The 230,686-nt window shown below is 29.1% G+C and carries 218 protein-coding genes and 10 pseudogenes (2 of these 228 cut by a window edge); 132 read left to right on the top strand and 96 right to left on the bottom strand.

The features are described 5' to 3' along the window. The 5 genes in view from fliR to argS are tightly spaced (at most 56 nt apart) and all read left to right on the top strand, a layout consistent with a single transcriptional unit that may run on beyond the window. On the top strand, nt 1–545 hold the 3' portion of the coding sequence (gene fliR, locus FBF21_RS06260) for a flagellar biosynthetic protein FliR (protein WP_002860425.1). It extends 223 nt beyond the left edge of the window; 545 of the gene's 768 nt are visible here — the last part of the coding sequence; the start codon falls outside the window, past its left edge; it ends in the stop codon at nt 543–545. Nucleotides 546–601: 56 nt separating this feature from the next. Further along, on the top strand, nt 602–2,245 hold the full coding sequence (locus tag FBF21_RS06255) for a hypothetical protein (protein WP_057991105.1): 1,644 nt from the start codon (nt 602–604) through the stop codon (nt 2,243–2,245). Further along, the gene (gene gmk / locus FBF21_RS06250; protein ID WP_002860253.1) at nt 2,242–2,865 is read left to right on the top strand and encodes a guanylate kinase; all 624 of its coding nucleotides are present in this window, start codon (nt 2,242–2,244) and stop codon (nt 2,863–2,865) included. Before FBF21_RS06255 ends, gmk begins: the two co-directional genes overlap by 4 nt. 1 nt (nt 2,866) lies before the next feature. Further along, nucleotides 2,867–3,106, top strand: a complete 240-nt coding sequence (locus tag FBF21_RS06245; RefSeq protein ID WP_002852866.1) for a twin-arginine translocase TatA/TatE family subunit — start codon at nt 2,867–2,869, stop codon at nt 3,104–3,106. Nucleotides 3,107–3,117: 11 nt separating this feature from the next. Next, nucleotides 3,118–4,710, top strand: a complete 1,593-nt coding sequence (gene argS, locus FBF21_RS06240; protein WP_002852838.1) for an arginine--tRNA ligase — start codon at nt 3,118–3,120, stop codon at nt 4,708–4,710. A 17-nt stretch (nt 4,711–4,727) separates the two neighbouring features. On the opposite strand, the gene FBF21_RS06235 is transcribed toward argS, so the two are convergent. Then, a complete protein-coding gene (locus tag FBF21_RS06235) occupies nt 4,728–5,036 on the bottom strand; it encodes a multidrug efflux SMR transporter (protein ID WP_002777309.1) in 309 nt (102 codons plus the stop codon). After that, on the bottom strand, nt 5,036–5,377 hold the full coding sequence (locus FBF21_RS06230) for a multidrug efflux SMR transporter (protein ID WP_002852742.1): 342 nt from the start codon (nt 5,375–5,377) through the stop codon (nt 5,036–5,038). The genes FBF21_RS06235 and FBF21_RS06230 overlap by 1 nt, the downstream gene beginning before the upstream one ends. Before the next feature lie 108 nt (nt 5,378–5,485). Here FBF21_RS06230 and FBF21_RS06225 point away from each other — a divergent pair, with 108 nt between their 5' ends. The 5 genes from FBF21_RS06225 to FBF21_RS06205 all read left to right on the top strand — a co-directional run bounded on the left by FBF21_RS06225 (nt 5,486) and on the right by FBF21_RS06205 (nt 9,215). Further along, complete coding sequence (locus FBF21_RS06225) at nt 5,486–6,193, top strand: YebC/PmpR family DNA-binding transcriptional regulator (protein WP_002787769.1); 708 nt, start codon at nt 5,486–5,488, stop codon at nt 6,191–6,193. Between the two features lie 9 nt (nt 6,194–6,202). Then, nucleotides 6,203–6,685 (top strand): peptidylprolyl isomerase, encoded by a 483-nt coding sequence (locus FBF21_RS06220; RefSeq protein ID WP_002822502.1) that lies wholly within the window; start codon nt 6,203–6,205, stop codon nt 6,683–6,685. 163 nt (nt 6,686–6,848) lie between these two features. Beyond that, nucleotides 6,849–8,294, top strand: a complete 1,446-nt coding sequence (locus FBF21_RS06215; RefSeq protein WP_004303866.1) for a DUF3373 family protein — start codon at nt 6,849–6,851, stop codon at nt 8,292–8,294. Nucleotides 8,295–8,304: 10 nt separating this feature from the next. Then, a complete protein-coding gene (locus tag FBF21_RS06210; protein ID WP_002822505.1) occupies nt 8,305–8,532 on the top strand; it encodes a hypothetical protein in 228 nt (75 codons plus the stop codon). Between the two features lie 80 nt (nt 8,533–8,612). Next, nucleotides 8,613–9,215 carry a DedA family protein gene (locus FBF21_RS06205; protein ID WP_002822507.1) on the top strand — a complete coding sequence of 201 codons (603 nt, stop codon included), beginning with the start codon at nt 8,613–8,615 and terminating at the stop codon, nt 9,213–9,215. Here the strand turns inward: FBF21_RS06205 and FBF21_RS06200 are convergent. Further along, complete coding sequence (locus FBF21_RS06200) at nt 9,212–10,138, bottom strand: L-lactate dehydrogenase (RefSeq protein WP_168985455.1); 927 nt, start codon at nt 10,136–10,138, stop codon at nt 9,212–9,214. The genes FBF21_RS06205 and FBF21_RS06200 overlap by 4 nt on opposite strands. Nucleotides 10,139–10,204: 66 nt before the next feature. On the opposite strand from FBF21_RS06200, the gene FBF21_RS06195 reads away from it, so the two are divergent. The 7 genes and pseudogenes from FBF21_RS06195 (at nt 10,205) to FBF21_RS09285 (ending at nt 15,704) form a co-directional block, all read left to right on the top strand. Next, a complete protein-coding gene (locus FBF21_RS06195; RefSeq protein WP_002860249.1) occupies nt 10,205–10,981 on the top strand; it encodes a threonine/serine exporter ThrE family protein in 777 nt (258 codons plus the stop codon). Then, nucleotides 10,978–11,472 carry a threonine/serine exporter family protein gene (locus FBF21_RS06190; protein WP_002853757.1) on the top strand — a complete coding sequence of 165 codons (495 nt, stop codon included), beginning with the start codon at nt 10,978–10,980 and terminating at the stop codon, nt 11,470–11,472. The genes FBF21_RS06195 and FBF21_RS06190 overlap by 4 nt, the downstream gene beginning before the upstream one ends. A gap of 70 nt (nt 11,473–11,542) precedes the next feature. After that, nucleotides 11,543–11,806, top strand: a complete 264-nt coding sequence (locus tag FBF21_RS06185; RefSeq protein ID WP_002831611.1) for a zf-TFIIB domain-containing protein — start codon at nt 11,543–11,545, stop codon at nt 11,804–11,806. A gap of 75 nt (nt 11,807–11,881) precedes the next feature. After that, complete coding sequence (czcD, locus tag FBF21_RS06180; protein WP_002869628.1) at nt 11,882–12,832, top strand: CDF family cation-efflux transporter CzcD; 951 nt, start codon at nt 11,882–11,884, stop codon at nt 12,830–12,832. After that, the gene (locus tag FBF21_RS06175) at nt 12,822–13,016 is read left to right on the top strand and encodes a cation transporter (RefSeq protein ID WP_002852760.1); all 195 of its coding nucleotides are present in this window, start codon (nt 12,822–12,824) and stop codon (nt 13,014–13,016) included. Before czcD ends, FBF21_RS06175 begins: the two co-directional genes overlap by 11 nt. Continuing rightward, nucleotides 13,016–15,115 carry a copper-translocating P-type ATPase CopA gene (gene copA / locus FBF21_RS06170; RefSeq protein WP_002869627.1) on the top strand — a complete coding sequence of 700 codons (2,100 nt, stop codon included), beginning with the start codon at nt 13,016–13,018 and terminating at the stop codon, nt 15,113–15,115. The genes FBF21_RS06175 and copA overlap by 1 nt, the downstream gene beginning before the upstream one ends. Nucleotides 15,116–15,185: 70 nt before the next feature. Continuing rightward, nucleotides 15,186–15,704 (top strand): annotated as a pseudogene (locus tag FBF21_RS09285) (DUF2165 family protein). On the opposite strand, the gene FBF21_RS06155 reads toward FBF21_RS09285, so the two are convergent. Both FBF21_RS06155 and rho read right to left on the bottom strand, forming a co-directional pair. After that, complete coding sequence (locus FBF21_RS06155) at nt 15,701–17,230, bottom strand: DNA polymerase III subunit gamma/tau (RefSeq protein ID WP_002869626.1); 1,530 nt, start codon at nt 17,228–17,230, stop codon at nt 15,701–15,703. The pseudogene FBF21_RS09285 and the gene FBF21_RS06155 overlap by 4 nt on opposite strands. 3 nt (nt 17,231–17,233) lie before the next feature. Further along, nucleotides 17,234–18,532: a transcription termination factor Rho gene (gene rho / locus FBF21_RS06150; protein WP_002852852.1), complete on the bottom strand. Its 1,299-nt coding sequence runs from the start codon at nt 18,530–18,532 to the stop codon at nt 17,234–17,236. Between the two features lie 108 nt (nt 18,533–18,640). On the opposite strand from rho, the gene FBF21_RS06145 reads away from it, so the two are divergent. Together FBF21_RS06145 and ccoS are read left to right on the top strand one after the other, a co-directional pair. Further along, nucleotides 18,641–20,998: a heavy metal translocating P-type ATPase gene (locus FBF21_RS06145; RefSeq protein WP_079263609.1), complete on the top strand. Its 2,358-nt coding sequence runs from the start codon at nt 18,641–18,643 to the stop codon at nt 20,996–20,998. Further along, a complete protein-coding gene (gene ccoS, locus FBF21_RS06140) occupies nt 20,995–21,201 on the top strand; it encodes a cbb3-type cytochrome oxidase assembly protein CcoS (protein WP_002852798.1) in 207 nt (68 codons plus the stop codon). Before FBF21_RS06145 ends, ccoS begins: the two co-directional genes overlap by 4 nt. Nucleotides 21,202–21,223: 22 nt before the next feature. On the opposite strand, the gene FBF21_RS06135 is transcribed toward ccoS, so the two are convergent. Further along, nucleotides 21,224–21,526 carry a cytochrome c gene (locus FBF21_RS06135; protein ID WP_002852762.1) on the bottom strand — a complete coding sequence of 101 codons (303 nt, stop codon included), beginning with the start codon at nt 21,524–21,526 and terminating at the stop codon, nt 21,224–21,226. An 80-nt stretch (nt 21,527–21,606) separates the two neighbouring features. On the opposite strand from FBF21_RS06135, the pseudogene gmhB reads away from it, so the two are divergent. From gmhB to gmhA, 4 genes and pseudogenes are all read left to right on the top strand, one after another. Next, nucleotides 21,607–22,168 (top strand): annotated as a pseudogene (gmhB, locus tag FBF21_RS06130) (D-glycero-alpha-D-manno-heptose-1,7-bisphosphate 7-phosphatase). Further along, nucleotides 22,169–23,122: an ADP-glyceromanno-heptose 6-epimerase gene (gene rfaD / locus FBF21_RS06125; RefSeq protein ID WP_002886910.1), complete on the top strand. Its 954-nt coding sequence runs from the start codon at nt 22,169–22,171 to the stop codon at nt 23,120–23,122. Further along, on the top strand, nt 23,115–24,500 hold the full coding sequence (rfaE1, locus tag FBF21_RS06120) for a D-glycero-beta-D-manno-heptose-7-phosphate kinase (RefSeq protein WP_002910336.1): 1,386 nt from the start codon (nt 23,115–23,117) through the stop codon (nt 24,498–24,500). Before rfaD ends, rfaE1 begins: the two co-directional genes overlap by 8 nt. Continuing rightward, entirely contained in the window at nt 24,497–25,057 is a 561-nt protein-coding gene (gene gmhA, locus FBF21_RS06115) for a D-sedoheptulose 7-phosphate isomerase (RefSeq protein ID WP_002876196.1), read from the top strand. The genes rfaE1 and gmhA overlap by 4 nt, the downstream gene beginning before the upstream one ends. Here the strand turns inward: gmhA and waaF are convergent. After that, entirely contained in the window at nt 25,038–25,997 is a 960-nt protein-coding gene (waaF, locus tag FBF21_RS06110; RefSeq protein ID WP_002876195.1) for a lipopolysaccharide heptosyltransferase II, read from the bottom strand. The genes gmhA and waaF overlap by 20 nt on opposite strands. A gap of 58 nt (nt 25,998–26,055) precedes the next feature. On the opposite strand from waaF, the gene FBF21_RS06105 reads away from it, so the two are divergent. Both FBF21_RS06105 and FBF21_RS06100 read left to right on the top strand, forming a co-directional pair. Continuing rightward, a complete protein-coding gene (locus FBF21_RS06105) occupies nt 26,056–26,880 on the top strand; it encodes a glycosyltransferase family 2 protein (protein ID WP_052796721.1) in 825 nt (274 codons plus the stop codon). Next, nucleotides 26,864–27,713, top strand: a pseudogene (locus tag FBF21_RS06100) (glycosyltransferase). Before FBF21_RS06105 ends, FBF21_RS06100 begins: the two are co-directional and overlap by 17 nt. Here FBF21_RS06100 and FBF21_RS09465 read toward each other — a convergent pair. The 5 genes and pseudogenes from FBF21_RS09465 to FBF21_RS06075 all read right to left on the bottom strand — a co-directional run bounded on the left by FBF21_RS09465 (nt 27,708) and on the right by FBF21_RS06075 (nt 32,323). Beyond that, the gene (locus FBF21_RS09465; RefSeq protein WP_002881429.1) at nt 27,708–28,370 is read right to left on the bottom strand and encodes an N-acylneuraminate cytidylyltransferase; all 663 of its coding nucleotides are present in this window, start codon (nt 28,368–28,370) and stop codon (nt 27,708–27,710) included. The pseudogene FBF21_RS06100 and the gene FBF21_RS09465 overlap by 6 nt on opposite strands. A gap of 33 nt (nt 28,371–28,403) precedes the next feature. Continuing rightward, nucleotides 28,404–29,318: pseudogene (locus tag FBF21_RS09460) on the bottom strand (beta-1,4-N-acetylgalactosaminyltransferase); the annotation flags it as partial. Beyond that, on the bottom strand, nt 29,315–30,430 hold the full coding sequence (gene neuC, locus FBF21_RS06085) for a UDP-N-acetylglucosamine 2-epimerase (RefSeq protein WP_002858400.1): 1,116 nt from the start codon (nt 30,428–30,430) through the stop codon (nt 29,315–29,317). The gene neuC and the pseudogene FBF21_RS09460, both read right to left, overlap by 4 nt. Beyond that, complete coding sequence (neuB1, locus tag FBF21_RS06080) at nt 30,427–31,458, bottom strand: sialic acid synthase (RefSeq protein WP_002858213.1); 1,032 nt, start codon at nt 31,456–31,458, stop codon at nt 30,427–30,429. The genes neuC and neuB1 overlap by 4 nt, the downstream gene beginning before the upstream one ends. Further along, nucleotides 31,439–32,323: an alpha-2,3-sialyltransferase gene (locus FBF21_RS06075; RefSeq protein ID WP_002858290.1), complete on the bottom strand. Its 885-nt coding sequence runs from the start codon at nt 32,321–32,323 to the stop codon at nt 31,439–31,441. The genes neuB1 and FBF21_RS06075 overlap by 20 nt, the downstream gene beginning before the upstream one ends. A gap of 54 nt (nt 32,324–32,377) precedes the next feature. On the opposite strand from FBF21_RS06075, the pseudogene wlaN reads away from it, so the two are divergent. Continuing rightward, a pseudogene (gene wlaN, locus FBF21_RS06070) lies at nt 32,378–33,290 on the top strand (beta-1,3 galactosyltransferase). On the opposite strand, the gene FBF21_RS06065 reads toward wlaN, so the two are convergent. Beyond that, nucleotides 33,279–34,448: a glycosyltransferase family 2 protein gene (locus tag FBF21_RS06065; RefSeq protein ID WP_002858320.1), complete on the bottom strand. Its 1,170-nt coding sequence runs from the start codon at nt 34,446–34,448 to the stop codon at nt 33,279–33,281. The pseudogene wlaN and the gene FBF21_RS06065 sit on opposite strands and share 12 nt — an antisense overlap. Nucleotides 34,449–34,505: 57 nt before the next feature. Between FBF21_RS06065 and FBF21_RS06060 the strand changes: the two genes are divergently transcribed. Then, the gene (locus FBF21_RS06060; RefSeq protein WP_002858358.1) at nt 34,506–35,501 is read left to right on the top strand and encodes a capsular polysaccharide synthesis protein; all 996 of its coding nucleotides are present in this window, start codon (nt 34,506–34,508) and stop codon (nt 35,499–35,501) included. On the opposite strand, the gene FBF21_RS06055 is transcribed toward FBF21_RS06060, so the two are convergent. The 4 genes from FBF21_RS06055 to waaC are packed head-to-tail and all read right to left on the bottom strand — an operon-like array spanning nt 35,485 to nt 40,110. Then, entirely contained in the window at nt 35,485–36,657 is a 1,173-nt protein-coding gene (locus FBF21_RS06055; RefSeq protein WP_002858013.1) for a glycosyltransferase family 2 protein, read from the bottom strand. The two genes, FBF21_RS06060 and FBF21_RS06055, sit on opposite strands and share 17 nt — an antisense overlap. 3 nt (nt 36,658–36,660) lie before the next feature. Then, nucleotides 36,661–38,208 (bottom strand): glycosyltransferase, encoded by a 1,548-nt coding sequence (locus tag FBF21_RS06050; RefSeq protein WP_002858148.1) that lies wholly within the window; start codon nt 38,206–38,208, stop codon nt 36,661–36,663. Further along, nucleotides 38,205–39,092: a lipid A biosynthesis lauroyl acyltransferase HtrB gene (gene htrB / locus FBF21_RS06045; RefSeq protein ID WP_002858051.1), complete on the bottom strand. Its 888-nt coding sequence runs from the start codon at nt 39,090–39,092 to the stop codon at nt 38,205–38,207. The genes FBF21_RS06050 and htrB overlap by 4 nt, the downstream gene beginning before the upstream one ends. After that, on the bottom strand, nt 39,082–40,110 hold the full coding sequence (gene waaC, locus FBF21_RS06040) for a lipopolysaccharide heptosyltransferase I (RefSeq protein ID WP_002858077.1): 1,029 nt from the start codon (nt 40,108–40,110) through the stop codon (nt 39,082–39,084). Before waaC ends, htrB begins: the two co-directional genes overlap by 11 nt. A 65-nt stretch (nt 40,111–40,175) precedes the next feature. On the opposite strand from waaC, the gene FBF21_RS06035 reads away from it, so the two are divergent. From FBF21_RS06035 to pssA, 18 genes are all read left to right on the top strand, one after another. Beyond that, a complete protein-coding gene (locus tag FBF21_RS06035) occupies nt 40,176–40,970 on the top strand; it encodes a 3'-5' exonuclease (protein WP_002860221.1) in 795 nt (264 codons plus the stop codon). A gap of 58 nt (nt 40,971–41,028) precedes the next feature. Further along, nucleotides 41,029–42,015, top strand: a complete 987-nt coding sequence (gene galE, locus FBF21_RS06030; protein WP_165433017.1) for a UDP-glucose 4-epimerase GalE — start codon at nt 41,029–41,031, stop codon at nt 42,013–42,015. Further along, entirely contained in the window at nt 42,009–43,703 is a 1,695-nt protein-coding gene (pglK, locus tag FBF21_RS06025; protein WP_002869587.1) for an ABC-type lipopolysaccharide transporter PglK, read from the top strand. The genes galE and pglK overlap by 7 nt, the downstream gene beginning before the upstream one ends. Further along, complete coding sequence (pglH, locus tag FBF21_RS06020) at nt 43,700–44,779, top strand: GalNAc-alpha-(1->4)-GalNAc-alpha-(1->3)-diNAcBac-PP-undecaprenol alpha-1,4-N-acetyl-D-galactosaminyltransferase (RefSeq protein WP_079264556.1); 1,080 nt, start codon at nt 43,700–43,702, stop codon at nt 44,777–44,779. The genes pglK and pglH overlap by 4 nt, the downstream gene beginning before the upstream one ends. Beyond that, entirely contained in the window at nt 44,772–45,701 is a 930-nt protein-coding gene (gene pglI, locus FBF21_RS06015) for a GalNAc(5)-diNAcBac-PP-undecaprenol beta-1,3-glucosyltransferase (protein WP_002867212.1), read from the top strand. The genes pglH and pglI overlap by 8 nt, the downstream gene beginning before the upstream one ends. After that, nucleotides 45,689–46,786: an N-acetylgalactosamine-N,N'-diacetylbacillosaminyl-diphospho-undecaprenol 4-alpha-N-acetylgalactosaminyltransferase gene (pglJ, locus tag FBF21_RS06010; protein WP_002870121.1), complete on the top strand. Its 1,098-nt coding sequence runs from the start codon at nt 45,689–45,691 to the stop codon at nt 46,784–46,786. Before pglI ends, pglJ begins: the two co-directional genes overlap by 13 nt. A 3-nt stretch (nt 46,787–46,789) precedes the next feature. Further along, nucleotides 46,790–48,931, top strand: a complete 2,142-nt coding sequence (gene pglB, locus FBF21_RS06005; protein WP_002860216.1) for an undecaprenyl-diphosphooligosaccharide--protein glycotransferase — start codon at nt 46,790–46,792, stop codon at nt 48,929–48,931. A gap of 9 nt (nt 48,932–48,940) precedes the next feature. Continuing rightward, the gene (gene pglA, locus FBF21_RS06000) at nt 48,941–50,071 is read left to right on the top strand and encodes a N,N'-diacetylbacillosaminyl-diphospho-undecaprenol alpha-1,3-N-acetylgalactosaminyltransferase (RefSeq protein ID WP_002870124.1); all 1,131 of its coding nucleotides are present in this window, start codon (nt 48,941–48,943) and stop codon (nt 50,069–50,071) included. Further along, nucleotides 50,064–50,666, top strand: coding sequence for an undecaprenyl phosphate N,N'-diacetylbacillosamine 1-phosphate transferase (gene pglC / locus FBF21_RS05995; RefSeq protein ID WP_002852766.1), 603 nt, complete (start codon nt 50,064–50,066; stop codon nt 50,664–50,666). The genes pglA and pglC overlap by 8 nt, the downstream gene beginning before the upstream one ends. Then, nucleotides 50,653–51,243: a UDP-N-acetylbacillosamine N-acetyltransferase gene (gene pglD, locus FBF21_RS05990; protein WP_002870125.1), complete on the top strand. Its 591-nt coding sequence runs from the start codon at nt 50,653–50,655 to the stop codon at nt 51,241–51,243. Before pglC ends, pglD begins: the two co-directional genes overlap by 14 nt. A gap of 97 nt (nt 51,244–51,340) precedes the next feature. Then, the gene (pglE, locus tag FBF21_RS05985) at nt 51,341–52,501 is read left to right on the top strand and encodes a UDP-N-acetylbacillosamine transaminase (RefSeq protein WP_002870126.1); all 1,161 of its coding nucleotides are present in this window, start codon (nt 51,341–51,343) and stop codon (nt 52,499–52,501) included. A gap of 1 nt (nt 52,502) precedes the next feature. Further along, nucleotides 52,503–54,275, top strand: coding sequence for a UDP-N-acetylglucosamine 4,6-dehydratase (configuration-retaining) (gene pglF / locus FBF21_RS05980; protein WP_002870127.1), 1,773 nt, complete (start codon nt 52,503–52,505; stop codon nt 54,273–54,275). Further along, entirely contained in the window at nt 54,275–55,168 is an 894-nt protein-coding gene (locus FBF21_RS05975) for a PDC sensor domain-containing protein (RefSeq protein ID WP_002856519.1), read from the top strand. The genes pglF and FBF21_RS05975 overlap by 1 nt, the downstream gene beginning before the upstream one ends. A gap of 112 nt (nt 55,169–55,280) precedes the next feature. After that, nucleotides 55,281–55,673, top strand: coding sequence for a chemotaxis response regulator CheY (locus FBF21_RS05970; protein ID WP_002866134.1), 393 nt, complete (start codon nt 55,281–55,283; stop codon nt 55,671–55,673). Between the two features lie 22 nt (nt 55,674–55,695). Beyond that, the gene (locus tag FBF21_RS05965) at nt 55,696–56,541 is read left to right on the top strand and encodes a 50S ribosomal protein L11 methyltransferase (RefSeq protein ID WP_002856135.1); all 846 of its coding nucleotides are present in this window, start codon (nt 55,696–55,698) and stop codon (nt 56,539–56,541) included. Nucleotides 56,542–56,544: 3 nt separating this feature from the next. After that, nucleotides 56,545–58,482 (top strand): ATP-dependent zinc metalloprotease FtsH, encoded by a 1,938-nt coding sequence (gene ftsH / locus FBF21_RS05960; protein ID WP_002856296.1) that lies wholly within the window; start codon nt 56,545–56,547, stop codon nt 58,480–58,482. After that, complete coding sequence (locus FBF21_RS05955) at nt 58,479–59,096, top strand: phosphatidylserine decarboxylase (RefSeq protein ID WP_002866132.1); 618 nt, start codon at nt 58,479–58,481, stop codon at nt 59,094–59,096. The genes ftsH and FBF21_RS05955 overlap by 4 nt, the downstream gene beginning before the upstream one ends. 9 nt (nt 59,097–59,105) lie before the next feature. Beyond that, a complete protein-coding gene (pssA, locus tag FBF21_RS05950; RefSeq protein ID WP_002859122.1) occupies nt 59,106–59,834 on the top strand; it encodes a CDP-diacylglycerol--serine O-phosphatidyltransferase in 729 nt (242 codons plus the stop codon). Here pssA and FBF21_RS05945 read toward each other — a convergent pair. Continuing rightward, on the bottom strand, nt 59,825–60,622 hold the full coding sequence (locus FBF21_RS05945; protein WP_002870128.1) for a ferritin-like domain-containing protein: 798 nt from the start codon (nt 60,620–60,622) through the stop codon (nt 59,825–59,827). The two genes, pssA and FBF21_RS05945, sit on opposite strands and share 10 nt — an antisense overlap. An 89-nt stretch (nt 60,623–60,711) precedes the next feature. Between FBF21_RS05945 and FBF21_RS05940 the strand changes: the two genes are divergently transcribed. From FBF21_RS05940 to cetZ, 3 genes are all read left to right on the top strand, one after another. Further along, nucleotides 60,712–61,071 carry a methionine-R-sulfoxide reductase gene (locus tag FBF21_RS05940; protein WP_002826104.1) on the top strand — a complete coding sequence of 120 codons (360 nt, stop codon included), beginning with the start codon at nt 60,712–60,714 and terminating at the stop codon, nt 61,069–61,071. Nucleotides 61,072–61,085: 14 nt separating this feature from the next. Further along, on the top strand, nt 61,086–61,712 hold the full coding sequence (locus tag FBF21_RS05935; RefSeq protein ID WP_079264526.1) for a MarC family protein: 627 nt from the start codon (nt 61,086–61,088) through the stop codon (nt 61,710–61,712). A gap of 80 nt (nt 61,713–61,792) precedes the next feature. Continuing rightward, nucleotides 61,793–63,082, top strand: a complete 1,290-nt coding sequence (gene cetZ / locus FBF21_RS05930; protein ID WP_002886284.1) for an energy taxis response protein CetZ — start codon at nt 61,793–61,795, stop codon at nt 63,080–63,082. Between the two features lie 21 nt (nt 63,083–63,103). On the opposite strand, the gene aat is transcribed toward cetZ, so the two are convergent. The 13 genes from aat to sstT are packed head-to-tail and all read right to left on the bottom strand — an operon-like array spanning nt 63,104 to nt 75,352. Next, nucleotides 63,104–63,751 (bottom strand): leucyl/phenylalanyl-tRNA--protein transferase, encoded by a 648-nt coding sequence (gene aat / locus FBF21_RS05925; protein WP_002826100.1) that lies wholly within the window; start codon nt 63,749–63,751, stop codon nt 63,104–63,106. Further along, complete coding sequence (locus FBF21_RS05920) at nt 63,726–65,855, bottom strand: AAA family ATPase (protein WP_042635869.1); 2,130 nt, start codon at nt 65,853–65,855, stop codon at nt 63,726–63,728. Before FBF21_RS05920 ends, aat begins: the two co-directional genes overlap by 26 nt. Beyond that, nucleotides 65,852–66,142, bottom strand: coding sequence for an ATP-dependent Clp protease adaptor ClpS (locus tag FBF21_RS05915; RefSeq protein ID WP_002852892.1), 291 nt, complete (start codon nt 66,140–66,142; stop codon nt 65,852–65,854). The genes FBF21_RS05920 and FBF21_RS05915 overlap by 4 nt, the downstream gene beginning before the upstream one ends. After that, nucleotides 66,142–66,744 (bottom strand): TlpA disulfide reductase family protein, encoded by a 603-nt coding sequence (locus FBF21_RS05910; protein ID WP_002867200.1) that lies wholly within the window; start codon nt 66,742–66,744, stop codon nt 66,142–66,144. The genes FBF21_RS05915 and FBF21_RS05910 overlap by 1 nt, the downstream gene beginning before the upstream one ends. Before the next feature lie 10 nt (nt 66,745–66,754). Further along, entirely contained in the window at nt 66,755–67,207 is a 453-nt protein-coding gene (gene smpB, locus FBF21_RS05905) for an SsrA-binding protein SmpB (RefSeq protein ID WP_002860207.1), read from the bottom strand. Beyond that, entirely contained in the window at nt 67,204–67,971 is a 768-nt protein-coding gene (locus FBF21_RS05900; protein ID WP_002859130.1) for a 4-(cytidine 5'-diphospho)-2-C-methyl-D-erythritol kinase, read from the bottom strand. Before FBF21_RS05900 ends, smpB begins: the two co-directional genes overlap by 4 nt. Then, nucleotides 67,968–68,195, bottom strand: coding sequence for a carbon storage regulator CsrA (gene csrA / locus FBF21_RS05895; RefSeq protein WP_002852854.1), 228 nt, complete (start codon nt 68,193–68,195; stop codon nt 67,968–67,970). Before csrA ends, FBF21_RS05900 begins: the two co-directional genes overlap by 4 nt. Beyond that, complete coding sequence (truB, locus tag FBF21_RS05890) at nt 68,189–69,007, bottom strand: tRNA pseudouridine(55) synthase TruB (protein WP_002869549.1); 819 nt, start codon at nt 69,005–69,007, stop codon at nt 68,189–68,191. Before truB ends, csrA begins: the two co-directional genes overlap by 7 nt. Next, nucleotides 69,004–71,079, bottom strand: coding sequence for a 3'-5' exonuclease (locus FBF21_RS05885; protein WP_168985453.1), 2,076 nt, complete (start codon nt 71,077–71,079; stop codon nt 69,004–69,006). The genes truB and FBF21_RS05885 overlap by 4 nt, the downstream gene beginning before the upstream one ends. Next, nucleotides 71,076–71,513, bottom strand: coding sequence for a hypothetical protein (locus FBF21_RS05880; RefSeq protein ID WP_002852822.1), 438 nt, complete (start codon nt 71,511–71,513; stop codon nt 71,076–71,078). Before FBF21_RS05880 ends, FBF21_RS05885 begins: the two co-directional genes overlap by 4 nt. Further along, complete coding sequence (locus FBF21_RS05875) at nt 71,507–73,228, bottom strand: M3 family oligoendopeptidase (protein ID WP_002869547.1); 1,722 nt, start codon at nt 73,226–73,228, stop codon at nt 71,507–71,509. Before FBF21_RS05875 ends, FBF21_RS05880 begins: the two co-directional genes overlap by 7 nt. 3 nt (nt 73,229–73,231) lie before the next feature. After that, nucleotides 73,232–74,119: an aspartate carbamoyltransferase catalytic subunit gene (locus tag FBF21_RS05870; protein WP_002860202.1), complete on the bottom strand. Its 888-nt coding sequence runs from the start codon at nt 74,117–74,119 to the stop codon at nt 73,232–73,234. A gap of 9 nt (nt 74,120–74,128) precedes the next feature. After that, entirely contained in the window at nt 74,129–75,352 is a 1,224-nt protein-coding gene (gene sstT / locus FBF21_RS05865) for a serine/threonine transporter SstT (RefSeq protein ID WP_002858067.1), read from the bottom strand. 139 nt (nt 75,353–75,491) lie between these two features. On the opposite strand from sstT, the gene metK reads away from it, so the two are divergent. Then, nucleotides 75,492–76,688 carry a methionine adenosyltransferase gene (gene metK, locus FBF21_RS05860; RefSeq protein WP_002852836.1) on the top strand — a complete coding sequence of 399 codons (1,197 nt, stop codon included), beginning with the start codon at nt 75,492–75,494 and terminating at the stop codon, nt 76,686–76,688. Nucleotides 76,689–76,924: 236 nt separating this feature from the next. Here the strand turns inward: metK and FBF21_RS05855 are convergent, their stop codons facing one another. Further along, entirely contained in the window at nt 76,925–78,250 is a 1,326-nt protein-coding gene (locus FBF21_RS05855) for an apolipoprotein N-acyltransferase (protein WP_002853913.1), read from the bottom strand. On the opposite strand from FBF21_RS05855, the gene yajC reads away from it, so the two are divergent. The 15 genes from yajC to FBF21_RS05780 are packed head-to-tail and all read left to right on the top strand — an operon-like array spanning nt 78,223 to nt 94,159. After that, nucleotides 78,223–78,495, top strand: coding sequence for a preprotein translocase subunit YajC (gene yajC, locus FBF21_RS05850; RefSeq protein WP_002786346.1), 273 nt, complete (start codon nt 78,223–78,225; stop codon nt 78,493–78,495). The genes FBF21_RS05855 and yajC overlap by 28 nt on opposite strands. Then, nucleotides 78,488–80,068 carry a protein translocase subunit SecD gene (gene secD / locus FBF21_RS05845; protein WP_002869546.1) on the top strand — a complete coding sequence of 527 codons (1,581 nt, stop codon included), beginning with the start codon at nt 78,488–78,490 and terminating at the stop codon, nt 80,066–80,068. Before yajC ends, secD begins: the two co-directional genes overlap by 8 nt. Further along, on the top strand, nt 80,068–81,039 hold the full coding sequence (secF, locus tag FBF21_RS05840) for a protein translocase subunit SecF (protein WP_002853635.1): 972 nt from the start codon (nt 80,068–80,070) through the stop codon (nt 81,037–81,039). The genes secD and secF overlap by 1 nt, the downstream gene beginning before the upstream one ends. A gap of 9 nt (nt 81,040–81,048) precedes the next feature. Then, complete coding sequence (gene leuS / locus FBF21_RS05835) at nt 81,049–83,478, top strand: leucine--tRNA ligase (protein WP_002869545.1); 2,430 nt, start codon at nt 81,049–81,051, stop codon at nt 83,476–83,478. Continuing rightward, on the top strand, nt 83,475–83,987 hold the full coding sequence (gene lptE / locus FBF21_RS05830) for an LPS assembly lipoprotein LptE (protein WP_002860199.1): 513 nt from the start codon (nt 83,475–83,477) through the stop codon (nt 83,985–83,987). The genes leuS and lptE overlap by 4 nt, the downstream gene beginning before the upstream one ends. Beyond that, nucleotides 83,971–85,368, top strand: coding sequence for a hypothetical protein (locus FBF21_RS05825; protein WP_002856019.1), 1,398 nt, complete (start codon nt 83,971–83,973; stop codon nt 85,366–85,368). Before lptE ends, FBF21_RS05825 begins: the two co-directional genes overlap by 17 nt. Then, nucleotides 85,334–86,518 carry a folylpolyglutamate synthase/dihydrofolate synthase family protein gene (locus FBF21_RS05820; RefSeq protein ID WP_074468975.1) on the top strand — a complete coding sequence of 395 codons (1,185 nt, stop codon included), beginning with the start codon at nt 85,334–85,336 and terminating at the stop codon, nt 86,516–86,518. Before FBF21_RS05825 ends, FBF21_RS05820 begins: the two co-directional genes overlap by 35 nt. After that, nucleotides 86,505–87,407 carry a M23 family metallopeptidase gene (locus tag FBF21_RS05815; RefSeq protein ID WP_002853442.1) on the top strand — a complete coding sequence of 301 codons (903 nt, stop codon included), beginning with the start codon at nt 86,505–86,507 and terminating at the stop codon, nt 87,405–87,407. Before FBF21_RS05820 ends, FBF21_RS05815 begins: the two co-directional genes overlap by 14 nt. Further along, nucleotides 87,344–87,739, top strand: a complete 396-nt coding sequence (locus FBF21_RS05810) for a polymer-forming cytoskeletal protein (protein WP_002859143.1) — start codon at nt 87,344–87,346, stop codon at nt 87,737–87,739. The genes FBF21_RS05815 and FBF21_RS05810 overlap by 64 nt, the downstream gene beginning before the upstream one ends. Next, on the top strand, nt 87,739–90,675 hold the full coding sequence (locus FBF21_RS05805; RefSeq protein ID WP_002869543.1) for a DEAD/DEAH box helicase: 2,937 nt from the start codon (nt 87,739–87,741) through the stop codon (nt 90,673–90,675). Before FBF21_RS05810 ends, FBF21_RS05805 begins: the two co-directional genes overlap by 1 nt. 1 nt (nt 90,676) lies before the next feature. Then, nucleotides 90,677–91,438, top strand: a complete 762-nt coding sequence (locus tag FBF21_RS05800) for an ATP-binding protein (RefSeq protein WP_002852748.1) — start codon at nt 90,677–90,679, stop codon at nt 91,436–91,438. Then, entirely contained in the window at nt 91,435–92,121 is a 687-nt protein-coding gene (locus FBF21_RS05795) for an endonuclease III domain-containing protein (protein ID WP_002852847.1), read from the top strand. The genes FBF21_RS05800 and FBF21_RS05795 overlap by 4 nt, the downstream gene beginning before the upstream one ends. Further along, nucleotides 92,118–92,930 carry a bifunctional hydroxymethylpyrimidine kinase/phosphomethylpyrimidine kinase gene (gene thiD / locus FBF21_RS05790; protein WP_002869542.1) on the top strand — a complete coding sequence of 271 codons (813 nt, stop codon included), beginning with the start codon at nt 92,118–92,120 and terminating at the stop codon, nt 92,928–92,930. The genes FBF21_RS05795 and thiD overlap by 4 nt, the downstream gene beginning before the upstream one ends. Next, nucleotides 92,920–93,552, top strand: a complete 633-nt coding sequence (gene thiE / locus FBF21_RS05785) for a thiamine phosphate synthase (RefSeq protein ID WP_002852670.1) — start codon at nt 92,920–92,922, stop codon at nt 93,550–93,552. The genes thiD and thiE overlap by 11 nt, the downstream gene beginning before the upstream one ends. Further along, on the top strand, nt 93,530–94,159 hold the full coding sequence (locus tag FBF21_RS05780) for a uroporphyrinogen-III synthase (protein ID WP_002869541.1): 630 nt from the start codon (nt 93,530–93,532) through the stop codon (nt 94,157–94,159). The genes thiE and FBF21_RS05780 overlap by 23 nt, the downstream gene beginning before the upstream one ends. On the opposite strand, the gene FBF21_RS05775 is transcribed toward FBF21_RS05780, so the two are convergent. From FBF21_RS05775 to fliW, 5 genes are read right to left on the bottom strand one after another with little or no spacing between them, the layout of a single operon-like run. Further along, complete coding sequence (locus FBF21_RS05775; protein ID WP_002859148.1) at nt 94,156–94,608, bottom strand: hypothetical protein; 453 nt, start codon at nt 94,606–94,608, stop codon at nt 94,156–94,158. The two genes, FBF21_RS05780 and FBF21_RS05775, sit on opposite strands and share 4 nt — an antisense overlap. Further along, a complete protein-coding gene (locus FBF21_RS05770; RefSeq protein ID WP_002858296.1) occupies nt 94,605–95,267 on the bottom strand; it encodes a hypothetical protein in 663 nt (220 codons plus the stop codon). Before FBF21_RS05770 ends, FBF21_RS05775 begins: the two co-directional genes overlap by 4 nt. After that, nucleotides 95,264–95,566 carry a hypothetical protein gene (locus tag FBF21_RS05765; RefSeq protein ID WP_002875928.1) on the bottom strand — a complete coding sequence of 101 codons (303 nt, stop codon included), beginning with the start codon at nt 95,564–95,566 and terminating at the stop codon, nt 95,264–95,266. The genes FBF21_RS05770 and FBF21_RS05765 overlap by 4 nt, the downstream gene beginning before the upstream one ends. Next, nucleotides 95,563–96,294: a pyrroline-5-carboxylate reductase gene (locus FBF21_RS05760; RefSeq protein ID WP_002859150.1), complete on the bottom strand. Its 732-nt coding sequence runs from the start codon at nt 96,292–96,294 to the stop codon at nt 95,563–95,565. The genes FBF21_RS05765 and FBF21_RS05760 overlap by 4 nt, the downstream gene beginning before the upstream one ends. Further along, on the bottom strand, nt 96,294–96,683 hold the full coding sequence (fliW, locus tag FBF21_RS05755) for a flagellar assembly protein FliW (RefSeq protein WP_002852982.1): 390 nt from the start codon (nt 96,681–96,683) through the stop codon (nt 96,294–96,296). Before fliW ends, FBF21_RS05760 begins: the two co-directional genes overlap by 1 nt. A 160-nt stretch (nt 96,684–96,843) precedes the next feature. Between fliW and FBF21_RS05750 the strand changes: the two genes are divergently transcribed. Further along, nucleotides 96,844–97,491 (top strand): outer membrane protein assembly factor BamD, encoded by a 648-nt coding sequence (locus tag FBF21_RS05750; RefSeq protein WP_002860191.1) that lies wholly within the window; start codon nt 96,844–96,846, stop codon nt 97,489–97,491. Between the two features lie 16 nt (nt 97,492–97,507). Beyond that, on the top strand, nt 97,508–99,883 hold the full coding sequence (lon, locus tag FBF21_RS05745; protein ID WP_002852988.1) for an endopeptidase La: 2,376 nt from the start codon (nt 97,508–97,510) through the stop codon (nt 99,881–99,883). A 59-nt stretch (nt 99,884–99,942) separates the two neighbouring features. Here lon and rpsR read toward each other — a convergent pair whose 3' ends face one another. From rpsR to FBF21_RS05695, 10 genes are all read right to left on the bottom strand, one after another. Then, nucleotides 99,943–100,203 (bottom strand): 30S ribosomal protein S18, encoded by a 261-nt coding sequence (rpsR, locus tag FBF21_RS05740; RefSeq protein ID WP_002853032.1) that lies wholly within the window; start codon nt 100,201–100,203, stop codon nt 99,943–99,945. A 10-nt stretch (nt 100,204–100,213) separates the two neighbouring features. Continuing rightward, nucleotides 100,214–100,765: a single-stranded DNA-binding protein gene (locus tag FBF21_RS05735; RefSeq protein WP_002853013.1), complete on the bottom strand. Its 552-nt coding sequence runs from the start codon at nt 100,763–100,765 to the stop codon at nt 100,214–100,216. A gap of 8 nt (nt 100,766–100,773) precedes the next feature. Beyond that, the gene (gene rpsF, locus FBF21_RS05730; protein ID WP_002853062.1) at nt 100,774–101,151 is read right to left on the bottom strand and encodes a 30S ribosomal protein S6; all 378 of its coding nucleotides are present in this window, start codon (nt 101,149–101,151) and stop codon (nt 100,774–100,776) included. A gap of 86 nt (nt 101,152–101,237) precedes the next feature. Continuing rightward, on the bottom strand, nt 101,238–102,104 hold the full coding sequence (locus tag FBF21_RS05725; RefSeq protein WP_002886367.1) for a VirK family antimicrobial peptide resistance protein: 867 nt from the start codon (nt 102,102–102,104) through the stop codon (nt 101,238–101,240). After that, the gene (gene rseP / locus FBF21_RS05720) at nt 102,097–103,203 is read right to left on the bottom strand and encodes an RIP metalloprotease RseP (RefSeq protein ID WP_002869473.1); all 1,107 of its coding nucleotides are present in this window, start codon (nt 103,201–103,203) and stop codon (nt 102,097–102,099) included. The genes FBF21_RS05725 and rseP overlap by 8 nt, the downstream gene beginning before the upstream one ends. Next, the gene (gene pgsA / locus FBF21_RS05715) at nt 103,200–103,736 is read right to left on the bottom strand and encodes a CDP-diacylglycerol--glycerol-3-phosphate 3-phosphatidyltransferase (RefSeq protein ID WP_002869472.1); all 537 of its coding nucleotides are present in this window, start codon (nt 103,734–103,736) and stop codon (nt 103,200–103,202) included. The genes rseP and pgsA overlap by 4 nt, the downstream gene beginning before the upstream one ends. Before the next feature lie 125 nt (nt 103,737–103,861). Then, nucleotides 103,862–104,467, bottom strand: coding sequence for an NAD(P)H-dependent oxidoreductase (locus tag FBF21_RS05710; protein WP_002867183.1), 606 nt, complete (start codon nt 104,465–104,467; stop codon nt 103,862–103,864). Continuing rightward, nucleotides 104,467–105,087: an NAD(P)H-dependent oxidoreductase gene (locus FBF21_RS05705; protein ID WP_002852938.1), complete on the bottom strand. Its 621-nt coding sequence runs from the start codon at nt 105,085–105,087 to the stop codon at nt 104,467–104,469. The genes FBF21_RS05710 and FBF21_RS05705 overlap by 1 nt, the downstream gene beginning before the upstream one ends. Nucleotides 105,088–105,150: 63 nt before the next feature. Then, the gene (locus FBF21_RS05700) at nt 105,151–105,576 is read right to left on the bottom strand and encodes a GNAT family N-acetyltransferase (RefSeq protein WP_002777060.1); all 426 of its coding nucleotides are present in this window, start codon (nt 105,574–105,576) and stop codon (nt 105,151–105,153) included. An 11-nt stretch (nt 105,577–105,587) separates the two neighbouring features. Then, the gene (locus FBF21_RS05695; RefSeq protein ID WP_002867182.1) at nt 105,588–106,676 is read right to left on the bottom strand and encodes a CinA family protein; all 1,089 of its coding nucleotides are present in this window, start codon (nt 106,674–106,676) and stop codon (nt 105,588–105,590) included. Nucleotides 106,677–106,774: 98 nt separating this feature from the next. On the opposite strand from FBF21_RS05695, the gene ileS reads away from it, so the two are divergent. From ileS to FBF21_RS05590, 21 genes are all read left to right on the top strand, one after another. Then, on the top strand, nt 106,775–109,528 hold the full coding sequence (ileS, locus tag FBF21_RS05690; RefSeq protein WP_011049879.1) for an isoleucine--tRNA ligase: 2,754 nt from the start codon (nt 106,775–106,777) through the stop codon (nt 109,526–109,528). Then, a complete protein-coding gene (locus tag FBF21_RS05685) occupies nt 109,522–109,632 on the top strand; it encodes a hypothetical protein (protein WP_002860186.1) in 111 nt (36 codons plus the stop codon). Before ileS ends, FBF21_RS05685 begins: the two co-directional genes overlap by 7 nt. Continuing rightward, a complete protein-coding gene (gene gatA / locus FBF21_RS05680) occupies nt 109,629–110,990 on the top strand; it encodes an Asp-tRNA(Asn)/Glu-tRNA(Gln) amidotransferase subunit GatA (RefSeq protein WP_011049878.1) in 1,362 nt (453 codons plus the stop codon). Before FBF21_RS05685 ends, gatA begins: the two co-directional genes overlap by 4 nt. A gap of 9 nt (nt 110,991–110,999) precedes the next feature. Further along, nucleotides 111,000–112,457, top strand: a complete 1,458-nt coding sequence (gene guaB / locus FBF21_RS05675; RefSeq protein ID WP_002868644.1) for an IMP dehydrogenase — start codon at nt 111,000–111,002, stop codon at nt 112,455–112,457. Beyond that, the gene (gene xseB / locus FBF21_RS05670) at nt 112,454–112,627 is read left to right on the top strand and encodes an exodeoxyribonuclease VII small subunit (protein WP_002853034.1); all 174 of its coding nucleotides are present in this window, start codon (nt 112,454–112,456) and stop codon (nt 112,625–112,627) included. Before guaB ends, xseB begins: the two co-directional genes overlap by 4 nt. Next, nucleotides 112,620–113,402, top strand: coding sequence for a carbon-nitrogen hydrolase family protein (locus tag FBF21_RS05665; protein WP_002888304.1), 783 nt, complete (start codon nt 112,620–112,622; stop codon nt 113,400–113,402). The genes xseB and FBF21_RS05665 overlap by 8 nt, the downstream gene beginning before the upstream one ends. A 120-nt stretch (nt 113,403–113,522) precedes the next feature. After that, complete coding sequence (murC, locus tag FBF21_RS05660; RefSeq protein ID WP_002859161.1) at nt 113,523–114,821, top strand: UDP-N-acetylmuramate--L-alanine ligase; 1,299 nt, start codon at nt 113,523–113,525, stop codon at nt 114,819–114,821. Next, on the top strand, nt 114,814–115,164 hold the full coding sequence (locus FBF21_RS05655; protein ID WP_002783335.1) for a hypothetical protein: 351 nt from the start codon (nt 114,814–114,816) through the stop codon (nt 115,162–115,164). Before murC ends, FBF21_RS05655 begins: the two co-directional genes overlap by 8 nt. After that, nucleotides 115,154–117,364: an endonuclease MutS2 gene (locus FBF21_RS05650; RefSeq protein WP_079264028.1), complete on the top strand. Its 2,211-nt coding sequence runs from the start codon at nt 115,154–115,156 to the stop codon at nt 117,362–117,364. The genes FBF21_RS05655 and FBF21_RS05650 overlap by 11 nt, the downstream gene beginning before the upstream one ends. 8 nt (nt 117,365–117,372) lie before the next feature. Further along, nucleotides 117,373–121,212, top strand: a complete 3,840-nt coding sequence (locus tag FBF21_RS05645) for a restriction endonuclease subunit S (protein ID WP_057991096.1) — start codon at nt 117,373–117,375, stop codon at nt 121,210–121,212. 42 nt (nt 121,213–121,254) lie between these two features. After that, complete coding sequence (locus FBF21_RS05640) at nt 121,255–121,956, top strand: NAD-dependent deacetylase (protein ID WP_002803435.1); 702 nt, start codon at nt 121,255–121,257, stop codon at nt 121,954–121,956. Continuing rightward, nucleotides 121,949–122,548 (top strand): LysE family translocator, encoded by a 600-nt coding sequence (locus FBF21_RS05635; protein WP_002867173.1) that lies wholly within the window; start codon nt 121,949–121,951, stop codon nt 122,546–122,548. Before FBF21_RS05640 ends, FBF21_RS05635 begins: the two co-directional genes overlap by 8 nt. Before the next feature lie 4 nt (nt 122,549–122,552). Next, a complete protein-coding gene (gene dapE, locus FBF21_RS05630) occupies nt 122,553–123,650 on the top strand; it encodes a succinyl-diaminopimelate desuccinylase (protein WP_002859168.1) in 1,098 nt (365 codons plus the stop codon). A gap of 9 nt (nt 123,651–123,659) precedes the next feature. Then, nucleotides 123,660–123,851, top strand: a complete 192-nt coding sequence (gene thiS, locus FBF21_RS05625; protein WP_002858367.1) for a sulfur carrier protein ThiS — start codon at nt 123,660–123,662, stop codon at nt 123,849–123,851. Beyond that, nucleotides 123,848–124,651 carry a thiamine biosynthesis protein ThiF gene (gene thiF, locus FBF21_RS05620; protein WP_002859169.1) on the top strand — a complete coding sequence of 268 codons (804 nt, stop codon included), beginning with the start codon at nt 123,848–123,850 and terminating at the stop codon, nt 124,649–124,651. The genes thiS and thiF overlap by 4 nt, the downstream gene beginning before the upstream one ends. 2 nt (nt 124,652–124,653) lie before the next feature. Next, nucleotides 124,654–125,430, top strand: coding sequence for a thiazole synthase (locus FBF21_RS05615; protein WP_011049875.1), 777 nt, complete (start codon nt 124,654–124,656; stop codon nt 125,428–125,430). A gap of 2 nt (nt 125,431–125,432) precedes the next feature. Continuing rightward, a complete protein-coding gene (gene thiH / locus FBF21_RS05610) occupies nt 125,433–126,578 on the top strand; it encodes a 2-iminoacetate synthase ThiH (protein ID WP_002867170.1) in 1,146 nt (381 codons plus the stop codon). Further along, nucleotides 126,568–127,173: a thiamine phosphate synthase gene (locus FBF21_RS05605; RefSeq protein ID WP_002852949.1), complete on the top strand. Its 606-nt coding sequence runs from the start codon at nt 126,568–126,570 to the stop codon at nt 127,171–127,173. The genes thiH and FBF21_RS05605 overlap by 11 nt, the downstream gene beginning before the upstream one ends. Further along, entirely contained in the window at nt 127,170–128,060 is an 891-nt protein-coding gene (locus FBF21_RS05600) for an AraC family transcriptional regulator (RefSeq protein WP_002852985.1), read from the top strand. The genes FBF21_RS05605 and FBF21_RS05600 overlap by 4 nt, the downstream gene beginning before the upstream one ends. Before the next feature lie 62 nt (nt 128,061–128,122). Continuing rightward, the gene (locus tag FBF21_RS05595; protein ID WP_002852987.1) at nt 128,123–128,974 is read left to right on the top strand and encodes an ATP-binding protein; all 852 of its coding nucleotides are present in this window, start codon (nt 128,123–128,125) and stop codon (nt 128,972–128,974) included. 7 nt (nt 128,975–128,981) lie between these two features. Continuing rightward, complete coding sequence (locus FBF21_RS05590; protein WP_052796715.1) at nt 128,982–130,145, top strand: CynX/NimT family MFS transporter; 1,164 nt, start codon at nt 128,982–128,984, stop codon at nt 130,143–130,145. Here FBF21_RS05590 and murG read toward each other — a convergent pair. Both murG and ftsW read right to left on the bottom strand, forming a co-directional pair. Further along, complete coding sequence (gene murG, locus FBF21_RS05585) at nt 130,116–131,144, bottom strand: undecaprenyldiphospho-muramoylpentapeptide beta-N-acetylglucosaminyltransferase (RefSeq protein ID WP_011049873.1); 1,029 nt, start codon at nt 131,142–131,144, stop codon at nt 130,116–130,118. The genes FBF21_RS05590 and murG overlap by 30 nt on opposite strands. Continuing rightward, complete coding sequence (ftsW, locus tag FBF21_RS05580; protein ID WP_002867168.1) at nt 131,141–132,304, bottom strand: putative lipid II flippase FtsW; 1,164 nt, start codon at nt 132,302–132,304, stop codon at nt 131,141–131,143. The genes murG and ftsW overlap by 4 nt, the downstream gene beginning before the upstream one ends. A gap of 139 nt (nt 132,305–132,443) precedes the next feature. Here ftsW and FBF21_RS05575 point away from each other — a divergent pair, with 139 nt between their 5' ends. From FBF21_RS05575 to FBF21_RS05560, 4 genes are read left to right on the top strand one after another with little or no spacing between them, the layout of a single operon-like run. Beyond that, a complete protein-coding gene (locus tag FBF21_RS05575; RefSeq protein ID WP_002856595.1) occupies nt 132,444–133,889 on the top strand; it encodes an acetyl-CoA carboxylase subunit A in 1,446 nt (481 codons plus the stop codon). A gap of 3 nt (nt 133,890–133,892) precedes the next feature. Beyond that, complete coding sequence (locus tag FBF21_RS05570; protein ID WP_002853000.1) at nt 133,893–134,144, top strand: hypothetical protein; 252 nt, start codon at nt 133,893–133,895, stop codon at nt 134,142–134,144. Continuing rightward, complete coding sequence (locus FBF21_RS05565; protein ID WP_002853863.1) at nt 134,144–134,863, top strand: arginyltransferase; 720 nt, start codon at nt 134,144–134,146, stop codon at nt 134,861–134,863. The genes FBF21_RS05570 and FBF21_RS05565 overlap by 1 nt, the downstream gene beginning before the upstream one ends. Continuing rightward, nucleotides 134,864–135,670, top strand: coding sequence for an adenylosuccinate lyase (locus FBF21_RS05560; protein WP_002867167.1), 807 nt, complete (start codon nt 134,864–134,866; stop codon nt 135,668–135,670). Nucleotides 135,671–135,693: 23 nt separating this feature from the next. Here the strand turns inward: FBF21_RS05560 and cmeF are convergent, their stop codons facing one another. The 3 genes from cmeF to cmeD are packed head-to-tail and all read right to left on the bottom strand — an operon-like array spanning nt 135,694 to nt 140,725. Beyond that, nucleotides 135,694–138,711 carry a multidrug efflux RND transporter permease subunit CmeF gene (cmeF, locus tag FBF21_RS05555; protein WP_038401396.1) on the bottom strand — a complete coding sequence of 1,006 codons (3,018 nt, stop codon included), beginning with the start codon at nt 138,709–138,711 and terminating at the stop codon, nt 135,694–135,696. Between the two features lie 2 nt (nt 138,712–138,713). Next, entirely contained in the window at nt 138,714–139,454 is a 741-nt protein-coding gene (cmeE, locus tag FBF21_RS05550; RefSeq protein WP_002797145.1) for a multidrug efflux RND transporter periplasmic adaptor subunit CmeE, read from the bottom strand. Further along, the gene (cmeD, locus tag FBF21_RS05545) at nt 139,451–140,725 is read right to left on the bottom strand and encodes a multidrug efflux RND transporter outer membrane subunit CmeD (protein ID WP_002852947.1); all 1,275 of its coding nucleotides are present in this window, start codon (nt 140,723–140,725) and stop codon (nt 139,451–139,453) included. Before cmeD ends, cmeE begins: the two co-directional genes overlap by 4 nt. 126 nt (nt 140,726–140,851) lie before the next feature. Here cmeD and lepA point away from each other — a divergent pair, with 126 nt between their 5' ends. From lepA to FBF21_RS05450, 19 genes are all read left to right on the top strand, one after another. Further along, complete coding sequence (gene lepA, locus FBF21_RS05540) at nt 140,852–142,648, top strand: translation elongation factor 4 (protein WP_002868661.1); 1,797 nt, start codon at nt 140,852–140,854, stop codon at nt 142,646–142,648. A 76-nt stretch (nt 142,649–142,724) separates the two neighbouring features. Beyond that, nucleotides 142,725–143,369 carry an outer membrane lipoprotein MapA gene (mapA, locus tag FBF21_RS05535; RefSeq protein ID WP_002852941.1) on the top strand — a complete coding sequence of 215 codons (645 nt, stop codon included), beginning with the start codon at nt 142,725–142,727 and terminating at the stop codon, nt 143,367–143,369. Then, the gene (locus FBF21_RS05530; RefSeq protein WP_002853564.1) at nt 143,366–143,941 is read left to right on the top strand and encodes a ComF family protein; all 576 of its coding nucleotides are present in this window, start codon (nt 143,366–143,368) and stop codon (nt 143,939–143,941) included. Before mapA ends, FBF21_RS05530 begins: the two co-directional genes overlap by 4 nt. Before the next feature lie 40 nt (nt 143,942–143,981). Beyond that, nucleotides 143,982–146,570: a DNA topoisomerase (ATP-hydrolyzing) subunit A gene (gyrA, locus tag FBF21_RS05525; protein WP_011049870.1), complete on the top strand. Its 2,589-nt coding sequence runs from the start codon at nt 143,982–143,984 to the stop codon at nt 146,568–146,570. 66 nt (nt 146,571–146,636) lie between these two features. Continuing rightward, entirely contained in the window at nt 146,637–147,152 is a 516-nt protein-coding gene (flgP, locus tag FBF21_RS05520; RefSeq protein ID WP_002859181.1) for a flagellar assembly lipoprotein FlgP, read from the top strand. Further along, on the top strand, nt 147,128–147,577 hold the full coding sequence (gene flgQ / locus FBF21_RS05515; protein WP_002852929.1) for a flagellar assembly protein FlgQ: 450 nt from the start codon (nt 147,128–147,130) through the stop codon (nt 147,575–147,577). Before flgP ends, flgQ begins: the two co-directional genes overlap by 25 nt. Before the next feature lie 56 nt (nt 147,578–147,633). Beyond that, complete coding sequence (gene flgR / locus FBF21_RS05510; protein WP_002867162.1) at nt 147,634–148,935, top strand: fla regulon two-component system response regulator; 1,302 nt, start codon at nt 147,634–147,636, stop codon at nt 148,933–148,935. Beyond that, nucleotides 148,935–149,966 carry an aspartate-semialdehyde dehydrogenase gene (locus FBF21_RS05505; protein WP_002859182.1) on the top strand — a complete coding sequence of 344 codons (1,032 nt, stop codon included), beginning with the start codon at nt 148,935–148,937 and terminating at the stop codon, nt 149,964–149,966. Before flgR ends, FBF21_RS05505 begins: the two co-directional genes overlap by 1 nt. 8 nt (nt 149,967–149,974) lie before the next feature. After that, nucleotides 149,975–150,481: a YqhA family protein gene (locus FBF21_RS05500; protein WP_002852919.1), complete on the top strand. Its 507-nt coding sequence runs from the start codon at nt 149,975–149,977 to the stop codon at nt 150,479–150,481. A gap of 52 nt (nt 150,482–150,533) precedes the next feature. Then, a complete protein-coding gene (locus FBF21_RS05495) occupies nt 150,534–150,725 on the top strand; it encodes a mini-MOMP protein (protein WP_002853004.1) in 192 nt (63 codons plus the stop codon). 8 nt (nt 150,726–150,733) lie between these two features. Then, nucleotides 150,734–151,168: a c-type cytochrome gene (locus FBF21_RS05490; protein ID WP_002853050.1), complete on the top strand. Its 435-nt coding sequence runs from the start codon at nt 150,734–150,736 to the stop codon at nt 151,166–151,168. A 30-nt stretch (nt 151,169–151,198) separates the two neighbouring features. After that, on the top strand, nt 151,199–152,314 hold the full coding sequence (locus FBF21_RS05485) for an ABC transporter substrate-binding protein (RefSeq protein ID WP_052803158.1): 1,116 nt from the start codon (nt 151,199–151,201) through the stop codon (nt 152,312–152,314). A gap of 21 nt (nt 152,315–152,335) precedes the next feature. Further along, entirely contained in the window at nt 152,336–153,445 is a 1,110-nt protein-coding gene (locus FBF21_RS05480; protein ID WP_002852953.1) for an ABC transporter substrate-binding protein, read from the top strand. Nucleotides 153,446–153,463: 18 nt separating this feature from the next. Beyond that, nucleotides 153,464–154,360, top strand: coding sequence for a branched-chain amino acid ABC transporter permease (locus tag FBF21_RS05475; protein WP_002852952.1), 897 nt, complete (start codon nt 153,464–153,466; stop codon nt 154,358–154,360). After that, entirely contained in the window at nt 154,360–155,412 is a 1,053-nt protein-coding gene (locus FBF21_RS05470) for a branched-chain amino acid ABC transporter permease (protein WP_002854133.1), read from the top strand. The genes FBF21_RS05475 and FBF21_RS05470 overlap by 1 nt, the downstream gene beginning before the upstream one ends. Continuing rightward, nucleotides 155,409–156,179 (top strand): ABC transporter ATP-binding protein, encoded by a 771-nt coding sequence (locus tag FBF21_RS05465; protein WP_002853599.1) that lies wholly within the window; start codon nt 155,409–155,411, stop codon nt 156,177–156,179. The genes FBF21_RS05470 and FBF21_RS05465 overlap by 4 nt, the downstream gene beginning before the upstream one ends. Beyond that, entirely contained in the window at nt 156,166–156,861 is a 696-nt protein-coding gene (locus tag FBF21_RS05460; RefSeq protein ID WP_052796713.1) for an ABC transporter ATP-binding protein, read from the top strand. Before FBF21_RS05465 ends, FBF21_RS05460 begins: the two co-directional genes overlap by 14 nt. Before the next feature lie 17 nt (nt 156,862–156,878). Next, nucleotides 156,879–160,124 (top strand): cytochrome c biogenesis protein CcsA, encoded by a 3,246-nt coding sequence (ccsA, locus tag FBF21_RS05455; protein ID WP_052796712.1) that lies wholly within the window; start codon nt 156,879–156,881, stop codon nt 160,122–160,124. 15 nt (nt 160,125–160,139) lie between these two features. After that, on the top strand, nt 160,140–160,589 hold the full coding sequence (locus FBF21_RS05450; RefSeq protein WP_079462213.1) for a hypothetical protein: 450 nt from the start codon (nt 160,140–160,142) through the stop codon (nt 160,587–160,589). Nucleotides 160,590–161,659: 1,070 nt separating this feature from the next. Here FBF21_RS05450 and FBF21_RS05445 read toward each other — a convergent pair. The 34 genes and pseudogenes from FBF21_RS05445 to FBF21_RS05280 all read right to left on the bottom strand — a co-directional run bounded on the left by FBF21_RS05445 (nt 161,660) and on the right by FBF21_RS05280 (nt 195,817). After that, nucleotides 161,660–162,943 (bottom strand): hypothetical protein, encoded by a 1,284-nt coding sequence (locus FBF21_RS05445; protein WP_052796710.1) that lies wholly within the window; start codon nt 162,941–162,943, stop codon nt 161,660–161,662. Then, a complete protein-coding gene (locus FBF21_RS05440) occupies nt 162,924–164,024 on the bottom strand; it encodes a hypothetical protein (RefSeq protein ID WP_234728810.1) in 1,101 nt (366 codons plus the stop codon). Before FBF21_RS05440 ends, FBF21_RS05445 begins: the two co-directional genes overlap by 20 nt. Then, on the bottom strand, nt 163,964–164,170 hold the full coding sequence (locus FBF21_RS09275; protein ID WP_228568048.1) for a hypothetical protein: 207 nt from the start codon (nt 164,168–164,170) through the stop codon (nt 163,964–163,966). The genes FBF21_RS05440 and FBF21_RS09275 overlap by 61 nt, the downstream gene beginning before the upstream one ends. Then, on the bottom strand, nt 164,163–166,115 hold the full coding sequence (locus FBF21_RS05435) for a hypothetical protein (RefSeq protein ID WP_002935417.1): 1,953 nt from the start codon (nt 166,113–166,115) through the stop codon (nt 164,163–164,165). Before FBF21_RS05435 ends, FBF21_RS09275 begins: the two co-directional genes overlap by 8 nt. Then, nucleotides 166,103–166,963, bottom strand: a complete 861-nt coding sequence (locus FBF21_RS05430; protein WP_002873071.1) for a hypothetical protein — start codon at nt 166,961–166,963, stop codon at nt 166,103–166,105. Before FBF21_RS05430 ends, FBF21_RS05435 begins: the two co-directional genes overlap by 13 nt. 15 nt (nt 166,964–166,978) lie before the next feature. Then, nucleotides 166,979–167,152: a hypothetical protein gene (locus FBF21_RS05425; RefSeq protein WP_002873070.1), complete on the bottom strand. Its 174-nt coding sequence runs from the start codon at nt 167,150–167,152 to the stop codon at nt 166,979–166,981. Continuing rightward, nucleotides 167,136–167,855, bottom strand: a complete 720-nt coding sequence (locus FBF21_RS05420; RefSeq protein ID WP_060806661.1) for a hypothetical protein — start codon at nt 167,853–167,855, stop codon at nt 167,136–167,138. The genes FBF21_RS05425 and FBF21_RS05420 overlap by 17 nt, the downstream gene beginning before the upstream one ends. A 70-nt stretch (nt 167,856–167,925) precedes the next feature. After that, nucleotides 167,926–168,516, bottom strand: a complete 591-nt coding sequence (locus tag FBF21_RS05415; protein WP_100624871.1) for a VgrG protein — start codon at nt 168,514–168,516, stop codon at nt 167,926–167,928. 384 nt (nt 168,517–168,900) lie between these two features. Further along, nucleotides 168,901–169,221, bottom strand: a complete 321-nt coding sequence (locus FBF21_RS05410; protein ID WP_002876591.1) for a hypothetical protein — start codon at nt 169,219–169,221, stop codon at nt 168,901–168,903. Nucleotides 169,222–169,715: 494 nt separating this feature from the next. Further along, on the bottom strand, nt 169,716–170,723 hold the full coding sequence (locus FBF21_RS05405) for a hypothetical protein (protein ID WP_052796709.1): 1,008 nt from the start codon (nt 170,721–170,723) through the stop codon (nt 169,716–169,718). 49 nt (nt 170,724–170,772) lie between these two features. Continuing rightward, nucleotides 170,773–171,023 (bottom strand): annotated as a pseudogene (locus FBF21_RS05400) (hypothetical protein); the annotation flags it as partial. Between the two features lie 84 nt (nt 171,024–171,107). Further along, the gene (locus tag FBF21_RS05395) at nt 171,108–171,551 is read right to left on the bottom strand and encodes a hypothetical protein (protein ID WP_002789078.1); all 444 of its coding nucleotides are present in this window, start codon (nt 171,549–171,551) and stop codon (nt 171,108–171,110) included. A 181-nt stretch (nt 171,552–171,732) separates the two neighbouring features. Continuing rightward, the gene (locus FBF21_RS05390; protein ID WP_167561469.1) at nt 171,733–172,197 is read right to left on the bottom strand and encodes a hypothetical protein; all 465 of its coding nucleotides are present in this window, start codon (nt 172,195–172,197) and stop codon (nt 171,733–171,735) included. 148 nt (nt 172,198–172,345) lie between these two features. Beyond that, nucleotides 172,346–174,337, bottom strand: a complete 1,992-nt coding sequence (locus FBF21_RS05385; RefSeq protein ID WP_168985452.1) for a hypothetical protein — start codon at nt 174,335–174,337, stop codon at nt 172,346–172,348. After that, nucleotides 174,337–176,853, bottom strand: coding sequence for a contractile injection system protein, VgrG/Pvc8 family (locus tag FBF21_RS05380; protein ID WP_071306793.1), 2,517 nt, complete (start codon nt 176,851–176,853; stop codon nt 174,337–174,339). Before FBF21_RS05380 ends, FBF21_RS05385 begins: the two co-directional genes overlap by 1 nt. A 135-nt stretch (nt 176,854–176,988) precedes the next feature. Then, nucleotides 176,989–177,627, bottom strand: coding sequence for a hypothetical protein (locus FBF21_RS05375; RefSeq protein ID WP_052775893.1), 639 nt, complete (start codon nt 177,625–177,627; stop codon nt 176,989–176,991). Beyond that, a complete protein-coding gene (locus FBF21_RS05370; protein ID WP_002791053.1) occupies nt 177,627–177,977 on the bottom strand; it encodes a DUF4299 family protein in 351 nt (116 codons plus the stop codon). The genes FBF21_RS05375 and FBF21_RS05370 overlap by 1 nt, the downstream gene beginning before the upstream one ends. Nucleotides 177,978–178,059: 82 nt before the next feature. Beyond that, nucleotides 178,060–178,626, bottom strand: coding sequence for a DUF1629 domain-containing protein (locus tag FBF21_RS05365; RefSeq protein ID WP_168985451.1), 567 nt, complete (start codon nt 178,624–178,626; stop codon nt 178,060–178,062). Further along, a complete protein-coding gene (locus FBF21_RS09270; protein ID WP_248276946.1) occupies nt 178,626–179,402 on the bottom strand; it encodes an AHH domain-containing protein in 777 nt (258 codons plus the stop codon). The genes FBF21_RS05365 and FBF21_RS09270 overlap by 1 nt, the downstream gene beginning before the upstream one ends. Nucleotides 179,403–179,460: 58 nt before the next feature. Then, complete coding sequence (locus FBF21_RS05355; protein ID WP_168985450.1) at nt 179,461–180,012, bottom strand: hypothetical protein; 552 nt, start codon at nt 180,010–180,012, stop codon at nt 179,461–179,463. Between the two features lie 73 nt (nt 180,013–180,085). Next, nucleotides 180,086–180,652 (bottom strand): DUF1629 domain-containing protein, encoded by a 567-nt coding sequence (locus FBF21_RS05350; RefSeq protein ID WP_168985449.1) that lies wholly within the window; start codon nt 180,650–180,652, stop codon nt 180,086–180,088. Further along, nucleotides 180,652–181,428, bottom strand: coding sequence for an AHH domain-containing protein (locus FBF21_RS09265; RefSeq protein WP_248276945.1), 777 nt, complete (start codon nt 181,426–181,428; stop codon nt 180,652–180,654). Before FBF21_RS09265 ends, FBF21_RS05350 begins: the two co-directional genes overlap by 1 nt. Then, complete coding sequence (locus tag FBF21_RS05340) at nt 181,421–182,671, bottom strand: hypothetical protein (protein ID WP_168985448.1); 1,251 nt, start codon at nt 182,669–182,671, stop codon at nt 181,421–181,423. The genes FBF21_RS09265 and FBF21_RS05340 overlap by 8 nt, the downstream gene beginning before the upstream one ends. Continuing rightward, nucleotides 182,668–183,132 (bottom strand): hypothetical protein, encoded by a 465-nt coding sequence (locus FBF21_RS05335; RefSeq protein WP_002779732.1) that lies wholly within the window; start codon nt 183,130–183,132, stop codon nt 182,668–182,670. Before FBF21_RS05335 ends, FBF21_RS05340 begins: the two co-directional genes overlap by 4 nt. 45 nt (nt 183,133–183,177) lie before the next feature. Further along, the gene (locus FBF21_RS05330; RefSeq protein WP_079749796.1) at nt 183,178–184,122 is read right to left on the bottom strand and encodes an ankyrin repeat domain-containing protein; all 945 of its coding nucleotides are present in this window, start codon (nt 184,120–184,122) and stop codon (nt 183,178–183,180) included. 10 nt (nt 184,123–184,132) lie between these two features. Then, nucleotides 184,133–185,755, bottom strand: coding sequence for a putative toxin (locus FBF21_RS05325; RefSeq protein ID WP_165433047.1), 1,623 nt, complete (start codon nt 185,753–185,755; stop codon nt 184,133–184,135). Next, entirely contained in the window at nt 185,748–186,686 is a 939-nt protein-coding gene (locus FBF21_RS05320; protein WP_168985447.1) for an ankyrin repeat domain-containing protein, read from the bottom strand. The genes FBF21_RS05325 and FBF21_RS05320 overlap by 8 nt, the downstream gene beginning before the upstream one ends. A gap of 53 nt (nt 186,687–186,739) precedes the next feature. Then, the gene (locus tag FBF21_RS09260) at nt 186,740–189,391 is read right to left on the bottom strand and encodes a contractile injection system protein, VgrG/Pvc8 family (protein ID WP_248276944.1); all 2,652 of its coding nucleotides are present in this window, start codon (nt 189,389–189,391) and stop codon (nt 186,740–186,742) included. 150 nt (nt 189,392–189,541) lie between these two features. After that, complete coding sequence (gene tssG, locus FBF21_RS05305; RefSeq protein ID WP_168985446.1) at nt 189,542–190,450, bottom strand: type VI secretion system baseplate subunit TssG; 909 nt, start codon at nt 190,448–190,450, stop codon at nt 189,542–189,544. Then, on the bottom strand, nt 190,447–192,168 hold the full coding sequence (gene tssF, locus FBF21_RS05300) for a type VI secretion system baseplate subunit TssF (protein WP_002779654.1): 1,722 nt from the start codon (nt 192,166–192,168) through the stop codon (nt 190,447–190,449). Before tssF ends, tssG begins: the two co-directional genes overlap by 4 nt. After that, entirely contained in the window at nt 192,165–192,557 is a 393-nt protein-coding gene (gene tssE / locus FBF21_RS05295; protein ID WP_002779655.1) for a type VI secretion system baseplate subunit TssE, read from the bottom strand. The genes tssF and tssE overlap by 4 nt, the downstream gene beginning before the upstream one ends. A gap of 2 nt (nt 192,558–192,559) precedes the next feature. Further along, the gene (gene tssC, locus FBF21_RS05290; protein WP_002869989.1) at nt 192,560–194,014 is read right to left on the bottom strand and encodes a type VI secretion system contractile sheath large subunit; all 1,455 of its coding nucleotides are present in this window, start codon (nt 194,012–194,014) and stop codon (nt 192,560–192,562) included. Between the two features lies 1 nt (nt 194,015). Beyond that, a complete protein-coding gene (tssB, locus tag FBF21_RS05285) occupies nt 194,016–194,501 on the bottom strand; it encodes a type VI secretion system contractile sheath small subunit (protein ID WP_002800584.1) in 486 nt (161 codons plus the stop codon). Between the two features lie 68 nt (nt 194,502–194,569). Next, complete coding sequence (locus FBF21_RS05280; protein ID WP_002779658.1) at nt 194,570–195,817, bottom strand: type VI secretion system domain-containing protein; 1,248 nt, start codon at nt 195,815–195,817, stop codon at nt 194,570–194,572. A gap of 125 nt (nt 195,818–195,942) precedes the next feature. Between FBF21_RS05280 and tssJ the strand changes: the two genes are divergently transcribed. The 3 genes from tssJ to icmH are packed head-to-tail and all read left to right on the top strand — an operon-like array spanning nt 195,943 to nt 198,566. Further along, on the top strand, nt 195,943–196,389 hold the full coding sequence (gene tssJ, locus FBF21_RS05275; protein ID WP_002779659.1) for a type VI secretion system lipoprotein TssJ: 447 nt from the start codon (nt 195,943–195,945) through the stop codon (nt 196,387–196,389). A gap of 9 nt (nt 196,390–196,398) precedes the next feature. Further along, nucleotides 196,399–197,796 carry a type VI secretion system baseplate subunit TssK gene (tssK, locus tag FBF21_RS05270; RefSeq protein WP_002779660.1) on the top strand — a complete coding sequence of 466 codons (1,398 nt, stop codon included), beginning with the start codon at nt 196,399–196,401 and terminating at the stop codon, nt 197,794–197,796. Next, on the top strand, nt 197,793–198,566 hold the full coding sequence (gene icmH / locus FBF21_RS05265; protein WP_002869988.1) for a type IVB secretion system protein IcmH/DotU: 774 nt from the start codon (nt 197,793–197,795) through the stop codon (nt 198,564–198,566). The genes tssK and icmH overlap by 4 nt, the downstream gene beginning before the upstream one ends. Before the next feature lie 249 nt (nt 198,567–198,815). Here icmH and FBF21_RS05260 read toward each other — a convergent pair whose 3' ends face one another. Further along, nucleotides 198,816–199,331 carry an Hcp family type VI secretion system effector gene (locus FBF21_RS05260; RefSeq protein WP_002779662.1) on the bottom strand — a complete coding sequence of 172 codons (516 nt, stop codon included), beginning with the start codon at nt 199,329–199,331 and terminating at the stop codon, nt 198,816–198,818. 117 nt (nt 199,332–199,448) lie between these two features. Between FBF21_RS05260 and tssM the strand changes: the two genes are divergently transcribed. After that, nucleotides 199,449–202,976: a type VI secretion system membrane subunit TssM gene (gene tssM, locus FBF21_RS05255; protein WP_002902236.1), complete on the top strand. Its 3,528-nt coding sequence runs from the start codon at nt 199,449–199,451 to the stop codon at nt 202,974–202,976. After that, a complete protein-coding gene (locus tag FBF21_RS05250; protein ID WP_002779664.1) occupies nt 202,973–203,872 on the top strand; it encodes an FHA domain-containing protein in 900 nt (299 codons plus the stop codon). Before tssM ends, FBF21_RS05250 begins: the two co-directional genes overlap by 4 nt. A 3-nt stretch (nt 203,873–203,875) precedes the next feature. Here FBF21_RS05250 and FBF21_RS05245 read toward each other — a convergent pair whose 3' ends face one another. From FBF21_RS05245 to FBF21_RS05230, 4 genes are all read right to left on the bottom strand, one after another. Beyond that, complete coding sequence (locus FBF21_RS05245; protein WP_042635858.1) at nt 203,876–205,144, bottom strand: hypothetical protein; 1,269 nt, start codon at nt 205,142–205,144, stop codon at nt 203,876–203,878. An 18-nt stretch (nt 205,145–205,162) separates the two neighbouring features. Next, a complete protein-coding gene (locus FBF21_RS05240; RefSeq protein WP_168985445.1) occupies nt 205,163–209,095 on the bottom strand; it encodes a hypothetical protein in 3,933 nt (1,310 codons plus the stop codon). Between the two features lie 268 nt (nt 209,096–209,363). Further along, on the bottom strand, nt 209,364–209,723 hold the full coding sequence (locus FBF21_RS05235; RefSeq protein WP_002779560.1) for a hypothetical protein: 360 nt from the start codon (nt 209,721–209,723) through the stop codon (nt 209,364–209,366). A 28-nt stretch (nt 209,724–209,751) separates the two neighbouring features. Next, entirely contained in the window at nt 209,752–210,339 is a 588-nt protein-coding gene (locus FBF21_RS05230; protein ID WP_043019061.1) for a lysozyme, read from the bottom strand. A gap of 526 nt (nt 210,340–210,865) precedes the next feature. On the opposite strand from FBF21_RS05230, the gene FBF21_RS05220 reads away from it, so the two are divergent. From FBF21_RS05220 to FBF21_RS09455, 12 genes and pseudogenes are all read left to right on the top strand, one after another. Next, nucleotides 210,866–211,189 (top strand): hypothetical protein, encoded by a 324-nt coding sequence (locus tag FBF21_RS05220; protein ID WP_002870192.1) that lies wholly within the window; start codon nt 210,866–210,868, stop codon nt 211,187–211,189. A gap of 256 nt (nt 211,190–211,445) precedes the next feature. Next, a complete protein-coding gene (locus FBF21_RS05215; RefSeq protein WP_052775877.1) occupies nt 211,446–212,969 on the top strand; it encodes an Mbeg1-like protein in 1,524 nt (507 codons plus the stop codon). A gap of 7 nt (nt 212,970–212,976) precedes the next feature. Next, the gene (locus FBF21_RS05210; protein ID WP_042635852.1) at nt 212,977–213,294 is read left to right on the top strand and encodes a hypothetical protein; all 318 of its coding nucleotides are present in this window, start codon (nt 212,977–212,979) and stop codon (nt 213,292–213,294) included. Nucleotides 213,295–213,435: 141 nt separating this feature from the next. Then, nucleotides 213,436–214,968, top strand: coding sequence for a DUF6402 family protein (locus tag FBF21_RS05205; RefSeq protein ID WP_052775878.1), 1,533 nt, complete (start codon nt 213,436–213,438; stop codon nt 214,966–214,968). Beyond that, complete coding sequence (locus FBF21_RS05200) at nt 214,969–215,472, top strand: hypothetical protein (RefSeq protein ID WP_016818321.1); 504 nt, start codon at nt 214,969–214,971, stop codon at nt 215,470–215,472. Then, entirely contained in the window at nt 215,459–215,590 is a 132-nt protein-coding gene (locus tag FBF21_RS09410) for a hypothetical protein (RefSeq protein WP_257034141.1), read from the top strand. Before FBF21_RS05200 ends, FBF21_RS09410 begins: the two co-directional genes overlap by 14 nt. Continuing rightward, on the top strand, nt 215,591–216,100 hold the full coding sequence (locus FBF21_RS05195; protein ID WP_052775879.1) for a hypothetical protein: 510 nt from the start codon (nt 215,591–215,593) through the stop codon (nt 216,098–216,100). It begins immediately after the preceding gene. Between the two features lie 62 nt (nt 216,101–216,162). Beyond that, nucleotides 216,163–218,097, top strand: coding sequence for a hypothetical protein (locus FBF21_RS05185; RefSeq protein ID WP_227944467.1), 1,935 nt, complete (start codon nt 216,163–216,165; stop codon nt 218,095–218,097). Beyond that, nucleotides 218,094–221,590, top strand: a pseudogene (locus FBF21_RS05180) (hypothetical protein). Before FBF21_RS05185 ends, FBF21_RS05180 begins: the two are co-directional and overlap by 4 nt. 10 nt (nt 221,591–221,600) lie before the next feature. Beyond that, nucleotides 221,601–222,893, top strand: coding sequence for a hypothetical protein (locus FBF21_RS05175; protein ID WP_100624690.1), 1,293 nt, complete (start codon nt 221,601–221,603; stop codon nt 222,891–222,893). A gap of 22 nt (nt 222,894–222,915) precedes the next feature. Next, a complete protein-coding gene (locus FBF21_RS05170) occupies nt 222,916–223,719 on the top strand; it encodes a hypothetical protein (protein ID WP_052790989.1) in 804 nt (267 codons plus the stop codon). A gap of 659 nt (nt 223,720–224,378) precedes the next feature. Continuing rightward, nucleotides 224,379–227,205, top strand: a pseudogene (locus tag FBF21_RS09455) (conjugal transfer protein TraG N-terminal domain-containing protein). Nucleotides 227,206–227,338: 133 nt separating this feature from the next. Here FBF21_RS09455 and FBF21_RS09405 read toward each other — a convergent pair. From FBF21_RS09405 to FBF21_RS05155, 3 genes and pseudogenes are all read right to left on the bottom strand, one after another. Beyond that, nucleotides 227,339–227,461 (bottom strand): hypothetical protein, encoded by a 123-nt coding sequence (locus FBF21_RS09405; protein ID WP_002872489.1) that lies wholly within the window; start codon nt 227,459–227,461, stop codon nt 227,339–227,341. Nucleotides 227,462–227,472: 11 nt separating this feature from the next. Next, a pseudogene (locus tag FBF21_RS05160) lies at nt 227,473–227,755 on the bottom strand (type II toxin-antitoxin system YafQ family toxin). After that, nucleotides 227,742–227,969: a hypothetical protein gene (locus FBF21_RS05155; RefSeq protein WP_002782139.1), complete on the bottom strand. Its 228-nt coding sequence runs from the start codon at nt 227,967–227,969 to the stop codon at nt 227,742–227,744. Before FBF21_RS05155 ends, FBF21_RS05160 begins: the two are co-directional and overlap by 14 nt. A 272-nt stretch (nt 227,970–228,241) precedes the next feature. On the opposite strand from FBF21_RS05155, the gene FBF21_RS05150 reads away from it, so the two are divergent. The 4 genes and pseudogenes from FBF21_RS05150 to FBF21_RS05140 all read left to right on the top strand — a co-directional run bounded on the left by FBF21_RS05150 (nt 228,242) and on the right by FBF21_RS05140 (nt 229,018). Then, nucleotides 228,242–228,391: a hypothetical protein gene (locus tag FBF21_RS05150; RefSeq protein ID WP_002807582.1), complete on the top strand. Its 150-nt coding sequence runs from the start codon at nt 228,242–228,244 to the stop codon at nt 228,389–228,391. After that, a pseudogene (locus FBF21_RS05145) lies at nt 228,388–228,645 on the top strand (type II toxin-antitoxin system death-on-curing family toxin); the annotation flags it as partial. The gene FBF21_RS05150 and the pseudogene FBF21_RS05145, both read left to right, overlap by 4 nt. A gap of 86 nt (nt 228,646–228,731) precedes the next feature. After that, entirely contained in the window at nt 228,732–228,863 is a 132-nt protein-coding gene (locus FBF21_RS09400) for a hypothetical protein (RefSeq protein WP_002887130.1), read from the top strand. An 11-nt stretch (nt 228,864–228,874) separates the two neighbouring features. Next, on the top strand, nt 228,875–229,018 hold the full coding sequence (locus tag FBF21_RS05140) for a hypothetical protein (protein ID WP_002807233.1): 144 nt from the start codon (nt 228,875–228,877) through the stop codon (nt 229,016–229,018). A gap of 316 nt (nt 229,019–229,334) precedes the next feature. Here the strand turns inward: FBF21_RS05140 and FBF21_RS05135 are convergent, their stop codons facing one another. Continuing rightward, nucleotides 229,335–229,562, bottom strand: a complete 228-nt coding sequence (locus tag FBF21_RS05135; RefSeq protein ID WP_032600723.1) for a WGR domain-containing protein — start codon at nt 229,560–229,562, stop codon at nt 229,335–229,337. 11 nt (nt 229,563–229,573) lie between these two features. Next, nucleotides 229,574–229,804, bottom strand: coding sequence for a hypothetical protein (locus FBF21_RS05130; protein WP_002834760.1), 231 nt, complete (start codon nt 229,802–229,804; stop codon nt 229,574–229,576). 159 nt (nt 229,805–229,963) lie between these two features. Between FBF21_RS05130 and FBF21_RS05125 the strand changes: the two genes are divergently transcribed. Beyond that, nucleotides 229,964–230,686, top strand: the 5' portion of a protein-coding gene (locus FBF21_RS05125; protein WP_002887134.1) for a tyrosine-type recombinase/integrase. The gene runs 216 nt beyond the window's last position; only the first 723 of its 939 coding nucleotides appear in the window; its start codon is at nt 229,964–229,966; the stop codon falls past the right edge of the window.

Raw genomic sequence — 230,686 nt, 5'->3', positions numbered from 1 at the left:
AAGTGATTTTTGGAATGATAGCAGGATTAATGCTTCAAATTATTTTTGCTATTATTATGATGGCAGGTGAGCAGATTGCTTTTACTATGGGATTTACTATGGCAAGTATATTAGATCCAAGTTCTGGAACGAGTATGCCTATCACATCTCAAATTTTAAATTTACTTGCTTTGATGTTTTTTCTTGCTTTTGATGGCCATCATTTAATGCTTTTGTTTTTAAGTCATTCTTTGGGTTATATTAGTTTAGGTGGATTTTATCCGCATGAGAATTTAATGCATTATTTAAATATGGGTATGTTTAATATTTTCATCATAGGTTTTGCTATGAGCTTTCCTATACTTGGAATTTCACTTTTAGCCGATGTTATTTTTGGACTTTTGATGAAAACAATGCCACAATTTAATCTTTTAGTTATTGGCTATCCTATAAAGATAGCTCTAGGTTTTGTAGTTTTGATTGCTATTTTACTAGTTATGATGCAATATTTTAAAAATTTAATTTTAGAACTTTTTACTCATATGCAAACTCTTTTTTTCTCCTAAGGAAAGGATAAATGAAATTATCGTAAAATAGCGATTATTTTTTAAGGATTAAAGTGATGAAAATTTTACTTTTAAATGAAAACCCTGTAGTTTCAAGACTTGTAAGCCTTAGTGCTAAAAAAATGTCTTATGATTTTGAAGAACTTAATGCTTATAGTGAAAATTTGGGTAATTATGATGTGATTGTTGTAGATAGTGATACTCCAGCACCTTTAAAAATTCTTAAAGAAAAATGCGATAGATTGATTTTTTTAGCCCCGCGAAATCAAAATGTAGAAGATATAGATGCGCAAATTTTACAAAAACCTTTTTTACCTACAGATTTTTTAAATTTACTTAATAATAAAGATGCGAACAAGCATACATCTATTGATTTGCCAATGTTAAGCAATGATGAAAATCCTTATGCTGATATAAGCTTGGATTTAGATAATTTAAATTTAGATGATTTGCCTGATGAAAATTCTTTAGATATAAATTCAGAGGGAATGGAAGATTTGAGTTTTGATGATGATGCTCAAGATGATAATTCAAACAAAACTTTAGAAACTCAAAATTTAGAACATGACAATTTAGAACATGAAACAATTAAAGAACAGACTCAAGAAGACACTCAAATTGATTTAGATTTAACTTTAGAAGATGGCGAAAGTGAAAAAGAAGACTTAAGCCAAGAACATACAGCTTTGGATACTGAGCCTAGTTTAGATGAGCTAGATGATAAAAATGATGAAGATTTAGAAATCAAAGAAGATGATAAAAATGAAGAAATAGAAAAGCAAGAATTATTAGACGATTCTAAAACAAATACATTAGAAATGCAAGAAGAGCTTAGCGAATCTCAAGATGATAATTCAAACAAAACTTTAGAAACTCAAAATTTAGAACATGACAATTTAGAACAAGAAACAATTAAAGAACAGACTCAAGAAGACACTCAAATTGATTTAGATTTAACTTTAGAAGATGGCGAAAGTGAAAAAGAAGACTTAAGCCAAGAACATACAGCTTTGGATACTGAGCCTAGTTTAGATGAGCTAGATGATAAAAATGATGAAGATTTAGAAGATAATAAAGAATTACAAGCTAATATAAGCGATTTTGATGATCTTCCTGAGGTTGAAGAGCAAGAAAAAGAAATGGATTTTGATGATCTTCCTGAGGATGCTGAATTTTTAGGTCAAGCAAAATATAATGAAGAATCAGAGGAAAATTTAGAGGAGTTTGCTCCTGTTGTGGAAGAAGATATTCAAGATGAAATAGATGATTTTGCTTCAAATTTGAGTACTCAAGATCAAATCAAAGAAGAACTAGCTCAACTTGATGAGCTTGATTATGGTATTGATAGTGACAATAGTAGCAAGGTCTTAGAAGATTTTAAAGATGAACCAATTTTAGACGATAAAGAATTAGGAACAAATGAAGAGGAAGTGGTTGTGCCAAATTTAAATATAAGTGATTTTGATACATTGAAAGAAAGTGATATACAAGAAGCTCTTGGAGAGGAAATCTTAGAAAAAAATGAAGAGCCTATAGTAAGTGATGTAACTAAAGATGATAATAGCGAAGAGATAGTTAATGAGCTTAGCCAAAGCATAGCAGGAGCGATCACTTCAAGTATTAAAGATGATACCTTAAAAGCTGCTCTTAAGGGTATGAATATGAATATAAATATAAACATTAGTTTTAAAGAGGATTGAAATTGCAAGGTTTTGTTTTGTTGATTTCAGGTCCTAGTGGTGCTGGAAAATCAACTCTTTTAAAAAAACTTTTTGATGAATTTGAAGATGAGCTTTATTTTTCTATTTCTTCAACAACTCGCAAACCAAGAGAGGGTGAAAAAAATGGAATACATTATCATTTTATATCCCATGAAGAATTTCAAAAAGGTATAGATAGTGATCATTTTTTAGAATGGGCTAGAGTGCATGAAAATTTTTATGGTACTTCTTTAAAGCACACTCAAAATGCTTTAGATAATGGAAAAATAGTTGTTTTTGATATTGATGTGCAAGGATTTAAAATAGCCAGAAAAAAAATGGCTGATAAGATTGTTTCTGTTTTTATTACTACAAAAAATAAAGATGAGTTAAAAAAAAGACTTATTAAGCGAAATACTGATACAATAATACAACTAGAAAAAAGATTACAAAACGCTAGTGATGAAATGAAAGAGCTTAGCGAGTATGATTATCTTATCATTAACGATGAGTTAAAGCAAAGTTATGAAGCATTGCGAGCGATTTTAATCGCCCATAAATTTAGAACCAAAGGGCAGAATCTAGGGCAAATTCAGAATATTTGGAATGAAGGAGAATAAAATGGGTGGTTGGTCAAGTCCAAGTCATTGGTTGATTATTTTATTGATTGTTGTATTGCTTTTTGGAGCAAAAAAAATTCCAGAACTTGCAAAGGGTTTAGGCAAAGGTATTAAAACTTTTAAAGATGAAATGAATAATGATGATGAAGTAGCAAAAAATACTCAAAAAATAGAAGAAAACAAAAACACAACTAATAATACAAATGCTGATGCAAGTATAGACGAAACAAAAAAAGCTTAAGGTTTAGTCTTTTGAAAAGTATTATTTTTAATGAAATTAAAAAGATTTTAGAGTGTGATTTTGCGCTTGAAAATCCAAAGGATAAAAATTTAGCACATTTTGCTACCCCTTTGGCTTTTTCACTGGCTAAGGAATTAAAAAAATCCCCTATGTTGATCGCTAGCGACTTAGCGAGCAAATTTCAAAATCATGATTGTTTTGAATTAGTTGAAGCTGTAAATGGGTATTTAAATTTTAGAATTTCCAAAACTTTTTTAAATGAACTTGCAAATCAGGCTTTAACAAATCCAAATGATTTTACTAAAGGAGAAAAAAAACAAGAAAGTTTTTTGCTTGAATATGTGAGTGCAAATCCTACTGGGCCTTTACACATAGGACATGCAAGAGGTGCTGTTTTTGGAGACACCTTAACAAGACTTGCAAGACATTTGGGCTATAAATTCGATACAGAATACTATGTCAATGATGCGGGTAATCAAATTTATTTACTAGGGCTTTCTATTTTACTAAGTGTGAAAGAAAATATACTTCATGAAAATGTTGAATATCCAGAGCAATATTACAAAGGCGAGTATATAGCGGATTTAGCAAAAGAAGCTTTTGAAAAATTTGGTAAAGAATTTTTTAGCGAAGAAAATATCCCTAGTTTGGCTGATTGGGCAAAAGATAAAATGCTTGTTTTGATTAAACAAAATTTAGAACAAGCAAAGATTAAAATTGACAGCTATGTAAGCGAAAGATCGTATTATGATGCTTTAAATGCAACTTTAGAATCTTTAAAAGAGCATAAAGGAATTTACGAGCAAGAAGGTAAAATTTGGCTTGCTTCTTCGCAAAAAGGCGATGAAAAAGATAGGGTAATTATCCGTGAAGATGGACGCGGGACTTATTTGGCAGCAGATATTGTTTATCATAAAGATAAAATGAGTCGTGGTTATGGAAAGTGTATTAATATTTGGGGAGCAGATCATCATGGTTATATCCCTAGAATGAAAGCTGCAATGGAATTTTTGGGATTTGACTCTAATAATCTTGAGATTATTTTAGCACAAATGGTTTCCCTACTTAAAGATGGAGAACCTTATAAAATGAGTAAAAGAGCAGGAAATTTTATCTTGATGAGCGATGTGGTTGATGAGATAGGAAGTGATGCTTTGCGTTATATCTTTTTGAGCAAAAAATGCGATACGCATTTGGAATTTGATATTAGTGATTTGCAAAAAGAAGATAGTTCTAATCCTGTGTATTATATCAACTATGCACACGCTAGAATTCATCAAGTGTTTGCTAAAGCTGGTAAAAAAATCGATGATGTAATGAAAGCTGATTTACAAAGTTTAAATCAAGATGGCGTAAATTTGCTTTTTGAAGCTTTGAATTTAAAGGCTGTTTTAAACGATGCTTTTGAGGCTAGAGCTTTGCAAAAAATTCCTGATTATCTTAAAAATTTAGCTGCAAATTTTCATAAATTCTACAATGAAAATAAAGTTGTAGGCTCTGCAAATGAAAATGATTTGCTTAAATTATTTTCTTTGGTTGCTCTTAGTATTAAAACCGCATTTTCTTTAATGGGTATTGAAGCAAAAAACAAAATGGAACATTAAAACCGCATTTTGCTGTTTTAATAATTTAGCAAAAATACTGCTATTATCACGATAATGATACCTAAAATTCCTATTTTGTTTAATTTTTCTTTATATAAAATCCATCCACCAAGACAAGTTCCTATGATGCCTATAGCACCCCAAGTTGAGTAAGCTATGCTTAAAGGAACATATTTTAAAGAAAAAGAAAGTAGAAAAAAAGCAAGTATAGCATTGACAATCGCAGCTAAGCCCCAAATTTTATTCTTAAAACCATCTGATTTTTTTAGCAATAAATTTGCTACGATATCTAACAATGCCGATAGAACAATAATAAAAATATACATTATTCTTTAACCTCGCCTATATTAATCATGATAATTCCAACGATAGAAAGAACAATGCCTAAAATTTGAGTTAAGGTTAAACTCTCTTTAAAAACTATAAAAGAAACTAAAAGTATAAGAATAATCCCTAAAAGTTCCCATACGGCATAGGCTATGCCTACTTGAATTTTTTTAATCGCCTTGCCCATAAAAAAATAAGAAAAAGCTATAAATAAAGCCATAAATATATAGCCTAAAATTTGATTTTCCATTTTTAAAAAACTAGTACCTAAAACTTCAAATACAATAGCAGCAATCAAGAAAAACCAAGCAATAAAAAGTTCTTTTTTTGCGATATTCAAAAAGCTTCTCCCTAAAAATAAATGGTAAAATCATACCATTTAAAGCTTTAATTAGCCTTTTTAGTTTATACTTTTAAGTTTAAAAATCTTTAAAGAAAGTGAGAATTTATGGGACGAGCGTTTGAATACCGAAGAGCTTCTAAAGAGGCTAGATGGGATAAAATGAGTAAGCTTTTTCCTAAGCTTGCTAAAGCCATACAAGTAGCTGCTAAAGAAGGTGGCACTGATCCTGATATGAATCCAAAATTAAGAAGTGCTATAGCCACAGCAAAAGCAAATAATATGCCAAAAGATAATATAGATGCGGCTATTAAGCGTGCAAGTGGAAAAGATAGCGCAGATATTAAAAACATTCATTATGAAGGAAAAGCTGCACATGGAGCTTTGGTTATAGTTGAATGTATGAGCGATAACCCTACGCGCACCGTGGCTAATGTTAAAGCCATTTTTAGCAAAAATGGTGGAGAAGTTTTACAAAATGGATCTTTAGGCTTTATGTTTACTAGAAAAGCGGTTTTTCATCTTGAAAAATTTGCAGGAGATTTAGAAGAATTAGAACTTGATTTGATCGATGCAGGGCTTGAAGAATTAGAACAAAATGAAGAAGAGTTAGTAATTAGCGGTGATTATACTGCCTTTGGTGAGCTAAGTTCTGCTATAGAGACTAAGGGTTTAGTTCTTAAAAAAGCAGGACTTGAGTATATACCAAACAATCCTGTAAGCTTTAGCGAAGAACAGCTTAGCGATATAGAAAAACTTTTAGATAAGTTAGAAGATGATGATGATGTTCAAGCTGTTTATACAAATATAGATTAAGGAGAAATAATGATAAAAACAATTGACACAAGCAAAGTAAATGAATACAAATTTGCTCTTATAGAAACTGAAAAAGGCACAATGAAATTAAAACTTTTTGGCGATGAGGCTCCGCAAACGGTTTGTAATTTTGCTACTTTGGCTAATGAGGGATTTTATAAAGATTTAAATTTTCATCGTGTGATCCCAAATTTTGTCATACAAGGAGGTTGTCCACACGGCAATGGTGTAGGTGGGCCTGGATATGAAATCATTTGCGAATGTGATGATCAAGAGCATAAACATGAGCGTGGAACTTTATCTATGGCACACGCAGGACGCGATACGGGTGGTTCTCAATTTTTCATTTGTCACAGCCCTCAAGCTCATTTAGATGGGGTTCATACTGTTTTTGGGCAAATTGATCCAAAAGATGAAGAAAGTTTAGAAGTTTTAGACTCTATACGCCAAGGAGATAAAATTTTAGACATAAAAATTTGCGATAAAATTTAAAAATTTAAAATTTTAAAACTTTTTTAAAACTACAATATTTACAAAGCTAGTCATAAGTTTGACTAGCTAAAAATGATTAATGTATAATTTTTTTTTAAACTTTTTTTTCTATAATCACAATTTTAATTTGCTAAATGTAACAAAATTACAAGGAGTTATGATTATGAAAACTAAGTTTTCACTTATTTTAAGTGCTTGTCTTCTTTCATCTTCACTTTTTGCTAAAAATACAGATGATGAGATAACCAAGCTTCAAAAACAGCTTGCACAAATTCAAGCTGAACTTGCACAAATCAGAAAAGAAAGGGAAGCTCAAGCTAAGCAAAATGAAGCTGTAAAAGCTGAACTTGCTGATCTTAATGATAGAGCCGATGAAACAGAATTCCAAGCTGCTTTGAGCAAGGTTAAATTTGGACTTGAGTTTTCAACAGCAGTTTCAAATACAAACTATAAAGTTAGCGGACAAGATTATAGTGCTAATAACAAATGGATGAATGAGCTTCATTTAAATATGAATGCTGATATTAATGATAAAACCAAATTCTATGGTCGTTTATCTATGGCTAAAAATTGGTCTCAAATGGGTTGGAGTGGTACTCCTTATGACTTAGATGCAGGAAGAAACACAAGATCAAGCGGGCCTGTACTTTATGTAGATAGAGCTTATCTTGACTACTACATCACACCTGAATGGATTGCGACTGTAGGAAGACAACCAGGAACCGATGGCCCAGGAAGTAATCTTAGAAACAATGCTTTAAGACAATCAACTTATCCAGCCTTAGCGATTAATGCTCTAGGTGATGCAGCAGTGATCACTTATAAACCTGAAAGTTTGCAAGATCATAAAGTAGCTATCCGTGCAGCTTATGGTAAAACTTATCAATGGGATGAAGAAGGCAAGGTAAGAGACTGGATGAGCGATCAAAAAGATGCTGATGCAAATCTTTACTATGCTGCAGTAGAAGGAGAGCTTCCTATAGAAGGTATGGGAGATAATTTAATATTATTTAATATTGCATATTTAAGTGATTTTGCTTTACCACTTAACAATGGTCCAATTGGTTTACCTAGTAATGGTGTTACTACTATTCTTGATGATGATGGGGTGGTAAATTTAGGAGATTTAACTATAGCAAATCTTCATTTTGAAAATTACAAAGCTTTTGGAACGAATTTTAATTATTTTCTATCTTTAGGTTATTCTCACGGGAACAACAATCAATTAAGCCCTGTATTAAGTGGAATTCTTCAAAAGCAAGGTTATGGAAATGGTGCGTTCAATGAAGAAGATGGCTATGCTGTGCATGTAGGCGGACGCTATGATTTTACCAAGGCTTTAAAAGTAGGGTATGAGTTTTTCTGGGGAAGTAGATACTGGTATACTATGAGCCGTCCAAGTATCAACGATCCGCTTAATATAAGAATGACAAGAGGAACAGCACATGATTTTTATGTGATTTATCAACTTGATAGATATCAATTCTTACGCTTAAGTTATACTAATATCCAAAATATTTGGGGTAATCGTGGCTTACCATTTGGTGGAGCGAAAAAAGATAAAGCAAGAGCTGATAATATCATGTTAATGTATAATGTAAAATTCTAAGGAGCAAAAGATGAGAAAAATACTTTTTGCAAGTTTATTACCTATCATTGCTTTGGCTGATTGTGCAAGTTTGATGGCAAAATACGAAGCTCCAGAGCCAGAGTCAAAAACAATGAAACAAGTTGAACGCTGGATTAATAAAAAAGTTAGCGATCCAGCTGATGCTGCTGTTTTAAAAGAGTGTATGATCGCTCGTGCAGCGGACAATCCAAATCAAGTTTCAGTTGCAGGTAAATAAAAAAAGCGGTATAAAACCGCTTTTTACTGTTTAATCTTTTAAGCTACAATTTTTTAAAATTTTCTTCAAATAAGGCTAATATGCAAGAAATCATTTCTTTTATTGTTGAGACGGCTAGTGCTTGGGGGTATTTGGGTATTATTATCTTAATGACCTTAGAGAGTTGTTTTATACCTTTTCCAAGTGAAGTTGTTATGATACCTGCTGGATATTTGGCACATAAAGGCGAACTTGATATCACTCTTTGTATACTTAGTGGGACTTTAGGTTCTGTTTTAGGGGCTTTGATTAATTATTATATTTGCTTTTTTTGGGGTAAAAATTTTGTATTAAAATGGGGTAAGTATTTTGGTATAAACGAAGTCAAATTTGCTAAATTTGAAGAATTTTTTAACAAACATGGGGAATTTTCAACCTTTACTTGTCGTCTTTTGCCAGGGATTCGTCAGTATATTTCTATGCCTGCAGGTTTGGTAAAAATGAAACTTGTAAATTTTATACTTTTTACTGCACTTGGTAGTGCTATTTGGGTGGCTATACTTGTATTTTTGGGTTATTATATAGGACAAAATGAAGAGTTGATTAAAACTTATTTAACTCAAATTTTAATCATTATAATTGTTTTTGTGATTTTAGCAAGTTTAATTTATATCAAAATCAAAAAGCCTTTTAAAAAGGCTTAAATTTTATCTTTTACGCTTTGTATGGCGTTTTTGATTTGTTGTTTTGAATTTTCTAATTTTATTTTTTCTTTTTCATTGAATTTTAATTCAAAAACCTTTTCTATACCATCTTTTCCTATGATAGCGGGCATTGAAAAAGCTATATCATCAAAAACCACACTTACAGGATGTAAACTTTTTCTATCTTCTAGGATGGCTTTGGCCAAATTTACACAAGAAGTTCCTATGCCAAATTCTGTTCTTCCTTTGCGTTCATAGATGAAATATCCCTCGCTAATCACGGCTTTTTCGAGTTCTTGTATGTCTAAATCTTTGCCTAATTTTTGCTTATAAAAATCTAATAAATTTTGTCCTAAAATGCTTGCATTAGAAAGTGCTGCAAACTGAGAATCTCCATGTTCACCAATCATACAAGCAAAAATATCTTTTGAATTTATGTTTAAATCTTTGGCTAAAAATTTCTTAAGTCTTGAACTATCTAAATTTGTTCCACTACCAAAAACATGATTTTTAGGTAATTGGCTTAATACTTGAGTGTAGTAAGTTATGGTGTCATTTGGATTTGTTGCGACAATGTATTTGCCTTTAAAATTAGCATTTTTTAAGGTTAAGACAATGTCTTTAAGTTCGAGGATATTGTTTTGAAGTTCTACTAAGCGACTAGGTAATTCTTTTAAGCTTTCTTTTCTAAAAGCTAAAATGATAATATCGCAAGAAGCTAAATTTTCTAAATTTGGCACATGAAAAATTTTTGTATAAGAAAAATGAATGGCTGACATATCTTCCAAATCTCTTGCATGAGCTAGAGCTAAATCTTGTTTTATATCATATAAATAAAGTTCTGAGCAAATTCCTTGAGTAACTATGTTATAAGCATTAGCAGCTCCTACATAACCTAAACCAACTATACCGATTTTTGCCATTTTTTCTCCTTATTTATTTTAAAATTTGCTATAATTATAACAAATTCAATCAAAGATTATTAAAATATGGAAAAACCTGATATACAAAGATTAACTAATTTTTTAATCGTATATACTAAAACTTTACTAGGTGCTGGAACTTATACAGCTAGGGTGGCAAAATGCGTAGGAAGAATAGCTGAGGTTTATGGCTATGAGATAAATATCAATTTCTTTTTTCATCATATTACTTTAAATGTTGTGGATATGGATGATAACTCCATTCAAAGAACTTATGTTATACCTAATCATCATGCCCATGTTAATTTTAAGCTTATTTTTGATTTAAGTGCTTTAAGCTGGGCTATATATGATCACAAATACGATCTTGAAAAAGTAAAAGTTGTTTTTGGGCAAATTTCTCAACAAAAAAAGCATTCTTATTTGCTTAATCTTTTATTTGTTTCTATGGCAAATTCAGCTTTTTGTAGGCTTTTTGGTGGTGATTTTGGTGCTGGAAATTTAGTATTTTTTGCAACTTTTGTGGGATTGTTGTTAAGATATATTTTAACTAAAGCAAAGATTGATTTAAGAATTCAATACATCCTTTGTTCTTTTATCTCATCGTGGTTTGTATTTTTTGGACTGGATATGGGATATACCAATACTTCTGATGTGGCTTTGGGTTCTAGTATCTTGTATCTTATACCAGGGGTATTTTTTATAAATTCTGTGATTGATATATTAAAAGATCATATTTTAATGGGGCTTAGCCGTATTATCAGCGTGGCTATTTTGATTTGTTGTATAGCACTTGGAATTTACATGACGCTTAGTATTTCGGATTTTGGGATTTTAAGATGATTGAATTTATTTTAAGAGATATGTTTTTTGCTGCTGTGGCGGGATTTGGGTTTGCTTATGCTTGTAATCCACCTTTAAAAACCCTTATTTTATCTGCTCTTTTAGCGGCAATTGCACATGGGCTTCGTTTTACCTTGGTGGAATATTTTCATTTTCAAACTTTAGCAATTGCAACTTTTGTTGCTTCATTTTGCATAGGATGTTTAGGAATTGCTTTAGCAAAAATTATCAAAACCCCTGCTGAAATTATCGCTTTCCCTGCTCTTATTCCTATGATACCTGGAATTTATGCTTATAAAGCAATTTTGTATCTTATTTCTTTTATACGCAGTGATGATTTGAAGGCTAAGTCTGAATTTTTGGTTCAATTTTTTGATTATTTTTTTACAACTGTTTCTGTGACTTTGGCTCTAGCTATAGGAGTGAGTGTTACTTTGCTTATATTTTTTGAACAAAGTTTTATGATGACTAGACATGCAAAAAAACATTAAAACTTGTTGTAAATTTGTTTAATATTTCTTTTTATAATTTTAAATCAAAAATTTAAAAAAAAGGTATTGTATGTTATGTCCAGTTTGTAATGTAGATTTGGTTATGAGTGATAGGAGTGGAGTTGAGATTGATTATTGTCCAAAGTGTCGTGGCGTTTGGCTTGATCGTGGAGAACTTGACAAAATCATAGAACGCAGTGTCCCTAATACAGCAAATTTTAACCAAGCTCCAAGACAAGAGTCAAGATATAATGACTCAGCTTATCATCAGCACAATGACTATTATAAAAAGAAAAAGAAAGAAAGTTGGCTAGGCGAGCTTTTTGACTTTTAATTTTTATAAAAATAACAAATATTTATATCCTTTTTAGCTTAATATCTTAAAATGTCAAGCAAAAAAGGATATAAGATGTATAAATTTTTATCACACGAGCCTTTAGCTAACAAATCTTGTCATCATAATCACGAAGAACATTCTCATGAACATCATCATTCCCATGCTGATGCAAGGAGTGTGGATAAAAAGATTTTAAAAATTTCTCTTTTAATGACTTTTTCTATGATGCTTGTGCAATTTATTTATTCAATCCTTTCAAATTCTTTAGCACTTTTAAGCGATACTTTGCATATGTTTTCTGATGTTTTTGCCTTAGCTCTTAGTTTTTTAGCCATTATAGCTGTAGAAAAATGGCAAGATCATCAAAAGACCTTTGGGTATTTTCGTCTTGAAGTTTTAGTGGCTTTTATCAATGCTCTAACCATTATTTTATCGGCTTTATTTATCATTTATGAAGCTATAGAAAAATTTATTAATCCAAAAGAAATTGACGCTAAAACCATGATAATTGTAGCTATTTTAGGCTTTTTGGTAAATGGGATTAATGCTTTGATGATGTTTAAGGGTGCAAATTTAGAAAATGTCAATATGAAGTCTGCTTTTTTGCATATGATGAGTGATTTATTGGGTTCTTTAGCGGTTATTATGGGTGGGATCGTGGTGTATTTTAGCGGTATTGTTTATATAGATACGATTTTAGCTATTGTATTATCAATCTTGCTTTTAAGATGGGCGATTATCTTGCTTAAACAAAGCGCTAATGTCTTGCTTGAAAGTTCTCCTGTGGATATAGAAAAAGTAAGACAAGTTTTGCTTTTAAATCCTAGTGTGGATGAGGTAGTGGATTTGCATATTACTCAAATCACTAATAAAATGCTAGTAGCCTCTATGCATTTAAAAGTAAGAGTTTGCAATCTAAAGGAATTTGAAAAACTATCTCAGGATTTATCTCATAAGTTATTGCATGAATTTGAAATCGGGCACATTACCATACAACCTATAAGGAGTGAAAATGAAATTTAAAGTAAAAAATGTTAATTGCATGAATTGTGTAAATTTGATCAAAAATTCTCTTGAAGATGAATTTGGAAATATAGAAGTGGATTTGGAGCAAAAAATTTTAAGTTTAAATTTAGAAGAAAATCAAGTATCAAATTTTACAAAAGAATTTCAAGATTTAGGTTTTGAGATCGTAGAGCGTTTATAATGGAAGAATTGCGTATAAAAATAGGCAAAATGACTTGCGTTAATTGTTCTAACGCTATAGAAAGAGCTTGTAAAAAAATTGATGGTGTTAAAGATGCTAGTGTTTCTTATGTGAATTCTAGCGGGGTTTTTTTACTTAAAGATCAAGAAAAACGCAAGGATATCATCGCAAAAATTCAAAATTTAGGCTTTGAAATTTTAGAAGATGAACAAAGCTTGAACGCATACAAGGCAAAAAAACACTTAGAATTAAGAAAAAATTTGCTCTTAAGTATAGTTTTGAGTGTGATTATTATGTATTTTGAAATGTTTGTTAAAAGTTCTTTTTCTCAAAATATCCAAATGGCTTTGAGTTTTTTTGGGATATTTTATTGTGGGAGAGACTTTTTTTCTCATGCTTTTTTAGGACTTAAAAGTAAAAATTTAGATATGAATACCCTTGTAGCTTTGGGGACTTTGAGTGCTTTTGTGTATTCTTTTTTGGTGTATTTGCAAATTTTCAAAGAAGAAGATTTGTATTTTAGTGGTGCAATGATGATTATTTCCTTTGTGCTTTTAGGAAAATATCTTGAAAGTAAGGCTAAATTTAAGGCACAAGATTATCAAAGAATTTTAGAAAATATAGACACAAAAAAGACAAAAATTTTGCTTGAAGATGAAAGTATCAAAGAAATTTCAAGTTCTTTTGTCAAAAGTGGCGATGTACTTTTGGTAAAAGAAGGAGAAAGTATTGTTGCAGATGGAGTAGTGCTTTTAGGGAGTGCAGAGCTTGATATGAGTTTTTTAAATGGGGAGTTTTTGCCTGTTTTAAAAAAAGAAGGCGATGAAGTTCAAGCAGGAGCAGTAGTTTTAAATGGTGCTTTAAGGATCAAAGCAAACAAAAAGGCCATGGATAGTACTTTAGAACAAATCAAAAATCTAGTTTTTGAAGCAGGAAGTATCAAAAGTCCTTTGGCAAATTTAGCAGATCAAATTTCTAAATACTTTGTAGGGGGTATAATATTTTTTGCTTTTTTAGTTTTTGTTTTTTGGGTGCTAAAAGCAGATTTAAATACAGCTTTTTTACACTCTTGTGCTGTGCTTTTGATCTCTTGTCCTTGTGCTTTAGGTCTTGCAACGCCTATAGCTTTGGTTGTGGCAAGTGCAAATGCGGCAAAAAATTTCATTCTTATTAAAAATCCTGCTGCTTTAGAAAAATTAGCCTTAGTTAAGTATGCTTTTTTTGATAAAACGGGTACATTAACAAAGGAAAATTTGAGTATTTTTAAACACAATCTTTCTAAAGATGATTTTGATAAATTATGTCAAATTGAAAGTTTAAGCTCTCATCCTATAGCTAAGGCTTTACATAAAGATCATTTTTTTGATTTAAAGGGTGAGGGAAGAGTGATTGTGGGTTCTGGTATAAAATACAAAGAAGATAATGATAATTATCTCGTAGGCAATGCACAGTTTTTGCACGAAAATGAAATTGACACAAAAGAAAGTGATATCTTTTTTGATACTTTTAAAGAATATGTTAGGGTGTATTTTGCTAAGAATAAAAAGTGTTTAGGCGGTGTTTTGTTAAGCAATGCTTTAAAAGATGGAGCCAAAGAGCTTGTGTTAAATTTAAAAAAGCAAAATCTTAAAACTTTTATTTTAAGCGGCGATCATGTAAAAAATGTAGAAAAAATAGCCAAAGAATTACAAATAGACGAATTTCACGCTCAGCTTAAGAGTGAAGAAAAACTACAAATCATTCAAAAATTTAAAAAAACTCTTTTTGTAGGAGATGGGATCAATGATGCGGCGGCTTTATCTGCTGCAAGTGTGAGTATGAGTTTTTCAAAGGCAAATGAACTTGCTAAAAAAACAGGAGATTTTATCTTGATAAAAGATGATTTATCAGCGATTTTTAAATGTTTTAAACTTGCTAAAAAAACACGCGGTATTATTAAGCTAAATCTTTTTTGGGCTTTTATTTATAATGTACTTTGCATTCCTATCGCGGCAGGATTTATACCTTTTATCTCTTTAAGTCCTCATATAGCAGTACTTGCAATGTGTTTTAGTTCTATTACTGTAGTGCTTAATTCTTTAAGACTTAAAAGAATTTAAAAATTTAATTTTATTAATAATATATTATATATAATTAATATTACTAAAATATATTATTAAAAGAGTATAAATGCAACAAAAATGTTTTTGCATAAGCAAAATGATTAGATTTTCAAAAATTATTATTTTGCTTACCGTTGTATCGTTAGCAGATATAGTGGTTTTTGGAAATGTGACAGATTACAATTCTAATTTCCAATTTGTTTCGCATGTGATGAGTATGGATATAAAGCCTGATTTATTTAGGTAATGCTGTAGTTTATATGGCTATTACTTCTCCCGTGATTTATCATATAGGCTATATAGCAATTATTCTTTTTGAAACTTTTATTGCCTTAACAGCTCTAAAAAAGGTGCTTATGATATGTTTAAAGCTAGAAATTTAGATGCTCAAAGCTTTCATAATGCTAAGATTTTTTGGGATTATTTCTTTAACTTGTGTATTTTATGGTTTTTTGCCTTCCAAGTAGTTGTTGCAGAATGGTTTGGAATGTGGATGAGTAAGGTTTGGAAAGGTTTACCTGATACTACAAGATTGGTAACTTATATGTTTTTGGCTTTGATTTTCATCTCTCTTAAAAATGATTAATTTTCTATACTAGGCTCTCCAAAACAATCTTTAAGAGCCTCTTTAAGATCTTCTTGTGGGTCAAATTTTTTGGCCCCTTCTTTAAGCATATTAATAGAACTTTGAATATCTATGTTTTTATTTTCATTGTTTGGTAATTCTTGAGTTAAGGATTGAAGCTTATTTTCATCAATTGTTAGTACTTTTTGCACATTAATTTTAGCATTTTCCCCAAATTTAGCCTTAAAAAGTTCTTGTATGAGTTTAAAACCTTTATTGAGTGTATCGCGATTTTGTCCTTGTGCGTTTGAGTTTATATTTAAAGTATTGTTTTCAAAACTAATAAAATTTGTACTTTGTTTAAAGCATTCTGCAAGATCAAAATCCCTATCATAAATACTATCAAGTAAGATTTCATAAGCATTTTTTTCTGTTTTTTTCTCAAGATGAGGTATGATAGGAGAAGGTGTGATCCTAGGTATAATATTTGTTGTATTTTCTTGTTTGATTGCTTGGATTTGTGCGTCAATTTCTTTTAAATGACTTGCTTCCATCATCATAAAAGCCATAACACAAAGCGTAAAGCCATCATCATCGCAAAGCATATTCTTAGCTTTTGATAAAATACGGAAAAATCTTTCATAAATTAAAGTAGAAAATTCTGTACTTTTTGCAAAAAAACTTTCTTTTAAATAAAAAAGCATTTCATCAATCACGCTTGAGGCTTCATAATCTTGTAATTCCTCTAAATACGCAAAAACTTTTTCCTTGTCTTTTGTTAAGATAGCCTGATAAAAGGCTTTGATTTTTTGAGGATCTAAAAAGCCTAACATATCTGTAATTTTACTAATACTGATTTCATTTTGACAAAAAATAATAGCTTGGTCAAGCAAGGTTAAAGTATCTCTTAAAGATCCATTGCCGCTTCTTGCTATAAATTTTAAAGCTTCTTCTTCAAATTTAACATTTTCTTTAAGTAAAATTTCTTTAAGATGATTTAAAATTTCACTCTGCGGAATTTGTTTAAAGCGAAAATGTTGCGTTCTTGAAAGCACGGTAGCTGGGAGTTTTAAAGGATCAGTGGTTGCAAGTATAAATTTAACATAACTTGGGGGTTCTTCTAAGGTTTTTAAAAGTGCATTTGCAGCCTGTGGGGTAAGCATATGTACTTCATCAATGATGAAAATTTTAAATCTTGCCATAGAAGGGGTGTATTTGGTTTGTTCAATTAAGGCTTGTATATCTTCAAGCCCACGGTTGCTTGCAGCATCCATTTCTATAATGTCTATGTGTTTGCCTTCAAGTGCTGCAAGACAGTGTTTGCAAGTGCCACATGGAGTATCACTTGGTCCTTGTTCGCAAACTAAAGCACGAGAAAAAATTCTAGCACTTGAAGTTTTTCCACTTCCTCTAAGTCCTGAAAAAAGATAAGCATGAGCTAAGCGATTATGATTTAGGGCGTATTTTAAACTTACGCTAACTGTCTTTTGTCCTATGAGTTCATCAAAGGTTTTTGGTCTGTATTTAATCGCTAAAGCTTGAAGCATTTTCTACTCGTTCATTATAGATAAAAGTTCTACATTGTCTTTGGTTTTAAGCATTTTAGAATATAAAAATTTCAACGCTTCAACATCATCCATTTGAGAAATCGCTGAACGGATTGCCCAAATTTTTTGAAGATTTGCTACGCCTTGGAGCAATTCTTCTTTTCTTGTTCCTGATTTGATGATATTAATCGCAGGATAAATTCTTCTATCGGCGATATTTCTATCAAGAACTATTTCGCTATTTCCTGTGCCTTTAAATTCTTCAAAAATCACATCATCCATTCTTGAACCTGTATCAATTAAAGCTGTAGCAACTATGGTTAAAGAGCCTCCATTTTCTATATTTCTAGCTGCACCAAAGAAGCGTTTTGGCTTGTGTAGGGCATTAGCATCCACTCCGCCGCTTAGGACTTTTCCACTGCTTGGAGTTGCGGTGTTATAAGCACGTGCCAGTCTTGTGATACTATCAAGTAAGATGATAACATCTTTGCCTGTTTCTACCATTCTTTTGGCTTTTTCTATCACGAGTTCGGCTACACGCACATGATTATAAGCAGGTAAATCAAAAGTAGAACTAAAAACTTCGCCTTTTACACATCTTTGCATATCGGTAACTTCTTCAGGCCTTTCATCGACTAAAAGTACGATTAAATGCATTTCTGGGTGGTTTTTTGCAATAGCAGTAGCAAGTTCTTTCATAAGCTCTGTTTTACCTGTGCGTGGTGGAGCAACGATAAGCCCGCGTTGTCCTTTTCCTATAGGAGTAAAAAGATCCAAAACACGACCTGTAAGCTTCATTGCATCGTATTCGAGTTTGATTTTTTCTGTTGGAAAAATAGGGGTTAAGTTATCAAACAAAGGTCTTTCTTTGGCTTCTTGCAAAGGCAGATAATTGATCGCTTCGATTTTTAAAAGAGCGTAGTATTTTTCTTGATCTTTTGGTTCTCTAACTTGTCCTGTAACGATATCGCCTACACGCAGAGCAAATTTTTTAATTTGTGAATTTGAAACATAAGCGTCATTAACACTATCGCTAAGATTAGAGTCCATACCTCTTAAAAAGCCATAACCTTCGGAAGAAATTTCTAAAATCCCTGTAAAAAGTATAAAACCGCCTTTTTTTGTTTGTGCTTTTAAAATTTCAAAAATAAGTTCTTGGCGGCGAAATTCTCTTGGGTTTTCGATTTCACATTCATTAGCGATTTTAACTAGATTTTCTAAATCTAATAATTTTAATTCTTCGATTTTATAACCTTCCACTGGAACGTGGGTTCTTTGATGTTGTTTTTTTTCTTTTTCCATAAGTCCTCGTAAGATTTAGCAGAATAATTTTTGTAAAATGTGATTTTAATAAAAAAATGCACTTTTTGTCAAATTTGTTTATAATTATAAAAAATATTTTTTTAAAGAATGATTATGAAATGTGAACATTGCAAACTTGATTATAAACAAGCCCAAATGATAGAGTATAAGGGTAAATTTTTTTGTTGTAAAGGTTGTAAGAGCGTTTGGGAAATTTTACATGAAAGTGGATTAGATGAGTTTTATGAAAAGCTTGGAAATCAAACTTTAAGCCCTGTAAATTTTCAAAATGAAATGAAAAATTATGATGAGTTTATCACTAAAACCAAAGAAGGATTTAGTGAAATTTATCTCATGATACACGGTATAGAATGTGCAGCTTGTGTGTGGCTTAATGAGAAAATTTTAACCAAACAAGAAGGAATTTTAGAACTTGATATTAATCATTTAAACCATAAAGCACGCATTGTTTTTGATGAGCAAAGCATTTCTTTGGTGCAAATTTTAAGACTTATTGAAAGCATAGGCTATAAAGCGAGTGCTTATGATGCGAGCAAGGCTTCAAAAAAAGCGGATTTACTAAAAAGGGAATTTTATTCTAAGCTTGTTGTGGCTATAGCTTGTGTGATGAATATCATGTGGATAGCAGTGGCAAAATACGCAGGATTTTTTAGCGGTATGGATAAGGACACTAAGGATATTTTAAATTTTGCTGAATTTATCCTTTGTTCTCCTGTGCTTTTTTATACGGGATCTCATTTTTATAAAAGTGCTTTTAAAACTTTAAAAATGCATAGTTTAAATATGGATGTATTGGTGATTAGCGGAGCGAGTTTGGCTTATGTTTATTCTTTATGGGCCATGTTTTTTAGGGTAGGGGAAGTGTATTTTGACTCTGTGGCGATGATAATTTGCTTTGTTTTTATAGGTAAATATCTTGAGATGTTTAGCAAAAAGCGTGCTTTAGATACCATAGATGGGCTTAATGATTTTTTACAAAATGAAGTTTTAGTTTTCAATGGTAAAGAATTTGCTCCTAAAGAAGTTCAAAAGGTTTGTTTAGGGGATAGAATTTTGCTTAAAACTGGAGATAAAATTTTAATCGATGGGATTTGTAAAAGTGGTGAAATGAGTGTGGATACTTCTTCTTTAAATGGAGAAAATACCCCAAAACTCATACAAAAAGAAGATGAAATTTTTTCAGCTTGTATAGTGCTTGATGGAAGTGTGGAGTATGAAGCAACAAAGCTTTACAAGGATTCAAAACTCAGTCAAATTATCCAGCTTTTAGAACTTGCAAGTTCTAAAAAAGCAAAACTTGAAAGTTTGGTCAATAGTCTTTTGGCTTATTTTTCTAGAACGGTTTTATTGATCGCTTTTATTTGTTTTGCTTTTTGGTTTTTTTATAAAGAAGAGAGTTTCGAAATTTCTTTAGTCAATGCGATTGCAGTTTTGATTATCGCTTGTCCTTGTGCTTTGGCTTTAGCAACGCCAGTGAGCAATCTTGTGGCTTTAGGTAGGGCTTTAAAAAAGCATATTTTATTTAAAAGTTCTAGCGTGATAGAAGATTTAAGCAAATGTGATTGTGTGGTATTTGATAAAACGGGTATTTTAACCAAAATAGAGCTTGAACTTAAAGAGGTTTTTTTAGATAAAGCGCTTGATTTAAACGAGCTTTATAATTTTGTAAAACTTTCTAAACATCCTATCTCTCAAAATATTGTGTTATATTTAAAGCAAAAAGGAGCTAAGGATTTAAATTTGGATTTTAAAAAGCATTCGAGTATTCAAGCTAAAGGTTTAAGTGCTGAGTTAAATGAAGGGTTGCTTTTAGGCGGAAGTTCTAAATTTTTGCAAGAAAAGGGTATTGTGGCTAAAGAATTTGATAATACGCATTTTATTTTTGCCAAGGAAGGTAAAATTTTAGCTTTTTTTGAGTTTGATAGTGTTTTAAGAGAAGGTGCAAAAGAGCTTATCGCTTATCTTAAAAAAGAAAAGAAAGAATTAATGATACTCAGTGGCGATCATCAAAAAGCAGTGGAAAAAATCGCTAAAAAGTTAGAAATTCAAAATTATCAAGCTTCTTGTTTGCCTGAAGATAAGATGAAAACTATAGAAAATTTAAGTAAAAATTACAAAGTTTTATTTGTAGGTGATGGGGTAAATGATGCACTAGCTTTAAAATACGCAAGTGTTTCAATGACTTTAAGAGAAGGAAGTGATCTAGCTATAGAAAGTAGTGATGTTTTGCTTTTGAAAAATGACTTGCTTTCTTTAAAAAAAGCCATCAAATTATCTAAAAACACCTTTAAAATTATCAAGCAAAATCTTGCTTTTTCTTTGTTTTATAATGCTTGCACCATACCTTTGGCTTTTTTGGGTATGATAAATCCTTTATTTGCTGCTATTTCTATGTCTTTTAGTAGTATAATAGTCGTTTTAAATGCTTTAAGGATTAAAGAATGAATAGTATAATCATGATGATGATAGGAGTTTCTATCTTAGCGTTTTTTATCATTTTGGCAACTTTGCTTTGGGGGATTAAAAATAAGCAATTTGATGATGATTATAAATTTACTACTTTAAATGATGATGAGGATTCTTTGCGTGATGCTATAGAATTAGAAAGGCGTAAAAAAGAAGCTTTGGATAAAAAAAGGCTTTCTTAAAAAGGAAAGCCTTTTTTAGAAATTATTTTAAAGTTTCAATATGAGCTTCAATAGCTTTAAAATCTTCTTCAGTTAAACCTTTAAGGTTAAGTTTCATGATCGCACCTTGACCATAAGCATTTCTTTTGCCTTCTGAATATTCTTTCATGTATTGAAGTCTTTCAGCAGAAGAAAGAGTTTTTAAAGCTGGAACTTTGTTTAAGTAAACTTTGTCAGCATTTGCACCATGGCATACTGCACATTTTTTAAAAAGTGTAGCACCATCTGCAGCAAAAGCAGAAACACCAAGACATGCCAAAGCAGAAACTACTAATAATTTTTTCATTTGATTTCTCCTCAGTAAAAATTAGATTGCCAGATATTATATATCTTTATTTTTATAAAAATCTTAAGAAAATAAAGATAATGTTTATTTTCTTTTCAAAAAAGCTATATTATAATGTTTTTTATGAAAACAAAAGCATTATTTTTAGATAGAGACGGTGTGATTAATATAGATAAAAAATATGTCTATAAAATAGAAGATTTTGAATTTTGTGATGGAATTTTTGAACTTTGTAGATATTTTTTAGCTAAAAAATATTTGCTTTTTATAGCGACAAATCAATCAGGCATTGCAAGAGGATATTATAAGGAAAGTGATTTTTTTAAGCTTTGTGATTATATGCTTAAAGAATTTACTAAACAAGGTATAAAAATTGATAAAATTTATCATTGTCCGCATTTAGAAGGTTGTGAATGTCGCAAACCTAAAGCAGGAATGCTTTTAAAAGCAAAAGATGAGTTTAATTTAGATATGAAAAATTCTATTTTTATCGGAGATAATCTAAGCGATATGCAAGCAGGGTTAAATGCTAATATTGGCACTTTGATTTTGGTAAATGAAGAAAAAAAAGAAGGCGATTTTTTTAGACAATTTAAAAATTTAAAAGAAATTTTGAGTTTTTTTAAAGAAAAGGACATTTAAATGAGAGTAACAATCACAGGTGGTGCAGGATTTATAGGTTCGCAACTGGCTTTAAATTTGCAAGAAAAACATGAAATTTTAATCATTGATAAAATGCGTAGCAGTGCGACTTTTGAAAATGGAAATTTACAAAGTTTTGGACATTTTAAAAATTTACTTGAATTTGATGGAGAACTTTTTGCAGGCGATATTAACGATGAAAAAGTTTTAAAAAAGATTGAAGATTTTAAGCCAGAGATTATTTTTCATCAAGCAGCAATTTCAGACACTACGGTTTTTGATCAAACTAAGGTTTTGCAAACCAATTTAAATACTTTTAAAGATTTTATAGAACTTAGCATAGATCTTAATGCAAAGCTTATTTATGCAAGTTCAGCTTCGGTTTATGGTGATGCAAAAAGTCCACAAACTGTAGGTAAGGATGAAGAACCAAAAAATCCTTATGCTTTTTCAAAATTGATGATGGATAAGTTAGCGAAAAAATATTACGATAAAGCTCATTTGGTAGGACTTAGATATTTTAATGTTTATGGAAAAGGCGAATTTTATAAAGACAAAACCGCTTCTATGGTTTTACAATTTGGCCATCAAATTTTAGCAGGAAAAAATCCACGCTTGTTTGAAAGAAGTGATCAAATTTATAGAGATTTTACTTATATTAAAGATGTTATTAATGCCAATTTAATCGCCCTTGATTCAAAATGCGGGGTTTATAATGTAGGCAGTGGTAAAGCAAGAACCTTTCAAGATATAGTCGATATTTTGCAAAAAGAGTTAAAGACTGATTTGCCTTGTGAATATATCCCAAATCCTTATGTAAAATCTTATCAATTCCATACTGAAGCAAAACTAGATCAAACTTGGGATTATCAACCAAAATTTAGTCTTGAAGAGGGGATTAAAGATTATTTAGATGAGATAAAAAGACTTTTTGAAAAGGAAGTAAATGCTTGAGTTTTTAAGCCAGCAAAAACCTAAAATTTTGATTATAGGGGATTTTATGGTGGATAATTATACTTGGTGTGATTGTTCGCGTATCAGTCCTGAAGCCCCTGTTTTGGTAGCTAAAACTCTTAAGGAAGATAAAAGATTAGGCGGGGCTGCGAATGTTTATGCAAATTTAAAAAGTTTAGGGGCTGATGTTTTTGCGCTTGGTGTTGTGGGTGATGATGAGAGTGGGAAATTTTTACAAGAAAATTTAAAAGGAGAATTTTTGATCCAAAAAGAACGCAAAACCCCTTTTAAAAATCGCATTATGGCACACAATCAGCAGGTTTTAAGACTAGATGAAGAAGATACAAGTGAGATTTTGCTTGAAAATGAACTTATAGTTTTATTTGATGAAAAGATTAAAGATTTTAAAGCTGTGGTTTTAAGCGATTATGCTAAGGGTATTTTAACGCCTAAGGTTTGCAAGGCTGTGATAAAAAAGGCTAAGGCTTTAAATATTCCTGTTTTAGTTGATCCTAAAGGCAGTGATTTTAGTAAATATAGCGGTGCAACCTTACTCACGCCTAATAAAAAAGAAGCTTTAGAAGCTTTGAAATTTGAAAATTTAGAGGGTGAAAATTTAGAAAAAGGGATTAAAAAATTAAAAGAAGATTTTTCTTTGCGTTATTCTATCATCACTCTTTCAGAAGTGGGGATTGCGCTTTTTGATGAGGGTTTAAAAATCGCACCTGCTAAAGCCTTAGAAGTTTATGATGTAACAGGAGCGGGTGATAGTGTGATTGCCGTTTTGGCTTTTTGTTTGGCAAATGGGATTGAAATTTTTAAAGCTTGTGAATTTGCCAATGAAGCTGCAGCCGTTGTGGTAAGTAAAATAGGTAGTGTGAGTGTGAGTTTTGATGAGATTAGAAGTTTTAAAAGTATGAGTTTTGAGAAAAAGATCAAAAATAAAGAAGAGCTTTTAACGCTTTTAAAACAAAATGATAAAAAGATTGTTTTTACAAATGGTTGTTTTGATATCGTGCATTTTGGACATATAAAATATCTTGAGAAAGCTAAAAGATTAGGCGATGTTTTGATTGTGGGCTTAAACTCAGATGCGAGTGTGAAAAGACTCAAAGGCGAGAGTCGTCCTGTAAATTCAGAGTTTCAAAGAGCTTGTATGTTGGCAGCTTTTTATTTTGTAGATTTTGTAGTGATTTTTGATGAAAACACACCTTTAGAACTTATAAGCTTTTTAAAGCCTGATATTTTGGTTAAAGGAGCTGATTATAAAGATAAACTTGTTGTAGGTTCAAATTTGGTTTCAAGAGTTGAATTAATCGATTTTGAAGAAGGATTTAGTACGAGCAAGATTATAGAAAAGATTAAGGATAAAAAATGATAAATTTAGTAGAAAAAGAATGGCAAGAACATCAAAAAATCGTTCAAGAAAGTGAAATTTTAAAAGGACAAATCGCTAAAGTAGGTGAGCTTTTATGTGAATGTCTTAAAAAAGGTGGTAAAATTTTAATTTGCGGAAATGGTGGAAGTGCAGCTGATGCACAGCATTTTGCAGCTGAACTTAGTGGGCGTTATAAAAAAGAACGCAAAGCTTTAGCAGGCATAGCGCTTACAACAGATACTTCAGCGCTTAGTGCTATAGGAAATGACTATGGTTTTGAGTTTGTTTTTTCAAGACAAGTAGAAGCTTTAGGAAATGAAAATGATGTTTTAATCGGTATTTCAACGAGCGGAAAAAGCCCTAATGTTTTAGAAGCTTTAAAAAAAGCAAAAGAGCTTAATATGCTTTGTTTAGGGCTTAGCGGAAAGGGTGGTGGAATGATGAATAAGCTTTGTGATTATAATCTTGTTGTGCCAAGTGATGATACGGCTAGAATTCAAGAAATGCACATTTTAATCATACACACACTTTGTCAGATCATCGATGAGAGTTTTTAAGTAAATTTCTAGCCTCTTCTATAACCCTTTGAGGCTTTAGATCTTTCATGCATTTGTGGTGTTTTAAAGGGCAGGTTTTTTGCATACAAGGCATACAAGCTAGATCTAAATGCACTAATATTGCGTTTTCATTTTGCCAAGGTGAAGTTTGAGTAAATTTCGTAGGGCCAAAAATAGCTACGGTTTTTACCTTATAAACCGCACTTATGTGCATAGGACCACTGTCATTTGTGATGAAAAGATCGCAAAAAGCGATATTTTGACAAAGGGTTTTGATGGTGGTTTTGTTGCAAAGATTTTTTACTTTTATGTTTTGTTCTTTTAAAATTTGATAAATTTCATTACAAAGTTCTTGTTCGGATTTTCCTGCGCCAAAGATTAAAATTTCATGACTTTGGCTGAAATTTAAAGCCACTTTAGCAAAATAACTCGCATCCCATCTTTTTGCACTTCCAAAGCTTGCGCCAGGATTGAGTCCTAGAATTTTTTTACCATTTTTTAAGACAAGAGGGTCTTGAAGTTTTAGCTTAAAGGGAAGCTTTAAGTCTTTAGAATGAGCTTTTATACTAAGTGAGTTTTCTATAAAATAAAGGTATTTTAAAACTTGATGTTCTTCTTTGTGCTTGTTTTTGTCAAAAAAATATCTTTGTTTTGTTTTAAGGATATGCAAGATAATCTTAGAAGAAAACGCAGATCTAAAAGCAAAGCTAAGATCGATCTTACCAAGTTCTTTGCGTAAAGATAGGGCTTGTTTATAGCGAGATTGTTTATTTTCTATGATGATTTTAGAATTAGGAAATTCTTTAAAAAGTGCTGTGGAAACTAAAGAGCCATAAAGGATAAATTGGGCATTTTTAAAATGTTCTTTTATAGCGTATAAAGCAGGTGAAGCCATCACTGCATCGCCCAGCCAAGTGGGAAGATGTATAAAAATTTTCATAAATTTCCTAAACTTTGATAGAATTGTTTTTATTATTTTAACAAAATTTAGGAAAAATATGCCACAACTTTCGATCATAATCCCGCTTTTTAATTCTTGTGATTTTATTTCAAGGGCTTTACAAAGTTGTATAAATCAGACTTTAAAAGATATTGAAATTTTGATTATCGATGATAAAAGTAAAGATAATAGTTTAAATATGGTTTTAGAATTTGCTAAAAAAGATCCAAGGATAAAAATCTTTCAAAATGAAGAAAATTTGGGCACTTTTGCAAGTAGAAATTTGGGAGTTTTGCATTCTAGTTCTGATTTTATAATGTTTTTAGATAGTGATGATTTTTTAACTCTTGATGCTTGTAAAATAGCGCTTAAAGAGATGAAAAAAGGTTTTGATTTGCTTTGCTTTGATGCTTTTGTACATAGGGTAAAAACCAAGCAATTTTATCGTTTTAAACAAGATGAAGTTTTGAATCAAAAGGAATTTTTAGAATTCTTAAGCAAACAAAGGCATTTTTGCTGGTCGGTTTGGGCGAAGTGTTTTAGAAAAGATATCATCTTAAAAAATTTTGAAAAGGTTAAAATCGATGAGCGTTTGAGTTATGGCGAAGATGTGCTTTTTTGTTATGTTTATTTTATGTTTTGTGAGAAAATAGCTGTTTTTAAAACTTGCATTTATCATTATGAATTTAATCCAAATGGAAGATATGAAAACAAAAATAAAGAAATTTTATGGCAGAATTATCAAGATAAAAAGAAAAGCAATGAACTTGTAAAAAAGCTTTGTTTAAACTTTAAAAATAATGATTTTCATAAGAAGTTGTTTGAGGTTTTAGAGAAAGAAGAATTTGATTTACAAAGAAGGGTTGATGAAGCAAGAAATTAGTAGTTTTTGGTATACACCTAGAGGTTATAAAGGTATTGGTTTAATGGAGCTTTTATCTATAAAATCTTTTATAGATAATGGTTATAAATTTATACTTTATACTTATAATTTAGATGATAAAATTTTTAAAAAATTAGATGAATTATTTGATGATTTTGAATTAAAAGATGCAAATGAAATTGTTTCTTTTAAAAATTATTTTAGAGACGATAGGGGATCTGGAGTAGCAGCGTTTAGTGATTATTTTAGATACAATTTACTTTATCTTAAAAAAAAAAAGGGGGGGGGTATGGGTAGATCTTGATATGATATGTTTAAATTATATTGATTTAAATGAAGAATATATCTTTACACAAGAAGTGGATGAAGATAATAAAAAATCAAGAATCACAACATCCTTTTTAAAATTTTCTCGATATTCAGATTTTGGAAAAAATCTTATACAAGAAGCAGAAAAAATCATTAATAAAAGAAAAAAAATCTCGTGGGGTGTTATAGGACCTTGGTTTTTAGCTGATCATGTAAAAAAATGTGGTTTAGAAAATTTTGTTTGGGATTATAAAAGAACTTGTCAGATTCCATGGTGTAATGTAAAAATTTTTTTAGATAATACTTCAATAGATATCAGTCAACCTTTCTTACATTTATTTTCAGAAATGTGGAGATTAAATAATATGGAGAAAAATACTTTTCATCAAATGGGAGTTTATGGACAACTTTTAAAAAAACATGAGATAGAAAAATTATATAATCAGATAAATACTTGTTTAAAAACATCAATGCTAGATAATATAGCATCCTTTTTAACCAAGTTTTTTATAAAAAAATTATAAGAAGCTTATATTATTAACTCTTTTTAAATCCTCTGTTGTATCTATATCCAAACTAGCTTTTTCGTCCATTATATAGCAACTTGTTTTTTCTTGTAGAAAAGTTGGGTTATTTAAAAATAAATTTGACTTTACTATATAAATTGCACCATTACTCATATAAGTTTTTGGTAATTTTTGTCTAGGCATAAATGGATATTTGTTATCACAAATTCCTTTTAAGTTACCATTATCATCTATAAAAGCTTTTAAAATTTTATTATCACATTCTACAACACTTATTAATGCATTTGAGTTTTCATTTTTAAATTTTAAAAAAGCTTCATCTATATGTACATTTGTCCTTAAAGGAGAAGTGGGTTGTAATAAAACAATATTTTCATAATCTTTATAAAAACTCAAGGTATGCAATACAACCTTATCACTAGTTGTATCATCTAGCGCTAATTCTTTAGGTCTTTTTAACACATCTACACCTTGAGTTTGTCCATATTCTAATATATCATCGCCATCACTACTTAAAACAATTTTATCTACATACTTTGAATTTTTTGCTGCATTGATAGTATAATACAACAAAGGCCTATCATGCAAAAGAGCTAAATTTTTATTTTTTATACCTTTTGAACCAGCTCGAGCAGGTATTATAGCTAAAGTCATTTTTTTACCACTCAATTTAAATTTATCTAATATTTCACGAATTACTTTTTCATCAAGCATTGTATAATTTATTTTCTTTATTTTTCTATGTCTATAATGGATTTTTTTAAAATCTTCTAAAGTTAAAGCATCCAAATGTTTTTGATAATCATTTCTATGATATTTTAAAGCAGGAAAATGCCATTGAAGTAATTCTGCTTGTAAGATTTTTATATGTTTGGGTATAATTTGCTGTTCAGAATACAATTCTTTCACAGTTTTTTCAGGATCAATCCACTGACTTTGCTTTGAAACCATTCTTTCTATAAATACACTATTGCACTTTTGAATTAACAATTGATCCCCTCCATCGATAAAACCACATTCTCCTATATTTTGAATTACAATTTTATCTAGTATTAAAAAATTAATTCTTGGAAATCTAACAGCAGTATTTTTTGATGCCATATAAAAACTCTTATATAATTTTTTTGCATCATAGTAATGATCCACATCTATTTTTATAAGCCACTCATCTTGCGGTATAAAACTAGCTACATAGTTATAATAACTATGAAGTTTATTTTCTTCGCTTTGCGGATTTTCAATTTGCACCTCATGGGGATATTTTACTGGTATAAACGAAGGGTATTGTTTGCAAAATTCCAAAATAATTTCTTCACTTCCATCAGTACAATCATTATATCCTATAACACCTCTTTGTATGGCAGGTAACATACTTTCAAGTGATACTCTTAAAGTAGTGGCTTCATTTTTTACTCTTATAAAAGCCCATGGATTTAAAGGAGATTTTGTATCTTTTGAGTTTGGATCAAAATCAAAAAAACCTTTATGCTTTTCATTGTAGATTTTTTTATTTAAGTTTAAAAAATATTCATTATCAAATTTTAATTTTTTATCAATTTTAAGCAATCTTAAAAAAGCTATAATTTTATAAAACAAAGTCATTTTTTATCCATGAATATTTTTTGCTTGTTTATAGTAAATAAAATATTATTTTTCAATAACCTATAAAATTGCTCAGAACTATTTAAAATTTCTAGTCTTTTATTTGTAATATTAGTGCATTTACTAGTATTTAAAATCGCTTCCAATATATCCTTTTCCTCTGCATTTACTCTTATTGTTTTATTAATGTCAGTTCTACCATCTTGTCTTGAACCAACTAAAATTCCATTTATATTAAGATATAAAGCTTCTTTTATTATACAACTTGAATTTCCTATGATAAAATTGGCATTTTTTAGCAAACTTATAAAATACTCAAATCTTAAAGAAGGAAAAATTTTAAATCTTTCATTATTTTTTAGCCTTTCATAATTTTGCAAAATTAATTCAAATCCTAAATCATTATTTGGATAAATAACTATATAATTTTTTTCACTTTTTATAAGAGCATTTACAAATTCTTCACTTTGTTTATATAAAGAGTTTATTTCGGTTGTAATTGGATGAAATATAGCTATGGCATAATTTTTAAATTTTATATCATAATATTTTTTTGCTTCATCTAAAGATATAGTATTATTTAGCAATTCTAAATCAGGAGAACCTATAATAAAAATAGATTTCTCATCTTCACCCATTTGTATTAATCTTTTTTTTGCTATTTCATCATTTACTAAATGAATATGTGCTAATTTACTAATAGCATGTCTTAAACTCTCATCTATAGTTCCTGAAAGCTCTCCGCCTTCTATATGTGCCACTAAGATATTATTTAAACTTCCTACTATAGCAGCAGCTAAAGGCTCCACTCTATCACCATGCACTACTATTAAATCAGGCTCTATCTCATGTATAAATTTAGAAAAACCATCTATTGTTGATGATAAAGCCTTATCCATCTGATAATACTTATCGTGATTTATATATTTATATATATTTTTAAAACCACATTTTTCTATTTCCATATAAGTAGAACCAAACTTTTTACTCATATGCATACCGGTTACAAATATAAATAATTCAAATTCATTTGAATTTTCAACTTTCATCATTAGAGATTTTATTTTAGAAAAATCAGCTCTAGTTCCGCTAACAAAAACTATTTTTTTCATTCAAAATCATCCCATGTTAGTTGTATATTATTTTTTATATCTTTTTTTGCTCTTTTTCCAAGTATGGCTTCAAAATCCTTTGCACTTATACCACCTTTTGAAGGTCTTTTTACCCAAATATTATCCATAGATAAAATTTCACCCTTTTTTATATCTTTAATACTTACTACACTAGCAAATGCAAAATCAATGGTCACTTGCTCTTCTTTTAAAGGATTTTTATTATTATCGCCTCTTAAAAGCACCATTTCTTGTGTTTGATTTATAAGATCTTTTAAAGTGCTTTCATCCATAGAGCAAACTATATCAGGGCCTTTTCTGTCCATGGTATCTGTAAAGTGTCTTTCTAGTACACTTGCTCCAAGAGCTATTGCACCTATACATGCAAGATTGTTTGTGGTATGATCACTAAGTCCATAAAGACAATTAAACTCTTTATATAATTCTAACATAGCTTGTAATCTTACTAAGTGCGATGGAGTAGGATATAAATTTGTAGTATGAAGCAAAACAAAAGGTATTTCATAATCTCTAAGTATCTTAACTGTGGGTTTTATACTTTCTATGCTATTCATTCCGGTGCTTATAATCATAGGTTTTTTAAATTGTGCTATATGTTTTATTAAAGGATAATTATTACATTCACCTGAGCCTATTTTATAAGCACTTACACCCATATCTTCTAAACGATTTGCTGCAGCTCTACTAAATGGAGTGCTAAGATATACCAAACCTTGCTTCTCTACATACTCTTTTAAAGCTAGTTCATCTTTATAGTTTAATGCACATTGTTCCATAATCTCATAAATGCTAATATTTGCATTACCCGGTATAACATTTTTAGCCTCTTGGCTCATTTCATCTTCGACTATATGAGTTTGGTGTTTTATTATCTTAGCTCCTGCTCTTTTGGCCGCATCTACCATAAGTTTTGCTATTTCTAAACTACCATTGTGATTTATACCTATTTCAGGGATTATCAAAGGATTTTTCTGAGAAATAGTTAATTTATCTATTTTTATTTGCATATTTTTCCTTTAAGTAGTGTTTTATGTCACTTGGAAGTCTAATTAGATCTTTTATTAGCTTATAATGGAGATTTTCTTTTAACCTACTTTTTTTTCCATAATATCTTTCTTGTGCATACTTATCTGGTATCAATATATCATTTATATATTTTTTTGGTTTTTTACTCAATACAAAATCACTTCCAATATCCGGAGCCAATTTAAAATACTCATCTGAATTTAAACTATAAATATTCACATCATACCTTTTCATTAGATAATCTAAAGCTTGTAAATCACATGCCATTGAATGATTGATAAATTTGAATTTTTGATTTTTAAAACCAGTGCATTTATTTAATAAATTTTTTTTATTATTATCGAAGGCATATAAATTATTTGTATCTTGATAAAAATCAATACCACTTATATATATACTTTTATATCCCAGAGCCACAGCTGTAGCACACATATAAACTCCACTAGTAATTCTTTGCCTATTGTATATTTCATTATATTTAATATAGGCAAAAAAATCTTTAAGCTTTTTTATAATCTCATGACCTAAAAAAGCATCACTAAAGTATAATTCAAAATTATCAACAAATTGAAATCCATCTATGTATTCTAAATTAATAGTAGAACAAACTATATTTTCTATGTTATATTCTTCGTTTTGTATAAGTTTTTTACTAGTATAGTATTGTTCAAAAAACACAAAAGGATTAAAAAAAACATATTTTACATCTTTACCCACAAAATATCTATCTTCAAAATAAAACTGATTGCATCTAAATACATCAAATTGTTTTGGTAACCTTTTATAATCTATATTTTTTAAACTAGGTCCATTACCGCATACCAAAGCATTAATATTCATACTCATTTTATTACCTTAAATTTATAGTATAATTATATCAAAAAAAAATAAAGAGCTAAAATGAGTCAAATTTCCATCATACTACCAACTTATAATGTGGAAAAATATATTGCTAGAGCATTAGAAAGTTGCATTAACCAAACTTTTAAAGATATAGAAATCATTGTAGTAGATGATTGTGGTAATGATAAAAGTATAGATATAGCTAAAGAGTATGCTAGTAAAGATGATAGAATAAAAATCATACATAATGAAGAGAATTTAAAGCTTTTAAGAGCAAGATATGAAGGTGCTAAAGTAGCAACTTCACCTTATATCATGTTTTTAGATTCTGATGATTATTTAGAACTTAATGCTTGCGAAGAATGTATTAAAATTTTGGATATGGGTGGGGGGGGGTAAAATTGATTTGTTGTGTTTTGAAGCTTTTATTACCAATGCAAAAAAATCAATAAAAAAATTAAATATAAAACAAGGAAAATACAACAACAAAGAATTTACAATGCAAATACTTAAAACTAAAAATCCATTTTGGACAATGTGGGCTAAAATAATCAAAAAAGATATTTATTTAAAAGCCTTCAACATGTTAAATCTCAAAAAAGAAATCAAAATAAATATGGCAGAAGATGCCTTATTATATTATCCTTTGACAATATTATCTAATGAAATATTTTACTTAACACAACCTTTGTATACCCAGCATGTAAATAGCAATTCTATAACAAATAATATTAATTCTTTAGAAGCTAATATTCAAGAACATAAAATTGTTTTAAATGTTTTAAAATCAATTAAAAATAAAAAAACACCTCTATATTTTCTAATTATATATTTATTAAAAATTCAATTATTGAAATATGAACAAAATTTTAATAAAAGAAATATAAATCTTATTTATTATAAAATAAATATTTTATATCAAAAATATCAATTCAAATGGAAAAAATTTTTATATAATTTAATTCCGTAAAGATATTAAAAATTTCATAACTTTATATCTTATTTTTGAAATTTTATAGGGTTTTAATAGTTGCAATTTCTCTTTAATACACAAAGGATCTTTATCGAATTTTTTAATTTTAAATGCATTTTTGATATAAAAATACAAAATAGTATCTTTCAGCAACGAAGAAATTTTTTTATCATGATAATTTTCTACAAATCGCACTAATTCTAAACTGGTTTCCACCCAACTAACATATTTAAAATACTCTTTTGCTAAAGTTGCATTCTCTTCAAATGCAATAAATATATCTTTAAAATATGGAAGTATATTATCTTTAGTGATTTTTTTATCTTGATTTGTCAAAGAATTAGCTCGAATTCTATAATAATAAAATACTTTAGGATAGACATAAATATTTTTAGCTTGCGAAAAAAGCAAAATTCCAAATAAATGATCTTCAGCAAAAATAGCGTCTTTAAATTTCATTTTTTTATCTTTTATATAATCAAAATCAATTATGCCACTCCACGCAAATGCAAAGTCTTTAATTTTATTTTGCCTTAGAAGCTTAAGCCACTCTATAGGATTTATTCTACATTCTTTCTTTATATTAATATCTTTTAAACGACTATGATGCTTGAAATAACTTTTTTCTATATCATGATATTCAATACTATCAAACCAAACCACATCTACCCCATCCATTCTAGGTACACATTCTTCTATGCAGTTTAATTCCCAATAATCATCAGAATCTAAAAAGATGATATAATCTATAATAGGATAAGTAAAGTTAGTTAAATCTTGTTCATTATTAAAAGCTTTATAGCTTTTATATACAGTATATATTTCATAAGGATTATTACCTTCTATGTTAAATTCTATTAAAGAATTTTCTTTTATAGTTTGAGTTTTATTTTTGAGTTTATATTCTCCACTAAAATATTCTATACCTACATTTCTAGCACTACTTAAACCACCATTTTTTTTATCAAAAAGAATTATTCTTTTATCTTTTAAAGTATATTCTTTTGCAATATTAAGTGAGTTTTCATCTGTACTACCATCATTTACTAGTATGATTTCTAAATTAGTATAAGTTTGATTGATTACACTATCTAAACATTCTTTTAGATATTTTTCTACATTGTATATGGGGATTACTACACCTACGGTTTTCATATATACATAACCTTAATTATTTTTGATATTATATCAAAAAACTTTTTAGGAATATATATGCAAATACAACAAAACAATTCTTTAATTTATAATACTTTAACAAAAAAACTAAGCTCATTTATACCCATAAAATCAACAAGAAGAAAATTAAGAAATCATATTCAATATAAGCTAGAACACCCTAAAGTGACTAATTATCTTTCAAACAACTATATTAATCCTTTTTTAGAAGGGAAAATTCCTCATTTTGATTTTGAAAAAAAACATTATTTTAAAAACGATAAAATTATTTGGCAATTTTGGTATCAAGGTAAAAATCAAGCTTCACCTATGATACAACAATGTTTTAACTCTGTACAAAGTCAAATGAAAGATGACTACACAATTATCATTTTAGATAAAGATAATATAAAAGATTACCTTGATTTTCCACCATTTGTTATAGAAAAATTAGAAAATAATTTTTTTGGAGAAAAAACTATAACTTTTTTTTCAGATCTTTTAAGAGTATGCTTGCTTGCAACTTATGGAGGTATATGGTGTGATGCAAGTATATTTTTAAGTTCTAAAATTCCTAGTGAACTTTGTGATAAAGACTTTTTTACCTTTGAAAGATCAAAAATAAAACCTAGTAAAGAAAAATTGAAAAAATTTATCAAAAGTGGATATTTTTCTTATGGATACTTTAACTGGAATGATGATTTTAAAGTTAAAATGCTAAGTAGTTTTATGATAGCCAAAACAAACAATACTTTTATTCAAACTCTAAAAGATATTTTAATGAATTATTGGAAAAATGAGCAATCAAGTGAAAATCACTATTATTTTATACTACATATCATATTTGAACTTTTAAAAGAGCATGGCTTTGTAAATGATATCTATAAAAACATGAGCGATATAGAATGCCATTTATTACAATTTAGTGCCAAAGAAAAATTTAATTCAACTCTTTGGGAAGAAATTCAAAAACAAAGCTTTTTACACAAACTCACGCATTTTAAATCTATAAAAAAAGATTCAATGATAGATAAAATCATTTTGCAAAGTTGATTTTATCTAAAATACCCTTTATTTTTTGCCAAATTTTCCAAAGATCATAAGGAATTTTTGTTTGGATAAAAGGTTTAATTATAGGTAATTTTTCCTTTAAATTCAAAGGATCTTTTTTAAATTTTTTAATCATCAAAGCCTTTTTTACATAAAAAGGCAAAAAAGCCTCTTTTATGGCTTGAGAATTTTCATTTTTTTGATCTTTAAAAAATTCTATCAACTCCAAAGCTGTTATCATCCTACTTGCTGCTTTTAAATAGTTTTTTGCCTCTTTAGCATTTTCTCCAAAAAATTCATACAAGTCTTTAAAATACTCTGACACATTTGCCTTTGTAACTTTTTTATCATGATTTGATATACTATTTGCCCTCAAACGGCATAAGTACAATCTTTTTGGTAAAATATAGATACTATCAGCACTCGCAAACAAAACCATGCCAAAATGAATATCTTCATTGATGATTTTGTTGATAAATTTAAGTTTTAATTGTTTTAAAAATGAAAAATCTATCATACCACCCCAGCTAAACGAGATATCCCTCGAACCTACTTTTATAGCTTGCTTAGCATAGTCTCTTGGAGTGATAGTGCATTCTTGAGTAAAATTAAATACATTCATCCTTGTTTTTTGACCCTTATCTTCTATACCATCATCATAAATACAAGCATGGTCAAACCATAATACATCTACATTTTGCATTCTTACAACACACTCTTCTATGCAGTTTAACTCCCAATAATTATCAGAATCTAAAAAGATAATATAATCAATCTTTGAAATTTCTAGCTTATCACTCGCTAAAGCATTTTTGTACTTATAAATTTTATAAATATTTTGTGGATTATCGCCAATAATCTTAAAAACATTTAATTCATTTTCTTTTTCAATATATTGTGTTTCATATTCTCCACTAAAATATTCTATACCTACATTTCTAGCACTACTTAAACCACCATTTTTTTTATCAAAAAGAATTATTCTTTTATCTTTTAAAGTATATTCTTTTGCAATATTGAGTGAGTTTTCATCTGTACTACCATCATTTACTAGTATGATTTCTAAATTAGTATAAGTTTGATTGATTACACTATCTAAACATTCTTTTAGATATTTTTCTACATTGTATATGGGGATTACTACACCTACTTTTTTCATGTTTTATCTCCAAGTTGTTTTTTCATTTTTTATAGTTTCAAGATAAATTTGATGATTGATTTCGAGCATATTTTTGCTATTTTCTTCATGATAGATATGATAAGCCAGAGCATTAAATTTAAGCCTTTTAAACACTCCATCATTAAATAAAAATCTAGCTACAAACTCACTATCTTCCCTACCCCAGCCTATAAATTTTTCATTAAATCCCTCAATGGCTTCAAAATCACTTTTATAAAAACTCATATTGCAAGTTTTACTACCTTTAACAAGTTGTGATTTTTTAAAAAATTTCTTAGTTAGTTTTGAAAATTTATATACACATTTAGCTAAAAAAATACTTCTTTGATTTTTAAAACCTTTTTTATTAAAAGCTAAACTATAATTATTGTTTTTTAAGATTTCTTCGCTTTCATTTTTATTTAAAATTACTCTTGAACCTTGTAAAATTACTTTGCGTTTTGCAAATTCTAAATGATTTTTTACAAAGTCTTTTTCTAAAATCATATCACCATCAATTAAAATTATATATTCACTTTTAGAAGCTTTAATAGCATTATTTCTACTTTTTGCAGCACGAAAACCCTCATCTTCTTGCCAAATGTGTTTTAAAGGGCAAGGAAAATCTTTTTGATATTCTTCAATAAGCCTTGCTGTATCTTCTTTGCTACCATCATCTGCGATTAAAACTTCATTGGGTAAAAAGGCTAGATTTTTAACACTATCAAGCACTAATTTAAGGCGTTCTTTTTGATTATAAGTTGTTATTATTAAAGCGCAAGTTTTTGGCTTTTGCTTTTGAAGTTCATATAATTTCATGTATTTAAAAAAAGTCCCTAAGGCATTGCAAACGCTAATTATAAAACCCTTATAACCATATAAAAAGCCATTTTTTAAAAAATAATTTCTAAAAAAAGTCCAAAAAGCTCTTAAATTTGCTTTTAAAACACCACTTTTTTTGTGTATATTTTGTTTTGCCCAAAGGCTTGAGTAGTACTGCATTTTGTCAATTAGGTGGGAAATATCTCTAAAAGCATAATGCCTTAATCCATTTTTAAGATAAATTTTTTTAGCATTACTTGGCAAAACAAGGCTTTCATGTACTAAATTATCATTAAAACGAGTGAAATTTTTATTAAAAATTCTCCAAACATAATCAGGCCACCAACCACATGCCTTTATCCATTCGCCTTTATAGAGATTTTTACGACTAAGTGCGATGATATTATCTTCTTGAAGTTCTAAATTTTTAAGCTCTTTAATACACTCATTTTCAAGCACTTCATCAGCATCAATGCTTAAAATCCAATCATTTTTTGCATAACTTAAAGCAAGGTTTTTTAAAGCTCCAAAACCTATAAAAGCACTGTGGTAAATGTGCAAATTAGCAAAATCTTTTTTAAATTCATTAGCTATATTTAGGGTATTATCACTACTTTCATTGTTAAGTAAAATAATTTCATCAAAATCTTTTAAAGAATTTAAACATTCAAGCAAGGTTTGTTTTGCATTTTTTACGATGATAATAGCACTTATTTGCTTTAGATTCATTTTGCATCCTTGTAAATTTCCTTATTATAACTTGCAAAGCGTCTATGAAAAAAAAAGTATTCCCAAGGTCTTTTTTTAATCATTTCTTCGCAACTTTGTGCTTGATAAAGTGTCAGTTCTTCTAAGCTTGCATTTTGAGAATCTTTTACTTTAAAAAACTCTATGCAAAATTTACCATCTTCTTTATAGGCATAAACAGGGATGATCAAAGCATTACTTCTTTGTGCGATAAGGCTTGCTCCCATTTGATAATTCACTTCTTTGTTAAAAAATTTTAATCTTACGCTTTCGTTTTCTACACAGTCTTGATCAGTTAAAATTCCCAAAGTTCTCCCTTTTTTTAGAGCGCTTAGCATTTGTCTTATGCCGCCTTTTTTGTCGATAAGTTCTATGTCAAATTGGGTGCGACTTTGGCTTAAAATTTCATACATAATTTCACTTTTTAACTTTTTCCCTACTATAGAAATCGCACCATATTTAGCTGCATAAGCAAGGCTTAAAATTTCCCAGTTTCCATAGTGTGCAGTTGTGAAGATAATAGGACGATTTAAAGCTAGAGCATCTATAAGAAAATTTTCATTGATGAAATTTACTTTATTGAGAATTTTTTCTTTGGTGGTGTTTTGATTTTGCAAACAATCAATCCCAAATTGAGCAAAATTTTCATAAATTTTTAAAGACAATTTATCGCGTTCTTTTTGAGTGTATTGAGGAAAACAGATTTGCAAATTTGTATTGATGATTTTGCGGTGTTTTTTGTTAAGATAAAAAGCGATTCTTGCTACAATCAAAGCTAAAAAATGCAAGATACACTCAGGCATAAAAGTAACAAAAAATTTCAAAATATAATAAAGACTAAGATATATTCTATCACTATTTTTCATTAAGTAAGCCTTTGGCAAGTTTGAAGATATCTTCTTCTTCTATACGCGTGATACAAAAATCACTTTTATCGATATGCTTGGCATTTTGGATTTTTTTACCTGCATCAATGATTTTATTGATATGAGTTTGAAAAGCATTGCGGTAGCTTGGTGTTGCACCAAAAATCGTAATAGATGCCTTATTTAAAGCAAAAGCCAAATGTGTTGGGCCGCTATCATTTCCTATGATTAAATTCATCATTTTTGTAAAAGCCATTAGTTCTTCAAGATTGAATTTTGGCGCTAATTCTATATGTGTTTCATCAATACCACTAAGATTTAAAACCTCTTTAGCAAATTCGTATTCTTTTACATTTCCCCAAGCGAGCCAAATTTTTGTTTGTTGAAATTCATTGATTAAAAGCTTACAAAGTATAGCAAGTTTGGTTTTAGGATAGATTTTATTTTCTACACTTGAGCCCACATGTATGAGTATGTTTTTTTCGTTTTTGTCGAGTTTGAGTTTATTATTTAAGAGTTGTTTTAAATTTTCATCTACGCTAAAAATATCTTGTTTAAAGGCTAAATTTTTGACATTAAAATCAGTATTTAACATAAAGGAGGTAAGACTTAAGTATCTTACAAATACATTTTCATTGTAATCTAACTCAAGTTTTTGGTTGTAGAAATTATGAGCAAAACTTTCTTTAAGACTATTTTTATCAAAACCAAAATTATTTCTACTTAAAATTCGACTTACAATAGCAGATTTTATGAGCCCTTGTAGATCTATTACTGCATTATAGTTGTTTTTTCTTGCTTTAAGAAGAATTTTTAGGCTTTTTAAAATTTTTTTGTCTTTTAAGGGCAGGGCATAGAGTTTGTTTATTAAAGGATGGTTTTTAAGTATGCCTTCAAATTTTTCATCTACAAACCAATGAATTTCTATATCTTTTTTAAAATTTTTGATAAATTGCAAAACCACGGCACTTTGTATAATATCACCAAGTGCTGACAAACGAACAATTGCTATTTTCATTAAAAGCCTAATATTTTAAAATTTTTGCTATGATTTTAGCGAAATTATTTAAAAAAAGGTTAAAAATGGCAAAAAATGAAGGTTATATTTGTGTTTTTGATTGTGAGAGTGTGCCAGATGTTGAGCTTATCCGCAAAACTTTGGGTTTTGAAGGAAGTGATTTAGAGGTAAGTTTAAAAGCACTTCAGTGGCAAAAAGAACAAAGTGGGAGTGAGTTTTTGCCTTTGCCTTATCATAAAATTATCAGTATTTGTGCGGTTTTAAGTGATAATTTTGGAAAATTTATCAAAGTAAATAAAATTGATGGGCAAAATGAAAAAGAAATGATTGAGAATTTTTTCAATTTTATAGAAAATTATGAGCCAAAATTAGTCAGCTTTAATGGTAAAAATTTCGATATGCCTGTTCTTGTTTTAAGGGCTTTAAAATACAATTTAAAAGCAGCAACTTATTTAGATACTCAAAGCGATAAATGGAATAATTATAAAACAAGATTTTCAGAATTAAAACATTGTGATTTATTAGAATCCTTAGGATCTAATGGGCGTGGAATAAAGCTTGATACACTTTGCTCTATGGTGGGTTTGCCAGGAAAATATGATGTGCATGGCGATGAGGTGATGAAACTTTTTTATGAAAATGAACTTGAAAAAATTCACGAATATTGTGAAAGTGATGTTTTAAACACCTATATGCTTTTTTTAAAATATGAACTTATTAAAGCTAATGTTAGTGAAGAAGATTATGTTGATTTTCTTTCTTATATGAGAGATTTTTTGCGTGAAAAAAAATCAGATCGTTCCTATACAGAAGTTTTTGCAAAAGCTTGTGAGAGTGAAATTTCAAAAGTTCAATCTTAAGTATTTAAGAAAATATATTAAAATTTATTTTTGACATTTTTTAAAAAAAGGAATGATGATGAAAATTCTTATTAGCGGTGGTGCAGGTTATATAGGTTCTCATACTTTAAGACAATTTTTAAAAACAGATCATGAAATTTGTGTTTTAGATAATCTTTCTAAGGGTTCTAAAATCGCAATAGAAGATTTGCAAAAAATAAGAGCTTTTAAATTTTTCGAACAAGATTTAAGTGATTTTCAAGGCGTAAAAGCATTGCTTGAGAGAGAAAAATTTGACGCTATTGTGCATTTTGCAGCAAGCATTGAAGTTTTTGAAAGTATGCAAAATCCTTTAAAATATTATATGAACAACACTGTTAATACGACAAATCTCATCGAAACTTGTTTGCAAACTGGAGTAAATAAATTTATATTTTCTTCAACGGCAGCCACTTATGGCGAACCACAAACTCCTGTTGTGAGCGAAACAAGCCCTTTGGTACCTATTAATCCTTATGGGCGTAGTAAGCTTATGAGTGAAGAGGTTTTGCGTGATGCAAGTATGGCAAATCCTGAATTTAAGCATTGTATTTTAAGATATTTTAATGTTGCAGGTGCTTGTATGGATTATACTTTAGGACAACGCTATCCAAAAGCAACATTACTCATAAAAGTTGCAGCTGAATGTGCCGCAGGAAAACGTGATAAACTTTTCATATTTGGCGATGATTATGATACAAAAGATGGTACTTGCATAAGAGATTTTATCCATGTAGATGATATTTCAAGTGCGCATTTAGCGGCTTTGGATTATTTACAAGAGAATGAAAGTAATGTTTTTAATGTAGGTTATGGGCATGGTTTTAGTGTCAAAGAAGTGATTGAAGCGATGAAAAAAGTTAGTGGAGTGGATTTTAAAGTAGAACTTGCCCCACGCCGTGCAGGTGATCCTAGTGTGTTGATTTCTGATGCAAGTAAAATCAGAAATCTTACTTCTTGGCAGCCTAAATATGATGATTTAGAGCTTATTTGCAAATCTGCTTTTGATTGGGAAAAACAGTGTTAAAAAAACTTTTTTTTATTTTAAGTAAGGAAGATAAAAATTTTTTATTTTTTTTGCTTGTTTTTTCAGTATTTGTTTCTTTTATAGAAACTTTTGCGATTTCTTTGGTAATGCCTTTTATCACTTTGGCCAGTGATTTTTCTTATTTTGATCGTAATAAATATTTAATCAGCTTAAAAGAATATCTTAATATCCCTGTTTTTGAAATCATTGTTTATTTTGGGGTGGGGCTTATTGTTTTTTATGTGTTTAGAGCTTTGTTAAATGCGTATTATTTTCATCTTTTAGCAAGATTTTCTAAAGGGCGTTATCATGTGATCGCTTATAAGGTTTTTTCTAAATTTTTAAATATTAATTATGAAAAATTTACTCAAAAAAATCAATCTGAAATTTTAAAGTCCATTACAGGGGAAGTTTATAATCTAAGCACTATGATTTCATCATTTTTGCTTTTGATGAGTGAAATTTTTGTAGTGCTTTTGCTTTATGCTTTAATGCTTTTGATTAATTATAAAATCACTTTATTTTTAAGTATTTTTATGGTGTTAAATGCCTTTATTTTAGTGAAAATTTTAAGCCCTATCATTAAAAAAGCAGGAGTAAGACGCGAAGAAGCGATGAAAAATTTCTTTGAAATTTTAAATACAAATTTAAATAATTTCAAATTTATTAAGCTTAAAACCAAAGAAGATGGAGTATTAAGTCTTTTTAAAGCGCAAAGTGAAGCTTTTTCTAAAGCAAATATTACCAACGAAAGTGTAGCTGCGGTGCCTAGAATTTATCTTGAAGGAATAGGTTTTTGTGTACTTGTTTTTATCGTGGTATTTTTGGTGTTGAAAAATGAAAGTGATATTTCAGGTATTTTATCCACGATTTCTATTTTTGTTTTAGCACTTTATCGCTTAATGCCAAGTGCAAATCGTATTATTACAAGTTATCATGATTTGCTTTATTATCATTCTTCTTTGGATATTATTTATCAAAATTTAAGACAAGAAGAAGAAAATTTGGGCGAGGAAAAATTAAGCTTTAATCAAGAGCTTAAAATTTACAACCTTGGCTTTGGTTATGAGGGAAAAAAATATTTATTTAAAAATCTTAACTTAAACATTAAAAAAGGCGAAAAAATCGCTTTTATAGGGGAGAGTGGTTGCGGAAAAAGTACCTTAGTAGATCTTATCATAGGACTTTTAAAACCAAAAGAAGGGCAAATTTTAATTGATGAGCAAGAATTAAATGCAAATAATACAAAAAATTATCGCCAAAAAATAGGCTATATCCCGCAAAATATCTATCTTTTTAATGACAGTATAGCTAAAAATATCACTTTTGGAGATGCGGTTGATGAAGAAAAACTTAATAGGGTTATCAAACAAGCAAATTTAGAGCATTTTATAAAAAATTTATCTCAAGGAGTGCAAACAAAAGTGGGTGATGGGGGGAGTAATTTAAGCGGGGGACAAAAACAACGCATAGCTATAGCAAGAGCTTTGTATTTAGAGCCTGAAATTTTAGTGCTTGATGAAGCAACTTCTGCTCTTGATACTCAAAGTGAAGCAAAAATCATGGATGAAATTTATAAAATTTCTAAAGATAAAACCATGATTATTATCGCACATCGCCTTTCTACGATAACGCAATGTGATAAGGTTTATCGTTTAGAACACGGTAAGCTTAAAGAGGAGAAATGATGAAAATAAGCTTTATTATCGCAACTTTAAATTCAGGAGGCGCTGAGCGTGTTTTAGTAACCTTAGTTAATGTACTTTGTAAAGAGCATGAAGTAAGTATTATTAAATTTCATGCAGGAGAATCTTTTTATAAGCTTGAAAATAAAGTTAAAGTTACAAGTTTAGAACAATTTAGATTTGATACGCTTTATCATAAAATCGCAAGTCGTTTTAAGAAATTTTTTGCTTTAAGAAAGGCTTTGAAAGAAAGTAAGGCTGATGTTTTTATTTCTTTTTTGGATACGACTAATATTGCTTGTATTGCTGCGAAAATAGGGTTTAAAACTCCACTCATTATAAGTGAGCATAGCAATGAAGCGTATTTAAAACCTAAAATTTGGCGTTTTTTAAGAAGGGTAAGCTATCCTTTTTGTGATGCTTTAAGTGTGCTTGGAAGCAGTGATAAGGTGTATTATGAAAGATTTGTAAAAAGGGTTAGGCTTTTATTAAACCCTTGTCATTTTAGCGATGAAATTCCTTTTGATTCTAGTTTTGAAAAGGAAAATTTGGTTCTTTTTATAGGGCGTTTAGATCACAACAAAAACCCTGCAATGTTTTTAAAAGCTATAGCGCATTTGGATAAAAATTTGCAAGAAAATTATAAATTTGTTATAGCAGGAGATGGAGAGTTAAGGCAAGAACTTGAATACAAGGTAAAATCTTTAGGAATAAAAGTTGATTTTTTAGGACGAGTTGAAAATGTCAAGACTCTTTATGAAAAAGCAAAAGTGCTTTGTCTTTGTTCTTTTGTAGAGGGTTTGCCAACGGTTTTAATTGAAAGTTTGTATTTTGAGGTTTGTAGAATTTCAAGTTCTTATTATAATGGTGCTAAGGATTTAATCAAAGATAATCATGATGGGCTTTTGATAGGTTGTGATGATGAAATAGCACTTGCTAAAAAACTTGAACTTGTTTTAAATAATGAAAATTTTAGAAAAGAACTTGTAAATAATGCCAAACAAAGGTGTAAAGACTTTGAAATTTCTCATATCAAAGAAGAATGGCTTAAGCTTATAGCTGAGGTTAAAAATGCCTAAACTTTCTGTTATAGTACCAACTTTTAATCGTCAAGTTTTACTAGAAAAGGCTATTAAAAGCATACAAAATCAAGATTTTAAAGATTTAGAAATTATTGTAAGCGATGATAATTCTAGCGATGATACTAAAAGTGTGGTGCAAAATTTACAAAAAGATGATGATCGCATTAAGTATTTTTTAAATCAAAATTACAAACAAGGCCCAAATGGCAATAAAAATAATGGCTTAGATCAAGCAAGTGGCGAGTTTGTAACTTTTTTAGATGATGATGATGAGCTTTTATCTGGGGCTTTAAGTACCTTGATGCAAAAAGCAAATGAGGGTTATGCTCATGTTTTTGGAAATTGTTTGATAGAAAAAGAAGGAAATTTAAGCAAGGAATTTAGCGGTAAGGGCTTGGAAAAAGATAGTGAAATTTCTAAAAAAGATTTTTTAATGGTTAAATTTAGCGGAGAGTTTTTTTCTGTTTTTAAAAAATCTCTACTTGAAAACCAGCGTTTTAATGAAGAATTTTATGGCAATGAAGCCACGCTTTGGGTAAATTTATACAAGGAAAAAAGTTTTTATATCCATAAGGCTTTTAGGATTTATAGGATTTTTAGGCAAGATAGCGTGACTTTAGGGGCGAGTAAAAATGCTCATAGGGTATATTTGGGATATTTAGAGCTTGCTAAAATTTTAGAAAATGAACTTAGAATGAGTAAGGATAAAGATTATAAAAAAACTTGTGCGAGTTATTATAAAATGGCAGCTTATTATGCAAAACTTGCAAAAAATTATAAAGCTCTTTATAAGTGTTTGTTTAAAAGCTTGAGTATAAAAATCAACGCTCCTGCTTTGATATTACTCATTTTAAGTATAATTCCAAATAATATGATTGAAAAATTATCAAAAATTCGGGTGGCTTTATGCAAAAATTAGGCATTTTTATTTATTCTTTAGGAAGTGGTGGTGCTGAAAGAGTTGTGGCGACTTTATTGCCTATTTTAAGTTTGAAATTTGAAGTGCATTTGATCTTGATGAATGATAAAATTTCTTATGAAATTCCAGAGTGTCAAATTCATTTTTTAGAATGTTCAAAACCTAGTGAAAATCCTATTTTGAAATTTTTAAAACTACCTTTTTTGGCTTTAAAATATAAAAAACTTTGCAGAAATTTGGGCATTGATACAGAATTTGTTTTTTTAAATCGACCTAATTATATAGCCTTAATAGCAAGAATGTTTGGAAACAAAACTCGCCTTGTGATCAATGAATGCACTACGCCAAGTGTGATGTATGTAAAAAATAATTTTAATTCTTTGGCAAATAAATTTTTAATTTCTTTGCTTTACCCAAAAGCTGATTTAATCTTGCCTAATTCTAAAGGAAATTTAGAAGATTTAGTGCAAAATTTTAGTATAAATCCAAAAAAATGTGAAATTTTATACAATGCCATCGATTTAGAAAACATAGGGCAAAAAGCCCTTGAAGACATAGCTTTAAAAGATAAATTTATTTTAAGTGTAGGCAGGCTTGATAAAGGTAAAAATCATGCTTTATTAATTCGTGCTTATGCGAGATTGAAAACAGGTTTAAAGCTTGTGATTTTAGGTGAAGGTGTGCTTAAAGATGAGCTTTTAGCTTTGATTAAAGAATTAAATTTGGAAGAAAAGGTTTTGCTTTTAGGATTTGATAATAATCCTTATAAATACATGGCTAAATGCGAATTTTTTGCTTTTGCTTCTGTGTTTGAAGGTTTTTCAAATGTTTTAATCGAAAGTTTGGCTTGTTCTTGTGCGGTGGTTTGCACTGATCATAAAAGTGGTGCAAGAGAGCTTTTTGGCGATGATGAATTTGGACTTTTAGTAGAAGTAGATAATGAAAACTCTATGTTTCAGGGTTTAAAAACTATGCTTGAAGACGATAAATTAAGAAAAGCGTATAAAAACAAAGCTAAAACTAGGGCTAAAGCCTTTGATAAAGTAAAAATTGCACGCGATGCTTTGAAATATTTATTAGGATAAAAGATGTTGAAAAAAGAGTATTTAAAAAACCCTTATTTAGTTTTGTTTGCGATGATTATATTAGCTTATGTTTTTAGTGTATTGTGTAGATTTTACTGGATTTGGTGGGCAAGTGAGTTTAATGAGTATTTTTTCAATAATCAATTAATGATCATTTCAAACGATGGCTATGCCTTTGCTGAGGGCGCAAGAGATATGATAGCAGGTTTTCATCAGCCTAATGATTTGAGTTATTATGGATCTTCTTTATCTACGCTTACTTATTGGCTTTATAAAATCACACCTTTTTCTTTTGAAAGTATCATTTTATATATGAGTACTTTTTTATCTTCTTTGGTGGTGATTCCTATTATTTTACTAGCTAATGAATACAAACGTCCTTTAATGGGCTTTGTAGCTGCTCTTTTAGCAAGTGTAGCAAACAGTTATTATAATCGCACTATGAGTGGGTATTATGATACGGATATGCTGGTAATTGTTTTACCTATGTTTATTTTATTTTTTATGGTAAGAATGATTTTAAAAAAAGACTTTTTTTCATTGATTGCCTTGCCATTATTTATAGGGATTTATCTTTGGTGGTATCCTTCAAGTTATACTTTAAATGTAGCTTTAATTGGACTTTTTTTAATTTATACACTTATTTTTCATAGAAAAGAAAAGATTTTTTATATAGCTGTGATTTTGTCTTCTCTTACTCTTTCAAATATAGCATGGTTTTATCAAAGTGCCATTATAGTAATACTTTTTGCTTTATTTGCTTTAGAGCAAAAACGCTTAAATTTTATGATTATAGGAATTTTAGGTAGTGCAACTTTGATATTTTTGATTTTAAGCGGTGGGGTTGATCCCATACTTTATCAGCTTAAATTTTATATTTTTAGAAGTGATGAAAGTGCGAATTTAACACAGGGCTTTATGTATTTTAATGTTAATCAAACCATACAAGAAGTTGAAAATGTAGATTTTAGCGAATTTATGCGAAGAATTAGTGGTAGTGAAATTGTTTTCTTGTTTTCTTTGTTTGGTTTTGTATGGCTTTTGAGAAAACATAAAAGTATGATTATGGCTTTACCTATATTGGTGCTTGGGTTTTTAGCCTTAAAAGGGGGGCTTAGATTTACCATTTATTCTGTACCTGTAATGGCTTTAGGATTTGGTTTTTTGTTGAGCGAGTTTAAGGCTATATTGGTTAAAAAATATAGCCAATTAACTTCAAATGTTTGTATTGTTTTTGCAACTATTTTGACTTTAGCTCCAGTATTTATCCATATTTACAACTATAAAGCGCCAACAGTTTTTTCTCAAAATGAAGCATCATTATTAAATCAATTAAAAAATATAGCCAATAGAGAAGATTATGTGGTAACTTGGTGGGATTATGGTTATCCTGTGCGTTATTATAGCGATGTGAAAACTTTAGTAGATGGTGGAAAGCATTTAGGTAAGGATAATTTTTTCCCTTCTTTTGCTTTAAGCAAAGATGAACAAGCTGCGGCTAATATGGCAAGACTTAGTGTAGAATATACAGAAAAAAGCTTTTATGCTCCGCAAAATGATATTTTAAAATCAGACATTTTACAAGCCATGATGAAAGATTATAATCAAAGCAATGTGGATTTATTTCTAGCTTCATTATCAAAACCTGATTTTAAAATCGATACACCAAAAACTCGTGATATTTATCTTTATATGCCCGCTAGAATGTCTTTGATTTTTTCTACGGTGGCTAGTTTTTCTTTTATTAATTTAGATACAGGAGTTTTGGATAAACCTTTTACCTTTAGCACAGCTTATCCACTTGATGTTAAAAATGGAGAAATTTATCTTAGCAACGGAGTGGTTTTAAGCGATGATTTTAGAAGTTTTAAAATAGGTGATAATGTGGTTTCTGTAAATAGTATCGTAGAGATTAATTCTATTAAACAAGGTGAATACAAAATCACTCCAATTGATGATAAGGCTCAGTTTTATATTTTTTATTTAAAGGATAGTGCTATTCCTTACGCACAATTTATTTTAATGGATAAAACCATGTTTAATAGTGCTTATGTGCAAATGTTTTTTTTAGGAAATTATGATAAGAATTTATTTGACTTGGTGATTAATTCTAGAGATGCTAAGGTTTTTAAACTTAAAATTTAAGGGTTGAAAATGAGAATAGGATTTTTATCACATGCAGGAGCAAGTATTTATCATTTTAGAACGCCTATTATAAAAGCATTAAAAGATAGAAAAGACGAAGTTTTTGTTATAGTGCCACAAGATGAATACACACAAAAACTTAGAGATCTTGGCTTAAAAGTAATTGTTTACGAGCTTTCAAGAGCTAGTTTAAATCCTTTTGTGGTTTTAAAGAATTTTTTTTATCTTGCTAAGGTTTTGAAAAATTTAAATCTTGATCTTATTCAAAGTGCGGCACACAAAAGCAATACCTTTGGAATTTTAGCAGCAAAATGGGCAAAAATTCCTTATCGTTTTGCTTTGGTAGAAGGCTTGGGATCTTTTTATATAGATCAAGGTTTTAAGGCAAATTTAGTGCGTTTTTTTATTAATAATCTTTATAAATTAAGTTTTAAATTTGCACACCAATTTATTTTTGTCAATGAAAGTAATGCTGAGTTTATGCGGAATTTAGGACTTAAGGAAAGTAAAATTTGTGTGATAAAATCTGTAGGGATCAATTTAAAAAAATTTTTTCCTATTTATGTAGAATCGAAAAAAAAAGAGCTTTTTTGGAAAAATTTAAACATAGATAAAAAACCCATTGTACTTATGATAGCAAGAGCTTTATGGCATAAAGGTGTAAAAGAATTTTATGAAAGTGCTACTATGCTAAAAGACAAAGCAAATTTTGTTTTAGTTGGTGGAAGAGATGAAAATCCTTCTTGTGCGAGTTTGGAGTTTTTAAACTCTGGCGCAGTGCATTATTTGGGTGCTAGAAGTGATATCGTAGAACTTTTGCAAAATTGTGATATTTTTGTTTTGCCAAGCTATAAAGAAGGCTTTCCTGTAAGTGTTTTGGAGGCAAAAGCTTGCGGTAAGGCTATAGTGGTGAGTGATTGTGAAGGTTGTGTGGAGGCTATTTCTAATGCTTATGATGGACTTTGGGCAAAAACAAAAAATGCTAAAGATTTAAGCGAAAAAATTTCACTTTTATTAGAAGATGAAAAATTAAGATTGAATTTAGCTAAAAATGCCGCCCAAGATGCTTTACAATACGATGAAAATATAATCGCACAGCGTTATTTAAAACTTTATGATAGGGTAATTAAGAATGTATGAAAAAGTTTTTAAAAGAATTTTTGATTTTATTTTAGCTTTAGTGCTTTTGGTGCTTTTTTCTCCGGTGATTTTAATCACTGCTTTACTTTTAAAAATCACTCAAGGAAGTGTGATTTTTACCCAAAATCGTCCCGGGTTAGATGAAAAAATTTTTAAAATTTATAAATTTAAAACCATGAGCGATGAAAGAGATGAAAAGGGTGAGTTATTAAGCGATGAATTGCGTTTGAAAGCTTTTGGAAAAATCGTTAGAAGCTTAAGTTTGGATGAGCTTTTGCAACTTTTTAATGTTTTAAAAGGGGATATGAGTTTTGTTGGACCTAGACCTCTTTTGGTTGAGTATTTGCCTCTTTACAATAAAGAGCAAAAATTGCGTCATAAAGTGCGTCCAGGTATAACAGGATGGGCGCAGGTAAATGGTAGAAATGCTATTTCTTGGCAGAAAAAATTCGAACTTGATGTGTATTATGTGAAAAATATTTCTTTTTTGCTTGATTTAAAAATCATGTTTTTAACAGCCTTAAAGGTTTTAAAACGAAGTGGGGTAAGCAAAGAAGGACATGTTACAACGGAGAAATTTAATGGCAAGAACTGAAAAAATTTATATTTATGGTGCTAGTGGTCATGGGCTTGTTTGTGAAGATGTGGCTAAAAATATGGGTTATAAAGAATGTATTTTTTTAGATGATTTTAAAGGAATGAAATTTGAAAGTACCTTACCTAAATATGATTTTTTTATAGCCATAGGAAACAATGAAATTCGAAAAAAGATTTATCAAAAAATTTCAGAAAATGGCTTTAAAATTGTCAATCTTATCCATAAAAGCGCGCTTATAAGTCCTAGTGCAAGTATAGAAGAAAATGCAGGAATTTTAATCATGCCTTACGTGGTAATTAATGCTAAAGCCAAAATAGAAAAAGGCGTGATTTTGAATACTTCAAGTGTGATTGAACATGAATGTGTGATAGGGGAATTTTCTCATGTGAGTGTAGGGGCTAAATGCGCAGGTAATGTAAAAATTGGTAAAAATTGTTTTTTAGGGACTAATTCTTGTGTTTTGCCTAATTTAAGTTTGGCAGATGATAGTATTTTAGGTGGTGGAGCAACTTTAGTTAAAAATCAAGATGAAAAAGGTGTTTTTGTGGGAGTACCTGCAAAAAGAAAAATATGAAATGATTATAAAAAGATTTTTGTTTGATTCTTTGTAAATTTTTTTAGGTAAAATAGAGTCAATTTATAAAAATTTTGTTTTACACAAAGGATAAATCATGAGATTTTTTCTTTCTCCTCCGCATATGGGTGGTAATGAATTAAAATATATAGAAGAAGTTTTCAAAAGCAATTATATAGCACCTTTGGGTGAATTTGTAAATCGCTTTGAACAAAGTGTCAAGGCTTACAGTAAAAGTGAAAATGCCTTAGCTTTAAATTCAGCCACAGTGGCTTTGCATTTAGCTTTAAGGGTGGCAGGGGTAAAACAAGATGATATTGTTTTGGCTTCTTCTTTTACTTTTATCGCTTCAGTAGCACCTATTTGTTATCTTAAAGCAAAACCTGTATTTATAGATTGTGATGAAACTTATAATATCGATGTAGATTTATTAAAGCTTGCTATTAAAGAATGTGAAAAAAAACCAAAAGCATTGATTTTAACTCATCTTTATGGCAATGCGGCTAAAATGGATGAAATTGTTGAAATTTGCAAAGAAAATGAAATTGTTTTAATCGAAGATGCTGCTGAAGCTTTAGGAAGTTTTTATAAGAATAAAGCTTTAGGAACTTTTGGAGAATTTGGAGCTTATTCTTATAATGGCAATAAAATTATCACCACTTCAGGTGGAGGTATGCTTATAGGAAAAAATAAAGAAAAGATTGAAAAAGCAAGATTTTATAGCACTCAAGCTAGGGAAAATTGTTTGCATTATGAACATTTAGATTATGGTTATAATTACCGCTTAAGCAATGTTTTAGGAGCTATTGGCGTAGCGCAAATGGAGGTTTTAGAACAAAGAGTGCTTAAAAAAAGAGAAATTTATGAGTGGTATAAAGAATTTTTAGGAGAGTGTTTTAGCTTTTTAGATGAATTAGAAAATTCAAGAAGCAATCGCTGGTTAAGTACAGCTTTGATTGATTTTGATAAAAATGAACTTAATTCTTGTCAAAAAGATATAAATATCAGTCAAAAAAATATTACTTTGCATCCAAAAATTTCAAAACTCATAGAAGATTTGAAAAATGAACAAATAGAAACAAGACCATTATGGAAAGCTATGCACGCTCAAGAAGTATTTAAAGGAGCTAAGGCTTATCTTAATGGCAATAGTGAGTTATTTTTCCAAAAAGGAATTTGTTTGCCAAGTGGCACGGCGATGAGTAAAGATGATGTTTATGAAATTTCAAAACTGATCTTAAAGAGCATAAAGGCTTAAAATGATTTTTTATAAAAGCAAAAGATTAGCATTTTTTTTAACTTCAGATATTGTTTTAATTTTACTTAGCGTTTATCTGGCTTTTTCTTTGAGATTTAGTGGAGATATTCCGAGTATTTTTTATCATGGTATGATGGTTTCTGCTATTATTTTGCTTGTTTTAAAACTTTCATTTTTGTTTGTTTTTAGAATTTATAAAGTAGCTTGGAGATTTTTTTCTCTCAATGAAGCAAGAAAGATTTTTATCGCTTTGCTTTTAGCTGAGTTTTGTTTTTTTCTTATTTTTTATTTTTTTAGTGATTTTTTTAATCCTTTTCCAAGAAGTGCTATTGTGATAGATTTTGTTCTTTCTTATATGTTTATAGGTACTTTAAGAATTAGCAAAAGAATGCTTGTGGATTTTAAACCTTTTAGAATGAAAGAAGAAGAAACTCCTTGTATTGTAGTAGGGGCAACTTCTAAGGCTTTGCATTTGTTAAAAGGTGCAAAAGAAGGTTCTTTAGGGCTTTTTCCTGTAGGCGTAGTTGATGCGAGAAAAGAGCTTATAGGGACTTATTGTGATAAATTTATTGTAGAAGAAAAAGAAAAAATAAAATCTTATGTAGAACAAGGGGTAAAAACTGCCATTATTGCTTTAAGACTTGAGCAAGAAGAGCTTAAAAAACTTTTTGAAGAACTTGTAGCTTATGGTATTTGCGATGTAAAAATATTTTCTTTTACAAGAAACGAAGCAAGAGATATCAGTATAGAAGACTTGCTTGCTAGAAAACCAAAAGATTTAGATGATAGTGCTGTGGCGGCTTTTTTAAAAGACAAGGTAGTTTTGGTAAGTGGAGCAGGTGGAACTATAGGCAGTGAACTTTGTAAGCAATGTATTAAATTTGGTGCTAAGCATCTTATTATGGTTGATCATAGTGAGTATAATCTTTATAAGATCAATGATGATTTAAATTTATATAAAGAAAAAATTACTCCTATTTTACTGAGTATTTTAGATAAGCAAAGTTTAGATGAGGTATTAAAAACTTATAAACCCGAGCTTATTTTACATGCAGCCGCTTATAAACATGTGCCTCTTTGCGAACAAAATCCACATTCAGCAGTAATCAATAATATTTTAGGAACCAAAATTTTATGCGACAGTGCTAAAGAAAATAAAGTAGCTAAATTTGTGATGATAAGTACAGATAAAGCAGTGCGACCAACAAATATTATGGGCTGTACTAAAAGAGTTTGCGAGCTTTATACTTTAAGTATGAGTGATGAAAATTTTGAAGTTGCTTGTGTGCGTTTTGGTAATGTTTTAGGTTCTAGTGGTAGTGTGATACCGAAATTTAAAGCACAAATTGCCAATAATGAGCCTTTAACTTTAACGCACCCTGATATAGTGCGTTATTTTATGCTTGTGGCTGAGGCAGTGCAACTTGTTTTACAGGCTGGAGCTATCGCAAAAGGAGGAGAGCTTTTTGTTTTGGATATGGGTAGGCCTGTGAAAATCATAGATTTAGCTAAAAAAATGCTTTTACTTTCTAATCGCAATGATTTAGAAATTAAAATCACAGGTTTAAGAAAAGGTGAGAAGCTTTATGAAGAGCTTTTGATTGATGAAAATGATGCTAAAACGCAATATGAGAGTATTTTTGTAGCAAAGAATGAGAAGGTTGATCTTGATTGGCTTAATAAAGAGATAGAAAATTTACAAATATGTGAAGATATTTCAGAGGCTTTATTAAAGATTGTACCTGAATTTAAACACAATAAAGAAGGCGTATAATGTATATAAAAGATATACAAAGATTTGAAGATAATCGCTATCGTGCTAGGGCTTATATGAGTTATATTTTAACAAGAAATCTGCCCAATAAACTTCCTGACATTCACCTTGAAACGATTAAAACAGCTTTGGATAAAATAGCTCATGAAGTTGTTGTTTTTGATGCTTTGTATATTTTAGATATTTCAGGCATGCAAATAGAAAATGCGATTTCCTTAAATAAGGCTCATGAAATAGGACAGGGTGAGGATAGAAGTACTCGTTCTTATTTCTATAGAGCTGTAAAATTAAGACGATGTGTTTTGAGCGATCCTTATCCTTCGGTTTTAAATAATGAGCTTTGCGTGACAGCTTCTATGCCAATTTACGATGATAAAAATAACTTGCTTTTTGTTGTTTGTATTGATATAAAACTTGAAGATATTTTAAAGATTATTCAAGCAGGAAAATTTGAATTTGTTTTTACTCAATTTAGTCGTTCGGTATATTTTTGCTTCGCACTGGTTTTATTTGTGATTACTTGTTTTTTATTTCAAAAAGGTTTTTTTAGTCTTTTTGATAATCAAGCTATAGGTATAGAACATATGTTTGAAAGTACCATCGCTATAACTTTGGCTTTAGCTATTTTTGATTTGGCAAAAACTTTGATCGAACAAGAAGTATTAGGAAGGACAAAAAAAGAAGAAGGTGGAATTCAAAAAACTATGGTGAGATTTTTGGGTTCTATTATCATTGCTTTAGCTATAGAAGCTTTGATGTTGGTATTTAAACTTGCTATTGGTGATCTTTCTCAGATGATTTATGCGATTTATCTTATCGGTGGAGTGAGCTTGCTTCTTTTAGGTTTAAGTGTATATTTATTTACGGTTAAGTATAAAAATAATAATATTTGAGTAAAAATTTAAGTAAAAGATGATATAATGCTGTTTTTTAAAATTTTTTAGCTTGATTAATAAGGCTAAAAAGGGTAAAATAAAACTATAAAAACTTTGAAAGGACGAAATTGTGAAATTGTTAGTTGTTGATGACAGTTCTACTATGAGAAGGATTATTAAAAATACCCTAACAAGACTTGGACACGATGATGTTTTAGAAGCTGAGCATGGCGTTGAAGCTTGGGATTTATTAACTAAAAATGAAGATGTAAAAGTTTTAATTACAGATTGGAATATGCCAGAAATGAATGGCTTGGAGTTGGTAAAAAAAGTAAGAGCAGAGAAAAAATATGAAGATATGCCTATCATCATGGTTACAACTGAGGGCGGAAAAGCTGAAGTGATTACTGCTTTAAAAGCTGGCGTAAATAACTATATTGTAAAACCTTTTACTCCACAAGTTTTAAAGGAAAAACTTGAAGATGTTTTAGGAACAGGAAGTGGAGAAGGTGCAGCTGAGTAAAGGCTGATTTTTAAAATTCTAAATGCAAAAAAAATATTATGAATTGTTCTTTATCGTAGAAGAGCGGTATAAAAATTTATTTCTTGATTTTGCTTTTGATTTAGGTATAGAAGCCATAGAAGAGAAAGATAATGGTGTTTACATTAGATCCCATGAGAGTTTAGAAGAGTTTTCATGGGCACTTGAAATATTTGCTCAAAAACTTACAACTACTTTCAATTTAAACCATAAAATTATTTCTAATTTAAGTCTTGTAGAGAAAGAAAACAAGGACTGGATACAAGAATATAAAAAAGGCATAAAACCTATCTTAGTGGATAATGTTTACATCCATACAACTTGGCAAGAAGAAAAGAAGAATTGTATAAATATAAAGATTAATCCAGCCTTAGCCTTTGGCTCAGGACATCACGAAAGCACATATTCTTGTGTAAAATTTTTACAAAAATTTTCTAAAAGTAAATTAAGAGCTTTAGATCTTGGTTGTGGTAGTGGAATTTTGGGTATTATTATGGCAAAGTTTGGTTGTAATGTTGAAATTTGTGATACTGATGAGTTGGCTATTGATAGTTCTTTAGAAAATGCAAGATTAAATGGTGTCGATTTTCACAAGGCTTGGTGTGGATCTATAGATAAAGCAAATGGTTTATATAATCTAATTGTTGCAAATATCATTGCAGATGTGATTTTAATTTTAGAAAAAGATATTAAAAACCATTTAGAAGATAATGCTATACTTATTTTGTCAGGAATTTTAGATAAATATTCAACAAGAATTAAAGAAAAATTTCAAGATTTGGAACTCATTGATGAAATGCAAATCAATGAGTGGTGTAGTTTTGTATATAAAAATAATAAAAAAGGATAAGTAATGAATAATAATACCCAAAATAATAAGGGTAATCCGCAGGGTAATAATTTTTTTAACAAAAATCCCATTTTTATTTTTGCGATTTTTGCAATTGTAATGATAATTATTTTTAAGGGATTTTTTGATGGCAATGGTTCTTTTGGCGGGGCATTGAATGGCAATGAAGTAAATAAAAATGTCCCTTATTCTGAGTTAAAAAAGCTTATTGAAAGTGGACAAATCAATCAAGTTAGTATAGGACAAACAACAATCAAAGCGATTTCAAGCTCTCACAATACTGTTTATACAGCAAAAAAAGTTAATGATCCTGAGCTTGTGAGTTTACTAGATAGTAAAAATATCGCTTATGGTGCGTATTCTGAAACAAATTGGTTTACGGATATACTTTTTTCATGGGTTTTGCCAGTATTTATTTTCTTTGGTATTTGGATGTTTTTGGCAAGTCGTATGCAAAAAAATATGGGAAGTTCTATATTGGGTATAGGAAGTTCTAAGAAGCTTGTAAATTCAGAAAAACCTAAAGTAAAATTTAGCGATGTAGCTGGTGTTGAAGAAGCTAAAGAAGAAGTAAAAGAAATTGTAGATTTTTTAAAGTATCCTGAAAGATATATTAAATTGGGAGCTAAAATTCCAAAAGGACTTTTACTTGTTGGGCCTCCAGGTACAGGAAAAACTTTGCTTGCAAAAGCAGTTGCAGGTGAAGCTGATGTGCCGTTTTTTAGTGTTTCAGGTTCGTCTTTTATAGAAATGTTTGTGGGTGTAGGTGCTTCTCGTGTGAGAGATTTATTTGAAAATGCAAAAAAAGAAGCTCCTGCTATTGTTTTTATAGATGAAATAGATGCTATTGGTAAAAGTCGTGCAGCAAGTGGCATGATGGGTGGAAACGATGAAAGAGAGCAAACTTTAAATCAGCTTTTGGCTGAAATGGATGGCTTTGGGACAGAAAGTTCCCCAGTCATTGTTTTAGCAGCAACAAATCGCCCAGAAGTTTTAGATGCAGCGCTTTTAAGACCAGGAAGGTTTGATAGACAAGTTTTAGTTGATAAACCTGATTTTAAAGGTAGGTGTGATATTTTAAAAGTGCACATGAAAGATGTCAAAATCTCCCCAAAAGTTAAAGTAGAAGATATAGCACGCTTAACCGCAGGGCTTGCAGGAGCTGATCTTGCAAATATTATTAATGAAGCAGCGCTTTTAGCGGGTAGGGATTCTAAAAAATATGTAGAACAAAATGATTTAGTTGAAGCTGTTGAAAGAGCTATAGCAGGACTTGAGAAGAAATCACGTCGTATTAATGAAAAAGAAAAGAAAATTGTTACTTATCATGAATGTGGTCATGCTTTGATTGCTGAAACTACCAAAGGCGCAAAACGTGTAAGTAAGGTTTCTGTGATTCCGCGTGGTCTTGCGGCTTTAGGTTATACTTTAAATACTCCTGAGGAAAATAAATTTTTAATGCAAAAACATGAACTTATCGCTGAAGTAGATGTACTTTTGGGTGGTCGTGCAGCTGAAGAAGTGTTTATAGGTGAAATTTCAACGGGTGCAAGTAATGATTTAGAAAGAGCAACCGATATCATAAAAGCTATGATTTCTATGTATGGTATGAGTGAAATTGCAGGACTTATGGTACTTGAAAAACAAAGAAATACTTTCTTAAGTGGTGGACAAACTATCAAAGATTATTCTGAAAAGATGGCAGAATCTTTAGATGATTATGTAAAGAAAACCTTGGATGAACGCTATAAAGATGTTAAAGATACTTTAAATACTTATAAGGGAGCGATTGAGACTATGGTTGCAGCCCTTTATGAAGAAGAAACTATTGAAGGTAATAAAGTGCGCGAGATTATTAAAGAGTTTGAGGATCAAAATAGTCTACCAACTCGTTTACAAGAACTCGAAGAAGTTAAAACTGAAGTTAAAGTAGAAGAATGAAAGATTTTATTGCAAAAGATGGATATTTAAGTCTTATTATTTTAAGCTTAATTTTTATTTTTGTGTGGATTTTTTATTCTTTTTCCATCTTGCTATTAGCATTAATTGTAATTTGTATTTTTCTTTTTAGGGCGCCCAAAAGAGAACTTGTTTGTAGTGATGAAAAAGCTATTTTTGCACCTATGGATGGTAGGGTTACTAAAATAGAAAATATTCATCATAAAGATTTGGGTGAATGTGTTGAAATTACTATTAAAAATGCTCTTTATGATGCTGGGAATTTTAATACACCTTTTGCAATGTCTATAATAGATATTCGTTTACGACATGGGCTTTTTTTGTGCAGTGAATTAAAATCTGCAAAAATGATGAATGAAAGAGCTTTTATTTTGGCAAAAGTTAAAGAGAATAAAACGATAGCCTTGCGAATCTATGCAGGTTCTTTTGATAGAAAATTAAAGCTTGATAATATTTCTCATGATTTAAAAGCAGGAGATAGAATGGGTTTTTTAATTAATGGCTCTATAAGTTTACTTTTACCAAAAGATACTAGAATTCATATAGGCTTAAATGATGAAATTAAAGCAGGTTCATTGCTAGGCTATTTTGCGTAAGGAAAAATAATGAATAACAGACCGCAACTAATTTATATTTTACCCAATCTTTTTACAGCTGCTTCAGCTTTTTTAGGGGTTATTTCTATTATAGCTTCAATACATGGAAATTATTATACAGCTTTGATTTATATTATTTTATCTTTGATTTGCGATGGGCTTGATGGCCGTGTTGCAAGACTTACAAATTCTACTTCAAAATTTGGAGTAGAATTTGATTCTTTGGCTGATCTAGTAGCTTTTGGAGTTGCTCCAGCGGTTCTTTTTTATATGGCGATAGGTTATGATTTTGGAAAACTTGGATCTTTGATTACAGCTTTTTTTGTGGTTTTTGGAGCTATTCGTTTGGCGAGATTTAATGTTACCACAGGCACTTATGAACCCTCCGTTTTTATAGGTCTTCCTATACCTACTGCAGCAGTTGTGAGTGCTATATGGACTTATGCGTTTATCAGTTATGATTTTTTAAAGCCTTATGGCGTAGTTTTTTTGGTGCTTCAAGCAATTTTAGGGCTTTTAATGGTAAGTAATATACGTTATCCTAGTTTTAAAAAGCTTGATTTTAATCGTTCTAGTGTTTTAAAAGTTTTGATTATTTTAATTATAATATTTTCATTTTTATATCTTTACCCTCTTGAAAGTTTAGTAATTTTAGCAAGCTTGTATGTGCTTTATGGAATTATTCGGGTTTTATATACCATTATCGTTTCAAAATTTAAGATAAGAAATCAAGAGTAAAATTTTTCAATGACTTCGCATTCTTCTTGAGTGAAGCCAGCTTTGATTCTTGCTTGAATGTTAAGTTTTTTTCCCGCAAGAGAGAATTGTTTAAATGTTTTGCAAAGCTCAATAAAATCATACCTGTTTTGATTTGCAAATTTCCACCAAGTATCTCCTTTTTTAACGTGTTTTATTTCATCATTAAGTATAATTTCAAGATATTCCATTAGAAGATTTTTAATGGAATGATTGGAACTTTGAAGTTTTTGAACAACAAAGGGGTTGGCATCAAGCCCTTTAGCTTCTAAACCTCTATGAACTACTCCCATTCTAAAGCTTAAAGAGTCTTTTGTAGCTTCTAGAGCAGATTCTAAATTATCATGCACTGGAAAATTTCCATATTTGTAACTAAGTTCTTTAAGTGCTGAATTTAAAAGTTTGAAATGTTTAATTTCCTCATCTGCTACCTCCAGCCAATCGTAATAAAATTGCAAAGGTAGATTCTTAAAGCGATAACTCGCATCTAAAGCCAGGTTAATTGCATTAAATTCTATATGAGCGACTGAATGAATTATTTTAGCAAGCGCATGAGTTGAATTGACAAATTTAGGCCTTCTTATACGCGTAGGATGAAGCAAGGTAATTTGTTGTGATGTATTTTTTTTGAAAATGCTTTGATGCTCGTGATTAAAAATCAATTTGTGGCTTTTAAAGTCTTCATAAAAATTTTGAAAAGAGTGAAATTTTATAGTTATATTTTTTTCATATAAAATATCTTGAAGTTCTTGAAAAAATTCTTTTTGCATTTAAAACTTTCTTGAAAATTATAAAAATTTATCATTTAAAATTGAAAATTTAATTATATAATATAAAAATTATTTTACAAGGGTAGATCATGAAAGAATTAAATGAAGAAGAAAAAAAAGTAATTTTAAATAAAGGAACAGAAGCTCCTTTTAGTGGGAAATATAATGATTTTTATGAAAAAGGAATCTATCAATGCAAGCAATGTGGAGCTTCGCTTTATAAATCCGAAGATAAATTTAAATCAGGTTGTGGATGGCCTAGCTTTGATGATGAAATAAAAGGGGCTGTTAAAAGAATTCCTGATAAAGATGGGATTAGAACCGAGATTGTATGTGCAAATTGCAATGGACATTTAGGTCATGTTTTTGAAGGAGAAGGATTTTCTGCTAAAAATGTAAGACATTGTGTAAATTCTATTTCTTTGGAATTTGTAAAAACTAAGGATTGATAGTGTTTTCTAGTATGGGTTCTGAGCTTTATTTGATGTTTTTTGCTGCAATTACTTTACTTGCTATATTAAATCCTTTTGGTAATTTAACTCAATTTTTGGCTATGAGTGATGGATTGCCTTTAATGTTTCGAAAAAAACTTTTTAGAACTATTCTCTATACAGCTTTTACTATAGTTTTGGTGTTTTTATCATCAGGACCTTTATTTATGAACTATATTTTTAGAGTTTCATTGGATGATTTAAGGGTTTCTGGTGGTTTGGTTCTTATTATAATGGCTATTAAAAATTTACTTTTTTCAACAAAAATTGCAACTAAGGATTTTAGTTCTTATCAAGATATGGATGATAAGGAAATTTTAAGACAGAGTTTAATACCTATGGCATTTCCTATGCTTGTTGGGCCTGGAACTTTAGCTAGCGTTATTGTTATAGCCGAAGATGGTGGGCTTGATGTTGCTCTTGGCGGAGTAATGATAGCTTTTATTTTTATGTTTATACTTTTTCATTTTGCAGCTACTATAGAAAAAATAGTTGGAAAATTGATTTTACATGTTTTTTCTCGTATAGCACAAGTATTTATTGTTGCTATGGGGTTTAAGATGATTATTGTAGGTTTAAAGGATATATTTAACTTATAAATTAATATAATTTTAAGTAAATAATACTATATAAATATGATATAATTTTAAAATAATTTATTATTAAAAAGGTGAGTTTTATGTTTGGTGCTAAGAAAAATAATACTAAAATAATTGAACAACTTGAAAAAAAATGTAATGGTTTAGGAGATATTTTAAGATCTATTGGGAATACCATGGCGGTAATTGAATTTACTACCGATGGCGTTATTTTAGAGGCAAATCAAAATTTTTTAACAACTATGAAATACTCCCTTTCAGAGATCAAGGGTAAGCATCATAGTATGTTTTGTTTGCCTGAAGTTGTTAATTCTTCAGCATATAGTGATTTTTGGAAAGATTTAAGAGATGGAAAAGCTAGAAGTGGTCTTTTTAGACGTATAGCTAAGGGAGGGATAGATGTTTATTTAGAAGCAAATTATCTTCCAATTAGTGATAATAATGGTTATGTTTATAAAATTATTAAATTTGCCAATGATATAACTCAAAGACATTATGAAATGCTTGATCTTAAAAATACTATTGCTGCTGCTAATCGTTCTATGGCTATTATTGAATTTAAACCTGATGGGACTATTATTACGGCTAATGAAAATTTTTTAAGAACTATGGATTTTAATATTGATGAGATTAAAGGAAAGCATCATAGTATGTTCTGTGATTCTAATTATAGACACTCTAAGGACTATGTTCAATTTTGGGAAGATTTAAGAGAGGGTAAATTTCAATCAGGTAAATATATAAGATACGGAAGAAATAATAAAAAAGTATACCTTGAAGCAAGTTATAATCCGGTTAAAAATGATGATGGAAAAATTTACAAGGTTATTAAATTTGCTACAGATATAAGCGAACAAGTTAAAAAAGATCAAGAAAAACTTCGTCTCATAAGCGAACTTGCAGAAAAAAATGATAATCTTACTCAAGATGGAGATCGTGTAATTGAAAACACTGTTTCAAATGTTCAGAATATTGCTGATATGATGTCTCAAAGTTCAAATCTTGTTTCCTCTTTAAATCAACAATCAGATGAAATTAAATCTATTATTCAAACTATTAGTGATATTGCTGATCAGACTAATCTGCTTGCTTTAAATGCTGCTATTGAGGCAGCACGTGCTGGTGAACATGGTAGAGGTTTTGCTGTTGTTGCTGATGAAGTAAGAAATTTAGCTGAAAGAACAGGGCATTCGGTTAATGAAATTACCACTACGATTAATTCTATTCGTAATGTTACATCACAAGTGGTTGAGAGTATTAAAAGCGGTTTAGAGGATGTTAATCAGAGTGTTGAACTTGCAAAAGAAGCAAGAGAGTGTATGGAGAAAATTCGTGAAAGCTCTGCTGAAGTTGCTAAAGCGATGTCATAAGCGTGATTTTCACGCTTATTTTTAAGTAATTAAATCTTTAAAATTTTTAAAACCACTTTCTTGATTGCATTTTTCTTTTAAAATATTTAAAAATTCTTTCCTAGAAATATTATGAGCACCCATAAATTCTAAATGTTGGTTATAAACTTGACAATCTATGATAAAATCATAAGGTTTTAATAAATCACAAAGTTTAATCATGGCAACTTTAGATGCATTTTTTTTAATGCTTACCATGCTTTCACCAAAGAAAACCTTGCCTAAAATTAAACCATAAATTCCACCTATAAGTTCATTATTTTCATAAAGTTCAAGGCTATGCGCATAGCCTTGGGTAAATAACTTATAATAAGTGGTAATAAATTCATCATCTATCCAGCTTTGAGAGCGTGTATCGCGACATAATGTAATTAATTTTAAAAAATCATAATCAAGTTTAATTTGATAGAGATTAATAAATTTTTTCATATTTTTTTGGATGTGAATTTGATTTGGAATTAAAATGCATCTAGGATCTGGACACCACCAAGTTACAGGTTTACTTGTCCATGGGAATAGACCAAAAGTATAAGCTTTTACAATAAAATCAGCTTCTAAATTTTGACTTAAAAATACAGGAGCATTTTTAGGTGCATTGAGTAATTTAGAATATAAATTCGAGCTTTCCATTTTTACCAAGTTTGATTTTAGCTATACCGCCTTTTTTAAGCTTTCCGAATAAAATTTCATCACTGATTTTTTCTCCTATTTCCTCAGAAATTATGCGTTTTAAAAGCCTTACTCCAAATTCTTTATTATAGGCTTTTTTAGCTAAATAAATTTTGGCTTTATCATCCATTGATAATTTTATATTATTTAAATTTTTAGAAATTTCATCAAGTTCTTTTTCGATAATTTTAACAAGTATAGCATCGTTTAAATCATTAAAATGTAAAATTTTATCAATGCGATTAATAAATTCTGGAGCAAAAAAATCTTTGATAGCACGATTACTTTTTTCTTCATTTTTACTTAAAAAACCAAGCTCATTGCTTTCTTTAAGTCCTAGATTAGATGTCATAATAATGATTGTATTTTTAAAATCTACTTTAAGACCGCTATTGTCGGTGAGTTCAGCATTGTCAAAAATCTGTAAAAAGGTATTGCTTAAATCAGGATGAGCCTTTTCTATTTCATCAAAAAGAACAAGACTGAAAGGATTTTTGCGAATAGCATTGCTTAAAAGTCCACCCTCTTCAAAACCTATATATCCAGCTGGAGATCCTATTAGTTTACTTATAGTATGTTTTTCTGCATATTCACTCATATCAAAGCGTTCTAAATTTAAACCTAAAAATTCAGCTAAAGCTTTGCAAAGTTCTGTTTTTCCAACTCCACTTGATCCAGTAAACAAAAACACTCCGCGTGGTGTATTGGAATTTTTAAATCCCGCAAAACTTTGCTTAAGTGATGAAACAAGGCTATCTATAACTTCATCTTGGCCAAAAATTTTTGCTTTTAAATTTGTTTTTAAATTCATTAAAGCTTTATTTTGATCGAATTCAAATATTTTGTGATGGTGGGTCATTTTTGCTAAAACATTTTCTAAATCTTTTAAATTGGCATTTTTTTTAGCTTTTGGATTTAAAGCAAAAGAAGCGCCAAGTTCATCGATCAGATCTATAGCACAATCAGGTAAAAATTTATCATTAAAAAATTTTTTACCCCAAATTACAGCATATTGAAGAATTTCATCGTTTAATTTTATATGATGAAATTCTTCATATTTGTTTTTTAATCCTTTAAGAATTTGCAAGCTTTCTTCTTGGCTTGGTTCATCTACATTTATTTTAGCAAAACGGCGACTTAGGGGTTTATTTTTATCAAAAGTATTTTTATATTCCATAAAAGTTGTTGCACCTATGCATTTTAAAGTTCCATTACTTAGAGCTGGTTTTAAAAGATTGGAAAAATCAGTATGAGATTCTCCTGTGCTTCCAGCTCCTACTATAGTGTGAATTTCATCAATAAATAAAATAGCATTGGGTATTTTCTCAAGTTCATTTAAAATTTCTTTAATTCTTTTCTCAAAATCTCCACGGTATTTTGTTCCCGCAAGTATACTAGCCATATCAAGACTAAAAATTTTTGCATTTTGTAAGTTTTTAGGCACCTTTTTTTCCGCAATAGCTAATGCTAATCCTTCTACAATGGCCGTTTTGCCAACTCCTGCTTCTCCTACTAAAATAGGATTATTTTTCTTGCGACGTGAAAGAATTTGCATCATTCTTTCAAGTTCAAATTTTCTTCCTATTAAAGGATCAATCTTGCCATTTTGAGCCAAAAGTGTTAAATCACTTGTGTGGTTGTTTAAATTTTGTATATTTTCATGATTTTGAAGTTCTTGAATTTTGTTAAGATTTATGTTGTGTTTTTTTAAGAGATAGCTAGAATAACTTCTTGAATCCTGTATGAGCTTTTCTAAAAAATCTATAATTTTAATTTCATTATTTTTATTTTTAGATGAAAGTAAGATTTCATCTAAAACAACAGATATTGTAGGTTCTATTTCTTGTTTAATAACTTGATTGTTTTGAGAAATGTAATTTTTTAATTCAGTTTCTAGAAGTTCAAGATCTCCATCTGAAAATTCTTCAAATATATCCTTAAAATCAGTGCTTAGTTTTAGTAATGCAAACAGTACATGCTCACAGGTAACAAATTCATGGTGATTTATTAAGCTTAGATTTTTGGCATTATCAAGATATTTTTGTAAATTTTCTTGGTATTTCATTCTTCTTCCACCTTTGCTTGTAGTGGAAAATTAGCAAGTTTAGCCGCATCCATAACTTTTTTTTGTTTTGAAAGAGCTATTTCCTGGGTGTAAATGCCACAAATTCCAGAACCATTGTGATGAATTTCTAACATTGTTTGACTTGCTTTCTCAAGGTTTTGATGAAAAATATTCATCAAAATTTCTATAACAAAATCCATGGTTGTTACATCATCATTTAAGAGTATAACTTTATACATTTTTGGTTCACTAAGTTTTGTTTGCTCTAGAGTTTGGGTTTTTGGCATTATTTTCCTTTGTAGATTTTATTTAAATCTTCTTGCATGAGTTCTGTTGGAATTTTACCAAGATAAAAATTTGTTGGAGTATTATTATTCCAGTAATCGCTTATTTTTTGATAAATTCCATTTTTTAAAACAACTTTAAAAGGAAGTTGCTCCATATTTTGATAGTCTATATCTTTTAAAATTTGAGCAATAATACGATCATTAGAGCTGTCATTGCTTAGAAAATAGTAAGCACCATAATCATCCGCGAATTTTTTAACTGTTTCATCGCTAACATCTTCAAAATGTGTAAGTCCTATAATGATAAATTTGCTAGAATTATTTTTCCAAAGTTTGCTAAGATCTAAAGCTTCTTCTTTACATGGGGTGCAAAAAGTGCCAAAAAAATCAAACATTAGAACTTTTCCTTCCTCTCCTTCCACCACAAAACCTTTATCTGTTCTTATTAAAGTTTTGCTTCCACCATTTACACTATTTAAGACTATTTTATCTCCTTTGTGATACTCTTCAAACATAAAATCATTTTGAATTTCTTCTTCCTTGGAGCAAGCATTAAGAAAAAATGCTAAACTTATTAAAAATAGGGCTGAAATTTTTTTCATTTATTTTCCTTTATTTGTAATTTTTCATAGCAGCTTTAGCTTCTAAATCGGCTTGCTTTTTCTTTAAAGTTTCACGCTTGTCGTGCAAATTTTTCCCTTTAGCTAAAGCAAGGGTAGCTTTTACTTTATTTTTTGTGTTAAAATAAAGATCTAATGCAACGATAGTATATCCTTCTATACTTACTTTACCTAATAATTTATCAATTTGCTTTCTATGCATTAAAAGCTTTCTAGCGCCTCTTTCTTCGTGTTTATAGAAAGAGTGTGTAGTATGAAGTAATGAAATATGAGAATTAAGTAAAAAAATCTCATTTTTTATAATGCGAACAAAAGAGTCTTTAAGATTTGCTCTTCCTGCCCTTAAGGCTACAACTTCACTTCCTTTAAGGACAATTCCGGCTTCAAAGCGTTCTATGATGCTATAATCAAATAAAGCTTTTTTATTTCTCGCAATAATTTTCATCGATCAACCTTAAAAACACTACTACCGCTACCGCTTAGAAAAAAATCTTCTTGTAAGTAAGACTTCATTTTAGGATATAAAGTTGCACAAGGAGTAAATAAATCATTTAATTCTTTGTTTTTAAAATTTTGTAACAACTCTTTTGTGCTGAGTTTTTTGTATATTTGCGCTTGATTATTGTTTTTTTGAAAGTCAAATATTCCTCTATCAAATTCATCATAAACAGCTTTAGTTTGGCAAGATATTTGTGGAAAAGTCCATTTTAAATTAGGTATGTCATCTTCAAATTCTTCTATAATTTCGCCACAGCTACTTACATTAGCAGAGTGAAAGCCACTTAAAAAAAAGGCAATATCACTTCCTAGTTGTATGCTTAAATTTATAAGTTCTTGTAGGTTTAATTTTAAATTTAGGGTTTCATTTATTAGTAGTAAAAAACTCGCACAATCGCTACTTCCACCACCAAGCCCAGCACATACTGGGATATTTTTTGTGAGTTTTAGACTTTTTTTGCTAAATAATTCTTTTAATTCGTTATTATATCTTCTAGAAAGTAGCAAATAAGCCTTTTGAATAATATTATTTTCGCATTTAAAATTACTAATGATTTCAAATTCTTTTTTAGAATCTGATTCTTTGTCAACAAGCTCAAGCTCATCAAAAACATCTTTTAAAAGTATAAATCGTGATTCTAAAAGATGATATTTTCTTGAGTCAAAACCGGTAAGTTTTAAAAAAATATTTGCTTTAGCGTAAGCTTTCATTTGATTAGTTTTTTGCTTAAGTCATCAAGTTTAATATCATTCTGAACAACAGAATGCAAATTTTCATCCTTTACTTGTTGAACAAGTTCTTTTCTAAGTATCATAAGGGATTTTGGAGCTTCTATACCTATTTTGGCATATCCTTTCCCTGTTTGAACGACTTTGATTTCTATACCTTCTCCGATAATTATACTTTCATTTTCTTTTCTTGATAATATTAACATTTTTCAACCTTATTTAGAAGATATTTTACTGTATTTTCTTTAATATTAATTATGCTAAAATATTTTTCTGTTTCAATATAATAATCTCCTTCATCATGAAATTCTAATTCTTCGACAAAAATTTTAGCACCATTTTCGAGTTTATTTAAATCCTTGATAAAATTTGGCTTTAGGTTAATGTATTTTAACACATTTAAGCTTTTCTCATTATTATAAACAAATTTGCCTTCTTTAATGCGCTCTAAAGAGCTTAAAGTCGCATTAATACCTAGTTTTCTAGCAAAAAGTTCACAATAAGATCTTATGTAAGCACCTTCACTGACTGTGATTTCAATATTTAAAAAAGGATGATTATAGCTTAAGATCTTACAATCAAATACTTCCATTTGACAAGGTTTTAAATTTGCTTCTATACCTTTTTTTGCAAGTTCATAGGCGCGAGTTCCATTGATTCTTTTGGCGCTAAATTGAGGTGGTGTATAGGAGATAATTCCTTGCATTTGATCAATGATTTGTTTTAAATTTGCAAGATCAAATTCTTTTATATTTTGAATTTCTTTTATATTTTGATCATCAAGACTTAAGGAGTAAACTCCAAGCCATAAAGTAGCTTTATAGGTTTTTGGGGTTTTTTTTAAAAAACGGAAAAGTTTTGTGTATTGTCCAAATGCAACGATTAAAACCCCTTTGGCGAAAGGATCAAGAGTGCCAGAATATCCTGCTTTTTTATTTTTATATTTTTTCTTTAAAGTGCTTAAAAAGGCGTTAGAGCTCAAACCCCTTGGTTTAAAGGCTGCAAAGATCTTGTTCATACTGCTTTTTCCACAAAGCTTGCCATGATTACACGCATTATGCCACCAAAATTAATATTAAGCTTTTCCTCTTTTCCGCTTTTATTAACTTCAACAACCCTGCCAATGCCAAAAATTTTATGTTTAACTAGATCTCCTTTGCAAAAACTAGTTTTTTGTATATTTTGATTTTTTGATTTTTCATTGATTAATTTACTTTCTTCTAAGAAGCGACTAGGATTGATATTTGCTCTTGAACCATGATAAAAACGAGAATTTGCAACACTTATTGTGAGAAATTTCTTGGCGCGAGTGATGCCAACATAAGCAAGACGGCGTTCTTCTTCGAGATTTTCTTCGCTATTTAAAGGAAAAAATCCTTCGTCAAAGCCTATTATAAAAACATAATCAAATTCCAAACCTTTGCTAGCATGAATGCTCATCAAGCAAACACATTCTTCATCTAAATTATCTTGATCGCTTAATAAAGAAATTTCACTAAGTAGATCTTCTAAAGAAGCTTCGGGATCTTCTTTGAGTTTTTCTCTTAGATTAGCATAAAACTCATCAAGATTTCTGATTCTTTCATCTCCATCATCTTGCTCTGAAAAATAATCTTTAATTTTAAATAATTCTTCTATATTGTCAAAAACCTTTTTTGCATTATCGTAGCTTTTTAGAGTGTGAATATTTTGTATAAAAATATTTGCTTCATTTTGTGCTTTTTTTGTTGTTAAAATTCCTACACCACCATCGCTTTCGCATAGGGCATCAAAAAGTGAAATTTGACGTTTTTTTGCATATTCTTCTAAATTTTTTAGGGCTTTTTCTCCTATGGATCTTTTGGGGCGATTAATAATACGTTTAAACGACAAATCATCGCTTGGATTTAAGATAAGTCTAAGATACGAGATTAAATCTTTTATTTCTAATCTCTCATAAAAACGCATACCACTAAGTAGTTTATAAGAAATTTGTTTCTTCATAAATGCTTCTTCTATTGCTCTTGATAGTGCATTAACTCGAAATAAAATGGCGATCTCTTTAGCTTCTACTCCAGAATTTAGCAATTTTTTCACTTCTTGAGCGATATATAAACCTTCATCTTTTTCGTTTTCGTTTTTTAATATTTTAATATTTTCCCCTGTATCTTTAGTGCAGATTAAAGTTTTTCCAAGTCGTTGCTCATTGTGAGATATGAGATTATTTGCTGCTTGTAAAATAGTCCCTACTGAACGATAGTTTTGTTCAAGTTTTACAAGTTTAACATTTTTAAAATCATTTTGAAAATTTAAAATATTTTCAATTTTTGCTCCACGCCAACTATAAATACTTTGATCATCATCACCAACAACTGTGATATTTTCATGCATACAACATAGATTTTTTAGAATTTTATATTGCAAGGTATTAGTATCTTGATACTCATCAACTGTAATGTAATTATAAAGTAAGCTTTGTTCTTTGGCAAAATTTATATCATTTTCTAAAATGAGATTGCTTAGCAATAAAAGATCATCAAAATCTACAAAATTTTGTTTTAATAAGTATTCTTCATAAGCACGGTAATAGTTGGCAAATTTGTATTCATTTTGATATTTTTCAAAATTATGTTCTTTTAGTAAATTTAAATCTTCAAAGACATTGCTTACTCTTTTGCCTTCATTTTTGCAATAAGATATGTATTGGATAATATCATAGACATTATCTTTGTTTTTATCATGGATTAAGTCTTTAATTATTTTTTTTGTATCATCTGTATCGATAACAATAAAACTATTTTTACGCTCCAATCTTTCAAAATGGAGTTTTAAAAATAAAAGTCCAAATTTATGAAAGGTGCAAAGCAAAGGATTGTGATTGCCTTGTAGAAAATTTAATGCTCTATGACGCATAACACTAGCTGCTTTATTTGTAAAAGTAAGAGTAAGAGTGTTATGTGAGGGGATGCCTACTTCACCGATAAGATAAGCAAGACGAGTGGTGATAGTTTTGGTTTTTCCACTACCTGCGCCTGCTAGGATAAGCATGGCTCCATCAATGTGGCTTACCGCTTGTTTTTGACTATCATTTAACTCTTCAAATAGATTCATTTTTTGAAAATATCTTTATTTTTTGGATTATTTAAAAATATATTTTTAGATTTTTGTAAATTTTTGCTATCTTCACGTTTATAAAGACTAAAATTAACGAATAAAATGCTATTTTCTACTTGAATTTGCGTGATAGCTCCTAAATCAACCTTTACAAAACTATCAAAATCATCATTTCCAAAACCTGCGTGAAATTGAATGAAATCTTTATTTAGTTGTATGGATTCAAAGGTGTATCCTCCAAGAGCAAAAAGAGCATAAGGATTTTGTTTAATATCAAGCTCTTTGGGAAGTTCAGGGTTAAAATCTATGAAATTTGTATTTGCAACTATGGAAAATTCTATATTTTCTTCTATAAGGTGTGAAATAACTTCATAACAATGCTTTTGCATGGTATGGATAAAATTTTCATTTTTTAAGATTGTTTCTAGCATGATTGTAACTCCATGAATTCATTGATGAGTTTTTGAATTTCTTTTATGCCTATTTCCCAAAAATTTTCATCTTCTATATCAAATCCAAACATTCCTACTAGTTCTTTTGGACTCACGCTTCCACCTAAAGAAAGCATTTTGATATAAAGTTCTTTAAAATTTTCACATTTTTTACTTTTGTAAAGTCCATAAAGAGCTAAAACTAAAAGTTGTGCATAAGCATAAGCATAGCAGTAAAAAGGAGAATGGATAAAATGAGGAATATAACTCCACCAAGAAGCATAATTTTTTGTAAGTTTTACGCTGTCTTGAAACATCTTTTGAGATTCTTCCATCCAAATTTTATTGATTTCTTCAGTACTAAGTTCATTTTCTTGAGCATGTAAGCGTCTTTCAAAACAAGTAAAATTAATTTGTCTATAAAAAGTTGCAAAAATATCTTCGATTTTATTTGCATATAAAGATAAGAGTTCTTCTTTTTTTAACTTATCTTTAATAAAATCAAATACGAGCATTTCAGCAAAAACTGAAGCTGTTTCTGCGGTGGTTAAAGGTGTATTTTGATTTAAATAGCTTACATTATAAGAAAGTTTTTGATGGATAGTGTGTCCTAATTCATGTGCAAGTGTAAAAAGATCGCGTCTTTTATTGGTGTAGTTTAATAAAACAAAAGGATGTGCATCAGAAGTTGCAGAATGCGAAAAAGCACCCCCTTGTTTATTTTCTTGCGGATAAACATCAATCCAACCTTGATCAAAAGCATTTTTTGCTATATCATAAAATTGAGGAGAAAAAGCTTGAAATGCCTCTAAAACAATATTTTTACTTGTTTTAAAATCAAAACTTGCTTCTTTTCCTATGGGTGCATATCTGTCATAGTCTTTAAGCTCATCATAGCCTAAAATTTGTTTTTTTCTTTTGTAAAATTGCGATACTAAGTTAAAATGTTTTTGCGCACTTGCTATCAAAGAATCAACGCTTTTTTGTGAAATTTGATTGCTGATATGTCTTGAAATTTCAGCATTTTCATAACCTCTTAATAAGCTTATGTTTTTTCTTTCTGTTTTTATCATATTAATAATAAAACTTAAAAGTCTGCTATTTTTTTGCAAAACTTTACTGAATTTTTTAGCAGCTTTTTTGCGTATTTTTCTATCTTCATCATACATTTTGCTTAGAACTTCTTCTTCGCTAAGTTTTTTACCTTCAAAAGGGATTTTTAAAGCGCTCATACTTTCATCAAAAAGTCTACTAAAAGCATTTGCACCTGTATTGGAAAGATAAAGCATAATGCGTTCTTCGTTTTTGCTAAGATTATAGCGTTTGTTTTGCAATAAATTAGAAAGATAAAAATCATAATCTTTGCAAAAAGTTGTAAATTCTTGACTTTTTTCAGGAGTTAACTCACAAAATTCAAGCTCGAAAAAGAGTAAATTTTCTTCTATTTTTTTGCACTCTTCTTCGTATTGTGCGTAAAAAGAACCATTTTGAGTGTTTTTAGCAAAAAGCAAATAAACATAAGTCATGATTTTACCAAGAGCTTGATTTAAATTTTCATAATCTTTTAAAGCTTGCAAAAACTCATTAGTATTTAATGTATAAAGTTTATTTTCATAGTTTTTTTTGAAATTTAAACTTTGTTGGATTTGATCTTGTGTAAAATTTTGCAATGCTTCTTTATCGTGAAATAAAGCACTTAAATCCCATTCTAACATTTTTTATCCTTCATTTTCTAGTATGAGTTTTTTAAGAACAGCCATTCTAATAGCCACTCCATTTTTAACTTGTTTTAAAACTAAAGTCCTTTCATCGCTCATCATTTCATCGCTTATATCAATATTGCGATTAACAGGGCCTGGATGTAGTAAAATAAGCTTTTTATCCTTTACTAAGCTTTTTTGAATGCAAAAATCATTTGCATAGTCTTTAAGTGAAGCATAAACGGTTTTATTATGTCTTTCTGTTTGTGTTCTAAGACTCATGATGATATCTGAATTTGCTATAATATTTTCATCAAGTTTATAATGTTTTTTAAGATGGGTATTAGGCATAAAATGCGGTGGAGCTACTAGGGTAATATCAAGATTAAATCTACTTAAAAGTTCTATATTGGACGCTGCAACGCGGGAATTTTTAATATCACCTACGATGCAAATTTTTTTACCTTCAACACTACCTTGAAAATGATTATAAATCGTAAACAAATCGAGTAAAGCTTGGGTAGGATGGGCGTGTTTTCCATCTCCTCCATTAACAACAGGACAATGCATATGCTTTGCTAATATCAAAGGAACTCCTGAGTTTGCGTGTCTTACAACAATAGCATTAGGACTCATGGCATCTAAATTAGCAGCAGTATCATAAAGAGTTTCTCCTTTGCTAGAGCTTGATCTTGAAACATCAAGGCGTAAAACCCTAGCACCTAATCTTCTTGCAGCGCTTTCAAAAGATGAAAGGGTGCGTGTAGAGTTTTCAAAAAAAATTGTCGTGATGCTTTTTCCTTCAAGAAAAGTCCTAGGTTTTTCATCTAAGAAATCACTTGCTTCTTTAAAAAGCTCCATAATTTCGACTTTATTAAAATCCTTTGTAGTGATGAGATGACGCATGTTTTTACCTTATTTGATATTGTAATTTAATTCATTTTTAGAACAAATTGCTGTAAAAAGAACATCTGTAGAACTATTTAAAGCAGTTTCAACACTATCTTGAATAACCCCTATAATAAAACCTATGGCAACTACCTTCATAGCAATATCATAGTCTATATTAAATAAAGAACAAGCCAAAGGTATAAGCAGTAAAGATCCGCCCGCAACTCCGCTAGCCCCACAAGCTGCAAAGGTGGCAATAATGCTTAATAAAAAGGCTTGTAAAAGACTGATTTCTATACCAACGGTATTGGCTGCAGTAAGACTTAAAATAGCTATAGTAACTGCTGCTCCTGCCATGTTGATAGTAGCTCCTAAAGGTATAGAAATGCCATAAAATTCTTTATCTATGCCAAGTTTAGCGCAAAGTGCCATATTTACAGGAATATTTGCCGCTGAACTTCTTGTAAAAAAGGCAAAAAATGCACTGTGCCTTAAGCAGATAAAAATTAAAGGAAAAGGATTTTTTCTTGTATAAAAAAAGACTATTAAGGCATTGATAACAAAAGTAACAAAAAGCATAGTAGCTACAAGTAAAATTAAAAGTTTTACATAACTTAGCAAACCTTGTGCTCCTGTTTGTGCTACAGAATTAGCCACAAGTCCAAAAATTCCAAAAGGGGCAAGTTTTACTACAAATTTAACGATTTTTAAAACCCCTTCATTGATATCTATAAAAACTTGTTTTGCTTCGTTAGAACAGTGTTTTAATGCTATACCTCCAGCTATTGCCCAAGTTAAAATTCCTAAATAATTTCCGCTTGAAAGAGCATTTATGGGATTATCGACAATTTTAAATAAAAGATCTTTGAAAATATCACTCATGTGGGTTGGAGATGAGTTTGTAGCAGTTTGAACTCCATCTAAAACAAGCTTTACAGGGAAGAAAAAATTAGCAAGAACTGCACAAGCTGAAGCAAAAAAGGTGCCTACTATATATAAAATGATAATATTTTTGATCTTAGCACCACTTTGAGAAAAATCTTTAGTGCAAATTGAGGTTAAAATTAAAATAAAAACAAGCATAGGAGCGATAGCTTTTAAGGCACTTGTAAAAAGTATTCCAAGTAAATTTGCAATTTCAGATATTTCTTTAGAGCTAATGCCTATAAGTATTCCTAGTGCTATACCTATGCAAATTTGAACTATGAGGTTGCCTTTAGCGTAGCTTTGAATGATTTTAGAAAACATAAAAACCTTTTAAATATTTTTTATATCAAAAGTTGATTTTAACTAACTTTTGCTTAATTTTAGAGAATTTTTAATTTATCAAGCTTTGATAAGTTTATTTGGATACAATTGTGGTTTATTTTAAATGAAAGGACTTTTTATGTATCTATTCACTTCAGAAGTCGTAAGTGCAGGTCATCCAGACAAGTGCGCTGATATAATCGCTGATACGATAGTGGATATACTCTTGAAAAATGACAAAAATTCAAGGGTGGCGAGTGAGGTTTTTGTCGCAGGAAATAAGGTTGTGATAGGAGGCGAAGTTAAGTCAAATCACAAACTTAGTAAAGCTGATTACGATAATTTAGTTAAAGATGTTTTAAAAAACATTGGTTATGACGGAGCAGGCCATTTTAGCAAAGAGCAGTGTTTACATCCTGATGAGGTTGATGTTATGGTGTTTTTAAATGAACAAAGCCCTGATATCAACCAAGGTGTCGATCAAGAAGATGGCGAAACAGGAGCAGGTGATCAAGGCATTATGTTTGGTTTTGCAAGTTGTGAAGCTGAGGAATATATGCCAGCAGCTATTAGTTATGCAAGAATGCTATGTGATAGAGTTTATGCTTATGCAAAAGCAAATCCACATGAACTTGGAGTGGATATTAAAACTCAAGTGACTATAGATTATGGCACTAAGGCGAATTTTGAAAATTGCAAACCGCAAAGTATTCATACTATAGTAGTTTCTGCACCTTGTGTTGAAAGTATGAAAATAGAAGATTTAAGATCTTTAGTGATGAAACTTATCTTAGATAGTAATTTACCAAAAGAACTTTTTGATCCTAATAAGACTAGAATTTTAATCAATCCAACTGGTAAATATGTTAATCATTCTTCTTTACATGATAGTGGTTTAACAGGAAGAAAACTTATAGTAGATAGTTTTGGAGGTTATTCTCCAATAGGTGGTGGTGCGCAATCGAGCAAAGATTATACTAAAGTTGATAGAAGTGGACTTTATGCAGGTAGATGGTTAGCTAAAAACATAGTTGCAGCAGGGCTTGCTAAAAAATGTATAGTTCAACTTAGTTATGCTATAGGTGTTGCAAAACCTACTTCGGTAAGCGTGGATTGTATGGGCACAAATACCAGTGTAAATGACGATGTTTTAAGTGATTTTGTAATGCAAAATTTTTCTTTAACGCCAAATTGGATCCGTGATAAATTTCATCTGGATAAACCAAGTAAAGAAACTTTTCTTTATGCGGATGTAGCAGCTCGTGGGCAAGTAGGACAAAAGGACTATCCTTGGGAAAAACTTGATGCTCTAGAACAGTTTAAAAAGCTACTTTAAAAAATTAACAATATTATACAAGCTTAAACAAGGCTTGTATAATTATAAAGAATTAATAAAGTTATATTAATTTTTGACTTAGAGGGATATTTTTCAATATCCCTCATAAATATAAAAGTTAGGAAGGAAGCTAAATTAATTTAGCTTTGGGGTAAAAACCCCTCTAAGTCAAAATATTGTTTGACAGAATTATAATATAAAATAACTTAAATTACTTTAAAATTAAAATTTTAATATTATTTTTTATCATTAAATATTTCTTTGGATAAATTTTTCCAATCTTTGCTTAAAAGCTTTTTAGGGAGTATAACTATATTCTCTTTGCCATTTGTAGCATGATAAACACTAACCCCATATTTACTTGCATAAAATTTCATTAAGAGTTGCTGGAGTTTGTATTCGCTACTATTATTAAACCAAGCATTGTTGCTTAGGGCTATAATAATTTGTGAATTTTGATAGTTTTGTTCTTTGGTAGCTTCATAACAAATTGCATTTGTGATAATTTGATTATCTAATTTATATTTGCTTTGTATAGGACCTTTGGAAAATTCTTCAATATTTTTGAGAAAATATTTTTTTGTTAAGTCTTTAAAAAATGGAATTTCTTCACCAAAGGGAACTAAAAAATGCTTATTTAAAATATAGACATTGCCTTTTTTAAAGATATAAGTGCTATTGTAAGTATGCTCTTTTTCAACATGAAATGCTCCTGTAATAATGGTGATTTTATAAGATAATTCTTTAAGCATGAGCTCATATTTGGTATTTTTTAAATCAAAAGCAAAAGCGGTTTCAGGCAAGATTACAAGTTCTTTTTTTTCATTTATAGCTTGAAGTATATCTTGAATTAAGATATCAGAATTTGATTTTAAATTTTCTTGTAAAAATTTTTGATTTTGAGAGATATTAGTATTGATGAGTTTGTAGTTTAAATTAAGAGTTTGAGCTTGTTTTTCATTATATTGAAATCCACTAAAGAATAAAATAAGAACAATCGCTATTTTATAATATCTTGATATATAACCCTCATAGATGAAATATGCTATTAAAAATATGCAAATAATACCACGATAACTTGGGTCAAAAAAACCATAAACTGTAAAAATTCCCCAATTAAGCCAATCAAATCCTAAAGGATGGATAAAACTTATGCAAAAAATTCCACAAAGCCTTAAAAAATCAAATTTTAATAAATAACATAATCTAAAAAGTAGTCCATAAATAAAACCAATGATAATTGGTATAATTGGTACTAAATAGTTTAGATTAAAATAAATTGAAGATAAACCAATCCACCAAAACCAAAGAATCCCTACAAAAAAACCTATCCAAAAATATTGTTTAGAATTTTTACTTTTTAGAAGTAAAACTAACCCCCAAATAGCTAAAAATGGGCTAATAGTTTGTGTAAAAATATTTTCAAAAAATGATAGATAAATAGAATTTGAAAGTAAAATTGCAATAAAAAAGACTTTTATTATTTTAAAAATGATAGAATTAGTGTTTAATTTTTTTGGAATAAAGGAAAAATATGGCAGAAAATTCAATTTTAACTTCATTGTTACCTCTTGTAGTGTTATTTGCAATTTTTTATTTCTTGGTGATCAGACCGCAACAAAAACAAGCAAAAGCACATAAACAAATGCTTGAGTCTTTGCAAAAAGGAGATAAAATCATCACTAATGGCGGACTTATTTGTGAAGTCGTAAAACCAGAGGAGGATTTTATCAAAGTTAAGCTTAATGAAGACAATGTTACTGCAAAAATTTCAAGAGAATTTATAGCAAAGAAAATTGATGCGTAATTCTAAAATCAATTATCGCTTGATTATTTTTATAGCGGTATTTATTTTTGGAGTGGCTTTTTCACTCCCTTCTTTTTTACAGTCAGAACGTGGTGCGAAGATTAATTTAGGGCTTGATTTGCAAGGTGGGCTTTATATGCTCTTAGGTGTAGATAATGAAGAAGCTGTAAAATCTAAAATAAAATCAATTGCATCTTCATTGAGTTATTCTTTTAATAAAGAAAATATTTTAAATGATGGCTTAAATACCCATGATGATATTTTAGAATTTACTTTGCTTGATAATGCAGATATTGCAAAAGTTGAAAATTTGCTTAAAGAAATAAAAGGAATTAATATACAAAGTGAAAATATGCACTATAAAATTTCTTTTACCTCAGAAGAAGTAAAAAATATAGAAAATTTTGCACTTTTGCAAGCAGTTGAAACCATAAGAAATAGGCTTGATCAATTTGGTTTAGCAGAGCCAACAGTTGCTAAACAAGGTGATGATAAGATTTTGGTTGAACTTGCAGGGATTAAAACCAAAGAAGATGAACTAAGAGCAAAAGAACGCATCACAAAAGCAGCACATTTGCAACTTATGGAAGTTGATGATTCTAAAATGGGTCAAGCTTCTACAATGAGCGATGCTGAGGCTGCGAGTTATGGACTGATTTTAGTGCCTGATTCTAGAAATCCAAATTTAAAATATACCTTAAAAAGTATACCTATTTTAGATGGATCTATGCTTACTGATGCTAGAGTAGGGATTAGTGATAAGAGTAATTATCCTGTGATTAATTTTACTTTAAATGCCGAGGGTTCTAAAAAATTTGCTGATTATACAGGAGCAAATGTTGGAAAGCGTCTTGCTATTGTACTTGATAATAAAGTATATTCTGCTCCATCTATCAATGAACGCATAGGCGGAGGTAGTGGGCAAATCAGTGGAGCTTTTACTCAAGAAGAAGCACGCGATGTGGCGGTAGCTTTAAGAAGTGGAGCTTTGCTTGCGCCTGTAAAATTACTTGAACAAAGAAGCATAGGACCATCTTTAGGTGCTGATAGTATTAAAATGAGTATGATAGCCTTAATCGGTGCATCGGTTTTTATTGTAGTATTTATGATGATGTATTACGGTGTGGCAGGAATTTTTGCAAATATTGCAATGCTAGTTAATGTTTTGGTAGTAGTTGCCGTTATGGCTATGTTTGGAGCAACTTTAACTTTACCAGGGATGGCAGGACTTGTTTTAACTGTGGGTATGGCAGTAGATGCAAATGTGATTATCAATGAGCGTATACGAGAACTCTTGCGAGATGGAGTAAATATAAGAGTTAGTATAGAACAAGGTTATAAAAATGCTATGAGTGCGATTATAGATTCAAATATCACTTCTTTAGTTACTTCGGTAGCACTTTATGCCTATGGAACAGGAGCAGTTAAAGGTTTTGCTGTGACTTTGGGAATTGGTATCGTTGTTTCTATGATTACAGCTATTTTAGGAACTCACGGAATGTTTGATTATTTTATGCAACGCATAGAAAAAAATAATAATACAAGATTTTGGTTTGGCTATAGGAGAAGATAATGCAGTTTTTTAGCGAAAAGAAAATTTATGATTTTATGAGAATGCGTTTTGCTGCTATTTCTCTTTCTTTTATTTTGTTTTTTGGTTCTATTTATTTACTTTGGGATAGGGGTTTGCAATATGGCATTGATTTTAGCGGAGGAACTTTAGTTCAGCTTAAATATGAAAATGCAGCTCCTATAACACAAATTCGAGAAATTTTAGAAAAACAAGGAACTTTTCAAAATTTATCTGTAACTGAATTTGGAAGTAATGAAGAAGTAACCATACGCTTTTTAGGAAGTAATGATAATGTAAGCAATGATATAGGCGAGCATATAAGCACTCTTTTAAAGGATACGGGAAAATTTGAAGTGCGTCGTGCTGATGTGGTAGGTCCAAAAGTAGGTGATGAACTTAGAAATAAAGGACTTATGGCTATAGCTGTATCTTTGATAGCAATTTTAATTTATATAGCGTTGCGTTTTGAGTGGCGTTTTGCTCTTGCGGCTATAATCAGTGAAATTCATGATGTTGTGATTACTTTAGGGGCAATTTCTTTATTTAAAATTGATGTCAATTTAGATACTTTGGCTGCTGTTTTAACTGTGCTTGGATACTCTTTGAATGATACAATTATTATTTTTGATAGAATCAGAGAAGGTATTAAAACAAGTAAAAAAACCGAACTTGCACCTATTATTAATGAAAGTGTTTCAGCAACTTTATCAAGAACGGTTTTAACTTCAGGGTTGACTTTAGCAACCGTTGTGATACTTTATTTCTTTGGTGGGGAAATGATACAAGGATTTTCTTTGGCTTTAATTGTAGGTATTATAGCGGGAACTTTAAGCTCTATCTTTGTTGCAAGTCCGACATTATTATGGTTTAAATTTAGTGTGCTTGAGTTTAGGAATAAAGAAATTGAAAAAGCAAAAAGAAAACAAGATAAAGAACGCAATCGTGCAATGTATGAAAAAGGAACAGTGTAAGGAGAATTTATGGCTTATGAAGCAAGTTTAATAGAAAAAAAATGGCAAAAAATTTGGGATGAAAATGAATATTTTGAGCCAAAAGATGATTTAAATTTGCCTAAAAAATATATTTTATCGATGTTCCCTTATCCTAGCGGACGAATTCACATGGGGCATGTAAGAAATTATACTATAGGTGATGCTTTGGCAAGATATTATCGCAAGATAGGTTTTAATGTTTTACATCCTATAGGTTTTGATAGTTTTGGTATGCCTGCTGAAAATGCAGCTATTAAACATAAAATTCATCCTAAGTCATGGACTTATGAAAATATAGCTTATATGAAAAAAGAACTTTTTTCTTTAGGTTTTTCTTTTTCTAAAAAAAGAATGCTTGCTACTTCAGATCCACTTTATACAAAATTTGAGCAAGAATTTTTTATTAAGATGTTTGAAAAAGGTTTGATTTACACTAAAGAAGCAAATGTAAATTGGTGTGAACAAGATCAAACGGTTTTGGCTAATGAGCAAGTTGAAGACGGAAAATGTTGGCGTTGTGGTCATGAAGTAGTGCAGAAAAAAATGCCAGGTTATTATGTAAAAATCACTGCTTATGCTGAGGAACTTTTAAAAGATTTAGAAGAATTAAAAGATAAATGGCCTAATCAAGTTTTAACTATGCAAGAAAATTGGATTGGTAAAAGCGAAGGTTTGGAATTTTCTTTAAATTTAGACGAAGAAAGCAAGCAAAAAACCAAAGAAAGTTCTTTAGAAGTTTTTACTACAAGAGCAGATACAATTTATGGAGTTTCGTATATCGCTTTAGCTCCAGAACATAAGATTGTTCAAAATTTGCTTTCACAAAATTTATTAAATCAAGATGTATTAAATAAAATCAAAGTTATTCAAAATCAAAGCCCAAGAGAAAGACAAAGTTCTGAAAAAGAAGGTTATTTTTTAGGAATTTATGCCATTCATCCTTTAAGCGGAGAAAAAATTCCTTTATGGGTGGCTAATTTTGTCTTGGCTGATTATGGTAGCGGAGCGGTTATGGCTGTTCCAGCTCATGATGAAAGAGATTTTGAATTTGCAACAAAATATAATCTTGCTATCAAACAAGTTATTCAAACTCAAGAAAATTTACCTTATACGCAAAAATCAGGAAAGTTAATCCATAGTCAAGAATTTGATAATCTTGATTGTAATGAGGCAAGATTAAAAATTATTTCTCAGTTTGAAGCTAAAAATATAGGAAAAAGGGTTGTAAATTTTAAAATTCGTGATTGGGGTGTTTCACGCCAAAGATATTGGGGTGCGCCTATTCCTATGATTAAATGTCAAATTTGTGGTATAGTGCCTCAAAAACTAGAAAATTTACCTATTACCCTACCTGAAGATGTGCAAATTACAGGTGAGGGTAATCCACTTGATAAACATCCAACTTGGAAAAATTGTATTTGTCCCAAATGTGGCAAAGAGGCTCAAAAAGAAAGTGATACTTTAGATACTTTTTTTGAAAGTTCTTGGTATTTTGCACGTTTTGCAAGTGATGAGAAAACTTGGCAGGAAAAAGCTTTAGATGAAAAAAGTGTAAAGTATTGGATGAGTGTGGATCAATATATAGGTGGTATTGAACATGCAATCTTGCATTTGCTTTATGCGAGATTTTTCCAAAAAGTTTTAAGAGACTTGGGTTATTTAACACAAAATGAACCTTTTGATAGACTTTTAACTCAGGGTATGGTGTTAAAAGATGGAGCTAAAATGTCAAAATCAAAAGGCAATGTTGTAGATCCTGATGAGATTATAGAAAAATACGGTGCTGATACCGCAAGACTTTTTATACTTTTTGCTGCGCCTCCGGCTAAAGAGCTTGAATGGAATGATGATGCGGTTGAAGGGGCTTATAGATTTATTTGTAAACTCTATGATAGGGCGCAAAATGTTAAAAAAGGTGAGCTTGTAGAATTAAAACAAGAAAATTTAAATAAAGAAGAAAAATATGCAAGATTAAAGGTATATGAAGCTTTGAAAAAATCTTTTGAAGTTTATCATCAAAGTTTTGCTTTTAATACTTTAATTGCAGCTTGCATGGAAGCTTTAAATGCTTTAGCGCTTTGTAAAAATGAAGCTTTGGAGCAAGAGGCTTTTTATATTATTTTAAATATTTTAGAGCCTATTATTCCTCATGTTTGTTTTGAGCTTAGCGAGGAGCTTTTTAAATGTAAAAATTTCAAAAAATTAGAACTTAAGGAAGAGGTTTTTGTAAAAGATACTTTAAATTTAGCTGTAAGTATTAATGGTAAAAAAAGGGCTGAATTTGAAATTTCAAGTAGTGCGAGTAAAGAAGAAATTTTAGCTTTTGCAAAAGAAAATACTGCTAAATGGCTTGAAGGTAAGAGTATAGTTAAAGAAATTTATGTGGAAGGAAAGCTAGTTAATCTAGTGATTAAATGAAAAAGATTTTAATTTTTTGTATAGGTTTATTTTTAGGTGCTTGTGGATATGTTCCTACATCAAAAATCGCTAATAATATTTTCGATGAGAAGGTTTATGTTAATGTTGAATTAAGTCAACAAGATCCAAAAAATAGTATCTATGTTGCCGATACTTTAAAAGAAATGGTAATTTCAAAATTAGGGCGTAAACTTGCTTTAAAACATGAAGCTGATGATGTAATCAATGTTAAAATGAATAATTTAGAATTTATTCCTTTAGCTTATGATAAAAATGGCTATGTTATTAGTTATAAAGCTAAATTAAATTTAGATTTTAATGTTGTCTTTAAAGATGGTTCAAGTCAGGCTTTTAGTACAAGTGGAAGTTATAATTTTGAAATTTCTCCAAATAGTATTATTAGTGATTCTGCAAGGTATGAGGCTATTCGAGCAGCTTCAAGCGAGGCATTTGATGAGTTTATTTCCGTAATTGCTATTAAAGGGCAAAAACGTGATTCCAAATACTAATGAAATAGCAAAGCAAACTTTAATTGCATTAAAAGAAAGAAAACTAAAACCAACTCCTGAAAATTATACGGAAATTTTTGAAGAATTATCTTTAAAATATGGTATTACAAGTTCAAATAAGGCTAAACTTGATAAATACAAAACCTTGCTTTTACCGATTTATCAACAAGAATTAAATTCTAAAACTATAAGAAGTTTAGAAGAACTAATTAGTTTTTTAATTTCTGTTTTAAATAGACAAAGTGGAAAACAATTTAGTGAATTTTTTGATTTTTTATATACTATATCTAAAACTTTGCAAATAAGTAAGGATAAAAAGATAAGAGATTTGGCTAAGGTGACTTCGATTAGAATTTCTAAAACTATGGATAGTGAAAGTATTTACTTGCTTACTAAAAAATGGAAAGAGCTTGAAAGAAATTACGATGAAAATGACTTAGAAGAACAAGCTCGCAAATATGGTATTAGTAAATATGATGATTATGATAGCGTGATTAAAAAACTCTTAGTTAAACTTGAAGAGCGTAGTTATGAGCACTTTAGTGAATTATTATGCTTGGGTTTAAATCCTTCATTGGTAGAAGATTTAAAAATTCAAGGTTTTATACAAAATTTAACACAAAAGCCTTTTGTAATAGGCGAAGAAAATTTTAAAAATGAACTAATGGAATTTATAAATCATCGTATAATGGTTGATAATATGTATGTCCAAAAAAATTTAAATTTTTTTAATGATAATCTAAAAAAAATCTATGAATTGCTTGTCTTACTTAATAAATCGAATGAAAAAAATATGGATTTTATCAATACTTTAAAACCAGATGAAAATGGGGAAGTAAAACTTAGTTTTGAGGATTTAAAACTAAAATTTAAACAACTTGGAGAAAAAATTACATCTTTAAATAATCAAATTGAATTCACGCAAAGCTTAGAAGAGAGAGAGGCTTGGAGTGTTCTTAAAGAGCTTGATAAAATGGATGAAAATTTTAATAAGTATAAAGTTAATTATTCTTTAGCTTTATTTTCTATAGTAAATTACCGTTTCATTATGGAAAAATACGGTATGGGAAGTTTGAATGAAATTTTTGTTCGATTTAAAAAAATTTTAAAAGATTCTTGTAGCGAATTTGATGAACTGTGGATGATAGATGAAAAGAGTTATTTGATTGTTTCGCCAGGAAAAAGCAAAGATGAAATTACACAGCTTGTAAATACAAATCTTAAAACTATAGAAAATTTTAGATTTATTTATAAGCAAGATATTATAACTCCTAAAATTCACGTGGCTTATCTTGATAAGCAAAGTAAGCCAAGTATTAATATTTTAGATGAGTTAATAAAGCAAATTGCAGCGGTTAATGAACAATATAATGAAAGTTGAGAATTTTTTAGCTCAAAAAAGTATAAATTACGATAAAATTGATCGTTTTTTGATGTTTAGAATGTATGAAAAATATAAGAAATATTTTAAAAATATTCCCATAATTCAACTTATAGGCACAAATGGTAAAGGTAGCACGGGTAGATATTTAACCCAACTTTTAGAAAATTTAAATTATAAAATAGGGCATTATACTAGTCCGCACATTTTCAGTTTTAATGAAAGATTTTATCTTGATGGTAAGATTGCAAACGATGAAGAATTAGAACAAGCTCATATAAGACTTGAAGAAATTTTTAAACAAGACTTGCAAAAATTAAGTTATTTCGAATATGCTACTTTTTTAGCTATGATTTTATTTCAAAAATGTGATTTTATTGTTTTAGAAGCAGGAGTGGGTGGAGAATATGATGCTACTTCTGTTTTTGAAAGAAGAATGAATATTTTTACAAGAATTGGATTTGACCATATTCAAATTTTGGGCAATTCTTTAGAAGATATTGCAAGAACCAAGCTTAAAGTTATGGCGCCTATAGCACTTATAAGTGATGAGCAAGAGCAAAATGTTTTAAATTTAGCAAAAAAAATTGCTTTTTTAAAAAAAGCTAATTTGCAAGTTTCTTCCTTAAATCCTTTTTTGAAAGAAAAATTTGAGATTTATTGTGAAAAGTTTGTTTTACCTTGTTTTTTAAAGCATAATTTAAAGCTTGCATTAAAGGCTTGTGAAATTTTAACTTCACAAGAAAAAACCTTAGAAGCTTTAAAAAAGTTACAAGAGTTAAATTTACAAGGAAGATGCCAAGAAATTTCTCCAAATTTTTTTGTTGATGTGGGTCATAATCCCATGGCTGCTAAGGCTATGCTTGATAAATTTCAAGGAGAAAAAATAAATCTTATTTATAATGCTTATTTGGATAAGGATATTTTTCAAATTTTAAATACATTAAAGCCTATTATTGATACAATACAAATATATAAATATAAAAGTGCAGAACGAAAGCTGGCCGATGATGAAATTTATAGTATTGCATCAAAGCTAGGTATACAATGCAAAGAATTTGTAAAATTAGAAGAGAATAAAAAAAATCTAGTTTTTGGTTCTTTTATGCTGGTAGAAAATTTTTTAAAGGAGTGGTGTGGTAAAAAATAAATTCACTATTACCATTACAGATATTAACGGTTCAAGACATTTTTATTTAAATCAAATAATTAAAAAAATAGTTTTTTATACTATTGCTTTTATTGTTTTATTTTTAGTTTTTAGTGGTTTTTATATCAAATATCTCGATAGCAAACTTAGCGATATCAGTGAAAAGCGTGAGGAGCTTTTGAAAAAAAGCAAAGAATTGGAATTATCTAATTCGCAAATGCAAAAAAGCATAGAAGAAAAAACTCAGCAGTATGCAGCTATAGAAGATAAAATAGCTTCTTTTGAAGAGGCTTTGGGCTTAGAAGTAGAAAATAATCTTACAATTAGTGCAAGACTTGATAATCTTCAGCTTACCAATGAGCAGCAACTTGGAATTTTGGGACAAATTCCTAATGGATGGCCTATTGAAAATAAAGGCATTACAGGAAATTTTGGCTGGAGAGAGCATCCGCTTTTAAAAAGAAGGGAATTTCATCCTGGTATTGATTTAAGAGCAGAAATTGGTACCCCTATTTATGCACCAGCAAGTGGAGTAGTGGAATTTTCAGGTTATAGTGATAATGGCTATGGCTATAATGTAATTTTATTGCATAATTTTGGTTTTAAAACAGTATTTGCTCATATGATGCGCAAAGAAGTGGTCAAAGCAGGTCAATTTGTTAATAAAGGGCAGTTGATAGGTTATAGTGGCAATACAGGTCTTTCTACGGGGCCGCATTTGCACTATGAGGTAAGGTTTATTAATAAAACTTTAGAACCTTTGTATTTTTTAAATTTGCAAAGAAAAAATATGAATGATTTTTTTAATCAAGAAAGGAGAGTTCCATGGCAATCTTTAATAAAGGCGGTATCAGCCCAACATCCAGCTCTAGCTCAGAAACAACAGTAATTTCTTCAGGTGCGAGAATTGAGGGTAAATTTTATTTTGCTTCTATGCTCCATGTTGATGGAGAGTTAAGTGGCATTATTCATTCTGAAAGCATTGTGGTTATCGGAAAAAATGGAAATTTAAAAGGTGAATTACAAGCAGATAAAATTGTAGTAAATGGGTGTTTTGAAGGGCAACTTGAGGCTAATAGTTTAGAAATTTTAGCGGGCGGAGTTGTTAATGGTGATATTTCAACACAAAAAATTTCTATAGAAAATGGCGGTCGCTTTAATGGAACTAGTAAAATTAAAGAAGATACTATCAAACTTATTGAAAATAACAACGAAGAATAATGCAAGCTTCATTTTATGAATACTTACAAAATCCAAAAATTTGTGAACTTTTTCTTTGTAAAGATGAAAAACAAGCAGATTTACTCGCTCAAGTTTCACGATTTAAGGGTTTAAAAACCTTTGTTTTACCTGATTTTAGAGCGCAGTTTGGAGATGATTTAAGGGCTTTTTCTAAAGAACTTTTTGATCTTTGTAAGATTTTAAATGCTTATCATAAAGAAGAAGAAAAAAAAATCCTTATTTCTCCTTTAAATACTGTTTTAAAAAAACTTCCTTCAAAAAAACATTTACAAAATTATCATATCGATAAAAAACAAAATTTTGATTTGAAATGTTTTGAAGATGAAATTTCAAGATTGGGATACGAATTTGTAGATATAGTTCAGGATAAAGGTGAAATTTCAATTCGTGCGGATATTATTGATATTTTTTGTATCAATGAAGAAAATCCTATTAGAATTTTACTTTTTGGCGAAGAGATTGAAAGTATAAGATATTTTGATTTGCAAAGTCAAAAGTCTATTCCTAACGAACTAGAACATTTTGAAATTTGTCCTTTTTTAAAATATTTTGACAAAGAAAATTATGAAATTTTTAAGGACAAATTAGAAGATTTTCAAAGCGATACTTTAATACATGATATCAATTCTTTAGGCTTTTGGTGTATTGATGATTTTTTTGATTATTTAGAACTTGATTTTTTAGCTTGTGAAAAGTTTGATATTAATGAATATGAAAAAGATATAAGTTTTGTGAATGCAAAAATTTTACCTCAAGCTAAAAAATTTAAAGAATTGCAAAGTTCTTACAATAAAGATTTTTTTGAATTTCATAAAAATAAAAAAATCACACTTTTAGCTAAAAACGAAGCTTTATTTAAAGCTTTAGAGCTTGAAGATACTCAAAATATCCATTTTGTAAAAAGTGATTTAAGGCTTAATCTTATTAGTCCTGAAGAGCTAATTATTTCTTTAAATCAAAAAGAAAAACAAAAAACAAGAAAAAAAGCTAGTTTGATTATAGATGAGCTTAAAAATGGGGATTATATAGTACACGAAGATTATGGGGTAGGTAAATTTTTAGGTCTTGAGATGATAGTGATAAGCGGAGCAAAAAAAGAGTTTGTTGCTATAGAGTATCAAAATTCTGATAAGCTTTTATTACCAGTGGAAAATCTTTATTTGATTGATAAATATTTGGGCGTGAGTGGATCTATTCCAAGCTTAGATAAACTAGGTAAAACAAGCTTTATTAAACTTAAAGAAAAATTAAAGACTAAACTTTTAGCCATAGCTTCTGAAATTGTTATTATGGCGGCTAAAAGATCTTTGGTGCAAGCAAAAAAAATTACAGTGGATTTAAATAGACAGACTGATTTTATAGCTAGTGCGGGTTTTATTTATACAAGCGATCAAGATAAAGCCTGTCATGAAATTTTGCAAGATTTTCAAAGTGGAAAAGTCATGGATAGGCTTTTAAGCGGTGATGTGGGTTTTGGAAAAACAGAAGTCGCTATGAATGCTATTTATCCAGTAGTTAAAAGTGGATTTTGCGCATTTTTATTTGCGCCTACGACTTTGCTTTCTCATCAGCATTATAAAACCTTAAAAAAGCGTTTTGATCCTTTTGATATAAAGGTTTTTAAACTGGATCGCTTTACAAGTAGTGCAGAAAAAAAACAAGTTTTACAAAATTTAAAAGAAAATAAAGCTTGTGTAGTTGTAGGAACTCATGCACTTTTAAGTGTAGAATGTGAAAATTTAGCCCTTGTTATTATTGATGAAGAGCATAAATTTGGAGTGAAGCAAAAAGAAAAGCTTAAAGAAATCACTCAAAATTCACATATTTTATCCATGTCAGCAACCCCTATACCAAGAAGCTTAAATCAAGCTTTAAGTTCTATAAAATCTTATAGTGTTTTGCAAATTCCACCAGAAGATAGAATGGATGTAAGAACTTTTGTCAAAGAAAATGATGACGCACTTTTAAAAGAAGCTATAGCAAGAGAGTTAAGACGTGGTGGGCAAATTTTTTATATTCATAATCATATTGCAAGTATAGAGCAATGCAAAAAACATTTATTAGAACTTTTTTCTACTTTGCGTATTTTGATTTTACATTCTAAAATCGATGCTAAGGTACAAGAAGAAGAAATGTTGAAATTTGAAAACAAAGAATATGATTTGCTTTTAAGTACCTCTATCGTAGAAAGTGGGATTGATTTACCAAATGCAAATACTATCATAGTAGAAAAAAGCGATCGTTTTGGCATGGCTGATTTGCATCAATTGCGTGGACGTGTAGGAAGAAGTGATAAGCAAGGTTATTGTTATTTTTTAATCGAAGATAAAAATGCTATCACAAAAGATGCTTTAAAGCGTCTAGTTTCTTTAGAAAGTAATTCTTTTTTAGGCGCAGGTTCTGTTTTGGCTTATCATGATCTTGAAATTCGTGGCGGTGGAAATTTATTAGGCGTGGATCAAAGTGGACGTATCGAGCAAATTGGATATAGTTTATATCTTAAAATGTTAGAAGATGAACTTAATGCTTTAAGTAAAAATGAAGTGGATCAAAAAGAAAATAAACTTGATTTAAAACTCAATGTTAATGCCTTTTTAAATAGTGAGCTTATCAGCGAAGATCGCTTAAGATTAGAACTTTATAGAAGACTTAGCAAGTGTGAGCAAGTTTATGAGGTTTATGAGATTGAAGGTGAAATTGAAGATCGCTTTGGAAAACTTGACATTTATACTAAGCAATTTTTATCTTTGATTACTATTAAAATTTTAGCTTTAAATAAATTTAAAAGCATTAGTAACTATGAGCAAAATATTCAATTTACTGCTTTAAATGATGAAAAAGAACTCATCAAGGCAAAAAGCAAAGATGATGATGATATTTTAGAGGCAATTTTAACGCATTTAAGAAAGGCTTAAAATGGATTGGAATAAAACTTATGCAGCAATTTATAGAGCAAGAAAAGATTATTTAAAGCCTATTTTTGAAATCGATCCTATTGCTTTAAAAGATTTAGTAGGTATGGAAAGTCAAAAAAAAGCACTTTATGAAAATACTTTAAATTTCATTCAAGATAAGGGAGCAAATCACGCACTTTTATGGGGATCTAAGGGCACTGGAAAATCAAGTTTAATTAAAGCTATATTTAATGAATTTAAAGAACAGGGCTTAAGACTTGTCGAATTAAATAAAGAAGATTTATTTGCCTTAGCAGATATCATCGATGAAATCAGATTAGAAAATTTTAAATTCATACTTTTTTGTGATGATTTTTCTTTTGAAAAGGGAGATGATAGTTATAAATTTTTAAAACCTTTACTTGAGGGAAGCATAGAAAAAGCCCCAAATAATGTAATTATTTATGCGAGTTCAAATCGTAGGCATTTATTAAGTGAAAGCATTACTGATAATCTTGATACGCAAATCACACATACAGAACTTCATTTAAGCGATGCTGCTGAAGAAAGATTAAGTTTGAGTGATAGATTTGGTTTGTGGTTAAGTTTTTATCAGGGAAATTTAGAAGAGTATTTAAAGATGATAGATTTTTATTTTAAAGATTATTCTTGTGATAAAGAGCTTTTGCACGCTAAAGCTAAAGAATTTGCTACTCTAAGAGCAAGTAGAAGTGGTCGTACCGCAAAGCAATTTTATTTAGCTTTTAAGGAGAATTTTAAATGACTGGAGCACAAATTTTTACCAAGCTTTTAAATTTGGATTTAAATTATCATGATTTTGATTGGCTTGAAAATCAAGGATTGAGTGAATTTGAGCTTTTAATTTCTGTCGTTTTAACTCAAAATACAAATTGGAAAAATGTCTTAAAAGCTTTAGAAAATTTAAAAAAAGAAAATATTGCAAGCTTAGAACAAATCAATACTTTATCCAATTTAGAACTTGCAACTTTAATTAAGCCTAGCGGATTTTATAATACCAAAACTAAGCGTTTAAAAGGTTTGGTAGAAAGTATCATAAACACTTATGAAAATTTAGAAAATTTTAAAACAAATGCAAGCAGAGAATGGCTTTTAAATATCAAAGGTTTAGGTTTTGAAAGCGTTGATAGTATTTTAAACTATCTTTGCAAAAGAGAGATTTTGGTTGTAGATAATTATAGTTTGCGTTTGGCTTTTTACTTAGGTTATGAGTTTGAAAATTATGAAGAATTAAGAGAATTTTTTCAAAGTGACATAGAGAGTGAGCAAGAAAATTTGTATAAAATTTTAGGAAAAAAATGCGAACTTTACGAACTTTATCAAATTTTTCATGCTTTGATTGTAGCTTTTGCAAAACAGAGTTTTAAAGGACAAAAATTAAGCCCTAAGGGTGAAGAATGGATCAAAATTTTAAAGGAAGATTTATGAAAGCAAAAGGAAGTGAACTTATACCTGTTTTAACTATAGCAGGGAGTGATTGTAGTGGTGGAGCAGGGATACAAGCCGATCTTAAAACCTTTAGTGCACACAATCTTTTTGGTATGAGTGTGGTTTTAAGTGTGGTAGCTGAAAATACCGCAAGGGTGATTTCTGTACACGATATACCTACTCAAAGCGTGGATGAACAAATGCTTGCCGTGTTTGAAGATATAGTGCCAAAGGCAACTAAAATCGGAATAATAGGTTCTTGTGAATTAATGAGCTGTGTAGCTAAAAATTTAAGCGAGTTTAAACCTCAAAATGTAGTTATTGATCCTGTAATGTTTGCCAAAAATGGCTATGCTTTAATGCCGCAAGAAAATTGTGATTTTTTCAAACAAACTATAATAAAATTTGCAGACATTCTTACTCCTAATATTCCTGAAGCAGAGTTTTTATGTGGTTTTAAGATCGCTAATGAAGAGCAGATGATAAAAGCAGCTAAGCATTTATGCAGCTTGGGGGCTAAGGCAGTTTTACTTAAAGGCGGACATAGTGAAGCAAATGCCAATGATGTGCTTTATAATGGAAAAGAAATTTATATTTTAAAAGGCGAACGCATAGAAACTAAAAATACTCACGGTACAGGTTGTACGCTTTCTTCGGCTATTGCTAGTAATTTAGCTAAAGGCAAGGATTTATTTCACGCTGTTAGTGAAGCTAAAGAGTATGTAAGAAATGCGATTTATTATTCACTTAATCTTGGAAAAGGTTGTGGTCCTACAAATCATTTTTTCAAGTTTCTAGATGAAAAATAAATTAGATCTTAGCCTTTATTTGGTTGCTACTAAGGGAAATAAAAGCGAGGAGTGTTTTTTAAATACTTTAGAAAATGCTATAAAAGGCGGAGTAAGTATCATACAACTTCGTGAAAAAGAGCTTAATGCAAGAGAATTTTATAAACTAGGCTTAAAGGTGCAAAAACTTTGCAAGTCTTATAAAATACCTTTTTTGATTAACGATAGGGTGGATATAGCTTTAGCCTTAGATGCTGATGGGGTGCATTTAGGACAGGAAGATTTAGAAGCAAAATTAGCTAGAAAGCTTTTAGGAGATGAAAAAATCATAGGCTTAAGTCTTAAAAAGTTAGAACAACTTGAGTTTATACAAGGAGTAAATTATCTAGGTTGTGGAGCTATTAAGGCAACGCCTACTAAAGAAAGTTCGCTTTTAAGCCTTGAGCTTTTAAGTCAAATTTGTGATAAAAGCCCTATAGGGGTTGTAGCCATAGGTGGGATTGACAAAGAAGCACTTGTTGAGTTAAAGGGTATAAATTTAAGCGGTGTGGCTGTGGTTAGGGCGATCATGGATGCTAAAGATGCTTTTTTGGCAGCTAAAGAGCTAAAGCGTAAAATCTATGAAAATTTATCTCTTAAATGAAACTCCTTTTGAAGGGGTGGAAAATCTTATTTTAAATGAGATTGTTTTTTATGATTTTAGTGTGGATTTGAGTTTGTATGATGCTTTAATCTGCACTTCAAAAAATGCTTTAAAAGCTTTACAACATGCAAAAATCACTTTAAATTTCAAACTCAATTTATACGCTGTGGGACAAAGTACAGCTCAATACGCTAAAAATTTAGGTTTTAAAAAGATTAAAATTCCATCAAAGGCTTATGGAAAAGATCTTTTTCTTGAATTTAAAGAGGAGTTAAAAATGCAAAAATGTTTGTATTTAAGGGCTAAAAATATTGTTTCAACTTTAAATTTGGATCTTAAAAATGTAGGTGTGGATTTAGATGAAATGATTGTTTATGAAAATGTTTTTAAAAAAGGCGACAAAAAGCTTATCTATCCTGCTATTTTTATATTCACCTCTCCTTTAAGTGTAGAAAATTTTTTAAAATTTTATAGCTTAAAAGAAGAAGATAAGGTTGTAGTTATAGGGCAAAGCACAGCAAAGAAGCTTTTAAATTTTAAAAATCTTTATATATGCGCAAATCAAAGTCTTTTAGACTGTGTTAAGCTCGCTAAGACTTTGGTTTAATTTTTTAAATTCCAAAAATTTTCTTTGGGATAAATAATAATGCTTTTTGTGAGTAAAATTTCATCATTGACATTTTTATCACGATTTAAAGCAATGCTAATGTGGGCTATAATAACACCATCTTTGCTTAAATTTGCATCGGGATTGAAGTTGGAAAATTTAAAATTAACACATTGTGCAATAGGATAAAAATATTTTATTTTAATCAAAGCTTTTGTGTAATTAAAATATATATTGTCTAAACATTCTTTATTTTCTTGCTTTGCTTGATATAAAAAATATTTAGAAAATTGCGTTGCATTGTGACTTAAAATTTGAGCTTGAAGGTAGTAATAACTATCTTGGATTATTTTTGGAGTATAGCTGGATATGTTTAAGGTCAAGCTCATCCATAGACTTATTAGTAGTATTAAAAAAATTGTCCAAATTAAAACATAAGCTTTTTTCACAGTAAAATTCTTTTTTCAAGGCAATGTTTTGTTTGTCTTTTTAGGCAAATTTTTAATTTATTGTTTTGCAGGTTAAATGAGCTTATGTTTTTAGAAATTAATCCTTGTTGGTTTAATTGTTCATTAAATTTTGGCTTTATTTCATATATAAGTTCTTCATTTTGCAATTTGATAACTAATTGAGCTTGCAAAGGAATAAAACTACCTGTAAAATTTGCAGATATACCATTTTCCAAGATAGATATTTTTTCAATCTTATTAATTTTATAAGCATAGCTAATATGTTCATTGTCGTTATATAAATCTTTTCTATTTTGGAGTTGTGTTTTAAAATCAGAATGAGGTGAATAAAGTGTATGATTATTTTCTAAAATAAGAGCAGAATTAATAAGATAAAGTTTATTATCTTTTAGGCTAATTAACTCATCTTTTAAAAGACATTTTAATGTATTTTGTGAAAATGTAATATTAATACAATTTTGTATTAATTTTTCTATTTTAAGCAAGTTTAAATGTGCTTGAGTGATAAGATTGTTTGTATGTAAAGCAGTAAAATTTAAATGATAAAAATCCATTAAAGGTTTTGAAAGTAAGCTAGTTATAAAAGTAAAAAGTATTAGTGATATTATAAGTTCAAAAAGTGTAAAAGCTTTGCTCATTCTTTAAAATAAACGCTATAATTTTGATCTTGAAAGTATAATTTTTGAAATTGAAATATACCATCATTAACAAACTGTTCTTGTAAAACTATAGGTTTTAAGGCTGAAGTTTGAAGTATGATGGTTTTAAAAATAGGCTTTTCATATAATTCTTCTTGAAGTTTATAGAGTCTTTTAAAAATATTTAAATTTTCATAGTTTTTGTAAAGTTGAATATAGTAATAAAAAATGCCAATGAAAATTAAAGATATGATCGTTATAGCACTAATGCTTTCTATAAGTATGAAAGCCTTTTTCATTTAGCGCTGCTAGCATTTATGGCTTCAAAAAAACTTCCGCGAATTCCTTTTTGTTCGAGTATTTTTATGCCTTTTATTGTAACTCCTCCAGGGGAGCAAATATTTTCTTTGATAATAGCTGGATGCTCATGTTCTAGTAAAGCACTAGAGCTTTTAAATAAAGAGCGCGTAAGATTGAGACTAAGTTCTTTTGACAAACCTTCATAAACTCCAGCATTAGCAATGCTTTCTGCTATAAGTGCTAAAAAAGCAGGAGCGCAGCCGCTAATCGCCATAGCTGCATTCATTTGTATTTCATTATCTAATTTATAAGCCGAGCCAAAAGTTTTTAAAATGTCTAAAATTTCATTTTCAAAATGAGAGTTTTTAAGTATATATGGTGTGGTTGAAGCCTTGTATTTAGCTGCTGTATTGGGTATTATTCTAACATAATTTTGAGCTTTGATGGTTTGTAGTTTTTCAAAATCAACATTGGCTAAAACAGAGATTAAGATACGTGCTTGTCCTTTTAGCATTTGAGCAATATTTTCTAAAGCATAAGGTTTAAATGCTAAAATAACATCTTTACCTTCTATGTTAAAATCTTTGTAAAGTAAGGTTTTAAAGCCTTCTTTGGCGAGGGCTTGAAGTTTTTCTATACTTCTTCCTACTATACAAATTTCATAATCATCTTTTAACCCATAGGCTAAGGCTGTTGCCATAGATCCATTTGCAAGTATATAGAGCATTATTTTTTAATATAATTAGCAATTTGATCAGCTTGAAAAAAGTCGGGATAATTAACTGTATCTAGTATCACTTGTACCATAGTATTATTATCAAGATTAATGACTACTGGAGCTAGAAAATTCACTGTCGATTCTTCAATGCTTTTTGCTATGGCTACTATATTAAAAATTTTCATATTAGATTCAGGTGTTAAAGAAAGAAGCTCTTGATAATAAGTTGGTATATCAAATTCATAATCAGGTCTAATCAAATAAGGATTAATTAAAACAAAAGAAAAGTCTTTACCATCAAGACTTTTAAGTCTTACAAATACTTCATCGATAGTTGAAAATTCCATATTTTTGGTTTCTTCAAAACCTAAGATAGGGCATTTAACAGCTAGGGTCATGTTTTCTCCTCAAGTTATAATGTTTAATATTTTAACATAAAATAAGCAATAATCATTCCAAAATTTTAAATTATTTAATTAATTTTATTATAATTTTAGAAGAACATAATTATAAAATCGTTAAAATATATATTTTTGAGAATATAAATCAAGGTGAAGTATGAAAAAAGGTATTTTTTTATTGGTTTTTTTAAGTGTTTTTTTTAGTGCGTGTAGTACGAAAAATGATGAAGGTTTATACAATCTTAGTGCTAGTGAGTGGTATAAGCAAATTATTAAAGATTTGCAGGACAAGGATTTGGAAAAAGCTGATGATCATTATAATGGTATGGCAAGTGAGCATGTTGCCGATCCTTTATTGGAAACTATTTTAATTATTTTAGCACAAGCTCATATGGATGAAGAGGAATATAAGTTAGCTGAATTTTATTTAGATGAATATAATAAAAAATTTGGAAATTCACGCAATGCTGATTATATTCGTTATCTTAAAATTAAGGCAAAATTTGATGCATTTGCAGTGCCAAATCGTAATCAGGCTTTAATGCTTGAAAGCCAAAAAGAAATAGATACTTTTTTGAAAGATTATCCTTATACAGAATATGAACCTTTGGTTCAAACAATGCTTACAAAATTTAATTTAGCGGTTTTTTATCTTAATAGTACTATAGAAAATCTATACCAGCGCATAGGGCATGATGAAAGTGCACAAATTTATAAACAAAGACTTCAAGAAAGTGAATTTTATCAGCAAAGTATTATCAAACCTGAGCTTCCTTGGTATAGAAGTATATTTGAAAGATTTTAATAAACAAGGAAAATAAATGCAGATTGAAGAGATACAAAATTATCCAGCAAATTTACCAGTATTGGTTGAAGATGAATTATTTTTATATCCTTTTATGATAACTCCTATTTTTATTAACGATTCATCCAATATGAAAGCTTTAGATCTTGCGATTAAAAATGATAGCATGCTTTTTGTTGCACCTTCAAAGTTGGAAAATGGAAGAAATTTTGATGAAATTTATAATTGCGGAGTGATTGGGACTATCATGCGAAAAGTTCCTTTGCCTGATGGAAGAGTGAAAATACTTTTTCAAGGATATGCCAAGGGTAAAATTATAGAGCAAATTTCTAATAAACCTTTAGAAGCCAAGATAGAACTTATAAAAGAAGACTTTTTAGAAGGAACTAAAAAAGAAGCACTTCTTGAAGTTTTAAAAGAGAAAGTAAAAAATTTGGCAAATATTAGTCATTATTTTTCTCCAGATCTTTTAAGAACAATTGAAGAAGGTTTTGATGCATCTAGGATTTGCGATTTGATTTTAAATACTGTGCGTATTAAAAAACAAGTTGCTTATGAGTTTTTTATTTTAACAGATCTTGAGCAAAAATTAGTAAAATTAATAGATTTAATTGCTCAAGAAATAGAAGCTAATAAAATTCAAAAAGAAATTAAAAATAAAGTACATTCTCGTATTGATAAGGTAAATAAAGAATATTTTTTAAAAGAACAATTAAGACAAATTCAAAAAGAGCTTGGTTCTGATACGCAAAAAGAAGATGAGGTTAGAGAGTATCAAAAGCGTCTGGAGTTAAAGAAGAAATTTATGCACGAAGACGCTTATAAAGAAATCAAAAAACAAATTGAAAAATTCGAACGCATTCATCAAGATAATTCCGAAGCATCGATGATTCAAACTTACATAGAAACAGCATTAGATGTTCCTTTTGAAAAAATTTCTAAGAAAAAACTTGATATTAAGGAAGTTTCAAAACAGCTCAACCATGATCATTATGCATTAAATAAACCAAAAGAACGCATAGAAGAATATTTTGCAGTTAGGGAACTTTTAGAAAAAAGAAAAATAGCAGAAAAAGATGGTGCTAAAGTTATACTTTGTCTTTATGGGCCTCCTGGTGTTGGTAAAACTTCACTGGCAAATTCTGTTTCAAAAGCTTTAAAAAGAGAGCTTATTCGTATAGCCTTAGGTGGACTTGAAGATGTTAATGAGCTGCGTGGTCATCGTAGAACTTATATAGGCGCTATGCCTGGACGTATTACTCAAGGACTCATAGAGGCAAAACAAATTAATCCTGTAATTGTATTGGATGAAATTGATAAATTAAATCGCAGTTTTAGAGGCGATCCAAGTGCGGTGCTTTTAGAAATTTTAGATCCAGAGCAAAATTCTAAATTTAGGGATTATTATTTAAATTTTAATATTGATTTAAGTAAAGTCATTTTTATAGCAACGGCAAATGATATTAGCAATATTCCTGCACCTTTAAGAGATAGAATGGAATTTATAGAACTTAGCTCTTATACTCCAAGTGAAAAATTTCATATAATGAAAAAATATTTAATTCCAGATGAGCTTAAAAAACATGGCTTAAAATCCAATGAATTATTTATTGATGATGAAACTATAGAGCTAATCATTAGCGATTATACTCGTGAATCAGGAGTTAGAAATTTGCGTCGCAAAGTGGCAGAGTTGTGTCGTAAGAGTGCTAAAAAACTACTTTTAGAAAATATTAAAAAAGTCATTATTAATACAAAAAATTTGAATGAATTTTTAGATAAAAAAGTTTTTGAAATAGAAAAAAATAATGGAGAAAATCAAGTAGGTCAGGTCAATGGTTTGGCTTGGACAAGCGTAGGTGGAGATGTTTTAAAAGTAGAGGCTGTAAAAATTAAAGGTAAAGGAGAATTAACGCTCACAGGAAGTTTGGGTGATGTAATGAAAGAATCAGCTAGAATTGCTTTTAGCATGATAAAAGTTTTAATCGATGAAGGAAAAATAAAAATACCTAAAAAAATAATTATTGATCCTAAAGTTAATGTTTATGATAGTTATAATATTCATATACATGTGCCAGATGGAGCTACTCCAAAAGATGGCCCAAGTGCAGGTATTACGATAAGCACAGCTATTGCTTCTATTTTTAGTGATAAAAAGGTTAAAGCAGATGTTGCAATGACGGGTGAAATAGATTTAAAAGGAAAAGTTTTACCAATAGGCGGATTAAAAGAAAAATTAATTGCAGCTTATAAAGCAGATATAAAAACAGCTTTAATTCCAAGAAAAAATTACGAAAGAGATTTAAAAGATATTCCTAGTGAGGTTAGAGACAATATGGAAATCATTGCTGTTGATACTTTCAGTGATGTTTTAGAATATACTTTGGTTTAACTTTATTTTGAGAATAAATGTATAAGAAAGCAAACTTTTTACAAGTTTGCTTTAAAAGATTATAGTCCTTCAAAAGGATTATTGATTACTTCTTTTCTATCCACTATATAAGGGATAAGGGCTACATGTCTTGCGCGTTTGATTGCAACTTCTACCATTTCTTGGTATTTTTTGCTTGTGCCTGTTAAACGGCGTGGCATGATTTTAAATCTTTCAGATAAAGCATGTTTTAACATTGCTGTATCTTTATAATCAATAAATTCAACTTTTGCTTCAGTGTATTTGCAATATTTGCGAGAGTATTTTCTTTTTTCTGCCATAGTTTATCCTTTAAAATGGTAAATTAGTATCATCGCTATCATAAGCATCGATATCAATTTCTTTTAATTTTTCTTCGTGTTGTGGGTTTTGGTTTCTTTGTGGAGCAGGGTTTGCTTTTGCTTTATTAAAATTTTGATTTTCACTCATATAAGGATCATAGCTTTGATTTTCATAGTTTCCACTATAATTGTTGTTTGAAAAGCTATTATTGCCAAAATTTCCGCCTTGTTGTGGAGCATTGGAATTGCCAAGCATTTCCATATTTTCAACTTGAATGCTATGTTTAGAGCGATTTTGTCCATTTTGATCACTCCATTGTTCAAATCTCAAACGTCCTTCTATGAGTACTTTTGAACCTTTTGTAAGGTATTGGTTTGCAACTTCTGCGGTGCGACCATAAAAGCTTATATCAATAAAGCAAGTTTCTTCTCTTTTTTCTCCATTTGCGGTAAATCTTCTTGTTACTGCTATAGCGGAAGCTCCAATAGCACTACCGCTTTGTGCATAACGCATTTCTATATCACGTGTAAGATTTCCAACCAAAACAACTTTGTTAAACATCTTTTTCCTTATTGAATTTCAGGAGCATCTAAAGGTTTAATTTCTTTTTTAGATTGCTTAATCCCGTGGCTTAGTTTTTCCCAAGCTGCAATTTCTTTTTTATTTTCATATTTTACGATTAAAAATCTTATTACTTCTTCAGTGATTCTTAACACCCTTTCAAGCTCAGCGATCAAGTTTGTAGGAGCTTTGAAATAAATCACAAAATAAGTTCCTCTTTCGTATTTTTTGATTTTATACGCTAATTTTCTAGTACCCATTGGAACAACAGTTTCAATTTCTGCACTATTTTTGGTTAGGACTTCTTTAACGAATTCCAACTTCGCATTCACTTCCTCTTCAGTAAGTGTTGGTTTTAAGATAAATAAAACCTCATAATGTTTCATCTTTTCTCCTTATGGATATTAAAGCCCATTTTTATGAGCAAGGATTTTGCATAAAGCAAGACTAGATTATATCAAAATATACTTAATTAGTCTTGAATACTTAAGGTTTTATCTAAATTTGTTTTGATTTCTTCAAGCATAGCAAAACGTTTTTTATACATGGAGCGTTTTTGCGAAGGGATTTCTTCTAGGTTTTTTTGAGAGTGGTGGAGTTTATAGTATTTGTGTTTATTGATTTTTATTAATTCTCCACCATTTTCTAGCCAAATTTTTTGATAATCTACAAAATAGCCTTTTTCTTTTCCTTTTTGAGAACGGATTTGATTTTTTTCATGTACACCTAAAGTAGCTTGAAGTTTTAAAATTTCACAAAGCATCTTAGAGCATTCTATAAGTAAAGCAACAGGGCGCAAACCATGACATTTTTTAGTTAAAATTTTATTAATTTCTAAAATATTAAAATCTTTGTATTTATGTCCTTGTATACAAGAAAGTAGAAGATTGTTTTCTAAAGTAAAGCAAAAATTACATTGTAAGATTGTGTATTTTTTAAATTTTAAAAAAAAAGCCCAAAAACCTTCTTCGCAAACATTATAGTTATATCCTAAAAAAAGCTCAAAATCTTCATCAAAAGAAAAAATTATTTGTTCCTCGGGAAGAAATTTAAAACAAGCGAGTCCCTTATCAACATCATAAATAAGTGTTTTAACACGTTCATTTGCTTTAAAACTTTTATCGCAAAATCTTCTTGTAGCATTGTAACAAGCATAGGGTCTTTGAGAGAAAAAGTCTTTTAAATGTTTATTTTTTTCTTTATTAAGCGTTTTTTCTAGAAGTCTTACTTGAGGAAAATATAAAATTTTTCTTGCTTGAAAACGCAAATAGCGCCAAAAGATTATACTTTTTCTTCTATCAGTAAAATTTGGAATAGGGTAGGAAAATTTTTTATTCACCTATAATCCTTGATATATCATTATAAGTTGCAAAGAGCATTAAACTTAAAAGTATTGCCATGCCTGTATAGCTTAAATATTCAAAAGTACGCTGTGGAACTTTGCGTCTAAAAATCATTTCATAAAGATTAAAAAGTATATGTCCTCCATCAAGCATAGGAATAGGTAAAAGATTTAAAATGCCTAAATTTATAGAAATTAAAGCAGTGATAAATAAAAGCAAAGTAAAGCTATTTTGTGCAGCCTTTGAGGTAATTTCAGTCATGGTGATAATACCGCCTAAATTTTTTGCTTCAACTTCACCACTTATGAGTTTTACAATACCCTTGATGATGAGTGTAGAAGCTTGAAAACTTTCTTGTGCGGCATATTTAAAACTTTCTAAACCTTGGTGTTTTACAAGAGTGCTTGTCCCATTTGGACTGACTCCAAGTTGAGGTTTTTCAACGATTTGTCCAAAGTCATTGTATCCTTGTCCTATTTTTGGAGTTAAAATAAATTCTAAATTTTTTCCTTCTCTATTGATTAGTATTTTCAAAGGATCTAAACTTAAATGCTTTGAAATTTCATCAAAGGTTTGAATTCTTATACCGTTAATTTCTAAGATAGTATCATTTTTTTGAAGTCCTATTTCTTGTGCAGCAGAGTTTGGCGCTATGTTTCCTATTTGCGGAGCAAGTTTGTTTAGACCTAAATTTCCTATGATAATATAAAGAAAAAAAGCTAAAATTAGATTAAAAAATGGTCCAGCAAAAAGAATATAAATCTTTTTTAAAGGACTTAAAATGCTATAGCTATCTTTGTCTAGATTTTCAAAACCAGGACGCATATCATCTTGTCCTTTAAGTTTAACATATCCTCCAAGTGGTAAAGTGCTTAAGCGATAGTTTGTGCCTTTAAATTCACGCTCTATAAGACTTTTTCCAAATCCTATACTAAAAACTTCAACTTTTACACCCAAAGATCTTGCAGCCAAAAAATGTCCTAATTCGTGAAAGAAAATTAAAAATGAGATGACTAAAACAGTTGCTAAAAATTCAATAGAATAAAATTTAATTCCCAAAGTCAAAATAACAATTAAAAGCAATAAAGATCTCATTTTTCTCCTTTTTTTTGAGCTTTTATATAAGTATAGATGTATTCAAATCCAGAACAAAGAGTTAAAAACAAAGCTATGTAAAGTAGAATTTCACCGCCTATCCACTCCATGATTAAAAATCCTATCGCAGTCATTTGAAAAGCGGTTTTAAGCTTGCCTGCAAAAGAAGCATTGACATTTAAATTTTCACTGATCATTACAACTCTAAAACCCGTGATAAAAAATTCCCTTACTAGTATAATATAAATTACCCATTCATTAGCTTTTCCTGTAAGTAAAAGCCCTAAAAAAGCTGCTAAAACAAGCATTTTATCGGCTAATGGATCTAAGATTCCACCCAGTTTTGTAGTTTGTTTCCAAGTTCTTGCGATGTATCCATCAAAAAAATCACTTAAAGCTGCTAATGAAAAAGTTAAAGCAGCAAAATAGTTAATCCAACTTTGATGAATATTTTCAAAATGATGAATTAATAAAAAAAATAGCAAAGGCGCTAAAACCATTCTAAAAATCGCCAAGATATTGGGTAAATTCATAACAAGCCTTGTGAAATTAAATGTAAAATTATAATCAAAATTGTATAAAATTTAAGCAAAGACTTAGTAAAAATACAAAAAAAGAATCAGTTTATTTTTATTTAAATTTTGCTTAAAAGCAAAATTTAAATAAATTTTACAACTTCATCAAAACTAAAACGATTTTTTTGAGGATTTTTTTCATCGTTGCAATATCCTAAAGCTACCACCAAACTTGATCTTTCTTTTTGAATATCAAGTGATAAATAAGAATCAAGCTTTTCTTTATCAAAACCACCTATAGTGCAACTTGCTATATTTAAAGCATTAGCACTGTAAAGTATGCTAGCTAGAGCTATATGAGCTTGTTCTCTTGCATAAGATATTTTTTGTTCTTGATTCAGAGATTTTAAAAAAGGCATATAAGCATCTAAGCGTTTTTGAATTTCTGTTTCACTCATATCTCTTTTTCTAAGTTTTTCTTCAAAATAATCTAAAAAATCAAGTCTTGAAATGATGATAATTAATGCAGCGCAATCTTTTACATGTTTTTGTTGGTTGCAAATTTTAGAAAGTTCTTCTTTTCTTTTCTCATCTTGCATTACTATAAATTTCCAAGGTTCCAGTCCTAAGGAACTGGGGCTTAATCTTGTTATTTCTAAAATAGAATTTAAATCCTCTTTTTTGAGTTTTTCATTTTTAAAATTTCTACAAGAATATCTTGTGCTAAAAATTTCAAGTTCTTTTTTCATTATTTTTCCTTGTAAAATTCGACGACTTCATTAAAATTTAAGCGTTGAGTAGAATATTTTGGTTCGTGGGCTTTATATCCTAAGGATAAAATTACGGCAGTTTCAAAAGGATAAGTTAAATTAAGAAAATCATCAACCTTAGCTTTTTCAAAGCCACCTATCATGCAAGAATCAATACCTAAGCTCATTGCAGCTAGTGACATTTGCATCATAGCAAGATAGCATTGAAGTTGTGCATAATGATAGAGTTCATTATCATTCATTGCATTGGTTTTATGAGTATAAATTTCTAAAATTTTTTGAAAATTTTCTTCGCTAGAACCTGAGAAACGACGCACTTGTTTTTGTGCAAATTCATCTTTGCTTTGAAGATCTTTTCTTGCTAGAAAAATAATATTATGACTTGCACTTGCTACATTTTGTTGATTGTAACATAGGGTTGAGAGTTTAAGATTGTGTTCTTTTTGTTCTAATACTACAAATTTCCAAGGCTCAAATCCATGTGAGCTTGGGGCTAAGACTCCACTTTCTAAGATAAAATGCAAATCCTTTTCATTGATTTTTTTATCATTAAAAAGTTTACAAGCTCTGCGTTTTGAAATTAGTTCTTTAAAATTCATTTTATTCCTTAAAATCAAAAATAATAATATTAATTATAAAATGCAAAGCTTAATCAAAAAATATTATAGTTTGATATTTTTCTTAAAAACAAAACCGGATTTTTCAAAACCCATTTTTTGGATATAAAATTCATGAGCTTGTGTTCTAAAAAAACTTGAACTTAGTTCTAATTCTTCATATCCTTGATCTTTTGCCCAAATTTGGATTTTTTTCAAAAAAGCTTGACCTATACCTTTTCCTCTTAAAGCTTCATCTACGACAAAATCACAAATATAAAGACAATGATTATGATAAAGTACATTAAAGGGCATGACTCCACAAGCTGCTTTGTAGCTTCCCTCATTTTCATAGGCAAAAAGTTTATAATGTTGAGTTTGTGTAGCAAGTTGGATTTTGTCTAAAAAATCTTTCAAAGATAGGTTATTTCTTAATTGTTTTATCAAGGGATAAATTTTTTCCAAGTCTTCTTTTAGCTTAATTTCTTTCATTTTTAAATCCCTTAAATTTCAAAAATTTCAGGTTTTAATTTTAAAAGTAAGCAAAAAGTTGCCAAAACAGCTTGTTCTTGCATAAATTCACGATCTCCATCTAAATAAAGCGTTTCTTGGATAAAAGTTCCATCTCTAAACATTGCACCTATATAAATAGTGCCTGATTTTATTTTTCCCTCATCTTTTTCGCCAACTACTCCGCTAACAGCTAAGGCAAAATCAGGATTAGCTGTTTTAAAAATACCTTTTAGCATAAAATAAACACAACGTTCACTGTATTCGCCATTATTTTCTAAGACGCTTTCGCTAATTCCAAGCCATTCGTGTTTGATGCGGTTGGAATAACTTACAATAGAACCTTCAAAAATTTCACTTACACCTGAAATTTTGGTTAAGGTACTTGCACAAAGTCCACCTGTGCAACTTTCAGCAAAAGAAATTTTTAATTTTTTTTCTAAAAGTTTAGAGCTTATAAAATGTATGGGATCTTTACCTAAAAATACCTTTTGTCCAAAAAGATTTTTTACGCTATTTAAAAAACCATCAAGTTTTCCAAAATTAGCGCAAGTGGCCTTAATAAGCACAAGATTATCTAAAAGCTTGGTTGATTTTATACTTATCTCATAAGATTTTGTTAGGGTTTGCAGTAGCAATATAGCGCTTTCATCATCCATGCCAAAAATGCAAAAATATGCAAAATTTAATTTTATATGTCCAAGAAGATTGGGTAATTTTTCGCTTGGATTTATTTTAACGACATTAATTTTTGAATTTGAAAAATTACACACAAAGCTATTTTTACTAAATTCTGCTTTATCTGGAACCAAGGTATCATCTTTTAAGATAAGATTATCATCATTTAAAGTTGCTAAAATTTTAGCAACAGTCGCATAATGCAAAGAGCTTGTAAATAAAGTGATAAAATCATACTGATTTAAGAGATTTTCAAGTAAAAAAGGTAAATCTTTATCGGTTTTATTTTGTATGCGAATTTCGTTGATTTCTTTAAATTTTTCTTCATAAGTTCTATAAATATAATTTTTGAATTTTTCGTTTATAGTAAGCTCATCTCCTATAAGATAAAGCAAATGTTTCATAAATTTTCCTTTTTTTCTTATAATTATAGCCAAAAACAAAGTAGAAATTAAAGCTAATTTGAGTAGAATTTAAGATTATTAAAAATTAGGTGGAAAAAATGGACTACAAAGAAACTCTACTTTTGCCCAGTACTAGTTTTGCTATGCGGGCGAATTTAGCGGAACTTGAACCGCAAAGATTTAAAAAATGGTTTGAGCAAAATTATGCTTATGAAAAAATGAAAGAAAATCGCAAAAATGCGAAAAAAAGTTTTACCTTACACGATGGCCCCCCTTATGCTAACGGACATATCCATATAGGACATGCTTTAAATAAAATTTTAAAAGAAACTATTATCAAAACGCATTATTTTAAAGGTGAGAGTGTGCGTTTTACTCCAGGGTGGGATTGTCATGGTTTGCCTATAGAACAACAAGTAGAAGTAAAGCTTGGAGAAAAGAAAAAAAGCTTAAGTAAAAAAGAAATTCGTGAGTTTTGCAGACAACATGCGAGTGAATTTGTAGATATCCAAAGAGAAGAATTTAAAAATTTAGGCATTATTGCAGATTGGGATAAGCCTTATTTAACTATGAAATTTGAGTTTGAAGCAGCGATTTATAGAACTTTATGCGAGATTGCTAAAAAAGGCTTACTTTGCGAGCGTTCTAAGCCTGTTTTTTGGAGTTGGGCGGCAAAGTCAGCTTTAGCGGAAGCTGAAGTAGAGTATCAAGATAAAGAAGATTATTCTATCTTTGTGGCTTTTGATTTAGATGTAAAAGCTTGCGAAAAATTAGGCGTTTCAAAAGCAAGCACAGTGATATGGACAACTACGCCTTGGACTTTGGTGGCTAATCAAGCTATAGCTTTAAATCCTAATGAAAATTATGTGATCACCAAAGAGGGTTTGATTTTTGCAAGTGCTTTACTTAAAAGTATGGTAGAAAAAGGACTTACAAGTGGAGAAATTCAAAAAGAACTAAACGCAAAAGAATTTGAAAAACTTGAAGCTATCAATCCTTTAAATGGAAGAAAATCTGTTTTAATTATGGGCGAGCATGTATTGATGGATGGTGGAAGTGGACTTGTACATACTGCACCAGGACATGGCGAAGATGATTATTATGCTTGTTTGAAATATGGCATTGAGGTTTTAATGCCTGTTGATGATAGTGGATGTTATGATGAAACTTTAAGAGCTAAAGGGCTTTTGCCTTCTCATTTGCTTGAAGAGTTTATAGGTCTTCATATTTTTAAGGCCAATGAAAAAATTTTAGAACTTTTAGGCGAAAAACTGTTACATTCTTCTAAATTTATACACTCTTATCCATTTTGTTGGAGAACGCATAAGCCTGTGATTTATAGAGCTACTAAACAATGGTTTATTTTAATGGATGAACCAAAACTTCAAGGAAAAACTTTAAGAGAGTGTGCAAAAGAACAACTTTTAAAAACAACCTTTTATCCGCAAAGTGGGGTAAAAAGAATAGGTTCTATGGTGGAAAATCGCCCAGATTGGTGTATTTCAAGACAAAGAGACTGGGGAACGCCTATAGCCTTTTTTAGAGATAAAAACACTAAAGAAGTGATTTTTGATGATGAGCTTTTTGACTTTGTAGCAGCTATCTTTGAAAAACATGGCGCTGATGCGTGGTGGGAGTTTGAAATCAAAGATTTAATTCCTACAAATTCAAAATACAACGCTGAAAATTTAGAAAAAGTATATGATATTTTAGATGTTTGGTTTGATAGTGGAAGTACTTTTAATGCGGTTTTAAATAGCGGACTTTATGACGCAGGAGAAAAAAGAGCAAGTATGTATTTAGAAGGAAGCGATCAGCATCGTGGTTGGTTTCAAAGCTCTTTGCTTGTAGGTACAGCGATCAATGAAAGTGCACCTTATGAAAGCATTTTAACTCATGGTTTTACCACTGATGAAAAAGGGCAAAAAATGTCTAAATCTAAAGGCAATGTGATTGCTCCTGAATATGTAGCAAAAACCTATGGAGTTGAAATTTTAAGACTTTGGATACTTTTAAGTGATTATTTAAGTGATTTAAAAATTTCAGACAATATCTTAAAACAAGTGGGTGAACAATATCGCAAAATAAGAAACACTATAAGATTTTTACTTGCCAATACAAATGACTTAAAAGATTTAGAAGTTAAAGAATTTAGCTTTATTGATAAATGGATATTAAGCCGTGCAACTAAAGTTTTTAAAGCAAGCAAAGAGGCATTTTTTGCTTATGAATTTGCTAAAGGTTTTAGTTTGCTTTTAAATTTCTTAAGTGCGGATTTAAGTGGGATTTATCTTGATATCAGTAAAGATAGACTTTATTGTGATAGCGAAAATGCTCAAAGAAGAAAATCCGCTCAAGTGGCTATGGCTTTGATAGCAAAAGAGCTTTTAAATTTACTTGCTTCAAATTTAAGCTATAGTGTAGATGAGGCTTTAGAACATGCTAATGTTTTAATCAAAGGTGATGCAAAAGATGTATTTGATCTAAGTTTAACTCAAGATTTTGATTATGATTTTGGTATAGATGATACATTTTTAATGAGTGCTAGAGAGAAATTTTTTGAACAAATTGATATACTTAAAAAAGATAAAATCATCAAATCTACTTTGGAATTAAATTTAAACATCAGTTTTAATAAATTCCCAAATGAGGAATTAGCCGATTGGTTTATGGTAAGTCAAATCAGCAATGAAAATGAAGAAATTTTGGCTGAATTTGAAGTAGAGAATGAGAAATTTAAAATCACCAAAGCTTCGCTTTGTAAATGCCCAAGATGTTGGAAACTTCAAAGTAAAGATGAAGAAACACCTTGTTTAAGATGTGAAGAAGTTTTAAAAGGGATTCAATGCTAGAAAATCCTATTCCAAATAGCATTATCATCACAACTGTAGCGGTGGTTTTGGCTTTTAGTGCTTTAGCAGTATTTTTGATCAAAAAAACAAAGGAAAATAAATGATAACTTTAAAAGAAGCTTTAAAATACTCCAAAGAAGAACTTGAAAATTTAAAAAAAGAACTCAATGAAAAAGCAAAAAAAGAAAAAAAAATAGGTGCTTATATCGAACAATTTTTAGATAAAGACTTAAGTGTTTCAGGTGAAGGTGTGCCTGTAGCTATAAAAGATAATATCAGCGTAAAGGGCTGGGAGCTTACTAGTGCGAGTAAGATTTTACAAGGTTATATCGCCCCTTATGATGCAAGTGTGATTGTTAATTTAAAAGCTAATGGTTTTTCTCCTTTTGGGCGTTGCAATATGGATGAATTTGCTATGGGAAGTTCAACAGCGAGTTCTTATTATGGCAAAACTTTAAATCCTTTAAATTTTGAGCGTGTGCCAGGTGGTTCAAGTGGCGGAAGTGCTGCTGCGGTAGCGGGTGGCTTGGCTTTGGCAAGTTTGGGTTCTGATACAGGAGGATCTGTACGTCAGCCTGCAGCTTTTTGTGGTTGCGTAGGATTTAAACCGAGTTATGGAAGAGTGAGTCGCTATGGCTTAGCTTCTTATTCTTCAAGTTTGGATCAAATCGGGGTTTTAACGCAAAATGTAGAAGATGCGGCAATTTTATATGATGCGATCGCAGGATATGACAAAATGGATAGCACGAGTGCAAATATCGAGTTTATCAAAACCGCTCCAAATTTAAATGCAAATAAAAAATTAAAAATTGCAGTGATTGAAAATTATGTCAATGATGCAGATAGTGAAGTAAAAAATGCACTTTTAAAAACCATAGATATGTTAAAAGCTAATGGACATGAGATTGTATATAAAAATTTGCTTGATTCTAAGTTTGATATTGCGGCGTATTATATCATCGCAACAGCTGAAGCAAGTACAAATTTAAGTCGTTATGATGGGGTGCGTTATGGCAAGCGTTCTGAAAATATCCAAAATTTAAAAGAAATGTATGTAAATACACGCAGCGAAGGTTTTGGAGAAGAAGTAAAAAGAAGAATTTTGTTAGGAACTTTTGTTTTAAGCAGTGGATATTATGATGCGTATTATATTAAAGCACAAAAAGCTAGAGCTTTTATTAAGGCAAAATATGAAGAAATTTTACAAGATTGTGATCTTATTTTTATGCCTGTAACGCCTACAACGGCTTTTAAATTTGATACTCAAAAAAGCCCTATACAAACTTATTTAGAAGATGTTTATACTATCTCTGTAAATTTAGCAGGGCTTGGAGGCATTAGTGTGCCTGTTGCAAAAGATAAAGAAGGGCTTAATATATCAGCACAACTGATTTGCAAAGCTTATGATGAACAAACCTTGTTAGACGGGGCTTTAAGTTTAGAACAAATGATTAAAAATTAAGGATGAAAGATGAAAATTGTAAAAAGAGCTTTAACTTTTGAAGATGTATTATTGCGTCCTGGGTATTCTGAAGTTCTACCTAAGGAAGTAAAAATTCATACTAAACTGACAAAAAATATCACTTTAAATATGCCTTTAATCTCTGCGGCTATGGATACAGTTACTGAACACAGGGCTGCTATTATGATGGCAAGACTTGGAGGGCTTGGAGTGATTCATAAAAACATGGATATAACCTCACAGGTTAGAGAAGTAAAAAGAGTGAAAAAAAGCGAAAGCGGGGTGATTATCGATCCTATTTTTGTAAGTCCTAAGGCAAGTGTTGCGGAAGCTTTAGAAATTATGGCAGAGTATAGAATTTCAGGTGTTCCTGTAGTAGATGAAGATAAGAAACTAATAGGCATACTCACCAATCGTGATTTAAGATTTGAGAGTGATTTTTCAAATTTGGTTGAAAATGTTATGACTAAAATGCCTTTAATCACTGCTCCAAAGGGTTGTACTTTAGATGATGCGGAAAAAATTTTCAGTACCAACAAAGTAGAAAAACTTCCTATAGTGGATGAACAAGGACGCTTGGAAGGACTTATCACTATAAAAGATCTTAAAAAACGCAAAGAATATCCTGATGCCAATAAAGATAATTTTGGAAGATTACGTGTGGGTGCGGCTATAGGAGTAGGACAAATGGATCGTGTGGATGCTTTAGTTGAAGCGGGCGTTGATGTTGTTGTGCTTGATTCTGCGCATGGACATTCTAAGGGTATTATTGATACAGTAAAAGCGATTAAAGCTAAATATCCAAATTTAGATCTTATCGCAGGAAATATCGCCACTGCAGCTGCAGCAAAAGCACTTTGTGAAGCAGGAGTAGATGCGGTTAAAGTAGGTATTGGGCCAGGAAGTATTTGTACCACACGTATTGTTTCAGGTGTGGGTGTGCCTCAAATTTCGGCCATTGATGAGTGCGTGGAAGAAGCAAATAAATTTGGCATTCCTGTGATAGCTGATGGCGGGATTAAATATTCAGGTGATATTGCAAAAGCTTTAGCCGTAGGTGCGAGTTCTGTTATGATAGGATCGCTTTTAGCTGGAACAGATGAGAGTCCAGGAGAGCTTTTTACTTATCAAGGAAGACAATATAAGTCTTATCGTGGTATGGGCTCGCTTGGGGCTATGCAAAAGGGAAGTTCGGATAGATATTTTCAGCAAGGTACCGCTCAAGATAAACTCGTTCCTGAAGGTATAGAAGGGCGTGTTCCTTATGTGGGAAGTATAAGAAGTGTGGTGCACCAACTTTTAGGAGGTTTGCGTTCTTCTATGGGTTATGTTGGGGCTAAAGATATAGAAGATTTTCAAAAAAGAGCCGAATTTGTTGAAATTACCACTGCAGGACTTAAAGAAAGTCACGTGCATGATGTTACTATCACTCATGAAGCACCAAACTACAAGGTTAATCATCAATGAGTTTTGAAGAAAATTTAAAACACGCTAATGAATCTTTGGAAAAATTAAATAATCAAGAGCTTGCCTTAGATGAAAGTGTAAAAATTTATAAAGAAGGTTTAGAGAGTATCAAAAAAGCAAGACTTGAGCTTGAAAAAGCAAAATTAGAAGTGGAGCAAATCGATGAGTAAAATAGCAGCTTTACAGTTTCCAACTTTAGCTTTAAGTGAATCAAGGCTTGATTATTATCTTAAAGCTTCAAAAGACAATGGAGTAAATTTAGTAGTTTTGGGAGAATATGTGATCAACAGTTTTTTTACAGAACTTTTGCATATGCCAAAAAATATGATAAAAGAACAAAGCGAAGCTAAAAAAGAAAGCTTGATTAAACTTGCTAAAAAATACGAATTAGAAATCATCGCTCCTTATGTAAGCGTTGAAGCTAAAAGTTATAAAAAACTTTGCTTAAAAGTTACTCCAAATGGTGTGAAAAGTTATGAACAGCAAATTTTAATGCCTTATGAACATTGGAATGAAGAAAAATTTTTCAGCAACAAAACTCCATCAGAATTAAAAATTTTTACTTTTAATTATGAAAAATTAAAATGTGCTTTGCTTTTTGGTTTTGAGACACATTTTGATATTTTTTGGCAACAGATTATGGCGAAAAAAATTGATTTGGTTATCGTTCCTAGTGCTTGTACCTTTGAAAGCAAACAAAGATGGGAAGAACTTTTAAAAACAAGAGCTTTTTTAAATTCTACAAGCATTTTAAGAGTAAATCGCATAGGCAAAACAAAAGATGAGTGGAATTTTTACGGCGATACTTTGTTTATTAATGCTTTTGGTGAGATAGAAAGTAAATTGGGTTCTGAAGAAGAAATGCTTATTATAGAGCCTAAAAAAAGTGATGAAGCAAGAAAACTTTGGGGTTTTGATAAGATAATAAAAGAATTTAAAAATTAAATTTATACTTATAGATTTATAAGTTTATAAAAGTTATCTAGAGCTGATAGAAGCTAAGGTTTATATTTTCTTTTTAGTAAAAAAGTGCTAAAATTTAGCCTTTAAGGTATAAAGGTTTAAATGATGCAAAATATCCATTTTATCGGCATAGGCGGTATAGGAATTTCCGCTTTAGCAAGATTTTTAAAAGAAAAAGGCTTTGAGATTAGTGGGAGCGATCTTAAAGAGAGTAAAATCACTAAAGAACTAGAAAAAGAAGGGGTTAAGGTCAGCATCCCTCATCATAAAGACAATATTTTAAACAAAGATTTAGTTATTTATTCTGCTGCTATCAAAGAAGAAAATCCTGAATTTAAACACGCTAAAGAATTAGGCATTAAATGCCTTTCACGCAAGGAGGCCTTACCTCTTATCTTAGAAGATAAGCGCGTTTTTGCAGTTGCAGGAGCACATGGAAAAAGCACAACTTCAAGTATTTTGGCTTCTTTGCTTGATGATGCTTCTGTGATCATCGGAGCGATTTTAAAAGAATTTGGTTCAAATATGATTTATAAAGAAAGCCAAAACCTTGTTTTTGAAGCTGATGAGAGCGATAGTTCTTTTTTAAATTCAAATCCTTATTTGGCTATAGTTACTAATGCAGAAGCAGAGCATTTAGATCATTATGGCAATGAAGTTTCAAAACTCCATCATGCTTATGCGGAGTTTTTAGATACGGCTAAAATTCGCGTGATTAATGCTGAAGATGAGTTTTTGAAAAATTATAAAAATGAGTCAACCAAGCTTTATCCGAACAAAGATATCAAAAACTGCACCATGCGTATAGAAAATTTCAAACCTTTTACAAGCTTTGAGTTGAAAGATTTAGGTGAATTTAAGGTTTTTGGCATGGGATATCATTTAGCCCTTGATGCGTCTTTGGCGATTTTGGCGGCTTTAAATTTCTTAGATATAGAAACGATAAGAACTAGGCTTAAAAATTATCAAGGTATTAAAAAGCGTTTTGATATTTTACATGCTGATGAAAATTTGGTTTTAATCGATGATTATGGTCATCATCCCACCGAAATAAAAGCGACTTTAAGTGCAGCACAAGAATACGCAAAATTAGGCGGATATAAGAAAATCACAGCTATCTTTGAACCCCACCGCTACACGCGTTTGGCTGCAAATTTAAAGGAATTTGCAAAGGCTTTTGAAGGTGTAGACGAGCTTATAATTTTACCTGTTTATGCTGCAGGAGAAGAGCCTATAGGGCTTGATTTAAAAGCGGTTTTTCCTAAGGCTTTATTTGTAGAAGATATCAAAAGAGAGGGTAAATTTTTGGTGGCTTCTAAGGGGCAAGTTTTTGAAGAAGGGCTTATTATAGGTTTTGGTGCAGGAGATATCAGTAATAAATTAAGGCAAAAAAATGAGTAGGTTTTTTTTATATTTTTTAATTATTTTAATTTTAGCCTTAATCACTTTTGCTTTGCGTGAAAAATTAGGCAAAAAAACTAAACCTTTTTTTGGTATTTTGCTTGTGATTTTTATTGTTTTAGCAGTATTTTTTGAATTTGAAAACACACAAAAAAGTCATTTAAGAACAGATATTATCGTAGCTTTTAATCAAAATAAAAATATTTTATGTAAAGATATCAATGTTTCTAAGGCGTATTTTAATTATGAATTTGGTACAGGAAGTTTTATTTCAAAGGATAATAATCAAAGTTTTAATTCTTTAATCATAGATATTAAAGATTGTAGGTTAAATGATGAATGATACAAAAGAAGAATTGATCTCAAAGCTTGATTTAAACAGCTATTTAGAAGAGTTTAAAGCCCTTTTTGCAAGAGATAAGGAGATTTTTTTGCAAGGAGATTCTAATCTTCATTTTAAACGTATACATGAGCTTTGCGAGGTGGAATTTCCTACTATACCAGAGCTTAGCAATCTTGATAAAGCCTTGGTTCATTTAAGTAAGCAAGGAATTTTACATTTAGATGAAATTTTTGAATTTGTAAAAATTTTTCGTTATTTTGAAAAGTTAAAAAAAATAAAACTAGGAACAAATTTAGACTCTTGGCTACAAAAGATAGAATTTGTTAGCGGGGCTTTGGAGCTTTGTTTGAATTTCGATGAGAAAGGAGAATTAAAAGAAAGTTTAGATGAAAGACTTGTAAATCTTAATGCCGCTTTAAGATTGAAAAACGAAAGCATAATAGCTGAGTTTAAGAAATTTTGTTATACAAAAGCTTTGATGCCTTATCTTATCGATACACAAATCCATCTTATAAACAATCTTGAAGCCTTGCTTGTAAGAGGTGGGTTTAATCACGCCATTAAAGCAAAAATCATAGGTAGAAGTAGTGGCGGTGGCTTTTATATCGTGCCTTTAAGTGTTGAAAATTTGCAAAATGATATAGAAAAAATCAAAAATCAAAAAGAAGAAATTTATTATGAATACGCTAAAAATTTCTCAGCTTTTTTAGCAAAAAACCTACCTTTTTTAAAATTTATCAATACAGCCTTTGATCTTTTTGATCATTATAGTGCTAGGGTTTTGCTTGCTAAAAAAAAGGATTTTGAATTTGTTTTGTGTGATCAAAGTACAGATTTAGTGCTTAAAAATTTCGCTCATCCTGCCTTAAAAAATCCAAAAAGCGTGAGTTTGGAATTTAAAAAACAAGTTTTAATCATCACAGGGGTAAATGCAGGCGGAAAATCCATGCTTTTAAAATCCATGCTAAGCGCAGCATTTTTAGCTAAACATCTTTTGCCTATGCATATCAAAGCAAGTGAAAGTAAAATTGGTACTTTTAAAGAATTTGATGCCATCATAGAAGATCCGCAAAATGTTAAAAACGACATTTCAACTTTTGCAGGAAGAATGTTGCATTTTTCTAGACTTTTTTCTAAGAAAAATTTGCTTTTAGGTATCGATGAAATAGAGCTTGGAACAGATTTTGAAGAAGCGGCTTGTTTGTATAGTGTGTTAATTTCAAAACTCATAGCTAATAATCTTAAAATCATCATCACCACGCACCACAAACGCCTTGCTATGCTTTTAGCAAAGAATGAGCAAGTTGAACTCATTGCTGCTTTATATGATGAAGAGCTTTCACGCCCAAAATATGAGTTTTTAAAAGGTACTATAGGAAAATCTTATGCCTTTGAAACCGCTTTGCGTTATCAGATTCCGCCGAATTTAGTTAGCGAGGCTAAAAAGCTTTATGGCGAGGATAAAGAAAATTTAGAAGAGCTTGTGGGTAAAAATATCAATCTTGAATTAGAACTAAAAGCTAAGCTTGAAAATGTTGAGAAAAAAGAGCAAAAAGTCGATGAAATTTTACTTTCTTTAAAAGATCAAAAAGAAAAAAATGAACAAGAATTTCGCACGAGTTTGAGAAATTTAGAATTTAAATTTCACAAAGCCATAGAAGAAGCTAAGAAAACCATACAGCTTAAAGACACAAAAGATAAGCAAAGAAGCCTTAATAAAGCCAATGAACTTAAAAAAGAAATCATCTTGCCAAGTATGGAGCAAAACGAAGAATTGCGTGTGGGGGATTTTGTAAAATATGAAAAAATTAAGGGTAAAATCATAAGCATTTCTAAAAACGATGCTATGGTTGAAAGCGATGGGATCAAACTTCGTGTGCCTTTAAAACTGCTTAAAAAAAGTGGCGCAATGCCAAAAAAAGTAGCAAAAACAAGTATAAGCATAAGCAAACCAAGCAATCTAAGTGTAACTTTGGATTTGCACGGGCTTAGGAGTGATGAAGCTATTTCAAGGCTTGATAAATTTATTTCAGATGCTTTGCTTGCAGGCTTTGATGAAGTTTTAGTTTACCATGGTATAGGAACAGGAAAGCTTGCCTTTGCTGTAAGAGAGTTTTTGAAAACTCATAAAAGTGTCAAGGGCTTTAATGACGCACCGATCAATCAAGGTGGTTTTGGTGCTAAGGTGGTGAGATTATAAGGAAATAAATGATTACAAAAGATAATTTAAAACAAGTTTTAGAAAACTTAGGCTTTAAAAATAAAAATGAAAATTATGTAAAAACAATCAATAATTACACTCTTTTAATAGATTATAAAAACCAAAGTATTAATTATCCAAAAGAAATAAAAATTCACGATAAAACTACTTCTAATTTTTCACACCCTGAAAATTTTGTAGTTTTTGAATGTGTGCATAGACTTTTAGAAAAAGGTTATAAGGCTGAACATTTAGAGTTAGAGCCAAAATGGAATCTTGGCAGGGATAAAAAAGGTGGTAAGGCTGATATTTTAGTAAAGGATAATGAAAACAATCCTTATTTGATTATAGAATGTAAAACCACAGATTCTAAAAATAGTGAATTTATAAAAGAATGGAATAGAATGCAAGAAGATGGCGGACAGCTTTTTTCTTATTTTCAGCAAGAAAAAGGTGTAAAATATCTTTGTCTTTATACAAGTGATTTTAGCGATAAGTTAGAATATAAAAATTACATCATACAAGCTTACGATAACGAAGAATATCTAAAAGAAAAGGAATTACAAAATTCTTATAAAAAATCTAATAACAATATAGAACTTTTTAAAACTTGGAAAGAAAGTTATGAACTGCAATATTTTAAACAAGGTATTTTTGAAGCAAATGTCAATGCTTATAAAATTTTAGAAATTACTCCAACTTTTGATAATCTTAAGGAACTTAAAGAAGAAGGTAAATATCACGAATTTGCAAAAATTTTACGCAAGCATAATATATCAGGCAAGGAAAATGCCTTTGATAAACTTGTAAATATTTTTCTTTGTAAAATCTATGATGAAACTTTTAATAAAAACAATCTCAAATTTGGATATTTTGGTGTAATGGCAGATACTTATGCAAATATGCAAGATAGATTAATGTGGCTTTATAAAGAAGCTATGAAAGAATTCTTAGGAGAGAAAATTACCTTTGTATCTAATGAAGATATAGAAAAAGACTTTAAGCAATTAAAGATAAAAACTTTAAAAGAAGTAATGCAAAATTACATCAAAGAATTAAAATTTTATTCAAATAATGATTTTGCATTTTTAGAAGTGCATAATAAAGAATTATTCTTAAAAAATGCACTTGTATTAAAAGAAATAGTAGAGCTTTTTGCAAATTACAAGCTTACCCAAAACTCTACAAATCAATTTTTAGGCAATCTTTTTGAACTTTTTTTGCAAAAAGGTATGAAGCAAGATGAAGGGCAGTTTTTTACCCCTATTCAAATTTGTGAATTTATTATGTATTCTTTACCGCTTCAAGAAATGTTAAGCAAAAACTCTAAAGCTTTAAGAGTGATTGATTATGCTTGTGGTGCTGGACATTTTTTAAACACCTATGCCAATGAGCTTAAGCGTTATCTAACAGAAGATGAGCTTAAAGAGCATTATAAAAATATTTATGGTATTGAAAAAGAGTATCGCTTAAGTAAGGTTTCTAAGGTATCAAGTGCAATGTATGGGCAAAATGAAATCAATATTTTATATGCTGATGCACTTGCTTCTTTTGAATTAGCAAATACAAATAATTTAGAAGGAGAAAAAGCAAAACCACAAATAGAATCAAATAGTTTTGATTTGCTTATAGCAAATCCGCCTTATTCTGTAAAAGGATTTTTAGAAACTTTAAGTGATAAATCTAAGAATACCTATAAACTTTTTAACGATGATATAAACATAGAAACAAATAATTCTATCGAATGCTTTTTTTGCGAGCGAGCAAATCAAATTTTAAATGATAATGCTAAAGCTGCTATTATCTTACCAAGTTCTATTTTAAATAAAGATTCTATTTATAAAAATACAAGAGAAATATTATTTCAAAATTTTGATTTTATTGCCATTGTAGAGCTAGGTAATCAAACATTTGGAGCAACAGGGACAAATACGATTATTTTATTTTTACGCAAAAAAGAAACTTTTAAACAAGAAAATCATCTTATTTCTCAAGATTATAGTTTGATTAAAGAACGCATAGAAGCTGAAAATTTAAAAGACAATGAAAACTTTTATCAAAATTATCTAAGTGCGTATTGTGATTTTAGAAAATTTGATAAAGAGCTTTATAGTAATTTTTTAAATGGAAACTTAGATTCTAATCTTGTAGAGTTAGAAGCCTTTAAAGATTATCGCAATGCATTTAGGCAAACAAGTGATTATAAAAAACTTAAAGAATCTAAAATTTATAAAGAAAGTAAAGATAAGCAAGATTTAGAAGATAAAGCCTTTTTAGCTTATGCTCAGGCAATAGAAAAGGATAAATTGCTTTATTTTAGTCTAAGTCTTAATCAAGAAGTTTTAATCATAAAATCCCCAAGTGATATAAAAGAACAAAAGAAATTTTTAGGTTATGAGTGGAGTAATAGAAAAGGTGATGAAGGTTTAAAAGAATTGCACGAGCCTTATTTGAGCCCACTTTTTGAAAGAGGCAATCCACAAAATGAGACTAAGCTTAATACTTTAATCTACAAATCTTTTTTAAATACGCTTGATGTTATCCCGCAAGAATTGCAGATTTATGCTACAAAAGCAAGGCTTGTTGATATGATGGATTTTGAAAAAGTGGAATTTAATAAAGCTATAAGTTTAAATCCAAAAACTCAAAGAGAAGAAATAAAGTCTCAATACCCATTGGTTAAATTGAAAATTTGTGGAGATTTTTTCATGGGAGGAACACCATCAAGAAAAAATATAAATTATTGGAATGGGGATATTAAGTGGCTAACAATTAGCGATTACTCTAATCGTCAAGTTATTATGGATACTAAAGAAAAAATTACAAGAGAGGGTTTTAAGAATTCTAATGCAAAAATGATACAAAAAGGTGCTGTTGTTGTTTCAATTTATGCAACTATTGGTAGAGTTGGAATATTAGGCGAAGATATGACAACAAATCAAGCTATAGTAGCTATTATTCCAAATGAAGAATTTATAAATAAATATCTTATGTATGCTATTGATTATTTTAAATTTCAATTATATAACGAAGTTATTACAACTTCGCAACAAAATATAAATTTAGGAATCTTGCAAAATATGGTTATTCCAAAACCACCGCTTGAAATTCAAAAACAAATCGTAGCAGAGTGTGAAAAGATAGAAGAGCAGTATAATACTTTAAGTTTGAGTATAAAAGAGTATCAAAACCTAATCAAAGCAATGCTTCAAAAATGTGGTATTATAGAGGACAATCAAGAATATGAACTAAATTCTATTTTAGATAAAATTAATAATTTGTGTAAAATAAATTTGGATAGTGAATTTTTATCATCATTTAATAAAACAATTAAAGAATATGCTTTATCAAATCCAATTTTTAAATTAAGTATTGGAAAAAGAGTTTTAAATAATGAGCTGCTTGAAAATGGACAAATTCCTGTTTATAGTGCAAATGTGTTGGAAGTATTTGGATTTGTTAATAAAGAAATTTTGCAAGATTATGATAATGATTCTGTTTTGTGGGGTATAGATGGAGATTGGATGGTGGGATTTATACCAAAAAATAAAAAGTTTTATCCAACTGATCATTGTGGGGTATTAAGGGTTGATGATACAAAAATAAATGCTAAATACATAAGTTTTATTTTAAATGAAGCTGGTAAAAAACAAGGATTTTCAAGAAAACTTAGAGCTTCAATAGATAGAATAAAAGCATTAAGAGTTAAACTTCCTTCTTTAGAATTTCAAGATCAAATAGCAGATATAACTGACAAGATTGAGAAAAAAATCAATGAATATAAAATAGAACTTGATAGATTAGAAAAAGAAAAAGAAAAAATCTTGCAAAAATATTTATTTTCTTAAAGCATTTTTCGCTAAACTTTGTAAATTTTATAAGGTTTAGCTATGAAAAACATTATGATATTAAGCGGAGCGGGTTTGTCTGCTCCAAGTGGGCTTAAAACTTTTAGAGATAATGATGGACTTTGGGAAGAATACGATGTGATGGAGGTTTGCTCTGCAACAGGTTTTAGAAAAAATCCTAAAAAAGTACTTGATTTTTACGATGCAAGAAGGGCACAACTTCAAAATGTAAAGCCAAATCATGCTCATGAAAAAATCGCACAGTTAAAAGAAAAATGGGGTAAAAACCTTTTTGTCATCACGCAAAATGTAGATGATTTGCTAGAGCGTGCAGGGTGTAAAGATGTAGTACATTTGCATGGCTTTTTGCCTGAACTTCGCTGCTTAAAATGCGAAGGAATTTTTAATATAGGTTATGAAAAAATCACAGATAAACAATGCCCAAAATGCAAAAGCAAGGATTTAAGACACAATATAGTCATGTTTGAAGAGCAAGCCCCTGCTTATGCTACGCTTTATTCTTTGCTAAATCAAACTTCGCTTTTTATCAGCGTAGGCACAAGTGGGGCGGTTTTGCCTGTAGGGCGTTATGCTTCAATGTGCGAAAAAAGTATTTTAAATATCTACGAAAAAGATGCGAATTTAGAGTGGTATTTTGATAAAATCTATATAGAAGATATTATAAGCGCTATTGATAAAATCGCACTTGATATAGAAAATTTTATGAAAGATGGTAATGTTTGATTCTTTTTTAAGTGGAGTTTTTTTGGGTTTTGGAGTGAGTGTGCCTTTTGGGCCTGTAAATATTTTGATTTTAACTTATGCGCTAAAAGCTTTTAAAAATTCCATAGCTGTAGGACTTGGAGCATTTAGCATAGATATGCTTTATCTTTTTTTGCTTCAATTTGGGCTTTTAAATTTTTTAGGTAATGTTATTTTTATGCGTTCTTTGGCGATTTTTGGTTTTTGTTTTTTAACTTATATGGCGTATTTGATGCTAAGAAAAAAGAAAGAAAGCTTAAATTTAGAGCATAAAGAATTTAAAGAAAGTCTTTTGAAAAGTTATATTAAGGGAGCTTTTTTAAATGGTTCAAATCCTTTTGTGATAGGATTTTGGCTTAGCGCTGCAAGTGTGGTTTTAAGTAGTGATCATGCTTATTTGATGACTTTAGGGCTTGTTGTGGCTATACTTTTTTGGGTAAGTGCTTTAGCCTTTGTGGTGGCAAGATATAGTCATGTTTTTAGTGCAAAAGTTGTTTTTATAATCAATATAATTTCAGCTATAATTATAGAGTATTTTGCTCTTAATTTATTATATAAAACTTTTATAGGATAAAAAAATGAATGCAAAAGAATTTTTAATCGAACTTTTAAAATTTAAATCTGTTACGCCAAATGATGATGGAGCTTTAAATTTCATCGCTATGGAACTGAGTGATTTTGAAGCTTTTTTTATAGAAAAAGAAGGCATTAAAAACCTTTTACTCACTAAAAAATTTAAAGATGAAGGCGAGCATTTAGCTTTTGGTGGGCATGTAGATGTGGTGCCTGCAGGTGAGGGTTGGAGTAGCGATGCTTTTGTGCCTATGGAAAAAGAAGGCTTTATCTATGCAAGGGGTGCTCAAGATATGAAAAGCGGAGTAGCAGCCTTTGTAGATGCGGTAAAGAATGCGGATTTTAAAGGAGCTAGACTTAGCCTTATTTTAACAAGTGATGAAGAAGGCGAAGCTATATATGGAACTAAGGCTGTTTTAGAATGGATGCAAGAAAGAGATATGCTACCTGATTATGCTGTGGTTGCCGAGCCAACCTGCGTTAAAAAAATCGGCGATAGTATTAAAATAGGGCGTCGTGGTTCTATCAATGGAAAACTTTTAATCCGTGGAAAACAAGGGCATGCGGCTTACCCTGAAAAATGTATCAATCCTGTGCATGATTTTGCGCCAGTTTTAAAGCTTTTAGCGGGTTTTGATCTTGATCCTGGAAGTGCTGAATTTAGTCCTTCAAAAATCGTTATAACTGATATTCGCGGAGGTATGGGGGTGTGTAATGTTACGCCAAATGATTTAAAACTTATGTTTAATGTTCGCAATTCCCCTGATACAAGCTTAGAAGATGTAAAAAGTTATGTAGAAAAAATTTGTCATGGTTTAAACTATGAGTTAGAGCTAAAACAATCAAGCGAAGCTTTTTTGACAAATATCGATAATAAAATCGTTCAAAAAATGAATGAAAGCGTTCAAAAAATCACCCATGAAGTGCCAGAGCTTAATACTAAAGGCGGCACAAGTGATGCAAGGTATTTTGCAAAATACGGTGTAAAGGTAGTGGAATTTGGGGTTTGTAATGATAGAATTCACGCTATTGATGAAAGAGTAAGTATAGAAGAATTTGAAAAACTTTGCCTTGTTTTTAAAGACTTGATAGAAAATTTTTAAAGGTTTAGAATGATTATCAATGGACAAAAGCTTGAGTTAAAAGAGCTTAAATTTATGGATTTTATCAAAGAAAAAGGTTTTAAAATCGAACTTATCGCCTTGGAATTAAATGGAGAGATTGTACCTAAGAGCGAATTTGAAAATTTGATTTTAAAAGAAAACGATAAAGCTGAAATTGTAAGTTTTGTAGGAGGTGGATGATGAGAGTAAAATTTAATGGCAAAGAACTTGATACAGACTTTAAAACAAGTTTGGAATTTTTTGAAAATATCAGCAAAAATGAAAATGATGTATGGATTATCAATGGTTTTGCAACAAAAGAGAATATCGCTTTAAACGAAGATGATGAGCTTTTTTGTATAGAAAGAAATACTTTACCTCCAAAAGATGCGCTAGACGCTATGATGAGAGCAAGACATACACCAAAGCTTCACGATAAACTTAAAAATGGGCGCGTGGCGGTGTGTGGTTTAGGCGGACTTGGATCACATATAGCGATAAATTTGGCAAGAAGTGGAGTGGGGTATTTAAAGTTGATTGATTTTGATGTGATTGAGCCTAGCAATTTGAATCGTCAAGCTTATCGTGTAAGTGATTTGGGTAAATTTAAAACCGAAGCTTTAAAAGAGCAAATTAGCGAAATTAATCCTTATATCAGCATTGAAATTTGCACTTTGAAAATCAATGAGGATAATTTAAAATCTTTGTTTAAAGATATAGATATAGTTTGTGAAGCCTTTGATAGTGCTATCGCAAAAGCAATGATGGCACAAAATTTTCATAGATTTTACAAAGATAGTATTTTAATCTGCGCTTCAGGGCTTGCGGGCTATGGTGATAGCAACAGCATACAAACAAGAAAAATTGCTAAAAATTTCTATGTGTGTGGGGATTTGGTAAATGGTGCTAAGCTAGGAAATGGACTTATGGCGCCAAGGGTAAATATTTGCGCAGGACATCAAAGTAACCTTGTTTTAGAACTTTTAGCAAATAAGGAGTAAAAATGCAAGAAAAATTAAAAAATGATAAATTAAAAATAGGCAAATACGAGTTTGATTCAAGATTTATTTTAGGTTCTGGAAAATATTCGCTAGAGCTTATAAAATCAGCTATAGAAGAAGCTAAAGCGCAGATCATCACTCTAGCCTTACGCCGTGCAAATACAGGGGAAATTGCTAATATACTTGATTATATCCCTAAAAATATCACACTTTTACCCAACACTTCAGGCGCAAGAAACGCCGAAGAAGCCTTACGCATTGCAAGGCTTTCAAGAGAGCTTGGTTGTGGAGAACTTATCAAGATAGAAGTGATAAGCGATAGTAGGTATTTATTGCCTGATAATTATGAAACGATTAAAGCTTGCGAGCTTTTAGCTAAAGAGGGTTTTACACCCTTACCTTACATGCATGCTGATCTTTACGCAGCTAGAGCTATGCGTGATGCTGGAGCTGCGGCTATCATGCCTTTAGCAGCGCCTATTGGGAGTAATAAAGGCTTATGTGCTAAGGAATTTATACAAATTTTGCTTAATGAAATTGATTTGCCTATTATTGTAGATGCGGGTATTGGAAGTCCTTCACAAGCTTGTGAAGCTATGCAAATGGGAGTAAGTGCGGTGATGGTAAATACAGCCATAGCTGAAGCAAAAGATATAGCCTTGATGGCTAGAGCTTTTTCTTTGGCGGTAAATGCAGGAAGAGCGGCTTTTTTAGCAGGTTTGGCAAGTGTGAGTGAAGCTAAAGCAAGTTCCCCATTAACAGGCTTTTTAAGGGATTGATTATGCAAGATTATATGCAGTATTTACCTCACATGCAGGAAATAAAAAGCGAAATTTTAAACAAGGTTTTAACTCAAGTTCAAAGCTATGATGAGAGTCAATTTAGCGCCAAGGATGTTAAAAATGCTTTAAATCAAACGCATTTAAGTATAGAGCATTTAAAAGCCTTGCTTTCAAGTGCAGCAGAAGATTTCATAGAAGAATTAGCCTTTAAATCCGCCAAAGTCAAGCAAAAATATTTTGGAAATTCTATCTCTCTTTTTACTCCGCTTTATTTGTCAAATTATTGTAATTCTAAATGTGTTTATTGTGGTTTTCAAAAAGGCAATAAAATCGCAAGAGCTAAGCTAAATGAAGCTGAAATTCACGAAGAAATGCAAGCCATTGCTAAAAGTGGTTTAGAAGAAATTTTAATGCTAACAGGTGAGGGTAGGGAGTTTGCAAGTGTAGAATATATAGCAAATGCTTGCAAGATTGCTAGAGAGTATTTTAAGGTTGTAGGTGTTGAAATTTATCCTATGAATGAAGATGAATATAAAATTTTGCATGAAAAGGGTTGTGATTATGTGACTGTTTTTCAAGAAACTTACAATCCTCTAAAATATTCTAAAATTCATTTAGCTGGTGAAAAACGCATTTTTCCTTATCGCTTTAATGCTCAAGAAAGAGCTTTAAAAGCGGGTATGCGTGGAGTGGCTTTTGCGGCACTTTTGGGTATAGATGATTTTAGAAAAGACGCTCTTGCTACGGCGCTTCATGCACATTTTTTACAACAAGCTTATTCGCATGCTGAAATTTCTATTTCAGTGCCGCGTTTAAGACCTATTATCAATAATGCCAAAATCCATCCTAAAGATGTAAGTGAAAAACGCCTTTTGCAAGTACTTTGTGCTTATAGGCTCTTTTTGCCTTTTGCGGGCATTACCATTTCAAGTCGTGAAAGAATAGGTTTTAGAGATGAGGTTATCAAGCTTGGTGCTACTAAAATGAGTGCAGGAGTGAGTGTGGGTATAGGTGAGCATAAGGGTGAGAAAAAGGGTGATGAGCAGTTTGAAATTTCAGATGATAGAAGCGTAGATGAAATTTTAGCTATGCTTAAAAGATCCAATTTACAAGCTGTGATGAGCGATAGTATCTATGTGGGATAAAAAAATCATCGCCATAAGCGATAGAAAATGTGTAGAAATAGACTTTTTAAAGCAGATTGAAAAACTTGCTAAGGCTAAGGTAGATGCTATAGTTTTAAGAGAAAAAGATTTAAGCGAATTTGAGTATTATGACTTAGCAAAAGAAGTTTTAAGCATTTGCGCAAAGCAAAAAGTGACTTGTTTTTTGCATTTTTTTGATAGGGAGTGTTTAAAATTGGGACATCGTTATTTTCACGCACCGCTTTCTTTGCTAAGAAAAGAACCTAAATTAACAAAATATTTTCATATACTTGGTACTTCAGTCCATAGCAAAGAAGAGCTTTTAGAGGCGATGAGCTATAAGGTAAATTATGCTTTTGTAGGGCATATTTTTGAAAGTTCTTGCAAGATGGGTTTAGAACCTAAAGGGATTGATTTTTTAAAATCCTTGCTTGAATTTAGTCAAATTCCACTTTATGCTATAGGCGGTATCAATGCTCAAAATATAGAAAATTTTAAAGATATAAATGTAGTAGGTGTTTGCATGCGTGAAATTTTAATGAAAGAAAAAGATCTTAAAAAGTATCTTTTAGAATGTAGGCAAAATTTACGATGAATAAAATTCTTTCTTTACCAGAAGATTTAAAGCAATTAAAAGGTGTCAATTATAAAAAAATTAAATCTTGCACTTTTGCTAAATATACACAAACGGATACTTCGCATTCTACTTTTGTTAATGTAGGAAGTCATCTTTTAACTTTTGTTCGCAAAGGATATAAAATTTTACACACTGCATCAAAAGATTATAAGATTAACTCTTATGAAACTTTGTTTTTAAAAGCTGGGAGCTATACTTTAAGCAATGTAGGACTTAGTAAAGGAGTTTATGAAGCTTATTTATTTTTTTTTGACAATGCATTTTTAATTGAGCTTATTTATAAGTATAAAGATTTTTTTAAACTAGATCAAAAGTTTCAAAACTATGAAATTTTTTGGGTAAAAAATGATAAGATTTTGCAAGGAATTTTGGAAAGTTTTTCACCGCATTTTGAAGAAAATACGCAAATTTTAGATCCTATAGTGAGTTTGAAATTTGAAGAGATTTTTTTACATTTGCTTTTAAATAAGAATATTTATTTTATTAGTTTTTTATCAGGAATTTTAAAAGAATTTCGCCTTGATCTTTCCCAGCTTTTTGAGTATTGTGGTAGAGAATTTTTAAGCGTAAATGAAATGTCTAATTTTGCGAAATTAGATTTAGCAACTTTTTCTAAAGAATTTAAGAAATGTTTTGGACAAAGTCCTAAAAAATGGTTAGATGAAAAAAGGTTGCAAAAAGCAAAGATTTTACTTAAATTTTCTAAAAAAAATATCAATGAAATAGCTAATGAGTGCGCTTTTTCTTCGGTAGCTTGGTTTATTGAAAGATTTAAAGAGAAATATGAGCAAACTCCTAAGCAATATCAAAAAACAAAAAACTTGTATTTTTTATCAAAAAACTAGCACATTTTTTTTATCTAAATAAATATAATTCAATGAAAATATTTTTAAATAAAGGAGAAAATATGAAAAAATATGTTTTAAGTTTAGCGCTTCTTGGAAGTTTGCTTGGTGCAAGTGAATTAAAATATCAAGAATTTGATGGTTTTAAAAGCCCTGAAAGTATTTTTGTAGATAAAAACTATGTTTATGTATCTAATGTAGGAGAAAAACTTGAACCTTTGGCGAAAGATAATGATGGATTTATTTCTAAGCTTGATAAAAATGGCAAAGTGCTAGAATATAAATTTTTAACCCATCTTAATGCACCAAAAGGCATGATGGAGATTGGAAAAACTCTTTATGTGGTAGATATCGATGTTTTACGCGGTTTTGATCTTAAAACTAAAAAAGAAATTTTTAATTTACCTATTAAAGGTGCAATCTTTTTAAATGACATAGAAAAATTAGACGACAATACGCTTTTGGTTAGCGATACTGGCACAGGGCTTATTTTAAAGGTTGATTTAAAAACTAAGCAATATGATGAATTATTAAAACTTGATTTAGCAAAATTTGGCGGTCCAAATGGGTTATATCTAGATAGAAAAAAACATAAGCTTTTTATAACTGGTTATCATCCTGATGGTGTAAGTGGCGGTGTTGTAATGGCTTATGATTTAAATACAAAAGAACTCAGTATAATTAAAAATGAAAAAGAATCTTATGATGGAATAGTTCCTTATAAAGATGGTTTATTGGTAAGTTCTTGGGGAAATAATCTAAATGGATATATTTATAATTTAGATAATGTTAAATCTGTAAAACTTGAACTTCCTTTGATGAAAGGTCCTGCAGATATATTTATTGAAGGTAATATTTTATGGATTCCTAAGATGGCAGAAGGTAAAATATTCAAAGTAGAACTTAACAAATAAGGCTTTTATGGCTTCTTTTAAAAAGATATTTTGGATTAATGTTATTATTGTTATTATTGTAGCTTTTAATCTTAGAGCCCCAATTACTGCAGTGGGGCCTATTATTGATATTATTAAAGATAAGTATTATTTAAACTCAACCGTAGCAGGCATACTTACAAGTCTTCCTTTGATAGCTTTTGGAAGTATTTCTTTTATTATGGGGTATTTTTCTCCTATTCGTGCTATTGTTTTTGGAATTTTTTTAATTTTTTTAGGCGAAATTATTCGTTCTTATTTTGGTGTATATGGCTTATTTTTAGGAATGTTAGCAATGGGCTGTGGTATAGCAATTGCAAATGTTTTACTTCCTAGTTTTATTAAAGAAAAATTTCCAAAAAAAATGGCAAGTATAATGGGAATTTATAGTCTTGTTTTGAGTATTTCTTCGATTATGGGTATTGCTTTAGCTATACCTTTGCTTAGTGTATTTGATTTAGCTGGAGCTATGTTTTTCTGGGCTATTTTTTCTTTTGTAGCTTTAGTAGTTTACTATCCTCAAGCTAAAAATGGTAGATTTTTTCGTATTAAGAAAAAAGCTCATAAAAAAATCAATCTTTTTATAAATTTAACAACTTGGAAAATTACTCTTTTTATGGGATTTCAAAGTTTTTTAGCTTATTCTTTGTTTTTTTGGTATGTTCAAATTGTTGTAGAAAAAGGATTTGATAAAGAATTTTCTACAAGTATGGTTTTATTTGCTCAACTTGTTGCAGCTCCAGTGTCTCTTTTTGGCCCTTTACTTTTAGGAAAATTAAGACAAAATTTACATACTTTTTACATAGCAGGTTTGTGCAGTATGTATGTGATCGCTTTTGGTATGCTCTTTATTTTTGATAGTAAAATTTCTATTATTATCAGTGCTTTTATCATGGGTTTTCCATGGGGTGGAGTTTTTGGCATTGCGTTGCTTTTTATTGCACAAAAAAGCTCTAATGCTAAAATAGCAGCGAGACTTTCTGCTTTAGCTCAGGGTTTTGGATATTTAATTGCAGCACAAGGACAATGGATTATAGGTTTTTTGCATGACAAATTTGAAAATTTTTCATTTGCTATTTTGATGTTAGTTTTTGTTGGAATTTTAGTAAATATCTTTGGATATTTATCTTATAAAAGTCAAATTATCAAATAAAGCTTTTTGGATTAGCATATCTGCGCCATTTTTTTGGGTTATATTTTGCAATCTTGTAGAAATATTTTCTAGATTTAGTTTTAATATTGACTTAAAAAATTCATCAAGATTAATAGAGTTTTGCATAAAAATTTGACATAAAGCTTGATCTTGTAAAAATTTAGCATTAAAGTATTGATGATTTTTAGCTGCATAAGGATAAGGTATAAAAATAGCGGGCAAAGTATTAGCACAAAGTTCAAAAAGAGTACTTGCACCTGCTCTTGATATAGCTAGATCTGCATTTTTCATTTTTTCTTCCAAATTTAAACTAAAATCAAAAATATCAGCTTGGATATTTAAGCTTTGATAATGTTTTTTGCACTTTTCAAAATCATTTTTTCCACATTGATGGATGATTTTGATATTTTGTTCTTGAAGTTTTGGTGCTAAATTTAAAGCTAGTTCGTTGATAAATTGAGCTCCTTGTGATCCTCCTAAGAAAATAATATTTTTTAATTCTTTGCGAATCCTAGCATTATCAAAAAATTTATCTGCTACAGGATAAGGGCTAATTTCTTTTTCAAAGGCGCTAAAAAATTTTGTAGCGAAAGGTTTTAAAAGCATATTTAAAGAGCCGCTTTTTGAATTTTGTTCATGTATAAAAAGAGGCAAATGTGAGAATAAAGCCGCAAAAGATGCAGGAGCTGCACTGTATCCACCTACACTAAAAACGGCTTGGATGTGGTATTTTTTAAAAATTTCTCTACAATCTTTGGAGAGTTTTAAGGTGTGGAGTAAAGAACTGATTTTGTCAAATTTGCTTTGATTAACCACTCCTTTAGAGCTTAAAAAAAATTTTTCCTTAAAGCGTACTTCATTTTCAAACCAAGCTTTATCTTGACCATTTTGACTGCCTATGTATACACATTCTATATTTTTTTTAATCGCACTTTCTAATAAGCAACGCACTATGGCCAAATGTCCTCCAGTTCCACCACCTGTTAAAGCTATTGTCATAATTTAACCTTTTTTGAAATCATTAATACATATCCTATGCCTATGCAAATTGCCCACATTGAACTTCCTCCATAGCTTAAAAGTGGAACCGCTACACCTTTTAGTGGAGTAAGAGAAATAATACCAAAAGCATTCATAAAGAAAGAAAAAAGTAAAAGTAAGGCTATGCCTGAACAAAAAATAAAATCTTGTTTAGCTTCACATCTTCCTGCAATTCTAAAAATTCTTAAAATCATCCAAAGATAAATATAGCAAATAACCCCAAGACCTAAAAGTCCTATTTCTTCAGTAATTCCTGAAAGAACAAAGTCAGTATGCACTTCACTTAAAAAGCCTAATTTAAAAGTTCCAAGTCCTAGGCCTTCGCCAAACATTCCTCCATGGGCTATAGCATTTAAAGAGTGTGAAATTTGATAAGGCTCGCTGTTGCTACTTACTCTTAAAGCATTTGCCAGCCAATCAGGAAGCATAGGTAAAAAAGCATCTTGTATATTCCCCCACCAAGAAGCGATTCTTTGAATTCTTCTTTGGTTACTAAAAATTACCATTATACCTATCATCATAATGATTAAAGTTCCAAAAGCAAAAAGTCTTTTACTAGCTCCTGCAAAAAAAGCTAAAGCTAGAATCAAAAAGAAAGAAATTACACTTTGTCCTAAATCGTTTTGAGTGATATAAATATATCCTATAACTATAGAAGCTAAGATACAATAAGGCAGAAGAATTAAAGCCTCGTGTCTGATAGCTTTTTTACTATCATCAATACGCCTTGTATAGCTCCATGCTAAAAAATAAATCAATCCTATTTTAAAAAATTCCACAGGAGAGATAGAGAGTGGGCCTAAGCGTATCCAGCGTTTAGCTCCTCCGCTAGCTGTTGCTAATGCAGAAGGTAAAAATGGCAAAATGATGATAAAGATAAAAGAAATAATCAAAATAGCTAAAATAATTTTTTTAGAAAGTGCTTTATCAGAATCCAATCGAGAAATAAAAAACATTATAAGTATGCCACTAATTCCAAAAAAAAGCTGACGAATAAAAAAATGAAACTCGCTATAGTCAAGAAAAAGAACAGTAAAAGCTGTAAGAGAGTATGAAAATACTATTCCTATGGTGATTAAAATACAACTTAAATAAAATAATCTTTTATCAGCAACCATTATAATTATAACTTTTCTTTATTGGAATTAAAATTTTAAAAAGTTTTATTATAACTAAAATAAATTAAATTTTTTGCTAAGTTTTTGTAAGGAAAATTTGCTAAAATTAACAATAAAAATATAACAAAAAAGGCAAATTATGAATCAAATCCATAAAATTCTCATAGCAAATAGAGCTGAAATAGCTGTTAGAGTAATCCGTGCTTGTAGAGATTTACATATTAAAAGTGTTGCAGTTTTTACAGAGCCTGATCGTGAATGTTTGCATGTAAAAATCGCAGATGAGGCTTATCGCATAGGAACGGATGCTATAAGAGGATATTTAGATGTTGCTCGTATTGTCGAGATTGCTAAGGCTTGTGGTGCTGATGCGATCCATCCTGGTTATGGATTTTTAAGTGAGAATTACGAATTTGCTAAGGCTTGTGAAGATGCTGGAATTATTTTTATAGGTCCAAAATCTGAAGTAATCCATAAGATGGGAAATAAAAATATCGCTCGTAAGTTAATGGCTAAAAATGGCATACCTATTGTTCCAGGGACTGAAAAATTAAATTCCTATAGCATGGAAGAAATTAAAATTTTTGCTGAGAAGATTGGTTATCCTGTTATTTTAAAAGCTTCAGGTGGTGGAGGTGGACGCGGAATTCGCGTTGTTCATAAAGAACAAGATCTTGAAAATGCTTTTGAATCTTGCAAAAGAGAAGCTTTAACATACTTTAATAATGATGAAGTATTTATGGAAAAATATGTAGTTAATCCCAGACATATAGAATTTCAAATTTTAGGAGATAACTACGGAAATATTATCCATCTTTGTGAAAGGGATTGTTCTATTCAAAGAAGACATCAAAAGGTAATTGAGATAGCACCTTGCCCTGGAATTTCAGATAATCTTAGAAAAACCATGGGTGTTACAGCTGTGGCAGCTGCTAAGGCTGTAGGTTATACAAATGCTGGAACTATAGAGTTTTTGCTTGATGATTATAATCGCTTTTATTTTATGGAAATGAATACAAGAATTCAAGTTGAGCATCCAATTACTGAAGAAATTACAGGTATTGATCTTATTGTAAGACAAATTCGTATTGCAGCAGGAGAAATTTTGGACTTAGAACAAAGCGATATTAAACCTAGGGGTTTTGCTATTGAAGCTAGAATTACTGCTGAAAATGTATGGAAAAATTTTATTCCAAGTCCTGGAAAAATAGGAGAATACTACCCAGCTCTTGGACCATCTGTTAGGGTTGATAGTCATATTTATAAAGACTATACTGTGCCGCCTTATTATGATTCCATGCTTGCAAAGCTTATTATTAAAGCAACAAGTTATGATTTAGCGGTTAATAAACTTGAGCGTGCTTTGAAGGAATTTGTGATTGATGATATTAGAACAACAATACCATTTTTAATTGCCATTACAAAAACAAGAGAATTTAGAAGGGGGTATTTAGACACCTCTTTCATAGAAACACATATGCAAGAATTATTAGAAAAAACAGAAGATCGTCATCAAGAAAATAAAGAAGAAGTTATAGCTGCAATAGCTGCTACGCTTAAAAAAATACGAGAAAGTAGGGAATAATAGATGGATTTTTTAGACAGTCTTAAAAGTATTAAAAAAGAAATGCAAGCTAACACCAATACTTCAAAATTAGCGAAGAAATCAAGCAAGAGTGGTGCAAGTGTAAAAAATTTAGAAAAACTAGCTAAAGATATTCGCGAAAAAAATCAAGAAACAAACATAGATAAGGAAATGCAAGAAATTTTCTTAAAGCAAGAAAAACTACAGGATGAATTTTCCGAATTTATCAAAAATACAGATATTAAGAAAATTTAATGCTTGAGATTGGTTTTTGTACTCTTGAAGATCAGTGTCCTTACTTAAAGGATAAACGTTCAAGAATAGAGTATAAATACATTGAAAATTGCCCTAAAGAAATCAATAATGAGCTAATAAAACGAGGTTGGCGTCGTTTTGGTAGGTATTTTTCACGCCCTATTTGTAAAGATTGTGATGAATGTTTAAGTCTTAGAATTTTAGTTAATGAATATAATTTTTCAAGAAGTGAAAGAAGGGTTGTAAATAAAAATATTAACACCAAAGTTATACTTAGAACACCCAATTTAAGCAATGAACATTTGTTTTTATATGATAAATACCATCGTTTTATGGAAGAAAAAAAGAACTGGAAGCGTTATGATTTAAGCTTTAAACAGTATTATAATCTTTATGTCGATGGTTTTATGAATTTTGGATATGAGCTTGCATTTTATATAGAAGATAAGCTCGTTTGTGTTGATTTGATTGATATTTTAGAGGATGGAATTTCAAGCATTTATTGTTTTTATGATCCTGATTTTTCGTATTTTTCTTTGGGTAAATTTTCTTTGCTCAATGAAATACAAATAGCTAAAAAAATGAACTTAGATTATATTTATCTTGGGTATTTTGTAAAAAAGTGTCAATCTTTATCTTATAAAGCCGATTATACACCCAATGAAATTTTAAAAGGCACTAAAGAGCTTTTTGAAAATGAGGTTTTATGGGAGAAATAGATGCAAATCGTGCAAACTTTAGAAACTATCAATGTTAATACAGATGATATTAGCGTATTTCAGTATTTTAAAGACTTGATTACCAAAAATTTCACAAAGGTCATAGGACGAAAAAATAAAATTTTTTCTTTTTTTGAAGAAAATGAAATTCCACAGCGCCGTTATTTCTTAAAAGTTTTAGATCAAAAATATCGTAAAAGCACAAATGAAGGTATAGAGAATTTACAAGATGCTTATTTTAAAACTTTTAGATTAATTTTTGAGCAAAATAATATGCTTAAGCCTATGTTGTTTATCAAGATTGATTTTGTTGCGGGTAGAATTTTGATGAAGTTAAGCTCTAATGAAAAATTATTTATTACTTATATAAGAAATTATTTTCAAGATCATAATATAGAATATAATGAAATGACAAATATTCTAATTTTAGAATATAAAAACGAGAATACCCTTGAACTTTTTGAAGCTTTTGCAGATGAGAGCGAGCATTTAAAATATTGCGTGAATTTTGAAGTTGACCGCGAAGAGTATAAAAAATTTCGCCAAAATATTCACAATAAAGAAAATATGAAATGGAAATTTAATGCTTTAGCTAAGCTTTTTAGTAATTATTTTAATACTTTAGAATGCACTCCGCAAAATGATCTTAGTGAAATCAGACAAAAATATTTGATTTTGGTAAAACTTTATCATCCTGATTTTCATCAAGGAAAAAGTGCAATAGAAAAAGCTTACGCAAGAGAACAGTTTGAAAAAATACAAATCGCCTATGATAACTTAAAAGCACTTTATAAGAATAATACTTAAAAAAATTAAATTAATCATTTTGGTTAATTTAATTTTTCTCTCTCATAAATTTTTCTTAATTTGCTATCTAGTTTAAAACAAAATTTAAAAAGTGCAGGTACTACGAGTAAGGTAAGCAAAGTCGAACTTATAAGTCCAAAGATAATGGCTATTGCCATAGGAGAATTAGCTTCATAGCCCGCACCCCTTGAAAGAGCAAGTGGGAGCATAGCAAAAATCATAGCAAAAGTTGTCATCAATATAGCCCTTAAGCGCGATTTTCCAGCGATTAAAAGAGCTTTATCGGGATCTAAACCTTCATGGCATTTTTTATTAGCTACATCTACGAGTAAAATAGCATTTTTCCCCACCATACCAAAAAGTAAGATGATGGCAATAAGTACAAAAAGTGAAAAATTATGCCCTGTGATAAAAAGCCCTATAGAAGCTCCGCCAAAGGCTAAAGGCATGGTTATCATGATGATTAAAGGCAGAATAAAACTTTCATAAAGTGCGGCTAAAACAAGATAAATTAAAACAAAAGCAAGTGCTACTGCCATAGCAAAACCTTGCACGGTTTCACCTAAAAGATTGATAAAGCCTGAAAAAGCATAGCTAAGACTTGGATTGTTATTTAAAATTTTATCCATATTATCTAGTAAAAGTTTTTGCACCGCTCCTAAGGAAAGATCATTCACTCCAGCTGTGATTTTCACAGAGCGGTTTTTATTGTAACGATTGATAGTTTTTAAATCTTTACTGTATATAAAATCCACCACGCTTGAAAGTTCTAAATTTATACCTTGGTTGTTTTTAATGCTAATGCGCTTTAAAGCTTCTATGTCTTTTTTAAATTCTGGAGCAAAACTTAGGATAATATCATCTTTTGAATTGCCTCTATCCATGCTTCCTACGCTAAGTTGCGAGAAAGAATACCCTAAAACCCCAGCGATATATTGAGGATTGACATCTAAAAGTTTGGCTTTTTCTTTGTTGATGTGTAAGGCTACTTCATCTTTTGTAGCATTAGCATTATCACTTATATCTACAATGCGTGCATTAGTGCCTAAAATTTCTTTTGCCTGAGAAGCAGCTTCTTTCAGAGTGTTTAAATCATCTCCTAAGATTAAAAATTGCACGGGATCATCAATGCCTGCACCCTCTATCTTTGGAAGTTCTAAAATTTTGATTTTTAAACTTTCATCTTGAAATTTTTGACGATATAAACTTACTATGGCACTTTGTCTTAAATTTCTTTCGTCTAAATTTTTAAGTTTAACATAAATTTTAGCCTTTGTAGCATCTTTGGCATCATCATAGCCTACAAGTAAAAAAGCGTATTTGACATTGCTATCATTTTTGATTTTTTCAAGCAAATTTAAACTTTTTTCTTTCATGGCTTCTAAACTTAAATCCTTTTTGCTTTCAAGCAAAACTTGAATTTCACTATCATCTTCCATAGGTAAAAAATCAAGCCCTATGCGAGTGGCTAAAGCAAAAGAAAGCCCTATAAAAACAAGAGTGGCTAGGATAAATTTTACTTTATTTTGTAAAATTTTATAGAGTAAATTTTCATACTTTTGCTCTATTTTTTCAAAAAAAGCTTCTGTTTTTTCATAAAACTTGCTTTCTTTTGGATTTAAAAATCTTGCCCCAATACTAGGTATTAAAAATACAGAAACCAAAAAGCTTATAACTATCCCACTTGCAACGCTTATGCCTAAGGCATTGAAAAAAAGCCCTGATATAGAGTTCATATAAGAAATAGGGATAAAAACACAAAGTAAAACTATACTTATGCTTAAAACGCTAAAACCTATTTCATTGATACCTAAAAAAGCAGCTTGTAAAGGCGGATAAGTTTTTAGTTTTTTAGCAATATTTTCAATCACTACTATAGCATCATCGATAAAAATTCCTATGCTTAAGGTTAAAGCTATAAAAGTTAAGCGGTTTAAATCATAGCCTAAAAGATCGATAATAAAAAAAGTTGAAATGATAGAAGTAGGTATAGCTATGCAAGCAATGAGAGTTGCACTTAAATTTCTTAAAAATAAAAACACGATAACAAGGGTTAGAAAAATCCCCAAAACCATATCAAAAATCACTTGAGAAAGGTGCTTGTGGATATTTAAGCTTTTATCATAAAGCATATTAATGCTTATATCTTTTGGAATTTGTTTTTCTAAAATAGGCAAGGCATTTTTGACATTTTTAATCATTTCAAGGGTGTTATAATTTGTGATTTTTCCGAGTTCTAAAAGCACCCCTTCTTTACCTTCGTATAAAGCACTTTGTTTTTCATCTTCATAAAGGCTTGAAATATTAGCAATATCACTTAAAAATACTCCTGTTTTTATGCGAAGATTGCTAAGTTCTTCTAAATTTGTGGCTTCAAAATAGCCTTTGATGATATAGTTATCTTGATTGTTGTTAAGTTCGCCTAGAGCTTGTTTAAAATTTTGACTTTTGATGATATTTGCTACATCAAGGGCGTTAAGATTGTATTTTCTAAGTTCGTTTGGTTTTAATTCTATGCGAATTTGGGGTTCTAAAAACCCCTTAGCTTCGATTTTACCTACTCCTTCAACTCTTTGCAAAAAAGGTTTTATTTTGTCATTGATTTCACGCATGAGTTGTAATTTATCTTTAGAATATAGAAAAAGTGAAATAGCAGAACCAGAATCTGAACTGATTTTTTCAATTTCAGGCTTAGAAGGTAGGCTTAAAGTTCCTATTTTATCACGCACATCATTGGCAGCTACTTCAAGATTTTTACCCAGTTTAAACTCGACTACACTTACACTAAAATTATCATATGCAGCTGAGGTTATGGTCTTTACTCCATCGATTTCACTTAAAGCATTTTCTATTTCTTTAGTGACTTTTGATTCTACGAAATTTAAATCCCCATTTATCTTGCTTGTGATTTTTATAAGAGGTATGGAAACATTAGGAAATAAATTTACACTCATGCTAAAAGCAGAGATTAGCCCAAAAATCATAAGAGCTAAGAAAAACATTAGCACGGTAATAGGTCGGTTTATAGCCAGTTTAAACATTTTTAATCTTTAGTGATGATTCTACCTTCACCAAAAAGCCCTGGTGTTAGATTTGTGGTTTGCACTTCAGCATAAATTTTTCTTGTTTTTACTTCTATACTTGGATAAATAAGGCTGATTTTTCCTTTCAATTCTGTACCATTTTGATCGATTTTATAAAAGAAATCATCGCCTAATCTAACTTTATCTTTATATTTTTCATCAAAACTTAAAATCAGTTTGCTTTGTGGATAGGAAAAAATTTCTATTAAAGGTTGAGCTACTCCTCCTACTCCTTCGCCCACTTGTATAAATTTGTTTGCGATAATAGCATCATAAGGTGCGCGTAATTCTTTTTTTGCCATGATATTTTTATAATAAGCTATATTGATTTTTGCTTTGTTTAAATTTAAATTAGCAGCATCAAACTTAGCTTTCATATCTTCATAGCTTTGTTTGTCTATAACATTTTCTACAGCTTTGATTTTTTGCATCCTACTTTTGGTATTTTCGTATTCTACAAGGGCAAGTTGATAAGAATTTTGAGCATTTTGAAGAGCTATTTTTTCACTTTCTTGATCAAGAGCAAGTAAAAGTTCTCCTTTGCTGACTTTTTGTCCAATTTCTACAGGAATTTTTTGAACCAAACCTATGCTTTCAAGGGCAAGTTTGCTTTGTTTTGATGCTTCTACATTGAAACTTGCGTAAATTTCTTCGCCAAAGGCGCAATTAAAAACAAGAAGTAAAAATAGAATTTTTTTCATTCTTTAACCTTTGAATTAAGATCTATACCCGCATTAAAATAATAATTTGCTTTAGTAATTTCAAATTCATTTTTAGCAAGCTCTAAATCGCTTTGTGCTTTAAATTTAACCTCTAAAGCTTGAAGATATTCTACATAAGAAACAAGTCCTGCTTGGTATTTTTTATCTACACTTTCAAAAGCTAAATTTGCAGCATTTAAGCTAAGATTAAGAGCTAAAATTTGTTCTTGTAAAACTTTTAAACTTTTGTCTAAATAATTTAATTCTTCTTTATTTTTTCTCTCGCTAAATCTTGCATTTGCATTGGCTATTTGAACATTTAAACGCTCTTTTTCAACTTCTTTCGCCCTTGCATTGAAATCAAAAATTTTCCATTCCATACCTAAAATAAATTGATTACCTTGAGAATATTTTTCTAAGAATTGATCCGCTAAATTTGCAAAAGGAGCTGGAACTTTTGGATTATAATTGTTTTTATAAAAGTTAAAATTATCTTGAATATAAAATTTTGGAAAATATTCAGCTTTTGCTAAATTTACACTTTCTTTAGCAAGATTGATTTGTTCTTTAGCTATCATTACTTCATAGTTTTGACTTTTTTCTTGTTGCGGATTTTCTAAAAAAGCATTCCCTTGCACTTTAAAATCTGTATCGCTTAAAATTTTAATCTCTTTTTGTATATTGGCAAGTTTTAATTCATTTTGACTGAGCTCTAATAAGCTTAAATGGTATTTAGCCTTAATGCTTTCAAGTTCATCTTTAGGGCTAAGTCCTGCGTCGTAAAATTTTTGCAATCTTTCAAAAGTTGATTTTAAAAAAGATACTTTTTGTTGATTGGCTAGTAAAATTTTTTCAAGACTTAAGGTGTTAAAATAAAGTGTGATTGCATTTAGGGCAAGGTAATTTTTATTTTGTTCTTTGTCTAAAAGGCTTAATTTTTCTCTGCTTTCTAAAGCTCTTAAATTAGCCTCTCTAGCACCCCCATCAAAAAGCAAAAAATTAAGAGAAACTTTAGCAAATAAACTTTCTTGTGGATCGATAATGAAGCGATCTTTATTGTTGGCTACATAAGCTGAGTTTAGACTAAGAGAGGGTAGGTAATTTCTAAAAGCTTGTTCTTTGTCTAAATTTGCTTGTTCGCTTTGCATTTGCTTAATGAGATAGGATTCATTATTTTGACTTAGTGCTATAAATTCGTGCAAATTAGAAGCTAACATTGCTAAGGGATAAAGAGCTAAAAATATAGCTGATTTTAAATATTTTTCAAACATTTTGATATTTTAATATGTTTTATATAAATTTCAATTGAAGTTTTTTATATAAAATAAAATTTATTTGTTTTAAACATAAATTTTGTTAAAATCCTAGCTTTAAAATTTTATATTTAGGATGAAATTTTGTCGGTAAAAAATATTAGAAATTTTTCTATTATAGCTCATATAGATCATGGAAAATCTACTCTTGCAGATAGGATTATTAGTGAGTGTGGTGCTATTAGCGATAGGCAGATGAGTTCACAAGTTATGGATACTATGGATATAGAAAAAGAGCGTGGTATCACCATAAAAGCACAATCAGTGCGTTTAAATTATAAATTTAATAATGAAAATTTTGTTTTAAATCTTATTGATACTCCTGGCCATGTGGATTTTTCTTATGAAGTGAGTCGTTCTTTGGCAAGTTGTGAAGGAGCTTTGCTTGTAGTAGATGCTTCTCAAGGTGTTGAAGCACAGACTATAGCTAATGTTTATATAGCGCTTGAAAATAATCTTGAAATCATTCCTGTGATTAATAAAATCGATTTACCTAATGCTGATGTTGAGAAAGTAAAGCATGAAATCGAGCATATTATAGGTATAGATTGCAAAGATGCAATTTGTGTGAGTGCAAAAACAGGAGTGGGTATAAAAGAGCTTATAGAAACAATTATTACTAAAATCCCTGCACCAAAAACAGATGATGAAGCTCCTACTAAGGCTTTAATTTATGATTCTTGGTTTGATAATTATTTGGGTGCTTTGGCTTTGGTTAGGATTTATGAAGGAAGTATTGCTAAAAACGATGAAGTTTTAGTCATGAGTACGGATAAAAAACATATAGTTCAAGATCTTTTTTATCCCCACCCTTTAAGTCCAATTAAAACTCAATCTTTACAATCAGGCGAAGTAGGTGTGGTGGTTTTAGGGCTTAAAACCGTAGGTGATGTACAAGTAGGCGATACCATCACTTTGGTAAAAAACAAAGCTAAAGAAGCCATAGGTGGTTTTGAAAAGGCTAAAGCTTTTGTATTTGCGGGACTTTATCCTATAGAAACGGATAAATTTGAAGATTTAAGAGATGCTTTGGATAAATTAAAGCTTAATGATAGTTCTATTACTTATGAGCCTGAAACTTCTTTGGCCTTAGGCTTTGGTTTTAGGGTAGGATTTTTAGGGCTTTTACATATGGAAGTTATCAAAGAAAGGCTTGAGAGAGAATTTAATCTTGATTTGATTGCTACAGCTCCAACTGTGACTTATGAAATTTATCAAACCGATGGAGAGTTTATTAAAATTCAAAATCCTAGCGAGCTTCCTCCTGTTAATAAAATCGATCATATAAAAGAGCCTTATGTTAAAGCTACTATCATTACTCCAAGTGAATTTTTAGGGAATTTAATCACTCTTTTAAATCGCAAAAGAGGAGTACAGGTTAAAATGGACTATATCACACCTGAGCGTGTTTTGCTAGAATATGATGTGCCTTTAAATGAGATTGTGATGGATTTTTATGATAAATTAAAGTCCTTAACAAAAGGTTATGCGAGTTTTGATTATGAGCCTATAGAATTTAGAGTAGGGGATTTGGTAAAACTTGATATTAAGGTAGCGGGTGAAAATGTTGATGCGCTAAGCATTATCGTGCCTAATGAAAAAGCGCAAAGTAAAGGAAGAGAACTTGTTAGTGCTATGAAAGAAATAGTTCCTAGACAGCTTTTTGAAGTGGCCATTCAAGCAAGTATTGGAAATAAAATCATCGCAAGAGAAACTGTTAAATCCATGGGTAAAAATGTGACAGCAAAATGTTATGGTGGGGATATTACTAGAAAAAGAAAGCTTTTAGAAAAGCAAAAAGAAGGTAAAAAAAGAATGAAAGCTATAGGTAAGGTAAATTTACCTCAAGAGGCTTTTTTGAGTGTTTTAAAGATAGATTGATGATAAATTTAAAACTTGGCTTGAAATTTGCTTGTATTTTTAATACAATTTTAAAATAATTTTCTAAGGAGAAAAAATGTTTAAAAAATTTTTGATTTTTATAGTGCCTATTTTATTTTTGAGTGCTTGTGCAACTAAACAAGATACTTTTGCTCAAGTTAATCAAATTTCTAAAAATTCTCAATGCAGTTCTTGTGAAAGTCCTGGTGGTTTTGAAGCAAAGATTAAAGGGCTTTTATACATTAGCGATGTTGGAATTCAATGTTGTGCCAATAAACGCACTTTAGACACTGGTATTGCTTTGAAAAAGGTTTATTTACATAGATTTTATGATTTAAAAGAAGGGCAAAAGGTTTTAAATGCTAAAGGGAAAAAGTTATTTGTTGATGTGAATTTTAATGCGGTATTTTATACTTATTTAAAACAAGAACTTGAAGCTAGAGGAATAGTTGTGCTTGACAATAACGATCAAAATTCACCTTATGTGAGTAAGATTGATTTAGAATTTATATCTTATGGAGCAACTCAAGATGCTATAGGATTACATTCAAAACTAGTAGGAGTTTTACAAGTTAGTGATATAAATAAAAATAAGAAATTTACAATCCGTACCAAGCAAGATGTACAAGGTTTTGATGATTTAAAAGAAACAACTTTTTATACTCATTTGTTAATAAAACAAATGGCAAATAAAGCAGCTAGTTTAATCTCTGAACTTTGAGGTGTATAAATTGCGGAGCTTTTGCTCTGCTTTGCTTTTGTGAATTATGCGAGCTAGAGCTTTCTGAATTTTCCTTAAATGTAAGAAAGCTTGATAATAATTTCAAAGTCTATTCTTTTTATAAATACCATGAAATACAACACTTGCTTCACTCTAAACATTATTTTTATGGTTATTTTGTTTATAAAATGCTTGCTAAATTAAGTTTTGCAAAATTTAAAGATTTTTTTGATCCTAGAATGACAATTAATGTTATAGCTTTAGATGATAAGGTTGAAGATATGCTTTATTCGCATTCTGCTATTTTAGCTAGATATCTTAAAACAAAATTTGTAAAACCTGTTTTTAATGTTTTAAAAGCACAAAATCATATTAAATATTCTGGAAAAAGTTTAGAATTTCGTCAAAAACATAAAAGAAATTACAAACTCTTAAAAACCATTCACGAACCTGTAATTTTAGTAGATGATATTGTAACGACTGGTTCTAGCCTTTTGGAAGCTAAAAAAGTTTTAGAAGAAAATAAAATTTCTGTACTTTTTGCTCTTGTTTTAGCTGATGCAAAAGTTTAATATGCTATAATCAAAACTTTGAACTAATAGAAGGATTTTTATGGAGAATATTTTTAGCAAAGATTCTGATATTGAACTTGTAGATATAGAAAATTCTATAAAAGGTAGTTACTTAGACTATTCTATGAGTGTTATTATAGGTCGTGCTTTGCCTGACGCAAGAGATGGTTTAAAGCCTGTTCATAGAAGAATTTTATATGCTATGCAAAATGATGAGGCAAAAAGTAGAACAGATTTTGTCAAATCAGCCCGTATAGTGGGTGCTGTTATAGGTCGTTATCATCCACATGGAGATACAGCAGTTTATGATGCTTTGGTTAGAATGGCTCAAGATTTTTCTATGAGATATCCAAGTATTACAGGACAAGGCAACTTTGGATCTATAGATGGTGATAGCGCTGCTGCGATGCGTTATACTGAAGCAAAAATGAGTAAACTTTCTCATGAGCTTTTAAAAGATATAGATAAAGATACGGTCGATTTTGTTCCAAATTATGATGGTTCAGAAAGTGAACCTGATGTCTTACCTTCTAGGGTTCCAAATTTATTATTAAATGGTTCAAGTGGTATAGCTGTAGGTATGGCGACAAACATCCCACCTCATAGTTTAAATGAGTTGATAGATGGACTTTTATATTTGCTTGATAGTAAAGATGTAAGCTTAGAAGAGATTATGCAGTTTATCAAAGGTCCAGATTTTCCAACAGGTGGAATAATTTATGGTAAAAAAGGTATTATAGAAGCTTATCGCACAGGGCGTGGTCGCGTGAAAGTGCGCGCTAAAACTCATATTGAAAAAAAGACAAATAAAGATGTTATTGTTATAGATGAGCTTCCTTATCAAACCAATAAAGCTAGGCTTATAGAGCAGATTGCAGAGCTTGTTAAAGAAAAGCAAATTGAAGGAATATCTGAAGTAAGAGATGAGAGCAATAAAGAAGGAATCCGCGTTGTTATAGAGCTTAAACGTGAGGCTATGAGTGAAATTGTTTTAAACAATCTATTTAAATCTACTACTATGGAAAGTACTTTTGGTGTGATTATGTTGGCAATTCACAATAAAGAACCTAAAATTTTCTCTTTGTTAGAACTTTTAAATCTTTTCTTAACCCATAGAAAAACAGTTATTATTAGAAGAACGATTTTTGAACTTCAAAAGGCAAGAGCAAGAGCTCATATTTTAGAAGGTCTTAAAATTGCACTTGATAATATAGATGAAGTGATTGCTTTAATTAAAAATAGTTCTGATAATAATACCGCAAGAGATTCTTTGGTAGCTAAATTTGGTCTTAGTGAGCTTCAAGCGAATGCTATTTTAGATATGAAACTTGGTCGTTTAACAGGACTTGAAAGAGAAAAAATCGAAAATGAACTTGCAGAATTAATGAAAGAAATTGCAAGACTTGAAGAAATTTTAAAAAGTGAAACCTTGCTTGAAAATTTAATTCGCGATGAATTAAAAGAAATTAGAAGTAAATTTGATGTGCCACGTATTACTCAAATTGAAGATGATTATGATGATATTGATATTGAAGATTTGATTCCTAATGAAAATATGGTTGTAACTATTACGCATCGTGGTTATATTAAGCGTGTGCCTAGTAAACAATATGAAAAGCAAAAACGAGGCGGAAAAGGAAAATTAGCCGTTACGACTTATGATGATGATTTTATAGAAAGTTTCTTTACGGCAAATACACATGATACACTTATGTTTGTAACAGATCGTGGACAGCTTTATTGGCTTAAAGTTTATAAAATTCCTGAAGGCTCAAGAACGGCCAAAGGAAAAGCAGTGGTAAATCTTATTAATTTACAAGCTGAAGAAAAAATCATGGCTATTATTCCAACCACGGATTTTGATGAGAGTAAATCTTTATGTTTCTTTACTAAAAATGGTATTGTAAAGCGTACAAATTTGAGTGAATATCAAAATATCAGAAGTGTAGGAGTTAGAGCGATCAACTTGGATGAAAATGATGAGTTGGTAACTGCTATTATTGTTCAAAGAGATGAAGATGAAATTTTTGCCACTGGTGGTGAAGAAAATTTAGAAAATCAAGAAATTGAAAATTTAGATGATGAAAATCTTGAAAATGAAGAAAGTGTAAGCACACAAGGTAAAATGCTCTTTGCAGTAACCAAAAAAGGTATGTGTATCAAATTCCCACTTGCTAAAGTGCGTGAAATCGGCCGTGTAAGTCGTGGGGTGACGGCTATTAAGTTTAAAGAGAAAAATGACGAATTAGTAGGTGCAGTTGTTATAGAAAATGATGAGCAAGAAATTTTAAGCATAAGTGCAAAAGGTATAGGAAAACGCACAAATGCTGGAGAATATAGATTACAAAGTAGAGGTGGTAAGGGTGTAATTTGTATGAAACTTACAGAAAAAACCAAAGATCTTATTAGCGTAGTTATAGTAGATGAAACTATGGATTTGATGGCTCTTACAAGTTCAGGCAAGATGATACGTGTTGATATGCAAAGCATTAGAAAAGCAGGGCGTAATACGAGTGGTGTCATTGTAGTTAATGTGGAAAATGACGAGGTGGTTAGCATCGCTAAGTGTCCTAAAGAGGAAAATGATGAGGATGAGTTAAGCGATGAAAACTTTGGTTTAGATTTGTAATAAGTTTAAAGTTGGAACGCTTATTGCTTTTTATTTTACTAATTACAATATTTTGAAGGTGTAAAAATGAAAAAAATTTATTTTATGCTAGCAATAGCAGGAATTTTCGCTGGTTGTGTATCAAGTGCAAACAGTGCAACTAAAAATTCAAGTGCAAATAGCACTGCCCCATCTCAAGATGTTATCGTGCAAAAAGTCGATAAAGATGATGTGCGTGATATTATCAGAGAAGAAAAAATGTTGGCTCCAGATGCTAGCGAAACGGAACTTAGTTTTACAGCAGTTGGTGAAGGGATTGCTCCGATGAATACAGTTTCTACTGCTCAAGCCCTAGCTTTAGCAAAAAGAGCAGCGATTACAGATGCTTACAGACAGCTTGCAAGTAAGCTTTATGGTGTGAAAGTGAATGGTAAAGACACCGTAAAAGATGCAATGCTTAGAAGTTCAACTATTACTGCGCAAGTAAATGGTTTGATAAAAAATGCAAGTATTATTGATCAGAATTTTAATCAAGGGCTTTATAGGGTAAACTTAGAACTTAAAATCGATGCAGACAAGTGGAAAGAATTGTTTGCTTATTAATCTTTCTTAGCTTTAAGCTTTTTGCCCAAGATGAATTTATTTTTTGGGCAGAGCTTTCTAGTAAAAATTTCATTCTCTTTCATCAAAATCAAAATTTATCCTTAGCAATGACGCAAAGCGAAAATGTTGAAGAACAATGGGTATGTGAAATTTCTTATAGTGATCAAGATTTAAAAGTTTTACCTCGAACTTCTTTAGGATTGATTGATGATAATATGCCAAAAACAATTAAATTTAATTTTTTAAATTCTCATAAAGATGAGTTAAGCGATTGCTTTATAGGGGCTAGAATCAGTGTTAAGGATATTGTTAATACTGACTTATTACGTGCTCAAAGTGAAACTTATGTTAAAATTTTACCCTTGCGTTTTACCGTGGAATTTGGCGAACAAAATGCGATAATTTATTATCTTAAAAAAAAGTAAATTCAAAATTAAGCGCAAATTGGATACTATAGTAGAAATTTTTTAAAAGGCTTAGGATGAATTTAGTCATAGTAGAAGATGATATTAATATGCGCAAATCCTTAGAAATTGCATTAGCAGAGTATGAAGAATTTAATATTAAATCTTATAAATCTGCTACTGAAGCTTTAAAAAAAATAGATGAGAATACAGATTTGATTATTACAGATATTAATATGCCAGGAATTGATGGTATAGAATTTGTTAAAGCCTGTGAAAATAAATATGATTTTATTATTATGACAGGAAATGCTACTTTAAGCCGTGCTATAGAAGCGGTTCGTTTGGGAGTAAAAGATTTTTTAACCAAGCCTTTTGATGTTGATACTTTAGTCGAGGCTATTAAGCGTGCTAAAATCATAAGAGAAAAAACAGCCGATAAAAAAAGCAAAAAAAATGAAAAAAAAGAAGAAAATAAAGATTTTTTTTCAACTTCTCCTAATTTAGAAAAAACATTAAATTTAAGTCAAAAAGCGGCTAAAACTGATGCCTCTGTAATGTTTTTTGGAGAGAGTGGAGTAGGAAAAGAGGTATTTTCTCGTTATATTCACACTCATTCTAAACGCTCTAATAAGCCTTTTGTTGCTATTAATATGGCAGCCATTCCTGCAAATTTGATTGAAAGTGAGCTTTTTGGTTTTGAAAAAGGTGCTTTTACTGATGCTAATGCAACTAAAATAGGGCTTTTTGAAATGGCTAATGAGGGCACTTTATTTTTAGATGAAATTGGCGAAATGCCTTATGAAATTCAAGCCAAACTTTTAAGAGCTTTGCAAGAAAAAGAAATTACGCGACTTGGAAGTACAAAAAGCATCAAAATAGATGTAAGAATTATCAGTGCAACTAATGCAAATTTGGATGAAAAAATAAAAAATGGCGAATTTCGTTCAGATTTATATTATCGTTTAAACACTGTTCCTATTAATATCCCGCCTTTAAGAGAGCGTAAAGAAGAAATTTTAGGTATAGCTCAAAAGGTTTTAGAAGATACTTGTAAAGAATATGATTTTAAGGAAAAACAGCTCAGTCAAGAAGCTAAAAATGCTTTACTTGAATATGATTTTCCTGGTAATATTAGAGAATTAATATCCGTTGTACAAAGAGCTTGTATTTTAAGTGAAAATGATGAAATTTCAAGTGAAGATTTGTTCTTAGAAGCTAGAAGTATAAAAAAAGATGTAAAGAATTTAGAAAAAGAATTGATTTGTGAAGTTCTTTTAAGTGTAGATTATGACAAGGATCAAGCTTCTCAAATTTTAGGTATGGATATAAAAATTTTAAATGAAAAAATTAAAAAATATCAAATAAAGGATAAGTAATGTCAAAAAAACAAAAAATAGCCATTGTGGGTGCTACTGGTGCGGTTGGGGAAGAGCTTTTAAATGTTTTAGATGAACTTGATTTCCCAGTGGAAAGTATTTTACCTTTAGCAAGTGCAAAAAGTGTAGGTAGTGAAGTAGAATTTAAAGGCAAAGCTTATAAAGTCAAAGAACTTACCGAAAATGTATTTAAAGAAAATCCTATTGATATTGCTTTTTTTAGCGCAGGTGGAAGTGTGAGTGAAAAATATGCTAAATTTGCAGTAGAATCAGGTGCTATTGTAATTGATAATACAAGTCATTTTAGAATGGAAAAAGATGTTCCTTTGGTGGTTCCTGAATGCAATCCTGAGGATATTAAAGATTGGAAAAAAACAGGGATTATTGCTAATCCAAATTGTTCTACTATACAAATGGTGCAAGTTTTAAAACCTTTAAATGATGCATTTAATTTAAAGCGTGTTGATGTAAGTACCTATCAGGCTGCAAGTGGAGCAGGAAAAGAAGGAATGCAAGAATTGGTTGAAGCCATGCAAAGTTTTTTTGCTTTTAAACTTGATGAATTTGAACCTCAAACTTTTCCTTATACTTTAGCACTTAATCTTATTCCACAAATTGATGTTTTTATGGATAATGATTACACTAAAGAAGAACTTAAAATGGTCAATGAAACTCAAAAAATTTTACATAAAAATTTAGAAGTTTCGGCAACTTGTGTAAGAGTGCCTGTTTTAAGAAGTCATAGCGAAGCCATTACTATGCATTTTGAAAAAGAAATAGATGTAAAAAAAGCTAAAGAAATTTTAGAAAAAGCACCAAGTGTTATTGTCATAGATGATCCTAAAAATAAAAAATACCCTATGCCCTTAATGACTAGCGATACTAATGAAACTTATGTAGGAAGAATTCGTGCTGATGTGTATGATAAAAAAATACTCCATCTTTGGTGTGTGGCGGATCAAATTCGTGTAGGTGCTGCAACAAATGCTGTGCGTATTGCGCAAAAATGGTTAGAATTAAAAAATAAATAAGGAAAAAAATGTTAGAGAAAATATTTGAATCTTTACTTGTTAGAAGTCGTATTGTTACAATTTTACCCGTAATTTTTGGTTTAATTGGAGCTTTTGTATTGTTTTTTATTGCAAGTTATGATGTTTTAAAAGTTATATTTTATACTTATAATTATTTTTTTGATGCAGGTTCTAATGTGGATTTGCATGAGGATGTGGTGGCTTTAATTATAGGAGCTGTTGATCTTTATCTTATGGCTTTAGTTTTGTTTATTTTTTCTTTTGGAGTTTATGAGCTTTTTATCAGCGAAATAGAAGAATTTAAACAAACAAAACAAAGCAAGGTTTTAGAGGTGCATAGCTTAGATCAATTAAAAGACAAGCTTGCAAAAGTTATCATTATGGTCTTAGTGGTAAATTTCTTTCAAAGGGTTTTACAGATGAAATTTGCTACTCCTGTGGATATGGCTTTTCTTGCTGGATCGATTTTAGCTCTTTGTGTAGGACTTTATTTTTTACACAAAGGTGGTCATTAACAAGGATTATCTTTTTTTGATATAATCGTTTTTTTGTGTTTAAAGAATAAAAATGAAAAAAATATTTTTAATTGGTATGATTTTAAATCATTTTGTTTTTGCAGCTCCGTTAGATGAAGTCTTTAAAGATATAGAAGTTTCAGGGACTGTTCGTTATCGCTATGATATTAAAAAAGAAAAAAAATACAACAAAAAAACACATAGATATCAAAATAAAACACAAACAGAAATTACAATAAAATAAGGAAAATCATGATTGCACGCTGGTTGTTTATTAGTTCAATATTTGTTGTTGCGCTTTTTGGTATTAACTTGAAATCATTTTTTACTTATACCTTTGATGCAAATAAGCAATATGATATGGAAAAAGCGAAGGCTTTGTATTTTCAAAATAAATGCAATACTTGCCATGGAGATAATGCTGAAAAGAGTGTTATAGGATCTAGAATTTTAAAAGATATGTCTCCTGAGGATATTAAAGGAGCTTTGATAGGTTATACTCTTGATAGTAGCAGTTCTACAACAGCTTCTCAAATGGCTTTTTATGCTAGAAATTTAAGCCACGAGGATATAGATAATATTATTGCTTATATTAAAGGTGGAAATTTTGCGCTTGATTTGCAAGTAAAAGATCTTCTTGAAGAAGAACCTGCGCAAAAAACAAAACATAATATATTTCTAAAATAAAATGTAAAAACTATAATTAAAAGGAATGCTATGAAAAAACTAACTTTAACTTTAAGTGTTTTAACTATGGTAAATTGCTTATATGCTAAGGATATTAATATAGGAGTAGTTTTACCTTTAACTGGAACTGTGGCAGCTTATGGGCAAGATGTTTTTAACGGAATTGAACTGGCTAATAAGCTACAGCCAAAACTTTCAAATGGAGATGTTATTAAACTTATCACAATAGATACAAAAGGAGATAAGCTTGAAACTTCAAATGGAGTTAATCGTTTAATAGCAACAGATAAAGTCCTTGGGATTATTGGTGAAGCTACAACTCCAAATACCATTCAAGCTATTTCTATAGCAGAAGAGAAAAAAATTCCCCTAATAGCTCCAGTGGCATCTGGAGATAAATTGCTAGATAAAAAGAAATATGCAAGTAGAGTTTGTTTTAAAGATAGTTTTCAAGGAGATAAATTTGCTACTTATGTATCTAAGGATTTAGGACTTAAAAATGCTGTTATCATCATAGATCAAAGCAATGTTTATTCTTTAGGTTTGGCAAGAGCTTTTGAAAATTCTTTTAAGAATAATGGTGGGAAAATTATAAAAAAACTTGTTATTAATTCAGGAGATAAAGATTTTAGAGCTGTGGTTTCTCAACTTAAGAGTTTAAATCCTGATTTTGTTTATATGCCTATTTATCATCCTGAAGCTGCTTTAATTGCGAGACAAGCAAGACAAATTGGTTTTGATAAACTTTTAGCAGCAGGAGATGGTGTTAACAATCAAACTTTTATAGATCTTGGCGGAAGTGCTGTTAATGGAGTAATTTTCACTGATAGTTTTGATTATAACAATCCATCTACACAATTAGGAAAAGATTTTGTTGCAGCTTATGAGAAAGTTAAAGGAACAAAAGAACTTCCAGCATTTTCGGCTATGGGGGCTGATGCGTATTTTGTAATGTTAAATGCTATGAATGCTTGCGTTGGTAATCTTAGCAGCGAATGTATTAATAGCAAAATTCATCAAGCTAAAGATTTTCAAGCTGTTGGTGGTGTGATTAGCATAGATGAAAGCGGTAATGCCATTCGTTCTGTTGTGATTAAAGAAATTCAAAATCAAAAACAAAATTATAAAACAATTATAAATCCATAATTACTAAAATAAAGGTAGAGAATGAAAAAAAGTTTAATTTTAGCAAGTATTCTAAGTTTAAGTTTAAGTGCTGCGGAAGTCAAAATAGGAGTTGTTTTACCGCTTAGCGGAGCTACTGCAGCATATGGACAAAGCGCACTAGAAGGGATTAAACTTGCAAATTCAATGCAATCAGCTTTAAGTAATGGAGATAAGGTTTCTCTTGCTATTATTGATACTAAAGGTGATAAATTAGAATCTTCGAGTGGAGCAAATCGTTTAGTTTCTCAAGATAAAGTTATAGGCCTTATAGGGGAAATGGTTACTGCTAATACATTGCAAGTTATGCGCGTAGCAGAAGATAATAAAATTCCATTGATCGCTCCTGCTGCAACTGGTGATAGATTGCTTGATAAAAAAATATATTCTTCTCGAGTATGTTTTATGGACAGTTTTCAAGGTTCATCTTTAGCAAAATATGTTTTTTCAAAACTTAATTACAAAAGTGCTGTTATTGTAGTAGATCAAAGCACTGACTATTCCTTAGGTTTAGCAAAAGCTTTTGAAAAACAGTACAAGTCTAATGGTGGTCAAATTCTTAGAATTTTAAGAGTTAATTCAGGTGATAAAGATTTTAGAGCTATTGTAGCTCAAGTTAAAAGTTTAAATCCAGAATTTATTTTTTTACCGCTTTATTATAGCGAAGCTTCTTTATTTGCAAGACAATCAAAACTCGCAGGTTTAAATATTCCTATGGGTTCTGCAGATGGAGTTGCTGATCAAACTTTTATTAGTTTAGCTGGAGATGCAAGCGAGGGGTATATTTTCACAGATAGTTTTGATGCTAATAATCCAACTACAAAATTAAGCAAAGAATTTATCAGTGTTTATGAAAAAGCTAAAGGAACAAAAGAAGTTCCAAATTTTTCGGCTATGGGTGCTGATGCGTATTTTGTAATGCTAAATGCTATGAATGCTTGCGTTGAAAATCTTACTAGTAAGTGTGTCAATGAAAAAATTCACCAAACTAAAAATTATCAAGGTGTTTCTGGTGTTATCAGTATTGATCAAACAGGAAATGCAACTCGTTCTGTAGTGGTTAAAGAAATTAAAAATCAAAAGCAAAATTATAAAGATATTATCAATCCTTAAAGGAAAAATAGAAAGATTATGGATTCTACTTTATTTTTACAACAACTTGTTAATGGACTTAGTTTGGGCAGTATGTATGCCCTTATTGCTGTTGGCTATACTATGGTTTATGGCGTGCTAAGACTTATTAATTTTGCTCACGGCGATATTATGATGGTTGGTGCTTATGCAGCTCTTTTTTGCATGACTAATCTAAATGTTCCTTTTCTAGGAGCTTTGTCTTTGGCAATGATTTTTGCTGCTTGTGTTGGAATAGCTACAGATAGAATCGCCTATAAACCTTTAAGACAGGCTCCTAGAATTTCATTGTTGATTACAGCAATTGGTATTAGTTTTTTCTTGCAAAATCTTTTTAATATGCTTTTTACTTCAACACCTAGAACTTTTACACCGCCAAGTTATTTTGAGGAAAGTGTTAATTTTGGCGGAGTGATAACAACTTATGGTTCTTTAATGGTTCCTGCTCTTACATTTGTTATTTTAATAGCAGTGTTATGGATTTTGTATAAAAGCAAATATGGTATAGCTATTCGTGCTTTGGCATTTGATATACAAACAGTAAATTTAATGGGTATAGATGCAAATCGTATTATTGCTATAGTTTTTGCCCTAGGTTCAGCTTTGGCAGCAGTTGGGGGTGTTTTTTGGGCTGCAAATTATTACTCTGTTGAACCTACTATGGGAACTTTAATAGGTTTAAAAGCTTTTGCTGCTGCAGTTTTAGGAGGTATAGGTTCTGTAGTAGGTGCAGTTTTGGGTGGACTTATTATAGGATTTACCGAAGTTGTTGTTGTGGCTTTTTTTCCAGATTTATCAGGCTTTAAAGATGCATTTGCTTTTATTTTTTTGGTGTTTATATTGTTATTTAGGCCTACGGGAATTTTAGGTATAAATTTTGAAAAGAGTAGGTTTTAATGATGGTTAAAATTAAGGTTTCACATTTAATCTTTTTAATTGCTTCAATTATTTTTATTTTCATTTCTCCTTATATTTTTGGGGACTATGGATTAAACATTGTTAATCAAATTGCTATTTTTATTATTTTGGCTGTGAGTTACAACCTTATTAATGGTGTAACTGGACAATTTTCACTAGAACCCAATGGATTTGTTGCGATTGGAGCTTATGCGGCTGCTTTAGTTCTTTTAAGTGCTGATGCGAAAAATGATCAGTTTTTTTTAGATGGTCCTAGTTCTTTTATTTTAGCCATCCATTCAAATTCCTTTATTCTAGCTTTAATTGTGGCTGGAATTTGTTCATCTTTACTTGCTCTGATTTTGGCTTTTGCTGTATTTCGCGTGAGAGGGGATTATTTGGCTATTGTAACTTTAGGCTTTGGAATAATTATTAAAATAGCTGCTATTAATTTTCCTTCTATTACTAATGGCTCAAGAGGACTGGTAGATATTCCACAATTTTCCACGATCTATTGGACAGGTGGTATTGCTATTGTAGCGGTTATTTTAATTTTAAATATAGTTTATTCTAAATATGGTCGTGCAATGAAGGCTATAAGAGATGATGAAGATGCTGCAAGTGCTATGGGAATAAATACTTTTTGGATAAAAACTTTAGCTTTTAGCACTTCAGCATTTTTAGAAGGTGTAGGTGGCGGACTTTTAGCTTGTCTGTTGACTACCGTATCTCCAACTCAATTTGATTTTTTACTTACTTTTCAGCTTTTGATTATTATTGTTTTAGGTGGACTTGGTTCTACTACAGGTGCTATTATAGGTGCGATATTGGTTATTGGTGGAAGTGAGTGGCTTAGATTTTTAGATGAGTTAAATATAAAAATAGATTCTTTAAATCTTGATATCCAATCAACGCCAGGGCTTAGAATGGTTGTTTTTTCTATTGTTCTGATTTTAGTAATGCTTTTTGCAAGAAAAGGCATAATGGGTTATTATGAGTTGAGTGATGTGATTAGAGGGATTAAAAAGCGTTTTAAAAGGAGCAAAAAATGATTTTGGAATTAAAACAAATTTCAAAAAGTTTTGGTAGTGTTAAGGCTATTAATGAAACTTCTTTTAAAATCAATGAGGGTGAAATTTTTGCTTTAATTGGACCTAATGGGGCTGGCAAAACAACTCTTTTTAATATTATAACAGGTAACTATAAACCTAGTTCAGGTTCGGTTGAATTTCTAGGAGAAAGAATTGATCACTTAAAACCTCATAAGATTGTGCATTTAGGAATAGCTAGAACATTTCAAAATATTAGGCTTTTTTCAAGCATGAATGTGCTTGAAAATGTTCTTATTGGTTTTAATAAACAAATGAAATATAATATTTTTGAAGCCTTTTTGCATTTAGGGCGTTTTGGAAAAATAGAACAAGTATTTAAAGAGAAGGCTTATGCAATATTAGAAGAACTTGGTATTGCAGAATTTGCCTATGAAAAGGCTACTAGCTTGAGTTATGGACAACAAAGAAAAGTTGAGATTGCAAGAGCAATGGCTACTCAACCAAGATTATTATTGCTTGATGAGCCAGCCGCTGGGATGAATAGCTCTGAGAGTGATGAACTTGCTGAGCTCATTTTTAAATTACGAAAAGATTATAAAATTAGCGTTTTGCTTATAGAACATGATATGAAATTTGTAAATAAATTGTGTGATCGCGTATTGGTACTTGATTATGGAAAAACAATTTTTGAAGGTAAACTTTGCGATGCTGTAAATCATAAAGAAGTAATTGCTGCGTATTTAGGGGATTTTGATGCTAATAGTTAAAGATTTGCATGTTTATTATGGATTAATTGAAGCTGTTAAAGGGATTGATTTTAAAGTGGAAACAGGTCATATTGTTTCTCTTATAGGTTCAAATGGAGCAGGTAAAACTTCAACTTTAAATGCGCTTTTAAACTCAGTTAAAAGAACTGGTGAGGTTAATTTCTTAGGTTATGATACTAAAAGGCATTTAACTCATACTTTAGTTCAAAAAGGTATAGCTTTAGTTCCTGAAGGAAGGCGTGTTTTTATTAATTTAAGCGTAGAGGAAAATTTAAAAATAGGTGCTTTTAATAATGCTGAAAATTATGAGCATTTAAGAGAGCAAATGTATAAACTTTTTCCAAGACTTGCAAGTAAAAAGCATGCTTTAGCTGGAACATTGAGTGGAGGGGAAGCGCAAATGCTTGCGATTTCAAGGGCTTTAATGAGTGAACCAAAACTTTTGATGTTGGATGAGCCTTCTTTGGGACTTGCTCCAAAGATTGTGGGTGAAGTTTTTGATATTATTGTGCGTTTAAAAGAAGAGGGTATAACTATTCTTTTGGTAGAGCAAAATGCTTATTCTGCATTAAAAATAAGTGATTATGCTTATGTTTTGGAAAATAGTCGCATTGTAATGGAAAACGAGGCTAAAAATTTAATAGGTGATGATGAGATTAGAAAGAAATATTTAGGGCTTTAAAATTTAAAGGAAAAAGAATGAAAAATATAATAAAAAGCATAGGGTATTTAAGAGTTTCGGTTGTATTGTTTTTGCTTTTTGCGCTTTTTTGTGCTTTGGCAACTTTTATTGAAAGTGCTTATGGAACTCCTACGGCTTGGGCAATGGTTTATGATACTTTTTGGTTTGAATATATACAACTTTTACTTGGTATTAATTTGCTATGCGGGATGTTTCGTTATAAAATGTTTGGGCTTAAAAAATTACCTTTAATGATTTTTCATATTTCTTTTTTATTTATTTTAGTGGGTTCTGCAATGACAAGATATGCTGGTTTTGAAGGTATTTTACCTATTAGAGAGCATACTCAAAATTCACTTATAGAAAGTTCTAAGACTTCTTTGCGTATTTCTGCTATAAAAGATGGAGAACGCTATAGTGCGGTTAATGATCGTTATATAGGAAATTTGCCTTTTGCTAATTCTTTTAAACTAAAACTTAATTTAGGTGATGATCAAGCTGTATTAAAATATAAAGATTTAATCTTAAATGCTCATTATACTTATAAAGAAAATAATAATTCTGATCCTTTATTGGTTTTGATGCTTTCTCAAAAAGGATCTCAAGGTGTTGATGTTAAATTTGAAAAAGGTGAAGTTAAGAATATAGAAGGGGTTAACTTTGCTTTTATGAATGATAATGTTAAAGCACCTTTTGTAAAAATTGATGAAAATTTAACTTTAAGTTCAAGTGAAAACTTACATTTTCTAAGTATGCTAGATGGACAAAATTTAGACCTTAAAATTGGAGAAAAGGCAAATGCTAAGGAAAGAAGACTTTATGAAATTAATGATATTAGTTTTGTAGTTAAAGCTGCTTCTTTGCATGCGCAAGAAGCTTTAGAAGGTTCCAATAGACCTCAAGATGAAAGTTTTTGGTTATGGTTTAAATCTGCTTGGTTAGAAGTGGGTAGAACTATGTTGATTTCTACTTTTGGCGAGCCTCAAAATTGGAAAAATTCTTTATTATTGCATTTTAAAGATTTTGCCTTAAGCAATAAGAATAAAAACTTAGAATTAACTGGCTCTAATGCTTTAAAATTAGAATTAAGCTATAAAAATGAAAGTAAAGAATTTTATATTTTTGAATATAATAAACCTATTATGATAGAACTTGCAGATCAAAAATTCTTTATTTCTTGGGCGCTTTCTTATGAACAATTGCCTTTTGATATTTATTTAAGAGATTTTGTATTAGATCGTTATCCAGGTTCTATGTCTCCAGCTTCTTATGCAAGTGAAATTACCGTAAAAAATAATAATGAAAATTTTGATTATAGAATTTTTATGAATAATGTTTTAGATTATGATGGCTATAGATTTTATCAAAGTTCTTATGATCAAGATGAAAAAGGGACTGTTTTATCTGTAAATAAAGATCCGGGCAAAATACCAACTTATATAGGTTATTTTCTGCTTTGTCTTGGAATGTTTATGAATTTTTTAAATCCACATTCTAGATTTAGAACTTTGGCAAGATTAATTAATAAAGACACTTTAAAACATACAAGTGTGATTATTTTTATTTTATTGTTATCTTTTGGTTCTGAAAAGACTTTTGCTCAAGATTTAAATTCGACCTTACCTGTGGTAAATACTAATCATGCTAAAGCTCTTGCCACTTTAATAGTTCAAAAATCAGCAGATGGAAGAATGGTGCCTTTTGATACGCTATCAAGAGAAATTTTAGAAAAAATTCATCAAAGTGATAGCTATAAGGGTCAAAATTCTAACGCTGTTATGCTTTCCATGCTCGTTGATGTAGATAAATGGCAAATGGAACCTTTTATTTTAATGCCACAAAATCAAGCAGTTCGTGATGCTATTGCAAATATTTTAGAAATTCCTAGTGCTAAATATATTTCTTATAAAGATTTCTTTGATGAGAATAACCGATATAAACTTCAAAAATATGTTGAAAATGCAAATCGTAAAAACCCAAATGCAAGAGGAGTTTTTGATAAGGAAATTATAAAACTAGATGAAAGAGCTAATGTTGTAAATTTAGTTTTTAGTGGTGAATTATTTAAATTTATTCCTGTTCAAAATAATCCAAATAATGTTTGGCTTGCACCTTTTTCTGCTGTAACTACTCTTAAGGGGGATGAAGGGCATATTGTTTTGGCTTTAATACAGAATTATTTTAGTGCCGTGGAAAATGCTTTTAAAGATGGTAATTGGACTAGAGCTGATGAAGGCTTGAAATTTATCAAAGAATATCAAGAAAAAATAGGATATAAAGTCATGCCTAGTAAAACCAAGGTTGAAATGGAAATTTTTTCTAATAAGGCTGAAATTTTCGTTAAACTCGCTCCTGTATATTTAATTGCGGGTTTTTTACTTTTGATTCTTGTTTTTTCTAAAATGGTCGTACCGAATTTAAAAATCTCTTTTATATTTAAAGTGGTATATGTTTTAAATGTTTTAGCTTTTGTAATTCATACAGTAGGTCTTGGACTTCGTGCTTATTTATCAGGTCATGCTCCGTGGAGTAATGGCTATGAAAGTATGGTGTATATAGCTTGGGCATTGTCTTTGTCGGGTATATTTTTCTCTAGAAAAAGTCCTATAGCCTTGTCATTAACTTCTATTTTATCCGGTGTTGTATTAATGGTTGCACATTTAAGCGAAATGAATCCGCAAATTACAAATCTTGTTCCTGTGCTCAATTCTTATTGGCTTAGTATTCATGTATCTGTTATTACTGCTAGTTATGGATTTTTAGGACTTTGTGCCTTACTTGGTATCTTTACACTGTTCTTAATGTGTTTTCTTAAGAAAGATGGAAAATATAATCTTAATATTTTGAGAAATATTACAGAGGCTACAAGAATTAATGAAATGGCAATGATTTTTGGACTTTGTTTGCTTACTGTAGGAAATTTTTTAGGTGCAATTTGGGCAAATGAAAGTTGGGGGAGATATTGGAGTTGGGATTCTAAGGAAACTTGGGCTTTAGTTAGCATTTTGGTTTATGCAGCAATTTTGCATCTTAGAATGATTCCAAAATATTGTAATCAATTTGTGTTTGCTTTATGGAGTATGTTTGCTTATTGGGTTATTATTATGACTTATTTTGGAGTAAATTACTTTTTAACAGGACTTCATTCTTACGCTGCAGGCGAAGCGGCTCAAATTCCTAATTATGTTTATTGGGGATTTGCATTGATGGTGGTTTTAGCTTTTTTTGCAAGAAGGAAGCGAAATTTTGTGGGCAAACTTTAAATGAACCATATTTTTTTGGTTATTTTTTGTGCTGCTTTAGCGCTTTTATTGTTTTTAGGCGTGATTGCTTATCTTATTACAAGTGATGGCAAAAAAACAATTAAAAAGCAAAAAACTAGCCAAAAGCAGCATGTAGCTGAAAAGACTAAAAAATTTGATACAGACTTAGATAAAATGATAATTGTTGCTTCCGATGTTAAACTAACGGATATTGAATTAAAAGAACTTGCCAAACTTTATGTGCAGACACATAAACTTGGTTCAAAAACTTCTAAAGAATTAGATGAAGCAGCAAAAAAGAAACTAGAATTTGTTTCTGCTTTGGCTGCAAATATTAATGCAAGTGCACAAACAGTAAGTTACTTAAATAAAGAACTTAAGAAAATTTCTGGATCTTACAAAAAAGAAATTGATGCTTACGAGCATATGGGATTAGCTAAAAGAAAAATTAAAGAAGATAAATAATATGGTGCGCTCAAGAGGACTGTGATTTATAGTTAAAATAACCAAAAGAACATACTTGAAAAATTAATAATACAAAAAACATATACTTTAACATATACTTTTTAAAAAATAAAATTTTTCAAATATAGAAAATCAATAGAAGAAGAGAAGTTTAGTTAAAAGTTTGTTTGGTAAGCCAAAGGGAAAATTATAGCTCCCCTTTAAAAAATGGGAAATCAAGTATTAATAACACTTGACTATAATTATACAAAGTAGTATAATTATTACTATAATTTTGTTTAGCAATTTAATCACCTCCCTTCTGGGCGGTAAATTAACGCTAAAGGGTTGCAGCCCTTTGGCATCTACCTTTTATAATTATACCAAACAAACTCTTTAGCTTCTTAATACATTTTGTTTATAATTGAATCTTATCTTTTAGTATAAGCAAGAAAAATATAAATTAAAAAATAAAATAATTCAATATAAAGGAGATAAGCTTGGTTAAAAGTTTGTTTGATACCGCAGGTAACCCACTCCAGTTTCCCCAAAATGGCGCTTGGTTAATATGCCTTGACTATAAATAAACAAAGCAGTATAATAACCACTAGAATGAGTTTTATGAGCCTCATTGAGTTACCTCCTTTCAGGGGTTTCACAATTTAGCCGTAGGGGGTCAGCCTGCGGCTTAAACCCTTAATGTAATTTACCAAACAAACTCTTTAACTTCTGAAACAATTTATGAAAGATTTTTGTATAAGTTTTAATATTTTATATGAAAATTTAGGTGTAAGCTATAAACAAGAAGCCTTTCGAGCTAGCTAAGAATACTTGGCTTTAGTTAGGAAGCTCCTACTTCTAAGCGTTAGCGAAAGTAGGAGTAATTCACAGTTTTCATTGTTTTAAAATTTTTCTCTTCGTTATTAATAGATAATTTCGATATATCATATCTATCCCAAAAGATAAGCTCTAAGGGTCGTTGTAAAAAAATGATAAGTTAAGCTTATAAAAATAATCAAAACTACAAGCACACCACAAGGTATATAAAATCTTTTAAGTTTGTAAAAAGGTTTTTTCATGGATGCTCATATTTATTTTAAATTAGCTTTTTCTAGCATTTTATTGTCCCAACCTTCTGGTAAATCTTTTATGCTTGGATAATAAGGGCGTAAAAGTTCTATATAAATTCCTTTCTGATAGGAAAGCTCAAAATAATACTTTCCTAAAGCAGAAGGGATAAGCTTTGCATCTCCGTGATAATTTCCATCAGAATAGACAAAATTAGGGCTATCAAAAGGGCTTCTAGGAGAAACATATGGGCTTTGTTGAATTGGTTGCACTCCTATTTCATCATAAGCAAAATAATCATATATGTTAAATTTAAAAATACCATTATTGCCAAAGCCATAATCATAATAATCATTAAAATAACCATTTTCTCCTTCAAATCCCATATCAAGCAATATTTTTTCATAACGCTTATTTATTTCTTCGTTTAAATTTTTATAATCTATTTTTGTGTCATCCATATAAGCTGCAGGATTAAAAAGAAGCTTGGTTTCATCTTGAAACAAACCATAAGAAAGCTCTAATAAGAAATCTTTTAAACTCCAAACCAAATCAGCATAAAAATACTCATCATCAAAAGTGATTAAATAATCTTCATCTTTTTTATTTTGTTTTGCTAAATAATCAAGCATAGCAAGCAATATTGGATTTTTTTTAATATAACTTTTATCTTTAAAATTATTAGCTTGTTCTTTTGTAAGAATGCCAACTTCTCCTAATTGATCATAAATTTCATCACTAAATACGAAAGGTTTTATGCCATGGTTTTTATTGATTGTATCAATATAATTTTTTATTATCATTGTGTTTTTACTATAAAGTTCTTTCACATAGGAAATGATTTGTTCTTGGCTTAAAATTTGAGTGTCTTTTTCTATTTTACATTGATACTCTAAATTATTTGGACTTTCAAAATAATAACCCCCACCCATACCATCATAAAATTTAGGTTTAATATAATTAGGATTTTTATTAGCAAGCCATAAAGGATTTTTTATCTTTTTAACTTCTTCTTCTAAATTTTCAAATTTAGCGGGTATGTATTTTGGGATGAGTTTGTTGCCTTTTTTATCAAAAACAATTTTACCAAGATATATGCCAAATTTTGGATTATAGCATTCAAGCTCATTCATATCATTAAATTTCCAAAAATATTTCTCGCTAGGACAAATATTATTATAACTTTTTATGTTTGTATTTATGGCTAAATAAATAGCATAAGGTTCTTTTCTGGTTTGTAAGAAATCTTTATGTTTAAATATATTCTTTATGGCTACTTCTAACATATCAACCTCTATATTTTTCAAAATAAAATGTGCTTATTCTCGCATCTCTTTCACTTGGAGAAAACCAATAAATTGCAGGCTTATCTGAAAATATACTGTATTTATAAGGTTTAACTCCGACACAATCTGTATAATTATTACTAATTATGCATTTTTTATCATACGCCCAAAACATAACAACATTTTCAAATTTAAAATATCCATTAGAATATATGAGTTTAAAAATGCTTTCTGTATGTTGATTTTTTATTTCTTTAGAATTATTTTTATCAATATAAAAATGTCTAAATTCGTGAAAAAAAGTTGATAATATCTGTTCTTTTTTGTTTTTTAAATTCAAATATAATGCTTTTTTTCCTACACTATTATAAGATCCGTTATTGTATTGTTTAAACTCTTTATAAATAGTTGGAATTGGTGGTTCTATGTCAAAAGCTTTTACCAAATCTTCAAGAAATTCTTGAAAAAACATAATTTTTTCCTCATCACTTTTGTTTGAAAATTCACTAAATTTTGCTTTATAGCTTGGTATGATAAAAAATTTCTCATCAGAATAAACATCTATAAATTTTTTAACAAATTTCTCTCTTTCTTTTAAATACTTATCTCCATCACTTACACTTTTAATAAATTTTTCATTAGCTAAATCAAATCTATAATAAATATAAGCAATTTTTCCTGCAAGTTGGGGATAATTTTTAAAAAATTCATAATTATTTGTTTCTTTTGCTTTTTCTTTAAAACTTTGGCAAGCTTTTAAAAACTCTACAGCCTCAAGAACACTAAAAATACAATTTGTTTGAATTATATCACTATTAAAATCATTCCTTAGTTTGCTTTCTTTTACATCCTCATCCCTTCCAACTCCTACTCTAAAGCTCATATCTATAACTATATGAAAATCTTCTAAACTAGGTATAGCCTTTTTTTCATCATAAGCAAAGACTATGATGTAATATTTATAATCTTTTATATCTTTTATTGGTTCATTATCTCTACTTATAGGTAAATGAAATCCACAAATATTACCTTTAAAACTCGCTATAAATTTAAGATCTTTAGCCTCAATAGAACGACAATCAACATCCAACAAAGATCGCATTTTTTCTCACTATTGCACTCTACATAACTCCAATTTAGCGTTTTATCGCTTTCTTTTTCTAATTGCAATTCTATATAAGTCCCTGGTGCAAAAGAAGCATTTAAATCAATATGGGAATTTTCATGAAATATTAGTGTTTTATTCATAAACTTTTCCTACAAATATAATTTTATTATCTATTTTTTCAGGGTAAGCCACTTTGAGTGAGATTATATTTTCCCCCTCACTCTGCACAAACTTAGCTTGCTTACTTAAATCCTCTAATAACTGTGCTTGTGCCATACCTATGCTACCATTACTGCCAAATTCTCCCTTTTCATTGATAGAGTAAAGATATAGATTATCTTTTATTATGCTTTGCTCTTTTTTATCTTTTTTGCTTGTTTTGTTTTCTTTTTCATTACTTTCTTTTATTTTTACTTCTTTAAAAGTTTTAGAACATTCTTTATTGGTATATAATCTTACACAACATTTTCCCCAAGTTTTTCCTATTTCAAAGGGATAATCTTTTAAAAAGCTAGGGTTAGTATCTTTAGCTATTTCATTAATCTTTAAATAATATTCTCCTTCAGGCAAAGTGCCAAATCTATCTTTAATACTTTCATCATCATAATAAAAATAAGCTTTTTTACCTTTACTTGTATCTTTTTCATCTTGGTAAAAATAATTTGCAATTTGCTTTTTACTTCTTTTTTCATTATCTGCCTTAGCAGTACCACTTCTTGCCATATAAGAATTAATTAATTCATTTCCTTTATAATGATAGAGATTAAATCCATCATAAACTAAATGATCTTTTGCTTTAAATTTAAGTATGAGTCCAACTTTGTGATGGGTATAATTATTAAATATCCTTTTAGCATTTTGCAAAGGAGTAGGAAAATAAGCTTCACTTTCATCAAGCTTTACTTTAAAGCTATAACAATCACTAAAATACTTTTCTTTATCAAATCTTATTTTACCCTTTTCATCACTGCGTCTTTTTAGATTAACTACTCTTAAAGCTTCATCATGTTTAAAACCTTTGATAATGATTTTAGCATTAGCAATGGGTTTATTGTGTTCATCTTTTAAATATAAAGTGATAAAGCAAGGTTCTTTAGCACTGGATGAGGATTCATTTAAGGGTTCTTTTGAAATTTTGTTAAAACTTGTATTGTTGTAGAGGATAGTCTGTTCTAAATTGGTTTGAGAGTTTGTATTGTCATCTTGCAAATATAATACCCCAGATGGCAGGATACGGGTTTTATAATATTCACGAAGTGAAGTTATAGAAGGAGTTAAAGAATTAAAAGATTGGTTTTGAAGTATTTGAAATACTCTTTTATAAATAACCATAGGTGTAATCTTTTCTTGATCTATAAAATGAATATTAACCGTTCTACCTATTTTTAAGGGATCTAATTCCTTTTCTAGAAAGAAATTTACAAATTCTGCAAGACTGCTATCACTTTCAAAATCAAAATTATCCTTTAAAGGATAAAGTTTTAGATTGGAAATACAAACAGGTTCATAAGTTTTAGCACTAATATGAAATTTTACATCTTTATTAAATGCTATACTTGTGCTTCCAAAAGCAAAAGCTCTTTTAGCATAATTGCCTGAATTTGTATCTAAATAATAATGAATTATTCTAACTGCCATTTTATTTTCATCGTATTTTTCGTATTTATTTTCTTCATTATTTTCTTTATCTTTAGTGCTTTTATCTTTATTCTTATTATCTTCATCAAGAAACGGATTTACACCTCCATATACCTTAGTTTTTATGATATCGTCTAATTCTAAAATATATGTTTCATTTTCTATTTTATCTTTAAATTCCCCAAGTTCTTTTTCACTAAAAACACTTTTGAAAAAATTTTGAAATATCCCAAAATTTGTAGCATTGGTATATCTATCTACATATTTCATATAATCAAGTGCTGAAGCTTGTATGATTATTTCTTTTTCATCTCTTGCTTGATAATCTTTACCTATAAGCACACGGTTATCTTTTCTGGCTAAATCACTTGGCGGTGTGCTTTGCCCCCAAAGATAATAGGATAAAATTTCTACTCCATAATCGCCTTTTAAATTTAACGATGCCATTCATCCCTCCATTGCATATCATGAAATAATTGATAATATAATCCAGGAGGATCAAAGTCATAACGCATTTCAACTTCGCCACAATTTGTAATGGGATAATATATGTATTCATGATTGTTTTTATTATCTTTATTTTTCCAATATTCTACAGTGCCTTTTTTAAATTTAAAGTCATGGTCGTTTCCAATAAAATATTTTTGTATCATTAAAGCAAAAACAGAATAACCAAATTTTGAATAATAACCAGTATCACCACCAACGACAATAAATCTAATATCATAAGGCATAAAAGTAAAATCACCTAACCTATCTTGTAAGAGTAAAGAATATTTAAGCTCTAAATCATCTGTTAAAATTTTTTCCTCCTCAAAAGGTCTTACAATGCTAAAGCCTTGCATTATTTTTTGCATATTTTCTTCTTGGCTTTTATTAAGATCAATTTGTTTTGCAATATCATCGATACCAAATTGTTTGCCGTTGCTGTAAAATTGACAATTTAAACCTTTCTTTGCTTTTTCTTTGCTTGAATAATAGCAATTAGTGATATCAAGCCAATCTCCATCTGCATTCATAACTAGTGGATCATGTGCTTGGTTATAAAGTTTTTCAAGCCAATCTTTAGTAGCTCTTTCAAATAATTCATTTTGGCTTAATCTTCTACCTTCTTTTATGCAATAACCCTCTTGATTAAGTGTTACTATAGGACGTAAAGTCACTTTTACATAACCATTTTTAATTTCGGTATAAAAAAGTAATTTATATCCGATAAATAATATAGCTACAATCCAAGTTAATTTTTTTAATTTTGTATTAAATAAAAAATTAAGTCTATAAAAAAGTTTTTTCATTTATAATCCTAAAATCTAAGCTATTTTACAATAATACTTACAATAACCACTAGAATAATTTTTAATCTTTGCATTATGATTGTTATATTTTATATTCAAATCGCCTAGAAAACTTATCGTATTTAAAATAATAAGGTAATTTTCTATACCTTGTCTATCTTCAGGACTTAAATTATTTTCCACATGCATTTAATCTTCCTTTGGCAATATCTATGAAATGATTAAGTTTTTTTGTTGCATATATCGCTGGGTATATCATTTCTTGAATTTCGGTTTTTAGTTTTGTTTTGTATAATAAATCCATTTTTTCATAAGAATTTATCATATTTTCTAATAATTGTTCTTTTTGCGGTATAGAGCAAATAAAGTTTTTATCTAGGCTTGAAGCAAATGGGACGAGATTAAAAAGAAAATAATCAGCGTTAAAGGCTATTTTCATGAGTGTATAAGTGTCAGGCAATGTATCTATTTTATTGATAAAAATGATATATTTATCTATAATGCTTATAAAATTATTCATTTCATCTAAATTAGTAGTGCTATTAGAAGCAAGATAAAAATAATTAAGATTATTTTCACTTTTTCTTCCAAATATACTTGTCTTATCTCTAAGAGCTTTAAGATAAGCATTATCCAAACCTAAAATTTGCATAAAATTAGAATCTCTTTTGAAATGATGCATATAATTTAACAATTCTTTTTGATTTGTTTTTAATTCTTCATTTAAGTTTTGCTCTTTAAAAACTTTTTTAAATTCTTCTTCATTACTTTTAAATAGTTTATACATATCTTTAGCATTTTGATATTCTTTTTCATAATAATATCTATCCCAAAAGATAAGCTCTAAAGGTCGTTGTAAAAAATGATAAGTTAAGCTTATAAAAATAATCAAAGCTATAAGCACACCACAAGGTATATAAAATCTTTTAAGTTTGTAAAAAGGTTTTTTTATTGTTTATCCTTTACTCTGCTTTAAGCTCTCCACTTTTAACCACAAGTCCATTAGAGTCTATAATTACTTCTACTCCACCTGCTTTAATGATAACACAATCAGGTTTTGCATTAATAATTGTTTCTCCTACCTGTATAGTCGCTTCGCTATCGGCTTTTAACTCATGAATAGTTGTGATATTATCAGCTACCATGCTTGTATTTTTATCACTTTCAAATCCTATGGATTCATTACTTGTAAAAAGAATATTGTCTTTGCTTTTATAATCCATCTCTTTCTCGCTTAATACTTGCATTTTATCGCTGATATTAATATTATAATGTCCCTCAACCACCTCCTTTTTATTTCCCTTCACATTTCTTATCTCATCCTTATGGATAATAGTGTTTTGATTAGCACCTATTTCTATATCTTTGTTTTCTCCTACAAACTCATGAGAGTTTTTAGCTATTCTTACTTTATTATCTACTCCTACATTTAAGGTATTGCTTAATCCTACTATGGTATCTTTAGATAAGCCTACATTAGTTAAGTATTCTCCTCCTACATTGACATTTTTAGCTAAGTCTATGGTTTGAGTATGAACCTTTTTAACTTTCATTATAAATTCCATCCACTATAGAATCTTTATCATTTAAAATTCTTTGAGTGAAATTATGTTGTACTAATTCATCATAATCCTTTTGCGCTTTTAAATAAATTTGTTCTTTATCTTTTATATTTGAGAGGGTAAGTTCAATGGCTTTGTTTTGTATAGTTTAAATCTTTAGTCATTTTAACACTAAATGCGTTATTCCTTGTGTTGTTTTAAATGCAGGTGCACTAAAATAAGCAAATAAGATTAATTGATATTTTTCATTCATATTATAAAGTTTATTCCTATCATCTTGTGAAAGCATAGAAGTATTAAAGGTTATATCATTTCCTTGAAGATTTTCTAAAATTTTAATTTTAGATTGATTACATTCTAATTCCTCTTCTTTTTTTATACAATATGCCCATTTAATTGTCTCATCGAAGAAAAATTCTCCTCATTATTTAAGTAGGCTCTAATAAAAATAGTTTCATTGTAAGGGATTTTATCAGTAGTATTTTGCTGTTCTTTTTCTTTATAAGCTTTCAAATTTGTGATATATAAATTCTCTCTTGAATTTTTTATTTGTTTTTCATACCCATTTGCCTCAGTATCTAAATAAAGATTTTCTCCAAAATCTTGCATGCTTACCTTATTTGTAAAAGTATAGCTTCCACCTTTCTTATCTGCAGAACTTAAAGAGACTATTGCCACATTTCCAATTTTATGCATTTGACTTGTGCTAAAGCCTTCTAAGGTTTTTGTAGCTATAATACATTTTGTAGCCCTTTTAAAAAAAGAAGAGTTTGTATCTAAAATTAAATCAATCTTGAAACTGCTCTTATAAATGCCTTCTTGATGTTCTAACTTTAAACTTTCATAAATCCTTCTATTCTCACAATTATGAAGAAATACTTTAGTGATGGTTTCATAATTGTTTCCATTTTCATCTAAAATCTTAAGATTATTAAGTGTTAATTCAAAATTCCCCCTCTATGCGATAAAATCTCTTCGCTACTATATCTTTCTAGTTTTAAATAGATTTTTAGCATCTTTGAGGTTTTATCTTGCAAAATTTTAAATTGATTTTCTTTAGCAAAACTGTATAATTCTATAGCATTTTCTTCATTGCCAGCAAGAGCAACTTTTAAAATCCCATCGTTTTTATTAATAAAATATGATATATTGTTTTTTACTGCTTTAAAGTATATTTCATTTTCTTTTTTTTAAATAAGTTCTTCTTGGGTGCTACAAGAAAAAGCTTGCGGATTGCTTGTTTGTTGTTCTTCTTGCGTTGGATCATATTTTAAATACATTAGCTCGCATTGATCTTCTATCAATTTAGTGCAATCTATTTTTGCTTTTGCTCCTATAAGTAAAGTAATAAAAGTATTTTTAGGTTGTTCTATTTGTATAATAGATGGAGTGGGATTTGGATAGAGGATAAGAATATTATGGGGTGTATTTGCTTCTAGTTTTTCAAACTTTTGTCTTAAAGTTTTATTAAGCAAGGCAACATTATCCAATTTATTAGCGCCTAAATTCTCACAATAATTAGCAATACAATAAATATTATCTAAGCTAAAATTTTTTTGAGTGAGGGTGTTTAGGTAATTAAGATAGGGAGCGAGAATATCAGCTATACCCTGAAATTCTTCTTTAGCAACATAAGAATAATAGTGTTTGTCTTTAGTATAATATGTATTGTATTCTCTTAAGAGATACTCTGTTTTTTCATCAACTTCTTTGCATTTCTTATAAGTTTGCATAAAAGAAAGATAAGTGTATTTATCTGGCAGCTTCAGTCCTTGCTTGGTATTGGCTTCTCTAAAGTTAGATTCTTGGATTCTGCGAGAATAATAAGGGTTTTTGAATTGTCGTATATCAGCATAATAACGCACAGAAAACCACACTAAAAATCTATTCTTATCTTTAAGGACTTTTTGAAGCAAGATGAGTCCACTCTCTGGGTTAAATCTTGCTGGACGCTGATAATAAATAGACAATAAGGGAATAAACTCTTGTGGATTGGTTAATTCTATCTTACTAAAAGAAGTAAGATAGTTTGCATTCCATTTTTGAAGTTTTTTTCTTAGATTATGTATTTTCTCAAAAGAAATGATTTTTTTAACTTCTTTTGCTTCATTATCTGCAAGCTCAAAAACCATATTTTCATTAAGTTTTTGGTTGATATTTTCAGGATTTTGGTTGTAGATTTTTATATTATTTTGCAAAATAGCATTGAAATATATTTCTATTACTCATAACAGGATGATTAAAATATTTCAGTTTTTCTCTTGTTTTTTGCCCCTTTTTGTATCTTTAGGGATACTCTTTAGTATTGAAAAATAGAGTTTAGAATATAATCTATCAAGTTTTTGTAACTCCCCACTTTTATCACTACAAATCATCTTTTCAACCTTGCTTTTTGCTTTAGCACAATCAAAACTAGGTTTGGCTTCTTTTGGGGATTGTGCATTAGCACTAATGGCTAACATTAAACACAATCCTAAAACTATTAAAAACTTTTGCATAAGAACTCCTTTAATTTACTCTGTATTTTTTGTCGCTTCAAACATAATAACTACTCCTCTAGCACAATATCTAAAAATATAGAGCTATATAAAAAGAAATCTAAGCCAAGATTGAAGTGTTTGGGTATCATAATTTGTTTGAAAAAATATTAACATCCATGCAATAGCAACGCACAGGCTACTATGAATACAAAGAGAGAAAATACTCATTGGGATAATCCATAATGAAAATTCGTTTAGAGCTAGATTTGAATGTGATTGCATAAAAAATTTTCTTAAAAAATATACCAAAGGTAAAGAAATACCACAGATATACATTATTAATAACTCCCATTCACAAGTAATGCAGATAATCAAAAATAATAAATAATATGAAAAAAGCCAAGCAATCCAAAAACTTTTTGAACATACAAACCCACAAAAGCTTTGAAATCTTATCAAAAATACTATACATACATAAGATATACCACCAAGAATCAATACAGGCAATGTAAAGACATATGCTAAAAACCCAAATCCATCAGTCATTATCTCGCCTCACTTTTTACTATAATCCTCAATAGATTCTTTGTATCCAAATTATTTGGAATCTTAATATTTTTAAAACCTTTGCTTGTAACTATAAAATCACAACCAAGATTGAAATGTTTCTGTGTTTGTTGGATTTGTATTTGTTGGTAGTCGTGGTTTTGATATATAAGTTTTTGCATTATGGTTTGTCCTTGCCTATCATAGATAAGATTCTATATAGAATCTTAGTAAAAAATGACTTATGATTTTTATAGAGGATATAGCTAAGGAGTAGTGCAATTATACTGGGAAAAACCACAACAAGAACATAAAAAGTTATAGTGCGAATCGCCTCATTTCTCTCATCGATTTTAAGATAATATCTATCACACCATGAGCTGATATAATATCCAATAGCATACATCATTACAAAAGAAAGGATAAGTAGTCCAATCCCAATAAAAAATGAAACGATATATCTGCCTAGTCTCTTTGTAAATGAAATCTTTTGCATATCAAAATAAGTATAGATAATAGCATAGAGTATAAAGGTAAGATGTATAATTTGCAAGATAATGGGGATTAAAAACATTTGAAAAATTTCAAAAAGGCTGATAATAGTTGTATCGACAAATATTACCCACATAGCTAAGTATAACAACACTGAAGCTCCAATATGTAGAGTAAGATTCACATATTGAGGCTTATATTTATACAATAAAAGCGTCAGACAATAAAGGGGTAGAAAATAGTATGCAATAAGACTAAGCCCATATATAAAAGGCTCATAATCACCACCAGCAAAAAACATCTTACTTCCCCACTATAAAAGCAGTATCTTGCATTTGCGTATGACTAAAATCCATATCCAAAAATGTAGTGCTATATAAAAAGAAATCTAAGCCTAGATTAAAATACTGTTTTGTTTTTAGAAAGTCTGAATTATATAAGGGAAATAAGAATGATTTTGGTGAGGTATATTTAAAATGAAATTTTGTATTTCGGTATTGCATTATCGAATTATATAAATCAAATCCTACCTTCTCATAATCCCATGCCCCAATAGGCTGATCGCTACCATTATTATTAAAATTCACAGTATCAATGATAAAAGCACGCACCTTTTTGCACGCAGCATATAAAGAATGGTAATTATAGAATCTTGTAACTCTCGTGATTTGTATAAGGCTTGGTATATATAAGATATTAAAAGCCCCTGCGATAGAGTATAGAGCAAAATTCTGCTTGTATTTTGGGTTAGAGTGGAATTTATCTAAAACTTCTTTTTCATGTTGTATGGAGTTTTGCAATGAAAATGCATCAAATTTACTTAAGCCTAAATGCGGTAAAAACACATCATTTTTTATATCAAACCTTTGAAAATATAAACTATTATCGATAATATCTGATGGTTTTTGTAAGTCTTTTATAGCTTTATGAGTTTCTGGGAGTGTTTCCTCTTTTTTATATAGCTTAAAGACTTCTGCATTCTTCGTCTTATTCTCTTTCATTGCTTGGATATTGAGTGCCATTGTATATTCTTGTGTATTTTTAATGTTTTTTATATCTAGTAAAGTATCATTAAGAAAATCTTCGAATTGTTTTTGAAAATCAGATTCTTCTCCAAAAAGCTTTTTGAGATTCATATACTCGCCCTTTAGCTCTTGCATTATAGGAAACTTCATATAAAAACTATCCCAATCTAATTCCGCATAAAATCTTGCTTTATCTCTTGATTTTGTGTTGTCAGTCTTTAATTGTTGCATCTCTACTCTAGGCAATATCTCCTTTACTATTGTTTTCATTGTTTCATTAGGGATAGTATCTATAAAATCTTGTGAAGTAGAGCTTCTAAAGGTTAAATCTTTTAATTCTTTAGCATCACTTGGATTATCATGCCATAATCTTTGACAGATATAGCTTACCCCCCAACCAAGCCTTGAGATTTCATCTTTGTTTGTATGTGCCCTTAGTGTTTCTGCTAGAGTGCAATCAATGGTAATTTGTGGATAATCATTAATTCTTATAAGATAAGAGGCATTATAATTGGGTATTTCTTTATAAGCAAAGACTAATAGTGTTTTTTGCTCTTGTGTGTCTTTAGGGTTTGGTAGTTGCAAACTAAGATGTTTTCCACAATAAGCTTTGTTGTTTTCTAAATGTCTATAAATGATAGAAGAAGATAATAGGGCTTTATCTTCTTCTTTTTCAATATAAAAACAATCTTTTAAAATTTCTTCATCAAATAAAGAACTTTCCTTTTTGTCATTAGTTAATTGGTTTTTGTTTAACTTATCTAAGGTGTTTTTATCCTGAATAAAAACATAACCCCATTTAATTTGCTCTTCTTTGATTTTTGCATCCTCATAAATAGCTTCAAATTCTACTATATCACCAAAAGTATAGAAATTACGCACTATTTTTTCATTATTTTCTAAGGTAAATTCTTTGGATTTTAGCCTAATAGAGTTTATAGAGCCTTTATCTGCCTTTCTTTCAAATTTTATTTCACACCAATGCCCATACTCATAACTTCTTAATAAAAATCTATGATTATAGATGGGTTTGTTTTTATAAACACTAGATTGGTTTAAAATTAATTCAAAGCTTTGTGCTTCTTTACTAAAAATTTCACTAGCATTTAAATGAGCTTCCCCCATTCTATTGGTTGTAAAAATAGTCTTGATTTCATTTTTATTGCCCTGTGCTATTTCATAAAGCTTAAATTCTTGATTATGCAGAAGAATATTATTAGAACTTAAAAGCCTAATATTTAAACTATTTTTTTGATTAAGTGCTTCCATTACTCTGCCCTAATCTCTCCACCTTTGACCACAAGCCCATTAGAATCTATCACTACTTCAACTCCACCTGCTTTAATAATCACATAATCTCCCTTAGTAACAATTTGAGTATCGCCTACTTGGTGGAGGATTTGATTGCCTGCTTTTACTTCATAATCTGTTTTTGTTTGCGATAATGAATTATCAGATACAAAGGTATTATTTTTATCTGTTTCAAAGCCCATTGAAGCATTGGTGGTGATTAGTAGATTATTTTTGCTTCTTATAGAAGTCTCTTTTTCTATTTGGATTTTTAATGTTTCTTTTATATTAATATCATAATGTCCCTCAACCACCTCCTTTTTATTTCCCTTCACATTTCTTATCTCATCCTTATGGATAATAGTGTTTTGATTAGCACCTATTTCTATATCTTTGTTTTCTCCTACAAACTCATGAGAGTTTTTAGCTATTCTTACTTTATTATCTACTCCTACATTTAAGGTATTGCTTAATCCTACTATGGTATCTTTAGATAAGCCTACATTAGTTAAGTATTCTCCTCCTACATTGACATTTTTAGCTAAGTCTATGGTTTGAGTATGAACCTTTTTAATCCTTTCATTATAAATTCCATCCACTATAGAATCTTTATCATTTAAAATTCTTTGAGTGAAATTATGTTGTACTAATTCATCATAATCCTTTTGCGCTTTTAAATAAATTTGTTCTTTATCTTTTATATTTGAGAGGGTAAGTTCATTATAACCTTCTTCATTAACACCTATGGTTTTAGAAGAAAGAGAAGTTTGGTGATCATTAAAAGGAAGATTTACTAAACTTGGATTAGCCCCATTATATAAACTTCCACTTACATAAGGTTTATCTATATCATCATCTAAAAAAGAAATAATCACTTCATCTCCTATTCTTGGAGTATGAAAAAAACCTGAATGATTGCTTGCTATATGAGAAGCTACTCTTAAAAAAGGAGTGTGATGATAAGATTTATAAGTATTGCTTGATAAATTAGAAGAATTTATATCTATATCATTTGCAATAAAAGTATCATTATCTAATTCTTCTTGATTGGCATAAAGATTAATCCTTACCTTAACCCTTCCATGCTCATCAGTATAAATAGTATTTCTCTCACTTTCTATATCCTTACTCTCTCCTATAACAATACCTTGAGTGCTATTAGGAGCTTTAGGTTTAGCTTTAAAACTTGGAGTAAAAATAATATTCTTTTTTAGTAAAGTTAAAGTATTAGAATAAGATTTATTTAAATTTAAATCTTTTAAATTTAAATGATCATTAGTATTAATAGAATTAGCTAAGATGGCATCATCAATTAAGATTTGAGTATTAGCGATAATAATAAAGTCTTTAAGCAAAGAAGCTTTATCTTGTTTTTCTTCATCTTGATTTTTTATTTCTTCTTGATGATTAAACTCCTTATAATTTAAAGTGATAAAATCTCCTAAGCTAAGATGATAAATATTACTTTTTGCTAGTAAGTTTTCATTTAATACTAAGGCTCTTTTTTCTTTAAGAGAAGGCTTAGTCTTTAAATCAATGCTTTTTGTAAAAGAATATTCACTCTCATAAAAATGTTCATTATAACAAGCTTTGTTATTAAGTTCTTGTTCATAAGGAACTTTACTAGAGTGTAAAGATAAAAGATTTAAAGGAGTATTGGCATTAATACTAGAATGTGTAAAAGAATTAGTTCTTAAGCTTTGCTCTTTATAAATAGAAGAAATACAAGCTTGATTTAAAATATTATTAATATTAGGATTATACTCAATTTCTTTATTTTTTACATTTTTATACACATCACAAAAATAAATAGTGTTCTCATCTTCATAAAAAAAGATTCCATTATTATGGCTTAATCTTGTAATAAAGTCTAAATCACTTTCATTGTATTGAGAGATGAGTTCTTGTTCTTCATAATTAAAATGTATATTAGAATAATCAATTTCTTTATGTAAGATATCTTGATAAAAACCAAGGGTTTGTTTAATCACTTCTATAATATTAGTATGAGTATAAATACGATTGGCTTTATTTAAAGAAAGTCTTATCAAGACTGATTGAAGCTTAAAAGAAAAAAAATGCTTGTATTGTATTTGCTTAGTATTTGAAGTGCTATCATTAATATTTAAAGCACTTTCATGATTAATACCTAGATATTTTATATAAGTGATAATTCCCTTATAGTTTTTTACTTCATTGTTATCAAAGTTTAAGGTATTATTCTCATAAGGATTATGGATACTTAAAATAGCTTCTTGATCGATTAAAACATTAGGATGAAAATTAAAAGTTGTAGGGGTGCTTGGATGAGATGAAGCATTGGTTAAAGTATTTAAAGAAAATAAATCTTGTTCTAAACTTTCAAAAAAGCCTTCACATTCTATAGAAAAAAGCTCTTCAAGACTTTCTTTGATGAGGGCTTTAGTGATTTTAAAGGGTAGGGGATTTGAAGTAGAATTTGATATATTAAGACTCATGTAAGAATTAAGGGACATTGATGATCCTTTTGGGGTTGAGTTTATGGTGTTTATAATTTGGTATAAATCCACTATGTTTTTAATTTTTATATTTATTATTTTAACACAAATAGTCTAAATTTGAGTAGAAAAAGAAATTGCTTATTTTTGTTATTAAAATCTATTTTTATCTAAATTTACTTCTATGATATTGAGTTCTTTTTCGCTGTTTTGTGTATTTTCTAAACGCAATTTTATTTTATTTGCACCCATGGGAGTTAAAATAGTAAAATATCTAGTATTATTTTCATAAAAACCCCAAATTTCATCAAATTCCAAATAATTTGCTAATCCATATTCTTTAAACTCACATTCTTTATAGATTGATTTTAAAAATTTTGGCACTTCATTAATAATAAAAAGTATTTTGATTTTTTCTTTTTGAGAATTAATATCCAATTCTTTAATCAGATTATTTTGATATTCTTGCTTAATTATTTCTATTATTTTTTTATTATCACAATTTTTTAAATCATTAAGATTAACATCCATTTCTTTTTTTAACTCTAATTCTTGAGGAAAATAATTTGTATTCTTATAATCAGAAGCTTGTGGTAATAATATATTTAATTGTTCATCACTTTTAAAAATTAATTTCGCTATATTCATAATTTTAATATTTAATTCTAATATAGCGTAAAAATCTTTTTTAGAAAAAATTTTATCTACACCTTTTTTCATATTTACAATATCTAAATTTTCATCAGATAAAAATTCTATAAGTTTATTTAAAAATATAGGTTGAGGAAGCATTACCACCCTTTAAGCTCTAAGCTTTCAAGCTCTTCTAAACTCATTGCTCTAATTAAAATCCTTTCTTCTGATTGAATTAAAGAAAAATCTTGCAATTTCTCTAAAGCTTCTTTATACTCTAAATACCCCAAAGGCTCATCTTTGCTAATGCTAAAAAAACTCAGCCTCCATTTGGTTTCTTTATCTTCATCATCTAATTCAAAATTTTCCCAAGGTTTTTTAAAAAGAATAGTATCTGTATCTTCACTTAGGGTGAAATTTATTATTAACCCATCTGGTGTTTCATAAAGTTTAGGCATAGCTTCATAAGCTTCTTCCCAACGCCTTTGTAAAAGTTTTAAATCTTCCATAAATTTTTCCTTAAATATAAAATGAAATTATAACTAAAAATCTTTTTATATTAAATTGCAAATTTTTATAGCTTTTAGTCTTTCAATCTTCATATACCATAACTTCACTAAAACTAAAACCTAATAAATTGTTTTCTCTTACTATTTTTCTAAATTCACTTGATACAAAAACAGGTATTTCATCATCTTTAATTCTAAATATATGGCTTCCATCAAGTTTTGATTTTTTTAAAACAGCCTTAGTAATACTTAGATATTCATTATTATCACCCATATAAGTATATACAGAATGTTCATAATCTAAAGCTTCAAGTGATTTTATTACATGCATAATTTTACAATCATAATAATTTATTTCCTGACTTTTAATTTCTACATCTAAATATTGCACACAATCTTTAATTAAATCTTGCATTAAATTTATAAATTTAGGAGAGACTATACGCCAATTATATACATTAGATATTAAATCGGTCAGTATTTTACCATCATCTTTATCGATTTCAAAACTAGGTGTTTGCCAATTTGTGATAGGTTTGGATTCTAAAAGTGCATATTTGTCATTATTTTTTATATCTGGTTTAATACAATTTATCCAATTATCAACGTCATTATGTTGTCCATTATACATCATTTTATAATATTTCATTATTTTCTCTCCTTATAGTAATCTTTATGAAGTATAGCAGGATTGTTTTTGACTTCTTCTTTTAGTTTTTCAAATTCTTTTAAGAATTTATCCTTATCTCCTCTTGCTATTTTATCAATTTTACTCATTTTTTCAAGAATATATTCATGGTATTCATTAGGATGTCTTCCGCGATGTGGCATTTTAACTTTATTCCAATCTCCATTTAGTTTTAAATCATATGAATTAAGTATCTCTTGAAATTTTGGAGTATATTTTTTACTCTTATCAGTGGCAATATGATGGGTTTGAATTGGTGGTTGTTTGTTATCGCTTCCTCCCCCTTCCCATCTTATCCTGTCAAATTTAATCTTAGCAAGAGGACTAGCTTGTATTTTAGCTAAAGCAAATTTAATCTTATTCTTTTTGGGTATAGCAAATATAGGATAACCTTTATTACTTACCCCTATTAAACCCATTTGTAACACAGAATGTTTATTATTAACTTTATGATCTGAATAAGTATAAGCAAATACCATAGCTACTTTAGTACAAGGTCCTCCTAGTATAGGTGGATTTAAACATCCACTTATACTGGCTCCTTGTATTTCATTATTAAGCATAATAGAAACATTGTCTGATTTTATTCTTTTAGCTTTTTTTGCTTTTAACTTAACTCTACCTCCATGTAAGCATACTAAAGTATTATCTTCTAAGATAGGATGCAAACAAGAAGTATCAGGAGTTATATTAATATCTTCTATTCTAGGAATAAGGATTGTTCTTTTTTTAGCCATGAAAAGTCTTGTGGGTTTTTAAACTCGCTAAGATTAAATTAAATCATAAGGAAAGTATTTACACAAAGCTAATCCTATTTTGCTTAATCATTCTAGCACGATTGATAAGAGCATAAAGGGCTATATCTTCATCATTATATATTTCTCCTTCAAATTCTTCATCCCCATCAAATTCAATACTTTTCCATTCTATAATCTCTGCTTTAGCATTAGTGATAAAAGAAATATATTTGTCTCTTTGTTTATTGTGTTTAATACCTGCTCGCATTGGTTTAAGTGCTTCATCATACCAAATCACTTCTAGATTTTCTTCTTGGATGATTCTTAGTGCTACTTCTTTTGTTAGATATTCTTTGATGTCCTTGATATCATGATATTTATGCCAATAATTTTCTTGCAACATTTTATCAATGGCTTCTTTTTCACTATCAAAAGAATACTCAAGTTCAACACTTCCCCTTTCTCCAATATAAACAGCTTCGTATTTATTATTATCAGAATCAAACCACATAGTAAGATGATATTCCCCTAAATGTTTATAAGAAGGATACCAATCTGTATCAATCAACTTTTCTTCTTTTATAATTAGTTCTGCTTGTTCTCTTGTCATTTTCTATCCTTTGTTATGGTATTTGTTTGATAAAACCTAATAAATTTATGATTGTAATATTTTTATATGTTTATTAATCTTCATATACCATAACTTCACTAAAACTAAAACCTAATAAATTGTTTTCTCTTACTATTTTTCTAAATTCACTTGATACAAAAACAGGTATTTCATCATCTTTAATTCTAAATATATGGCTTCCATCAAGTTTTGATTTTTTTAAAACAGCCTTAGTAATACTTAGATATTCATTATTATCACCCATATAAGTATATACAGAATGTTCATAATCTAAAGCTTCAAGTGATTTTATTACATGCATAATTTTACAATCATAATAATTTATTTCCTGACTTTTAATTTCTACATCTAAATATTGCACACAATCTTTAATTAAATCTTGCATTAAATTTATAAATTTAGGAGAGACTATACGCCAACCACAGTCATTGTGTATAAGATCAGTTAATATGTCTCCTTCATTTTTGTCTATTTCAAAACTAGGTGTTTGCCAATTTGTGATAGGTTTGGATTCTAAAAGTGCATATTCATCATTATTTTTTATATCTACAAGATCACAAGAGTACCAATTATCCACATCATTATGATTATAGTTATACATCATTTTATAATATTTCATTATTTTCTCTCCTTATAGTAATCTTTATGAAGTATAGCAGGATTATTTTTGACTTCTTCTTTTAGTTTTTCAAATTCTTTTAAGAATTTATTCTTATCTCCTCTTGCTATTTTATCAATTTTACTCATTTTTTCAAGAATATATTCATGATATTCATTAGGATGTCTTCCGCGATGTGGCATTTTAACTTTATTCCAATCTCCATCTAATTCCAAGCTATATTTTTTTGTTATTTTTTGAAATTCTTTAGTAAATCTTTTACTCTTATCAGTGGCAATATGATGGGTTTGAATTGGTGGTTGTTTGTTATCGCTTCCTCCCCCTTCCCATCTTATCCTGTCAAATTTAATCTTAGCAAGAGGACTAGCTTGTATTTTAGCTAAAGCAAATTTAATCTTATTCTTTTTGGGTATAGCAAATATAGGATAACCTTTATTACTTACCCCTATTAAACCCATTTGTAACACAGAATGTTTATTATTAACTTTATGATCTGAATAAGTATAAGCAAATACCATAGCTACTTTAGTACAAGGTCCTCCTAGTATAGGTGGATTTAAACATCCACTTATACTGGCTCCTTGTATTTCATTATTAAGCATAATAGAAACATTGTCTGATTTTATTCTTTTAGCTTTTTTTGCTTTTAACTTAACTCTACCTCCATGTAAGCATACTAAAGTATTATCTTCTAAGATAGGATGCAAACAAGAAGTATCAGGAGTTATATTAATATCTTCTATTCTAGGAATAAGGATTGTTCTTTTTTTAGCCATGAAAAGTCTTGTGGGTTTTAAGTATGTTTTCTAGTTGTTCATCTTTAGCATAAAGAAGCTTTTCTTCTAAAGAGCAATCAAAATTTAAAGGAAAAGGTTTTAGGGTATTTTTACTTAGAAATTTTTCCCAAAGTATAGAATTTTCTTTTGCTGAAAACTCCCAAAAATCATCTTTATTTTTATAAACATAGTCTTTATAATCTATAAAATTTACAAAATTGATATCTATATCTTTTTGTTTAGAAAGTATGCCTTGTATGTTTTCTTCTTCTGTGTTTTTTGGAATTTTGTTGTAATTAATAAGATAATAATTAAGTCTATCTTTGTTTAATTCTTGATTGTCAAGTTCATTTAAAAACTCTTTAGAATAATAATTTAAAAAGTAAGTATTTGCGTATTCTTCTATATATTCTTTAAAACTTCTTTTATGAATTAATTTATCTTGATTAATGGGATAAGATTTTAAAGTATTATTTTTAGAATCTAAAGTATGATCATATCCTACAAAAAAATAAGAAAAATCCATAAAAGCATAATCAGCACTGATGCCTTTACAAAGATTTAAAAACATATTTTCAAGTTCTAAAATGATTTTATCTTCTTTGCTTAAATTTAATTCTTTTTGTATCTCATCTTGACTTTTTGGAGTAAAAGTATGATTGATTCTGTGATTATAATTGTTAATTAAATATTCTAAGTTTTCATCACTAAAATTAAAGCTTAGCTCAAGTGAAGAATTAAAATAAATATCATATTTATTAAAGTAGGGTGCTAAATTATCTTTTTCTATAAAAATATCAATTTGATTTTGAGAAAAATTTTCTCCTTTTTCATCCCAAAAAGGAAAATTAGGAGAAAGATTTTTAAGCATACCAATCTCTGTCAAATCATTTTTTTGATAATATCGATGTAAAATATATTTACTTTTATCCCTACATAAACGATTATAAAATTGAGTATAATTTGAAGGCAAAAAATCAAGCCATTCATCATCACCATGTAGATTTATGCCTTCAAATTGATCAACACTAAAATAAGCTTTAAACTCTTGCATAGTTTTTAAGGTATTTTCTAAATGCTTATTATAAAATTTGTCTTTATTGGCTTGTTTAAATTCAAACCAATCTTTGGCATTTAAACGCTCGCCTTTTAAGCTCCAAGCATTAAGATATTTTTCATCACTAAAAGTTTTAGTAGAAAAAAGATAAAAGCTTACTCGATTAGAGCTTAATGTTTGTTTCATTTAAAATCTTTTAAAGCATATAAAAAGTCTTTAATATCACTTACTTGATCTTCTACCCAATCTTCTACTGTATAATCTTCATCACAATCGCTATCTTCATTATAATAATCTCCCCCTTCAAAGTCAGCAGGATCGTCATAAAGTTCCATTTCTATATGTTCTAATTCAAATTCCAAATCATTTATAAAATTTCGAAGATTTACGCCATTAAATTCACTTTTATCATATTCTAAAACAGCAATAAGATTAGGCGGCAAGGTAACTTTATATTTTGCATCAACTTTTAAATTGCCATTTTCTACTAAATTTTTATATTCATAGCTTAAAATGCTACTTATAAAAGCTCTTCGTTCGTATTTTTTTAAACCATATAAAGCATCTTTTAAATAATTATCATTTTTAAGATAGTATTTAAACACTTCTTGTATATATTCATCATCCAATAATTTTTTATTTTTCATTATCTTTCCTTATAATTTATTTTAGCAAAGTGAATTTCTATTCCCTCATTCACTTTCTTTAGCCTTTTTTATAGCATCGTTTAAAAGTTTGGCACATTCATTACGATATTTACCTAGTAAATCCATATCATCTTTTCCATCAATTTCGCAATGAGAATCATCATATGCTGGTAAATTATATTTTTTTCTAATTTCATTTGAAGTCATTGCTCCTGCATCTTTTAAAAGCTTTTTATTTCTAGATCCTTTTGCATCATCTAAAGGAGTTCTTGGGGTAGCAAAATTCACATTAGCTCCAAGTTCAATTAAAAGCTGTGTAACCCTATAGGTTTCAGGTTCGCTTACAGCTTCAAATAAAAGGGTTTCATTGTATTCGCTTTTTGGATCAAGCAAGGTTTGCATATCTACATTAGCTCCTCCTTTAATAGCTAATTCTAATAATTCATAATTATTGCGTCTAGCCCAAAAATGCATAGGAGTCCAACCATAAGCCCCTTCATCATGCACTTCAAATTTAGCCCCACGATTGACTAGATACTTAATGATTTGAGAATTTGGATTATCAGCACTTAATATATAATCATAAATTAGGGCGTTTCGACAAATAATGGTATCTTCTACTTCTTCCATTAAGATATATTTATCATTAGCTTCTTTAATATATTTCATATCACTATGATAAAAATTATATTTAGGATCTTTTAAACTTAAACCATACTCATCAAATAAATAATCTAAAATAGAAAAATCATTATTATTATCTTCACAAGCATGTGCAGCTCTTAATATTAAATTCATAGGTTCAAATAAAGGGTATTCATTATCTTTATTTTTAAAATGAAGCTCATAACAAGATATTTTTACAGGATAATCCTTTAAAATATCTTTTAGCTTAACTAAATCATTATTATCTATAATTTCAAGAACTAAATCTTCTAATTCATCTTTTTCTTGATAGCTCATAGCTTTGATATCTTCTAAGGTTTTCATTGTTTTTCCTTTAGTTTTTTTGTATTTGTTTGTTTTTGTTTAATTCTTCTTCTATATTAGCAGAATTATTTAAATTTAATCTTTTTATGATAATTTTATTAGGTGCTGCTCCTTTTATGTGATGTAGATACATTTCTTTAAATATTGTTTTTATGCTTCTGTGAGCATGTCTGTGGTAGATAAAACCACTTCTTGATCCTTTATGGTTTTTATTGTCTTTATTAAATATCTTTAGATTAGTTATATTATCTATTAATTTTGTGTAATGATTGCATAAAAATAAATAATCAAGCTCATATTCTCTAGCAAGTTTTAACTCAAAGCTTATTTGTTCTGTTAAAGCTTGATCTTGAACATTTTTAACCTCTACTAAAGTAGGGTAATCATTTAGCGTTACTAAAAAATCAGGTATGGTGTGATTAAAACCTTTAGTGTTAAAATTCGCATCTAGTTTTCTTCTATTAGATAAATACCTAGTTGATCTTTTAGTAAAAAGCATAGAAGCAGCATATTCACCTGCATCTCCTATGTCTTTAGAATTGATATTTTTATTTTTTTGTTCTTCTTGGTTTGGGATGGTGGTTTGTTTTTGTTTGTTTTTTGTTCTACTCTTTGTCTTATCGTTTTGCTTATCATTGCTAGCTTGTTGAGGGTTTTGAAGAACTTTTATAATGTCTTTATGTTTTTCAGCTTTTTCTTGATTTCTTTGTAAAAATTCAAGTCTACCTAGTAGGCTTAGTTCTTTAGGTGATTTGTTTTTATTATCTTGCAATCTGCCAATTCTTTCCTCTAATTTTTCTTTATCTGTAATAATATCTTTTAAACTTTTATCCTCTTTAAGCAAGATTTTGGTTATTTCATCTGCTTTTTTTCCACAAGCTTCTTGGATAGCTTGTGCTTGTTGTATTTTATCATCTTCTGTAAATTCTTTATTTTCATTTAAGGCTTGTAGGAATTCTTTAGGGCTTTGCAAAGTTAAATTAGGATTTTTTATTTTAGCTATATTTCTTTGAAAGCTTAAATCTATATTTTTTTCTCCCTTTCTCCCTTTTCTAAAATCAGTCACTACAAAGCCTTTATCTTCTAAAGGCACAGGATCAAAGTGTAATGTTTCATTTTTATCTAAAGATACTAATCTTGGTATTAAAACATATTTTTTTTCTTTTAAGCATTTATCAAAAAATTCTGCTTCAACTTTAGCTATACCATTTTTTACTTCAAAGCCATCATATCCTAGCTCTTCATTTAAACTTTTGATATCATTATCTTTACTTGTATAAACATCGTAAAATATATCATAATTATCAGGATCGATTTGTCGTTGTTTTTTAGTTTGCAAGATGAAGTTATTTTCATCAAATTTATTTATCTTTTTATCGATTTTTTGTGCATAATCTTTTGTGATATCTTCTTTTTCATTTAATTGATCTTGAGAATTTATTTTTTTAATTTCTTGTTCTTTATGAATTGTTCTATTTTTATCTTCAAATTCTTTTCCATTGTTTTTATCTTCTGTTTGTAAATGAAAAGGCTTATAAAAATACAATTTACAATTTTCTAGTATATAAACCTTTTGAAATTCTTTAATATGAAAATTGACATCAGTAAAGTTAATTTTTATCACTCTACTCATTCTCCTTAGCCTTTTTTATAGCATCGTTTAAAAGTTTGGAACATTCATCACGATATTTACCCAATAAATCAAAATCAGTTTTTCCATCAATTTCACAATGAGAATCATCATATGCTGGTAAATTAAATTTCTTTCTGATTTGTTCTGAAGTCATTGCTCCTGCATCTTTTAAAAGCTTTTTATTTCTAGATCCTTTTGCATTATCTAAAGGAGTTCTTGGGGTAGCAAAATTCACATTAGCTCCAAGTTCAATTAAAAGCTGTGTAACCCTATAGGTTTCTGCTTCTTTTACAGCTTCAAATAAAAGAGTTTTGCTGTATTTTCTTAATTTACTAAAAGTTTGCATATCTACATTAGCCCCTCCTTTAATGGCTAGTTCTAATAATTCATAATTATTTTGCATTACCCAAAAATGCATAGGAGTCCAACCAAAGCCATCTTTATGCACTTCAAATTTAGCTCCACGATTGACTAGATACTTAATGATTTGAGAATTTGGATTATCAGCATTGAGTATATAATCATAAATTAGGGCGTTTTGATAAATAATGGTATCTTCTACTTCTTCCATTAAGATATATTTATCATTAGCTTCTTTGATATATTTCATATCATGAAAAGCAAAGTTATATTTAGGATCTTTTAAACTTAATCCATACTCATCAAATAAATAATCTAAAATAGAAAAATCATTATTATTTTCTTCACAAGCATGTGCAGCTCTTATTATTAGATTAAAAGGATCAAATAAAGGAAAGTCTCCATCCTCATCTTTAATATTAAGCTCATAACAAGATATTTTTACAGGATAATCCTTTAAAATATCTTTTAGCTTAACTAAATCATTATTATCTATAATTTCAAGAACTAAATCTTCTAATTCATCTTTTTCTTGATAGCTCATAGCTTTGATATCTTCTAATGTTTTCATTGTTTTTCCTTTAGTTTTTTTGTAATTTTAGTTTTAATTCAAGAAAATTGCTTTTAATCCGCTCTTAAATCACCTCCTTTTACCCTTAAACCTTTGCTATCTATAATCACTTGTGTTGTTCCTACTTGGAGTATAATCTTATCTTTTGTTTGTGTGATGGTGGTATTTTCACCTACTTGAGAGATGATTTGTTCTTGTGCTATTAAAGTACTTTCTTTATTAGCTAAAGTATTTATTTCATCAGCCGTAAAGGAACAATTATTTTTAGCTTTAAAACTAATAGAATCATCAGCTTCAGCTTTGAAATACTCATTTGTTTCTATGCTTAGATCTTTTTTGGAGTGAAATTTTATACTTTGATTGGTTTGAAGCACGTAAGAACCTTTTATGGTTTCATTTTTATTATGTCCTATTCTTTGGATAAAATCATTTTTGATATCTTGCTCTAGATTGTTGTTGATGATTACTCTTTTATCATTTCCTATTTTTTCTTCGTGGTTTTGTCCTATATTGACTTCATTGCTGATTCCTACATTTAAAGTATTACTTAAACCCACATTGGTGTCTTTAGAAAGTAGGGTATTTTCTAAATATTCAGCTCCTACATTGACATTTTTAAAACCTATGATATTTTGCATATGTCCTAAAGTAATAAATTCGGTATATAAGGCTCCCACTTCTGAAGTTTTATTATTTTTTATGGTTTGCTCATAATTATTACCTATTTCTTCTTTATAATCTTTTTGTGCTAGGATATAAATTTCTTCTTTGTCTTTGTCGTTTTTTAGGGTAATTTCATTCCTTGCTCTTGCATTGGTGTTATCCACTCCTACTGTGGAATTAGCCAAAGTAAGATAATGATTGTTTATAGAGCTTAATTCATAATCAGTATTTTCTTGAAGTTTTAATGTATCTAAACCTTTATCAATCATAGCAGGAACTACGCTTAAATAACTCAATGCATTTGTAGCGATTTCTCTTTTATATCTTGGATAATTATATTGGGGCATTGTTGTAGCCCCATTATACAAACTTCCACTTACATAAGGTTTATCTATATCATCATCTAAAAAAGAAATAATCACTTCATCTCCTATTCTTGGAGTATGAAAAAAACCTGAATGATTGCTTGCTATATGAGAAGCTACTCTTAAAAAAGGAGTGTGATGATAAGATTTATAAGTATTGCTTGATAAATTAGAAGAATTTATATCTATATCATTTGCAATAAAAGTATCATTATCTAATTCTTCTTGATTGGCATAAAGATTAATCCTTACCTTAACCCTTCCATGCTCATCAGTATAAATAGTATTTCTCTCACTTTCTATATCCTTACTCTCTCCTATAACAATACCTTGAGTGCTATTAGGAGCTTTAGGTTTAGCTTTAAAACTTGGAGTAAAAATAATATTCTTTTTTAGTAAAGTTAAAGTATTAGAATAAGATTTATTTAAATTTAAATCTTTTAAATTTAAATGATCATTAGTATTAATAGAATTAGCTAAGATGGCATCATCAATTAAGATTTGAGTATTAGCGATAATAATAAAGTCTTTAAGCAAAGAAGCTTTATCTTGTTTTTCTTCATCTTGATTTTTTATTTCTTCTTGATGATTAAACTCCTTATAATTTAAAGTGATAAAATCTCCTAAGCTAAGATGATAAATATTACTTTTTGCTAGTAAGTTTTCATTTAATACTAAGGCTCTTTTTTCTTTAAGAGAAGGCTTAGTCTTTAAATCAATGCTTTTTGTAAAAGAATATTCACTCTCATAAAAATGTTCATTATAACAAGCTTTGTTATTAAGTTCTTGTTCATAAGGAACTTTACTAGAGTGTAAAGATAAAAGATTTAAAGGAGTATTGGCATTAATACTAGAATGTGTAAAAGAATTAGTTCTTAAGCTTTGCTCTTTATAAATAGAAGAAATACAAGCTTGATTTAAAATATTATTAATATTAGGATTATACTCAATTTCTTTATTTTTTACATTTTTATACACATCACAAAAATAAATAGTGTTCTCATCTTCATAAAAAAAGATTCCATTATTATGGCTTAATCTTGTAATAAAGTCTAAATCACTTTCATTGTATTGAGAGATGAGTTCTTGTTCTTCATAATTAAAATGTATATTAGAATAATCAATTTCTTTATGTAAGATATCTTGATAAAAACCAAGGGTTTGTTTAATCACTTCTATAATATTAGTATGAGTATAAATACGATTGGCTTTATTTAAAGAAAGTCTTATCAAGATTGATTGAAGCTTAAAAGAAAAAAAATGCTTGTATTGTATTTGCTTAGTATTTGAAGTGCTATCATTAATATTTAAAGCACTTTCATGATTAATACCTAGATATTTTATATAAGTGATAATTCCCTTATAGTTTTTTACTTCATTGTTATCAAAGTTTAAGGTATTATTCTCATAAGGATTATGGATACTTAAAATAGCTTCTTGATCGATTAAAACATTAGGATGAAAATTAAAAGTTGTAGGGGTGCTTGGATGAGATGAAGCATTGGTTAAAGTATTTAAAGAAAATAAATCTTGTTCTAAACTTTCAAAAAAGCCTTCACATTCTATAGAAAAAAGCTCTTCAAGACTTTCTTTGATGAGGGCTTTAGTGATTTTAAAGGGTAGGGGATTTGAAGTAGAATTTGATATATTAAGACTCATGTAAGAATTAAGGGACATTGATGATCCTTTTGGGTTTGTTGATGATTAATAGCCTATAAGCTTATGTGATTTATTTTAGCATAAAGTGGGTAAAATAAAGTTTATTTTAGGGTATGGTTTATGGGTGAAGAGAGATTGTGATTTTTTTAAACATATTTTTGTGTTAGCTTATTCACATAGTTTCATATATACTATTGTATATTTTTTTTGCGTATTACCTAAAATTTTTGCCCAACCAAGTTTGGCAGTATTTTCTTCTCCTAACACAAACTTCATTTCTGAAGAATAGTTGATTTTAAGATATAAATCAACACAAAATTCATTATTTGTTAAAAACATTATGCTATTTTTTAAATCATCGTGTTTGGTTCCATTGGGCATAAATTTAACCGCTTCTTGATATGAAATATCCTTTATATAGATCGCTATTTTGTTTTGATAAGAGATAAATTTATCGCCCAATATAAAATTATTTCCTAAAATATTGTTCTTTATTCCTAAGTTATTTTTTTGCGAATTTGAAATTAAAATTTGATGGGGTAAATTTTCAATAATTGATAATTTACCCTTAAGTTTAAAATTGACTTGTAAAACTCTTTCAATGTGTGTTTTAGGTCGTCTTAAACTTAGTAGTAAAGGTGCAAATGGTAAATATTTTTTTGCAATATCGTATTCTTTAATTCCCAACATGCTAAATAAAATTTTTGAAATAGAATCTTTAAAATTTTCATTAAAAGATCGTGGATAATTTTTTAAGCTTATTACATCAAAAAATATCCAAAGCAAATAATGATTAAAGAAATCAAAGAATAGAGTCCAACCTTGGTCGCCATCTTCATTTCTTGACAGTTTATCTAGCATAAATGAAGGAAGTTGTGAAGAGACTCCATGTAGCCCCATGAAATTTATAAACAATTCTATAACTGATTGTTCGTGTTCTGAAAAAATGATTTTTTCTATATCTTTATTTGGATGTTTTAAACTTTTATTTGTTCTTAAAAATATATTCTTTCTTCCATAGTCTTTTTCTAATTTTTTTATTAATTTAAAAAAACTATATGAAGTAAGATTATTCATATTAAAGCTTTTTTTCCAAAAGAAGCAGGGTAATGTAAAATTTCTTTTGAGTCAAGGCATCTTATTTTTAACTCACAAAAGGAGTTAATACTAGCAAAAGAAGCTAAAAATTTAGATATAATCAATCCCAATAAATACACCTCGCCTAAAGTGTAAAACTTCGAATCTTTAATACTAAAAATAGCTAAGGTCCCTTTTTTTGTGATATTTTCATCTATTAAATAAGTGCTTTTACTTTGAATATCGATTATAGATTCTTGCAAAAGCTTATAAATCTTCCAATTTGATTGATTATCTAAAAAGCTATAGCTTTCCAACACACCAAAAAAAGCTTTTTTGCTCAATATTGTTTGATATGAAAAAGATAACACAGAAACAAGCTTCCATAATAAATTACCATCAACACTACATCTTCTTGTTTCGCTTGGAATTTCCACATTTTTGGTATCGACACCTTTTAGATCGCAGGTATTAATATCACCTATTTTTAATTTTGAAGGTAAATCTCCATTGGAGCACAAAAGATCAATACTTATAGTTTCATCCATTATATAAGAGGAAAAGAAAGAAATTTCGCTAAATACTTCTCCTTTGGAATTCTTTTTAGTATTTACGCTATAAAAATCCTTTTGATTATCTTTTAAAAATTCAAAGCGTTCAAAACTTTTATAGTTTTTTAATAGCCTTTTGCCGCCTTCACTATTATGTGCTTTAACCTGTAGTGTCTGTATGATTTCGTAAGCTTTAGGTTGGCTTCTATCCACAAAAATTCTATAACTATCTTTTTTGTGATTATTTATAAGAGGTTCTGCACTTTTTGTAAAGATATTGATAATAGGTGTCATGCTTAAAGAAAGTAATTCTTTTCTAAAAATACAATTTGCAGGAAATGGTTTAGAGAATTTAAATTCAATATTAATTGTCTTTCCTTGACAATTATTTAAAATATCCAAACCATTGATTCTTAAAAAATTAAATTTATGTGGCATGAAAAAATATTCTCTTAGTAAGGAAAATGCTTCAAAACCTAAATCATTATAAGATAAACTACTTTCATCTGGATTCAATCCTATTTTTTCAATATTATAGGTATTAAGAAAAAATTCTTCATCAGTATCTAAACTTTGAATTTTTAATTCTTTTAAATAAGAATGCATGTATAATAATAAAGTACTAGACATATAGGTATCATTGCCTAGATATAAATTAATTTTTTCCAAACCCAAATCACATATTTTTGTTTCTGCCTTATTGACTTGCAAAGTTAAATTGAAAGTATAATCTTGATTTTTACTAGATATAAAAACTTCGCTGATGGAGATAGAATAAAGATAAACATCATATACTGTTTTAAATTCACAAACACATTTGTCTATTGGTTTTGATTTAATAAGAGTTCCTTTGGGAATAATTAAATTATTTTCTTTACTATTTTGTTCAAATTTAAATTCTTGCATGCATAAAGAAGGTAAAGGATTTGTATAATTTGGAGAAACAATATTAATCAAAGATTCTGCAATGTGTGGTATATTTTCATCAAGCTCTTGATGGATTTTAGAGCTTAAAATAGCTAAATTTTCAATAATTCTTTCTATATCAGGATCTTTGCTATCATATGCCAAAAATGGTGTTAACTTTGGATAATTTTTTATAAAATACTCTCTTTTTTCATATAGATATTCAAGCTCTTTTTGATAATAAAAAATATTATCCTTCATTTAACCTCGCAATATCTATTGTTTTTAAAGATGATTTCTATATTAAATTCTTTAAAACGATCATCCTGAAAAAAACATTTTACAATAAAAGAAAGTTGCCAAGGACTTAAATTATTATCATAAGTGATAGAAACTACACATATTCTTTTTTCATAGTTATCAATTAGTTTTCTTATTTCCTTGGCCATTGATACGCATAATTCATTAGAGTTAAGATTAATATCAGCCATATTAGGCATTCCTAAATTTTTTACAGCATAACAATCATTAATTTTTGCATTGAGCAAAACCTTTATATTGTTTTTTACATCCTCAAAATCATTTTGATAGAATGGAATATGAATGTTTTGCTCATCTAAATTATGGATTAGTTTATCTAGCAAGGACATTATTATTCTTTATCTAATTTTCCTACTAAAGAAAGTTCAAAATTACCGCCCATATATTTAAAATGAGGTCGGACACTTAGCCCTATTTTATACCATCCTGGCTCTCCTGGTATATCACTAACTTTCACTTGTGCTGCTCTAAATGGACGACGACTTCTTACTTCAGAAGGCGGATTTTCTTGATCGGAAATATATTGTCTAATCCATTCATTAAGTCCATTTTCAATATCGCTTCTTTCTTTCCAGCTCCCTATTTCTTCTCGTTGTAAAACCTTTAAATAGTGCGCCAATCTTGAAATTAAAAAGATATATGGAAGTTGAGTTCCTAATCTGTAATTTGTTTCAGCTTCTTTACCTTCTGGGGTATTTTGAAATAATTTTGGTTTTAACGGAGAATTTGCTGAAAAAAATGCTGCATTATTACTATCTCTTCTTAATGTTAAAGTTATAAAACCTGCTTCAGCAAGTTCATACTCTCTCCTATCTGTAATCAAAACTTCTGTAGGTATTTTTGATTGTATAGTTCCAAAATTTTCATAAAGATAAGTAGGCAGATCCTTAACAGTCCCTCCACTTTTTGGTCCTATAATGTTTCCACACCATCTATATTTAGCAAAGCTTTCTGTTAATCTTGTACAAAAAGTATACGAAGAATTAGCCCACAATAAATGATTATGCGAAGCATGAACATTTTCTTTATAGTTAAAGCTTTTAATAGGGTTTTCTTCAGGATCATAAGGGCTTCTTGCTAAAAATCTTGTCACTAGTAAGCCTGTATATTTAGAGTCTTCATTTTCTCTAAAAGTTCTCCACCTTGTATATTGAGGACCTTCTAGCAAACCTTGCAAATCTTGAATATTCGCAAGTTCAGAATAATCATCAAGCCCAAAAAATTTTGGTCCAAAAGATGTTAAAAAGGGAGAATGACTCATAGCCGCAATACTAGCCATTTTATTTAAAAAAGTCATATCAGGACTTGCTGATCCAAGTTGATAATCTCCAATGATTGCTCCTATAGGCTCTCCTCCAAATTGTCCATATTCTGAAGAATATATATTTTTATAAACAACGCTTTGTGTTATATCTGGATTGTTTTCAAAATCCTCTAAAGCTTCTTCTTTTCTTATATCAAATAGGTCAATTTTTATATTTTCATTAAAATCAGTTCTTTCAACTAGAAATCTAAGTCCACGCCAAGTAGATTCAAGTTTTTGAAATTCTTCATTATGTAAAACTTCATCCATTTGTTTTGAGAGTAAATAATCAATATGGGCTATCATTTCATCAAGTGCAAATTTATTGATTTTTTCTTCAGCATTGTCGCTTTTTACAATTTCTGAAATAAATTCAGCAACACCTCTTTTAGCAATACTATAACTTTCATCGGTTTTAGAGTATTTGCTTTTCTCCATAATTTGTTCAATAATTGGCATATCAACTGCTTTAGTATTTGCCATCTTAATTTCCTTGCTCTTCTTGTTTAATTTCTAAAAGTAATTTTTCTTTAGTTTTTTCATTTTTTAACGCTTCTAAAACAGCTTTTCTAAAATCAGGAATATTACCCATAGGACCTTTTAAAGCCATTAATGCTTCTCTTAGCTGCAATAATTTGTTTAGCTCGGGTATTTGTTTAGCTAAGCTATCTGGAGAAAAATCCTTCATACTAGCAATATTGAGCTTAACATCAAGCTCTTCAGCTCCTGTTCCAAGAGTGTTTTTTACGCTAAAACTTGTTGTTATATTGAGTTTTCTCATGACTTGATCAAAATTAATCTTATTAATTTGCAAAATTTCTCTTTCCTCTAAAGGAGTTTCGTTTTTTCCTTTTAAATTTGCCATTACCATTAATTTTAACGGCAACTCCACATCCTCATTTTGTCCATTAGTTTTAGCTTTATATGTAATATTAATCCGCTCTTTTGGAGCATAAGATCCATCTGACATTTAAAATCCTTAAAAACAAAATTTTTAGTTTAATAATTATATTAAAATTTACTAAATTTAATCTTGTATCACTTAATTTTACTTTTTGCGTTTTCGTATTCTTCGGCTAGATAATCTTTTAGTAGAGTTTTCTCCATTAACTCTACTAAGTATATATTTAAAATTTTAGAGTTCTTTTTCATTCCTTTTGATTCAAAAATTTTTACCATATCTAGCAAGGAATTAATATTATTCATAATAGAATTATTAAAATTTTCTTTATCAATATTCATCAGCATTTGCTCAAAATCTTGTAATGTATGTTCTTTGTCAGTTTTTTTACTTGAAAAAAAACTTTTTTTATTTTCTTTGGATTTAACAAAATATTTATAAACTTCTTCTTTGCAGATAAAATCACCATTTTGAAAACGGAGAAGTTCAATAGTATCAAATTTAGAAATAAAATCACTTGTTAATATTATAAGAATGTCTAATTGTTTATTTTTTTTCTTTTTTTCTAAAAAATCACAAAAGAGTTGTACACCCTCTATCCAAAAAGGATTTAAAATAAGTTCATGCATAAAACATTTAATATGTTCTATATCATTTTCTTTATCAGAAAGTAATATGCGAATTATATCTGCATCAGGTTTTCTTATTTTAGTAATTTTTTCATTATTACATTCAGGTAAACACCTGATTTTTCCCCACATTGCTTGGGTGAATAAAGCGTAGATATTGAGATTATTTTCATCCTCTTCCAAAAGCTCAAATGCAAGTTTTTGATAAAAATTTTTATATTCTCTCTCGTTTAAAGAGTTAATATTATCGCTTCTAATGTTTACAGATACTTGAGTTACAGGAGATTTTGGAAGTTGTGGTGCAACTTGAGCAATTTCAATTTTTGCAAAATTGCAAGATAGTAAATTTTCAAATTCGGAAAATAAAGTAATAAATTGATTAACAATCTCAGATGATATAAGCACTTTTGTTTTATTGTATTCTTGAATAAAATTTTGAATAAAATTTTGAATTTTTCGCTTTTGAGCTAATATATAAGCATTATTTTCATCTATAAGTTTTTTTAAATGTTGAAAAAGAAGCAAAAGCTTTTCAAAGCATTCTTCATTGTTTAAATTAAAACACGATAAAAGAAAATAGTTGCAAATTTTAAAATCTAAAGAATGATTTAATAATATAAACTGAGAATATTGATAAACTTTATCCCAAGAAATATTTTCATGGTTTAAAGTCTTATATTTTGACATCTCATCTTCAAGTAACTGAAATTCTTGTAGTTCATCTAAATTATTTTTCAATTGATCACAAAAATACATTTAATTCCTCCAAAAATTTGCCTCATTATAATTAAATTTTAAAAAATATTATGTTAATTTTTTAAAAAATTTACTCAATTAATCATAAATTATATATTCTAAGATAGAAAGGATACTTTAGTTTCATGTTTTGTAAAAAAAGCTTATTTTTTTTATTGCCATTATTCTTTTGCGCTTGCTCAAGTGTTGTTAGTGTTAAGATAAATAATGTAGAGAATTCCAATCTTAATAATAGACATGATGATGTTCCTGTTACGGCTATTGTATATCAACTTAAGGATATTAAAAAATTTGAAGAAGCAAGTGATATAGATTTGGCTACTAGAGAAGAGGGGGTGCTAGGCAAGGATAAACTTGATTCTATTAAAACGCAAATTGCACCTAAAGACAATATTATCGCGGTTAAAGTAGATGAAGAAGAGGTTCCTTATGTAGGCATTCTTGTATTATTTGCAAATAATACAAAAAAAACAACAAAAATATGGGCAAAGACCGAAGATGCAAATGGGTTTGGGAAGAATAAGTATTTAAAATTTGAAATATCCAAAGAAGGTATCAAAAGAATTAAATAGGAATAATATATGGCAAATAAATTAAAAGTTGCTTGGTTTGATGGACTTAATATTGGACAAACCCATTTTGAGCAGCAAGAAAGATTTTTTAATAGAAATATAGATCTTAAAACTATAAATATATATAGTAATTTATATGGAATAATAGACTTGGAATTTTCTCAAGAGATGTTATTGCAAGGAAAAATTGCACTTTCTAAAATTTCAGGTATCGCACAAGATGGAAGCATTTTTAATGCACCTGAGCAAGATTTGTTGCCTGAGCCTATTGAAATCAATTATGAATCTTTAATTGATTCAGTTGTGGTATTAAAAATTCCTATCGGAGTTACTGATATTGCTGATTTATCTTTAAGAAATACTTTTCCAAATTCAAAGTTTATATGTCTTAGAAATAGTATTGCTTTAAGAAATTATGATGATTCAAAATCTAATGTAATGGACAAAATTGAAGATGAGTACGAACTTGAAAATCTGACTTTTACACAAGAGAAAAAAGATTTACTTCTTGCTAGTTTAAGATTAAAACTTGGCATTTTAGGTAATTCAACTCCTGATGAACTTGAATTACCAATTGCAAAAATTAAAAATATTGATATCAATAAAAAAATTGAATTAGAAAGTGATTTTATACCCACTTGCTTAAATATCAGCAAAATATCTACCATAAGATCCTTTTTGGAAGAAATTATTTTTTCAATCAATCAACATAAAAAAGTTCTATCTAATGTTTTTAAAGGAATCGATCAAACAAAAAATACATTGGATTTTAGCACTTTTTTATCCCTTAATCTTTTAAAAAAATGGTATTTAATATTTTCACATCTATCAAAAAAAGATAAAATACATCCTGAATTTTTATACGAAAAATTTTTAGAATTTCAAGGAGAGCTTGCAGCTTTTAGTAACGAAGAATCTTTTTTAGATTTTATTCCTTATAAACACGATAATCTTTATAATACTTTTTTAAATATGATGAATAATCTAAGATTGTTATTTTCTAAAATCACAAGCCCTAAATATTTTATAGCTAAGACCAGTATTAACGGCAATGGTTTTTATGATTTTATTTTTGATAATTCGGGAATTTTAGAAGAAAGTGAAATTTATTTCGCAATCCGTGCAGATGTTACTACAGAATATCTACTTAATAATTTTAAAATTCAAAGCAAGATACATACTCAAAGTAAAATTAAAAATATAGTCGCAACTCAGCTTGAGGGCTTAAATGTAGATCAAGTACCTAATGTTCCATCTAGCATTCCTTATTTAAATGGTTATGTTTATTATAAATTAGATAAAAGAGATCAACTGTTTAAAGATTTTAAAAATGAAAGTATCATTAGTATGTACTTGACCAACAATATAAAAAACCCTGATATTATAATGTGGGCGGTATTTCAATGAAAGAAATAAATGAAGAAAAAAAGGCATTAAGCTTACTTCTTGATTCAGATTTTGATGGTTTAAAAAACAATAAAATTATTGATTATTCTTTGGAGTTGCTTTTGCTTTCTTATAGACTTTCAAAAATAAGCTCTATGGATACAAGTAATATTAATCAACTTAGAGAAACATTGATTAATAAAATTTTAGATATAACCGCTAAACTAAGTATGTGTAAAGAATATGATGAAAAAGAAATTATTAAATTCAAATATTGTCTTTGTGTCTTTATAGATGAAAGCTTAATGAAAAATGAACTTTTTATTAATTTTTGGGCTCACAATACTCTAACTGTAAGATTATTTGATGAAACCTTAGGTGGAAATAATTTTTATGATATTGCATCATCTTGGATTAATAATCCTTTTAAGTTTAAAGATTTTTTGGAATTTATTTATGCTTGTTTGATTCTTGGTTATAAAGGAAAATATAATGAGACTAAGGATAGAGATGAAAAAATAATCCATTTTTGCAATAATATTGCCACATCTTTAAAACCGGTTTATAAGATAGAAGAAGAGTTAGCTTTTAATAAAGCATATAAAACTGGTTTGAAAGAAAATATTTGGCAAAAATTTATAAGATTGTATTTTAAAAAACTTATTATCGTTGTGCCAGTATTGATTATATTAGGAGTATTAAGCTATGCAATTTTCAATTTAGAAACAAATAATCTTAAAGTGGATAATAATATATCTGTATTGATAAAAAATTTAACACATATAGAATAAATATACTAAATTTTTAAATATCAATTTATTTGTTATGAGTAAAATTAAATAAAAATTATTTTACAGCTAGAATAAAAATCAAATGCAAATCTAAAGGATAAAAATAATATAAAAACAAGCTTTAATTATGCAAATTATTAGTACAAATAAGTATAAGGTCGTATCATAATTATGCCATGGATATAATTCACGATACAATCCCAACTATAATTATGTATTTTAGTCAGGATTATTTAAGATAAATTATAATTAAGCTTTGCCCTCTCTCCAATCATCACTTCCGCTAGTTCCAGCAGCAGTATGTTCCCAAACTACTTTTCTATAGCTCATTGAAACTTTTAAAAGCTCGGTTTTATCATGATTACTTGACTCTTGCGCATTTGGCATTATTAATTCAATATTTGTAATAATTGCATCTTCCAATTTTGTAGTAAAAAAATGTTCAGATCCGCCACTTGTTGCGGTTCTAAACCAATGAACTTCGACTGTTGGAAGTCTTTCTCCTTTGGTAAGTGCATTATATAGCAAAGGCACAGATTTATTTAATGAGCAAGTAAAAGAAAAAGGCTTATGAACTCTTTGTCCAGAAGGTTGTCCGCTTTGCTGATCAACAGGTACGGTTACAATATGAGATACCTCTTGAGCCATGATTTCATCTTCATGACCCGATTTATATCTATTGCCAATACTCGCTTCAGTAGATGCACCGCTTGAAATCAAACCTTGTGTGGAACCTTCAATTTTTATAAACGCTGGTTCAGCCATAAAAAAACTCCTTTAATTTTTTTTAACATTCAAAATTGTATCATTTTAATCTTAATCTATTAAATTTTTGCAAAATATTTGCATATTAATTTGTTTTTACTTTACTAAGGAATAATGATGTTTAAAAAAATATTTGATTTTGTGAAATCAAGATTATTTATAACTGCTTTTTTGCTTTGTTGTATTTTTCTTTTGAGTATTTTATTTTGGTTTTGGGGTTCTTTAGTAGCTTTTAATGACATATATATTTTTAGTAGTTCATTTTTAAGATTTAGTATTATTTTGATAATTTGGCTTATTGTTTTTTTGTTTTTTTTATTAAAGCCTATTATAAATTTTATATCTTCTTTAAAAAGTGAAAAAAGATTAAAATTTAAAGTCCTAAAAAAAGAAGCTGATGAGTTCATTTACAAATCTAAAAGAAACTTCTTTTTATCTCTTAAAGATGCCAAAGAAACATGGAAGAATGATTTAAAAACAAAAAATTTACCCTTAATTATCATCATAGGAAATGAAGGAGCTGGAAAAAGCACTTTTATTAATTATTCTGACATCGAATACCCACTTAGTGATAGTTTAGAGTCTTATAAAAAATTCCATAAGTCTACTAGAAATTTTGCACTTTATGTATCAAAAAAAGGTGCTTTGTTAGATACAGAAGGAAACTATTTTTCACAAGAAGAATTTTTTAAGCCTACAAGTAGCGATGAAATACCCGAAGATGATATAGATAAAAATAGAGATTTTTTAATTAAAAAAAATATATGGAAAAAATTCCTTACTTTTCTCAATAAAAATTTTTTTCATAGCAAACTAAATGGAATTATTTTAGTTGTTGACACTGTAATTTTCTTAAATAATCCTAAGGAGTATTCCAAAAATCTTATTAGATATCTAACAAAAAGAGTAAATGAATGTGAAAAAACTTTAAATTTAAAACTGCCTATTTATATAGTTTTTTCAAAACTCGACTTGATCGAAGGCATGAAAGAGTATTTTGATATTTTCGATAAAAAAATTTCAGATAAAATTTTAGGATTATCTTTTGATAAAATCTTAAGTGAAGAATTTTTAAATAATGAATTTAAAGAATTAAGTGATTCATTATTATGTTCCTTGATGAGTAAAAACTCCCATATTTATAATATAGAAAATAAAAATAAAAGCTACTTATTTTTAAAACAACTTGATAATTTATTTGCATTAGCAAAGACTTTTATTTTGGAAGTGCAAGAAGAAAATAAGCTTAAAAATAATTCTTATCTTAGAGGAGTTTATTTTGTTAGTGCCTATCAAGAAAATATTCCTAGAAATTTCTTACTCGATGCCATATGTGAGAAATATAACTGCAAAAAAGTATTATCAAAATCCAATATTATACATAATAAACAAAGCTATTTTGTTAAATCACTGCTCGAAGATTTAATTTTTACAGATTATTCTTTAAGCACTATGAAATCTTATTCTAAAAAATTATCTTTTTTAATTATAATTTTAATCATAAGCTTTGGAACATATGCTATATCTTCTTATTTTATAAGTAAAAATAATAAAGAATTCGAAAAAAGCCAAAACACCTTAAGATCTTTACAATTGCTTCTTAAAGATCAAGATTATCAAAATTTAAATATTAAACAAAAAGCTGACTTCTTAATTGAATTGAGAAATATTTTAAATACTTATCCTGAACTTTGGCAAGATAATAATATATTTCAATATTTAAATCTAAATCTCTCATACAAAGGATTTAAAGAAGCTAAACAACTTTATTATAAACTGAATGAAGATGTGTTAAAAAATACTTTATTAAAAGAAATGGAATATACTTTACTTACCGATACAAATAAAGAAAATTTAATCAAAACATTATATATGTATAGATCTTTGTTTGAACAAAAATATTTTAATAAAGAAATACTAAAAATTTGGATTAACGAGAATTGGAATACTTTAAGTAAGTATTCAATCTCTAAAGATGACTTTCTAGAAGGGGTGGATGAGCTTAAACAATTTAATCTTAAATCTTTTACAGAAGATGAAAACAGTATACATACAGGAAAAAGAAAACTTGAGAGTATAAGTAGAACTCAAAGAATTTACATTCTTCTTAATTTTTTAAATAGCGATAAACCTAAAGAAAAATATCTTATAAAAGAGGATTTAGGTTTTGCTGCAAATAGTGTATTTTCAAATAATTCTCAAATAACTTCTATAGATAAAATATATACAAAAGTTGGTATGATGGACTTTTTAAATGATTTAAATCAACAAGTTGACACCGCAATCAATATTGAATCTTGGATGCTAGATAACAATTTTAAAGAAAATAAAAACACTTTGACTATGGGTATTTTAAAATTATACTTAAGTGAATACCAAAATGCTTGGCAAAATCTACTCGCTTCATTGCAACCTGTTAGGTATAATACCAAAGAGGCAATGGTTAATGAGCTTAATATCTTATCAAAAAAAGAAAACCCTTTATATTCTTTGTTAAAAATTGTTAGTTCTAATACAAATTTAAATGATGCAGTTTTACTAACTCAAGCCTACAATTTAGGGTTAAATGCTGGGGAAATTAGATCAAATTTTATTGGGGTAAGCAATGCTTTCACACAATATCATAAGCTAGTAAACAAAAATACACTTTTGAGTGTTGGTAATATAGAAGTGGGCAAAGGCACTGATGATGAAAAAATATTAGATATTCTTAATACAAATATTACAAATATGTCCAATAAAATTATAGATTTTAGTTCTAATAATAACCAAAGTGCTGAAGAAAAAATTTCATATGCTCTTGGAGGCAATAAAGATGCCAATGATCCTTTTGCTGTATTTCAAATGAACATAAAAAAATTACCTAATGATTTAGAGAGATATTATAGTCAGCTTTCTAATTATTCGTGGAATTTTATAGAAAATCATGGTATTTCTTTATTTAATACTGCTTGGATTAATGAAGTGTATAATCCATTTGTTAATGATATTGCACCATATTATCCTTTTAATGATGAGAGTGTAGCAGATCTTAGTATGGATAGTTTTAAAACATTTTTTGGAAGAAATGGGACATTAAATAGTTTTTATAAAAAATACTTGAACAATGTTTTAGTAAAAAGAAAAAATAACTATTCTATCAATTCTCAATTTGCTTCAAAATTAAATTTCTCTAAAGAATTTTTAGATTTTATCACCAATGCAGGCAATCTCTCTAGTCTCATACTAAATGGTAATGATAATATAAAAGTTAATTTTACTATTCAAAGCCTTGATTTAAGTGCGGATTTTTCCTTTATAAAGCTTGGCTATGATAATAAAAATATCCAATATGATCATACTCTTAATCAAACCCTACAAATTGTAGCAGAAAAATTCAATAATGGAACAAGTTTAAATTTTACAGCCTATAACTACTCTAATCCTAATTTAAATTATACAAAATCATATAAAGGGGAATGGGCATGGTATAAGTTTATAAAAGATAATAAAAGTAATTCTATATACAGCATTATATTTAACAATAATAAAAACTTATATTTTGACTTTGAAATTATTAACGGTGCTAGTGAATTAAATAATATAGTTTATATTTTAAATAATCTTAAAATAGTAGAAAATATTACAGGGGTAAATAAACAATGATAGAAAAAGAAGAAATAGGAATTGCTATTGAGAATTATGACGAATGTATTAGTGGTTCTAAAACATTTGTATTTAACACAAAGGGTGGAACTATAGGAAGCGGTGATGATTGCACTTTTCGTATTCAAGATAAACTAGAACAAATCAAAAATACCCATGCCATAGTATCTTATGAAGAAGGATCTTTTACAATTGCGGCTTTTGAAGATTCTGACATTTATTATAATAAGTCCTTTTCTAGAATGCCAAGTGGCTATGAAATAATAATCAGCATAGGCGATATTTTTAAAATCGGTAATTTAGAATTTAGATTTGTGGATGCAAAAAGCATTGAAGCAAGCATTAAAGAAAATAAAAAATACTTAGAAGATATTGAAAAACGCAATCATTTTGATGAAATTGAAATTAAACCTAGAGGAAAAACAAGTATAAATTTTGACAAAAACAAAGAGTTAAAAGAGATTTTAGAAAATAATGATTATAAATTTATCGAAGAAGAAAAGGCAGATGATAGCTTTTTAAAAGAAATAATTCAAAAAAATCCAAATTCATTAGAATATGAAAATGTTTTAAAAAGTTTGGTAAAAAATTTAAAAGATATTAAAACAAAACAACAAAACTCTAAATTAAATAATGATTATTCTCCTATCAGTATTAAAGATTTTGAAAGTATTATTAATAATATACCCTTAATCAAATCCACAAGATTGATCAATATTTTAGCCCTTAGCCTAATCGCAAAAGAATTATATACTCCAATATTTGAAGAAATGGAAGAAAATATGTTTATTAAATATATTGAAGCTGCCATACAAAACAATATCAAAGAAGATAAGATTCTTTTTGAAAATCTTACCATCAAAGCATTGGAAAAGTATATTAAAGATTTTGAGTGATTTTTACTCTTTGATATTATGCTCTTTAGCATAAGCTCTTATCTTAGCTCGAAGTTCTTGCGGAAAATTATATCTATATATGGCAGGAATTCTTGGATCAAGGAGTTTGTCTAAATATCCTCTTTTATAAATCCATTCCAATCTTTCAGGTGTAAAATAATAAGGGGCATTAGGATAGCCTTGAGGTGGGGTTAGGGCTGCTAGTTTAGCGCTTAATACTAGAGTATCCATAGTCAGTTTAGCAGATCTTTCATCTCTTTCGTTTCTAATATCTACATCAAATCTAGTTACCATTCCATTTTCGTATCCATCCATAGCATCATCAAATTTATTTCTACTTTCAGGAGTAGAATCTATATCTCTTGGATCTTTTAATTTACCTTTTTCAATATCATTATATAAAGCCCAAATGATCCTGCCTTCTTCATCATAGGCAAAATCATATTTATTTAAATCAATCGTCCAATCTGCTCCTATAATCTCATCTAAAAAAGGAAGCATACCAAATTCATCTAATAAACTCTCATAATGATAATCGTGTAAATCATAAATCATTTTTGCCCTAAGCTTATTCCAATGTTGCCCTGTAAGAAAAGAATTAGAACACAATACTGCTAAACCTAAACTTTTAAAAGCATTTTTATCTCCAAGTTGAGCTTGTAAGAACAATGCTTGTTGTTGTCTTGCTTTAAATCCTACAGCAGCTGTAGGACTAGCTTTAATATTTCCCAAAAGTAAAGCAGATAATTCCCATTCATTAAAGAAAGAATAAGATTTTAATGTTCCACGATGAGAACTTACTTCATCGTAAATATAGGCATAATCTTCATTAACCAATCTTCCTTTTTCATCTACATTAGCATAAGCATCATAGGGTATATCTATAACCACAGATCTTAATCCACTTCTTATTGCTAAATATTTATATCTTTCTCTTTTGGTTTTTAAAGATTTATAATAAGCTTTTTCTGCTTTAGTCCAAGGAGCTATAGCTCCTTTTATAGGATCTTTTAAATAAATACTTTGCCATTCTTTAAATTCAACTAGAGTGGATTTTTGCCCTGTATAAAAGTTAGGATCTAGGTATTGGGGTTTATAGTCTTTGTAGGGGGAGTTTTTCATAATATGATAAGATTTAAAAACCGCTTTGGAATATTCTTCGGTATAGTTGCCTGTGGGCTTAACATTTTCTTTAAAGAGTATTTTATTGGTATCTTTTTCCACATCTAATGTTAATCCATTAGGTGTATAAATCTCATAAGTTTCACTCATTATCTATCCTTTCTTAATTTAACCCATGTATAAACCATCTTCTATGATTATAGTAGTGGCTAGTCTGCCTATGAAATTAGGCAGAGTTTTTGTTTCTGATGTGATATCAGCATTTGCGCTTGCTTTGCTAGTGTTATTTTCTCTTTTGCCTATAGCTTTCAAGCTTTCTTCATTTCCATTTATCCCCATATACATAGCCTTAAGATTGTTTTGTCCTATGATATTGAGTTTTTCTAGTAATCTTCTGGTTTTATTTTTATCTTCTATATATCTTCCTGTTTTATCTTTACTTGTATTGTAAAGTCCATTAGCAAAATCTTGTAAAATTTGTAAAGCTTCATTGTAAGCATGAATAGGACTATCTTCATCCTTTTTAAAAGCACTAATTTGCTTTTCTTTATTTCTAAACTCTTTAAACAAAGGATGATTACAAGGAAGTTGATATATAGTGCATTTTTTAAGTTCTAAAGATTTTAACTCTTTAAAATAAAAAGTATAATCATCTATAATATATTTTTGTTCTTTTATATCCTCTAAAGCAGTTGCATTTCTTTTCTCATCAATAATCAAATAAGACAAAAGTCTTTTTAAAAGAAATTCTTTATTTTCTTCAAGCTTTTGATCTATTTCATAATGAAAGGAAAAATGAGTGTCAAAAACTCCTGTGCAAAGATCTATGCCATAAAAAATTTTCTTTAAATCAAAGCTAATGAATTTCGAATTGATTGCAAAAGGATAAGTTACAAAATGATCTCTTATAACCGCTAAAGGAGAATCATCTTTAAAGGTGTAAAGCTGATAAACAATGCTTTCATATTGTTCTTGTAGGGCTTTAAAATTTGTTGGAAAGAGATAATTTAAAAAAATACCCACAAATTCTCCAGTCACAATAGAAGCAAGGTCAAGTTTATTTAGCTTAGCATAAGTATAAATAGTATATTTTTGAGTTTGTATATCTATGCTATGCATAAGAGCAATTTTAGATATATTGCTTTCTTGATTAGAGTATATAAATAATTGCTTCATATATTTATCACTCCAATAAATCTTAATTTGTTTTTCATTAAAGTATTCTTTTATCTTTGTGATAAATAGATTTAAACCGGATGTATTTTTTTGTATTATTAAATTGGATTTTATCTCTTGTGCTAAAATCATTTGGATTTTAGTATGAATTAATTCTTTTTCTATTTGTTGTAAGCGTGCTTTTATTATTAAATTAGATTTTATGTGTATATGATATATACTATTCTTTTTTGGAGGTGCAAAAATACCAAGCTGTTCTTTAAAAAATTCTTTAAATCCTTCTTTGTTTATTTTAATACAAGCTTGAATAACATATTCTATTGTTTTTAAAAAATTAAAATCCCACAACATTTGAGCTGTAAAGCTGATAAAAGGACTAGCACTTAATAAAATTTTTAACATTGCATAAGTAAATATTTCACTTGTTTTTTGTTCTTTTGCCTTATTTAAATATTCTTTTCCATACATCTGTTCCAAAAGCTTTGATAAATCTGATATTTGTTTCTCTATATCCATCCATGCAACAAAAGCTCGTTGCGTTTCTTCGTCTAAATTCATAAATTCTTTAATGCATTTTTGTTCATCTAAATGATACATTTGCTTTAATTTGATTATTTTTTTATCTAATGTATTTGTTGTATCTAAATCTTTTGATAATTCATTAAAAAAATCATCTATAGTTATCGAACTATCATTTTCCACAAAAGAATAATCTTTTTTGTCAAGTATTTTTAATAATTGCGATACAACTTCATATGCTGTAATATTTGTTGGCTCATTATTTACATATATTGGACATTCATCTGTCCATAAAACATAAGTTTTATCTAAGTATTTTATATATACAAAATTACTGCCTCCATATTTTTTCAAATCCAAATTGATATTTGGAAAAATAAGCTTAGCTTGATACAAGACAAATGAAATGAATAAACATTCCATTAAAGAATAGTTCCCAAATGAAGATTTATCCGATTTTTCAAAAAACTCTTTTTTCAAAAAAGTTAAATATTGATGAGCTATCTTTTTTTCTTTTTCTATGATGGATTCTTTGACTTCGTTTTGTTTAAAGAATTTTTTGATATAAAAATAAGGAAGCCATTTTTTATCATTTATTTTTTTATTGTAGTCAATATAAGCTAAAATGTTTATTCGTTCGCAATGTCGTAAATTTTCCGTCTTTTTTACTATTTCTATTATTGGCTCATTTTCTGATATTGCTAATTTTTCTTTAGCTGTTTTTGCGAATTCTGGTAGCTTCTGAGGTGTAGCAACAAAATTTGTTAAATATTTATAAACCTTTTGCATATCTTCATAAGCTTTTTTACTATTCTCATAAGCTTCTTTGGATATTTTCACAAAAGGGCTTAATTGTAAAATATAAGGTTCATTTTCATCTTGTGGCATTTCTATGCTATATTCGCTATAATCTCTTGTGCTGTCATAAGTTTTTTTTGAAGTATCAATATTTTTTTTAATTCTTCTGTATTTATCTTGTATATTATAGTTGGCGATTTCTTGAGTTAAACTTTCACTAAGTCCTGCATTGTATTTATTGGGGATATTTGAAATAATCAAATAATTTTTACTTATTTTAGTTGTATTTAAATCTATTTGTGCATTTTGATTTTTTTGTGCGAAAAATTCAGCTAGTTTACTTGAGTTAAAATTTGGACTTTCTATATAGGAAAAATAAATAAATTGTTTAATATCTTCTTGCAAATTCTTTAAAATAGCATTGTTTTTTAAATACAAATTAGATAATTTTTGCGTTGAAATGAAAGCGGGTAAATTGCTCGATTTTGAATCATTGGGTGTATTTTTATACCCCTTGTCTTTTTGTTCTGGGTTTAAAAAGATTTCACTAAAAATATTTTCAATGCTTTTTATTTCTTCGCTTAAAGTGATTTTATAAGCCAAATTCGAAGCGATATTGCTTTCATCGCTTCCAAGATATAATCCAAAACCACTTAAATCAATAATTTCTTTTTTATCAATAATTAAAACACAAGATAACAAGCGAGAATTAATATAATGAATAAACATAGCACATCTAGTGGCTAAAAATGCGGCTAAAGGCGTTAAAAGTGTGCCATAATCTCTTTGAGCAAATTCATAATACTCGCTTGCAGAACCCATTAAAGAAAATAAACCAGCAGCCAAAATAGCTAATCCTGCCCCACCTGTAAGAACAGCTACCACTGTGGCTATTGCAACACCCGCTATAGCACTTAGTATGATTTTAATTTTTTCATATTCTTTTTCTTCGGCAAGTTTTTTAATGTGTTCTAACAACTCATTGATAAATTTTTCATAAGTATTTTTTAAAGTGGGACTTATGCTATTTTTGAAAAAATCCGATTCTATGACATTTCCAATCTTTTCTAAAACTTTTTTCTTAAAATCATCAAATTTCTCACTGCTTATATCATCAGGATCAATGTTTTCGATTAACTCGTCTAAGGTTGTTATATCTTCAGAATCTTTGGCTAGTTCTTTTAAAGTATTGATAAATTCGATACAAAGATTATTTTTATCTGTATGATAAAAAAGATTCAAATCTTTATCTTGTTTCTTGTCTTGAATTTCTTCTTCTAAGTCTTCTAAATAAACTTTAGTGCAAATTTCACTGCTTGATAAATCTTTTAAATTTACATTTTGTCCAGCATCAAGCTCATTAAGGGTATGGATATTTATTTCTATATTATTGTGATTATCACAAGTTTGTTTTAAAATTTCTAGTATTTCCATAGTCAATATTTGATTTTTAGATAGCATTTTTCTTTGATGAAAATCAATATTTTTTAATATAGCGTGTAAAATAGAAAAATTAGGATAAATAAAATCAATCTGTTTAACTTCTTTATTGTTGATTGTTAAATTTTTAATAGTTTGAATTAACTCTGTTTTAGAACTTATAAACATAAAAGATTCCTTATATAAAGCATTATTATATCATTTTTTATTTGCTAATATTTTTTGTCTCTCTATTAATCTCTCCTATCCACCTAAGCACATTACCCTTATCATCAATCTCAACTTCTAAATCTTTGTATTTGTTGTAAAATTTAGGAGCTAAGATTTCATTAATTAGGATTTTTATAACTTTAAAAACTTCTTGTAATTCTTATTGTATCTTTTTAACTTTTTACATATTCTAGGTATTTGTTGTTGCTTGCTGCCTTTGTTGCGTCTATTTTTCACATAATTTCAGACGATATTCTTGTATAATCTGCTTGTTTTTAGAAATATATAAAAAATTATTAAAAATATTGTATTCATAAATACCATTTTTAAAAACATATCCTTTAAAATTCATATTTACATCACTAATAGACTTACCGTTTAAGACAATATATTTTCCATTATTTTTATTGACACCCACATATACAACCTTATCACAAGTTATATTACCCTCTGGACATAGATTTAAAATTTTTATCCAAAACTTTTCATTTTCATAGGTACATTGCTCTAGTGGAGTAAAATCCTCTTGTGCTAACAAATAAGTACTAAAAAATAAAAACAATAATATATTTTTAAAAATTACCATTTTTCATAACCTCCTTGAGTGTAAAGCTTTATTCAGCATTTCTCCTATTAATTAGTCCCTGCATTACTTTATTTTGACTTTTGTTCCACGCCATCCAAGCTTCCTTTAATGTTTTGTAACCCGTTTTCTCTGCATTGATGATTTTGGCAACAAAAGAGTTTTTAAAATTATCAATCCCTATATTAAAACATAATATAACCAAGTCATCAAATTCATTCTGTGCCAAGGAAGAGTTTATTGAATTTTTTACAGCATTTTCAAAGGGTAACAAATCGCTTTTAAACAATTTATCCGCTTCTTGTAAAGTAATACCATTTTTATACAAATCCCATTCATTTTGCCCTATAAGATGTCCATATCCGATAGTTGCACCTTTAACATATGAAGTAATTTCTTTTCCATTTTGATCATTATAAGGTTTGAGTCTTAGCTTCTCTATATTTTTTAAAAGATTTTGACCATCATTGCTTAGATGAGTGATTTTTTCTTGGGTATTGTTTTCACTAGAACTTATATTATTGCTTTTTGTAGTGTTTGTGTATTTTGTGCCATTATTTATATTTACATCTTTATTTTTTGCTTTTATTTTGTTTTCACTAACCCCATTTACCACCACAAATTTACCAACATAAAGCTCTTGTTTTCTATCTTCATCTTCTAAGATTTCATCTAGTCAAGGTGATAGAATGAAAAAATATAAAAAGATTTTAGTGCTATTATCACCAATAATTTTAATTATATTATTTTATACCCCTTTTTATATCCTAGCTATTGGGAATTTAGAAGGTTATGTAAATTAAATAATTATCCAAAAAGTGAGGAAAAATATAATAGAATCTTAGCTTATTTTGATAAGAGTTTAGATGGTAGTATAGGAAAAAATGGTTATGCAAAAATAGGTTATGGTAATAGAATAGATTTAGGTATATATATTTATTATAAGAATCCAAATAACAAAACATTAACTTTTAAAAATATTAATAAAATATATTTTAGACCAATATGGAAAAACTATGCACCAAATATTTATGGTAATGAGGGTAATATGGATTTTAGATTAAAGCTTGACGGTGAAATAGATTGCAGAAGCTTATTAGGAGAATTATATGGATAATAAACAATAAATCAATAAACTAAGGGACATGGCAGAACTTGCACAGGCAAGTTATGGATATTTTCATTATGTTGATAATAAATTTGATATAAAAGATGAAGATAAAATTGTTACCTTTGAAAATGTTTTAGATATTACCTATAAAAACTCTAAAATTATTGATGAAAGAGGATTTAAAATCGGCAAGCTCGATGGCGACTTCTCCCCACTCCAAGCCAAACAATTCTTTGAAAGATATGATTTATTAATCCATCAAACAAATACAGAGTCAAGCTTTTCTGCTGCTTTGTTCTATGATACACACAAAGATGGTTTCGTGGTGTGGTTTAGGGAAACAGAATGCGGATTCTAAAAATACTTTATATTTGTTGGATTATATTATGTGTTGTAGGTTGGTTTATATCTCCTATTGTTGGACATAATCCAAATAGGGTTGAGGAGTTTTTTATAATGCTTGGTTGGATAGTCTTTCCACTAATGATAGCCAATCTATGGCTTTTTGGAATAACAAGAATTAAAAAATATTTAAGGAATTTTTTAATATTGTTTTTATATTACCCTTTGGCATTTGCTCTGTTTTTGGTGCTAAATTAACTTTAGGAGACTAAATGGAAGAATTAATCAACAATCTAAGAGGCTATGCCGAGTTGGCCCAAGCAAGTTATTTTAACTTTATGTATATCAATAACGATGAGCGAGAAATGGATAGTTATAAAATAGGGCAAAATAGATTCCCTAAAGATAAAGACAATATAGAAAATTTAGAATATACAAAGACCTTATCTAAAAAATATAAAGATTATTTTATTTATGATGATTCCATTGCACTATATCCGACACTTAATGGAGAATTTGGGGAGATTCAAGCTAAAAACTTTGCTAAAAAATATGAGATTAAATTCCACCAACCAAATACGGCTTCTGGCTTTAGTGCTACTTTGTTTTATGATAAAGAAAAAGATAAGTTTGTAGTAGGGTTTAGGGGGACAGAGGGACTTTGGAGTATGGATACTTTGGCGGATATAGGGCTTACCTTTGGTAAGGGCGATTTTCAACTTAATGCTTTAAAGCAATTTTTATTAGACATAGCACCTATTTTAAACAAAGTAGATTCAAATAATATTATTTTTATAGGGCATTCTTTAGGCGGATATTTAGCAGTTATAGCAATGCAATTTTGCGATACTATTGATAGGAGCTTAAATACACAATTTAATGCAATCAAATTTATGGCATCGCAAGTCTATACTTTTAATTCTCCTGCTATTGATGAGATTGATAATATGCTAATGCGGGCTTTGGCAGCATTATTAGATAAAAATATTATGGAGCAAGTCTTAAATCCTCAAAAAGTATATTGTGTCTATGACAGCGGTGGTATAAATATCATCGCTTCTGCTCAATATGGCTCACACAATAGACTGCCTATCTATACGGGTAAAGATTCTCACTCCATAATCCCCCTAACTCAAACTCTTTACTTCTACTCCTATCTTTTAGAATTAGATGCTAACCATAACAAAGTCAAAGATAAAAGTTTTAGTGAGTGTATAGAGTATCTTAATCATTTTATAAAAAATATTCAAATATATACAGAAACTTTTGTGTTAAAAAATAATGCTACTAATAAAAATAGCTCTTTTGGGTTCAATAAAAACCATCCAGAAAAGATTAACCACTTTGAGTATTCTCTTTCATTAATAGCCACTATAATGCAAGAAACAAATGGTATTTTAGAAGAGCTTGGAGATAGTTATTATACAAGTTATAAAGCTCCTACCATTAGTCAAACAAAAATCATAGATTTTATTTTAAAGGCGCAAGAAAAAGAAAAATATATTTTAATTCTTGATAAAAATGATTTTAATAAATACAGAAAAGATTGTTCCTTTATTAATAATCAAGAAAACTTAGCTCATAAAATTGCCATTGGGGAATTTAGAATTTTCATTGTGGTTTATAAAGATATGAAATGTCTTGAAAATATTAATAATATAACAAAAATATATGGATATAATTCAAAAAGTTATAAAATAAAAGATCAAATTTGGGATGAGCAATATTTAGGTGGAGTTTGTAAAATATCACAAGCTTTGTATTTTAATGGAAAAGCTAAAATAGGTATTATTTAGGAAAATTATGATAGGTAAAGACTTTTTATATTCTATTCATAAAGATAAAAAAAGTATTTATTTGTTTTGTGAAAATAAAAGCATAATTGATTGTCAAAGTATTTATGATGAACTTTATAAATTAGAAGCAACGACAGATTTTACTTTTGAAGAACTTCAAAACTATCAAGCTTATATCTTCCTAAACTCCACCCTCCTTACAGGCTCAAATGAACTTCCTAACAATCCTTTTTACTTTGGAGAATTAGATCAAGATAATGCCATAAAACAAGATACACCTAGTTATTATTTTTCTCCTAGTAATGAATTCAAATGCAAATCATAAAGGATAAAATAATATATGAAAACAAGCCAAATATATGAAACTTTATAAATATGCTAGAATGTGCTGGACTAGGTATTCTATAAATTTAAATGAGAACATGCTTAAGGAATTTCTAAAATATAAAAACAATAGGATGAAATAATGGATGAAGAACTTTTTTGGGAAAACATTGTTCCAGTAGGACATATTAATGAAGAAACTTTAAAGAGCCAAATTTATATTAATAATATAAATTTTAGCACTTTACAATATGATGAAACAGTGTTACCTACAGAATTAGAGTGTTGTTATAATGAATTTAAATACTATCAAAAAAGCAATAATGAAATAGCAACACTAGGTTGGGCTATTAGCTATCAACTTCAAGTATTGTGGCAAAATAGCCCTAAGATAGATACAATACAAAATTATCATCTCCCCGTAAAACAAAATAAGCCTAATAATCCCCAAGCAGAACAAAGACTAAAAGAAATACAAAATTTCTTACAAAGTAAAGGTATAGAACCTCTTATTTTACATTATACCCCTTATCCAAACAACACACAAACCCAAGAGATGAAAAGACTAAGGCAAAATTCAGAGCGTTTTTCGCGCCATGTAGATAATAAAACAAATGAAGTAAGAGAAGAAAGGCGTTCTATTAAATTTTACACTACGCTAGATTGGGATAAGTTTTATTCTCATTTTCCTATAATAAAAAGACTAAGTAAAAAATTTCATACAAAAGAAGACATATACACTCAAAATTTTACAAAGCAAATAGAAATAATCTTACAAAAAACTCATAATATTTTGATATTAAAAAATTTACCTCAAGGAGAATATAAATTTGATTTTGCGATCGATATAAAAGAAAATCGAAGCGATAAAAATGAAGAATCTTATTTCATCATTAAAGAAAATGATGAAATTTCAAAAGATTATAAACGCATTTTAGACTGTAAGCCCTATGAGCTTGATACTTTAAATTGTCAATATATAGGTGTGGGTGATGATGAGTTTTTCAGACAAATTTGGCAAAATTTAGGTATAAATATTGCAGAGAAATTTAAGGTAGATTTTTCTTATGCTAGACTTGATAAATTTATTTTTGCGACATCGCCATTTGGACTTACTTATAATACATATGAGACTTTAGAGCAAACTTATGATGAACTCATGCAAGATCTATCTCTTTATGCTTGTAGTGGTAAATTTTCTTTTAATTTTGTTCCTTCAAAATTAAGCATTAAAAAAGAAATTCAAGGAGATAGAGAAAAGGTATCATACCGCGTTGATGAAATGCTTGTTTATGTTTATGATAGCTTTGATTTTTTAGATCAAGGACATGAATTTGATGATGAGGGAAATTTTATCAAGCTAGGACAACCTGTTGGAGCTTGGGATTTTAATACGAAAACTTTTAGCATAGAAGGTTCTTTATATCAAATGGCAACTTATAGAGAATGGCTTGAATGGGAAATAGATGGATATAAAATTGATTGTTCAATAAGCCCTCAAAGAATTCTGCAATCTCCAAAAACCAAACAATACTATCTTTACAATCAAGATTATCAAGACTATCAAAAATTCACTCCTTATGGTTTGGACTTTAAACTTTATAGTAAAGATTTTATCACTAAACTTGATTTTAAAGATGAAGCTTATAATGTGCTTTATAATACAGGAGTTTAAATGGGAGAAGATATTATACTTTCTATTTTTTGGGGTTTATTTGGATTTATTCTTGCTTTTACTAATATAAAATTTTATCTTACAACTTTAAGTGTTCTTGTTGTCTTTTCTATTTTAAATTATTGGATTAAAATTAACATAAAAGAATTTGTAAAATCTTATTTTTTAATATCTTTTATTATCTTTTTTATGGCTATTGTTATCATATTTTATCTTAGCTATGATCTTGAATTTTATAAATCGCTTGTATTACTTGATCCTCCAGAAATTGAAAAATTATCACCGCAAGAATATAGAGTGCGTAATTATTTTAAATTTTTAACCTTTGCAACTATGTTTTTTTTAGTAATCACATTTATCATATTTCCTTGTTTATTACAAGCTTATTTATTTAAATGTTATAGCACAGGAGAAAAACGCAAAAAATTAAGTTGGCTTATAGGGTTTGTGTGTAATATCTTTTTATTAATTGCGAGTGTGTATGTGGTATATGAAAATCTTTAAAGACTATCAAAAATTCACTCCTTATGGTTTGGATTTTAGACTTTATAGTAAAGATTTTATCACTAAACTTGATTTTAAAGATGAAGCTTATAATGTGCTTTATAATACAGGAGTTTAAATGGGAGAAGATATTACATTTTCTATTTTTTGGGGTTTGGTAGGATTTATTTTTAGGCTTGTTACTATTGATACAATACTTTATATTACAGCCTTAAGCGTTCTTATTGCCTTTTCTATTATAAATTATTGGATGAGAATTAACATAAAAGAATTTTTAAAATCTTATTTTTCAATATATTTTATTATCTTTTTTACAGCTATTATTATCATATTTTATCTTAGCTATGATCTTGAAACTTATAGAGGATATGTAATGCTCGGTCCTCCAGAAGCTGAAGAATTATCACCACAAGAATATATAGTATATAAGTGTTCTAAATTTTTAATCTTTATAAATTTTATTTTTTTTACAATCACATTTATTATACTTCCTTGTTTATTACAAGCTTATTTTTTTAAATGTTATAGCACAGGAGAAAAACACAAAAAATTAAGTTGGTTTATAGGGTTTGTGTGTAATATTATTATATTAATTGCGAGTGTGTATGTGGTATATGAAAATCTTTAAAGACTATCAAAAATTTAATATATTTGATATAATATTCATTTATCTTAAATATTTAGAAAAAAATGGATAGAGAATTATTTATAACAAGGCTTGCTTTTATAAACAATGATGAAATAGACACAATAGATAAAAATTCATCCATAGCATACTTAAAAGCCTTATATCAATGTGAAAATTCCATAGCTATAAATTATAATCAAGAAGAGCTTTTCACCCAAGCTACCGCTATAAACAATCTAGGCTATAATTCTACTTTCACAAAAATCTTCATCCTAGATAAAGAAAAGCTCAATGATACCTATCTTGATGCTAGAAAAAGGCTTTATAAATCTATCAATACTTTAAAAGAAAAAAGAAATGAAAAAATAAAAGATATCCAAGACTATTTAAATAAAGAAATTTCCTTACAAGATAATCTAAATAATCAAAGCTTTAATACTAAGGAAAATGATGTTAATTTAATTTTAAACGAAGTATTTAACATAGAGCAATTTTATGATAAAAATACCAATACCATAGTATTAAAGACAAATAATATAAAAATCATATTCTTAGATAAAGTAAATTTACAAGATTTGCAAGATAATTCTAACAATACTTCTTTCATCTCTATGTCAAATTTGATCCATATTTATGATAATCATTGTGATATTTTTGCAAAAGATAGAAGTGTTTTGGATATAAAGGACATAGAAGAAAAATATCAAATAGATTTTAAAAGTTTAGATATAAAAATCTTCCTAAACTCCACCCTCCTTACAGGATCAAATGAACTTCCTAACAATCCTTTTTACTTTGGAGAATTAGATCAAGATAATACTATAAAACAAGATACACCTAGTTATTATTTTTCTCCTAAAGATGAAAGCAGTGGCAAAGGAAGACTTAGTATCTTTTATAAAAATGATGAACTTTGTTTGCTTAATTATTCTATATTAGAAAATTCTTTAAATATCAAATTAGAATGTTTAAGCAAACAAAGCTTAGAGTATAAAGACTTAATTTCAAACACTTTAAAAGAACAAAAAACCACACAAGTAGATAAAAAACAAGCTATAGCTAAACTTCATGCTCTTTTAGAAAATCAAAACCTAGAATGTATCCATGGAGGTAAAGTCATACTTAAATCAAACAAAGGAAAAACTTTTAAAGATGATGGTGTGCCTATAATGCTAGAAAGTGATTTATTAAACTCTAGTATAGTAGCTTGTCCTAATACTATAGCAGGTGTAAGTGTTCCTTGTACTAAAGTTGTTAATGTAAAAGGATCCTTATCTCAAAAGAAAGTCAATAATGAATATGTAATCTTACAAGAACTCATCTCAGCTTGTAAAACAGATAAAGGCTTTGCTTTAAAAGTAAGCTTTACTCCTACTAAGTTTAAATTTGATCACAGCTTTGATCCTAAAGAGGGCTTAGGAGAACAAAGTAAAAATCAAATAGAGTTAAAAGAGCCTATAATAAGACTTCATTATAAAAGTGATAGATTTCAAAAAGATAATTTACCTATCTATAATCTTTTAATCAATAATGAAAAAAAAGAACAAAATAAGGCTTTAAATGAATTTAATATAGATTTAAAAGATTTAAAAGATATAGAGGATATAAATATTCTTAATCAATTCAAACAAGACTTTAGTAAAGATTATGAATTTAAAGAACTAAATCTTAGCTTTGATACTAATTTAATCAAACTTTATTTTATTATCCCAAAAAACATTGCTAAAGTTTATAAAAGTGCTTATAAGGAATTTGAAAATAAAGATTTAGGAGTAGGGTATTTTACACAGCTACATGAGTATGATAAAATCATCAAAAATGCTTTAGAAGATAATAAAGAATTAAACGAATATCATTTTAGTTTTTTAGCTCCTGCAAAAATGCAAAATTTAAAACTTCAAATCGCACAAGGACTAGATGAAATCTTAGAAGATGAAGATAGAAAACAAGAGCTTTATGTTTGTAAATTTGTGGTGGTAAATGGGGTTAAAATATGAAAATAAAAAATTTTACTTTAATTGCATCAAATCATAATTTAGAAATCGAGTTAAAAAATCTTACCAAAAATGCTAATAAAATTATTTTTATATGCAGTGATTTTGATGGATATAAAGAAGCTAAGAATTCTTTGTATAAGACACTACATACTATTGAAGATAATTTTAAAATTGATAATACAAAAACTTTTAAAATCATACATTTAAATCAAGCCAATAAAGACGAAATCACAAAAGAACAAAAATTTAGCTCTGATAAAAATTTATCTAGCATTGAAAAAATTATCTTTAATAATTTAAAATTTTTAAATAATGCAATTAATCAAAATGAAAATAAAACGCTCAATAAAATTATTGATGAAAACAATGTAGAAAATATTGAAAATTTTTTAAAAGAAATTCAAAAAGAATTAAATATATTATTAAAAAATATCAAAGAATCTAACTATTTTGAGCAAGAAATTAAACCAAAGATACAACTTACCCTAGATACACTTTTTAATACACTTTTAAAAAATATTACTCAATCTAATGATGATGAATATAAGCAAATTATTAGAGCTATAGCAAAATTTTTTATCAATATATTAGATTCTGTAACCAATCTTAAAAAACCTGTCTCTTTAGTCAAAAAAAATCCTTATGTTTTTGTTGTAAATACATTATTTGAAGCTTATAATTCTTCTGCTGAGTATCAAGAGTATAAGGAACAAAAATATTATTATGATTTTGCTTATCCACTTTTAGAGCTTATTACTAGTAAGCTTTATCCTATTATCGCTTTGTGCAATGAAGAAATTTTATCTGATGTATTAATTATAGATGATAAAGTATTATTAGATTTTTCATCTTATTCTAATGTACCTTCTATTAGTCTTTATAAAAATAGTTTTTATAAAGTTATTTTAGATGAAGAATTTCAAGGTATTTTTGATAATTTTTTAGAAAATAATCTAAAATTTGAAAATGAAAAGTTAGATAATACACTTTTAGTGAATTCTAGTTTAAATAATTTTGATACAACATTAAAAAAAGCAATCAATTTAAATATCTCTAAACTCAATCATTTCTTTTATGCAGAATATCCTGATTTAAATTCTTCCATGCTAGTAGAAATGATATTAGATAAAAAAAATACTGATCAAATCAATACAACCAAAATGGGTAAAAATTATTTGCTTATTACTAATCCACCACAGCTTAACAATGCAGGACTTTGTGAGGACTTGTATCAAAAAAAATTAGGAGCAATAATAAAAAATCGCCCCAAAGCTCTTACAAAAAATGAAAAACTTGCATTAAAAGGCGATTTTCCTAGCAAAAGAGATTATGGTTCTTATTTTATAGAAAGAGATGTTAAAAAAGAAGATGATTATGTATTGCAACTTTGTCCTTTTGTGAAACTTGATGGACAGATTTATCAAAAATATAAGGGATATTTTAATTTTTATAATCAAACATATTCTTGGATGAAACTTTATTTATTGGAACATATAAACGAACGATTAGAATATGAAAAAGTTAAGCAAGATTTTGCTTATATTGATAACTTTTTTAAATTACCTAAAGAACTGGAAGAAATTAGCGAAAAAGAAAAAGAAAAAGTAAAAGAATATATCAGGCTTTTTAATGATTATTTAGACAATATCAATTCTCGCTATAACCAAATACAATCCAATCTTAACTCAGAACCATTAATGTTTAAAACATATGAAAATGTAGATTTTAAGAAATACTCACCTTTAACGGTTGTTTTATTGACTTTAACTTTGTATGTTTTACAAAAAGACTTAGCTTTTACGCAAGAATATTCTCTTGGTGTTAAAAATATTGTAATTCCAAATCCAGATTATGGCGATAAAGAAATTTCACTTAATTACCAAAGGATTAAAATACCAAATTATTTTAATGAGTATATCTTATTTATCCCTGATGATATTTATTTTTATGATAATGATAAAAAAATTTATATCTTTTTATCTAAAGAATTAAATAAAAATAAAAAAGAAGATGAAGTTATTTATTTAGATGAATTAGCCAAAGCTATGTTTGAAAATGATTTTGAAGAAGAAGATCAAACTTATGTAAATTTTTTAAAAACCTTAAATGAAAGCTTTGATGAGGAGATTGAATTTGAAGAAAATATACAAACAGACAAAACTCTTCCTTTAAAAAAAGATTTAGATAAAAGCATTCAAGATATTATGCTTGATAATGAACTTGCAAAATTATCCATAGATATCACTTTTTTTAATATTATTAAGCAACTTTTTCCTTTTACAGAATTTTTTATGAGTCAGCCTGATTTTTTTAAAAAAATGATTTTGTTTTTTATAGATTCAAGCTTTGATAAAAAGCATTATGGTAATAAATTATTTTCTAGTTTTAAAGCACATTTTTTTAAAGAACTAGGAATATTTTATGCACTTAGCCCTAAAGGGCGTTTTATAAAAATTAATCCAAAAAGTAAAAAATCACTCAATAAGCTTTTTTTATATCAAATAGGAACAAATTATTATTATTTTAATCAATTAGAATATGCAAGTGAATTAAAAAAGTCAAAGAGTTTTTCAAGATTAGATAAAGCTAAGCAAATTCATTTGATATCAAAAGTAAAAAAACAATTAGCTATTGATTTTTCTATTAAAATGAGTAAAGACTTGAGCGTGGATATATTAAAAAATTTAGCAGGATCTTTTATTGATACACTTTTGCCTACAAATTATGAAAGATTGAAAATTTTATATGAAAAACTAATGTATGAAAAATTTACTTACAATTATGATTTTCCTTTAGCTGTAAAAAAAGAAGAATATATAACCTATCCTTTATTGATAAATTCTAGATTTATGAGTTTTGATTTATCTGAGTTTATTTTTGGTTCTTTTTATGCACGGGTGGGCTTAATTATTATCCTAGTATTGCTTGTGCTACAACTTCAAGTGAAGCTAGGGAATTTGCCTTAAAAAGACTTTTATCTTATATTATTTTAGATGAAAAAAGAAGTGCTTTTATGGAAGATAAAATCAATGAAGGCAAATATATCTTAAATGATAAGGAATTTTTTGAAAAAAACAATATAGAACTTAGAAATTGTAATATATATAAGCTAGAGCATTTTCAAAGAAAAGAAGAGTATAAAACACAACACCCAGTGATAAAACAACACCCTATCTTAGCTTATAATGATGCTATACAAATTTTATATGAATATGCAAATGGGATTTATAATACCACTCAAGATGAAAAGGGTAAGTTCATAGAAGATAGGCAAAAGGCAAGAAGATTGATGGAAAATTTAGAAGCCATAGGACAACATAATTTGGAAGTGATGTATAAGGGGATAAATGAAGAATATGTAAAAAACAAAAGAAAAAATGAATATGATGAGGAAGAAAGTGATGATACTAATAAATCCCAAGATTATTCTAATAAGTTTATAGGCAGACTAGCCACTACTATAATCATGGAAGATGGTTTGTATATAGGATGAAAGGATAAAAATGAGTGAAACTTACGAGATTTATACTTCTAATGGACTTATATTAGAAGTTGATAAAAATACGAATCAAATTATATTTGATAAAAGAGAAGATGGGCGTGAAGTAGGCAAATACACCCAAGAATATTCCAAAGCTTTGTTTGAAGCACACAATATCAAACAAAACTCCCCCTACAAAGACTATAAACCCCAATACCTAGATCCTAATCTTTATACAGGGCAAAGTTCTACTTTACTTGAATTTAAAGATTGGCAAAGTATTTATTTAAAAGATCCTATAAAAGGAGCTATAGCTCCTTGGACTAAAGCAGAAAAAGCTTATTATAAATCTTTAAAAACTAAAAGAGAAAGATATAAATATTTAGTTATAAGAAGTGGTATAAGAAGTGTTGTTATAGATATACCTTATGACGCTATAGGAGCTGTAGATGAAAAAGGAAATGTAGATCCTAAATATGAAAAATTATATAGAATAGTAGATGATAATAAACATAATCTAAGATCAAGTTTATTTCATAATGAATGGGGTATGGCAGCAGGAATATTAGGTGATTATAAATACCTAGCTAATGATATGTTTCAAAATGGTTTTAATGCAAGATTTATACAAGCTACTATACTTTATATACAATTAAGTGGAGGAAGTAGTATATTAGATAAACCTCATTTATTAGGTGCTATTTATGGTTATGCAGATATTGCTGTAGGAAGTGGTTTAGTAGGAGTGCATAAAAACCCTTTAAGAGAACAAGAGATTAAAACCTTAGCTAAGACTTTAAAACCTGATGAATTTGGTATGCTTCCTTTTATAGATGAGATTATGGGAGTAGATTGGGTGATTGATTATAATAAATATAGAATTGCTCGCGATGAATTTGGAAGTATGTATAAAGCCTTAAGAAGTGATATAGTTGAGGGCAAAATAAAAGATCCAAGGGATATAGATTCTACTTATGAAAGCAGAAGAGAATTTGATCATCATAGGGGAGGGTATTATAATGGCATGGTAAATGCTTATGGTTATGATATTCCAAATGATCGGAGTGAAGAAAGTGCACAATTAAGAATAGATTCTATGATATTAACTGCCAAATTAGCAGCCCTAACTCCTCCTCAAGGCTATCCTAATGCCCCTTATTATTTTACCCCTGAAAATCTAGAATGGTATTATAAAAGACATAAGCTTGATAAACTTCTTGATCCAAGAATTCCTGCTATTTATAGATATAATTTCCCAAGGGAACTTCGAGCTAAAATACTAGCTTATGCTAAAGAGCATAATATAAAAGAGTAAACCACAAAAGAAAGGAAAAACAATGCAAAAAATACTTCAAATCGATTTAGAAAAAAGAAAAGCTTTAGAGAATTTCAAAAATCTAGCTTTATTAGGATTAGGTGGAACAATGCTTTTAAATTTAAAAGAACAAGCTTTGGATTTTAGTCAAGAATTAACTTATATAAATACTTATGATAAGTATTTAAATTTAAAGCTTGATTCTTTTTATATCCCTTCTACACTTTTATCTTTGCTTCAATTAACTAAGAAAAGCAAAGAAGCTTTTTATATCAATGTTTTAATCAATAGCAATACACATTATAAAAATCCTTTATTACAATATGCTATTACCCAAAAACAAGAACAAGAAAATATCGTTTATGCTTTAAAAAATAATGAAAATCTTAATGCTTCTTTTGCAAATCTTAATGCTTTAAAATTAGCCTTAGAAGAAAAGAATTTTTATCTTAATTTTATAGACTTAAACAGCAAAGAAAGTCTTTTAAGTTTTTATAATCAAATAATAAGCAATAATCATTTTAGAAATTATTTTTATATAAAAAATAATCAATTTTTTATTAAAAAAGATATAAAAAATAAAATTGTATTTCATAATATAAATTCTTCTTCTATTATAAGTAATTATCTTAGATTGTTAAATGATTTTAATACTTTAAGCAAGATAGAACTCATAAATATATTAGAAAGTTTAAGTTTATATAATCTTTCAACTTTAATGCAAACTATGCAAAATATACAATCAAAAAATGAATATAACTCAAAAGACTTTGATAAAGATAGTATCTTTTTATCTAATATGATTATGAATGTGAGATTGAAGTAAGTATAAGTAAATGATAGATTTGGTAAATTTAAATCTTGCTAAGTTTATTATTTAGTTCAAATAAAAATATAAAAAAATATAGAAATTCAATAGAAAGAAGAGAAGCTTAGTTAAAAGTTTGTTTGGTAAGCCACAAGGGAGTTTCGCCCCTTAAAAAAGGGGCAAGGCTAATAAGCCTTGACAGTAATTATATAAATTAGTATAATTATAAGTACGAAACGAAACATAGTTTCACCCCCTTTCTAGGGCGTGATTATGCCACAGGGTTGCAGCCTTGTGGCAAAACCCTTAATGCAATTATACCAAACAAATTCTTTGACTTCTTAATACATTTTATTTATGATTGAATCTTATCTTTTAGCATAAGCAAGAAAAATATAAATTAAAAAATAAAATAAATCAATAGAAAGGAAGATAGGCTTAGTTAAAAGTTTGTTTGGTTAAACCAAAGGGATTGTTCTAAACCCTGCAAAAGCAGGGGATACTCAATAAGCCTTGACATAGCAAAGCATTAAGAGTATAATTATTAGAACAATTTTGAGCATTAAAACTCACCTCCCTTCTGGGTGGTAAATTAACGCTAAAGGGTTGCAGCCCTTTGGCGTTGCACCCTTTTATAATTACACCAAACAAACTCTTTAACTTCTTTAATATAATCCATGAAAAGATTTTACTTGTTATTCTTTAGCACTTTGTTTTTTGCACCTTCATTTTTATTTGGTGCTACAAACATAGCTAATGGAAATCTAATCTATACTTGGGGTTATGGCGATGTGATAAATGAAATCATGCAGGCGGTTAAAGGTATAACCACTGAAACAGATTATATCGTTAATGCAGCCTTGGCTATTTTATTATTGCTTTTCAGTATCAAAAAAGCAATGGATGGACAAACAAGTCCTGTGTTTGAATTTGGAAAAATGTTTATGCTTTTTGCTGTAGTGTGGTACATGTTTTTAAAAGCACCAAATGACAATAATCACCGCTTCATGATTTACGATGAAGTCACTAGCAAAGATTATGTCATTTCTCAAATTCCTATAGGCATAGGAAAAAGCTTTGCATTGATGACGCAATTTGAGAAGGTTATCCTAGAAGCTATGGAAAAACATTTTTCAACTCCACAATCTACAAATTTTTCTAATGCAGGTTTAGGTTTTTCACTTCAAGTGATGAGTACTTTGCCAAGCTTAAAGCTTTCGGCTATTGATGCAACTTTGCAAAAAAATATTGATTTTTATTTTAGAAACTGCGTTTCAGTAGGTATCTTGCTTAATCAACAAGGTAGAAATCTTTTTCAAAACTCTGATAATTTAATACAAGATCTTTTCACAAACATAGGCAATGGCTCTCAGCTTACTCCTTTGTTTGAAAATAACAATAATATTGAAAAACAAAGTGTTGTGCCCTGTTCTGATGCAGGTCCTCAAATCGTTGAAATGATTAAAAACGATACAGATGAAGCTATGAAGATTCATGCTGCTTTGCTTGGTATGGCGAATGATATGGCAAATTATGAGCAAAAGTTCTTAGGCGCTGCACAAATCTATAACGAACAAGCTGTAAGTGCTAGATCTTATTTGCAACAATCCATGATAATGCTTGCTTCTCAAGATGCAATCATTAATACCGCTAAATCAGTAGGTTTAAATCCTGCTTCTGTGGCTGCAAATACTGCTTATGCGGATCAGCAATTTTATGCAAGTATGCAAGCACAAGGACACTTGGCACAAACTTATTTGCCTTTAGCTAAAGCTTATTTAACAGCTATTATCATAGGTTTGTCTTGGCTTGTTGCTTTGCTTTCTATTGTGTTTGGCTCTTATGCTCATATTAAGATGTTTTTTACTCTATGTATTTGGATAGTACTTTGGACTCCTATACTTTGTATTATTAATTTTATAAATGATTTTAATCTTATGAATGTTGCACAGGTGATAACAGGTGGAAAAGCAGCTTTAAGCTTAGGAGATAACATTCTTATATTCAAAGAAGTAGCAAATAGATCAAATTTCATGAATTATCTTGTAATGAGTACTCCTGTTTTAGCTTATGCTATAGCTAAAGCAAGTGAACAAGGATTTGTAACTTTTGCTTCTGGATTATCTCAAGCTCTAACAGGTGCTTCAAGAGCTGCTGGAAGCTTTGCAAATCAGCAAGCCTTATCTACACAAACTAGCATTGCTGCTCCTAGAGGAGATGAAGTTTGGGCGATGAATGCAGGGGTGATGAGCTTGCAAAGTGCTATAAGTGCAGGGGGTGGTAGATTAGCATGTCTAGTATAACAGGGGGTGGAACAACAGCTAGAGATGTGAATACAGGTACAAGTTTTGCTTTGGGAAATCATGGTGAAATTTCTAATATGAATAGGACTTGATGCAAAACACGCACAAAGCGAAACTCAAACTAGACAAGATTCTCTTGCTAATTCTATTGCCGATACTCACAAAACAGGCATTAATCACGGTATTACCTCTGATTATCTTAGAAATCATGGTGCAGGAGTAGAAGATACTAAAGCAATTGAGAAAGCAGAAACGAAAGCTTTAAAAGAAACTATGAATGAAGCATTAAGCGATAAATCTAGCTTCTCTGAAACAGACAAAAAAGCTTTAGAAGGAAGTATTAGCGCTTATGCTAGTGGCTCAGCAGGGATTGAAATCTTTGGAAATGGTGGAAAAATAGGTGGAGAAATTAAAGGGACAGCTTCAATAGGCACAGGCTCAACTGAAACACAAGAATATTCAAGAAGCCTAAGTAAAGAAGGGTAGGCTGCATTTGATAAAATGTATGCTGAAAAACTTGGCAATATCATTAAATCTAATGATAGTGTGGCTTCTGCTTATTCTAATGCTCTATCTACAAGCACAGGTAGTGAATTTGCTGATGCCAAACAAAAAGCACATTCTTATAGTGAAGCAAGTCAATACAGTGAAGCTATACAGGCAAGTAATTTTACCTAATATGGCTGAAAATTACATTGCTGAAAATAATTTGGGTGGAACTAGAGAACAACAAGTTGCTGCTGCAGCTAAAGGGTTAGAAAACTTAGCCGCAAGGGGAGATTTGCAAGGCTTGTTGCATTATGCTAATATGAATACAGCTAAGCCAAATGCTGATAGAAATCATGATGTTAGCAATAAATCTTATTACAGTCCTTCAAGTGTAGGAGCTAATAATGCTCATAATAATGATGCAGTAGCTAATCAAAATAAGTTAAACAGCTTAGGAACAACAGGGGGGGGGGATAATATAAGAAATGAATTTAACCAACAAAGTGGGGCTGCTATAAGTAATTTCAAAAATCAAGGAACAAGTACTTCTAATGTGGTCAATAATAGTGCTAAAGATGCCATAGTAGAACAAGATGCTAACAGGAGAATGGGAGTAAATCCTAGCTCTTATATAATACAAGATGCAAGTAAATCAGGTAATGAGCTTGCAAAAGAAGCTCAAGGTTTATTTGATGCTATGAGCAAAAAATAAGTCTAGCTTTTTAGTTAGGCTTAGTGATCTCGTATAGCACCGAATATATAATCAAATTTACGAGGATCGCTTTCTATATATCCCCCAATTTCACTTGTTCCCCCATGCTTTTTCTCATCATAGGGAACTATTTTTATATTTTTAGCAAGGAATAACACAAAAGCAAAACAATAGCTGCAACTCCGCAAGAAAGCCAAAGAACAAGTATGAGTTTTTCGGTTGTAGTCACTTTTGCTTTTTTCCTACATTTATCCATCTTTATTCCTTTCAATATTTTTTAAATAACTTACTATGACTACCTAGTTTTAAAATATTTAGCTCTAACTCATTATTATGTTTTTGATAAATTAATAACAAGTTAGACTTTATATGACATTCTCTAAAATCTTTTAATACACCTTTTAATTGATGATCTTTATATTTAGGTTCTAAATTCTCATCATTAGAAAGTTTTACAATAACTTCATCAGTTATTTTACGCTCTTCATCGCTTATTTTTTTTGTAAGCTTTTATAAAATCTTTATGGTAATAAATTTTATATTTTGCCATTTTGATAAGCTTTCACAAAGTCTTGATGCGAATTAAAGCTTAATGCAGTATTGACTTTTTTTTCTTTATCAAGTTCTTTGCTTGCATTTAATATCTTACTTTCAAAACTACTCAACTTAGGCTTAGAAATTTTACATTTGGCATTTATGCTTTTTGCTAAACCCTTGAATGCAGGTAAAAAATTTTCATTAACATTTTCAATAATAAGAGTCATAAGCAACTCCTTTCTCAATTTATATAACGTAATTATACCATTTTTTAATAATTTTTGCAAGTATTTTTGTTACAGAATGCCTATTTTTTAGGGGTTTGAAACGGATTTTTTTTGACTTGATTGTTTTATTTATTGCTTAATGAAAATTAATTTGGGTATAATTAGCAAATTAATTTTTTTAGCTTCATATTGATTTGCTAATCAAATATAAATGTTAAAATAGTCTATACAGTATTTAGGATATTAATTGAAAGAATAAAGAGGGTAGTAAAATGAAAACCACAGAATATAATACGCAACAAAAAAATAATAAAGAATATTTAGCTGAGAGAGAAGCAGTTAAAAAAACTATGGCAAAAATGGAAAAAGAGTTAGAAAAACCTGCTATAAATGCGGTGTTTCAAAGACTTAAAAATAAATGAAATATATAGAACTAAGCGAAGCTATTGCTATACACGAAAAGATTATTGAAAAAACAGGTGGATTAAGTGGTTATAATGAAACACAAATAGGATATTTGGCTAGTGCATTAGAGCATATAAAAAACGATGATTATTATCCTACAATAACTGATAAAATTACACATTTAATATTTTCCTGTGTAAAATTTCATCCATTTGCTGATGGAAATAAACGGACTTCGATATTTCTAGGTATGCACTTTTTAGATTTAGATAAGATTTTACCAAAGAATATGAATTCATAGGTAGTCCTACTTTAGATGATATAGTAAAACACAAACAAAGTGATGAAGTTTTTAAAGTGTTTTATAAAAAAGATGATAAAATAAGATTGCTTAGAGTTAGTAATATGCAAGCTTTAAATCGTTTTGATAAACTTAAAGGTGCAATGACAAAAATAATTTTAGATAGTGGTTTTAAACCTGATAAATAAAAAGGATTAATATGTGTAAAGATCAAGAATATATAGAGCAAAGAAAGGTTTTATGGGAAAAAAGTTTTGAAGCCTTTAAAGATGATAAAGTGTATCAAAAAGAACAGCTTGAACTTGCAGAAGCAGGAATTAATGATGGCTTAGAGGAGGATTAATTATATAATTAGCCATATATTTTATATTAGTTTTTTTAAAAAACCGTTTTTACTATATTCTTTGAATCTTTTGTATTGTATTTTGATTGTCTTATTTATGTAATTTTATATATAAAAAAAGTTTTTTCCAATTTTACAACAAAATCCTTTATGGTATAATAAAAATAAAAATTATATAAGAAAGGATACAAATGGCTATAAAAATTGAAATTAGCGGATTTGATAAGGATTTTTTACCTGTTTTTGAGAGTTTAGCTAAAAGCTTATCTCAAAAGCCTATTTTATCAATGTTTTTTCTTATTTTTTGAGCAAAAACTTACGCATACCCTTTTTTCATTTTTTGTTTCTTTAACTTCTCAAAAAAAATTTGTGCCTCATTAAAACTTGGAAATACATTATTTTTTCTTCCTGTGCAACTTTTAAAACGCACATTTCCGTAAACTCTCTCAACCATATATTCCTCAAATAGAGTGGTAATAATTTCTATGCTATAATAGCGAATGTTTCCTTTCTCAGTTATTCTGTGCAACAAAACATTATTCATAAAAAACCTAATTAAAAATTATTTATTTTATTCAAAAAATCATTTTTAAACATTTTTTCTATAGCAAGCTTAATCATTTGATTAATTTTCTCATTTTCTTTAGCTACATTAGAAATTTCATCTTTGTAAGCAGGAATCATCATTTCTATCATTTTTAATGTTTTTTCATCAAATAATACTCTTTTTGGAATTAATATTTCATTTTTTTGAATATTTTCATTATTTATTGTATTTTTTTCCATTTTTATCCTTTATTTGTTAAAATATATAAATTATACCATAATATTAATAAAAAATTGTATAAATAGACAAATAATGCAAAAATATAAATATTTTTATGATATAATTTAAAATATATAACATAATATTTAATTATGTTATAAAAAAAGGATATAAATAAAATGAAACTTAAAAATACTACAATAAGTGAAGATTTAGAGCGTTGGATAGAAACTTATTTGAAACATATTCAAGCATTATCCTATTCAAATAATACTTCTTTACTTTATAGGCGTATTTTACTAGAATTTGTAGAATATTCTTTAGATTATCAAGATGAAATGCAAATAAACGATATAAAAATGACTTTTTTAGTCAATTTTCTTAATTATTTAGAAAATAATTCAAAAAATGGCAATAAACTATCAAAAAAAACAAAAATAACTTATTTGAGAGTATTAACTAGCTTTTTTTCTTTTATAAGCGATAATAATGATGATTTGTTTGTTTTTTCCTTTGATATGAAGAAAATTAGATTTAGAACAGAAAAATCAGAAGAAAAATTAAATTATCTTAATGAAAATGAAATTATAAGGCTAAATAATGTTTTAGAGAAAGAAAAAGCAAAAAAAGAAGTTTATAATAGTTTTAGAAACTCTTTACTGATAAAACTTATGCTTTATGGAGGACTTAGAATTTCTGAAGCTTTAAATGTAAAACTTTGTGATTTTGAAGAGGTTGATGATGAAATATTAAAAATATCCATAATAGGCAAGGGCGGTAAAGAACAATTTGCATTTATTAAAAAAGAAGAAGTAGATGATGAGCTTGAATATTTTAAAGAAAATATCCAAGATAGTGATTACATAATGCAAACTAGCACAGGAAAACATTTAAATAGAAGT

The sequence above is a fragment of the Campylobacter sp. CFSAN093238 genome (genome assembly GCF_012898015.1).
Taxonomy (GTDB): domain Bacteria; phylum Campylobacterota; class Campylobacteria; order Campylobacterales; family Campylobacteraceae; genus Campylobacter_D; species Campylobacter_D jejuni.
This window is presented reverse-complemented; position numbering and strand designations above follow the sequence as displayed.

Bases quoted from the DNA above. Each gene is read 5' to 3' on its own strand.
- FBF21_RS06255 (WP_057991105.1), top strand. From the start codon at position 602: ATGAAAATTTTACTTTTAAATGAAAACCCTGTAGTTTCAAGACTTGTA.
- FBF21_RS06245 (WP_002852866.1), top strand. From the start codon at position 2,867: ATGGGTGGTTGGTCAAGTCCAAGTCATTGGTTGATTATTTTATTGATT.
- FBF21_RS06235 (WP_002777309.1), bottom strand. From the start codon at position 5,036: ATGTATATTTTTATTATTGTTCTATCGGCATTGTTAGATATCGTAGCA.
- FBF21_RS06225 (WP_002787769.1), top strand. From the start codon at position 5,486: ATGGGACGAGCGTTTGAATACCGAAGAGCTTCTAAAGAGGCTAGATGG.
- FBF21_RS06220 (WP_002822502.1), top strand. From the start codon at position 6,203: ATGATAAAAACAATTGACACAAGCAAAGTAAATGAATACAAATTTGCT.
- FBF21_RS06215 (WP_004303866.1), top strand. From the start codon at position 6,849: ATGAAAACTAAGTTTTCACTTATTTTAAGTGCTTGTCTTCTTTCATCT.
- FBF21_RS06210 (WP_002822505.1), top strand. From the start codon at position 8,305: ATGAGAAAAATACTTTTTGCAAGTTTATTACCTATCATTGCTTTGGCT.
- FBF21_RS06205 (WP_002822507.1), top strand. From the start codon at position 8,613: ATGCAAGAAATCATTTCTTTTATTGTTGAGACGGCTAGTGCTTGGGGG.
- FBF21_RS06200 (WP_168985455.1), bottom strand. From the start codon at position 10,138: ATGGCAAAAATCGGTATAGTTGGTTTAGGTTATGTAGGAGCTGCTAAT.
- FBF21_RS06195 (WP_002860249.1), top strand. From the start codon at position 10,205: ATGGAAAAACCTGATATACAAAGATTAACTAATTTTTTAATCGTATAT.
- FBF21_RS06190 (WP_002853757.1), top strand. From the start codon at position 10,978: ATGATTGAATTTATTTTAAGAGATATGTTTTTTGCTGCTGTGGCGGGA.
- FBF21_RS06185 (WP_002831611.1), top strand. From the start codon at position 11,543: ATGTTATGTCCAGTTTGTAATGTAGATTTGGTTATGAGTGATAGGAGT.
- czcD (WP_002869628.1), top strand. From the start codon at position 11,882: ATGTATAAATTTTTATCACACGAGCCTTTAGCTAACAAATCTTGTCAT.
- FBF21_RS06175 (WP_002852760.1), top strand. From the start codon at position 12,822: ATGAAATTTAAAGTAAAAAATGTTAATTGCATGAATTGTGTAAATTTG.
- copA (WP_002869627.1), top strand. From the start codon at position 13,016: ATGGAAGAATTGCGTATAAAAATAGGCAAAATGACTTGCGTTAATTGT.
- FBF21_RS06155 (WP_002869626.1), bottom strand. From the start codon at position 17,230: ATGCTTCAAGCTTTAGCGATTAAATACAGACCAAAAACCTTTGATGAA.
- rho (WP_002852852.1), bottom strand. From the start codon at position 18,532: ATGGAAAAAGAAAAAAAACAACATCAAAGAACCCACGTTCCAGTGGAA.
- FBF21_RS06145 (WP_079263609.1), top strand. From the start codon at position 18,641: ATGATTATGAAATGTGAACATTGCAAACTTGATTATAAACAAGCCCAA.
- ccoS (WP_002852798.1), top strand. From the start codon at position 20,995: ATGAATAGTATAATCATGATGATGATAGGAGTTTCTATCTTAGCGTTT.
- FBF21_RS06135 (WP_002852762.1), bottom strand. From the start codon at position 21,526: ATGAAAAAATTATTAGTAGTTTCTGCTTTGGCATGTCTTGGTGTTTCT.
- rfaD (WP_002886910.1), top strand. From the start codon at position 22,169: ATGAGAGTAACAATCACAGGTGGTGCAGGATTTATAGGTTCGCAACTG.
- rfaE1 (WP_002910336.1), top strand. From the start codon at position 23,115: ATGCTTGAGTTTTTAAGCCAGCAAAAACCTAAAATTTTGATTATAGGG.
- gmhA (WP_002876196.1), top strand. From the start codon at position 24,497: ATGATAAATTTAGTAGAAAAAGAATGGCAAGAACATCAAAAAATCGTT.
- waaF (WP_002876195.1), bottom strand. From the start codon at position 25,997: ATGAAAATTTTTATACATCTTCCCACTTGGCTGGGCGATGCAGTGATG.
- FBF21_RS06105 (WP_052796721.1), top strand. From the start codon at position 26,056: ATGCCACAACTTTCGATCATAATCCCGCTTTTTAATTCTTGTGATTTT.
- FBF21_RS09465 (WP_002881429.1), bottom strand. From the start codon at position 28,370: ATGACTTTAGCTATAATACCTGCTCGAGCTGGTTCAAAAGGTATAAAA.
- neuC (WP_002858400.1), bottom strand. From the start codon at position 30,430: ATGAAAAAAATAGTTTTTGTTAGCGGAACTAGAGCTGATTTTTCTAAA.
- neuB1 (WP_002858213.1), bottom strand. From the start codon at position 31,458: ATGCAAATAAAAATAGATAAATTAACTATTTCTCAGAAAAATCCTTTG.
- FBF21_RS06075 (WP_002858290.1), bottom strand. From the start codon at position 32,323: ATGAGTATGAATATTAATGCTTTGGTATGCGGTAATGGACCTAGTTTA.
- FBF21_RS06065 (WP_002858320.1), bottom strand. From the start codon at position 34,448: ATGAAAACCGTAGGTGTAGTAATCCCCATATACAATGTAGAAAAATAT.
- FBF21_RS06060 (WP_002858358.1), top strand. From the start codon at position 34,506: ATGCAAATACAACAAAACAATTCTTTAATTTATAATACTTTAACAAAA.
- FBF21_RS06055 (WP_002858013.1), bottom strand. From the start codon at position 36,657: ATGAAAAAAGTAGGTGTAGTAATCCCCATATACAATGTAGAAAAATAT.
- FBF21_RS06050 (WP_002858148.1), bottom strand. From the start codon at position 38,208: ATGAATCTAAAGCAAATAAGTGCTATTATCATCGTAAAAAATGCAAAA.
- htrB (WP_002858051.1), bottom strand. From the start codon at position 39,092: ATGAAAAATAGTGATAGAATATATCTTAGTCTTTATTATATTTTGAAA.
- waaC (WP_002858077.1), bottom strand. From the start codon at position 40,110: ATGAAAATAGCAATTGTTCGTTTGTCAGCACTTGGTGATATTATACAA.
- FBF21_RS06035 (WP_002860221.1), top strand. From the start codon at position 40,176: ATGGCAAAAAATGAAGGTTATATTTGTGTTTTTGATTGTGAGAGTGTG.
- galE (WP_165433017.1), top strand. From the start codon at position 41,029: ATGAAAATTCTTATTAGCGGTGGTGCAGGTTATATAGGTTCTCATACT.
- pglH (WP_079264556.1), top strand. From the start codon at position 43,700: ATGATGAAAATAAGCTTTATTATCGCAACTTTAAATTCAGGAGGCGCT.
- pglI (WP_002867212.1), top strand. From the start codon at position 44,772: ATGCCTAAACTTTCTGTTATAGTACCAACTTTTAATCGTCAAGTTTTA.
- pglJ (WP_002870121.1), top strand. From the start codon at position 45,689: ATGCAAAAATTAGGCATTTTTATTTATTCTTTAGGAAGTGGTGGTGCT.
- pglB (WP_002860216.1), top strand. From the start codon at position 46,790: ATGTTGAAAAAAGAGTATTTAAAAAACCCTTATTTAGTTTTGTTTGCG.
- pglA (WP_002870124.1), top strand. From the start codon at position 48,941: ATGAGAATAGGATTTTTATCACATGCAGGAGCAAGTATTTATCATTTT.
- pglC (WP_002852766.1), top strand. From the start codon at position 50,064: ATGTATGAAAAAGTTTTTAAAAGAATTTTTGATTTTATTTTAGCTTTA.
- pglD (WP_002870125.1), top strand. From the start codon at position 50,653: ATGGCAAGAACTGAAAAAATTTATATTTATGGTGCTAGTGGTCATGGG.
- pglE (WP_002870126.1), top strand. From the start codon at position 51,341: ATGAGATTTTTTCTTTCTCCTCCGCATATGGGTGGTAATGAATTAAAA.
- pglF (WP_002870127.1), top strand. From the start codon at position 52,503: ATGATTTTTTATAAAAGCAAAAGATTAGCATTTTTTTTAACTTCAGAT.
- FBF21_RS05975 (WP_002856519.1), top strand. From the start codon at position 54,275: ATGTATATAAAAGATATACAAAGATTTGAAGATAATCGCTATCGTGCT.
- FBF21_RS05965 (WP_002856135.1), top strand. From the start codon at position 55,696: ATGCAAAAAAAATATTATGAATTGTTCTTTATCGTAGAAGAGCGGTAT.
- ftsH (WP_002856296.1), top strand. From the start codon at position 56,545: ATGAATAATAATACCCAAAATAATAAGGGTAATCCGCAGGGTAATAAT.
- FBF21_RS05955 (WP_002866132.1), top strand. From the start codon at position 58,479: ATGAAAGATTTTATTGCAAAAGATGGATATTTAAGTCTTATTATTTTA.
- pssA (WP_002859122.1), top strand. From the start codon at position 59,106: ATGAATAACAGACCGCAACTAATTTATATTTTACCCAATCTTTTTACA.
- FBF21_RS05945 (WP_002870128.1), bottom strand. From the start codon at position 60,622: ATGCAAAAAGAATTTTTTCAAGAACTTCAAGATATTTTATATGAAAAA.
- FBF21_RS05940 (WP_002826104.1), top strand. From the start codon at position 60,712: ATGAAAGAATTAAATGAAGAAGAAAAAAAAGTAATTTTAAATAAAGGA.
- FBF21_RS05935 (WP_079264526.1), top strand. From the start codon at position 61,086: ATGGGTTCTGAGCTTTATTTGATGTTTTTTGCTGCAATTACTTTACTT.
- cetZ (WP_002886284.1), top strand. From the start codon at position 61,793: ATGTTTGGTGCTAAGAAAAATAATACTAAAATAATTGAACAACTTGAA.
- aat (WP_002826100.1), bottom strand. From the start codon at position 63,751: ATGGAAAGCTCGAATTTATATTCTAAATTACTCAATGCACCTAAAAAT.
- FBF21_RS05920 (WP_042635869.1), bottom strand. From the start codon at position 65,855: ATGAAATACCAAGAAAATTTACAAAAATATCTTGATAATGCCAAAAAT.
- FBF21_RS05915 (WP_002852892.1), bottom strand. From the start codon at position 66,142: ATGCCAAAAACCCAAACTCTAGAGCAAACAAAACTTAGTGAACCAAAA.
- FBF21_RS05910 (WP_002867200.1), bottom strand. From the start codon at position 66,744: ATGAAAAAAATTTCAGCCCTATTTTTAATAAGTTTAGCATTTTTTCTT.
- smpB (WP_002860207.1), bottom strand. From the start codon at position 67,207: ATGAAAATTATTGCGAGAAATAAAAAAGCTTTATTTGATTATAGCATC.
- FBF21_RS05900 (WP_002859130.1), bottom strand. From the start codon at position 67,971: ATGAAAGCTTACGCTAAAGCAAATATTTTTTTAAAACTTACCGGTTTT.
- csrA (WP_002852854.1), bottom strand. From the start codon at position 68,195: ATGTTAATATTATCAAGAAAAGAAAATGAAAGTATAATTATCGGAGAA.
- truB (WP_002869549.1), bottom strand. From the start codon at position 69,007: ATGAACAAGATCTTTGCAGCCTTTAAACCAAGGGGTTTGAGCTCTAAC.
- FBF21_RS05885 (WP_168985453.1), bottom strand. From the start codon at position 71,079: ATGAATCTATTTGAAGAGTTAAATGATAGTCAAAAACAAGCGGTAAGC.
- FBF21_RS05880 (WP_002852822.1), bottom strand. From the start codon at position 71,513: ATGCTAGAAACAATCTTAAAAAATGAAAATTTTATCCATACCATGCAA.
- FBF21_RS05875 (WP_002869547.1), bottom strand. From the start codon at position 73,228: ATGTTAGAATGGGATTTAAGTGCTTTATTTCACGATAAAGAAGCATTG.
- FBF21_RS05870 (WP_002860202.1), bottom strand. From the start codon at position 74,119: ATGCGTCATCTCATCACTACAAAGGATTTTAATAAAGTCGAAATTATG.
- sstT (WP_002858067.1), bottom strand. From the start codon at position 75,352: ATGTTTTCTAAAATCATTCAAAGCTACGCTAAAGGCAACCTCATAGTT.
- metK (WP_002852836.1), top strand. From the start codon at position 75,492: ATGTATCTATTCACTTCAGAAGTCGTAAGTGCAGGTCATCCAGACAAG.
- yajC (WP_002786346.1), top strand. From the start codon at position 78,223: ATGGCAGAAAATTCAATTTTAACTTCATTGTTACCTCTTGTAGTGTTA.
- FBF21_RS05855 (WP_002853913.1), bottom strand. From the start codon at position 78,250: ATGAAGTTAAAATTGAATTTTCTGCCATATTTTTCCTTTATTCCAAAA.
- secD (WP_002869546.1), top strand. From the start codon at position 78,488: ATGCGTAATTCTAAAATCAATTATCGCTTGATTATTTTTATAGCGGTA.
- secF (WP_002853635.1), top strand. From the start codon at position 80,068: ATGCAGTTTTTTAGCGAAAAGAAAATTTATGATTTTATGAGAATGCGT.
- leuS (WP_002869545.1), top strand. From the start codon at position 81,049: ATGGCTTATGAAGCAAGTTTAATAGAAAAAAAATGGCAAAAAATTTGG.
- lptE (WP_002860199.1), top strand. From the start codon at position 83,475: ATGAAAAAGATTTTAATTTTTTGTATAGGTTTATTTTTAGGTGCTTGT.
- FBF21_RS05810 (WP_002859143.1), top strand. From the start codon at position 87,344: ATGGCAATCTTTAATAAAGGCGGTATCAGCCCAACATCCAGCTCTAGC.
- FBF21_RS05805 (WP_002869543.1), top strand. From the start codon at position 87,739: ATGCAAGCTTCATTTTATGAATACTTACAAAATCCAAAAATTTGTGAA.
- FBF21_RS05800 (WP_002852748.1), top strand. From the start codon at position 90,677: ATGGATTGGAATAAAACTTATGCAGCAATTTATAGAGCAAGAAAAGAT.
- FBF21_RS05795 (WP_002852847.1), top strand. From the start codon at position 91,435: ATGACTGGAGCACAAATTTTTACCAAGCTTTTAAATTTGGATTTAAAT.
- thiD (WP_002869542.1), top strand. From the start codon at position 92,118: ATGAAAGCAAAAGGAAGTGAACTTATACCTGTTTTAACTATAGCAGGG.
- thiE (WP_002852670.1), top strand. From the start codon at position 92,920: ATGAAAAATAAATTAGATCTTAGCCTTTATTTGGTTGCTACTAAGGGA.
- FBF21_RS05780 (WP_002869541.1), top strand. From the start codon at position 93,530: ATGAAAATTTATCTCTTAAATGAAACTCCTTTTGAAGGGGTGGAAAAT.
- FBF21_RS05770 (WP_002858296.1), bottom strand. From the start codon at position 95,267: ATGAGCAAAGCTTTTACACTTTTTGAACTTATAATATCACTAATACTT.
- FBF21_RS05765 (WP_002875928.1), bottom strand. From the start codon at position 95,566: ATGAAAAAGGCTTTCATACTTATAGAAAGCATTAGTGCTATAACGATC.
- FBF21_RS05760 (WP_002859150.1), bottom strand. From the start codon at position 96,294: ATGCTCTATATACTTGCAAATGGATCTATGGCAACAGCCTTAGCCTAT.
- fliW (WP_002852982.1), bottom strand. From the start codon at position 96,683: ATGACCCTAGCTGTTAAATGCCCTATCTTAGGTTTTGAAGAAACCAAA.
- FBF21_RS05750 (WP_002860191.1), top strand. From the start codon at position 96,844: ATGAAAAAAGGTATTTTTTTATTGGTTTTTTTAAGTGTTTTTTTTAGT.
- lon (WP_002852988.1), top strand. From the start codon at position 97,508: ATGCAGATTGAAGAGATACAAAATTATCCAGCAAATTTACCAGTATTG.
- rpsR (WP_002853032.1), bottom strand. From the start codon at position 100,203: ATGGCAGAAAAAAGAAAATACTCTCGCAAATATTGCAAATACACTGAA.
- FBF21_RS05735 (WP_002853013.1), bottom strand. From the start codon at position 100,765: ATGTTTAACAAAGTTGTTTTGGTTGGAAATCTTACACGTGATATAGAA.
- rpsF (WP_002853062.1), bottom strand. From the start codon at position 101,151: ATGAAACATTATGAGGTTTTATTTATCTTAAAACCAACACTTACTGAA.
- rseP (WP_002869473.1), bottom strand. From the start codon at position 103,203: ATGAGATCTTTATTGCTTTTAATTGTTATTTTGACTTTGGGAATTAAA.
- pgsA (WP_002869472.1), bottom strand. From the start codon at position 103,736: ATGAATTTACCCAATATCTTGGCGATTTTTAGAATGGTTTTAGCGCCT.
- FBF21_RS05710 (WP_002867183.1), bottom strand. From the start codon at position 104,467: ATGAAAAAAGAACTTGAAATTTTTAGCACAAGATATTCTTGTAGAAAT.
- FBF21_RS05705 (WP_002852938.1), bottom strand. From the start codon at position 105,087: ATGAATTTTAAAGAACTAATTTCAAAACGCAGAGCTTGTAAACTTTTT.
- FBF21_RS05700 (WP_002777060.1), bottom strand. From the start codon at position 105,576: ATGAAAGAAATTAAGCTAAAAGAAGACTTGGAAAAAATTTATCCCTTG.
- FBF21_RS05695 (WP_002867182.1), bottom strand. From the start codon at position 106,676: ATGAAACATTTGCTTTATCTTATAGGAGATGAGCTTACTATAAACGAA.
- ileS (WP_011049879.1), top strand. From the start codon at position 106,775: ATGGACTACAAAGAAACTCTACTTTTGCCCAGTACTAGTTTTGCTATG.
- FBF21_RS05685 (WP_002860186.1), top strand. From the start codon at position 109,522: ATGCTAGAAAATCCTATTCCAAATAGCATTATCATCACAACTGTAGCG.
- gatA (WP_011049878.1), top strand. From the start codon at position 109,629: ATGATAACTTTAAAAGAAGCTTTAAAATACTCCAAAGAAGAACTTGAA.
- guaB (WP_002868644.1), top strand. From the start codon at position 111,000: ATGAAAATTGTAAAAAGAGCTTTAACTTTTGAAGATGTATTATTGCGT.
- xseB (WP_002853034.1), top strand. From the start codon at position 112,454: ATGAGTTTTGAAGAAAATTTAAAACACGCTAATGAATCTTTGGAAAAA.
- FBF21_RS05665 (WP_002888304.1), top strand. From the start codon at position 112,620: ATGAGTAAAATAGCAGCTTTACAGTTTCCAACTTTAGCTTTAAGTGAA.
- murC (WP_002859161.1), top strand. From the start codon at position 113,523: ATGATGCAAAATATCCATTTTATCGGCATAGGCGGTATAGGAATTTCC.
- FBF21_RS05655 (WP_002783335.1), top strand. From the start codon at position 114,814: ATGAGTAGGTTTTTTTTATATTTTTTAATTATTTTAATTTTAGCCTTA.
- FBF21_RS05650 (WP_079264028.1), top strand. From the start codon at position 115,154: ATGATGAATGATACAAAAGAAGAATTGATCTCAAAGCTTGATTTAAAC.
- FBF21_RS05645 (WP_057991096.1), top strand. From the start codon at position 117,373: ATGATTACAAAAGATAATTTAAAACAAGTTTTAGAAAACTTAGGCTTT.
- FBF21_RS05640 (WP_002803435.1), top strand. From the start codon at position 121,255: ATGAAAAACATTATGATATTAAGCGGAGCGGGTTTGTCTGCTCCAAGT.
- FBF21_RS05635 (WP_002867173.1), top strand. From the start codon at position 121,949: ATGTTTGATTCTTTTTTAAGTGGAGTTTTTTTGGGTTTTGGAGTGAGT.
- dapE (WP_002859168.1), top strand. From the start codon at position 122,553: ATGAATGCAAAAGAATTTTTAATCGAACTTTTAAAATTTAAATCTGTT.
- thiS (WP_002858367.1), top strand. From the start codon at position 123,660: ATGATTATCAATGGACAAAAGCTTGAGTTAAAAGAGCTTAAATTTATG.
- thiF (WP_002859169.1), top strand. From the start codon at position 123,848: ATGATGAGAGTAAAATTTAATGGCAAAGAACTTGATACAGACTTTAAA.
- FBF21_RS05615 (WP_011049875.1), top strand. From the start codon at position 124,654: ATGCAAGAAAAATTAAAAAATGATAAATTAAAAATAGGCAAATACGAG.
- thiH (WP_002867170.1), top strand. From the start codon at position 125,433: ATGCAAGATTATATGCAGTATTTACCTCACATGCAGGAAATAAAAAGC.
- FBF21_RS05605 (WP_002852949.1), top strand. From the start codon at position 126,568: ATGTGGGATAAAAAAATCATCGCCATAAGCGATAGAAAATGTGTAGAA.
- FBF21_RS05600 (WP_002852985.1), top strand. From the start codon at position 127,170: ATGAATAAAATTCTTTCTTTACCAGAAGATTTAAAGCAATTAAAAGGT.
- FBF21_RS05595 (WP_002852987.1), top strand. From the start codon at position 128,123: ATGAAAAAATATGTTTTAAGTTTAGCGCTTCTTGGAAGTTTGCTTGGT.
- FBF21_RS05590 (WP_052796715.1), top strand. From the start codon at position 128,982: ATGGCTTCTTTTAAAAAGATATTTTGGATTAATGTTATTATTGTTATT.
- murG (WP_011049873.1), bottom strand. From the start codon at position 131,144: ATGACAATAGCTTTAACAGGTGGTGGAACTGGAGGACATTTGGCCATA.
- ftsW (WP_002867168.1), bottom strand. From the start codon at position 132,304: ATGGTTGCTGATAAAAGATTATTTTATTTAAGTTGTATTTTAATCACC.
- FBF21_RS05575 (WP_002856595.1), top strand. From the start codon at position 132,444: ATGAATCAAATCCATAAAATTCTCATAGCAAATAGAGCTGAAATAGCT.
- FBF21_RS05570 (WP_002853000.1), top strand. From the start codon at position 133,893: ATGGATTTTTTAGACAGTCTTAAAAGTATTAAAAAAGAAATGCAAGCT.
- FBF21_RS05565 (WP_002853863.1), top strand. From the start codon at position 134,144: ATGCTTGAGATTGGTTTTTGTACTCTTGAAGATCAGTGTCCTTACTTA.
- FBF21_RS05560 (WP_002867167.1), top strand. From the start codon at position 134,864: ATGCAAATCGTGCAAACTTTAGAAACTATCAATGTTAATACAGATGAT.
- cmeF (WP_038401396.1), bottom strand. From the start codon at position 138,711: ATGTTTAAACTGGCTATAAACCGACCTATTACCGTGCTAATGTTTTTC.
- cmeE (WP_002797145.1), bottom strand. From the start codon at position 139,454: ATGAAAAAAATTCTATTTTTACTTCTTGTTTTTAATTGCGCCTTTGGC.
- cmeD (WP_002852947.1), bottom strand. From the start codon at position 140,725: ATGTTTGAAAAATATTTAAAATCAGCTATATTTTTAGCTCTTTATCCC.
- mapA (WP_002852941.1), top strand. From the start codon at position 142,725: ATGTTTAAAAAATTTTTGATTTTTATAGTGCCTATTTTATTTTTGAGT.
- gyrA (WP_011049870.1), top strand. From the start codon at position 143,982: ATGGAGAATATTTTTAGCAAAGATTCTGATATTGAACTTGTAGATATA.
- flgP (WP_002859181.1), top strand. From the start codon at position 146,637: ATGAAAAAAATTTATTTTATGCTAGCAATAGCAGGAATTTTCGCTGGT.
- flgR (WP_002867162.1), top strand. From the start codon at position 147,634: ATGAATTTAGTCATAGTAGAAGATGATATTAATATGCGCAAATCCTTA.
- FBF21_RS05505 (WP_002859182.1), top strand. From the start codon at position 148,935: ATGTCAAAAAAACAAAAAATAGCCATTGTGGGTGCTACTGGTGCGGTT.
- FBF21_RS05500 (WP_002852919.1), top strand. From the start codon at position 149,975: ATGTTAGAGAAAATATTTGAATCTTTACTTGTTAGAAGTCGTATTGTT.
- FBF21_RS05495 (WP_002853004.1), top strand. From the start codon at position 150,534: ATGAAAAAAATATTTTTAATTGGTATGATTTTAAATCATTTTGTTTTT.
- FBF21_RS05490 (WP_002853050.1), top strand. From the start codon at position 150,734: ATGATTGCACGCTGGTTGTTTATTAGTTCAATATTTGTTGTTGCGCTT.
- FBF21_RS05485 (WP_052803158.1), top strand. From the start codon at position 151,199: ATGAAAAAACTAACTTTAACTTTAAGTGTTTTAACTATGGTAAATTGC.
- FBF21_RS05480 (WP_002852953.1), top strand. From the start codon at position 152,336: ATGAAAAAAAGTTTAATTTTAGCAAGTATTCTAAGTTTAAGTTTAAGT.
- FBF21_RS05475 (WP_002852952.1), top strand. From the start codon at position 153,464: ATGGATTCTACTTTATTTTTACAACAACTTGTTAATGGACTTAGTTTG.
- FBF21_RS05470 (WP_002854133.1), top strand. From the start codon at position 154,360: ATGATGGTTAAAATTAAGGTTTCACATTTAATCTTTTTAATTGCTTCA.
- FBF21_RS05465 (WP_002853599.1), top strand. From the start codon at position 155,409: ATGATTTTGGAATTAAAACAAATTTCAAAAAGTTTTGGTAGTGTTAAG.
- FBF21_RS05460 (WP_052796713.1), top strand. From the start codon at position 156,166: ATGCTAATAGTTAAAGATTTGCATGTTTATTATGGATTAATTGAAGCT.
- ccsA (WP_052796712.1), top strand. From the start codon at position 156,879: ATGAAAAATATAATAAAAAGCATAGGGTATTTAAGAGTTTCGGTTGTA.
- FBF21_RS05440 (WP_234728810.1), bottom strand. From the start codon at position 164,024: ATGCGATCTTTGTTGGATGTTGATTGTCGTTCTATTGAGGCTAAAGAT.
- FBF21_RS09275 (WP_228568048.1), bottom strand. From the start codon at position 164,170: ATGAATAAAACACTAATATTTCATGAAAATTCCCATATTGATTTAAAT.
- FBF21_RS05435 (WP_002935417.1), bottom strand. From the start codon at position 166,115: ATGGCATCGTTAAATTTAAAAGGCGATTATGGAGTAGAAATTTTATCC.
- FBF21_RS05430 (WP_002873071.1), bottom strand. From the start codon at position 166,963: ATGAAAAAACTTTTTTATAGACTTAATTTTTTATTTAATACAAAATTA.
- FBF21_RS05425 (WP_002873070.1), bottom strand. From the start codon at position 167,152: ATGCATGTGGAAAATAATTTAAGTCCTGAAGATAGACAAGGTATAGAA.
- FBF21_RS05415 (WP_100624871.1), bottom strand. From the start codon at position 168,516: ATGAAAGTTAAAAAGGTTCATACTCAAACCATAGACTTAGCTAAAAAT.
- FBF21_RS05410 (WP_002876591.1), bottom strand. From the start codon at position 169,221: ATGCATAAAATTGGAAATGTGGCAATAGTCTCTTTAAGTTCTGCAGAT.
- FBF21_RS05395 (WP_002789078.1), bottom strand. From the start codon at position 171,551: ATGACTGATGGATTTGGGTTTTTAGCATATGTCTTTACATTGCCTGTA.
- FBF21_RS05385 (WP_168985452.1), bottom strand. From the start codon at position 174,337: ATGGAAGCACTTAATCAAAAAAATAGTTTAAATATTAGGCTTTTAAGT.
- FBF21_RS05380 (WP_071306793.1), bottom strand. From the start codon at position 176,853: ATGTCCCTTAATTCTTACATGAGTCTTAATATATCAAATTCTACTTCA.
- FBF21_RS05375 (WP_052775893.1), bottom strand. From the start codon at position 177,627: ATGCTTCCTCAACCTATATTTTTAAATAAACTTATAGAATTTTTATCT.
- FBF21_RS05370 (WP_002791053.1), bottom strand. From the start codon at position 177,977: ATGGAAGATTTAAAACTTTTACAAAGGCGTTGGGAAGAAGCTTATGAA.
- FBF21_RS05365 (WP_168985451.1), bottom strand. From the start codon at position 178,626: ATGAAATATTATAAAATGATGTATAATGGACAACATAATGACGTTGAT.
- FBF21_RS09270 (WP_248276946.1), bottom strand. From the start codon at position 179,402: ATGGCTAAAAAAAGAACAATCCTTATTCCTAGAATAGAAGATATTAAT.
- FBF21_RS05355 (WP_168985450.1), bottom strand. From the start codon at position 180,012: ATGACAAGAGAACAAGCAGAACTAATTATAAAAGAAGAAAAGTTGATT.
- FBF21_RS05350 (WP_168985449.1), bottom strand. From the start codon at position 180,652: ATGAAATATTATAAAATGATGTATAACTATAATCATAATGATGTGGAT.
- FBF21_RS09265 (WP_248276945.1), bottom strand. From the start codon at position 181,428: ATGGCTAAAAAAAGAACAATCCTTATTCCTAGAATAGAAGATATTAAT.
- FBF21_RS05340 (WP_168985448.1), bottom strand. From the start codon at position 182,671: ATGAAACAAACATTAAGCTCTAATCGAGTAAGCTTTTATCTTTTTTCT.
- FBF21_RS05335 (WP_002779732.1), bottom strand. From the start codon at position 183,132: ATGAAAAATAAAAAATTATTGGATGATGAATATATACAAGAAGTGTTT.
- FBF21_RS05330 (WP_079749796.1), bottom strand. From the start codon at position 184,122: ATGAAAACCTTAGAAGATATCAAAGCTATGAGCTATCAAGAAAAAGAT.
- FBF21_RS05325 (WP_165433047.1), bottom strand. From the start codon at position 185,755: ATGAGTAGAGTGATAAAAATTAACTTTACTGATGTCAATTTTCATATT.
- FBF21_RS05320 (WP_168985447.1), bottom strand. From the start codon at position 186,686: ATGAAAACATTAGAAGATATCAAAGCTATGAGCTATCAAGAAAAAGAT.
- FBF21_RS09260 (WP_248276944.1), bottom strand. From the start codon at position 189,391: ATGTCCCTTAATTCTTACATGAGTCTTAATATATCAAATTCTACTTCA.
- tssG (WP_168985446.1), bottom strand. From the start codon at position 190,450: ATGAATAATCTTACTTCATATAGTTTTTTTAAATTAATAAAAAAATTA.
- tssF (WP_002779654.1), bottom strand. From the start codon at position 192,168: ATGAAGGATAATATTTTTTATTATCAAAAAGAGCTTGAATATCTATAT.
- tssE (WP_002779655.1), bottom strand. From the start codon at position 192,557: ATGTCCTTGCTAGATAAACTAATCCATAATTTAGATGAGCAAAACATT.
- tssC (WP_002869989.1), bottom strand. From the start codon at position 194,014: ATGGCAAATACTAAAGCAGTTGATATGCCAATTATTGAACAAATTATG.
- tssB (WP_002800584.1), bottom strand. From the start codon at position 194,501: ATGTCAGATGGATCTTATGCTCCAAAAGAGCGGATTAATATTACATAT.
- FBF21_RS05280 (WP_002779658.1), bottom strand. From the start codon at position 195,817: ATGTATTTTTGTGATCAATTGAAAAATAATTTAGATGAACTACAAGAA.
- tssJ (WP_002779659.1), top strand. From the start codon at position 195,943: ATGTTTTGTAAAAAAAGCTTATTTTTTTTATTGCCATTATTCTTTTGC.
- tssK (WP_002779660.1), top strand. From the start codon at position 196,399: ATGGCAAATAAATTAAAAGTTGCTTGGTTTGATGGACTTAATATTGGA.
- icmH (WP_002869988.1), top strand. From the start codon at position 197,793: ATGAAAGAAATAAATGAAGAAAAAAAGGCATTAAGCTTACTTCTTGAT.
- FBF21_RS05260 (WP_002779662.1), bottom strand. From the start codon at position 199,331: ATGGCTGAACCAGCGTTTATAAAAATTGAAGGTTCCACACAAGGTTTG.
- tssM (WP_002902236.1), top strand. From the start codon at position 199,449: ATGTTTAAAAAAATATTTGATTTTGTGAAATCAAGATTATTTATAACT.
- FBF21_RS05250 (WP_002779664.1), top strand. From the start codon at position 202,973: ATGATAGAAAAAGAAGAAATAGGAATTGCTATTGAGAATTATGACGAA.
- FBF21_RS05245 (WP_042635858.1), bottom strand. From the start codon at position 205,144: ATGAGTGAAACTTATGAGATTTATACACCTAATGGATTAACATTAGAT.
- FBF21_RS05240 (WP_168985445.1), bottom strand. From the start codon at position 209,095: ATGTTTATAAGTTCTAAAACAGAGTTAATTCAAACTATTAAAAATTTA.
- FBF21_RS05235 (WP_002779560.1), bottom strand. From the start codon at position 209,723: ATGGTAATTTTTAAAAATATATTATTGTTTTTATTTTTTAGTACTTAT.
- FBF21_RS05220 (WP_002870192.1), top strand. From the start codon at position 210,866: ATGGCAGAACTTGCACAGGCAAGTTATGGATATTTTCATTATGTTGAT.
- FBF21_RS05215 (WP_052775877.1), top strand. From the start codon at position 211,446: ATGGAAGAATTAATCAACAATCTAAGAGGCTATGCCGAGTTGGCCCAA.
- FBF21_RS05210 (WP_042635852.1), top strand. From the start codon at position 212,977: ATGATAGGTAAAGACTTTTTATATTCTATTCATAAAGATAAAAAAAGT.
- FBF21_RS05205 (WP_052775878.1), top strand. From the start codon at position 213,436: ATGGATGAAGAACTTTTTTGGGAAAACATTGTTCCAGTAGGACATATT.
- FBF21_RS05200 (WP_016818321.1), top strand. From the start codon at position 214,969: ATGGGAGAAGATATTATACTTTCTATTTTTTGGGGTTTATTTGGATTT.
- FBF21_RS09410 (WP_257034141.1), top strand. From the start codon at position 215,459: ATGAAAATCTTTAAAGACTATCAAAAATTCACTCCTTATGGTTTGGAT.
- FBF21_RS05195 (WP_052775879.1), top strand. From the start codon at position 215,591: ATGGGAGAAGATATTACATTTTCTATTTTTTGGGGTTTGGTAGGATTT.
- FBF21_RS05185 (WP_227944467.1), top strand. From the start codon at position 216,163: ATGGATAGAGAATTATTTATAACAAGGCTTGCTTTTATAAACAATGAT.
- FBF21_RS05175 (WP_100624690.1), top strand. From the start codon at position 221,601: ATGAGTGAAACTTACGAGATTTATACTTCTAATGGACTTATATTAGAA.
- FBF21_RS05170 (WP_052790989.1), top strand. From the start codon at position 222,916: ATGCAAAAAATACTTCAAATCGATTTAGAAAAAAGAAAAGCTTTAGAG.
- FBF21_RS09405 (WP_002872489.1), bottom strand. From the start codon at position 227,461: ATGGATAAATGTAGGAAAAAAGCAAAAGTGACTACAACCGAAAAACTC.
- FBF21_RS05155 (WP_002782139.1), bottom strand. From the start codon at position 227,969: ATGACTCTTATTATTGAAAATGTTAATGAAAATTTTTTACCTGCATTC.
- FBF21_RS05150 (WP_002807582.1), top strand. From the start codon at position 228,242: ATGAAAACCACAGAATATAATACGCAACAAAAAAATAATAAAGAATAT.
- FBF21_RS05140 (WP_002807233.1), top strand. From the start codon at position 228,875: ATGTGTAAAGATCAAGAATATATAGAGCAAAGAAAGGTTTTATGGGAA.
- FBF21_RS05135 (WP_032600723.1), bottom strand. From the start codon at position 229,562: ATGAATAATGTTTTGTTGCACAGAATAACTGAGAAAGGAAACATTCGC.
- FBF21_RS05130 (WP_002834760.1), bottom strand. From the start codon at position 229,804: ATGGAAAAAAATACAATAAATAATGAAAATATTCAAAAAAATGAAATA.